239 protein-coding genes, 2 pseudogenes, 1 riboswitch and 1 other annotated feature (2 of these 243 only partly in view) are annotated in these 230,686 nt (G+C 53.1%); of the genes and pseudogenes, 174 read left to right on the top strand and 67 right to left on the bottom strand.

Annotated elements, in window-relative coordinates; translation table 11 throughout:
• From KNP95_RS03780 to KNP95_RS03730, 11 genes are all read left to right on the top strand, one after another.
• A protein-coding gene (locus tag KNP95_RS03780) for an oligosaccharide flippase family protein (RefSeq protein WP_214803799.1) crosses the window boundary here: on the top strand, window positions 1-435 show its 3' end. Its footprint begins 1,107 nt before the window's first position; only the last 435 of its 1,542 coding nucleotides appear in the window; its start codon lies beyond the left edge, outside the window; its stop codon occupies window positions 433-435.
• Between the two features lie 192 nt (window positions 436-627).
• Window positions 628-1,653: a polysaccharide biosynthesis protein gene (locus KNP95_RS03775; RefSeq protein ID WP_214803797.1), complete on the top strand. Its 1,026-nt coding sequence runs from the start codon at window positions 628-630 to the stop codon at window positions 1,651-1,653.
• Window positions 1,650-2,834 carry a polysaccharide biosynthesis C-terminal domain-containing protein gene (locus KNP95_RS03770; protein ID WP_214803795.1) on the top strand — a complete coding sequence of 395 codons (1,185 nt, stop codon included), beginning with the start codon at window positions 1,650-1,652 and terminating at the stop codon, window positions 2,832-2,834. Before KNP95_RS03775 ends, KNP95_RS03770 begins: the two co-directional genes overlap by 4 nt.
• A complete protein-coding gene (wecB, locus tag KNP95_RS03765) occupies window positions 2,761-3,918 on the top strand; it encodes a non-hydrolyzing UDP-N-acetylglucosamine 2-epimerase (protein ID WP_214803793.1) in 1,158 nt (385 codons plus the stop codon). The genes KNP95_RS03770 and wecB (KNP95_RS03765) overlap by 74 nt, the downstream gene beginning before the upstream one ends.
• Window positions 3,915-5,045, top strand: a complete 1,131-nt coding sequence (locus tag KNP95_RS03760; RefSeq protein ID WP_214803791.1) for a glycosyltransferase family 4 protein — start codon at window positions 3,915-3,917, stop codon at window positions 5,043-5,045. Before wecB (KNP95_RS03765) ends, KNP95_RS03760 begins: the two co-directional genes overlap by 4 nt.
• A 12-nt stretch (window positions 5,046-5,057) precedes the next feature.
• On the top strand, window positions 5,058-5,774 hold the full coding sequence (locus tag KNP95_RS03755) for a WbqC family protein (protein ID WP_214803788.1): 717 nt from the start codon (window positions 5,058-5,060) through the stop codon (window positions 5,772-5,774).
• A gap of 10 nt (window positions 5,775-5,784) precedes the next feature.
• On the top strand, window positions 5,785-6,960 hold the full coding sequence (locus tag KNP95_RS03750; protein ID WP_214803787.1) for a DegT/DnrJ/EryC1/StrS family aminotransferase: 1,176 nt from the start codon (window positions 5,785-5,787) through the stop codon (window positions 6,958-6,960).
• Window positions 6,960-7,931 (top strand): glucose-1-phosphate thymidylyltransferase RfbA, encoded by a 972-nt coding sequence (rfbA, locus tag KNP95_RS03745; RefSeq protein ID WP_021066351.1) that lies wholly within the window; start codon window positions 6,960-6,962, stop codon window positions 7,929-7,931. Before KNP95_RS03750 ends, rfbA begins: the two co-directional genes overlap by 1 nt.
• Entirely contained in the window at window positions 7,837-8,895 is a 1,059-nt protein-coding gene (rfbB, locus tag KNP95_RS03740) for a dTDP-glucose 4,6-dehydratase (protein ID WP_214803785.1), read from the top strand. The genes rfbA and rfbB overlap by 95 nt, the downstream gene beginning before the upstream one ends.
• An 11-nt stretch (window positions 8,896-8,906) precedes the next feature.
• Complete coding sequence (locus tag KNP95_RS03735) at window positions 8,907-9,515, top strand: sugar transferase (RefSeq protein ID WP_214835502.1); 609 nt, start codon at window positions 8,907-8,909, stop codon at window positions 9,513-9,515.
• A 153-nt stretch (window positions 9,516-9,668) separates the two neighbouring features.
• A complete protein-coding gene (locus tag KNP95_RS03730) occupies window positions 9,669-10,313 on the top strand; it encodes a thioredoxin domain-containing protein (protein ID WP_214835500.1) in 645 nt (214 codons plus the stop codon).
• 31 nt (window positions 10,314-10,344) lie between these two features.
• Here the strand turns inward: KNP95_RS03730 and KNP95_RS03725 are convergent, their stop codons facing one another.
• From KNP95_RS03725 to KNP95_RS03710, 4 genes are all read right to left on the bottom strand, one after another.
• A complete protein-coding gene (locus KNP95_RS03725; RefSeq protein ID WP_214800949.1) occupies window positions 10,345-10,953 on the bottom strand; it encodes a polysaccharide deacetylase family protein in 609 nt (202 codons plus the stop codon).
• A gap of 81 nt (window positions 10,954-11,034) precedes the next feature.
• On the bottom strand, window positions 11,035-11,514 hold the full coding sequence (locus KNP95_RS03720; RefSeq protein WP_214835498.1) for a PgaD family protein: 480 nt from the start codon (window positions 11,512-11,514) through the stop codon (window positions 11,035-11,037).
• Window positions 11,472-12,731, bottom strand: a complete 1,260-nt coding sequence (gene pgaC / locus KNP95_RS03715) for a poly-beta-1,6-N-acetyl-D-glucosamine synthase (protein WP_021066357.1) — start codon at window positions 12,729-12,731, stop codon at window positions 11,472-11,474. Before pgaC ends, KNP95_RS03720 begins: the two co-directional genes overlap by 43 nt.
• Before the next feature lie 122 nt (window positions 12,732-12,853).
• Window positions 12,854-13,099: a hypothetical protein gene (locus KNP95_RS03710; protein ID WP_029594856.1), complete on the bottom strand. Its 246-nt coding sequence runs from the start codon at window positions 13,097-13,099 to the stop codon at window positions 12,854-12,856.
• Window positions 13,100-13,225: 126 nt separating this feature from the next.
• On the opposite strand from KNP95_RS03710, the gene KNP95_RS03705 reads away from it, so the two are divergent.
• Entirely contained in the window at window positions 13,226-14,467 is a 1,242-nt protein-coding gene (locus tag KNP95_RS03705) for a UDP-glucose dehydrogenase family protein (RefSeq protein ID WP_214835496.1), read from the top strand.
• A gap of 34 nt (window positions 14,468-14,501) precedes the next feature.
• Here KNP95_RS03705 and KNP95_RS03700 read toward each other — a convergent pair whose 3' ends face one another.
• Window positions 14,502-14,975, bottom strand: a complete 474-nt coding sequence (locus KNP95_RS03700; RefSeq protein ID WP_214799306.1) for a DinB family protein — start codon at window positions 14,973-14,975, stop codon at window positions 14,502-14,504.
• Between the two features lie 107 nt (window positions 14,976-15,082).
• On the opposite strand from KNP95_RS03700, the gene KNP95_RS03695 reads away from it, so the two are divergent.
• Together KNP95_RS03695 and KNP95_RS03690 are read left to right on the top strand one after the other, a co-directional pair.
• Complete coding sequence (locus tag KNP95_RS03695; RefSeq protein ID WP_214835495.1) at window positions 15,083-15,811, top strand: DUF3784 domain-containing protein; 729 nt, start codon at window positions 15,083-15,085, stop codon at window positions 15,809-15,811.
• Window positions 15,808-16,074 carry a hypothetical protein gene (locus KNP95_RS03690; protein WP_214835493.1) on the top strand — a complete coding sequence of 89 codons (267 nt, stop codon included), beginning with the start codon at window positions 15,808-15,810 and terminating at the stop codon, window positions 16,072-16,074. The genes KNP95_RS03695 and KNP95_RS03690 overlap by 4 nt, the downstream gene beginning before the upstream one ends.
• A 30-nt stretch (window positions 16,075-16,104) precedes the next feature.
• On the opposite strand, the gene KNP95_RS03685 is transcribed toward KNP95_RS03690, so the two are convergent.
• Both KNP95_RS03685 and KNP95_RS03680 read right to left on the bottom strand, forming a co-directional pair.
• Window positions 16,105-18,813: an EAL domain-containing protein gene (locus KNP95_RS03685; RefSeq protein WP_214835491.1), complete on the bottom strand. Its 2,709-nt coding sequence runs from the start codon at window positions 18,811-18,813 to the stop codon at window positions 16,105-16,107.
• Window positions 18,814-18,928: 115 nt separating this feature from the next.
• Window positions 18,929-20,536 carry a C40 family peptidase gene (locus KNP95_RS03680; protein ID WP_251138453.1) on the bottom strand — a complete coding sequence of 536 codons (1,608 nt, stop codon included), beginning with the start codon at window positions 20,534-20,536 and terminating at the stop codon, window positions 18,929-18,931.
• A gap of 279 nt (window positions 20,537-20,815) precedes the next feature.
• Between KNP95_RS03680 and KNP95_RS03675 the strand changes: the two genes are divergently transcribed.
• From KNP95_RS03675 to KNP95_RS03665, 3 genes are all read left to right on the top strand, one after another.
• On the top strand, window positions 20,816-22,669 hold the full coding sequence (locus KNP95_RS03675) for a sensor domain-containing phosphodiesterase (protein WP_214835489.1): 1,854 nt from the start codon (window positions 20,816-20,818) through the stop codon (window positions 22,667-22,669).
• A 14-nt stretch (window positions 22,670-22,683) separates the two neighbouring features.
• The gene (locus KNP95_RS03670; protein WP_214835487.1) at window positions 22,684-22,857 is read left to right on the top strand and encodes a hypothetical protein; all 174 of its coding nucleotides are present in this window, start codon (window positions 22,684-22,686) and stop codon (window positions 22,855-22,857) included.
• Between the two features lie 93 nt (window positions 22,858-22,950).
• Complete coding sequence (locus tag KNP95_RS03665) at window positions 22,951-23,706, top strand: Fic family protein (RefSeq protein WP_214835485.1); 756 nt, start codon at window positions 22,951-22,953, stop codon at window positions 23,704-23,706.
• A gap of 29 nt (window positions 23,707-23,735) precedes the next feature.
• Here KNP95_RS03665 and KNP95_RS03660 read toward each other — a convergent pair whose 3' ends face one another.
• Window positions 23,736-24,176, bottom strand: a complete 441-nt coding sequence (locus KNP95_RS03660) for a MerR family transcriptional regulator (protein ID WP_214751439.1) — start codon at window positions 24,174-24,176, stop codon at window positions 23,736-23,738.
• 320 nt (window positions 24,177-24,496) lie between these two features.
• On the opposite strand from KNP95_RS03660, the gene KNP95_RS03655 reads away from it, so the two are divergent.
• The 8 genes from KNP95_RS03655 to KNP95_RS03620 all read left to right on the top strand — a co-directional run bounded on the left by KNP95_RS03655 (window position 24,497) and on the right by KNP95_RS03620 (window position 32,963).
• Window positions 24,497-24,709 carry a hypothetical protein gene (locus KNP95_RS03655; protein WP_029594867.1) on the top strand — a complete coding sequence of 71 codons (213 nt, stop codon included), beginning with the start codon at window positions 24,497-24,499 and terminating at the stop codon, window positions 24,707-24,709.
• 68 nt (window positions 24,710-24,777) lie between these two features.
• Window positions 24,778-24,918: a YvrJ family protein gene (locus KNP95_RS03650; RefSeq protein ID WP_021066374.1), complete on the top strand. Its 141-nt coding sequence runs from the start codon at window positions 24,778-24,780 to the stop codon at window positions 24,916-24,918.
• Between the two features lie 26 nt (window positions 24,919-24,944).
• A complete protein-coding gene (locus KNP95_RS03645) occupies window positions 24,945-25,157 on the top strand; it encodes a hypothetical protein (protein ID WP_021066375.1) in 213 nt (70 codons plus the stop codon).
• Window positions 25,158-25,186: 29 nt separating this feature from the next.
• The gene (locus KNP95_RS03640) at window positions 25,187-25,399 is read left to right on the top strand and encodes a DUF2922 domain-containing protein (protein ID WP_021066376.1); all 213 of its coding nucleotides are present in this window, start codon (window positions 25,187-25,189) and stop codon (window positions 25,397-25,399) included.
• A 114-nt stretch (window positions 25,400-25,513) separates the two neighbouring features.
• Window positions 25,514-28,255, top strand: coding sequence for an Ig-like domain-containing protein (locus KNP95_RS03635; RefSeq protein WP_214835483.1), 2,742 nt, complete (start codon window positions 25,514-25,516; stop codon window positions 28,253-28,255).
• 121 nt (window positions 28,256-28,376) lie between these two features.
• Window positions 28,377-30,200, top strand: a complete 1,824-nt coding sequence (locus tag KNP95_RS03630) for a methyl-accepting chemotaxis protein (RefSeq protein WP_214835481.1) — start codon at window positions 28,377-28,379, stop codon at window positions 30,198-30,200.
• Between the two features lie 188 nt (window positions 30,201-30,388).
• Window positions 30,389-32,092: a methyl-accepting chemotaxis protein gene (locus KNP95_RS03625; RefSeq protein ID WP_214835479.1), complete on the top strand. Its 1,704-nt coding sequence runs from the start codon at window positions 30,389-30,391 to the stop codon at window positions 32,090-32,092.
• 124 nt (window positions 32,093-32,216) lie between these two features.
• Window positions 32,217-32,963, top strand: a complete 747-nt coding sequence (locus tag KNP95_RS03620; protein WP_214714172.1) for an SDR family NAD(P)-dependent oxidoreductase — start codon at window positions 32,217-32,219, stop codon at window positions 32,961-32,963.
• Window positions 32,964-33,035: 72 nt separating this feature from the next.
• On the opposite strand, the gene KNP95_RS03615 is transcribed toward KNP95_RS03620, so the two are convergent.
• On the bottom strand, window positions 33,036-33,920 hold the full coding sequence (locus tag KNP95_RS03615; protein ID WP_251138452.1) for a tetratricopeptide repeat protein: 885 nt from the start codon (window positions 33,918-33,920) through the stop codon (window positions 33,036-33,038).
• A gap of 125 nt (window positions 33,921-34,045) precedes the next feature.
• Here KNP95_RS03615 and KNP95_RS03610 point away from each other — a divergent pair, with 125 nt between their 5' ends.
• A complete protein-coding gene (locus tag KNP95_RS03610) occupies window positions 34,046-34,273 on the top strand; it encodes a DUF3221 domain-containing protein (RefSeq protein WP_214714170.1) in 228 nt (75 codons plus the stop codon).
• A 19-nt stretch (window positions 34,274-34,292) separates the two neighbouring features.
• Window positions 34,293-34,457 (top strand): hypothetical protein, encoded by a 165-nt coding sequence (locus KNP95_RS03605; protein ID WP_165569432.1) that lies wholly within the window; start codon window positions 34,293-34,295, stop codon window positions 34,455-34,457.
• Between the two features lie 13 nt (window positions 34,458-34,470).
• On the opposite strand, the gene KNP95_RS03600 is transcribed toward KNP95_RS03605, so the two are convergent.
• Window positions 34,471-35,712, bottom strand: a complete 1,242-nt coding sequence (locus tag KNP95_RS03600) for a hypothetical protein (protein WP_214835477.1) — start codon at window positions 35,710-35,712, stop codon at window positions 34,471-34,473.
• 260 nt (window positions 35,713-35,972) lie between these two features.
• Here KNP95_RS03600 and KNP95_RS03595 point away from each other — a divergent pair, with 260 nt between their 5' ends.
• On the top strand, window positions 35,973-36,533 hold the full coding sequence (locus tag KNP95_RS03595) for an AAA family ATPase (RefSeq protein ID WP_214800989.1): 561 nt from the start codon (window positions 35,973-35,975) through the stop codon (window positions 36,531-36,533).
• A gap of 312 nt (window positions 36,534-36,845) precedes the next feature.
• On the opposite strand, the gene KNP95_RS16035 is transcribed toward KNP95_RS03595, so the two are convergent.
• Together KNP95_RS16035 and KNP95_RS16195 are read right to left on the bottom strand one after the other, a co-directional pair.
• The gene (locus tag KNP95_RS16035; protein ID WP_214763612.1) at window positions 36,846-37,019 is read right to left on the bottom strand and encodes a family 4 glycosyl hydrolase; all 174 of its coding nucleotides are present in this window, start codon (window positions 37,017-37,019) and stop codon (window positions 36,846-36,848) included.
• The gene (locus KNP95_RS16195; protein WP_215188179.1) at window positions 36,944-37,105 is read right to left on the bottom strand and encodes a hypothetical protein; all 162 of its coding nucleotides are present in this window, start codon (window positions 37,103-37,105) and stop codon (window positions 36,944-36,946) included. The genes KNP95_RS16035 and KNP95_RS16195 overlap by 76 nt, the downstream gene beginning before the upstream one ends.
• A 56-nt stretch (window positions 37,106-37,161) precedes the next feature.
• On the opposite strand from KNP95_RS16195, the gene KNP95_RS03580 reads away from it, so the two are divergent.
• The 6 genes and pseudogenes from KNP95_RS03580 to KNP95_RS03555 all read left to right on the top strand — a co-directional run.
• Window positions 37,162-37,494 carry a GntR family transcriptional regulator gene (locus KNP95_RS03580; RefSeq protein ID WP_251128866.1) on the top strand — a complete coding sequence of 111 codons (333 nt, stop codon included), beginning with the start codon at window positions 37,162-37,164 and terminating at the stop codon, window positions 37,492-37,494.
• A gap of 131 nt (window positions 37,495-37,625) precedes the next feature.
• On the top strand, window positions 37,626-37,844 hold the full coding sequence (locus KNP95_RS03575; RefSeq protein WP_214718161.1) for a DUF6440 family protein: 219 nt from the start codon (window positions 37,626-37,628) through the stop codon (window positions 37,842-37,844).
• Window positions 37,844-38,377 carry a GNAT family N-acetyltransferase gene (locus KNP95_RS03570; protein ID WP_214718354.1) on the top strand — a complete coding sequence of 178 codons (534 nt, stop codon included), beginning with the start codon at window positions 37,844-37,846 and terminating at the stop codon, window positions 38,375-38,377. The genes KNP95_RS03575 and KNP95_RS03570 overlap by 1 nt, the downstream gene beginning before the upstream one ends.
• 15 nt (window positions 38,378-38,392) lie before the next feature.
• A complete protein-coding gene (locus tag KNP95_RS03565) occupies window positions 38,393-39,097 on the top strand; it encodes an ABC transporter ATP-binding protein (RefSeq protein WP_214718158.1) in 705 nt (234 codons plus the stop codon).
• Entirely contained in the window at window positions 39,094-39,867 is a 774-nt protein-coding gene (locus KNP95_RS03560) for an ABC transporter permease (protein WP_214751501.1), read from the top strand. The genes KNP95_RS03565 and KNP95_RS03560 overlap by 4 nt, the downstream gene beginning before the upstream one ends.
• A 51-nt stretch (window positions 39,868-39,918) precedes the next feature.
• Window positions 39,919-40,059 (top strand): annotated as a pseudogene (locus tag KNP95_RS03555) (VOC family protein); the annotation flags it as partial.
• A 35-nt stretch (window positions 40,060-40,094) separates the two neighbouring features.
• Here the strand turns inward: KNP95_RS03555 and KNP95_RS03550 are convergent.
• The 5 genes from KNP95_RS03550 to KNP95_RS03530 all read right to left on the bottom strand — a co-directional run bounded on the left by KNP95_RS03550 (window position 40,095) and on the right by KNP95_RS03530 (window position 42,267).
• Entirely contained in the window at window positions 40,095-40,604 is a 510-nt protein-coding gene (locus KNP95_RS03550; RefSeq protein ID WP_214835475.1) for a hypothetical protein, read from the bottom strand.
• Between the two features lie 135 nt (window positions 40,605-40,739).
• Complete coding sequence (locus KNP95_RS03545; RefSeq protein WP_214835473.1) at window positions 40,740-41,087, bottom strand: nuclear transport factor 2 family protein; 348 nt, start codon at window positions 41,085-41,087, stop codon at window positions 40,740-40,742.
• Window positions 41,077-41,418: a DMT family transporter gene (locus KNP95_RS03540; RefSeq protein WP_214835471.1), complete on the bottom strand. Its 342-nt coding sequence runs from the start codon at window positions 41,416-41,418 to the stop codon at window positions 41,077-41,079. Before KNP95_RS03540 ends, KNP95_RS03545 begins: the two co-directional genes overlap by 11 nt.
• Before the next feature lie 11 nt (window positions 41,419-41,429).
• Window positions 41,430-41,738 (bottom strand): DMT family transporter, encoded by a 309-nt coding sequence (locus KNP95_RS03535; RefSeq protein WP_214710875.1) that lies wholly within the window; start codon window positions 41,736-41,738, stop codon window positions 41,430-41,432.
• A 1-nt stretch (window position 41,739) separates the two neighbouring features.
• Window positions 41,740-42,267, bottom strand: coding sequence for a TetR/AcrR family transcriptional regulator (locus KNP95_RS03530; RefSeq protein WP_214835469.1), 528 nt, complete (start codon window positions 42,265-42,267; stop codon window positions 41,740-41,742).
• Between the two features lie 111 nt (window positions 42,268-42,378).
• On the opposite strand from KNP95_RS03530, the gene KNP95_RS03525 reads away from it, so the two are divergent.
• From KNP95_RS03525 to KNP95_RS03495, 7 genes are all read left to right on the top strand, one after another.
• On the top strand, window positions 42,379-42,951 hold the full coding sequence (locus KNP95_RS03525; RefSeq protein ID WP_214835467.1) for a zinc dependent phospholipase C family protein: 573 nt from the start codon (window positions 42,379-42,381) through the stop codon (window positions 42,949-42,951).
• Window positions 42,948-43,238 (top strand): hypothetical protein, encoded by a 291-nt coding sequence (locus KNP95_RS03520; protein WP_214832149.1) that lies wholly within the window; start codon window positions 42,948-42,950, stop codon window positions 43,236-43,238. The genes KNP95_RS03525 and KNP95_RS03520 overlap by 4 nt, the downstream gene beginning before the upstream one ends.
• A 293-nt stretch (window positions 43,239-43,531) precedes the next feature.
• The gene (locus tag KNP95_RS03515; RefSeq protein ID WP_214835465.1) at window positions 43,532-44,533 is read left to right on the top strand and encodes a siderophore ABC transporter substrate-binding protein; all 1,002 of its coding nucleotides are present in this window, start codon (window positions 43,532-43,534) and stop codon (window positions 44,531-44,533) included.
• A gap of 24 nt (window positions 44,534-44,557) precedes the next feature.
• The gene (locus KNP95_RS03510; RefSeq protein WP_251128832.1) at window positions 44,558-45,550 is read left to right on the top strand and encodes an ABC transporter permease; all 993 of its coding nucleotides are present in this window, start codon (window positions 44,558-44,560) and stop codon (window positions 45,548-45,550) included.
• Window positions 45,547-46,623, top strand: a complete 1,077-nt coding sequence (locus tag KNP95_RS03505) for an iron chelate uptake ABC transporter family permease subunit (RefSeq protein ID WP_214835463.1) — start codon at window positions 45,547-45,549, stop codon at window positions 46,621-46,623. Before KNP95_RS03510 ends, KNP95_RS03505 begins: the two co-directional genes overlap by 4 nt.
• The gene (locus KNP95_RS03500) at window positions 46,620-47,372 is read left to right on the top strand and encodes an iron ABC transporter ATP-binding protein (RefSeq protein ID WP_214835460.1); all 753 of its coding nucleotides are present in this window, start codon (window positions 46,620-46,622) and stop codon (window positions 47,370-47,372) included. Before KNP95_RS03505 ends, KNP95_RS03500 begins: the two co-directional genes overlap by 4 nt.
• Window positions 47,373-47,389: 17 nt before the next feature.
• The gene (locus KNP95_RS03495; protein WP_214801024.1) at window positions 47,390-48,088 is read left to right on the top strand and encodes a ferredoxin--NADP reductase; all 699 of its coding nucleotides are present in this window, start codon (window positions 47,390-47,392) and stop codon (window positions 48,086-48,088) included.
• Window positions 48,089-48,091: 3 nt separating this feature from the next.
• Here KNP95_RS03495 and KNP95_RS03490 read toward each other — a convergent pair whose 3' ends face one another.
• The 3 genes from KNP95_RS03490 to KNP95_RS03480 all read right to left on the bottom strand — a co-directional run bounded on the left by KNP95_RS03490 (window position 48,092) and on the right by KNP95_RS03480 (window position 50,631).
• Entirely contained in the window at window positions 48,092-48,670 is a 579-nt protein-coding gene (locus KNP95_RS03490; RefSeq protein WP_214835458.1) for an anthranilate synthase component II, read from the bottom strand.
• A complete protein-coding gene (trpE, locus tag KNP95_RS03485) occupies window positions 48,667-49,998 on the bottom strand; it encodes an anthranilate synthase component I (protein WP_214835456.1) in 1,332 nt (443 codons plus the stop codon). Before trpE ends, KNP95_RS03490 begins: the two co-directional genes overlap by 4 nt.
• A 55-nt stretch (window positions 49,999-50,053) precedes the next feature.
• Window positions 50,054-50,276, bottom strand: a binding site (T-box leader).
• A 163-nt stretch (window positions 50,277-50,439) separates the two neighbouring features.
• Window positions 50,440-50,631 (bottom strand): hypothetical protein, encoded by a 192-nt coding sequence (locus KNP95_RS03480; RefSeq protein ID WP_214835454.1) that lies wholly within the window; start codon window positions 50,629-50,631, stop codon window positions 50,440-50,442.
• 180 nt (window positions 50,632-50,811) lie between these two features.
• On the opposite strand from KNP95_RS03480, the gene KNP95_RS03475 reads away from it, so the two are divergent.
• The 18 genes and pseudogenes from KNP95_RS03475 to KNP95_RS03390 all read left to right on the top strand — a co-directional run bounded on the left by KNP95_RS03475 (window position 50,812) and on the right by KNP95_RS03390 (window position 77,518).
• Window positions 50,812-51,186 (top strand): nuclear transport factor 2 family protein, encoded by a 375-nt coding sequence (locus tag KNP95_RS03475; protein ID WP_029594901.1) that lies wholly within the window; start codon window positions 50,812-50,814, stop codon window positions 51,184-51,186.
• Between the two features lie 153 nt (window positions 51,187-51,339).
• Window positions 51,340-52,662: an Ig-like domain-containing protein gene (locus tag KNP95_RS03470; RefSeq protein WP_214835452.1), complete on the top strand. Its 1,323-nt coding sequence runs from the start codon at window positions 51,340-51,342 to the stop codon at window positions 52,660-52,662.
• Window positions 52,663-53,424: 762 nt separating this feature from the next.
• Window positions 53,425-55,836: an Ig-like domain-containing domain gene (locus KNP95_RS03465; protein WP_144060661.1), complete on the top strand. Its 2,412-nt coding sequence runs from the start codon at window positions 53,425-53,427 to the stop codon at window positions 55,834-55,836.
• A 296-nt stretch (window positions 55,837-56,132) separates the two neighbouring features.
• The gene (locus KNP95_RS03460) at window positions 56,133-56,558 is read left to right on the top strand and encodes a hypothetical protein (protein ID WP_235045168.1); all 426 of its coding nucleotides are present in this window, start codon (window positions 56,133-56,135) and stop codon (window positions 56,556-56,558) included.
• Window positions 56,559-56,629: 71 nt separating this feature from the next.
• Window positions 56,630-58,582 (top strand): asparagine synthetase B family protein, encoded by a 1,953-nt coding sequence (locus tag KNP95_RS03455; protein ID WP_214835450.1) that lies wholly within the window; start codon window positions 56,630-56,632, stop codon window positions 58,580-58,582.
• A gap of 263 nt (window positions 58,583-58,845) precedes the next feature.
• Window positions 58,846-60,921 (top strand): bifunctional metallophosphatase/5'-nucleotidase, encoded by a 2,076-nt coding sequence (locus tag KNP95_RS03450; RefSeq protein WP_214835448.1) that lies wholly within the window; start codon window positions 58,846-58,848, stop codon window positions 60,919-60,921.
• A 199-nt stretch (window positions 60,922-61,120) separates the two neighbouring features.
• Entirely contained in the window at window positions 61,121-63,805 is a 2,685-nt protein-coding gene (locus KNP95_RS03445; RefSeq protein WP_214835446.1) for a glycosyltransferase, read from the top strand.
• 9 nt (window positions 63,806-63,814) lie between these two features.
• Window positions 63,815-64,120 (top strand): hypothetical protein, encoded by a 306-nt coding sequence (locus KNP95_RS03440; RefSeq protein WP_021066429.1) that lies wholly within the window; start codon window positions 63,815-63,817, stop codon window positions 64,118-64,120.
• An 81-nt stretch (window positions 64,121-64,201) separates the two neighbouring features.
• A complete protein-coding gene (locus KNP95_RS03435; protein WP_214835444.1) occupies window positions 64,202-67,273 on the top strand; it encodes a CgeB family protein in 3,072 nt (1,023 codons plus the stop codon).
• Entirely contained in the window at window positions 67,270-69,444 is a 2,175-nt protein-coding gene (locus KNP95_RS03430; RefSeq protein WP_035385642.1) for a glycosyltransferase, read from the top strand. The genes KNP95_RS03435 and KNP95_RS03430 overlap by 4 nt, the downstream gene beginning before the upstream one ends.
• A gap of 141 nt (window positions 69,445-69,585) precedes the next feature.
• Window positions 69,586-70,875, top strand: a complete 1,290-nt coding sequence (locus tag KNP95_RS03425) for a nucleotide sugar dehydrogenase (RefSeq protein ID WP_021066432.1) — start codon at window positions 69,586-69,588, stop codon at window positions 70,873-70,875.
• 16 nt (window positions 70,876-70,891) lie between these two features.
• Complete coding sequence (locus KNP95_RS03420; protein WP_021066433.1) at window positions 70,892-71,689, top strand: ABC transporter permease; 798 nt, start codon at window positions 70,892-70,894, stop codon at window positions 71,687-71,689.
• A 7-nt stretch (window positions 71,690-71,696) separates the two neighbouring features.
• Window positions 71,697-72,473 (top strand): annotated as a pseudogene (tagH, locus tag KNP95_RS03415) (teichoic acids export ABC transporter ATP-binding subunit TagH); the annotation flags it as partial.
• 80 nt (window positions 72,474-72,553) lie between these two features.
• Window positions 72,554-73,660, top strand: coding sequence for a non-hydrolyzing UDP-N-acetylglucosamine 2-epimerase (gene wecB / locus KNP95_RS03410; RefSeq protein ID WP_214835442.1), 1,107 nt, complete (start codon window positions 72,554-72,556; stop codon window positions 73,658-73,660).
• 77 nt (window positions 73,661-73,737) lie between these two features.
• A complete protein-coding gene (locus tag KNP95_RS03405; protein WP_021066436.1) occupies window positions 73,738-74,217 on the top strand; it encodes a hypothetical protein in 480 nt (159 codons plus the stop codon).
• 24 nt (window positions 74,218-74,241) lie between these two features.
• The gene (locus KNP95_RS03400) at window positions 74,242-75,675 is read left to right on the top strand and encodes an MBOAT family O-acyltransferase (protein ID WP_214751580.1); all 1,434 of its coding nucleotides are present in this window, start codon (window positions 74,242-74,244) and stop codon (window positions 75,673-75,675) included.
• An 18-nt stretch (window positions 75,676-75,693) separates the two neighbouring features.
• Entirely contained in the window at window positions 75,694-76,935 is a 1,242-nt protein-coding gene (locus KNP95_RS03395; RefSeq protein WP_214801059.1) for a DHHW family protein, read from the top strand.
• 79 nt (window positions 76,936-77,014) lie between these two features.
• Entirely contained in the window at window positions 77,015-77,518 is a 504-nt protein-coding gene (locus KNP95_RS03390) for a YdcF family protein (protein ID WP_214801061.1), read from the top strand.
• Window positions 77,519-77,553: 35 nt separating this feature from the next.
• Here the strand turns inward: KNP95_RS03390 and chrA are convergent, their stop codons facing one another.
• Window positions 77,554-78,738 (bottom strand): chromate efflux transporter, encoded by a 1,185-nt coding sequence (gene chrA / locus KNP95_RS03385; protein ID WP_214835440.1) that lies wholly within the window; start codon window positions 78,736-78,738, stop codon window positions 77,554-77,556.
• Between the two features lie 5 nt (window positions 78,739-78,743).
• Window positions 78,744-79,052 (bottom strand): PadR family transcriptional regulator, encoded by a 309-nt coding sequence (locus KNP95_RS03380; protein WP_021066441.1) that lies wholly within the window; start codon window positions 79,050-79,052, stop codon window positions 78,744-78,746.
• 202 nt (window positions 79,053-79,254) lie between these two features.
• Here KNP95_RS03380 and KNP95_RS03375 point away from each other — a divergent pair, with 202 nt between their 5' ends.
• Window positions 79,255-81,939 carry an HD domain-containing phosphohydrolase gene (locus KNP95_RS03375; protein ID WP_353048971.1) on the top strand — a complete coding sequence of 895 codons (2,685 nt, stop codon included), beginning with the start codon at window positions 79,255-79,257 and terminating at the stop codon, window positions 81,937-81,939.
• Between the two features lie 42 nt (window positions 81,940-81,981).
• On the opposite strand, the gene KNP95_RS03370 is transcribed toward KNP95_RS03375, so the two are convergent.
• From KNP95_RS03370 to KNP95_RS03360, 3 genes are read right to left on the bottom strand one after another with little or no spacing between them, the layout of a single operon-like run.
• On the bottom strand, window positions 81,982-83,082 hold the full coding sequence (locus KNP95_RS03370) for an ABC transporter permease (RefSeq protein ID WP_214835438.1): 1,101 nt from the start codon (window positions 83,080-83,082) through the stop codon (window positions 81,982-81,984).
• Entirely contained in the window at window positions 83,069-84,208 is a 1,140-nt protein-coding gene (locus KNP95_RS03365) for an ABC transporter permease (protein ID WP_021066444.1), read from the bottom strand. The genes KNP95_RS03370 and KNP95_RS03365 overlap by 14 nt, the downstream gene beginning before the upstream one ends.
• A gap of 5 nt (window positions 84,209-84,213) precedes the next feature.
• Complete coding sequence (locus KNP95_RS03360) at window positions 84,214-85,146, bottom strand: ABC transporter ATP-binding protein (RefSeq protein ID WP_021066445.1); 933 nt, start codon at window positions 85,144-85,146, stop codon at window positions 84,214-84,216.
• A gap of 146 nt (window positions 85,147-85,292) precedes the next feature.
• Here KNP95_RS03360 and KNP95_RS03355 point away from each other — a divergent pair, with 146 nt between their 5' ends.
• The gene (locus KNP95_RS03355) at window positions 85,293-85,691 is read left to right on the top strand and encodes a hypothetical protein (protein ID WP_021066446.1); all 399 of its coding nucleotides are present in this window, start codon (window positions 85,293-85,295) and stop codon (window positions 85,689-85,691) included.
• A 55-nt stretch (window positions 85,692-85,746) separates the two neighbouring features.
• Window positions 85,747-85,944, top strand: coding sequence for a CsbD family protein (locus KNP95_RS03350; protein ID WP_021066447.1), 198 nt, complete (start codon window positions 85,747-85,749; stop codon window positions 85,942-85,944).
• A gap of 41 nt (window positions 85,945-85,985) precedes the next feature.
• Here the strand turns inward: KNP95_RS03350 and KNP95_RS03345 are convergent, their stop codons facing one another.
• The 8 genes from KNP95_RS03345 to KNP95_RS03310 form a co-directional block, all read right to left on the bottom strand.
• Complete coding sequence (locus KNP95_RS03345; RefSeq protein ID WP_214835436.1) at window positions 85,986-86,906, bottom strand: CAP domain-containing protein; 921 nt, start codon at window positions 86,904-86,906, stop codon at window positions 85,986-85,988.
• 113 nt (window positions 86,907-87,019) lie between these two features.
• Entirely contained in the window at window positions 87,020-88,255 is a 1,236-nt protein-coding gene (locus KNP95_RS03340) for an exo-beta-N-acetylmuramidase NamZ family protein (protein ID WP_214835434.1), read from the bottom strand.
• Between the two features lie 161 nt (window positions 88,256-88,416).
• Window positions 88,417-90,051 carry a C39 family peptidase gene (locus KNP95_RS03335; protein ID WP_214835432.1) on the bottom strand — a complete coding sequence of 545 codons (1,635 nt, stop codon included), beginning with the start codon at window positions 90,049-90,051 and terminating at the stop codon, window positions 88,417-88,419.
• A 113-nt stretch (window positions 90,052-90,164) separates the two neighbouring features.
• Window positions 90,165-90,923: an ABC transporter permease gene (locus KNP95_RS03330; protein ID WP_214835430.1), complete on the bottom strand. Its 759-nt coding sequence runs from the start codon at window positions 90,921-90,923 to the stop codon at window positions 90,165-90,167.
• Complete coding sequence (locus KNP95_RS03325) at window positions 90,923-91,771, bottom strand: ABC transporter ATP-binding protein (RefSeq protein WP_131471867.1); 849 nt, start codon at window positions 91,769-91,771, stop codon at window positions 90,923-90,925. Before KNP95_RS03325 ends, KNP95_RS03330 begins: the two co-directional genes overlap by 1 nt.
• A complete protein-coding gene (locus tag KNP95_RS03320; protein ID WP_021066453.1) occupies window positions 91,768-91,971 on the bottom strand; it encodes a PLD nuclease N-terminal domain-containing protein in 204 nt (67 codons plus the stop codon). Before KNP95_RS03320 ends, KNP95_RS03325 begins: the two co-directional genes overlap by 4 nt.
• A gap of 106 nt (window positions 91,972-92,077) precedes the next feature.
• Window positions 92,078-92,491 carry a universal stress protein gene (locus KNP95_RS03315; RefSeq protein ID WP_021066454.1) on the bottom strand — a complete coding sequence of 138 codons (414 nt, stop codon included), beginning with the start codon at window positions 92,489-92,491 and terminating at the stop codon, window positions 92,078-92,080.
• 109 nt (window positions 92,492-92,600) lie between these two features.
• Entirely contained in the window at window positions 92,601-94,082 is a 1,482-nt protein-coding gene (locus KNP95_RS03310; RefSeq protein WP_214835428.1) for a SulP family inorganic anion transporter, read from the bottom strand.
• Window positions 94,083-94,307: 225 nt separating this feature from the next.
• Here KNP95_RS03310 and KNP95_RS03305 point away from each other — a divergent pair, with 225 nt between their 5' ends.
• From KNP95_RS03305 to KNP95_RS03275, 7 genes are all read left to right on the top strand, one after another.
• The gene (locus KNP95_RS03305; protein ID WP_214799257.1) at window positions 94,308-94,625 is read left to right on the top strand and encodes an ArsR/SmtB family transcription factor; all 318 of its coding nucleotides are present in this window, start codon (window positions 94,308-94,310) and stop codon (window positions 94,623-94,625) included.
• 13 nt (window positions 94,626-94,638) lie between these two features.
• Entirely contained in the window at window positions 94,639-94,998 is a 360-nt protein-coding gene (gene arsD, locus KNP95_RS03300; RefSeq protein ID WP_021066457.1) for an arsenite efflux transporter metallochaperone ArsD, read from the top strand.
• A gap of 14 nt (window positions 94,999-95,012) precedes the next feature.
• Window positions 95,013-96,770, top strand: a complete 1,758-nt coding sequence (gene arsA / locus KNP95_RS03295) for an arsenical pump-driving ATPase (protein ID WP_353048969.1) — start codon at window positions 95,013-95,015, stop codon at window positions 96,768-96,770.
• Window positions 96,767-97,045 (top strand): Fe-S cluster assembly protein HesB, encoded by a 279-nt coding sequence (locus tag KNP95_RS03290; protein ID WP_214835424.1) that lies wholly within the window; start codon window positions 96,767-96,769, stop codon window positions 97,043-97,045. Before arsA ends, KNP95_RS03290 begins: the two co-directional genes overlap by 4 nt.
• A gap of 30 nt (window positions 97,046-97,075) precedes the next feature.
• Complete coding sequence (locus KNP95_RS03285; RefSeq protein ID WP_214835422.1) at window positions 97,076-98,362, top strand: arsenic transporter; 1,287 nt, start codon at window positions 97,076-97,078, stop codon at window positions 98,360-98,362.
• A 12-nt stretch (window positions 98,363-98,374) separates the two neighbouring features.
• Complete coding sequence (locus KNP95_RS03280) at window positions 98,375-100,033, top strand: FAD-dependent oxidoreductase (protein ID WP_214835420.1); 1,659 nt, start codon at window positions 98,375-98,377, stop codon at window positions 100,031-100,033.
• 64 nt (window positions 100,034-100,097) lie between these two features.
• Window positions 100,098-100,667: a hypothetical protein gene (locus tag KNP95_RS03275; protein ID WP_214835418.1), complete on the top strand. Its 570-nt coding sequence runs from the start codon at window positions 100,098-100,100 to the stop codon at window positions 100,665-100,667.
• A gap of 27 nt (window positions 100,668-100,694) precedes the next feature.
• Here KNP95_RS03275 and KNP95_RS03270 read toward each other — a convergent pair whose 3' ends face one another.
• Window positions 100,695-101,825 (bottom strand): GGDEF domain-containing protein, encoded by a 1,131-nt coding sequence (locus KNP95_RS03270; RefSeq protein WP_214835416.1) that lies wholly within the window; start codon window positions 101,823-101,825, stop codon window positions 100,695-100,697.
• Between the two features lie 214 nt (window positions 101,826-102,039).
• On the opposite strand from KNP95_RS03270, the gene pulA reads away from it, so the two are divergent.
• From pulA to KNP95_RS03235, 7 genes are all read left to right on the top strand, one after another.
• Complete coding sequence (gene pulA / locus KNP95_RS03265) at window positions 102,040-104,961, top strand: type I pullulanase (protein ID WP_214835414.1); 2,922 nt, start codon at window positions 102,040-102,042, stop codon at window positions 104,959-104,961.
• A 225-nt stretch (window positions 104,962-105,186) separates the two neighbouring features.
• Entirely contained in the window at window positions 105,187-108,009 is a 2,823-nt protein-coding gene (locus KNP95_RS03260) for a sensor domain-containing protein (RefSeq protein WP_214835412.1), read from the top strand.
• A gap of 102 nt (window positions 108,010-108,111) precedes the next feature.
• Complete coding sequence (locus KNP95_RS03255) at window positions 108,112-109,185, top strand: nitric oxide synthase oxygenase (RefSeq protein ID WP_214835410.1); 1,074 nt, start codon at window positions 108,112-108,114, stop codon at window positions 109,183-109,185.
• Window positions 109,186-109,203: 18 nt separating this feature from the next.
• A complete protein-coding gene (locus tag KNP95_RS03250; protein WP_251130230.1) occupies window positions 109,204-109,620 on the top strand; it encodes an RDD family protein in 417 nt (138 codons plus the stop codon).
• A 132-nt stretch (window positions 109,621-109,752) separates the two neighbouring features.
• Entirely contained in the window at window positions 109,753-110,604 is an 852-nt protein-coding gene (locus KNP95_RS03245) for a DegV family protein (RefSeq protein ID WP_058764323.1), read from the top strand.
• A 19-nt stretch (window positions 110,605-110,623) separates the two neighbouring features.
• Complete coding sequence (locus tag KNP95_RS03240; RefSeq protein WP_021066467.1) at window positions 110,624-110,947, top strand: thioredoxin family protein; 324 nt, start codon at window positions 110,624-110,626, stop codon at window positions 110,945-110,947.
• Between the two features lie 106 nt (window positions 110,948-111,053).
• Window positions 111,054-111,947: a DUF5996 family protein gene (locus KNP95_RS03235; protein ID WP_214835408.1), complete on the top strand. Its 894-nt coding sequence runs from the start codon at window positions 111,054-111,056 to the stop codon at window positions 111,945-111,947.
• Window positions 111,948-111,981: 34 nt separating this feature from the next.
• On the opposite strand, the gene KNP95_RS03230 is transcribed toward KNP95_RS03235, so the two are convergent.
• The 3 genes from KNP95_RS03230 to KNP95_RS03220 all read right to left on the bottom strand — a co-directional run bounded on the left by KNP95_RS03230 (window position 111,982) and on the right by KNP95_RS03220 (window position 115,822).
• The gene (locus KNP95_RS03230; RefSeq protein ID WP_021066469.1) at window positions 111,982-112,710 is read right to left on the bottom strand and encodes a DUF4261 domain-containing protein; all 729 of its coding nucleotides are present in this window, start codon (window positions 112,708-112,710) and stop codon (window positions 111,982-111,984) included.
• Window positions 112,711-112,796: 86 nt separating this feature from the next.
• Window positions 112,797-115,118 carry an ABC transporter permease gene (locus KNP95_RS03225; protein ID WP_214835406.1) on the bottom strand — a complete coding sequence of 774 codons (2,322 nt, stop codon included), beginning with the start codon at window positions 115,116-115,118 and terminating at the stop codon, window positions 112,797-112,799.
• A gap of 5 nt (window positions 115,119-115,123) precedes the next feature.
• Window positions 115,124-115,822 carry an ABC transporter ATP-binding protein gene (locus KNP95_RS03220; protein ID WP_214835404.1) on the bottom strand — a complete coding sequence of 233 codons (699 nt, stop codon included), beginning with the start codon at window positions 115,820-115,822 and terminating at the stop codon, window positions 115,124-115,126.
• Window positions 115,823-115,991: 169 nt separating this feature from the next.
• Here KNP95_RS03220 and KNP95_RS03215 point away from each other — a divergent pair, with 169 nt between their 5' ends.
• Window positions 115,992-116,822 (top strand): DegV family protein, encoded by an 831-nt coding sequence (locus tag KNP95_RS03215; protein ID WP_021066472.1) that lies wholly within the window; start codon window positions 115,992-115,994, stop codon window positions 116,820-116,822.
• A 128-nt stretch (window positions 116,823-116,950) separates the two neighbouring features.
• Window positions 116,951-118,633: a GGDEF domain-containing protein gene (locus KNP95_RS03210; protein WP_214835402.1), complete on the top strand. Its 1,683-nt coding sequence runs from the start codon at window positions 116,951-116,953 to the stop codon at window positions 118,631-118,633.
• A gap of 314 nt (window positions 118,634-118,947) precedes the next feature.
• Here KNP95_RS03210 and KNP95_RS03205 read toward each other — a convergent pair whose 3' ends face one another.
• Window positions 118,948-119,589 carry a homing endonuclease associated repeat-containing protein gene (locus KNP95_RS03205; protein ID WP_235045171.1) on the bottom strand — a complete coding sequence of 214 codons (642 nt, stop codon included), beginning with the start codon at window positions 119,587-119,589 and terminating at the stop codon, window positions 118,948-118,950.
• A gap of 453 nt (window positions 119,590-120,042) precedes the next feature.
• On the opposite strand from KNP95_RS03205, the gene KNP95_RS03200 reads away from it, so the two are divergent.
• The 6 genes from KNP95_RS03200 to KNP95_RS03175 all read left to right on the top strand — a co-directional run bounded on the left by KNP95_RS03200 (window position 120,043) and on the right by KNP95_RS03175 (window position 125,500).
• Window positions 120,043-120,855: an undecaprenyl-diphosphate phosphatase gene (locus KNP95_RS03200; protein ID WP_021066475.1), complete on the top strand. Its 813-nt coding sequence runs from the start codon at window positions 120,043-120,045 to the stop codon at window positions 120,853-120,855.
• A 94-nt stretch (window positions 120,856-120,949) separates the two neighbouring features.
• Window positions 120,950-121,092: riboswitch (FMN riboswitch) on the top strand.
• Window positions 121,093-121,244: 152 nt separating this feature from the next.
• On the top strand, window positions 121,245-122,324 hold the full coding sequence (gene ribD / locus KNP95_RS03195; protein ID WP_214835398.1) for a bifunctional diaminohydroxyphosphoribosylaminopyrimidine deaminase/5-amino-6-(5-phosphoribosylamino)uracil reductase RibD: 1,080 nt from the start codon (window positions 121,245-121,247) through the stop codon (window positions 122,322-122,324).
• Window positions 122,305-122,946, top strand: coding sequence for a riboflavin synthase (gene ribE / locus KNP95_RS03190; RefSeq protein WP_214835396.1), 642 nt, complete (start codon window positions 122,305-122,307; stop codon window positions 122,944-122,946). The genes ribD and ribE overlap by 20 nt, the downstream gene beginning before the upstream one ends.
• A complete protein-coding gene (gene ribB / locus KNP95_RS03185; RefSeq protein WP_214835394.1) occupies window positions 122,946-124,130 on the top strand; it encodes a 3,4-dihydroxy-2-butanone-4-phosphate synthase in 1,185 nt (394 codons plus the stop codon). The genes ribE and ribB overlap by 1 nt, the downstream gene beginning before the upstream one ends.
• On the top strand, window positions 124,127-124,591 hold the full coding sequence (gene ribH, locus KNP95_RS03180; RefSeq protein ID WP_021066479.1) for a 6,7-dimethyl-8-ribityllumazine synthase: 465 nt from the start codon (window positions 124,127-124,129) through the stop codon (window positions 124,589-124,591). The genes ribB and ribH overlap by 4 nt, the downstream gene beginning before the upstream one ends.
• A 93-nt stretch (window positions 124,592-124,684) precedes the next feature.
• Complete coding sequence (locus KNP95_RS03175) at window positions 124,685-125,500, top strand: ZIP family metal transporter (protein ID WP_214835392.1); 816 nt, start codon at window positions 124,685-124,687, stop codon at window positions 125,498-125,500.
• 49 nt (window positions 125,501-125,549) lie between these two features.
• On the opposite strand, the gene KNP95_RS03170 is transcribed toward KNP95_RS03175, so the two are convergent.
• Complete coding sequence (locus KNP95_RS03170) at window positions 125,550-125,918, bottom strand: iron chaperone (RefSeq protein ID WP_214835390.1); 369 nt, start codon at window positions 125,916-125,918, stop codon at window positions 125,550-125,552.
• A 54-nt stretch (window positions 125,919-125,972) separates the two neighbouring features.
• Window positions 125,973-127,517, bottom strand: a complete 1,545-nt coding sequence (gene pruA / locus KNP95_RS03165) for an L-glutamate gamma-semialdehyde dehydrogenase (RefSeq protein ID WP_021066482.1) — start codon at window positions 127,515-127,517, stop codon at window positions 125,973-125,975.
• 171 nt (window positions 127,518-127,688) lie between these two features.
• On the opposite strand from pruA, the gene KNP95_RS03160 reads away from it, so the two are divergent.
• The 3 genes from KNP95_RS03160 to KNP95_RS03150 all read left to right on the top strand — a co-directional run bounded on the left by KNP95_RS03160 (window position 127,689) and on the right by KNP95_RS03150 (window position 130,559).
• A complete protein-coding gene (locus KNP95_RS03160) occupies window positions 127,689-128,504 on the top strand; it encodes a nuclear transport factor 2 family protein (protein WP_214835388.1) in 816 nt (271 codons plus the stop codon).
• Between the two features lie 12 nt (window positions 128,505-128,516).
• Window positions 128,517-128,954 (top strand): thioredoxin-dependent thiol peroxidase, encoded by a 438-nt coding sequence (bcp, locus tag KNP95_RS03155; RefSeq protein ID WP_021066484.1) that lies wholly within the window; start codon window positions 128,517-128,519, stop codon window positions 128,952-128,954.
• Window positions 128,955-129,185: 231 nt separating this feature from the next.
• Window positions 129,186-130,559, top strand: a complete 1,374-nt coding sequence (locus tag KNP95_RS03150) for an alanine/glycine:cation symporter family protein (RefSeq protein WP_214835386.1) — start codon at window positions 129,186-129,188, stop codon at window positions 130,557-130,559.
• 39 nt (window positions 130,560-130,598) lie between these two features.
• Here KNP95_RS03150 and KNP95_RS03145 read toward each other — a convergent pair whose 3' ends face one another.
• Window positions 130,599-132,302 carry a methyl-accepting chemotaxis protein gene (locus KNP95_RS03145; RefSeq protein WP_214835384.1) on the bottom strand — a complete coding sequence of 568 codons (1,704 nt, stop codon included), beginning with the start codon at window positions 132,300-132,302 and terminating at the stop codon, window positions 130,599-130,601.
• A gap of 217 nt (window positions 132,303-132,519) precedes the next feature.
• On the opposite strand from KNP95_RS03145, the gene gatC reads away from it, so the two are divergent.
• The 32 genes from gatC (at window position 132,520) to KNP95_RS02985 (ending at window position 161,606) form a co-directional block, all read left to right on the top strand.
• Window positions 132,520-132,810: an Asp-tRNA(Asn)/Glu-tRNA(Gln) amidotransferase subunit GatC gene (gene gatC / locus KNP95_RS03140; RefSeq protein WP_021066487.1), complete on the top strand. Its 291-nt coding sequence runs from the start codon at window positions 132,520-132,522 to the stop codon at window positions 132,808-132,810.
• A gap of 11 nt (window positions 132,811-132,821) precedes the next feature.
• Window positions 132,822-134,264, top strand: coding sequence for an Asp-tRNA(Asn)/Glu-tRNA(Gln) amidotransferase subunit GatA (gene gatA, locus KNP95_RS03135; protein ID WP_021066488.1), 1,443 nt, complete (start codon window positions 132,822-132,824; stop codon window positions 134,262-134,264).
• A 12-nt stretch (window positions 134,265-134,276) separates the two neighbouring features.
• Window positions 134,277-135,707 carry an Asp-tRNA(Asn)/Glu-tRNA(Gln) amidotransferase subunit GatB gene (gene gatB / locus KNP95_RS03130; RefSeq protein WP_214835382.1) on the top strand — a complete coding sequence of 477 codons (1,431 nt, stop codon included), beginning with the start codon at window positions 134,277-134,279 and terminating at the stop codon, window positions 135,705-135,707.
• A gap of 61 nt (window positions 135,708-135,768) precedes the next feature.
• Window positions 135,769-136,770 (top strand): diacylglycerol kinase, encoded by a 1,002-nt coding sequence (locus KNP95_RS03125; RefSeq protein ID WP_214835380.1) that lies wholly within the window; start codon window positions 135,769-135,771, stop codon window positions 136,768-136,770.
• Window positions 136,771-136,866: 96 nt separating this feature from the next.
• On the top strand, window positions 136,867-138,231 hold the full coding sequence (gene rlmD / locus KNP95_RS03120) for a 23S rRNA (uracil(1939)-C(5))-methyltransferase RlmD (RefSeq protein ID WP_214835379.1): 1,365 nt from the start codon (window positions 136,867-136,869) through the stop codon (window positions 138,229-138,231).
• A 148-nt stretch (window positions 138,232-138,379) separates the two neighbouring features.
• Window positions 138,380-139,144 (top strand): hypothetical protein, encoded by a 765-nt coding sequence (locus tag KNP95_RS03115; protein ID WP_251138450.1) that lies wholly within the window; start codon window positions 138,380-138,382, stop codon window positions 139,142-139,144.
• Window positions 139,145-139,269: 125 nt separating this feature from the next.
• A complete protein-coding gene (locus KNP95_RS03110; RefSeq protein ID WP_214835378.1) occupies window positions 139,270-140,064 on the top strand; it encodes a DUF4839 domain-containing protein in 795 nt (264 codons plus the stop codon).
• Window positions 140,065-140,192: 128 nt separating this feature from the next.
• Window positions 140,193-140,831, top strand: coding sequence for a DUF1643 domain-containing protein (locus tag KNP95_RS03105; RefSeq protein ID WP_114166954.1), 639 nt, complete (start codon window positions 140,193-140,195; stop codon window positions 140,829-140,831).
• 441 nt (window positions 140,832-141,272) lie between these two features.
• Window positions 141,273-141,746 (top strand): DUF7000 family protein, encoded by a 474-nt coding sequence (locus KNP95_RS03100; RefSeq protein WP_214835377.1) that lies wholly within the window; start codon window positions 141,273-141,275, stop codon window positions 141,744-141,746.
• Window positions 141,746-142,285: a putative immunity protein gene (locus KNP95_RS03095; RefSeq protein WP_214835376.1), complete on the top strand. Its 540-nt coding sequence runs from the start codon at window positions 141,746-141,748 to the stop codon at window positions 142,283-142,285. The genes KNP95_RS03100 and KNP95_RS03095 overlap by 1 nt, the downstream gene beginning before the upstream one ends.
• Window positions 142,286-142,636: 351 nt before the next feature.
• Window positions 142,637-144,529, top strand: coding sequence for a nuclease-related domain-containing DEAD/DEAH box helicase (locus KNP95_RS03090; RefSeq protein WP_214835375.1), 1,893 nt, complete (start codon window positions 142,637-142,639; stop codon window positions 144,527-144,529).
• 180 nt (window positions 144,530-144,709) lie between these two features.
• Complete coding sequence (locus KNP95_RS03085) at window positions 144,710-145,717, top strand: tRNA dihydrouridine synthase (RefSeq protein WP_214835374.1); 1,008 nt, start codon at window positions 144,710-144,712, stop codon at window positions 145,715-145,717.
• Between the two features lie 117 nt (window positions 145,718-145,834).
• Entirely contained in the window at window positions 145,835-146,005 is a 171-nt protein-coding gene (locus tag KNP95_RS03080; protein WP_214753973.1) for a hypothetical protein, read from the top strand.
• Window positions 146,006-146,038: 33 nt separating this feature from the next.
• Window positions 146,039-146,530 (top strand): hypothetical protein, encoded by a 492-nt coding sequence (locus KNP95_RS03075; protein WP_214835372.1) that lies wholly within the window; start codon window positions 146,039-146,041, stop codon window positions 146,528-146,530.
• 119 nt (window positions 146,531-146,649) lie between these two features.
• On the top strand, window positions 146,650-147,330 hold the full coding sequence (locus tag KNP95_RS03070) for a response regulator transcription factor (RefSeq protein ID WP_214835370.1): 681 nt from the start codon (window positions 146,650-146,652) through the stop codon (window positions 147,328-147,330).
• A gap of 1 nt (window position 147,331) precedes the next feature.
• Complete coding sequence (locus KNP95_RS03065) at window positions 147,332-148,336, top strand: sensor histidine kinase (protein ID WP_214835368.1); 1,005 nt, start codon at window positions 147,332-147,334, stop codon at window positions 148,334-148,336.
• A gap of 85 nt (window positions 148,337-148,421) precedes the next feature.
• Complete coding sequence (locus KNP95_RS03060; protein WP_021066503.1) at window positions 148,422-149,105, top strand: ABC transporter ATP-binding protein; 684 nt, start codon at window positions 148,422-148,424, stop codon at window positions 149,103-149,105.
• A complete protein-coding gene (locus KNP95_RS03055; RefSeq protein ID WP_214835366.1) occupies window positions 149,102-151,672 on the top strand; it encodes an ABC transporter permease in 2,571 nt (856 codons plus the stop codon). Before KNP95_RS03060 ends, KNP95_RS03055 begins: the two co-directional genes overlap by 4 nt.
• A 98-nt stretch (window positions 151,673-151,770) precedes the next feature.
• On the top strand, window positions 151,771-152,280 hold the full coding sequence (locus KNP95_RS03050) for a HEAT repeat domain-containing protein (protein WP_214835364.1): 510 nt from the start codon (window positions 151,771-151,773) through the stop codon (window positions 152,278-152,280).
• A gap of 57 nt (window positions 152,281-152,337) precedes the next feature.
• Complete coding sequence (locus tag KNP95_RS03045; protein WP_214835363.1) at window positions 152,338-152,883, top strand: RNA polymerase sigma factor; 546 nt, start codon at window positions 152,338-152,340, stop codon at window positions 152,881-152,883.
• Window positions 152,880-153,623, top strand: coding sequence for a hypothetical protein (locus KNP95_RS03040; protein WP_214835362.1), 744 nt, complete (start codon window positions 152,880-152,882; stop codon window positions 153,621-153,623). Before KNP95_RS03045 ends, KNP95_RS03040 begins: the two co-directional genes overlap by 4 nt.
• Window positions 153,624-153,656: 33 nt before the next feature.
• Window positions 153,657-153,830 carry a hypothetical protein gene (locus KNP95_RS03035; RefSeq protein ID WP_021066508.1) on the top strand — a complete coding sequence of 58 codons (174 nt, stop codon included), beginning with the start codon at window positions 153,657-153,659 and terminating at the stop codon, window positions 153,828-153,830.
• 22 nt (window positions 153,831-153,852) lie between these two features.
• Complete coding sequence (locus KNP95_RS03030; protein ID WP_021066509.1) at window positions 153,853-154,275, top strand: hypothetical protein; 423 nt, start codon at window positions 153,853-153,855, stop codon at window positions 154,273-154,275.
• Window positions 154,276-154,294: 19 nt separating this feature from the next.
• A complete protein-coding gene (locus KNP95_RS03025) occupies window positions 154,295-154,945 on the top strand; it encodes an SIMPL domain-containing protein (RefSeq protein WP_021066510.1) in 651 nt (216 codons plus the stop codon).
• Entirely contained in the window at window positions 154,942-155,370 is a 429-nt protein-coding gene (locus KNP95_RS03020; RefSeq protein ID WP_214835361.1) for a hypothetical protein, read from the top strand. The genes KNP95_RS03025 and KNP95_RS03020 overlap by 4 nt, the downstream gene beginning before the upstream one ends.
• An 83-nt stretch (window positions 155,371-155,453) precedes the next feature.
• On the top strand, window positions 155,454-155,924 hold the full coding sequence (locus KNP95_RS03015) for a flavodoxin family protein (protein ID WP_251138449.1): 471 nt from the start codon (window positions 155,454-155,456) through the stop codon (window positions 155,922-155,924).
• 110 nt (window positions 155,925-156,034) lie between these two features.
• On the top strand, window positions 156,035-156,436 hold the full coding sequence (locus KNP95_RS03010) for a hypothetical protein (RefSeq protein WP_214835359.1): 402 nt from the start codon (window positions 156,035-156,037) through the stop codon (window positions 156,434-156,436).
• Window positions 156,437-156,523: 87 nt separating this feature from the next.
• Window positions 156,524-157,636 (top strand): M14 family metallopeptidase, encoded by a 1,113-nt coding sequence (locus KNP95_RS03005; protein ID WP_214835358.1) that lies wholly within the window; start codon window positions 156,524-156,526, stop codon window positions 157,634-157,636.
• Window positions 157,637-157,722: 86 nt separating this feature from the next.
• Complete coding sequence (locus KNP95_RS03000; protein ID WP_021066515.1) at window positions 157,723-158,523, top strand: alpha/beta fold hydrolase; 801 nt, start codon at window positions 157,723-157,725, stop codon at window positions 158,521-158,523.
• A gap of 390 nt (window positions 158,524-158,913) precedes the next feature.
• Window positions 158,914-159,342: a CBS domain-containing protein gene (locus KNP95_RS02995; RefSeq protein WP_021066516.1), complete on the top strand. Its 429-nt coding sequence runs from the start codon at window positions 158,914-158,916 to the stop codon at window positions 159,340-159,342.
• Between the two features lie 76 nt (window positions 159,343-159,418).
• Window positions 159,419-160,672: a hypothetical protein gene (locus tag KNP95_RS02990; protein WP_214835356.1), complete on the top strand. Its 1,254-nt coding sequence runs from the start codon at window positions 159,419-159,421 to the stop codon at window positions 160,670-160,672.
• Between the two features lie 88 nt (window positions 160,673-160,760).
• Entirely contained in the window at window positions 160,761-161,606 is an 846-nt protein-coding gene (locus tag KNP95_RS02985; protein ID WP_214835354.1) for a pentapeptide repeat-containing protein, read from the top strand.
• Between the two features lie 52 nt (window positions 161,607-161,658).
• Here the strand turns inward: KNP95_RS02985 and KNP95_RS02980 are convergent, their stop codons facing one another.
• Window positions 161,659-162,606, bottom strand: a complete 948-nt coding sequence (locus KNP95_RS02980) for an LLM class oxidoreductase (RefSeq protein WP_214835352.1) — start codon at window positions 162,604-162,606, stop codon at window positions 161,659-161,661.
• Window positions 162,607-162,616: 10 nt separating this feature from the next.
• Window positions 162,617-163,819, bottom strand: coding sequence for an MFS transporter (locus KNP95_RS02975; RefSeq protein WP_214835350.1), 1,203 nt, complete (start codon window positions 163,817-163,819; stop codon window positions 162,617-162,619).
• A gap of 256 nt (window positions 163,820-164,075) precedes the next feature.
• Between KNP95_RS02975 and KNP95_RS02970 the strand changes: the two genes are divergently transcribed.
• From KNP95_RS02970 to KNP95_RS02960, 3 genes are all read left to right on the top strand, one after another.
• Complete coding sequence (locus KNP95_RS02970; RefSeq protein WP_200881502.1) at window positions 164,076-164,405, top strand: winged helix-turn-helix transcriptional regulator; 330 nt, start codon at window positions 164,076-164,078, stop codon at window positions 164,403-164,405.
• Window positions 164,406-164,487: 82 nt separating this feature from the next.
• Entirely contained in the window at window positions 164,488-164,991 is a 504-nt protein-coding gene (locus tag KNP95_RS02965) for a cupin domain-containing protein (RefSeq protein ID WP_214835348.1), read from the top strand.
• Window positions 164,988-165,878: an aldo/keto reductase gene (locus tag KNP95_RS02960; protein ID WP_285801143.1), complete on the top strand. Its 891-nt coding sequence runs from the start codon at window positions 164,988-164,990 to the stop codon at window positions 165,876-165,878. The genes KNP95_RS02965 and KNP95_RS02960 overlap by 4 nt, the downstream gene beginning before the upstream one ends.
• A 29-nt stretch (window positions 165,879-165,907) precedes the next feature.
• On the opposite strand, the gene KNP95_RS02955 is transcribed toward KNP95_RS02960, so the two are convergent.
• Entirely contained in the window at window positions 165,908-166,339 is a 432-nt protein-coding gene (locus KNP95_RS02955; protein WP_214835346.1) for an Lrp/AsnC family transcriptional regulator, read from the bottom strand.
• A 115-nt stretch (window positions 166,340-166,454) separates the two neighbouring features.
• On the opposite strand from KNP95_RS02955, the gene KNP95_RS02950 reads away from it, so the two are divergent.
• A complete protein-coding gene (locus KNP95_RS02950; protein WP_214835344.1) occupies window positions 166,455-166,883 on the top strand; it encodes a carboxymuconolactone decarboxylase family protein in 429 nt (142 codons plus the stop codon).
• A gap of 11 nt (window positions 166,884-166,894) precedes the next feature.
• On the opposite strand, the gene KNP95_RS02945 is transcribed toward KNP95_RS02950, so the two are convergent.
• On the bottom strand, window positions 166,895-168,589 hold the full coding sequence (locus KNP95_RS02945; protein ID WP_214835342.1) for a M3 family oligoendopeptidase: 1,695 nt from the start codon (window positions 168,587-168,589) through the stop codon (window positions 166,895-166,897).
• 206 nt (window positions 168,590-168,795) lie between these two features.
• Here KNP95_RS02945 and KNP95_RS02940 point away from each other — a divergent pair, with 206 nt between their 5' ends.
• From KNP95_RS02940 to KNP95_RS02930, 3 genes are all read left to right on the top strand, one after another.
• Window positions 168,796-169,296, top strand: coding sequence for a PTS sugar transporter subunit IIA (locus KNP95_RS02940; protein ID WP_021066526.1), 501 nt, complete (start codon window positions 168,796-168,798; stop codon window positions 169,294-169,296).
• 86 nt (window positions 169,297-169,382) lie between these two features.
• Complete coding sequence (locus KNP95_RS02935; protein WP_021066527.1) at window positions 169,383-169,982, top strand: helix-turn-helix domain-containing protein; 600 nt, start codon at window positions 169,383-169,385, stop codon at window positions 169,980-169,982.
• Between the two features lie 49 nt (window positions 169,983-170,031).
• Window positions 170,032-170,520 (top strand): SMI1/KNR4 family protein, encoded by a 489-nt coding sequence (locus tag KNP95_RS02930; RefSeq protein ID WP_214835340.1) that lies wholly within the window; start codon window positions 170,032-170,034, stop codon window positions 170,518-170,520.
• A gap of 38 nt (window positions 170,521-170,558) precedes the next feature.
• Here KNP95_RS02930 and KNP95_RS02925 read toward each other — a convergent pair whose 3' ends face one another.
• The 3 genes from KNP95_RS02925 to KNP95_RS02915 all read right to left on the bottom strand — a co-directional run bounded on the left by KNP95_RS02925 (window position 170,559) and on the right by KNP95_RS02915 (window position 173,121).
• Entirely contained in the window at window positions 170,559-170,984 is a 426-nt protein-coding gene (locus tag KNP95_RS02925; protein WP_021066529.1) for a hypothetical protein, read from the bottom strand.
• A 63-nt stretch (window positions 170,985-171,047) separates the two neighbouring features.
• Complete coding sequence (locus KNP95_RS02920) at window positions 171,048-172,241, bottom strand: ABC transporter permease (RefSeq protein WP_214835338.1); 1,194 nt, start codon at window positions 172,239-172,241, stop codon at window positions 171,048-171,050.
• Complete coding sequence (locus KNP95_RS02915; RefSeq protein WP_021066531.1) at window positions 172,231-173,121, bottom strand: ABC transporter ATP-binding protein; 891 nt, start codon at window positions 173,119-173,121, stop codon at window positions 172,231-172,233. The genes KNP95_RS02920 and KNP95_RS02915 overlap by 11 nt, the downstream gene beginning before the upstream one ends.
• A gap of 117 nt (window positions 173,122-173,238) precedes the next feature.
• On the opposite strand from KNP95_RS02915, the gene KNP95_RS02910 reads away from it, so the two are divergent.
• Complete coding sequence (locus KNP95_RS02910) at window positions 173,239-174,183, top strand: VOC family protein (RefSeq protein WP_214826720.1); 945 nt, start codon at window positions 173,239-173,241, stop codon at window positions 174,181-174,183.
• Window positions 174,180-174,779 (top strand): alpha/beta hydrolase, encoded by a 600-nt coding sequence (locus KNP95_RS02905; RefSeq protein WP_214835336.1) that lies wholly within the window; start codon window positions 174,180-174,182, stop codon window positions 174,777-174,779. The genes KNP95_RS02910 and KNP95_RS02905 overlap by 4 nt, the downstream gene beginning before the upstream one ends.
• Here the strand turns inward: KNP95_RS02905 and KNP95_RS02900 are convergent.
• Entirely contained in the window at window positions 174,776-175,264 is a 489-nt protein-coding gene (locus KNP95_RS02900; protein WP_029594986.1) for a hypothetical protein, read from the bottom strand. The genes KNP95_RS02905 and KNP95_RS02900 overlap by 4 nt on opposite strands.
• 277 nt (window positions 175,265-175,541) lie before the next feature.
• Here KNP95_RS02900 and KNP95_RS02895 point away from each other — a divergent pair, with 277 nt between their 5' ends.
• The 5 genes from KNP95_RS02895 (at window position 175,542) to KNP95_RS02875 (ending at window position 179,681) form a co-directional block, all read left to right on the top strand.
• The gene (locus KNP95_RS02895) at window positions 175,542-176,597 is read left to right on the top strand and encodes an acyltransferase family protein (protein ID WP_029594987.1); all 1,056 of its coding nucleotides are present in this window, start codon (window positions 175,542-175,544) and stop codon (window positions 176,595-176,597) included.
• Window positions 176,598-176,670: 73 nt separating this feature from the next.
• Complete coding sequence (locus KNP95_RS02890) at window positions 176,671-177,006, top strand: Asp23/Gls24 family envelope stress response protein (RefSeq protein ID WP_029594988.1); 336 nt, start codon at window positions 176,671-176,673, stop codon at window positions 177,004-177,006.
• Window positions 177,007-177,206: 200 nt separating this feature from the next.
• Complete coding sequence (gene pgmB, locus KNP95_RS02885) at window positions 177,207-177,872, top strand: beta-phosphoglucomutase (RefSeq protein WP_021066537.1); 666 nt, start codon at window positions 177,207-177,209, stop codon at window positions 177,870-177,872.
• 218 nt (window positions 177,873-178,090) lie between these two features.
• Window positions 178,091-178,504, top strand: a complete 414-nt coding sequence (locus KNP95_RS02880) for a Rok-like winged helix domain-containing protein (RefSeq protein WP_021066538.1) — start codon at window positions 178,091-178,093, stop codon at window positions 178,502-178,504.
• Window positions 178,505-178,628: 124 nt separating this feature from the next.
• The gene (locus KNP95_RS02875; protein ID WP_021066539.1) at window positions 178,629-179,681 is read left to right on the top strand and encodes a glycosyltransferase family 4 protein; all 1,053 of its coding nucleotides are present in this window, start codon (window positions 178,629-178,631) and stop codon (window positions 179,679-179,681) included.
• A 48-nt stretch (window positions 179,682-179,729) separates the two neighbouring features.
• Here the strand turns inward: KNP95_RS02875 and KNP95_RS02870 are convergent, their stop codons facing one another.
• Window positions 179,730-180,752 carry an LCP family protein gene (locus KNP95_RS02870; RefSeq protein ID WP_214835334.1) on the bottom strand — a complete coding sequence of 341 codons (1,023 nt, stop codon included), beginning with the start codon at window positions 180,750-180,752 and terminating at the stop codon, window positions 179,730-179,732.
• A gap of 41 nt (window positions 180,753-180,793) precedes the next feature.
• Window positions 180,794-181,435 carry a YigZ family protein gene (locus KNP95_RS02865; protein WP_058764228.1) on the bottom strand — a complete coding sequence of 214 codons (642 nt, stop codon included), beginning with the start codon at window positions 181,433-181,435 and terminating at the stop codon, window positions 180,794-180,796.
• 174 nt (window positions 181,436-181,609) lie between these two features.
• Here KNP95_RS02865 and KNP95_RS16190 point away from each other — a divergent pair, with 174 nt between their 5' ends.
• The 7 genes from KNP95_RS16190 to KNP95_RS02830 all read left to right on the top strand — a co-directional run bounded on the left by KNP95_RS16190 (window position 181,610) and on the right by KNP95_RS02830 (window position 190,035).
• Complete coding sequence (locus KNP95_RS16190; RefSeq protein WP_201455031.1) at window positions 181,610-182,734, top strand: sensor histidine kinase; 1,125 nt, start codon at window positions 181,610-181,612, stop codon at window positions 182,732-182,734.
• A 25-nt stretch (window positions 182,735-182,759) separates the two neighbouring features.
• Window positions 182,760-183,452: a response regulator transcription factor gene (locus KNP95_RS02855; protein ID WP_029594994.1), complete on the top strand. Its 693-nt coding sequence runs from the start codon at window positions 182,760-182,762 to the stop codon at window positions 183,450-183,452.
• A 94-nt stretch (window positions 183,453-183,546) separates the two neighbouring features.
• Window positions 183,547-184,395 carry a DegV family protein gene (locus KNP95_RS02850; protein ID WP_214835332.1) on the top strand — a complete coding sequence of 283 codons (849 nt, stop codon included), beginning with the start codon at window positions 183,547-183,549 and terminating at the stop codon, window positions 184,393-184,395.
• Between the two features lie 91 nt (window positions 184,396-184,486).
• Window positions 184,487-185,152 carry a trehalose operon repressor gene (gene treR, locus KNP95_RS02845; protein ID WP_058764564.1) on the top strand — a complete coding sequence of 222 codons (666 nt, stop codon included), beginning with the start codon at window positions 184,487-184,489 and terminating at the stop codon, window positions 185,150-185,152.
• Window positions 185,153-185,354: 202 nt separating this feature from the next.
• On the top strand, window positions 185,355-186,803 hold the full coding sequence (treP, locus tag KNP95_RS02840; RefSeq protein ID WP_058764222.1) for a PTS system trehalose-specific EIIBC component: 1,449 nt from the start codon (window positions 185,355-185,357) through the stop codon (window positions 186,801-186,803).
• Window positions 186,804-186,886: 83 nt separating this feature from the next.
• On the top strand, window positions 186,887-188,521 hold the full coding sequence (treC, locus tag KNP95_RS02835; RefSeq protein WP_214835330.1) for an alpha,alpha-phosphotrehalase: 1,635 nt from the start codon (window positions 186,887-186,889) through the stop codon (window positions 188,519-188,521).
• Between the two features lie 173 nt (window positions 188,522-188,694).
• Complete coding sequence (locus tag KNP95_RS02830) at window positions 188,695-190,035, top strand: hemolysin family protein (protein WP_251138486.1); 1,341 nt, start codon at window positions 188,695-188,697, stop codon at window positions 190,033-190,035.
• Window positions 190,036-190,069: 34 nt separating this feature from the next.
• On the opposite strand, the gene KNP95_RS02825 is transcribed toward KNP95_RS02830, so the two are convergent.
• Window positions 190,070-190,813, bottom strand: coding sequence for a hypothetical protein (locus KNP95_RS02825; RefSeq protein WP_214835328.1), 744 nt, complete (start codon window positions 190,811-190,813; stop codon window positions 190,070-190,072).
• Between the two features lie 183 nt (window positions 190,814-190,996).
• On the opposite strand from KNP95_RS02825, the gene KNP95_RS02820 reads away from it, so the two are divergent.
• From KNP95_RS02820 to KNP95_RS02770, 11 genes are all read left to right on the top strand, one after another.
• The gene (locus KNP95_RS02820) at window positions 190,997-192,154 is read left to right on the top strand and encodes a helicase-related protein (RefSeq protein ID WP_214835326.1); all 1,158 of its coding nucleotides are present in this window, start codon (window positions 190,997-190,999) and stop codon (window positions 192,152-192,154) included.
• Window positions 192,151-192,819 carry a ComFC family protein gene (locus KNP95_RS02815; RefSeq protein ID WP_214835324.1) on the top strand — a complete coding sequence of 223 codons (669 nt, stop codon included), beginning with the start codon at window positions 192,151-192,153 and terminating at the stop codon, window positions 192,817-192,819. The genes KNP95_RS02820 and KNP95_RS02815 overlap by 4 nt, the downstream gene beginning before the upstream one ends.
• A gap of 19 nt (window positions 192,820-192,838) precedes the next feature.
• Window positions 192,839-193,222: a flagellar protein gene (locus KNP95_RS02810; RefSeq protein WP_029595002.1), complete on the top strand. Its 384-nt coding sequence runs from the start codon at window positions 192,839-192,841 to the stop codon at window positions 193,220-193,222.
• A 24-nt stretch (window positions 193,223-193,246) separates the two neighbouring features.
• The gene (locus tag KNP95_RS02805; protein ID WP_021066556.1) at window positions 193,247-193,498 is read left to right on the top strand and encodes a flagellar biosynthesis anti-sigma factor FlgM; all 252 of its coding nucleotides are present in this window, start codon (window positions 193,247-193,249) and stop codon (window positions 193,496-193,498) included.
• Between the two features lie 112 nt (window positions 193,499-193,610).
• Window positions 193,611-193,967 (top strand): flagellar export chaperone FlgN, encoded by a 357-nt coding sequence (flgN, locus tag KNP95_RS02800; protein ID WP_029595003.1) that lies wholly within the window; start codon window positions 193,611-193,613, stop codon window positions 193,965-193,967.
• A gap of 12 nt (window positions 193,968-193,979) precedes the next feature.
• Complete coding sequence (flgK, locus tag KNP95_RS02795) at window positions 193,980-195,473, top strand: flagellar hook-associated protein FlgK (protein WP_131472894.1); 1,494 nt, start codon at window positions 193,980-193,982, stop codon at window positions 195,471-195,473.
• 6 nt (window positions 195,474-195,479) lie between these two features.
• On the top strand, window positions 195,480-196,409 hold the full coding sequence (gene flgL, locus KNP95_RS02790; protein WP_214835322.1) for a flagellar hook-associated protein FlgL: 930 nt from the start codon (window positions 195,480-195,482) through the stop codon (window positions 196,407-196,409).
• A 3-nt stretch (window positions 196,410-196,412) separates the two neighbouring features.
• Entirely contained in the window at window positions 196,413-196,988 is a 576-nt protein-coding gene (locus tag KNP95_RS02785; protein WP_214835320.1) for a DUF6470 family protein, read from the top strand.
• Between the two features lie 15 nt (window positions 196,989-197,003).
• On the top strand, window positions 197,004-197,441 hold the full coding sequence (fliW, locus tag KNP95_RS02780) for a flagellar assembly protein FliW (RefSeq protein ID WP_029595007.1): 438 nt from the start codon (window positions 197,004-197,006) through the stop codon (window positions 197,439-197,441).
• On the top strand, window positions 197,441-197,668 hold the full coding sequence (gene csrA / locus KNP95_RS02775) for a carbon storage regulator CsrA (protein ID WP_021066562.1): 228 nt from the start codon (window positions 197,441-197,443) through the stop codon (window positions 197,666-197,668). The genes fliW and csrA overlap by 1 nt, the downstream gene beginning before the upstream one ends.
• A 99-nt stretch (window positions 197,669-197,767) precedes the next feature.
• A complete protein-coding gene (locus KNP95_RS02770; protein ID WP_251138448.1) occupies window positions 197,768-198,823 on the top strand; it encodes a GGDEF domain-containing protein in 1,056 nt (351 codons plus the stop codon).
• A gap of 30 nt (window positions 198,824-198,853) precedes the next feature.
• Here the strand turns inward: KNP95_RS02770 and KNP95_RS02765 are convergent, their stop codons facing one another.
• Entirely contained in the window at window positions 198,854-199,768 is a 915-nt protein-coding gene (locus KNP95_RS02765; protein WP_021066564.1) for a YitT family protein, read from the bottom strand.
• A 162-nt stretch (window positions 199,769-199,930) separates the two neighbouring features.
• On the opposite strand from KNP95_RS02765, the gene KNP95_RS02760 reads away from it, so the two are divergent.
• From KNP95_RS02760 to KNP95_RS02750, 3 genes are all read left to right on the top strand, one after another.
• Window positions 199,931-200,791 carry a YitT family protein gene (locus KNP95_RS02760; protein ID WP_214835318.1) on the top strand — a complete coding sequence of 287 codons (861 nt, stop codon included), beginning with the start codon at window positions 199,931-199,933 and terminating at the stop codon, window positions 200,789-200,791.
• A 98-nt stretch (window positions 200,792-200,889) separates the two neighbouring features.
• A complete protein-coding gene (locus tag KNP95_RS02755) occupies window positions 200,890-201,843 on the top strand; it encodes a DMT family transporter (protein ID WP_214835317.1) in 954 nt (317 codons plus the stop codon).
• A gap of 2 nt (window positions 201,844-201,845) precedes the next feature.
• Window positions 201,846-202,139 carry a putative quinol monooxygenase gene (locus KNP95_RS02750; protein WP_214835315.1) on the top strand — a complete coding sequence of 98 codons (294 nt, stop codon included), beginning with the start codon at window positions 201,846-201,848 and terminating at the stop codon, window positions 202,137-202,139.
• Between the two features lie 32 nt (window positions 202,140-202,171).
• On the opposite strand, the gene KNP95_RS02745 is transcribed toward KNP95_RS02750, so the two are convergent.
• The gene (locus KNP95_RS02745; RefSeq protein WP_029595011.1) at window positions 202,172-202,669 is read right to left on the bottom strand and encodes a hypothetical protein; all 498 of its coding nucleotides are present in this window, start codon (window positions 202,667-202,669) and stop codon (window positions 202,172-202,174) included.
• A gap of 156 nt (window positions 202,670-202,825) precedes the next feature.
• On the opposite strand from KNP95_RS02745, the gene KNP95_RS02740 reads away from it, so the two are divergent.
• The 5 genes from KNP95_RS02740 to KNP95_RS02720 all read left to right on the top strand — a co-directional run bounded on the left by KNP95_RS02740 (window position 202,826) and on the right by KNP95_RS02720 (window position 207,547).
• Complete coding sequence (locus tag KNP95_RS02740) at window positions 202,826-203,311, top strand: hypothetical protein (protein WP_214835313.1); 486 nt, start codon at window positions 202,826-202,828, stop codon at window positions 203,309-203,311.
• A gap of 58 nt (window positions 203,312-203,369) precedes the next feature.
• Window positions 203,370-204,197 (top strand): GNAT family N-acetyltransferase, encoded by an 828-nt coding sequence (locus tag KNP95_RS02735; RefSeq protein WP_214835311.1) that lies wholly within the window; start codon window positions 203,370-203,372, stop codon window positions 204,195-204,197.
• A gap of 10 nt (window positions 204,198-204,207) precedes the next feature.
• Complete coding sequence (locus tag KNP95_RS02730; protein WP_214835309.1) at window positions 204,208-204,531, top strand: hypothetical protein; 324 nt, start codon at window positions 204,208-204,210, stop codon at window positions 204,529-204,531.
• Window positions 204,532-204,654: 123 nt separating this feature from the next.
• Complete coding sequence (locus tag KNP95_RS02725) at window positions 204,655-205,947, top strand: methyl-accepting chemotaxis protein (protein ID WP_152567749.1); 1,293 nt, start codon at window positions 204,655-204,657, stop codon at window positions 205,945-205,947.
• A gap of 232 nt (window positions 205,948-206,179) precedes the next feature.
• Entirely contained in the window at window positions 206,180-207,547 is a 1,368-nt protein-coding gene (locus KNP95_RS02720) for a flagellin N-terminal helical domain-containing protein (RefSeq protein ID WP_214835308.1), read from the top strand.
• Window positions 207,548-207,603: 56 nt separating this feature from the next.
• On the opposite strand, the gene KNP95_RS02715 is transcribed toward KNP95_RS02720, so the two are convergent.
• A complete protein-coding gene (locus tag KNP95_RS02715) occupies window positions 207,604-208,476 on the bottom strand; it encodes an endonuclease (protein ID WP_214835306.1) in 873 nt (290 codons plus the stop codon).
• A gap of 174 nt (window positions 208,477-208,650) precedes the next feature.
• Here KNP95_RS02715 and KNP95_RS02710 point away from each other — a divergent pair, with 174 nt between their 5' ends.
• Genes KNP95_RS02710 through KNP95_RS02695 form a run of 4 tightly spaced genes read left to right on the top strand, consistent with a single transcriptional unit; the run spans window position 208,651 to window position 211,456 of the window.
• A complete protein-coding gene (locus tag KNP95_RS02710; protein ID WP_214835304.1) occupies window positions 208,651-209,007 on the top strand; it encodes a flagellar protein FlaG in 357 nt (118 codons plus the stop codon).
• Between the two features lie 12 nt (window positions 209,008-209,019).
• A complete protein-coding gene (fliD, locus tag KNP95_RS02705; RefSeq protein WP_214835302.1) occupies window positions 209,020-210,717 on the top strand; it encodes a flagellar filament capping protein FliD in 1,698 nt (565 codons plus the stop codon).
• Between the two features lie 14 nt (window positions 210,718-210,731).
• On the top strand, window positions 210,732-211,106 hold the full coding sequence (gene fliS / locus KNP95_RS02700) for a flagellar export chaperone FliS (protein WP_214753877.1): 375 nt from the start codon (window positions 210,732-210,734) through the stop codon (window positions 211,104-211,106).
• Window positions 211,103-211,456, top strand: coding sequence for a flagellar protein FliT (locus KNP95_RS02695; protein WP_214835300.1), 354 nt, complete (start codon window positions 211,103-211,105; stop codon window positions 211,454-211,456). Before fliS ends, KNP95_RS02695 begins: the two co-directional genes overlap by 4 nt.
• 35 nt (window positions 211,457-211,491) lie before the next feature.
• Here the strand turns inward: KNP95_RS02695 and KNP95_RS02690 are convergent, their stop codons facing one another.
• Window positions 211,492-211,869: a DUF3021 family protein gene (locus KNP95_RS02690; protein WP_214835298.1), complete on the bottom strand. Its 378-nt coding sequence runs from the start codon at window positions 211,867-211,869 to the stop codon at window positions 211,492-211,494.
• 191 nt (window positions 211,870-212,060) lie between these two features.
• On the opposite strand from KNP95_RS02690, the gene KNP95_RS02685 reads away from it, so the two are divergent.
• Entirely contained in the window at window positions 212,061-212,246 is a 186-nt protein-coding gene (locus tag KNP95_RS02685) for a hypothetical protein (protein WP_029595024.1), read from the top strand.
• A 148-nt stretch (window positions 212,247-212,394) separates the two neighbouring features.
• Window positions 212,395-213,024 (top strand): DUF4352 domain-containing protein, encoded by a 630-nt coding sequence (locus KNP95_RS02680; RefSeq protein ID WP_214835296.1) that lies wholly within the window; start codon window positions 212,395-212,397, stop codon window positions 213,022-213,024.
• A gap of 36 nt (window positions 213,025-213,060) precedes the next feature.
• Here KNP95_RS02680 and KNP95_RS02675 read toward each other — a convergent pair whose 3' ends face one another.
• The 3 genes from KNP95_RS02675 to KNP95_RS02665 all read right to left on the bottom strand — a co-directional run bounded on the left by KNP95_RS02675 (window position 213,061) and on the right by KNP95_RS02665 (window position 216,766).
• A complete protein-coding gene (locus KNP95_RS02675; protein WP_214835294.1) occupies window positions 213,061-213,804 on the bottom strand; it encodes a MurR/RpiR family transcriptional regulator in 744 nt (247 codons plus the stop codon).
• Between the two features lie 84 nt (window positions 213,805-213,888).
• Window positions 213,889-215,247 carry a 6-phospho-alpha-glucosidase gene (locus tag KNP95_RS02670; protein ID WP_131472875.1) on the bottom strand — a complete coding sequence of 453 codons (1,359 nt, stop codon included), beginning with the start codon at window positions 215,245-215,247 and terminating at the stop codon, window positions 213,889-213,891.
• Window positions 215,248-215,263: 16 nt separating this feature from the next.
• A complete protein-coding gene (locus KNP95_RS02665) occupies window positions 215,264-216,766 on the bottom strand; it encodes a PTS transporter subunit EIIC (protein WP_483299315.1) in 1,503 nt (500 codons plus the stop codon).
• A 255-nt stretch (window positions 216,767-217,021) separates the two neighbouring features.
• Here KNP95_RS02665 and KNP95_RS02660 point away from each other — a divergent pair, with 255 nt between their 5' ends.
• Both KNP95_RS02660 and KNP95_RS02655 read left to right on the top strand, forming a co-directional pair.
• Window positions 217,022-217,558 carry a DUF402 domain-containing protein gene (locus KNP95_RS02660; protein WP_214835290.1) on the top strand — a complete coding sequence of 179 codons (537 nt, stop codon included), beginning with the start codon at window positions 217,022-217,024 and terminating at the stop codon, window positions 217,556-217,558.
• On the top strand, window positions 217,540-217,815 hold the full coding sequence (locus KNP95_RS02655) for a hypothetical protein (RefSeq protein WP_131472872.1): 276 nt from the start codon (window positions 217,540-217,542) through the stop codon (window positions 217,813-217,815). The genes KNP95_RS02660 and KNP95_RS02655 overlap by 19 nt, the downstream gene beginning before the upstream one ends.
• Here KNP95_RS02655 and KNP95_RS02650 read toward each other — a convergent pair.
• The 8 genes from KNP95_RS02650 to KNP95_RS02615 all read right to left on the bottom strand — a co-directional run bounded on the left by KNP95_RS02650 (window position 217,800) and on the right by KNP95_RS02615 (window position 223,430).
• Window positions 217,800-218,303 (bottom strand): DUF1572 family protein, encoded by a 504-nt coding sequence (locus tag KNP95_RS02650; RefSeq protein WP_131472871.1) that lies wholly within the window; start codon window positions 218,301-218,303, stop codon window positions 217,800-217,802. The two genes, KNP95_RS02655 and KNP95_RS02650, sit on opposite strands and share 16 nt — an antisense overlap.
• A 253-nt stretch (window positions 218,304-218,556) precedes the next feature.
• Window positions 218,557-219,222 (bottom strand): DUF2225 domain-containing protein, encoded by a 666-nt coding sequence (locus KNP95_RS02645; RefSeq protein WP_214835288.1) that lies wholly within the window; start codon window positions 219,220-219,222, stop codon window positions 218,557-218,559.
• Window positions 219,223-219,231: 9 nt separating this feature from the next.
• Window positions 219,232-219,675 carry a YaaR family protein gene (locus KNP95_RS02640; protein ID WP_214801279.1) on the bottom strand — a complete coding sequence of 148 codons (444 nt, stop codon included), beginning with the start codon at window positions 219,673-219,675 and terminating at the stop codon, window positions 219,232-219,234.
• Window positions 219,676-219,695: 20 nt separating this feature from the next.
• Window positions 219,696-220,520, bottom strand: coding sequence for a flagellin N-terminal helical domain-containing protein (locus KNP95_RS02635; protein ID WP_214835286.1), 825 nt, complete (start codon window positions 220,518-220,520; stop codon window positions 219,696-219,698).
• Window positions 220,504-220,884 carry a flagellar export chaperone FliS gene (locus KNP95_RS02630; RefSeq protein ID WP_214756754.1) on the bottom strand — a complete coding sequence of 127 codons (381 nt, stop codon included), beginning with the start codon at window positions 220,882-220,884 and terminating at the stop codon, window positions 220,504-220,506. The genes KNP95_RS02635 and KNP95_RS02630 overlap by 17 nt, the downstream gene beginning before the upstream one ends.
• Window positions 220,881-221,171, bottom strand: coding sequence for an EscU/YscU/HrcU family type III secretion system export apparatus switch protein (locus tag KNP95_RS02625; RefSeq protein WP_131472867.1), 291 nt, complete (start codon window positions 221,169-221,171; stop codon window positions 220,881-220,883). Before KNP95_RS02625 ends, KNP95_RS02630 begins: the two co-directional genes overlap by 4 nt.
• Before the next feature lie 9 nt (window positions 221,172-221,180).
• A complete protein-coding gene (locus tag KNP95_RS02620; RefSeq protein WP_251138446.1) occupies window positions 221,181-222,845 on the bottom strand; it encodes a hypothetical protein in 1,665 nt (554 codons plus the stop codon).
• Window positions 222,846-222,935: 90 nt separating this feature from the next.
• Window positions 222,936-223,430, bottom strand: coding sequence for a competence protein ComK (locus KNP95_RS02615; protein ID WP_029595033.1), 495 nt, complete (start codon window positions 223,428-223,430; stop codon window positions 222,936-222,938).
• A 273-nt stretch (window positions 223,431-223,703) separates the two neighbouring features.
• On the opposite strand from KNP95_RS02615, the gene cspD reads away from it, so the two are divergent.
• The 7 genes from cspD to ftsE form a co-directional block, all read left to right on the top strand.
• On the top strand, window positions 223,704-223,901 hold the full coding sequence (gene cspD, locus KNP95_RS02610; RefSeq protein ID WP_021065411.1) for a cold-shock protein CspD: 198 nt from the start codon (window positions 223,704-223,706) through the stop codon (window positions 223,899-223,901).
• A gap of 313 nt (window positions 223,902-224,214) precedes the next feature.
• The gene (hpf, locus tag KNP95_RS02605; protein WP_021065412.1) at window positions 224,215-224,775 is read left to right on the top strand and encodes a ribosome hibernation-promoting factor, HPF/YfiA family; all 561 of its coding nucleotides are present in this window, start codon (window positions 224,215-224,217) and stop codon (window positions 224,773-224,775) included.
• 141 nt (window positions 224,776-224,916) lie between these two features.
• The gene (gene secA / locus KNP95_RS02600; RefSeq protein WP_058764159.1) at window positions 224,917-227,439 is read left to right on the top strand and encodes a preprotein translocase subunit SecA; all 2,523 of its coding nucleotides are present in this window, start codon (window positions 224,917-224,919) and stop codon (window positions 227,437-227,439) included.
• Window positions 227,440-227,493: 54 nt separating this feature from the next.
• A complete protein-coding gene (gene prfB, locus KNP95_RS02595) occupies window positions 227,494-228,594 on the top strand; it encodes a peptide chain release factor 2 (protein WP_021065414.1) in 1,101 nt (366 codons plus the stop codon).
• 61 nt (window positions 228,595-228,655) lie between these two features.
• Window positions 228,656-229,513 carry a YitT family protein gene (locus tag KNP95_RS02590; RefSeq protein ID WP_021065415.1) on the top strand — a complete coding sequence of 286 codons (858 nt, stop codon included), beginning with the start codon at window positions 228,656-228,658 and terminating at the stop codon, window positions 229,511-229,513.
• Window positions 229,514-229,620: 107 nt separating this feature from the next.
• Entirely contained in the window at window positions 229,621-229,953 is a 333-nt protein-coding gene (cccB, locus tag KNP95_RS02585; protein ID WP_029595036.1) for a cytochrome c551, read from the top strand.
• 433 nt (window positions 229,954-230,386) lie between these two features.
• Window positions 230,387-230,686, top strand: partial view of a cell division ATP-binding protein FtsE gene (ftsE, locus tag KNP95_RS02580; RefSeq protein WP_021065417.1) — the 5' portion only. It continues 387 nt past the right edge of the window; the window shows 300 of its 687 coding nt (coding positions 1-300); it begins with the start codon at window positions 230,387-230,389; its stop codon lies off the right edge, out of view.

Genomic DNA, 230,686 nt, shown 5'->3' with positions numbered 1-230,686 from the left:
TATACGACATTGATTGCGCTCAATCAAATCAAGTACCGGGCGTTCGCGTCGCTCATTGTCGCGACGGTCAGTGTGATCCTATCGCTGATCTTGTCACCGCAGTATGGTGCAATCGGTGCTGCAAGCGCCATTTTAGTCGGTAACTTGGTCGGCACTGTGATTTTCATGAACATGGTGTATATTCGCATATTAAAATTGAGCATGTGGAGATTCTTCTACGAATGTCATGTGAAGCTTGCGCCGGCCTTGATTTTTCTAGGGATTTCCGGCTTCTTGCTCCAACGATATCTACCTGTCGATTCGCTCATGTACTTCCTCTTTAAAGCTGTTGTGCTCGGTCTCGTCTACTTTATCTTTCTGTGGGTCTTCACGTTTCGGGATGACGAAAAAGAATTATTGCGTGGATTTGTCCGCCATGCAACGAAGGCATCCTGAGCAAGGGTGTCTTTTTTCATGAGATACAAACATTAGACATGTCATCTTTCAAAAAAATGATAAACATTTCTTTCCTATTCTCACAAAGAGTCGGGTAACACGTTAGTATCAACATCATTGCAATGGTTTCCAACTCAACTTTCCCATCACCTTTAGAAGCAACCGACATCATGACAAAGGAGAGGATTTGCAATGTTTAAAGACAAGACGTTATTGATCACTGGAGGAACAGGTTCATTCGGAAACGCCGTCATGCAGCGTTTCCTGAAAACTGATATTAAAGAGATCCGTATCTTTTCACGAGATGAGAAGAAACAGGACGACATGCGCAAACTATATCATGACGACAAACTCAAGTTTTATATCGGTGATGTGCGCGATGTGAATAGTGTGCGCAACGCGATGTACGGTGTCGATTATGTGTTCCACGCGGCGGCGTTGAAACAAGTTCCTTCCTGTGAGTTTTTCCCTCTAGAGGCAGTGAAAACTAACGTGCTTGGAACAGACAACGTCTTGAACGCAGCCATCGAGCAACAAGTTCAAAAAGTCATCTGCCTGTCGACCGATAAGGCGGCCTATCCAATCAATGCGATGGGTATTTCCAAAGCGATGATGGAAAAGGTGTTCGTCGCCAAAGCGAAAGCTGTTGGACCGGACCAGACATTGATTTGCGGTACGCGCTACGGAAACGTCATGGCATCAAGGGGTTCTGTCATCCCGCTATTCGTGGATCAAATCAAACGGGGAGAGCCGTTGACCGTGACAGACCCGTTCATGACACGTTTCTTAATGAGTCTCGAAGACGCGGTCGAACTCGTCGTCTTCGCCTTCAAGCATGCACATGCGGGAGACATCATGGTCCAAAAATCACCTGCGTCTACAATTGGAGTGTTGGCCCAGGCGCTACTTGAACTGTTCCATGCGAACAATCCAATTAAAGTCATCGGCACACGGCATGGTGAGAAGTCATACGAGACGCTGTTGACACGAGAAGAGAATGTCGTCGCAGAAGACATGGGCGGTTTCTACCGCGTTCCAGCTGATACGCGCGACTTAAACTACGATAAATATTTCAACGAAGGTAGCAAGCGTTTGACGGTCGAGGGCGAATACAACTCGGCCAACACGGAACAGTTGAACGTCGAGCAAGTGAAACAGCTGTTATTGACGCTAACCTACATTCAACAAGAACTCGCGAGCTGGGTGAAAGTATCATGAAGATTCTTGTCACCGGAGCAACTGGATTCATCGGTAAAAATCTAGTCGCTGAGCTAACCGCACGAGGTTACGAGGTATTCTCATCCACGCGCAATACGTCAGAAGCCGAATTTCAACGATATTGCCAACATGCCGAGTTCGTCTATCACTTGGCCGGAGTGAACCGATCTGAAGTGGAAACCGACTTTGAGGAAGGGAACACCGGGTTCACGGAACGATTGATTGCATCGTTGGCGTCTTATGAGAATGATGCATCAATCATGTTCGCTTCCTCGATTCAAGCGACGCAAGATAATCCATACGGTCGCAGTAAACTCGCTGCAGAGAACATCTTAAAACAGGAACATGAGAAAACGGGACGCACTATCTATCTGTTCCGTTTCCCAAATTTATTCGGCAAGTGGGGACGACCGAACTATAACAGTGTCGTCGCGACGTTCTGTTATCGGGCCGCTCGCGACTTACCGTTAGAAATCCATGACCCGACACGGACCGTGCAACTGGCGTACATCGATGACGTGCTCGATGCGTTAGTCCACTTACTAGATGCCAATGTAAAAACGCATGCTGTGTTTGAGGAAGACGTTGCGGTCCATCCGCCAATCGAGCTCGGCCGGATTGCCGACCTGTTACAGGTGTTCAAAGAGAGTCGACGGAGCTTGACCGTCCCGCAACTCGATGATGCGTTTACCAAGCAGCTGTACAGTACGTACCTCAGTTACTTACCTGTCGACCGCTTCGCTTATGACTTGAAATTGAATGAAGATGCACGCGGATCGTTCACTGAATTCATACGGACGCCCGACCGAGGGCAAGTGTCCATTAACGTGGCCAAGCCCGGAATCACGAAAGGGAACCACTGGCACCACACGAAAAATGAGAAGTTCCTCGTGGTCAGCGGCGAGGCGTTGATTCGTTTCCGCAAGGTCGGAGAGAGCGAGGTCCATACGTATCACGTCACGGGAGAGATGATGCGTGTGCTCGATATCCCGACCGGCTATACGCACAACATTGAAAACATCGGAACGACCGACTTGGTGACCGTCATGTGGGTGAATGAGGCCTATGATTCGAACAACCCGGACACATACTTTATGGAGGTGCAAGATGAAACGACTCAAAGTGATGACCATCGTCGGGACGCGTCCCGAAATCATACGCCTGTCGGCCGTTATTCATAAACTGGAACACTCTGAGGCCATCGAGCATGTCCTTGTGCATACGGGACAGAATTATGATTATGAATTGAATGAAGTGTTTTTCCAAGATTTCTCCTTGCGAAAACCAGATTACTTCCTCAATTCGGCAACGGGCAGTCCAATCGAGACGATCGGCAACATTCTCATCCAAGTCGATCCAGTCCTCGAGCTTGAACGTCCGGACGCGGTGTTGATTCTCGGAGATACGAACTCTTGTCTCGCGGCAATCGCAGCCAAACGACGGAAAATCCCGATTTTCCATATGGAGGCAGGGAACCGTTGCTTCGATCAACGCGTCCCGGAAGAAATCAATCGGAAGATTGTCGATCATACGGCGGACGTGAATTTAACGTACAGCGATATCGCTCGTGAATATCTTCTCCGCGAAGGGCTTCCGGCAGAACGAATCATCAAGACGGGGAGCCCGATGTTCGAGGTATTGATGTCTAAACGAAAGGCGATTGAAAACTCCGATGTACTCGATCGACTCGAATTGAGCCCTGACAACTACTTCATCGTTTCGGCGCATCGCGAAGAAAATGTTAACTCTGATCAACACTTTCTCGCACTCGTCGACAGTTTAAATGCCATTGCAGCGCAATATGGACTGCCTGTCATCGTCAGCACTCATCCTCGGACGATGAAGCGAATCCATGAACTGAACGTCTCGTTCCATCCGTTGGTTCGACTTCTCAAGCCGTTGGGGTTTGTCGATTACAATCACCTTCAACTGCACGCCAAGGCGGTGCTCAGTGACAGTGGGACGATTAGCGAGGAGTCTTCGATTCTTGGGTTGCGAGGGTTGAATATCCGTGAGACACACGAACGGCCGGAAGCGATGGAAGAAGGGGCCGTGCTGATGGTTGGTCTCGAAACAGAGCGAATCTTACAAGGGTTATCAGTCGTCATGCAACAAGAGCGGCCTCGCATCGTCAGTGATTACAGCATGCCAAACGTCTCTGACAAAGTGGTGCGGATTTTGATTTCGTATACGGACTACGTCCGACGCGAAGTATGGAAAGGTACAACGGATCCACGCCAAACTGTAAAGGAGGGTGAACGATGAAACAAAAACTCGTTTTTATCGGAAACATCGCTTCTCCTTATCAGGTGAAGCTGTGCTACGCCTTGGAAGAGTACTTTGACTCTGAATTTTGGTTTTACGAATATCTAGATCAAAATCGGCCAGACTGGTGGAAAATCCCACTCGGTGATAAATGTCAGGTGTTGAAATGTTCGAAGTGGTTTCCGAAGATTGGCTATCTCTCACTCGGCTTGATCCCAGAGTTGATTCGTTTCAAACCAGACGTCATCCTACTCGGCGGGTTCATGGCGGGACATGCTGCCATCGTGAGAATCGCGAAACTGTTCGGCATCAAAACCGTCATTATGAGTGAGCCGCTTCGACCGCTACAAAATGACGACGATCCGTCTGACCGGCTGACGAATCCGCAGGATAATCCATACAAAACGAAGCTGTTGCACTGGATGTTCAAGGACGCTGACCTCTACTTCGGGATGGGGACGGTAGCAGTGGAGCAATTCAAACACCAACTCGGGTTTGACCCTAATAAAGTCGTACATGCGACGTATGCCCAAGACATTGATGCGTACTTCGATCATGGATTGAGACGGAAACAGCAGGGCGATACATTCAAACTATTGTTTGCGAATCGACTCGTCGAACGCTATCAACCACTACTCGTGCTAGAAGCGTATCGGAACTTATCAAAACGCTATTCCCTCGAACTCTATTTGAACAATTCGGGGCAACAGCTCGAGGCGTGTAAAGCCTACATCGCAGAACACGATTTGAAGAACGTCCACTTCTTAGATGAGATTCGGGCGTGGGATGAGATGCCGAAAGTGTATGAACAAGCGGACATTTTGGTACTGCCGGCAACGTATTCGAACGGGAATGGGACTATCATCGAAGCGAGAGCCTCGGGCATGGGGGTCGTCATCAGCGATCAAATCAACAACGTCTCCCATCATTCCGTAGACGGTAAGAATTGCTATATGTGTGGCGTCACGGTCGAATCGATTGAACGAGGGATTGAACAATACCTCGAACATCCGGAGCGTCTCATCGAACATGGTATGTTATCGCGGGAACTCGTCAAGTTCCACCGTAACGATGTCACAGCAAAAGGGTACTATGACACGTTGCGTGCGAAACAGATTATTTCGTAAAGGAGAAATGTCATGAACGTGGCCATTATGCAGCCTTACTTCTTCCCATATATCGGGTACTTCCAATTGATTCATGCGGTTGATACGTTCGTTGTGTATGACGACGTTCATTTCATCAAAAAGGGTTGGATTCATCGCAATCGGATTCTGATTGACGGAAATCCTCATCCGATCACCTTACCCATTCAGAAGATGAGCCAGAATCGTTTGATTTGCGACCATGAGCGTTCGCAACCAGACGAAATCGTTGAACAACAGTTGAAGTTGTTGCGACACGCCTATCACAAAGCCCCTCAATTTGAACACGTCTTCCCGTTACTCGAACGCGTGATTCGTCATCCCGAGCGAAACGTCGGGAAATATTTGGCATACAGCATCGAGGAAGTCGCTCGGTACCTCGGCATTTCAACGACATTCATTCTCTCGTCAGAATTGAACGCTGGGGTTGGATTGAAGGGCCAAGCGAGAATCCTCAATATATGTGAGCATTTGAGGGCGACGCATTACGTGAATGCCATCAACGGAATGGACTTGTACGATACCGAGGTGTTCGAACAGGCGGGAATCGATTTATCATTCATCGAGACCGAGCCAATCATTTACCATCAAGGATCATGTCCGTTTCAAGCGAATCTGTCCATCATCGACGTGATGATGCATTGTCCCAAACAGGAAATCCAGCTCATCCTTGAACGTTACGCACTCGTCTCGAATCGCCAAGTGACCTAGGAGGTGCCTTATGCTACACATCATCGATATCCAATCCGCCGCATTCCCGGTTCGTCCAGTAGTGAACAAGCCTGACCGCAAACCGACAGCTATTCCGATCACCAAATCCGTACTTCCCTCCTTTGAAGAATATACGGATGAGATTCGTGACATATGGGAGTCAGGATGGTTGACGAACAACGGCACCAAACATCAGCAACTTGAACAGGAGCTGATTGAGTATTTGGATGTAGAACACGTGTCACTGTTCACGAACGGGCACTTGGCGCTCGAGACGGCGATTGAAGCACTCGGATTGACAGGTGAGGTCATTACGACGCCTTTTACTTTTGCTTCGACAAGTCATGCACTGATTCGTAAAGGGCTAACACCCGTTTATGGAGATATCCGATCAGATGACTTTACGCTCGATGCTACAAAACTAGAACATCTGATTACACCCAAAACTTCAGCCATCCTTCCTGTCCATGTATACGGAAATGTATGTGATGTTGAGGCCATCGAAGCGATTGCCAAACGACACAACTTGAAAGTGATTTATGACGCGGCCCATACGTTCGGCGTCAAAGTGAACGGACGAGGAATCGGAACGTTCGGAGACGTCTCGATGTTCAGTTTCCACGCCACGAAAGTATTCCATACCATCGAAGGCGGGGCTCTGACATACAATGATCCGGCACTGAAACATCGTTTCGACCAATTGAAAAACTTTGGCATCACCGGACCAGAAACGGTGGAAGTGACGGGCGGGAACGCCAAGATGAACGAGTTCCAAGCAGCGATGGGGCTATGCAACTTGCGTCGTATTGATGAGACGATCGCGCGGCGGAAGCAAGTGCGCGAGCTATATGACGAATTACTCAAGAACATTCCAGGAATTCGGATTCTGACACCTCAAGAAGGTGTCGAGACGAACCATTCGTACTATCCCATCATTTTCACAGCAGAAGAAAATCGACGGGATGAACTGCATGACGCCCTGGCGAAAGAAGGAATCTTCACTCGAAAGTACTTCTATCCGCTCGTAACGGATTATGCGTGGAATCATAATCGTTTCGCGAGCCGTCGCACACCCGTTGCCCGCACGATTGCCGAACGTGTACTGACACTTCCACTTTACCCAGACCTTACTACAGAAGATGTAACCCGGATTTGTGCCACGATTCAAGAAAGGGTGATGAAGTGATGAAAGGGATTATATTAGCGGGTGGGAATGGAACGCGCCTCTATCCGATGACGAAGGCCGTCTCGAAACAACTGTTACCAATCTACGACAAGCCGTTGATTTATTATCCAATGTCCGTGTTGATGCTCGCAGGTATTCGGGAGATTCTGCTCATTTCGACTCCGCAAGACATTGGTGGATACGAGCGATTGTTCGGGGACGGGCATCAACTCGGTATCGACATCTCGTATAAAGTGCAGACCAAGCCGGTCGGACTAGCAGATGCGTTTATTTTAGGAGCTGACTTCATCGGTGACGACTCGGTCTGTCTCATCTTGGGGGATAACGTTTTCTACGGACCGGATTTAACTCGATTCTTGAAACACGCACAATCGAAAAAACAAGGAGCGACCGTCTTTGGCTATCCGGTAAAAGATCCACGGGCGTTTGGAGTCGTTGAATTTGATTCACAAAATCGAGTTGTCTCGATTGAAGAAAAACCGGCTGAACCAAAATCGAACTATGCGGTCCCAGGACTTTACTTTTACGACAATCAAGTCGTGGAGTTCGCCAAACGTGTTGAGCCTTCTGCACGAGGAGAACTCGAAATCACGTCAATCAATAATATGTATCTGGAACGCGGCGAGTTGAACGTCGTTTTGTTCGGCCGCGGAATGGCCTGGCTCGATACCGGCACACCAGAAGGCATGATCAAAGCAGCTGTGTTCGTTCAAACGGTACAAGAACGGCAAGGCTATTACATCGCCTGTCTCGAGGAAATCGCTTGGCGTCGCGGGTTCATCACAAGAGATGAGTTGAAAGATATCGGTTTGACGCTCAAGATGACGGATTATGGACAATATCTCTTATCACTCGTCGAGGAAGGGGAGAGAACGGATGCGAACGATTCTAGTGACTGGCGGAGCCGGGTTCATCGGTTCAAATTTCATAAAACACTTACGGGTAAAACATCCGACGTACCGCATTCTTAACGTCGATGTGCTCACCTATGCAGGGAACTTGGAGAACTTGCGCGAGTTCGAAGCAGATCCGCTTTATCATTTCGAAAAGGTTGATATTCGTGACCGTCAAGCAATTGAACAGTTGTTTCAAGCATATGACGTGGATGAAGTCGTTCACTTTGCTGCAGAATCACATGTCGATCGGAGTATCACCGAGCCCGAGTTGTTTTTGACGACAAACATTCTCGGGACGCAAGTGTTGCTCGACACGGCGATGCGACATTGGAAACGTGAACCTGACAATAAATATAGTCGCGATTATAAAGCGGGCGTCTGTTTCGTCCATGTGTCGACCGACGAAGTATACGGTTCACTCGGAGCGATCGGTTATTTCACTGAAGACTCTCCCATTGCCCCGAACAGTCCATATTCCGCCTCGAAAGCAAGTTCTGACCTGCTCGTTCGAGCCTATTACGAGACGTATGGGTTGCCGGTCAAGACGACGCGATGCAGCAACAACTATGGGCCGTATCAGTTCCCAGAGAAACTCATCCCGCTCATGATTCATAACTGTATGACGAATCTGCCATTGCCGGTCTACGGAGACGGCCAGCAGATTCGGGACTGGCTCCATGTGAGCGATCATTGTGAAGCCATCGATGTCGTTCGAGAACATGGACGCTTCGGAGAAGTTTACAATATCGGCGGTCATAATGAAAAGACGAACTTGGAGCTCGTGCAAATCATCATCAAAGCTTTCGGCCAGTCAGAAGAACTGATTCAATTCGTCAAAGATCGTCCAGGGCACGATCGCCGCTATGCGATCGACGCGACCAAGATGGCCAATGAATTGGGATGGACCCCACGATATCGATTTGAAGACGGAATCGCGGAAACGATTCAGTGGTATGTGGGGCATCCTGAATGGATTGAGCGAATCGTGTCTGGTGCGTATCAAACCTATTACGACTCGATGTATTCTTCGTTCAGATAGGAGGGGTCATCATGTACGAACGTTTGGTGAAACGCCCACAAGATGCAATCCTTGCGACGGTTTCGTTACTCGTTTTAAGCCCTGTTCTTCTGACGATTGCGGGTCTCATCAAGTGGAAACTCGGGGGACCAGTGTTGTTCAAACAGAAACGTCCCGGAAAGGACGGCGTTATCTTCGAGATGCTCAAGTTTCGAACGATGACAGACAAGCGGGATGAGCATGGAAAGTTGTTACCTGACGAGGTACGTTTGACCCCGTTCGGCGAGACGCTCCGGTCACTCAGTCTCGATGAACTGCCGAGCCTGCTCAATATCGTCAAAGGCGACATTGCGATTGTCGGACCGCGCCCGTTGCTCGTCGAATATTTACCGCGTTATAACGAGGAGCAACGCCGACGTCACGATGTCCGTCCCGGACTGACGGGACTCGCCCAAGTGAACGGACGGAACCGGTTGTCCTGGCCCGACCGCTTCGCGCTCGACGTGAAGTACGTTGACAACGTCACGTTCCTCAACGACTGGAAGATCATCCTGCAGACGGTCTGGAAAGTCGTGAAGAAGGAGGGAATCTCGTCGGATACGGCGGCGACGATGGAGGCGTTTATGGGGAATGAAGGATGAAGTGTGTCGTCAAATGAAGCGAGCGGGCATGCGTCCGCTCGTTTTCTTGTGTGTCATTTCTTTTGACGAAATTCACTAGAACGTCACTCGAGTCTGTTGAGCAGACGTGCTATAACTAAATTTGTGAATAATCGAACAAATGGAGGTTTATACATGAAACGGTTTCTGTTCTTATTCGTTGGACTCATCTTGATTCTCACGGCCTGCAGCCAAAGCGAGGCGGTCGACTCGACGAAGGTACATACATACAAGAAGTACGAACTCCCGCTCGATGACAAAGTCGCGCTCGGGGAAGGAGAGCATGAGATCGTGTTCGTCTTCGACTACAGTTGTCCGTGGTGTAAGAAGTGGATGGAAGAAGTACTGCCGGAAATCGAGGAGCACTGGCTTGACTCGGGCGAGGCGACTTTCAAAGGACAGCCGCTCGTCTTGTTGAACGAACAGTCACAATTGCTCGCGAACGTAGATTATAACGTAGAACGGCTCATCCCGGACCGCTACTATGAAGTGCAGCGCATCATCGGACACGATTCGGGGTCGGACGGCTTCGGGACGGAAGCCCATGTCCAAAAAATCGCCTCTGAGTTCAACCTGAATGTGGACGAACTGCTTGAGAACCACGTCGATATCGGCATCCAGAACTCACGGCTGTTCACGCGCGACTTTGGTGTCAAGTACGTGCCGACGGTGTACGTAGACGGCATCCAGCTCGTGGACGCGTTCAGTCTGGTGGAAATGGAACACATCATGGATGGCACCATCGAAGCGGGCGACGAAGTCGAATTGCCAGAAGACTAAAATAACCCCTCGTCACCGACGAGGGGTTATTTTATCTATTCTCGAAATACGGTTTGACGAACAACTCGAACAGTTCGGCGTTGAGCAAGTACCGGTTCGAATAGAACGGGTCGTTGTCCGGCGTGATCGGATTCGGGCTCAAGATGAAAGTCTGTTCGAAGCCGAGGTCTTGCACCGTCTCGATCACGGCGTCGCTCGTGTTGCCGAACGGATAGGCGATCGTCGTGACGCGCGTCCCGAGATTCTTTTCGATGGCGGCGACACTTGTCTCCAAATCTTGTCGGAGCTCATCTTGCATGTCTTCCGGCAAGAACACGGCGCCCCCGTCTTTGACGTAGTGCATGTCATGCGTATGCGTCCCGAAATCAGCGAGTCCGCTCGTCTGCATATCCTTCAGTTCAGTCCATGGGGCGAGATCCAAGTTTTGGAACGCCTCGCCGACGTGACTGGTGATGATGAACAGCGTGGACGGGATTTGCTTGTCTTTCAGCACCGGGAACGCGTTCTCATAGACGGTATGATCGACGTCATCGAACGAGATCCACACACATTTGTCCGGAATCGGCTCCCCGGCGCGATAGCCGAGCAAGTCGTCCTGCGTCGCGAAGTGGACGCCTTCCTCTTGGAGCCACGTCCTCATGTGTCGTCGAGGACACGTCGTATACTTTCCAAGCGATGCCGCCAATAATCAATAGAACGACCAGCCATTTCATGTAGCGCATCATTTCAACTCTTTCACTGGGTTTTCTGTGAACACGATGACTTTGTCACGCTGAAGTCGCTCGATATCTTCCGGTTCCATCAAGTCGAGTTTGAGCCAATCGTCGAGCGTCGTGTCCGTCGGCATCTGCCGGCGGTTGAGCGGGCCGTACTTCCGCTTGTTGTACGTCCGCCACAGGAAGAGCAACAGGGCGGCGACGAACGACGAGACGAGCCCGAAATAGAGCAACTCGCGGATGTCAGCGTTCGTCACGTTCAAGGCGGTCTTGAGGATGGCGATATAGCGGTCGTTCACGTCGACGACGGCGCTCAAGAAGAACCACGTGACAATGAACGTATACAGCCAGAACACGACTGTGAGCAACAGCTCAATCCCTTTGCGGAACACGTTCTGTTTCGTCTTGACGAGAATCTCTTGTTCGTAATCATATAACTCACTTACAGGCTGCTTCTCCGTGCCCCCCGGTCTGGTGAACTCCATGTCGCATAGCCTCCTTTCACACGGGCTCTAATCGCTTTCGGCGTCGCCGCGATGACGACGAACGTGTTGAGCATCCAGTAGATGACCGGATACCAAGCGGCCCAGACGTAATATTTAAACACTTTATCGTAACGGGCGTCGTTCCAGAGCGAGATGATGAGCTGGACGTGACTGACGAGGACGAGCGCGAACGAGTTGTACGTGAACCAAATCAACATGTCCTGCCACGTGTCAGCCGTCGCGAACAGATACACCGTGACGATGAGCCAGGCATACGCCCATAGGACGCTGACGACCTGTTCGATATAGACGGGCCAAATCCGGCGCTGGCGCCAGTCTTTGAAGATGTCGAAGTGACGCAAGACGACTTCCTGTCCGCCTTGCGACCAGCGCACGCGCTGTTTCCAAATGCCAGAGATCGACTCGGGGACGAGCATCCAGCAGAGAGCGCGTGGCTCATAACGGATGTCCCAGAAATTCTTCTGGAGTTTCCACGAGACAGCGATGTCCTCGGTGATCATGTCGCGGTCCCAAAGCCCGACCGACAGCAACGCTTTCTTGCGGAACATGACGATGACGCCGGAAACGGTCATGATTTTACCCATGACACGCTGCGTCCGTTTGATGGAGCCGATAATCGACGAGTATTCGACGAGCTGCATCCGGCTGAGGAGCGTGTCGCGGTTACGGATGCGCGGATTGCCGGTGACGGCACCGACGCGCTCACCGCGGTTCAAGAAGTGACGGACGAGGTAATACGGGGCCTCCTCGCTCAAGAATGCGTCCGAGTCGACGCAGAGCAAATACTCGGAGCGGGCGGCGTGGGCGGCCATATGTAGCGCGTTCGCCTTGCCTCGGTTCTCATGACAGTCGATGACACGCAGACGTTCGTACTCGTCGGCGAGCCCGACGAGAATGTCGCCGGTCTTGTCACGGCTGCCATCGTTGACGGCGATAATCTCAAAATTCGGATAGGTGAGACGGTCCAAGTATTCGATCGTCTCGGCAATCGTCTCTTCTTCGTTATAACAAGGAATCAAGATACTGATGAGCGGCCATTCCCGCTCGTTCAAATCGAGTTCTTCCTCTTTCTCACGCGTCAAGCTGAATAAGAGAGCGCCCGAGATCCAAAACAGCGCCATGAAGAACGGATACCAGAACACGAATTGGGCCAGTGGTTCGATCCAAGGTGCGATGTCGAGCCCGTAAAAATTCATAAAGTAGTCTCCCCTTATTATTCAATAAGATATGGTATGTAAGATACTAGTTGATATAGAATTATTATTTCATATTAATTGGGTGAAATATACATTTAATAAAAAAAGACATTCGACTTGTGTCAAATGTCTGGGTGCTTGTTCAAGTTCGTCCGTCTGTCTTTGCGCCATTTCCAAACGAACAAACCGATCAGCGCGAGGACAGGGGCCGCAACCCAAGGGCGGGCTTCGATGATGGAGACGAGTTCGAAAATCGAGAGCCATCCGCTGATCATGATGAGAATCAGCAGGAAAGTCTTGAGTCCACCTCGAATAGGAAACCAGTAGAACACGAAGAGCGTAATCAAAAAGAAAGCGAGCAATCCCATGCGGTTATTCCTTTCTAGCCTCATTTTGACTCATTATAGCAGAGAATATTCAGAGAGTGTTAGAGCCTTCCCTTGCATGCCGCTTTTCTGTACTGTTAATAGAAGACTATTGAAGGAGGAACTATCGTGAAATTTGGAATCATCGGCCTTGGCTATGTCGGGCTGGCCACCCTGTGTGGACTAGCAAAAGCGGGGCATGAGGTCATCGGTGTCGAGAAAGACCAACCGAGACTGCTCCGTCTCATGAACGGGGACGTCCCGTTCCACGAACCGGGCATGGCAGACGTGTTACGCGATCATCACGGTTCAATCACATTCACGGACTCGATGGCCGATACAGAAACGGTCGACTACCTCGTCCTCGCCGTCGGGACGCCGAGCAAGCAAGACGGCAGCTGTGACTTGACGTTCGTCGACGCGGCCTTGTCCGAGGTCGAGTCGAAACATAAAATCATCATCCGCAGCACGGTGCCGCCGGGGACGACCGACATGCTGTCGGTCATGTACCCGGCCCATAAGTTCGCCGTCGTGCCGGAATTTCTTCAAGAGGGGCGCGCCCTCGCCGACGTGTTGAAACCGCACCGCGTCGTCATCGGCAGTGACAACCTCGAGATGTGTGAGGAACTTGCCGGTATCTACGGACGCCTCGGGGTGCCGATCGTCTGTACATCACCGATTGACGCCGAGTTCATCAAATACGCCTCGAACGCGTTCCTCGCCACAAAAATCAGTTTCATCAACGACTTGGCGCGTCTCGCCGACAAGGCGGGAGCGGACATCACGACGATCGCCGACGGGATGGGGCTCGACCCGCGCATCGGACGTTCGTTCTTGAACGCCGGACTCGGTTACGGGGGCTCGTGCTTCCCGAAAGACATGCACGCGCTCTTGAACGTGGCGAACGAGAACGAGGTCGACTTACCGGTCATCCGAGCGGCCATGCACGCGAACTACGCCCAGATGGAGTACGTCGCCTCGAAAGTCGAACCGAAGAGCGATCTCAAAGTCGCCTTGCTTGGCCTCGCCTTCAAACCGAGGACGGACGACATGCGCGATGCGCCTTCAATGACGCTCGCTCAACTGTTGGAGATACGTGGAGTCGAAGTCATCGGTTACGACCCGCTCGCCAAGTGGGACTTCCCCCAAGCGGAGACGGTCGAAGGTGCGCTCGAGGGAGCGGACATCGCCATCCTCGTCACGGAATGGGACGAGCTCGTCGCGTTGAAACCGGAAGCGTTCGATGGGATGCGGACGAAGCGCTTGATCGATGCGCGCAACGCTTGGAAGTATGCACGCGACCCGGGTACCGTCCAGTACGAAGGGGTCGGTCGGATGCAAAACAAGGAGAATACACCGTCATCGATGTGACGAAAGGCGAGACCCCACGGGGCCTCGCCTTTTTTCACGCCTTCATCTGTTCTTTCGTCGGTCCCATGACGCCCGGGACCGTGAGTCCCGCCTGACGGAGGAGCACCGTCATCTGGCCGCGGTGGTGCGTCTGATGGTCGATCATCATGCGCAAGACGGCGCCACGCGGCTGTTTCGCACCGTGGACGTCTACTTCTTCGAGTAGGTATTCGTCCGAGAACTGTTCGGCCGCCTGGCTGATTTCGTCGGCATAGCGCGCATACTGGTCGGCGATGGCTGACGCGTCAGCCGGTTGCGTCAAACTCTTCAGCGCCGACAAGCGGAAGCCGAGCAAGTTCGTGAAATAGCCGAGCGCGGTCGTCACGTGCCAGCCGATCCAGCCAATCGAGTTGTGGCCCGGGACGATTTCTTGTCCGAGCGCCTCGTCGGTGACGGCGCGGAGCACGTCGAGCGTGCCGGTCGATGATTTGATCCAATCTTGTAGAAAATCTGCTTTCGTACGATACATCGAATTCCTCCTTGAGCGTTCTACCCTGAGTATACGACGCAGATTCATGATTTTGAAACGTTTGTCCTCATTTTCACGTAGACTATAGAAGAAAGGGGGACACCTCTATGTGGGGACTCGTGATTGCAGCACTCATTCTATTCTTGCTCGGATTTGCCGTCCATCGCTTAGGTTGGCATTTCCTCATCTCGGGATACAACACGATGAAGCGCGAAGACAAAGCGCGCGTCAATATCAAGGCGGTGGCGCGGTTAATCGGTTTCATGTGTTACGGCATCGCAACCATCTTTCTCGTCATCGTCGCCATTGACGTGTCGGGTCTCGACATTCCGCTCGAGCCGTTGTTTCTGCTCATCGTCGCGCTCGTCGTCGTGACGCTTTGGCGCGCCCAAAAGTATGATGGGAATATCTTTGATGAACATGGTAAACTTCGGCCTGGAGGCAAGAAGAAACTCATCCCGCTCGTTCTCGTCTTGACGCTCATCTTGGGCTTCGTCGGGGGCCTCTTGTTCTGGTTCAGTCAGCCGACCGAGGTGAAGCTCACCGATTCGGCGCTCATCATCGAGGGCGGTTACGGCGAGACGGTGCCATATGACGAGATGGAAGCCGTGACGTTGACGTATGAGCCGAGCCTTGCCCGTCGCACGAACGGGGCCGCCGTCGGCTCACGCCTGACCGGACACTTCCGGACGACGAACGGGGAGGACGTGCTCGTCTTTGTCGACCGGGACATCGACGTCGTCATCCGGATTGACTGGAGCGGCAAACCGATTTATCTGAACGTCGAGTCGCACGAGGCGACGGAAGCGTTATATGAGGAGGTACGACAGAAATGACGCAACCTTGGTATACACGGCACATGCCGTTCTTTTTCTTGACGTTCTTGTTCGCACCGCTGACCTTGCTACTCCTCGTCTGGCGCTGGGATCAGTTCGACGGCCACGAGCGGGGCATCAAACTGTTCTTCGCCATCGGGATGACGGCGTTCATCGTGTTCGGGCTGTTGCCGCGCGGATCGCTGCCGATCATCTTGCCGGTCATCGGACTGTTGATTGCACTGAAGCTCGTCTTCAATCTCATCAAACGAAAAACCGGCTGACATGTGTCAACCGGTCGGAGGGGCGCTCGCTCAGGCGAGATGCCCTCGTTTGTCGTTCACCCAGATCTCGAACGCGGTCGCGTCAAGGGCAGGGGCGTAATAATAGCCTTGTCCGAGTTCGACACCTTCCGCGATAATCCGCTCGAGGTCTTGTTTTGTCTCAATCCCCTCGGCGAGCGAGGTCAATTTCTGTTCACTCGCGAAGCGAGAGACGGCGCGGAGGAATGATGTGCTGTCCTTCGCTTTGCCACTGACGTACATGCGGTCGATTTTCACTTCTTGAATCGGCAAGTGCCAAATCGCTTCGAACGAGGCGTAGCCGGTACCGAAGTCGTCAATCGAGAGGCAATAGCCGAGATCGGCGATGTCTTCGAGCCGCTCGAGCTCGTTCGTGTGCGACATGATGTCCGCCGACTCGGTCAGTTCGATTTTCAACCGGTCGGGCAGCCATGGATACGTCGCGATCAAGTCGCGCAGCTTGGTGACGATGGACGGGTCGACCGAATGGGCCGACAAGTTATACGACAACGAGATATCGGCGAACGGCGTGTCGCGCCAGGCGACGAGCTGATCGACGACCAAATCGAGAATCGAGTGCGACAGCCAGAGAATCTGGTCCGAGCGTTCGGCGATACGGATGAACTCGTTCGGTGGCACGTTGCCGATGTCCGGGTGCTGCCAGCGGGCGAGCGCCTCGGCCCCGACGACCCGGCCCGTCTTCAGCTCGACTTGCGGCTGATAGGCGACGGTGATATGTCCTTGCTCGATCGCCTCTGGGAGCGCCTGTTCAATCAAGGCGGCCCATTGGAGCTGGGCGAGGATGCTCGAGTCGTACCAGACGAACGGGGTCCGCGTCTCTTTGGCGTGTTGCAACGCCTTCGTCGCCTCGAACAGACAATCGTTAAAGCTCGGCGTCGTATGCGTCGCCCCGATTTGAAGGTGGACGGTCTGGCGTTTCTGGTTAATCAATAGCTCGGTCGGGAACAGCTCCAACAATTCGGTCTCGTCGACGTTGCGAAGCCCTTTCACATACAGCATGAGCGTATCGTCCCGGTAACGGCCGAACAAATGATGCGCATACTTCTCTAGCCGGTCCTCGACGTGACGGGCGAACTCGGTCATGAGCAGGTCGGCGTACGTCGGATCGTACCAGTCAACGAGGTGATGGAAGTCGTTCAATTTAATCAAGAGGAACGTCCCATCGATGTCCTGTTTCTCCCACGCCCGCAGGAAGCCGTACTCGTTGTAGAGCTCGGTGGCGAGGTCGAATCGGACGAGCCGATCGACTTTGCGCTCGCGTTCGACGCGCTCGGTCTCATCTTCGAGGATGAGGTAATACGTGAGCGTCTCGCCGCGCTTGAGCGGGATGATTTTGACGTTCAAGAAGCGGACGTGTTCACCTTTCAAATGCAGGATGAACTGCGCGCTCGTACCATTCTCCGTCACCCCGGCGAGCGCCTCGCGCAACAGGCGGCGGCCCGTGTCGGTGAACAGCTGGTTGATCTCATACAGGTTCCGTTCGCCGAAGAACTGGCGGAACACATCGTTTCGTTCGATGAAGTTGTATGTGTCGTCGATCAAGGCGATGGCGAGCCCTGTCTCGGAGAACAAGGACGACCAGCGCTCGTGATAGCGGAGCAGGTCGTTCGATTTTGTCTCGAGCGTGTGTACCGTCGAATGGACACTGGCGGCAATCTCGCGGAGCTCGTCCTCGATGCCACGGAAGTCGTGGCTCGGAGGGAACGAATCCTCGACCGGTTCCGTGCTCGGGTCGATGGCGAGGGCGCGTGCCTTCAAATGGCTCAAGTCGTGGGCGTACATCTTGCGTGTCGAGCATAGGGCGAACAAGAGCGCGCCTGACAACAGGAGCGTGATGAGCAGGACGGCGATGGCGAGTGTGCCGTAACGGTCACGCTCGGTCATGAGCGTGTCGTCAGCCGCCGAGCGTACCGCTTGCAGCGCGGCGTGCGAATCCTCATAGAAGCTCGTTCCGTTGACGTAACGGGCCTCGAGCGTCGAATTGGCGGCCGTCACCCGACCGAGGGCGAGCGCGCTCTCAATCAAGTCGTCGACCGATTTCGTCCCGAGAGACGGGTCGGTCGCGACGATGTCCTCGATCAGACGTGCCTCGTTCGCAATCGTCGAGACCTCGAACTCGAGCTGGTCTTGATCCGGTGTCTCGGCGAGCAGGTTCGTGACACCTTCGACGAACGCCATCTGCATGCGCATGATGGCATCGGTCAATTCATAGGCCGTGTTCTCTTGGGCGGTCCGCTCGAGCCCTTGATAGAGCCAGCGCCGGTTGATCGACTCGATGACGTCGAACGGCACGGCTTGGAAGCGGCTCGAGCCATCCTCGTTCAATGTGTCTTCAAGTTCTTCCGAGAAGCGTAGCAACGCCTCTCGTTCGCGCTCATCGACCCCGGTCTCGAAGTCGTCGAGCAGTTGAAGATTGTATTGGAGCGCCCGTTCACGGTACGGGGCTGACAGCAGCGCCGTCGGTTGCTCCGAGTTCGTCTCGTAGAGTTTGGCCGCGTGATGCAAGACGAGATACGACTCGACGCCGGCCAAGTCGGAGGCGTGGTTCAAGTCGCGCACCGTCTCGTCGACGGCGACATGTTTTTCTTTCCAGTAATAGCTCAGGCCGAGCCCGAACAACAATACGCCGATGAGACAAGCGACGGCGAGAGCCATCGTGTAAATCCGGTACGGAATTTTAGCGAATCGATTGCTTCCCATCGGACACCTCCTTCTTTCTCTTCCCATTCTATAGTCCCTGTTCGAGTCTTTCGAGGGAAATCCTGCCCCACGAAAAAAAACCCGACAAAGGTCGGGTCTTTCAATGCGCCGAAGGTCACGGTCGCTTGTAACCGATGACGCGTGATTTCCAGTATGGCTCTTTACTGATCGTGTTATAGCCGAGTCCGTACGTCCCGGCGTGGATGAACGTGTCCGCATCAATCATGATGCCCATGTGTGACGGGCCGGCCGTGTACGTGTTTTCGAAGAAGACGAGATCGCCCGCTTTTGGGACGAACGTCTTGCTGAGCTGTGTTCCGAAATAAGACCCGGCCCAGTACGTGGCGACGTTCGTGCGTGGGACGCTGTAGCCTGCCTGATTGAAGGCATAATAGATGAGTCCAGAGCAGTCAAACCCACCGTTGGCCGGGTTCGAGGATGCCCAGATGTATGGGGTGCCGACGTATTTCTTGGCGACGGCGATGGCGGCGATCCCTGCCTCTGACGTGCCTGGAGCAGGACTTACTGCAGAGCCTTTCGGCACCGCTTTGACGTAAGACGCCGAGACGAAACCGGTCGTATTCCCGATATAGATTTGATGCCAACCGTTCGACGTCTGGACGATCCGGAGCGTCTGTCCGGCCGTGACGCGACCGATGATGGCCGAGCTCGTCGAGGCCGACGTGCGGACGTTGAGCGAGGGTGTATTCACGACGTAGTCGAACGAAGCATTGCCTGCACCGCCGTCTCCGGCGTTCGGTGTGACCGGCGCACTCGGTGCCGTCGTCGTCTGTTTCAAGTAACCGGTGCTGACGTAACCGCTCTTGCCGTTATACGTGACGTATACCCACGTGCCGCTCTGCTTCGTCGCTTTGACGGTCGTGCCGTTCGGGATGCTCGTGACGAGGGCGTAGCCGATGCCCGGGCCTTGACGGACGTTCAAGTTGGCGGTCGTGGTGTACGACTGGTTGATGCTCTGCTCTTGTGGAGCGGCCGGTTTTGTCGGCGTGCTCGGTGTAGTCGGTTTGACGGATGAGTTCGTCAAGTAACCGTTATGTACCCAACCCGTCTTCCCGCCGTAGCTGACTTTCGTCCAGGCGCCGCTCGTTTGAATCGGTTTGAGCGCTTGGCCTTTCGGAATCGTGACGAGTACGTCGTGCCACGTACCTGCGGCGACGCGCATATTCAAGTCTGCCGTCGTGACGGTGGCGTCGCTTGATGGTGCTGGAGCAGCAGGTTTGATTGGAGTCGGTGTGCTCGGTGTAGCTGGTTTGACAGATGAGGCCGTCAAATACCCGTTATGTACCCAACCGGTCTTCCCGCCATAGCTGACTTTCGTCCAGGCACCGCTCGTTTGAATCGGTGTGAGTGCTTGGCCTTTCGGGATCGTGACGAGTACGTCGTGCCACGTGCCTGCGGCGAGACGCATGTTCAACGCGGCCGTCGTGACAGTGCCCGTGCCTGATGTGGCAGTAGGTTTCACTGTGGTCGGGGCGCTCCCGTTCAATTTAAGCGTCTGCCCGATGGCGAGACGGTCTGAATTCAAGTTGTTGAAAGCTTTTAAATTGGCGAGTGACACGTTGTGCTGTTGGCTGATCGACCAAAGCGTGTCACCGGCACGGACGACGTGTGAGCTGGCTGCGGCGGCTTCGTCGGCCTGGGCGACGATCGTTACGGCGGCGATGGCTGCGAATGAGTACATGAGGCCGGACTTAGGGGACATTGGGTCACTTCCTTCTCTATGAGTGCTTTTGACAATTATCGACAGGTGAAGCAATACATGTTTATTGTAGGGTTTACAGAAACGGCAAGCAATGGTGGAAATGGCTCAATCAGTGGATTCCGTTAAAAATGAGGTCAATATTTTTCGTCACGGACGGGTCAACTGTACTAAAGAAACAGGGGAATCGAAAATTGACTTTCTGTTGAATTTTGGAAACCTATACATATATCTTTTCATGCTATCATGAATGCAAAACGTATGAACGAGAGTAGGGGACTTATGAACGAGGGGAACTTTTCAACACAATCATATCGCAAACATCAAGAGAAACTGTTCGAACTCGTCCGCATGCCTGAGGTGACGGAGGCGGCGGTGCGACAAGCGCTCTCCTACATGTGTGAGGTCGTTTCGGATATGCTCGACGTCGACACGGTCTCGATTTGGCATTTTGACGAATCGTACGCTTCGATTTCCTGCCAAGTCGCCTATTCGAAAGAGAACGGACCGAGCGAACCGGTGTTGACGGTCATGCGTGGGGACGCACCTGTCTATTTCGACGCGTTGCGGACGAACCGGGTGCTCCCGTTCGAAGACGTGCGGACGCACGAGTGGGTGAAGGACTTGTATCAACAGTACTTCGTGGAAGGGCAACGGATTTATTCGATGCTCGACGCCCCGATTTATGCGAACAATCAGGCGAAAGGGGTCATCTGTTGCGAGACGTTCGCACCGCGGCAATGGACGTTCATCGAAGAGCTGATCGTCAGCACGCTGTCCGATTTTATCGCCATCCTCTATCTCCGGCTCGACCGCCGCGAGGTCGATGAACACATCGCCAAGCTCGCCTATACGGACGAACAGACGGGAATCATGAACTTGAACGGGTTTGTCGAACGGGTGGACGCGCTTCGCGAACAGACACCAAACCAACTTGGCTCATTGATTTATTTCCGGGTAGACGAGTTCCGTTCCGTCGAGACGGCGATTGGGATTCAGCGCGCCGATGAGATCGTCATCGAACTGTCGGAACGCCTCCAACAAGTCGTCGATGCGTCGCTGTTGGCGCGCGTCTCGCAATCCGGCTTCCTATTGTGGACGCCTTACGGCGACCGCATCAAAGTGAAGGCGCTCGCCGATTTGATTTGTGAGACGGTGACGAGCGAGCCGTTCGCGGTCGGGGAACTCGACGTCGTCTTGACGATGAGCGCCTTTATCTCGATTGAGGACAAGTCGCGTTCGACGCTCGAGATGATGGACACGACCCGAATCACGGCAAATGAGCGCCACGTACAGCGTGGGGGTATCGCCTTTTATGAGGAAGAAATGGGCGAGAAGGCGACGGCCCGTCTGACGCTCGAGATGAATTTGCGAAAAGGGCTCGCCTTGAACGAGTTTACGCTCTATTATCAACCGAAGATTGAAGCGGCGACGGGCAAGCTGAAAGGATTCGAAGGACTGATGCGCTGGATTCATCCGAAACAAGGATTGATTCCACCGCTCGACTTCATCCCGCTCGCCGAATCGACCGGCGTCATCATCGCGCTCGAAGAGTGGGCGCTCGAGGCGGCATGTCGCCAATTGAAGACGTGGCACGACGCGGGCCGGATGTATCAGCTCGCCTTAAACTTGTCGGCCCGTCATTTCCTGTCGGACGGGGTCGTCGAAAAGTTGGCCCACATCGTCAAGGAGATGGGCGTCTGCCCGAACTATTTGACGTTCGAGATCACCGAGAGCGTCGGGATGGAGAATCAGCAGCACGTCATCGAGCGGTTCGTCGCATTCCGGGAACAAGGCTTCTCGATCTCGATTGACGACTTCGGAACGGGCTTCTCGGCATTCGTCTACTTGAAGCATTATCCGATTCATGAGATTAAAATCGATCGGCAGTTCATCCAAGTGACGGACAACGACCCGACCGGCAACGTCATCGTCCAGTCGATTATCGAGCTCGCCCGCGGGCTCGGCTTGAAGACGGTGTGTGAGGGCATCGAGACGACCGACCAGCGCGACACGCTCCGCTCGCTCGGCTGTGACGAGATGCAAGGCTACTTGTTCTCACGTCCGCTCCCGGTTGACGAGCTCGAGACGTGGATTGAGGATTATGACACAACGAAAAAGGATTCGCTCCGTTGAGCGGATCCTTTTGAATGGACCGCAGACATGTTACGTGTCTGCGGTTTTTTTGCCGCTCGCGTCAGGCCGGCAACTCGATGCGAATCGTCGTTCCAGCCCCGCGCGCACTCGTCACCGTGACAGTGCCGCCGTGCGCTTTGATGATGTCCCGGGACACGATTGAAGTAGGGGGTATCCTTGCCGATTAAAGATGAAATGAGGCGTTCACTCGAAATCGACTTGCTCAGGTAAACAAGCGTATAATTAAATCACGAACACTTGAGAGAAAGGAAGCGGGTTATATGTTTGAGCAACTGACGATGAAAAAAGAACAACTGGATCAAAATCGACCGCTGCCGACGTATACGCTTCAAAGTTTGAGAGCAAAACTCTTTTTAGAATGGACATACAACTCGAATGCCATTGAAGGAAATACGTTGACAATCAACGAGACAAAAGTGGTGCTGGAAGGTATAACGGTTGGCGGGAAGACGATGCGCGAGCATCTTGAAGTGATCAACCACCAGGACGCCATTTCTTATGTAGAAGAGACTGTCCAACGCGAAGAACCGCTGACGGAGTGGCAAATAAAAAATTTGCATCGTCTCGTCTTGAAAGGAATTGATGATGCGTATGCAGGCGCCTATCGGGACCAGCAAGTGTTTATTGCTGGATCCGTTCATATGCCGCCGCCTCCATACCTCATTCAAGAAAAGATGGGGCAACTGATGAATTGGTACGAAACAGAGACGAATACGATGCACCCGGTTGAACGGGGCGCTTTGTTGCATGCTAAGTTCGTGGGGATTCACCCGTTCATTGATGGAAATGGTCGTACATCTCGGTTGTTGCTCAATTTAGAGTTGATGAAGTCCGGTTATCCGCCGATCGTCATCAAAGTCGAAAATCGCCTGAGTTATTACAATGCGTTAGATCGAGCGCATACGACAGGAATGTATGACGACTTTATCGCCCTTGTCGTGACAGAGGTCGAAACATCGCTCGATTTGTACTTGAGCGCAATCGCCCCTCATCCATCCAAAAACAGCCCTTCCTGACGATTCAGGAAGGGCTGTCTCATGTCCGCTTATTTATGCGGGAGTTCGGTTTTCAATTCCAGTTGGAGTATGTACGCCAATTCTTTATGGGCCAGCTCGGAGAAGTTCGTCTTTTTGACGTGTGTCCGGGGCCGTAGTCCGCATTCCAATGCGATGTCGACGATTGTCCGAATCTGATTTTCCGTATAGAAGCGCTTGCGTCCCATCGTGAACGGGGTCGGTGGCAAGACGCCGTCGGTTTCCCATTTGATCAGCTGTTGCTGGCTACGGGGAATCCCGGCGACATGAAACGCACGGCTCAGTTCTTTGAGTGGATAGACGGTCAATGGGCGTTCGTTGTACAGGAACGGCTTCGCGTTTTCCGGGCGATATGCATCCCAGTCAGTCGCGTAAAACGTCAGGTCGGTGTGGTCGAAGTCGAGTTGAGCGGAAGGAATAGAAGTGTTGAGTGCGAAGTCTAAGCTGTTCATCTAGAGTATCTCCTTCTTCAAGTCAAACTGGTCATTTCGAAAATGCCCTCTTACGTATATTAACCCATTTCTAAGCAATTAACTGCCAGTTTTTTCAAAGTGGGGAAATGAATTCGTGGGACTTTAGACGTGTTTTCGAAATTCGATTGACGACTATTAAGATACCCTAATTGGTATGGAATTTCAAGGAATAAAGCCGATTTCGACCGATGAATGTGTCTTCATTCAGAATAGGTCTATAGTCGTTACGAAAAGGTTACAAGGAAATTTGAGCAAACATTCACCAACTTCGGTTAATAGGGGCGAAGGAGGTGAGACATATGGCAGTGTATCGAGAATACGCAAGCGTCTTTTATCTCGACACGAAGCGGCTCGTTGACGGCAAGGAAAAGCGTCAGCTCGTCCGGTTCGGTCCACTCGGTGCGCGGATGGAGACCGAGGAGATCAAGCAGTTCGGTGATCTGTTGATTCCGCTTCTCGCGGTCGAATCCGCCGCATACGTCGTGTCGCGTGAATTCCACGTGACGTTCTAATTGGAGGAACCCCTGATGCGTGTACCGAAGCGTCCCGCCGGAGCCTTGTCCGATGAGCGGGTGGGTCCATGAGCTGGCCCGAACTCATCTCGAACCTCGGCTTCCCGATTGTCGTCTCGCTCTATCTGCTCCACCGGATCGAGACGCGCCTTGAGCGCATGATTCAACTGCTCGAACGTCTCGACTCGACCTATCCATCTGAATTGTAATCCATCCCCGAAAGGAGCCATCCCCCATGGCCGTATTGACTGAAAAGAAAGCCACGCTCGTCTTGACGACGCACCACGATTTGAACAGCTTGAAACCGACGAAGAAAACGCAGCGCTTTGGTCCGATTCGGGCGGCACTCACGGCTGACAATGCCGAGGCGTTCGGTCACCTCATGCTCGATTTGACCGAGCAAGAAGATTTCACCGTGTCGGTCGTTCGCGAATACGACGTCGTCTAATCACACCCACATCCAAGGAGGACTAACCCATGACTGAGACTAAAGTAGAAATCGCATTTTTGGACATGTTCAATAAAGTATCGCGCTTCCGTTTGAATAACGTGAAACAACCGGTCGACGCCTTGAAAGTGCAAGCGCTCGCAGACTTCATGGTCGCCAACGACCCGCTCGGCAAGAGCGTCGTCAAATGGACCGAGATCAAGATGATTGAAGGCACGCAGACCGTGTTGAACGTTCAATAATCCAAAAGGCATCGTCTCTTAGAGAAGAGACGGTGCTTTTTTCCTGTTATTCTTCTAAAAATCACAAATTGAAGGTATATTTAAAATATATTGAATAAAAGGCAGGTATTGTAAATGAAGAAATGGCACTATGCAATTTTATTCGTCGCGCTGTTGTTCGTGATGCTCCCGATGGATCAAGCGAACGCGACTCCGAAGTTCGAGCTGGGCACGCTGCTCGAGCAAGAAGTGAAGACAATTGAAGGGTCTCCCTTCTATTTGGACTATCAAGACGGAGCCACGCGGCTTCATGATGTAGAACGACAGACCGTCGTACCCATCGATTACAACGGCAATCTGACGGCGGGTCGGTCGCATGATGAAGATGGGGCGTATGGAGATTTCTATACGTTCAAGCCGAGCTTAGACGGTGAATCATTCATGGCGACGCATCATCGGACGGGGGATATGATTCATGTTAACCGGGATGGGTCGACGCGTACATTCAGCCCTCCATTCGACACAGAGTCGATTCGACTTATCACGTACGATGCGAGTCGCGACATGATGTTGTGGGAGAACAAAGGCTCGAAGCAACTCGTGACGACTGATTCGGATGGCGTCACGAAGTGGGAGCGTACTCTCTCCGATCGTGAACAAGTGATATTGGCGACAAACGCGAACGAACTCATCGTTGCGGACACGTACTCGGACGTCCTGCTCCATCTGAATCCAGATACAGGCGAGATAATCGAGACAATCAAGATGCCGAATACGGTGACAGCGGTATTTGCTGAACCTACGACAGATCACCTTCTGTTAGAAGGGGTTAGTGACTTACACGTGTATGATTGGAAGCAACGTACCATCACGACGCTTGATTTGAAAAATCAGTCGTTCTATGAAATCGAGTCGTTTACCTATCACAACGGCACGTACTACGCGATGACGGAGTTCGATTATTTGCTCACCATCGATTTAGACACGAAGACATTGAACAAACTGCGACTGGATTCATTCAATTCACGGCTTGACTACAAACTGTTGCACGGAGGCTACTTGCTTCGAAACGACCAGCGCTTACTGGCGGCAGAGCGTGCCCACCTCATTCCAGGTCAGCTGTACACCTCGCCGAAAGCTACAAAACCGTCTGGAGCCGGCAACACCTGGTTAGGCGAGTCCTATCAACTGATGGCGACCGTCGTGACAATCGATCGCGTCTACCATGAAATCCCTGTCGCCGACTTGGGGTCAGACGCGGAAGTGGTCGATGCGACACGCTCATTCGAGGATGGATACATCGTTCCATCGTTCGATGAATCGTTCAGTTATGCGCTTCGATTCGGAAACCTCACGAGCAACAGAGTCACCTTGAATCCGGTGACGAAAGTGCCGCTTCAAATCGAAACATCATTTGATAACGGGCCGGTAGGGGATATCGTCGGTACGACAGCCCCAAACATGACGGTGTATGTGACTTGTGAAAACAACAAATACGCGAGCTGTGACGGTTCGGTCACGGCCGATGAGACAGGACGTTTTACGTTCTCACGCGGTATTCTCTGGGGAAATCAAACCATCACGGTTTGGGTAGCAGACAACGCGACGTATAACCAAGCTACAAAAGCATCGGTCAAACAGACGTTCCAAATGAATGAACCGACCGATACGAACATTGCCGAAGTGTTGAGCGAGACGGCGATGGAAGGTGTGACGATTCGGACAAAACCAAATGCCCGAGTCGAGGTGCGTCAATTGTTCTCACCGACAAACTATGAAGTTCGTGAAGTCCAAGCAGACGCATCGGGAGTCGCGAAGTTAACGGAGTACAATCGAGACAAGCCGATGTACTACCGTGTCATTTATCGCATTCTCGACACGAACAGTCAGTATGCGAATCTTTACGTATCAACAGATTATCCGGTGCCTGACGTCACGTGGACAAAACCACCGAAGACAGGTGATACGACTGTGACTGTTCATTATAACGGGACACTCTCTCCACTGCTCGCGGTAGCGCGAAATGGCCGAGATGAATCAGCAAAACGTCTCGTTCCTGGAACGAACGTCATCGCGTTGAAAGGACCACTCTGGGAAGGACAGACGATTCGACTCATCGCGAGTTTCCGCCCTGAACTCAGTAAAACGTTCGAACAAAAAGTGACGAGTGACGCACCGAAGACACTCAGCATCAAAGATGTGCTCGTCACATCATCTGCTTCGACGTTCACCGTCTTAAAAGAACCGCATGCTTATGTCAATTTTTATGTGAACGGACGGAAATTGGCACATAAACGTCCTGGACAGGACCGTTATCAGATTGCCATTAAACCAGGTACATCGGTCGTCGTCGAGTCGTCAATCGGGTCCAAGAAGAAGCGGACGACGTACAAAGTCCCGACGGCTTCGTTGACGTCGTTCGCGCCGTCTGACGAAGTGACTACGTGGAAAGGGAAGACACTCCCGAACGCCACCGTCACCGTGAAGGCGGGGACGAAAGTGATTGGACGGACGAAGGCGAACTCGACCGGTAGCTATCAAGTGAAGTTCGCCCGTCAGCGCGCCGGCACGAAGCTCGTGTTCGAGGCGAAGGTCGGTGTGGCCCGTGACGCGAAGAGTGCGACCGTCAAAGCAGGTGTGCGCCCGACGGTGAGCACCGGCACGATTCGCTCGACGACGAAATCGATTGCTGTTCGCACGAACGTCCCGTACGGCACGGTGACGATTTATAACGGAAAGACGCTCGTCGCGAAGAAGACGATCACATCGACTTCGACGAACGTGTCCATTAAACCGCAAAAACGTGGCTCGAAGTTGACGATTAAAGTCGTGACGCCGGCCAACCGAAGCGGCCAGACTGTAAAGTCCGTATTATAATGTAGAGAAAAGGTGACTGATTTTTCAGTCATCTTTTTTTTATTTTGGTCAATCCCCTTTAGATTCCTCGACGTCAAGACGATATAGGAAGAAACGTTGCATGCGAGAGGGGAATATACATATGTCAGTGAAACAGAAGTGGATAGCGTTACGGAACCGGTTAAACGTCCGGCGCTTTCAATGGAAACCGAAACGACGAAAGCCAAGCACGCGTGAAGGAAAACGAGTGACCGGCAAGAACCTGACCATCCGTCAAAAGCTGTGGGGACTCGTCATTCTCGCGCTCCTCATGGTCGCAGGTGTCGGTGGCTACTCGCTCTTGTCGCTCGCCGATGCGAACCGTCAAGGCGATGACATCGTCAACAACTGGAACAAAGGGCTCGACTACGCCCACGAGTTGAACACGCTCGCGGCGAACTATCGCGCGCTCGAGCTTGAACACATCGTGACGGACGACGCGGCCGCGAAAGAAGAATTGATGACCGCGATGAAAGAGATTCGGACACGCATCAATGAAATCGCCCCGAAATATGAACAGACGGCGACGGGTGAGACGGACAAAGAACTGTTCGCCAACTTCAGCAAGCAGTGGGAGATGTATCAACGCGTGTCGGACAATATGCTCATCTTCAGTACGTCTGGCAACAACGGCATGGCCCGCTCGTATTACGATGCCCAGTCCCAATCGACATACGATAACTTCACGCAACGCCTGACCGAGCTCGTCGACTACAACTCGGAAGGTTCACAACGTGTCGGCGCCGACATGGAACGTGAGTTTCAACAGTCGCTCATCGCGCTACTTGCGGTGACGATCGGTGCGGTCGTACTTCTGTTGTTCCTCGGACTGAGTCTATTGCGCTCCATCATCAAACCGATGCGGGTGCTCCAAGAGAAGTTCGACGAGTTGGCCTCACAAGGCGGTGACTTGACGATGGCGATCCCGGTCACATCGAACGACGAGATCGCGCAAGTGAGCCGCTCGTTCAACACGTTCCTCGCGACGCTACGCGACATCATGATCGACGTTGACAAGACGGCAAAAGTCGTCCTCGTCTCGTCAAAAGAAGTGGCAGCGGAAGTCATTGAACTGAGCCGTTACATGGAAGAAACGTCAGGCACGGTCGAGGAATTGACGGCCGGTATGGAAGAGACGGCCGCGTCCTCGCAAGAGATGAGTGCGTCGACGACCGAGATGGGCAGTTCCATCGATTCCATCGTCGACTTGTCGAACGACAGCGCGACGACAGCGGGCGACGTCGAACGTCGCGCTCACGCCATGCGTGAACAAGCCGTTGCATCGAAGACGGAAGCGAACGCCATCATCGAACAGAAACGCATCGAACTTGACGAGGCGATCAAAGGGGCGCAGTCGGTCGAACAGATTCGTGTCCTGACGAGCGCCATCTTGACCATCGCGGACCAGACGAACTTGCTTGCCTTGAACGCATCGATAGAGGCGGCTCGGGCCGGAGATGCCGGTCGCGGCTTCGCGGTCGTCGCTTCAGAGATTCGAAAGCTGGCCGAGAACTCGCGCCAGACGGTGAACGAGATTCAAGCGGTATCGCACACGGTCATCGATTCGGTCGCCCGGCTCAATACAAGCTCGGCCGATATGCTGACGTTCCTCGATACGAAAGTGCTCGCCGATTACGACCGACTCGAGGAGTCGGCCACACAATATGAGGCAGATGCAACCGTGTTCGGACAAACGGCAGAGACGTTCGAGACGAACGCGCTCCAACTCCGTCATATGACCGATAGCATCCTCCACGTTATCCAAGAAGTCGCGACGACCGTGACCGAAGGGGCGGACGGGACCCAATCGATTTCGGAGAAGGTCCAACTGTCCGTCGAGCGGTTCAACGACGTGCAGGCACGGATGCAGGAGACCGAACAACGTGCGGTCGAACTGTCGAATCGCGTGTCACAGTTCAAGTTATGAAGCTAGACCGTAGCCCCATGCTACGGTCTTTTTTGTGGCGAAAATGTGGAGTGGAAACTAGGAAATGAGGTCAATGTTGAAATAAATGTGCGAGAAGATTGGAAAACCGTTTGCACTATCCGATAAAAACCATGTAGTTCCAAAAAAAGAGAAATAGAGGTGGGAGAGGACACGGTCCTCGAAGGATTATGAAACGATTCAATCAACTGTCATTGACACAAAAACTGTTTAGCGGCATCGGATTGATTTTGCTGTTCGTCACGCTCGGCATGGGCTATAACCTATGGACGCTGCAAAATATGACGAGCCAATACGAAGACATGATTCGTGACGACGTCATGAAGATGAAAGCGGCCGACGACTTGTCGCTCGGGATGACACGCCAAGCGTACGGCGTACGCGGATATATTCTCGTCCAAGATGACGAACGGCGCGCCCAAATCGAACGCGGCGCCAAAGAAAAGAAAGAGGCGATCGAACAATTGCTCGCGCTGTCGAACACGGATGCCGAGACGAAAGAACTCGAGAGCATGCTCTCCTATGCGACCGGCTATGATGATTTGGCGCAAGAAGTCATCGTCGCGGCCGATAACAACGATCAGGACAACATCGACCGATTGACGCTCCGCCTTATGCCGGATGTGACGGCATCGATCTCGGAGACGGGCGAACGGTTGCAGGCCGAGACCGAAGCGACGATCGTCGAGAAACAACAGGAGCTCGAGCGGCTTGGTGGACAGGCGTTTCTTTACTCGACAGGGATTGCCCTCCTCATCTTGCTGCTCACGCTCGGGGCCGGCTATATGCTCCAGCGCATGGTGACGGTACCGCTCCGTCAATTATCGGACGAGGTCGGCATCGTCGCCGACGGCGATTTGACGCGCGCCGATCTTCAAGCGCTCACGCGCGATGAAATCGGTGAGCTCATGATTGGTTTCAACCAGATGAAAGGCAACCTTCGCGAACTCATCGACGAAGTGAGCCGGAACGCCCAAGAGATTACGGCCCAGTCGGAAGAACTGTACGCGAGCACGGAAGAGATGTCTTCGCAGACAGAAGAGACGACGCGGATGATCGAACAAGTCGTCGGGGAGACGGTCAACCAGGCAGCGGCTGCCTCGAAGAGTGGGCAAGCGGTCGCAGTGGCTGATGAAGGTGTCGAACGGATTGCCACATCGATTGGAACGATTAGTCAAGACGTCCAGACGAATCTGAAGCTCGCTGAACGCGGTGAACAGACGATCCAACAGGCGAAGCAAGAAGTGCTCGCGCTCGAATCGGAGACGGTCACGACCGGACAATCAATCACAGCGTTGAAACAACAGTCGGACGAGATCGCCCTCATCACCGAGGTCATCCAGTCGATCACCGACCAGACGAACCTGCTCGCTTTGAACGCGGCCATCGAAGCGGCTCGCGCCGGTGAGCAAGGAAAAGGTTTCGCCGTCGTCGCTGAAGAAGTGCGGAAGCTAGCGGAACAGTCGAAACAATCGGCGTCTCAAATCGCGGGCTTAATCGAATCGATTCAAGTCCAGTCGAACGCGGTGCTCGAGCGTCACGCCATCAGCGCTCGCCGTGTCGAGACGAACACGGCGTTGCTCGAAGAAGCGACGGCGTCCTTCCAACAAATCGTCGGGCAGTTGCACGCTTCGGTCGAGAATACGGAACAAATTCGGGTCGCCTCGAGCGAAATCGCGATGACGACGAAACAAGTCGCGACAGCGGCAATCAATATGGCGAGTGACAGTGAAGGCACGGCCGAGACGATGCGCAGCGTCGGGGAGACGGCCGACTCCCAGCTCGCGATGATTCAAGAATTGAACGGTGTCGCCGAGTCGCTCGGCAATATGACCGGTGACTTACAGACGCTCATCGGGCGCTTCCAAACATAAGATGAACCGTCCTTTCCTGTTCAAGGGAGGACGGTTTTTGCGTGTTGTCAGGATTGACGAGAGGGTGTTACGGGAATTGCGGGAGAGAGACAAAATCTCGATTCCATCGAAAAGGAGACAGGTCATGAAATATACCGTCATCACCGGAGCAAGTTCAGGCATTGGCTATGAAGCGGCGAAATTGCTCGCCAAGCAAGGGAAGTCACTCGTGCTCGTGGCACGCCGCCACGACGAGCTCGAGAAGTTACGAAGTGAGATTAAGACGATCGCGCCGAAGAGCGATGTTATCATCAAGGCGAAAGACTTGTCGTACAGTGAGAACGTATACGGGCTGTATGAGTCGCTCGCCGATTTCGACATCGAGACGTGGATCAACAACGCCGGGTTCGGCGACTCGAATCTCGTGAAAGACGTCGAGGTCGGAAAAATCGAGAACATGATCCGTTTGAACGTCGAGGCGTTGACGGTGCTGTCGAGCCTATACGTCCGGGACTATCACAATGTCGAAGGGGCGACACTGTTGAACGTCGCGTCGGTCGTCGGGTATCATATCGCCAAAAAAGGCGTTACCTATAGCGCGTCGAAATTCTTCGTCAGCGCGTATACGGAAGGGCTCGCTCGCGAGCTCATGAACGACGGGGACAAACTGCGGGCGAAAGTGCTCGCCCCGGCCGCTACGGAGACGGGCTTTGCGAACCGCGCCCGTGAAGAGGACAACTTCGACTATAGTCAAAACGTCGAGAAGTATCATACGGCCGAAGAGATGGCCGGGTTCTTAGTGCAACTGCTCGAGAGCGATCAAGTCGTTGGCATCGTCAACCACGAGGATTACTCGTTCGAGTTGCGTGGGCCGATTCATCCGTATATGTGATCAAGTCAAACAAGAAAACAAACAGGGGTCCCGTCACCAACATGTGGTGGCAGGACCCCTGTTCATATTCAATCAAGACGAGCGCATCGAATCCCCGTAGCCCCCGGTCAACCGGTGCGTGAGCCGGTGATACCAATAGCGGAGACGCAAACGGTATACATACAGTTTGGACGTGTTCGGCAAGACGACGTTGTCGATATAATCGGCGAACATGGCGCGGAACATGTGGTCCTCACTGTCGTCATACGTCGCACTCCACATACCGTGCTCTTCGACCTCGAGCAACATCGCGATCGTCTCGTCATCGAGCTGATGGTCGTCTTCCGGCAACCGTTTGACGAGCATCTCGACCCGATGGCTGCAGATGGACGCATAAAGCGAGTGGGCGCGCGGGTTGCGCGGGTTGGCGTTCAAGTATCCGATGGCCACCTTGAGGAGTTCATCGTTCATCTCGAGTGGAATCTCATCATACACTTGGAAGAATTCGAGCAACATCGGCACCGTCTCTTCGTTGAATCCGGCGAGCCGAACGTAATGCATCAAGTGGAGACCGGCCTCCCCATAAAACTTACGATTGAAGTAATGGACGGCGATGGTGCGTTGGACGATCGGCACGTGTGGATAGCGTTCGACGGCCCGAAGGAAATGCTGTTCAGCCTCGAACAAGAAATTTGTATCGTCGCTCAAGATGCCATGGAGACAGTGGATCATGTAATGATCACCTTTTGCGCTCGCGGCTTCGAGCACGTCGCGGGCCCGACCGAACTCGCCTTCACGGATGAGAGGATACGCCCGCATCGCCGGAAAAAACGGGTCGTCCGGAAAGTTCGTCTCGCCGCGGACGACGAGCGATTCGATTGCTTCGGCGTTATAGTCGTCAATCATTTCTTCAAGGAGCATCATCTCGAGGAAGGTGCGTTGAAAGTCTGGATGGTGTAAATCGATGGTGTGTTTCATGAGGGTCCCTCCCGGCGTAAATGAGTGTTGCTTCATTATACCGAGCAATCGAGCGAACGAGTAGAGTTATTTCAAAAAATGGGAAAAGAATAGGGAAGGATTTCCGAGGAAATGGAGGAATGGAGATGGTCACGTTCACAGGTTATATCGTCGAGCTCGAACCGACGCGGATGCGGGTCGCGCCGAATCTAGATGCCGAGCCGTTCGATGGCATCGTGTTTCACTGGGAAGAGCCACTTCGAGAGGATGAGACACCGCTCGCCGTCGGGCAACAGGTGCGCGTCGAGCACGATGAGAAGATGACACGCTCGCTGCCGCCACAGGCGATGGCGCATCGAATTGATGTGCTATGATGAGACCGAGGTGAAACAAATGGGACAGTCGAATTTTTTGTGGATGGGTGTTGTCATCGCCATCAGTGCGCTGATCGTCTGGTTGTTGCAGGACGTGATGCCATTTTGGATGTTGTCGATTATCCTGCTCCTATTCGGGGCCGCGGTCGGCAACTTGCAGCGACGCTCTCGAAACGACACGTAAAAAAAGCACGTCATCATTCCGATGGCGTGCTTTCTTCATCTTCAGTTTCAACTGCAGGCGGCTCGTCTGTGGCTTCTTCGGTCGCGTCATCGGCGACCGGTTTCTCCTTGACGACGGGCGGCGTCTCTTTCTTGTCAGGTTTAGCGGTGGCTTTCGGCTTGTCTTGTTTCTTGACCGGTGCCGCCTCCGCTTCTTTTTCTTGAACTGCCGGCTGTTCCGGCTCGACCGGTTCGGCCGGTTCGGTCACGGGGACGTCAGGCTCGGTCGGTTGCTCCGTGACGGGAGGGGCCTCCGATTCTTCAGCAGGTTGTTCCGGTTCGGCCGTAGGCTCTTCCTCGACCGGTGCCGGTTCTTCAACTGAAGGCTCGGTCGGTTCCGGTGTGTCTGGTGCTGCCTCGGCTTCCGGTGCTGGTGTCGGTTCGGGCGCGGGTTCCGGTTCAGGAGCTGGAGCTGGTTCGACCGGGTCCTCACGTTTCGGTACCGGTGTAATCGGTGCGACCGGTGCGAGTTCAGCGGCCGGGGCACTGCGTTTTGTCGTCGGTGGCGGGACCGGTGTATCCGACTCGAGGAACGACAGTACGTCTTGTTCGAACAAGGCGACCGGGAGCGTCTTCGTCACCAAGTGAAGGCCGAGCACTCGTCCATTGGCCGTGACGATCGGGCTGCCGATGGCGCGGTTCGGTAAATCGAATTCGCGGCGATAGCTGTCTTCTTCGAACGTGAGCGTTCCTTCAATCTGTTCGTCCGGTGCGAGTGTCAACACCGATTCGTCTGGTCCGACAATCGCGTGACTGAACGAGAACGGGGTCGCTTTTACTTTTTCGATGCGGATGACGGCGATGGCGTCAGTCCGGCCGATGACCGTTCCATTCACCGTCTTGTCACCATGTTTCATCGTGACGCGGGTGATGCCGGCGACGTTATGGGCCGCCGTCAATATATCTTGCGGGCTAATCAAAAACCCGGTACCCGTGCCGACCGTATACAGGCTATCTTGCAACGTCTCGAGGTCGACGGTGGTGGCACCATCGGCTGAGACCGTGTCTTTCGTGATGTTCAAATCGACTTTGTCGGCGAGTGAATCACTCGAGCGCGGGCTGTCGGTAAGATAGGCGTTCGTTAAAAACGAGACGAATGCGATGAGTGCAATGACGATGGGGACAGCAATCCATTTCAAGCGACGTGGGCGATGGCCACACGTCGGACAAACAGTGGTTTTCGAGCGGGTCTTCGCTCCGCAGCGTGGACAAGTCACGGGATGACACCTTCCTTCATACACATAGATGATATGCCTATTCCTCATATGAAGCAGGGGTAAACAAATATTTGTTGGGGGCACACACATTTATCTGGATTTGGACTGACTTTTTTTAAAACGGGAATGGGTTAGAGTAACGTTTCAGAAAGGGGAAACCGACATGCAGCCCTTTTGGACGACCCGTGCCTTCCGTTCCTATTCGATGAGTCGAGCAATATGATATGCTGTTGAAAATGACAGTAGGGATGGGATTAGATATGAAGTTCGTCGTATTATTCGGTCCACAAGCCGTCGGTAAGATGACGGTCGGACAAGAGCTCGCCAGCATCACGGATTTAAAGCTGTTCCATAACCATATGACGATTGATCTCGTCAGTCCGTTCTTCAGTTATGGGACGGACGAAGGCCGCCGCCTCGTCCAGCTGTTCCGCCATGAGCTGTTCGAAGCGGTCGCGAAAAGTGACTTGGACGGAATGATTTTCACGTACGTCTGGGCGTTTGATTTAGTAGAGGACTGGGCGTATATCAAACAAGTGACCGACCTGTTCGAGTCGAACGGGGCCGATATCTACTACGTCGAGCTCGAGGCGGACATCGAAGAGCGGCTGATCCGCAACCAAACGGAGAACCGGCTGACACATAAGCCGACGAAGCGGGATATCGCCTGGTCGGAAGGTGAGTTGAAGCAAACGGCGACGCTCTATCGATTGAACTCACAGCACGGGGAACTCGACGTCGACAACTATTTGCGCATCAACAACACGCATCTCGATGCGGCGACGGTCGCTGAACGAATCAAACAACATTTCCAGCTATGACAAAAGCGAGTCCCGCATAAGGACTCGCTTTTGTTATGCCCACCAATCGGGGCGGTGATAGGAGGTGAGCAGGTCTTTCTCGACGAGATGTGCATCGAGGTAAGACGTGACGCTCGGGAGTATGGGATCGAGATCGGCCGGGTGGACCATGACCTCAATCGAGTCTCCAGGTTGAATCGCATCGAGCGTCTCTCGTGTGACGCCGTCACCGTAGAACGCGTCCTGAGACGCTTAGAGATGCGAAAAACATCGACTAAATAAGTTGAATTGTGGTAAACGCGCTTCATACGCATCGAATAGCTGAATCAATCTTTACTCATCTTGGATGAGTGGATTCATCAAGCCGGCGGGATAGGCGTCGTGGTGCGAACCTGAGATAATCTCTTGAATCGCGAGTTGTTCAAACGTCTTCAAATTTGTGATGAATCCTTTGATTGGCAGCGGGAGTGACCCGATGGTGATTGGAAGCGGACCTGACTTCGTGATGATGGCGTCGTCAGGTGAATTTTGATGACGATACGGGCAAGATTCGTGAAGTTAACGAGCCAAGCGTCCGGGCAAATTACGGCCATCTCATTGGCGAGCTCAATCAAGACCAGAATCGTACGGAACGCTTTTACCAAGCCGGCTGGCACCGTTCATCGCCGTACAAGGGAAGCGCGGTCGAGTATCGTTCATCCCATGGCAGGTCGCACCGGGCATCACGAAAAACCAGGCCGAGCACTCGCTCTTTCAGACGTTGTCACAAGTCCATGACGTCCATGTCGCCAAGACGACGGAGGCGCTCGAGATTGCCCTCGCTGATGAGAAAGTGAGTGGGCTGCTCGACTGTCCACTCGGTACGCCGTGTTTCTATATCGAGACGGTGACCGAGGACGCCTCTGGACGTACGATTGAATATTCACGTTCCTACTTTAGAGGGGATAAGACGAGCTTCGTCATCGAGCGGAGCTATTCTTGAACACGCCACAGTCTGGCGTGTTTTTTTGTATGGATTAAAGGGGTTTCGCATCCGGCAGCCATGGATGTCTCTCATTCATTGAAACGAGAAGCTATGTTGCGTACAGTTAGAAGTAGAAAGGTGGGGGTAGGATGTTATTCAAAAAGAAAACAGCAGAAGAAGCGGCAGGAACGAAACGGTTTCAAGTAAAATTGACGGAACAACTGCCGGAACTCGGGCAAATCACCATCCTCGTCGATACGGCCACCGGCGTGAACTATATCCAGACATGGGTCGGGACAGGTGGTGGCATCACACCGCTACTCGATGCGAATGGTGATGTTGTCGTCGAGGAAGGGTACCGATCGTGATGTCACTCAGCACCAATCGGCTGACGTTACGGCGAGTGATAGCGGACGATGCGCCGCACCTGTTGGCGTATTTATCGAAACCTGAAGTCGTCCGCCATATGGGACTCGACCCGTTCACGTCGTTAGAGGATGCGTTAGAAGAGATTGCCTGGTACGACTCAATTCTCGAGGAAGGGACAGGTGTCCGCTGGGGCATCACGTTGACCGGGCAAGACGAGGTCATCGGCAGTTGCGGATTTTTGAACGTTTCAGCGAAGCACCAGAGGGCAGAAATCGGGTTTGAGCTCAGCTCGGATCATTGGGGAAGAGGTATTGCTGGTGAGGCGCTCCGAGCAGTCGTTCGTCATGGGTTCACACAACTCGGGTTCCATCGTATCGAGGCGCTCGTCGAGCCGGCGAATACCGCGTCACAACAGCTCCTCGAACGGGTCGGATTTACGCGAGAAGGGTTGCTACGGGGGTATGAGTTAACGCAAGGGAAATATGACGATTTGTATATGTATTCATTGCTTGAGACAGACAGCATGACATGATGGGGGACGACACCGATGCAGATTATTGAATTCAAAAACGTGAGTCATGGAGACATTTTACATAACGTGTCCGGTTATTTCCGGGAAGGACGCATCACGACGTTCGTCGGCCCGAGCGGTGCCGGCAAGACGACGTGCCTGAAGCACATCAACGGTCTGTTATCACCGGACGCCGGCGCGATTTACTTCAAAGGGGAGAACATCGATTCGATCGACGTTATCGAACTGCGCCAGCGAATCGGCATGGCGTTTCAAAGCGCGCCGATGATTGACGGGACGGTGTACGACAACATGAACTTGCCGAAAGCCATCTTCGGTGAGACGCTCGAACGGGAGCGGGCGGCGGACCTGTTACAGAAAGTCGACTTGGGCGGCATCTCGCTCGACCAACCGATCAAGACGTTGTCGGGCGGGGAACGGAGTCGTGTCGCCATTGCCCGGACGCTCGTCAACAAGCCGGACGTGCTGTTGTTGGACGAGATTACGGCGAGCCTCGACTATCGGACTGTGAAAGAGATTGAGAGGTTGATTGTGAGACTGCAAAAAGACTTCGGGGTCACCGTCGTCTGGATCACGCACGACTTGGATCAGGCCCGGCGTGTCAGTGATGACATGTGGTTTTTGCGAAACGGGGAATTGATTGAATTCGGCGACGCGACGTTCATCGACGAGTCCGACAATCCGATGATCGGTCGTTTCGTGAGGGGGGAAGAGCTATGACGTTCATCGAACTGATGACCTCATTGATTTTCGTCGCCATCCCGCTCGGTTTGGCACTGTTCTTAAAACTCGGGCTCGAACGCGACATCTTGATTGCGACGGTGCGGTCGATTGTTCAGTTGCTCATCATCGGCTACATTTTGACTTTCGTCTTCGAGAGCGACAGCCCGGTGTTCATGCTGCTCATGATTCTCTTGATGATTGGGGCGGCGACGCAGAACATCATCAAGAAAGGGGACGGCATCCCTGGCATCACATGGATGATTCTGCTCACGCTCGTCACGGTCGAGACGTTGACGATGGGCCTTATGCTCGGACTCGGCATCATCCCGTTCGAGCCGGAGAAAGTCATCCCGATCAGCGGCATGGTCATCGGGAACTGTATGGTGTTGTCGCTCCTGTTTTTGAACAAGTTCAAAGACGAGGTCGAGCGGAGCGATGAAGTGATTGAACTCATCTTGTCGTTCGGCGGCACACCGAAAGCAGCGATTGAGCGCAGTTTGAAGAGCGCTATCCGCACGAGCATGATCCCGACCGTCGAGGCGCAGAAGACGATGGGGCTCGTCCAACTCCCCGGTATGATGAGCGGACTCATCATCGGCGGGGCCGACCCGATGGAGGCGGTGTTGTATCAGTTGCTCATCTTATTCCTCATCTTGACGACCGCATCGATTTCGGCGGTCATGGTCGGCTATCTGGCGTATCCGCGCCTGTTCAACCAAAAACTTCAGTTCGTCGGCTTGACGTATCGAAAGGGGAAAACGACATGATTCAAGGCATCCATCACGTGCAAATCACGATTCCAAAAGGGGAAGAAGACCGTGACCGATTTAGCGGAATGGGGGAAGACGCTTGAGGCGGAAGGAATCGAGCGGCTCACGGGTATCCCGATTCCTGGATTCGACCGGTTCGAGTTCCGCGACCCGTTCGGCAATCGAGTCGAGATGATTCAAGCCCTCTAAATGGAGAGTGCCCGCTGTGGGTGCTCTTTTTTCGTTCAAGAGATCCCGAACAGTTCGATGACAGCTTTCCAATTGGAAGGATAGGCGTTGCTGCCCCCATGCTGATGCAACAGTTTGCCGTGACGGTTCACAGTGAAGTTCCATTGCGTCCCGTCCATCGTGAAGTACCCTTTTTCCTCGAATACTTCAGGCCAGCGATGTGAGACGAGCGACACGAATCGCTCATGGACGCGGAAGGCATCTGTTTCGTTGTACCAACCGGAACGGGGAATCGCCGTGCCTAAGTCGAACTCTTCACGCCAGATGACTTCTCGTTTGACCGCGCCATCTTCAAAAAACGTGATGGTGGACTCGTTATGGACGCCGAAGCCGCCGACCGTGAACGTGACGGTGATGGTCGGTCGTTTTTTACGGATGGCATCGAGCGGGATGGTCGGCTCGAACGTCAATTTCGCTTCACGCGACCTTTTGAGGGCCAGCTGTTCTTCTATGGAACGCCTCGGCCGAACGGATTGAAACCATTGCTTTTGTGTATGTTGATCCATGTTCATCTTCCTTTCATCTCATCAGATGGCTTGATTATAAGCAAAATGAACATGAGGGGTATGTACAAAAATGAATCAGGTACGACGAAAGGGAGTGTCGATTGGGACACTCCCTTTTTAGGTGACGATTTAGTGTCAAGAAGGCGGAACGATTGTCCCTTGATGGAAACGCATCTTCCATTGGCCATCCACGTTCACCCAAATCGAACTGCGCAAGGCGATGCGTCCGGTGGAGTGGTCTTCGGTCCGATACGTGGCCAGGACGACGTCGTCTTGAACGGTCTCCAGTGAGAAGTCGGATAAGGTGATGTGAATCTCGCCGAGGTCCATCGTGGCGGCAGATGCCGTCCGATATAACATGCGTCCGGAACTGCTGATTTCAAAAAAATCATCCGTGAGTAGACGGTGCAAGTGCTCAGGCGATGTGCGCACGTCGGTCGTCAGTAATGCCCGTTCCTGTTGTTCGATTAAGTCAGCCAGCATGTGGTTGCTCCTCCCGTTTTCCAAAGTTCATGATGATGACGCCGAGCACGATGACAATCAGGCCGATGCTGTTCAAGCTCGACAGCACTTCCCCGTACACGAACACCCCAATCAGCCCGGTCGCGACCGTGCCGAGCCCGGCCCAGACGCTATAGGCAATGCTGAGCGGGATGGTCTTCAAGACGATGCCCATCAACGTGAACGAGATGGCGAAGCTGATTAAGAGAACGAGACTCGGGAACAGATTGGTGAATCCGTCCGACAGCTTCAACATCGACGTCCCGAGCACCTCGAACGCAATCGATACGAGTAAGATTCCATAGGATTTCATGATTTCCCTCCTCATAGTTTCATCAAGACGAGCCCGATGATGACAAGCCCGATGCCCATGACGGTCTGAATCCGGACTTGTTCCTTGAAGACGAGGAAGCCGATCAGCGCCGTCGCCGCCGTGCCGACCCCGCTCCAAAACGCATAGGCGAAACTGAGTGGGATGGAAAGAAGGGCGAGCGACAACAAGTAAAAAGCAGTCACGTAACCGAAGGCGACACCAAGGACGGGCAGGCGGCTCGTTGTCGTCGCGTTCAGCTTCAACATGCTCGAACCGAACAGTTCAGAGACGATGGCACCGACGAGATAGACGAAGCCCATGTTACGATTCTCCTTTTGACAGCGCGTCGCACTTTTGTCGGATGATGCGGGCGGCCCGATCTTTGAACGCAGCGCTATAGCCATATGTCAATGCGAACCAAAACCCGTCACAGAGCAGTCGAAGCTCGAGCACGCAATCAGCGTCAGGACCATCCGCGGCGAACTGTTTATCCCATCGTTTGGCGGCGTCATTCCAAAGCTTTCCGCTCGCATCTTCTTGGGATGAGATGAAGACGGCAGTCAAGTCGGCATCACCATCGCTATAATCGAGCGTCGCGAGGGCGTAGGCGCGTGTGAACGGATAAGGACCATCCAACCCGGTTTGATGATGGACGATCCGATTTTCAAATTCATCGAGTGCCATTCTATTCATCTGCTGCAACAGGTTGGCCTTGCTTTCAAAGTGGTATAAGACGCCACCTTTCGTGATACCGGCGCGTTTGGCTAAGTGGTCCATCGACAGTTGTTGAATGCCCTCGGTTTGAATGATTTGTGCGGCGGTCCGCAGTAACAATTGTTTTTTACTCATGTGTGCCCTCCTTGCTATACTGAACGGTCAGTATAGTGAGCGTATCAGACTAGAGTTGGGTTGTCGAGATGAATACATGAATGGGATAATTAGGAAAAGGGGGAAGGGATGATGGGTTCACATTTGATGCATCTTGTCATCGCGAATGAGGTGTTGGCGCATTTGACAGATGTCGATCGCACGGCTTTTTTGTTGGGAAATCTTGCGCCCGATGCGACGACGTCTAAACAAAACACCCACTATTACGCGGGACAGCATGAGGATATGACAAGACGGATCGACCTTGATCAATATTGGGTGGACAGTGCGGACGAGAATCAATCGTTCCGCCTCGGCTATTATTGCCATCTCGTCGCGGACGAGATTTGGTTGCAGGGGTTTTATAAAGCCTGGCTCAAGCAAGTCATTACGAAAGACCCAGAAAAGCAGGCGATGTATTATGCCGATTTTGATTCATATAACGCTCGTTTAGTCCAGCGATTGGACGCCTTCGATTTCGACGTGTTAACCAATGCCGCACAAGGCGAGCTGCTGGCACTCATCCTCAAAATCAAGCAAGATGCGAAGGCGAAAGAGGAAGGGACGTACACGATGTTTTTGCCACACCAGTTCGATGGCTACGTCGAGACGTGCATCCTTCAATGTCGACAGATGGTCCAACAGAAGAGTGGGGTGATTATATGATTCAACGACGTTATGCACCGCTTTACGTGACGTTTGGACTTTCTATTTTGACAATCATGGCGCTGTTCACTGTGAACGGCCGCTTTTTCCCGGATTTGAACTTGATTACGGCCATATGGGTCTACATTGTCCTAGATGTCGCCCTGATTGCCACATTGATTTGGGGCCTGTTCTCAAAAGACAAGACGGTGCGTGTGTTCAGTCTCGTCGGGAATCTTGGATTGATTGTGCCGCTATCGATTTGGATTTTTTTGTTGGTGCTCGCTAACGGGATTTCGGAAGCGTAATCGGACAAATGAGAGTGACCGAATGAACTCTATTTGCTTAGAAAGTGGACAGGCGTTCCGCTTTCTTTTTTTGTTGGCATTAGATAGAAAGAATAATATTTCCATTTCCAATTTGAAAATTTGGCATTGCGCAACCTATTTTTGTTTGTTATGCTTCTCAATGAAAACGACAATGATAATCATTATCAGTGAGAAAGCATCAGTATTCCTTACATAGAGCAGAAACGTGGACTAGTCGCGGACTCACTGAGAAGGTCGTCATTCAAAAACAGATACATAGGGAGATGGAAAGAATGGGGAAATGGAAAGCAGCAGTTATGCTCACATCACTCGTCTTCACGCTAGCCGCATGCGGTAGCACGGACGAAACGAAAGACGAAGGAAGTGCGGAAGCCGAGACGGCACCGAAGACAGTTGAAATCACAGACGCACATGGAACAATCGACGTACCGGTCAATCCGGAGAAGGTCGTCGCGCTCGACAACCGAACGTTCGAGACGCTCTCAGATTGGGGAATCGACTTGGTCGCGGCACCAATCGGATTGATTCCAGCGGACTTGCCTTATAAAAATGATAAAGACATCGTAGACGTCGGGATGCACAATGAGCCGAACTTAGAAGCGATCGCCGGTGTGGATCCGGATGTCGTCATCGTCGGACAACGATTCGCCGACTACTACGAAGACATTAAAAAATTAGTCCCAGAAGCAGCCGTCATCAACTTGGACATCGAACTTCCCGAAGATGCGGGCACGCCAGGAGAAATCTTGGTGGAAGGCTTTGAGACGACGACACGTTCACTCGGCCAAATCTTTGAAAAAGAAACAGAAGCAGATGAGCTCATCGCGAGCTTCGAAGCATCGATCGACAGTGTGAAAACAGCATACAACGGTGAAGATAAAGTGATGTCTGTCATCGTTTCAGGTGGCGATATCGGCTTCTCTGCACCAAATACGGGGCGTGTCTTCGGACCGATGTATGACATCTTTGGCTGGACACCTGCCCTCGAAGTAGCGAAAACGACAGGTGACCACCAAGGGGATGAGGTTTCGGTCGAAGCGATTGCTGAGAGTGACCCGGACTGGTTGCTCGTCCTCGACCGTGATGCGGCGATTTCAAGCATGGAAGACGCTGTACCTGCAGCGGACGTGATTGATAACGCACCGGCACTCCAAAAAACGAAAGCCGTGACAGACGAAAAAATCGTGTATGCGCCGAACGATACGTACATCAACGAGTCGATTCAAACTTATTCTGAACTATTCAACGACATCGCAGCCGCGCTTTCGAAATAAGGGAGTCACGTTGTGCAAAAACCAATGACAGCAAGGGTTGAGACAATGTCTCAGCCCTCCTTTTCTAACATATGGACGAAGTCCTTTATCGTAGCAATGCTTGTGGTGTTCATATTGGCGGGCCTTTCGCTCGTGACCGGCGTCTATGACATTCGTCAAGAAGGTGGGTCGGACATGTTTTGGATCACCCGCGTCCCGCGTACGATTGCAATCATGTTAACCGGTGCCGCCATGGCGATGTCGGGACTGGTCATGCAACTGATCACGCAAAACCGTCTCGTCGAACCGACGACGACCGGGACACTCGAATGGGCGGGACTCGGCCTGCTCGCTGTGTATCTGCTCGTTCCGGCTCCGACGCTCATGATGCGGATGACGGGGGCGATCGTCTTTTCGTTCATCGGAACGATGGTCTTCTTCTGGTTTCTGCGCTCGGTCAAACTTCGATCGTCGTTGATTGTCCCGATTATCGGACTCATGCTCGGGGCGGTCGTCTCGGCCGTGTCAACGTTTCTCGGTCTATTCTTTCAAGCAAGCCAGACGATTGAAGGTTGGTTCGTCGGGTCGTACGCATCGGTGCAGATCGGACGTTATGAATACTTGTGGCTCATCATCCTCGTCACGTTCTTCATTTTCATCCTTGCGAATCGCTTGACGCTCGCTGGACTCGGAGAAGACATCGCGACGAGCCTCGGCGTCAACTACAACCGCCTCATCTTGATTGCGACGGGACTGATTGCACTCGCGGTCGGGGTCGTGGCGACGGTCATCGGCAATCTGCCGTTTCTCGGGCTCATCGTTCCGAACATCGTTTCGATGTTTCGCGGGGATGACCTGCGCAGCAACTTGCCGTGGGTATGCGTCATCGGGATGGGAACGGTCCTCGTCAGCGATTTGATTTCGCGGACGATCATCATGCCGTTCGAATTGCCGGTATCACTCATTCTCGGGACGGTCGGATCAATCGTGTTCATCGCGATTCTCATGAGACAACGGAAGACGGGAGGGGTACGATGAGCACACTTATTGAAAATAAGACGAAGCCACGGGAAGCGTATGATGTCGATGGTCGATCCGTGCATACAGAAGAACGGTGTGCGACGGCGTTCCGTTCGAAACGAGAACAGCGCCGCTACTGGCTATTCCTTGCCTTCTTCATCATCGGAGGATTGCTCTGTGCGTTCGGATTGCTCGTCTATAACAATCCGGTCCCGTTCGACTCGCCGTCGTTCGTCCCGGTCGTCGAGCGTCGGGTCGTCGCCGTCATCACGATGGCGATTGCCGCGCTCTGTCAAAGCATGGCGACAGTCGCGTTTCATTCGGTGACGAACAACCGGATCATCACGCCATCGTTACTCGGGTTCGACGCACTCTACTCGACGATTCAGACAAGCATGATTTTCTTCTTCGGTGCAGGGGCGTTAATCGGTTTTTCGGGAACCGGTGCCTTTTTGACTCAGGTGGGCCTCATGGTGCTCATGAGTCTGCTCTTGTATGGCTGGCTCTTGTCAGGGAAATATGGCAATCTGCAACTCATGCTTCTCATCGGCATTATCATCGGGACCGGCTTGAACTCGGTGTCCTCGTTCATGCGCCGCATGCTCGCGCCGTCCGAGTTCGACGTCCTGCAGGCTCGCCTGTTCGGTTCGGTGATGCATGCCGATGCCGCCTACTTCCCGATTGTTATCCCGATTGTGATTGTCGTCGGGACGTTGTTGTATAGCTTCTCCAATCGCTTGAACGTCGTCGCACTCGGGAAAGACGTGGCGACATCGTTCGGGGTGAACCATCGCCGGAGCGTCATCTTTACGCTCGTCTTAATCTCGCTCCTTATGTCGGTATCGACGGCGCTGATTGGACCGTTGACGTTCTTCGGATTCTTGGTGGCGACGCTCAGCTATCAAGTGGCAGCGACGTACGATCATAAGTACGTGTTTCCGCTGGCGTTCGCGCTTGGGTTCTTCGTTCTGACGAGCGCGTACTTCTTTATGTATCACATTCTCAATACACCGAGTGTCGTGTCCGTCATTATTGAACTGTTCGGCGGCGTGATTTTCTTAGCGGTGATTTTACGGAAGAGGTCATTATGATTCAACTTGAACAAGTACAAAAAACATATACGGATGACGTCCAAATCGGACCGATCAATCTCGACATCCCGAAAGCTGGATTCACGTCGTTGATCGGACCGAACGGGGCAGGGAAATCGACGACGCTCATGATGATCGGCCGGTTGCTCGACTTGGACGCGGGTCAAATCCATGTCGCCGGCCTGGACGTGTCGAGCGCGAAATCGAAAGACTTGGCGAAAATCGTCACGATCTTACGGCAAGAGAACCATTTCGTGACGCGTCTCACCGTCCGTCAGCTCGCGGGCTTCGGACGCTTCCCGTACTCAAAAGGGCGGTTGACGCAAGAGGATGAACGGATTATCTCGAAATATATCGACTTCCTCGACTTGACGTCGCTCGAGCATCGCTATCTCGATGAATTGTCGGGTGGACAGCGCCAACGGGCGTACGTCGCGATGGTGCTCTGTCAGGAGACGGAATACGTGCTCCTCGATGAGCCACTCAATAACCTCGATATCGCTCGATCGGTCCAGATGATGGAGTACTTGCGCCACGTCGCTGACGAGTTCGGACGGACAATCGTCACGGTGCTCCATGACATCAACTTCGCAGCGAAATATTCGGACCGCATCTGTGCGATGAAAGACGGGAACATCGCCGCCTTCGGTACGGTCGAGGAGATTATGGATGCAGACATCCTATCTGACATATTCGAGACGAAACTGGAGATTATTCAAGGGCCATATGGGCCAATCGCAGTCTATTAAAGAAAGGGTGGGATTCGATGCAGATTTACTGGACACCAATTCAACAAGTCGTGGAGGAATCAAAAGACACCTACACGTTCAAACTTGAACTGCCGGCTGGCTTCACATGGGAAGAAGGGGCGCACACACACTTCGCGCTCGAGGGATTTAACAAGGAAGATCGACCGAACCGGACGTTGATTCGCCATATGTCGATCTCGACGTTGCCGCATGAAGGCGCAATCGGTATCACGACCCGGGTCAAACCGGAATGCTCGACGTTTAAATCAATCTTGCGTGACATGAACATCGGGGACAAGGTCGCCATCTTCAAGACGCATTCGAACGTTCCGTTGAAACGGGAGGGGAAGAACGTCTATCTGTTGTCGTCGGGTGTCGGCATTGCGACGTTCCGTCCGCTCGTGCTCGCGTATTTGGCGAATGGGGAAGGCGTGCCGCACCTCCACTCGTTGAACGTCGACTCGTCGAAAGAATATCTGTTTAACGATGTATTCGCGTCAACAGACGCCTTTACGGCCGAGTTTGTCGACAGTCGTCCAGACTATTACCAGAAGGTCGAGGCACTAGCGGCAGACCGGAATGGGCTGTTTTATGTGGTCGGCAGCGATGATTTCTTGCATGCGACAATTGCTGCGTTGCGTCAAAGTGGTGTTACGCCAGATCAAATCATGCTCGACAAGCATGACTTTCAATTTGAAGATTTCTTGAAAGCCTGACGCTCAGACCGAGGACACGTTCCTCGGTCTTTTTGTATGGCAAATCTCAACGAAGCGCTCGAACAGGTCGCGTCCGTCCGGTGTGCCAATCGACTCGGGATGGTACTGGACGCCATACGTCGGGTGTTCGGGATGCTCGAGTGCCATGATGACACCGTCCGTCGTGCGAGCGGTTACGATGAGGTCCGTCTCTTGGATGACGAGCGAATGATAGCGCATGACCTCGCTCGGATTCCCATCGAACAAGACGCTCGGTATTGTCTCGATCACGGACGTCTTCCCATGCATGACCTGCTCGGCCCGTCCGACCGTCCCCCCGAACGCTTCGGCGATGACTTGATGACCGAGACAGACGCCGAGGATGGGGATGGTGCCAGACAAAGAGCGGACGACGTCGAGCGACACACCGGCATCCGCGGGGCCACCTGGTCCAGGAGAGATGATGATGCCGGCCGGGTTGAGGTCGCGGATATCGTCGACTGTCAGTTCGTCATTGCGGACGACCGTGACGTCGCTGAACCGGGCGACATCTTGATACACGTTATACGTAAACGAGTCATAGTTATCGATGAGCAGGATCATGCGAACACCTCCAGGAGGGATTTGGCTTTATGCAGCGTCTCTTCATATTCTGACACCGGGTCCGAGTCGTAGACGATACCAGCGCCCGCTTGAACGTAGGCTGTGTCGCCTTGGACGACCATCGTCCGGATGGCGAGGGCAAAATCGTAGCCGCCCCGGACATCGAGATACCCGACGGCCCCGGCATAGACTTCGCGCTTCACCGTCTCGAGTTCGTCGATCAGTTGCATCGCCCGAATCTTCGGGGCGCCGGAGACGGTACCGGCCGGGAGACAGGCACGTAACGCATCAATCGGATTCAAGTCGTCACGGAGCTCGCCTTCGACCTCGGAGACGAGATGCATGACATTTTTAAAGCGCTCGATTTCCATCTGTTTCGGAATCGTGACCGTCCCGACTTTGGCGACGCGGCCGATATCGTTGCGACCGAGGTCGAGGAGCATCCGATGCTCGGCGAGCTCTTTTTCGTCTTGAATGAGATCAGCGGCGTGACGCACGTCTTCTTCGATCGTCTTACCACGGGGGCGTGTGCCGGCGATCGGATTCGTCGAGACGCGATTGCCCTCGACGCGGACGAGACTCTCCGGGGACGCCCCGAGGACGATGGCTTCGCCCAGGTCGATATAGAATAAGTACGGGCTCGGGTTTTGTTTCCGGAGCGTCCGATAGAAATGGAACGGGTCCCCGGTGAACGTCGCATCGATGCGTTGAGACAAAACGAGTTGGAACACCTCTCCGGCGAGGATGGCTTCTTTCGCCTGTAAGACGCGTTCGACAAATTCATTCTTGCTCGTCAACACCCGTTCGCTCGTTCGGACGACCGGTGCCAGTTCGTGTGTCTTCGCCGTCTCGAGTTCAGCTTTCAGCTTTTCGAGCCGTCCCGTCTGTCCGGTTTCTCCTGTGTCGATTAAAATGACCTGTTCTTCGATGTGGTCATAGAGGACGACCGTCTCATAACGTTGGAACAAAGCGTCCGGCAAGTCGCGTGTCTCGCTCGGGGTGTTCGGAATCGGCTCGTAAACCCGCTGCATGTCATAACCGATATAGCCGACGGCACCGCCGATGAACGGATAGGGGGCGTCCGGTGTGTCTCGTGAAACGAGTTTCGATAACAAGGCGAGCGGGTCATTGGTGTGCATCGTACCGGACGCGTCGGTCACTTCGTTGCCGTTGGCGCGAATCGTCTCGACTGGATTGGAGGCGATAATCGAGTAGCGGCCGTGCTTGCCTTCGGCGCGACTCTCGAGCAACACTTTCCGTTCGCCTGTTAAGCGATGAAAAATGGCCACCGGTGTCAGTTCGTCGCCATTGATGATGAGTTGTTTCATATCCATCTCCTCCTTCAAATAAAAAAATCCCCCGCCCGACATGTCTAAAAAAGACATGAAGGACGGGGGACCCGTGGTGCCACCTTCGTTGGGGGAGTTCCCCCCACTCATCGCGAACCATCATTCGCTATCCTCGGTAACGGGAGGACCCGTCAGAGCCTACGTATCGGTCTGAACGCTCAAAAGCCCATTCACGCAAGACACGTCACCGGTTCGCATCGACCACCGGCTTTCTGAAGACGTCCCTTCGCGCTACTCTTCTTTCTCATCGCGAGTTCGTATGAATGTTATCGTTACTTTAACGGGCTGAAGTCAGAATGTCAATATTGAAACTGTCAGAATGATTAGGGCTCAGGAATGTTTTTCTGTCTGGCGCTCAGTTTTCCGTTTACTGAGAAACGTATAGGCTACGAGAAACGAGGGAATCGGGAAAAGCCAATTCTAAGACGATGGAGAAGTGAGCGTCCCGTAGTACGCGAGGCCCATCGTCATTTCAATTGCGAGATTGAGCACCAACGTGATGAGCGGGGCGATATAAGCCTTTTCGAATCGTAATGCAATAAGGACACCGGTCCCGATGGTGAGGATAGGGACGATGACGAGTTGCCAGATGAACGGGTCGATCAAATCCATAAGCATAGTCCTCTCGAAATGGGATTAACTGTATATTGATAAGTATACAGGGAATAGAGGATAAGAAAAAGAATACTACCGATGTGGTTACATTCAATCGAACAATGAAGATGACCATTACAAGTGGGACGACTCGAGCATACGAGTATGTTATGATGGACGCGAAAGGTAGGTACATCAATGGAAACAATCAACTTAAAACAACTTTCTGACGAACGGGCCGAACTTCAAGTCAAGGGCGACCTGGACGCGATGCGCGGCATCATGCATGACGAGTTTCGTTACGTCGACTCGAGCGGACGTCAGTTCGATAAAGAAACATTTTTAGACCAGTTCGTTGACCCGGCGTCTGTCCAGTGGATTACGCAAGAGACCGTCACGTTCGACGAGACGGTGGCTGGTGAGATCGCGCTCGTGCAACTGTTGCTCGAGGAGCGTTTCATTCTCGGGACGAACGCTTACGAAGGCCGGTTCTGGGTGTTGCATGTCTATGTGAAACAAGAAGACACGTGGCTCTGGCAAGGCGGCCAGTCAACAATGATTCATGAGGTGTGAGAACCGTGAACTGCTTTGGGAAACCAAAGCAGTTTTTTTGTGAAATCATTTACCTGATTTATTAAAAATCCGTCATTGTATGAAGTCGAATTATTACAATAGAATTTGGTATTCGACCAATTAACTGTAAAACCTACATAATGGAGGAAAGTCATGAATCATTCATCGTATTTGAAATTGTTCTTAGCCGGTTCACTCATCGTCTCGCCACTCTTGCCGCTCCAAGCGCAAGCAGAAGGATCAACAGAAGAACCACCAGTCGTCGAGACGGTCGACGTCACAGCACCGCTCGCACCTGTCGTCTCGACGCCACTCCATACGTCGAAGTCACTTGTAATTGAAGGAGAGGCTGGCACGACAGCATTGATCGGCATCAACAGCAAAGTGTACACGCGTGTCGTCACGGAAGCGGGGACGGCTCAATTCAACATGAGCCCGCAATCGGTCGGCAAACGGATCTCGGTCAGCTTGCGTGATGCCGCGGGCAACGTCAGTGAGACGACGGAAGTCGTTGTCGCCGTCGATCCGGCCGCCCGTCCGGCGACGCCGAAAATCGGAACGGTCAATAACTCGGCTCGTCAAATCGTCGTGACAGGAACGCCTGGCGCGAAAGTGACACTCCAAGTCGGTGCAGCTTCGTACACGGCGCGCTATGATGCGAAAGGCGTCTATCGCCGCGCGACGGTCGCCCTTCCAATCGGAACGGTCATCCGTGCGACGACGGTCGATGCGAAAGGCGCGACAAGCGTCACGCGCTCGACAAAAGTCATTAAAGACGGTGTGGCTCCAGCGCGCCCGCGTGTCGCACAGAGCGTGACGACGACATCGACGTCAATCACAGGGACGGCCGAGGCGTACGCGACGGTGTATGCTCAAATCGGGACGAAACTTTATAAAGCACCGGTCATGTCGACTGGGAAATTCGCGATTAAAATCCCAAAACAAAAACGAGGGCAAGCGATCTCGTTGTATGCGATTGACGGCGCTGGCAATAAAGGCGGCACGCTCAAACTCGGCGTCCAACATGCGCTCTATAACAAGTTCTATCGTTTCCCAGGTCCGGTGACGGTCCATCGTGAAGTGCTCGATAGCTATGGGGAGTTCCGTTATGCGGAGACGTTCGCGCCGGTCTTCTACGGTTCACCGTCGAAAGCGAGCATGCAGTTCTTCCTCAACATCGAATCGGAAGGTGGTTTCCTTGAAATGGACACGCTCCGCCTGAAAGTCGGCAGCAAGTCGTATAAAGTGAACCTTGATCAAGACGAGATCGAGTACATTGAATACGAGGATGGAACGGTCGCGGAATACGTTGAGTTCAAACCGGATGCGAAGCTCGTCCAATTCGTGAAAGCGAATGTTCGTCCCGAGAACCGAATCGTCGTGACGGTGGAAGGCAGTGAGGACGTCATCGAATGGCCACTCTATGCTGCGGAGAAACGTGCATTCATGGAATCACTCAGTTTCGTCGGTTATTAATCCCCATCAGTTTTAATCGCCCTTCATAGGAGAAGGGCGATTTTTTTTGTTCTCAAAAATAAGGAGCGTCGGTGTTGTGTGCAACAACAATCCCCGTAATTCAATATCCATTTACTGGATAAAATCAAACATTTCTGCGAAAAGCCCGTCATTTTTTTGTGTATCGTCCATTGGACTCACCTTCAAAAGTCCTATTCGAAAAGCGTAATCATTTATTTAAGAATCCAATAAAGAGATAACTGGTAACGAAATGGTTTATTAGAAAACGTTACTTGCATAATTATTTGGTTATAAATGGTTATTATTTATCTTATGTTGTAAAAACCAATAAAATAATTGGTAATTATATTTTAATCATCCGATTCATAAAAATCTAACCTGATGACAGAAGTCTGATCATAAGTTCGAATGTTGGTAGCGCTTACTTTGTTGATTTAATGCGATTTTGTTACACTGGTAATTAATCGAACGCAAAATATTTATTCTAAATAAAATCATGAAAATGCATTATCATTTCCCTTTTTCGCTAAAAAGTCGCTTGTTTCAACTGGAAACGTTATGTATATTATGGATGTAAGCAATCTGGGACGATGCATAGGCTAAAAGTCAATGTATGGTTTTAGATACCTGTTTTTGTATGACTCGAGTCCTATCGATGCTATACATAACTCGGGCAGTAAGGGTGTCTGAGGAGTGATCGAGAAGACCGAGAAAGTCGAAGACGCAGAAATCGCATTTTACCAAAGGGAGGATTTAAACAAGATGGCAAACAAAAAACAATTTGTCACAGCAGCGGCAGCGTTTGCAGTGACAGCGGCAGCAGTCGCACCAGCAATGTCGGCTTCAGCAGCAATGCCCGTCGTCAAGCTAGGTTCAGATTATGTACGCCAAGGCAATTTGGATGCAGCGCTTGACAAGAAGTATCACGGATCAGAGATCCACTGGTACAAGTCTTCAGTCAACATGAACAAATTGGGAGTCTTCCAAACGGCGGTTGGTTTCGTCAAAGGAAAAGGGATTAAAGTCGAGAAACGCATTCGCGTCTTGAACTATGCCCAAGAAGTGGTCGGACCGAAAGAAATGCTCGTCTTCGAAAAAGGGGAAGCCGTTTCAGGAATCCGCACACAGCCGGTCAAGTTCGCAGATCGCGTCTATATGAAACCGGGTTCATGGTCTGGTATCGACACATCGAAAGTCGGCGAGTTCATGGCTACATTCACGTACACGAACAAAGCGTACGGAACGGTCTCAAAATCGTTCAAGTATAAAGTTGTCGAATCAGCTCCGATGGTATCGAGCGTCAAGTTGCTCAATGCGAAGGAACTTGAAATCAACTTCTCGAAACCAGTAGACGCGAGCACGCTCCTTTATAACGGCATGCTCAAAGATGGAACGGTCGAAATCGATCACATTCCAGACGCGCAACGCCTCAAAGGACTTCGCGGCACGCTCTCGAAAGACGGCAAAACACTCGTCGTTCGCGCCGAGAAGACATTCGATGGCCGCTACGCTGTGCTTGCTAGCTCGAAGATTGAAGGACTCGACGGTAAAGCGCTCGTACCGTTCAAAGAAATCTACACGTTCGAAGACAACGTACGCCCGGTCCTCAACGACCCTGAGTACCTTGAAAACAACCGCGTGAAGTTCACGTTCTCTGAGCCGGTCAACGTTGACTCGGAAGATGAGCTCGAGAAGAAACTCGAATTGAAAGATGCTTCTGGCGCTGGCTACAAAGTAGACGTCGACAAACTCTCATGGGACGGCAAATCGTTCATCCTTGACTTGTCAGACGCGCAATTCGTCGCAGGCAAAGACTATAAGTTGACGCTCGTCGGTCTCCGTGACTTCGCTGGCAACTTCATCTCGCCAAACCCAGTGACTAAAATCGTTCAGAAGAAAGTCATCGACGCGGTCAACCCTTCAGTCGTCGGCATGTCTTCGTCGAAACCAGGCTACCTCACAGTCACATTCTCTGAGGCTGTCTACGTGGACCGTTACAACCACGTTGCGAAAATCACGCTCACAAACGGCGAAATCGAAGCTGACCTTGATGACAACGCATGGCTCGATGAGTCAGGCAAAGTCCTTACTGTCCGCGACCACTCGTTCATCGGTCAAATCGACGTGAAAGTTTCTCACTTCCGCGACCTCGCTGGCAACTATGGCGCAGCGTCAACGAAATTGGTTAACTTCACGAACGATGAGATGGCTCCGACTGTGACAGATGCGAAAGTGGAAGTCATCGACGGCAAGAACCACCTCGTCCTCACGTTCTCTGAAGAACTCAAGCATGGTGCTTACAGCGACGGTAAGATGTACGGTTCGTACATCACGCCGAACGGTGTCGAGAAGAAAGTGGCGGCATGGACTGACGCTTCGTATTACTCGAAGAACCAAATCAAGACGCCAATCTCGGATCTTGAGCTTGGAAACTACTCAGTCAAACTTCCGGCTAACCTCGTGAAGGATGTCGTCGGCAACGAGAGCCTTGAGCAATCGATCAAGTTCTCAATCGTCTCGAGCCCAATCGAGAAAGAGAAGCCAACGTTCGATGGCTACTACTTCCAAGAGAAGGACAACAGCACGCTTTACCTCAAGTTCAGCGAGAAGCTCGACCCATCGTCACTCAACTTGGGCAACTTCTTGATTGAAGGCAAGGCAATTGCTGAGAAAGCTGTCTTCACGGATGAAGATCGCGACGTCATCAAGTTGACGCTCAAAGAAGGCGCGATTCAAACGACTGGTAAATATGCGTTCGTGATCCAAAACATCAAGGATGTAGTGGGCAACGTCATGGATACAGTCTCGTTGAACGAGAAGTTCGCGGAGAACGACCTTCCAGGCTTGACGTCTGCGGTCCTCACGTCGAACAACGTATCGGGCGACTACGCGGTCATCACGCTCACGTTCGATGAGTCAATCGCGAAGTACTCAATCGAAGATGGCTACGAAGACTTCAAAGTCCTCGTTGGCGACAAAGATCTCTCGAAATCTGCGACAGTCACAGAAATCATGGGATCGCAGTCGAACCAAGTCCAAATCACGATTGACCGTGTGTTGACTCCGGCCGAGACAGCTCAAACGCTCACGCTCAAACCAGGCGCTGCGTTCGAAGTCCTCGACCTCGAGAACAACAAACACCCATTGTTCACTTCGGTGAACATCGCTAAGTAATTAGCGTTGACCTTCATTGACCCTCCCTTAGGGTTAAATAGAGCAAGGCCTTCGGGCTGCGCCATCTTGAAACCGGTAGCGTTTGACGCTACCGGTTTTACTATGTATGAAACTGCAATAAATACATATTAATCCCAATTTATTATGGAAATTTAAAACAAGTGCGGTATGATTATATTGTACTAGTTTTGGGTGAACACTTTATAATTTGGAGGGGGATTATGAGTCGATCACAACGGAAACAGAGGCAAAAGTTTCAAGTTTTCATCAGGACGTTTGTCCTGGTTTTTCTGGTCATGGCGGGCATCATTTACGAACAAAAACAAGAAGCCGAGGCCGATGAGGTGTTGCTTCCGTCCGTAACGGGAAGTGAATTAAGATTCAGCGGCATGGCGTTGCGGCTTGATCCGCAAGGGTTATACATACACGCGAACGGGAGCCATAAACCGCTTGGCTTTACCCAAGCCTATATTGAACCAACGCGGGGCTACATCGTTGTCCGACGCGATCGGGCCGATTCGGTCGTCTCCATTATCGCCGAACCGGATGAGACGCTCACGAAGCGGGGCATCACAATCGGGGCGTCCGGGGGTGGGACGGTGACGCATTTGTTTGTCTATCAGAACGGCGTCCAACTGAACATGGCTGATCCTGTGGATTATGCCAAGACGGCTGGCGTCTTCTCCAATATTTGGATGACCATTATCAGTCAGAGTCGATGAGTCGCCGGCACGACCGGTGCTCGTCTTTTTTAGAGTCAAAGAACGAATTTTCTATAGAATGAGGGGACAGCATGCAAGCTTATCAACGCGGATTTTTAATGACCGCTACACGGCTACAACGTGAAGGATGGGAAACAATCACTTTGCCGAACGGCGATTTCTTTTATTATGACCCGCTCAGTCCGGTCGACTTGATTCAAGACGGTGCCCGCTGGCTCCTCGCTTTCGGGGACATCCTCGACATCCGAGCGCAACAGCGTGACCGACAGGGAGTGCTCGAACGATTGAACGGGCAAGACGTGGACGCATTTCATGAGGCGCTCGACTTCATGGGTGGCCGCTACGTGTTGATTCGGGGTGACGACACGTCAGTGCGCCTCTATCATGACGCGACCGGGATGCGAGGTGTCTACTTCACGACGGACGCACCGCTCCGAGCGGCGTCGCATCTCGAACTGTTACAAGAAGACGTCCAGTCTGAGGCGCACCCGCTCTGTTCGGACGAATTGCGACAACATAACCATTATCACTTGCCAGGTCATTTCACGATTTATGCGTCGATTCGCATTCTCGTCCCGAACCATTTCGTGGACGAGACGAACCGGATGACACGCTATTATCCACGGCGTCCGCTCGATGCGTTGCCGGTCGAGGCGGCCATCGAACCGCTACGGACATGGTTCGACAATCAGCTGCATCAGCTGCTCGAGTCGGACGAACGCATGATTTTCTCGCTCACGGCCGGGATTGACAGTCGCCTGTCGTTGGCGCTTCTCAAACCGTTCCTCTCGAACATCGAAACGTTCACGTATCAGAACGTGGCGGCAGGTCATCACGTCGAATCGCTCGATATCGATGTCGAAGTCGCAGCGATGATGGCGCGTGACCTTCAGTTTCGCCATCGCGTCATCCCAGTCGATGACCGAGCGTTCGAACAAGCCGAGGAGACACGGGCATTCCGTTCGATGTTGCGGCAAAGCGTGACATCACGTCACGGCCATGCCCACGCGTACGAATATATGAAACTATACAAAGACCGTCCGACGCGCCACTTGCGCTCGAACATCCTTGAGATCGGGCGAGCGTTTTATCGGAAGAACCGAACGCTGCCGGCCGAGTTGACCGTCGAAGGGGCGATTCGTTGCTATTCGTGGAAGTCGCGGGAAGACGAGCGTGTTGTCTCGCTTTGGACGTCCTACGTGGCCGCGGTCGGTTTGACGACAGAAACGCTTCATGGCTATGATCCGTATGACTTGTTGTACTGGGAGTATCGGATGGGTGTCTGGCACCAGCAAGTGCTCGCCGAGAGCGATGTCGCGTTTGAGACGTATATCCCATTCAACGCCCGCGCCATCCTGGAGCTGTTCTTGATGCCAGATTATGGGGACCGGTTATACGCCAAACTATTTTATGAAGTGATTGGTCACGAATGGCCGGTGCTCGCGTTCTGGGGTGTGAACAAGCGGGACACAATGCGTGACTATATGCATCCAACGCTCGACCAAGGGTGGATGGCGCTCGATGGGGTCATCACGAGTGGCCGTTTGGACGAGACGACGATCCCGTTGACCATCCGGCGCTTGACGACGAACGTGTCATACCACCTCGAGGCGAACACGATGCAAAAAGGCGACCATATGGCGTACTCACAAATCCTGACGACGAAACAGGGACAGACGTATCGTTTGAATTTGAACGTGCTCAACCCGTTCGAGAAACGGTCGTCGCTCGGTTTGGGGCGGATGCGCTATGAGATTTGGGTCGACGGCGTGCTCTATTTATCTGAAGACATCGCCGCTTGGGGCGGACCGAACCAAGTTTGGGTCGAGTTCGATGCCACGGATGACGCGACGGAACTCATGGTCCGGACGGTTGCCCTTCGTGATTGTGGACCGAACAAATGGGGCGCGGCCTCGAAGATGCAACTCGAGGCGCTCCGTCTCCAAGAGATTGAGCACGGGCATTTGAAGGCAGGGGCGTCGAGTCCGTTCACCCAGCTTCATGAACTGATTGAAACCGAATAAGGTCTTTTTGCCTAACGTATTTAAATTTCCATGGAATCCCTCGATGTTGCAATCGGGGGATTTTTTGGAAAAGATACACGGAATTAACGAAAAATTAATTGTATTTACTAGTGGAATTGGATATGTTTAGAGAGGAAAGTGGTCTCTGAAACGATAGGTCTGAAGACGGAATAGGGAGCAAGGCCGATTGTAATCCGTCAGACATTGTAAGCGCTATCATTCGTTTTAGTTCTGCTTCACCACATTTGAAAGGGGAAAATCAAATGCTCACACGTAAAACGAACAAGTTGTACGCTTCACTCGCTGTGGCGGCCATCACCGCTTCATCGATCGTTCCGGCAGCGACAGCTGACGCGGCACCAAAAGTTAAGACGGTCAAACTGAAAGCCGACTTCGTCCGCGGAGGCGACCTCGACGCCACGCTCGACAAGACATATCAAGGCGCCAACATCCATTGGTACAAATCATCGGTGAAGTTGAACAAACTCGGTACATATCAAACGGCGAAAGGGATCGTGGTCGGCAAGGGGATTAAAGTCGAGAAGCGTGTCCGCGTCTTGAACTATCCGGTTGCCATCGAACCGGGGGAAGCACTCTCGTTCAAACAAGGGGAGAACGTGCCGAGCGCACTTCGTCTCGATGTTCGCTTCGCGAACGGAACGGTCGAGCGTCTCGTCCGTGTTCACGGCATCGATACATCAAAAATTGGTTCGTTCACGGCGCATGCGAAATTTACGAGCAATGGCCGCACAATCGAAGCTGAACTTCCTTATTCGGTCGGTGGGAACACGGTATCGTTCATGCACACGAACGACACGCACGCTTCACTCGACTTGGCGCCAAAACGCGCAACAGCCGTTAAACAAGTCCGCGCCGAGAAGCCGAACGCACTCTTGATTGACGCTGGGGACGTATTCTCAGGTTCACTATACTTCAACAAGTTTGAAGGAATGGCTGACTTGAAACTCATGAACTACATGAAGTACGACTTGATGACACTCGGGAACCACGAGTTCGATCTCGGTGGCGACGAAGACGGCAACGCCGAACTTGCCAAGTTCATCCGCTACGCGAACTTCCCGTTCGTCAGCTCGAACCTCGACTTCTCAGCAGACACAGACTTGAACCCGCTCTTCCGTGACGCGGTGACAGACAAGCCATATAACGGTCGTCTGTATGAAGGTGTCATTAAAGAAGTAGACGGCGTCAAAGTCGGCTTCTTCGGTCTCACAACAGAAGAGACGTCTGAAATCGCAAGCCCGGGCAACGCCCAGTTCCAAGACTACATCGCGGAAGCGAAAGCGGCTGTCGCAGCGTTCGAAGCAGCTGGCGTCAACCAAATCGTCGCCGTCACGCACTTAGGTTACGATGACAACCCAACAGTCGATAACGACCAAATCCTCGCGGAAGAAGTCGAAGGCATCGACGTCATCATCGGCGGACACTCGCACTCGCTTCTCGCGAAGCCGGAAGTGAGAAACGCGGATACGGACAACCCGACGTTGATCGTCCAAGCGTATCAATATAGCCAATACCTTGGCACACTTGACGTCACGTTCGACCAAGACGGAAAAGTGATTGCCCATGAAGGTGCTTTAATCGATGTGACGAAGCTCGAAGCAGACGCGAAAGCGACACAGCTCCTCGCACCGTTCAAAGAAGAAGTCGATGTGTTGAAAGAGCAACCAACAGGTGCTTCAGCAACAGCAGCGCTCACGAACCCACGTACGAGCGACCCAGATAACACGACTGGCGTGAGCGTTCGTAAGAACGAAACGGCACTCGGGAACTTGATCACGGACGGCATGCTCGCGAAAGCGAAGACATTCAGCCCTGACGTCATCGGTGCGATTCAAAATGGTGGCGGCATCCGTGCAGCGATCAACGAAGGTGAGATCACGATCGGTGAAGTGCTCACGACGCTTCCGTTCGGGAACACGCTCGCCATCGCTGACCTTACAGGGACAGAGATTTATCAAACGTTCGAACGCAGTGTCGGACCGCTTCCGAACGAGAACGGTGGTTTCCTTCACGTCGCTGGTTTGAAAGTGACGTACGATAGCTCGCAACCGTCAGGCGAACGCGTGACGAAAATCGAGTACATGAAAGACGGAGCACCAGTGCTCGTAGCAGAAGATGCAACACGCTATAAAGTCGCAACGAACGCGTTCACAGCGAAAGGCGGCGATGGCTTCGCGGAGCTCGGCGCAGCTTACGCACAAGGCCGCGTTCAAGACCTCGGTCTCTCGGACTGGGAAAACTTGCGCGACCACGTGGCAAGCCTTGTCACGGTCGAACCGAAAGTGGAAGGTCGCATCGTCGACGTAGCAGCCGAATAAGCAGTCCAACTCCCCTGATGATTCAGGGGAGTTTTTTTGTTATAGGGAAGGAAAGTCGGGTATTACAAAAGAGGGGAATGGCAAGTCGTCCGATTGTCATCTGACTGAAATTGCTTGCCTATCTGATATTTGATACTATGACAGAGGGTGTAGGTGTGAAACCTACGATACGACATGATGAAAGAATGAGGCGAATTGAATGGATGTAAGACGATTATTGTCCGACGTTCAAGAGCACGCGAAATGGGTACGTGCAGAACGGGAACGGATTTCACAAAAAGAACCGCTAGATGAAGGCGATGTCATTCTCATCAATGACTTGCCGTCGTTGACGAAAAAAGCACAACTCCCATATTGGGATGACCAAAAGCTTGAGACGTATAACACCGGTCTCAAACAAGAATGGGATGCGGCGACCGCGCGTTTCCCGAACGACTTACCGGAATATCCAGCATCGAACGGGAGTGCTTATTATAAGAAGAAACTCATCGATGTGGCGTTTGTCGGACCGGTTGAACGGGCCGACATGTGGAATCACGTCTGTAACGTCCATACGTTCAAGACGGTCACCGAGTTTTTAGAGCTCGTCAATGCAGGTTTGAACATCGAGTTCCTCATGATTAGCCCGATCCTTCCAGGTGATGAGGCGACAAGTTTTGAACACATGGCGACACCGCGCTCGCACTCGCGCCAATGGCTCGAAAAATTGATTAAGCAAGCCAACTATCGCGACATCCCGGTCGTGTTCCATACCGAGGCCGACACGAATCATTACGCGCGTTACGCATCACTCGCAGCGAAGTGTGACATCGTCTTTACGGCCAATGAAGAGCGGGTCCAAGATTACACCGAACTGTGCAAACATGACCGTGTCTTCGTCATCAAGCCGTTCGTCAACCAATTGCGTCACAATCCGATCGGCATGACACGCGCCCGTTTGAACGACGTGCTCGTCACGAATGAGTTCCCAATGCGAAAAGCGTTCATGGAAGACGTCGACAAATTGATGGATGGCGTCTTAGAGACGGACCACCGTCTCCACGTGATTAAATCAGACCGTGACAAAAACGAGGAAGTCGGCGAAGCGTACCGTCAATATCTCGTCGCGAGCGAGACGGACATGGACCGTTTGAAAAAGTCCGTCGATTGGGTCCTTCACGTCAACGAAGTGAAGAACAGCCCGACGTATAGCGCACAAGCGATTTACGATGCGCAAGCACGCGGTAACCTCGTCTTGACGAACTATAATATCGCCGTCAACAACGATTTCCCGAACGTGTTCATCGCGACGGGCCGTCTCGACGCCAAACAGATTTTGAACATGTTCAAGACCGAGGACGAGAAGTACCGCCAGCAATTAGCGGGCGTCCGTACGATCATGGCCGGACATACGATGCATGACCGGTTCGAAGAGATGTTGTTCGCGCTCGGACTTGAGACGGAAGCACTCGGGGCCCGTCCGGTTCTCGTCGTCGGCTCAGGTGTCGAGTCGCGTCTTCAAGCTATGGTCGACGACCAGACGTACGCCAACGTCCGTTTCCGGATGGCAGATGCCGTGACGGAGACCGATTTGCAGGAAGCGGCGTTCGTCGCGTTCTTTGACTCGGCTTATACGTATGAAGCCTATTATTTAGAAGACTTGATTAACGCTTTCAAATATACGGACGTATCGTTCGTGACGAAAGCGGCCTACTTCGACGGCGAGACGCTCGTCTCGGGTCCGGAACACGATTTCGTGACGGACGTGACCGATGTCCATCGTTCCGTGTTCGTCGCGGAGCAACTGTCGCTCAAAGAAGTCGCAACACGGACGCTCAAGAGCCGGACGTTGCCGGGTTATGCCGTCGACCGGTTCGAACTCGTCAAAGGCGAGGTCGTCTTCCAACCGAACGCACCGCGCGACTACAAATTGTCTGTCGTCGTGCCGGTCTATAACAATGGTCGTTATTTGTACAACAAGTGCTTCTTCAGCTTGAAGCGGAGCACGATGTTTGACGATATGGAGATTTGGCTCGTGGATGACGGTTCGACCGACAACGAGACGAGCCGTTACGTCGAGCGCTTGGCGCGCGAACATGCGAACGTCTACACGTACTCGTTCGCAGACGGCGGCAGCGGCAGTGCCTCACGCCCTCGTAACAAAGGTGTCGAGCTGGCGACGACTCCATATATCGCTTTCCTTGACCCGGACAACGAGGCGGTCAACGATGGTTATCATGAGCTGTATCAGTTGATGACGCGCGAACCGGGACTCGATCTCGCCGTCGGCAGCATGTTGAAGCTGTCGAACCGCGAAGCGATGATCGAACTTGAAGGGCTCGAGAAAGGCGGCATCCGCATGATTGAAGACCCGCGTGCCTACCTGCTCGAGCACAACTTCAAAGTGCAAAGCATCCAGGCGATGGTCATCCGTCGCGACTTCATCGTCGACAACGGCTTGAAACAAGTCATCGGGGCGGTCGGTCAAGATTCGCTCTTCTTCCAAGAGATGTTCTTATCGGCCGAACGTGTCGCACTCGTCGACTTGACGATTCACGATTATTACGCGGCCGTGGCGGGATCGACCGTCAATACGATCACCCGTCGTTACTTCGAGAAATGTGTGTTGCGCGAGACGGCCCGGGCGAAGGCGTTCGAGCGTGAAGGTGTACTCGATGTCTATCGTGAGACCCGCTTCGAACGGTTCTTTGAGCTATGGTATCTCCAGTTCATCCGCCGGTCGCGGGACGAGGACTTCTTCGGCAACGCCGATTTGTTATATGCCATCTACGAGCAGTTCAAGCCGCTCGAACCGAAGAGCCCCCGCTTTAAACAGTTCATCGATCTGTATGAGAGCGGTCAAAAAAATGAATTGAAACGTCTGTATTTCGACGTATTCCGTTGAGGTGACAACATGAGTGAACAATTGAAACAAGAAAAGAACCTTCTCGAGATGCAGCTCGCTGAACAAATCGAGGAAAATAAACGACTTCAACGTGAATACCGCATCACGAGCCAACAATATCAACGTCTGTTGCATCGGTACGCCGAACTGCTCTATACGGTGGAATGGATTTCAAAAGAAGTCGATAAGGCCGATAAACGCTATCGCCAACTTAATCGTAAATATCAAAGTTTGACCCAGTCGAAAGTCGGAAAAGGATTGCTCGCAGCGCGTGCCGTCCGAAGCCGTGTCGGCAAAATCGTCAAACGGAAATGACCAGCCGGGAGCGACATGTGATGTGTCGCTTCCTTATTAGTGAAATCGAGGGGAATACCCCGCAGTTTGGAGGAAAGACATATGGGTTGGCAAACGAAAGCACGTCGGGCGGCACATCTCGGTGTCCAACGCTCGCGTCGCGTCGGGAAACGCATCATCAACAAGGCGCTCAACCGCGTGACATCTCGTCAAGCGGGACCGATCGTCCCGAATTGGTACACCGCATCGGATGCGGTCCATCTAGAAGGGGCCGACGTCGTCATCTCACGCCCGGAAGCGGTCGTCTTGACGTATCGTCCGGATGAGAAAGAAGACACGATCGACATCAAAAAAGTGTTCTCGAAATCGAATCGGACGATGCACGTCCAGTTCCGCGCGAAGGCGGCCGGTGATGTCACACCTGCCATCAAAGTGTCGCTCTATCAACGGAACAAACATTCACGTGACGTGTTCGTCTACAATCAGACTCCGACCGATATCGCCTTGCTCGCGAACGAGACGAAAGTCCGCTTCACGGTCGAGACGGAAGGAAAAGGCTCGTATAGTGTCATCGAACTGAACGTCAACGGTGTCTCGCTCTGGGACGTCGAAGGGATGGCTTATCACATGCAGGATAGCGATTTCGACTATCGCATCGATTTGACGCCAAAACAGCTCGAATTGATTTCGGCCATCAACCGTGTCGTCGATTTTGAAGATGACAAACTGTTGTTGCACGGCGTCGGTGGCCAATACGTCCACTTCGGTGTCGGCGAATCGGCCCTCCCGCATGTGAACACGAAACGCGCCATCGACTTCCCGCTCGGGGATATGGACGATGACGTCTATCGTTTCTATTTAAAAGGGATGGTGACGGGCACGGCGAACGCCTCGCTGTTCGTCGTCACGTATACGGCTGATGGACAAGATCAAATGATCGAGGTCCCGCTCGGACTGAGTGGCATCATCCGTCTGACACCGAGCCATACGACGGTCCGTTATTTCGTCCGCTTGTCTGGTCACGGTGAACTACATGGTTTGAAACTCGGCATGGTTCGCGAGAAGAGCGTCCGCCGTGAAGAGATTTTATCGCTCAAACCATCGATGTGGACGGTGCCGACACCGGACACGATCAAATTGAAACACAAGCAAGACCAGCTCGTCGTCAAGTTGAAGACCGGGGAAGGCAATCGCCGTTACATCTCGTATGCTGAGACGAACAACAGCTTCAAGCTGTTACCGGTCGACTTCTTGTTCGACGTCAAATCGAACAGCCGTTACCGGGTCACGCTCGACGGCGAGATGGGCGAAGGGACGAACGTCGTCCTCTATATCATCACGTACTCGACGGAAGGTCGCTTGAACATGCAGCAAGTCCAACTCGGCTCGGAGAAAATTTTCGAGTTTGAGAAAGAGGCGCGTCGTCTCCGCTTCGCGCTTCGTGTCGACGGCGACGGGGAAGCGGTCATCGACCGGATTCGCGTCACTGAAGAGATCATCAGCGACCGCACGCGTAGCCCGGAATGGCTCGATGTGCGCGAGGCCCGTCTCTTCCGTGCCGTGCCGCGTGAGCTGCACGAATTGAAAGTCGCGGCCATCTTTGATGAGTTCACCACCGCCTCGTACCGCCCAGAATGTGACTTGATCACGTTCACACCGGATAACTGGCCGGCCGTCCTCGCCGATGAACAACCGGACTTCTTGATGGTCGAGTCGGCGTGGAAAGGGAACGCCGGGGCGTGGGAGAAGAAGGTCGTCAAATACGGCACGAACACGTGGGAAGAGCTCGACGGCCTGCTTGAATGGTGCCGTCACAACAACATCCCGACCGTGTTCTGGAACAAAGAAGACCCGATTCACTACGACCGCTTCATCGAGACGGCGAAACGATTCGACTACGTCTATACGACGGACGAGAACCGGGTCGAGGATTACATCCGCGACTGCGGGCACGACCGTGTCGGCGCGCTCCCGTTCGCGGCACAACCGAAAGAACACAACCCGATTCGTTTACCGGGGACACGTGAACCGTACGCCTCGTTCGCGGGCTCGTATTACACGAACCGACACGAGTCGCGTCGTCAAGACATGGACCGTTTGTTCGCCGCGGCGGACCGCTACGGCCTCGTCATCTATGACCGCAACTATGAGATGAACCAACGCGGTGAGACGGATCAGCTCCAATTCCCGGAACAGTTCCGTGACTCGATTCGCGGCAGTTTGAAATATAACCAAATCGCGAAAGCGTATAAAGGCTTTAAAGTCATGCTGAACGTCAACTCGGTCAATGACTCACCGACGATGTTCTCGCGTCGTGTGTTCGAAGGCCTCGCCTGTGCGACGCCGGTCGTCAGCACGCGCTCCATCGGTGTCAAACAGATGCTCGGCGATTATGTCTTCCTCGATGAGGGTGACGCCATGCTCGATGAGACGTTCAAGAAGCTGTTGACCGATGACGCGTTCTATGAGGACGTCGCGATGCGCGGGATGCGTCACGTGTTGACGTATCATACGTACACGCAACGTCTCGCCCAAGTCGTCGGGGCAATCGGTATCCCGTATCGTGTCGACCACGCCCGTGTGGCCATGGTCGCCATCGTCCGCTCGAAAGAGGAGATGGAGCGGGTCGTATCGATTTATGAAACGCAAGACTACAAGCATACACACCTCGTCGTGTTCCTCGATAAGTTCGACGGCTATATCGACGTCTATAACGAGTACAACACCGAGACGATCTCGACGTTCATGCTCAGTTATTTGACGCAATATAACGCCTTATCTGAGATTCTGGACGGCTTCGAATGGATGGCGTTCGTGAACCGGGACGACTATTATGGCCCGTCTTACGTGTCCGACTATATTTTGGCAGCGCGTTATGCCGACGCCAACATCTTGACGAAAGGCGACCATTATACGTTTGATGGGACGCTCGAGAAACAAGATGTGGATGCGAGCTATCGCTACGTGTTCGACGCCGTGCCGACGCGTTCGCTCGTCAAACCGGCGGCGCTCCGTTTCTACAGCATCCAAGAGGCACTCGACGTGCTGACGAACGATGCGTCGCTCCAAGAGTTGGCCCAGTCCGGCGAGCGGATCTTTAGCATCGACCCGTATCAATACGTCAAAGGCGGAGCCAATCTCTCCGACGAGATGGCCCAGGAGGTAACGTTATGACGAAAGCACCGCTTCGCGTCCTCGTCTATGGGGACGTGAACTTGAACTTGATTGACGGGTCGGCCATCTGGCTGACGTCCGTCGTCCATATGTTGAAACAAGACCCGTCGATTCACGTCGACGTCTTATTGAAACGCTCGATCGTCAAACCGGAAGTGACGGCGTCGATTCGTGAGTTGCCGAACGTCCGCTTCCTCGACGTATTTGGCGAGACGTCACCGAAGAAGGACGAACCGTACTATGAGAAGAAAGTACTCGAGCCGTCTGAAGCGGCCCAACTCATCCATGAGCTCATGATGAGCGGCTCGTACGACTTGGCCTTCATCCGTGGCTTCCAGCTCGCCTACAACTTGTCGGCGTATGAGGACACGATGGCGAAGACGTGGACGTATATCACTGACTTCACCCACGACCATACGCAGGCGTCGGACGAAGAATTGGCCCGCTTGAAGCAAATCGCCTCACGCTCGGCCCGCATGCTCTGCCAGACGTCGGCGATGAAAGATTATTTTGAGACGTTCCTCCCGACGGAGCGACCGTTCCTCATCTTGAACCCGATGATTCCGAACGTGAAAGAGGCGACGCCATCGTTCACGAAACCGAACGACCGCCTCGTCTATACAGGCAAGTTTGCGCCGCTCTGGTATTCGAGCGAGATTTTGACGGCGTTCGCAAAATTGCGCGCCGCACATCCGACGGCCGAGCTTCATGTCGCCGGTGACAAGTTCAATCAAGACCCGAACAACCCGAACTTCCGCAAAGACGTGACACATCGACTCGGTCACGATCCAGGCGTGACATGGCTGAAAGGAATCCCGCGTCGCGATGTCGAGACGTTAATCGAGTCGAGTGCGGTCGGAGTATCTTGGCGCCATCCGGAACTCGACGCCTCGCTCGAACTGTCGACGAAGCTACTCGAGTATGGTGCGCTCGGAAAGCCGGTGCTACTCAACCGTAATCCGATGCATGAGCTCATCCTCGGAGCGGACTATCCGTTGTTCGTCAATTCAGAGTCAGAGTTCATCGACAAGGCGCGTCTCGCGCTCACGGACGCCACCATCTACCGTGAGGCCGCCAAGCGTCTGTATGACATGGCCCAGTATTATACGTTCACGAACACGCATGCGCGCCTCCGTGACGAGCTGTGGGCGATGAAGAAGTTGACGATCGTCTTCGCGGGCCACGACTTGAAGTTCTTGAAGCTGTTCATGCAGAAGTTCTCGGAGAACCCGCGCTTCAACGTGCTCGTCGACCAATGGGACGGCCATAAGATTCACAACGTCAATCACAGTAAGGCGTGCCTCGAGCAGGCCGATATCATCTTCTGTGAATGGGGACTCGGCAACGCCGTCTGGTACTCGGAGCACAAGTTGCCGCACCAAAAGCTGATTGTGCGGATTCACCGTCAAGAGAAAGAGACACCGTTCCCACGTCAGTACAACTTGCATAACATCGACAAAATCATCCTCGTCTCGCCGTATATGCTCGAAGAGATGTACCGTCTGTTCCGCATTCCGCGCCACAAGATGACGATGATTTATAACGCCGTCGACGGGAAACGCTTGGCTCAGCCGAAAGTGAAACAAGATTTGACGTTCCACCTCGGTATGATCGGCGTCAACCCGAAACTGAAGCGACTCGATTTGGCGCTCGATTTGCTCGAGCAGCTGTTGCAACAAGATCGTCGCTATAAACTCTTTATTAAAGGACATCATCCGAACGAGATTTATTGGATCAATAAACGGGAAGATGAAAGAGCGTATTACGACAAGTTGCTCGCCCGACTTGAAGAGCCGCAGTTCCAGTCGAGCGTCCAGTTCGACGGACACGGCGATGATGTCGCTGAATGGCTACAAAAGATTGGCTTCGTCCTCTCGATGAGCGATCTCGAGAGCTTCCATTTGGCACCTGCCGAAGCGATGACGTCGGGCACGTATCCGCTCATCCGTCACTGGACGGGGAGCGAGACGATTTATCCGGACGCGTTATTATTGGAAGATGTGTCCGACGCCGTCGGCATCATCCGTTCGTACGCCGACGATTCTGATCGTCTGCTCGAAGCGGCAAAACCGCTTCAAACCTATGCATTTGAGCACTTCGCGGTCGAAACACTTGCTAAAAAGCTGGAACAGCTTATACTAGAGGCGTTGTCCGAAACGGAAAAACATTGATTTGTCATTAAAATGTAATTGCCCGGCTGATTTGTTCAAGAGTATAATGAGTATTGTTTTATTGTCGAAACTGAAATAAAATGATGGACATGCTCGCATCGAGAAATCGCAGGGCACACACACACTTGGAGGTTACTACAAATGAAAGTATGTACAGTAGGTCTTGGGTATATTGGTTTGCCGACATCGGCAGTCTTCGCTAAATACGGCGTCGACGTCGTTGGGGTAGACATCTCTCAAAACGTCGTAGATAAATTGAACCGTGGTGAAATCCACATTGAAGAGCCAGGTCTCGGCGAAGTCGTCGCAGACGTCGTCGCGCAAGGTAAATTCCGTGCGTCACTCTCACCGGAGAAAGCGGACGCATTCATCATCGCTGTCCCGACACCAAACAATGATGACGAGCACAAGTCGTGCGACCTCACATACGTCTTGGACGCGACACGTAAAGTCCTTCCATTCGTCGAGAAAGGCAACGTCATCATCGTCGAGTCGACGATCGCACCACGTACAATGGACGATTTCGTCAAGCCACTCGTCGAAGAAGCTGGATTCGTCGTCGGCGAAGACATCTTCCTCGTTCACTGCCCAGAGCGTGTCCTTCCTGGACAAATCTTGCATGAGCTCGTGCACAACAACCGCATCGTCGGCGGCATCACGCCTGCTTGTGCGGAAGCTGGCGCACGCGTCTACGGCACATTCGTCGAAGGCGAAATCGTCAAGACGGACGCGAAGACGGCTGAAATGTCGAAACTCATGGAAAACACGTTCCGTGACGTCAACATCGCCCTCGCAAACGAACTCGCTAAAGTTTGTAACGACCTCGACATCAACGTCCTCGACGTCATCGAAATGGCCAACAAACACCCGCGCGTCAACTTGCATAGCCCGGGTCCTGGCGTCGGTGGTCACTGCCTCGCGGTCGACCCATACTTCATCGTCGCGAAGTCACCTGACCTCGCTCAAATCATCAACTTGTCGCGTGAGACGAACGTCTCCATGCCAGCCTACGTGGCCGACAACGTCGAGAAGCTCGTTGCGGGCATCGAAGACGCGAAAGTCGCTGTCTTCGGCGTGACGTACAAAGGAAACGTCGACGACATGCGTGAAAGCCCAGCTGTCGACATCTGTGAGCTCTTGCTCGACCGTGGCGTGAACATCTCGGTTCATGACGGTCACGTCGAGAAGTCGACATCGAGCCGTTTCGACCTCGTCTCGAAAGAAGAAGCGATCGCAGGCGCGGACCTCGTCCTCGTCCTCGTCGACCACAACGAGTTCAAGACACTCGATTTCGCTGAACTCAGCGGAGCGATGCGTCGTCCGATGATCTTTGATACGCGCAACATCGTGAAGCCAGCTGGCGAAGATGTGGCAGTCGTTAACTACGGCAACTTGTACAAATTTACAAAGGAAACGAATCTCGTACGTTGATTCAAGGTGAATTCACATGTTTAAATCCGCGAAAGCTATTCTTTCAGAACTGCAGTCGAGTAAGTATCTGATCATGCGTCTCGCGACGTATGAGACGAAGAGCAACTATTCAATGCAGTACCTCGGATTTTTATGGGAATTCGTCACGCCATTGCTGCAAATCGCAGTCTATTGGTTTGTATTTGGATTTGGTATTCGAAGCGGCAGGCCGATTGATGGCGTGCCGTTTCTGCCATGGCTCGTTGCAGGGATTGTCGTCTGGTTCTTTATTGCCGCGGCAATCACTTCTACGGCTCGGTCTGTCTATTCGAAGATTGGGTTAGTTTCCAAGATGAGCTTTCCAATCTCAACGATTCCTGCTTACGTCCTGTTATCGTTGTTTTATCGCCATGCCATTTTAGTGGCGGTATCCTACGTGTTAATGTGGGCGTTCGGCTATCCGATGGGGCTTCATTCGCTTTGGTTCATATACTTGGCGATCAGTGCTCTTGCCTTACTTTACTCGCTAGCGTTAATCACGTCCGCACTGACGACCATCGTGCGCGACTTACAAAACTTACTGCAATCGCTTATGCGAATGCTCATGTACTTGACGCCGATTTTTTGGGTTCCGACCGGCCGTCTCGCAGAGGTTCTTCAAATCAACCCGTTGTACTATTTGATTGAAGGGTATCGTTCGATGTTCCTCGGGACCGATTGGCTCGCGAACAACTGGGCGTATGGTCTCTACTATTGGGCGATCGTGCTCGTCCTCTTCTTTGTCGGTTCGATGATCCATATGCGCTTCCGTCGATATTTCATCGATTACATTTGAGGAGGCTATCATGTACCAAGTTAAATTTGAGAACGTGTCAAAACGTTATACGTTATACAACAAGCCGACCGACAAATTGAAGGAGATTTTCCTCAATAAAACGAACGGCAAGCAATTCTACGCACTCCGGAACGTCACGTTTGAAGTGCCGCCGGGCGAAGTCGTCGGCATCATCGGCATCAACGGGTCAGGGAAATCGACGATGTCGAACCTGCTCGCGGATGTCATGCCGCCAACCCATGGTCAAATTGAACTGAAAGGCAAGACGGCGCTCATCGCGATCTCGTCTGGCTTGAACGGGAACTTGACCGGGATGGAGAATATCGAATTAAAAGGGCTCATGCTCGGGATGACGAAACATGAGATTGCCGAGCTGACGCCAGAAATCATTGATTTCGCTGATATCGGTGATTTCATTCATCAACCTGTCAAGACGTATTCGAGCGGGATGAAATCGCGCCTCGGGTTTGCGATTTCCATCAACATCGATCCCGACATTCTCGTCATCGATGAGGCGCTCTCGGTCGGTGACCAAACGTTCACCGACAAGTGTCTCGCCAAAATGAACGAATTTAAGGATCAAGGCAAGACGATCTTCTTCATCAGCCACTCCGTGTCCCAAGTCCGACAGTTCTGTACGCTCGGACTATGGCTCGAGTTCGGCGAGGTCCGTGAATACGGGCCGGTCGAAGAAGTCGCACGCGAATATAACAAATTTTTAAAATGGTTCCGTAACTTATCGAAAGATCAGCAAGACGCGTTTAAAGCGGATAAGTTGAAACGCCGGACAACCGTTGTCGAATCTACAGAGCTCGGCGAGACGTATATCTTGCCGCCGCTCACAGAAGAGGAGTTAGCGAATCGATGAAAAAAGTAATGACTGTCTTCGGAACACGCCCAGAAGCGATTAAAATGGCACCACTCGTTCTTGAATTGAAGAAACGTGAAGGGGTCGAACCAATCGTCGTCGTCACGGCGCAGCACCGTCAAATGCTTGACCAAGTGCTCGAGTTGTTCGAAATCAAGCCAGACTACGATTTAGATATCATGAAAGACAAACAAACGTTGTACGACGTGACGTCACGCGTCCTCAAAGGAATGGGAGAAGTCATCGCTGAAACGAAGCCGGACATCGTCCTCGTCCATGGTGACACGACGACGACGTTCGGGGCATCACTCGCGGCGTTTTACAATCAAGTCGCGGTCGGGCACGTCGAAGCCGGTCTTCGCACGTACAACAAGTACTCGCCATTCCCAGAAGAGATGAACCGTCAGCTCACAGGCGTCATGGCCGACCTTCACTTCGCTCCGACGGAAACGTCGAAAGAGAACTTGCTTCGTGAAAACAAGCCGGAAGACAAGATCTTCGTCACCGGAAACACGGCAATCGACGCACTCAAAACGACGGTCCGCGAGGACTACTCGAACGAGTTGCTCGATTCAATCCGTGAATCGGGACGCCGTCTCGTCTTACTCACGGCCCACCGCCGCGAGAACCTCGGCGAGCCGATGCGCAACATGTTCCGCGCTGTGCGCCGTTTGATTGAGAAATACGACGATATCGAAGTCGTCTATCCGGTCCACATGAACCCGGTCGTTCGCGAACTCGCCAACGAGATTTTGCACGATATCGACCGTGTCCACTTGATTGAACCGCTCGACGTCTTCGACTTCCATAACTATGCATCGATTTCGCACTTGATCCTCACGGACTCGGGCGGCGTGCAAGAAGAAGCACCGTCACTCGGTGTTCCAGTCCTCGTCCTTCGTGACACGACGGAACGTCCGGAAGGCGTGGCCGCTGGTACATTGAAACTCGCTGGTGTCGAGGAAGAAGTCATCTTCGGTCTTGCCGACGAACTTCTCTCGGACGCGATGGCTTACGAGAAGATGTCGAAAGCCTCGAACCCATACGGTGACGGCGAAGCATCACGTCGCATCGTCGACGCCATTTTGGCAACAGACTTCTAATAACTTAATGTAAAAGAATAAGAGTTGTCTCGTACATGCGTACGGCAACTCTTTTCTTATAAAACGGAGGAAACGATATGGCAGTCAAAAGAATCCGCCCTGCGATTTATCATTATTATCCGCGCGGTTACCAGAAGGATCACTTACGGATGCGCGAAGAAGGGTATAAGACAGAGGTTACGTTCATGCCGGAGAGTGAGTCCGACTCGATTTACGTACAACTGTTCGATTTGAAATTCGAGATTCCGCCGTCGCAAATGTTTTTGCCGGACGCGCAGATGGACCCTTGCCAAACGATTGGCCTCGATACGCATATTCACGTGCTCAGTGACAAGACCGTGAAGCTCGAGATGTATTTCATGCAGTATACGAAGAAAGAACGCGTCTCGAATAAACGCTTCAAGTTGACGCTCAACCCGGGCGACAACCACATCGAGGAGTCGATTCCTCAAGTCGAAGGGGCAGAGTACTTCAAACTCTCATACAAATATGTGATTGAGACGACGGAGCCTCAGACGATTCGACTCGATGATCTATACCTCTCGTTTGAGGAGTAATCTTGTAGGAAGGGACTAACTGATATGCTATTTAGTTCAACCGTCTTTTTATTTTATTTCTTGCCGATTGTACTCGGCCTGTACTTTATCTCACCGCGTCCCATTAAAAACACGATTTTGCTCGTCGCGAGTCTGTTTTTCTACGCCTGGGGTGAACCGCGATTTGTATTGATTATGCTTGCGTCGATCGCGATGAACTATGTCTTCGGACTGCTCGTCGACCGCGACCGTCATCATGAAAAGAAAATCAAGCTATGGATGACACTCATGGTGCTCGGGAACCTCGGGATGCTTGGGGTGTTCAAATATGCGAGCTTCTTCGTCGAGAACGTCAACAGCGTGCTCGGTTTCTCGTTGAACGACCCGGAAATCCCGCTCCCGCTCGGTATCTCGTTCTTCACGTTCCAAGCGATGAGTTACGTCATCGACGTGTATCGCAAGGACGGGCAAGTCCAACGCAACATCTTTGACTTGGCCTTATACGTCTCGTTCTTCCCGCAATTGATTGCCGGACCGATTGTCCGCTATCAAACGGTCGCCGATGAGATTGTCGACCGTCGTGAGACGATTGATGACTTCGTGTCTGGGATTCAGCGCTTCGTTATCGGTCTCGGGAAGAAAATGATTTTAGCGAACAGCGCTGGCTACGTCGCTGACCAGATTTTTGGCATGCCGGCCGGAGAGATGTCGACAACACTCGCCTGGATCGGGATTATCGCCTATTCGCTCCAAATTTACTTCGATTTCTCAGGTTATTCAGATATGGCCATCGGGCTAGGGCGTATGTTTGGGTTCCACTTCTTAGAGAACTTTAACTACCCGTATATCTCTCGTTCTGTTTCGGAGTTTTGGCGCAGATGGCATATGTCACTCGGTAGCTGGTTCCGTGACTACGTCTATATCCCGCTCGGCGGAAATCGCCAAGGCGAATGGAAGACGTACCGCAACTTGGCTGTCGTCTGGTTCTTGACTGGGATTTGGCACGGGGCGAGCTGGACGTTTATCGCCTGGGGTGTATACTATGGGGTATTCATCATGCTCGAACGTGCATTCCTCGGGAAATGGTTGAAGGCGATGCCGTCTTGGCTGTCGCTGTCATTCACGTTGTTCGTCGTCATCATTGGTTGGGTCTTCTTCCGAGCTGACGATTTCCCGTATGCGATTGCTTACTTACAGACGATGTTCGGCCTTCACGGCGGACCGCTGTTCGATCAACAAGCACTCTACTACTTGGTCCAATATGGGGTCGTACTCTTGGTCGCCATCATTGCGGCCACACCGATTCCACGTATCGTCGTCGGGAAGTTCTTGAGTCAAGAACTCGATGACACGAAAACGACGGCGACCCGCCGAATCGTCGGGCTCGTCCGGGTGAGCGGTGTGCTCGTGCTCTTCTTCTTGTCGATTTCGTATATCGTATCGAGCACGTTCAACCCGTTCATCTACTTCCGCTTCTAAAGAGAAAGGAGCAATATGATGCAGAAGCCATTAGATTCTAGAAAACCTAGCCCGCGGCCGATTGAGAAAAAGCCGAAAGGGCTCGAACAATCCTGGTTCGCCGATTTTCTGTTGCTCGGTGTCTTTTTAGGAGTGATTTTCCTTGGACTGGCCACGTATTGGTTCGGTCAGGATCGGGAAGTATCGGTACTAGAAGGGCGTCAGCTCGCGCAACAGCCGGACGTCTCGGTCAGTGCCGTGCGGGATGGTTCTTACATGGAAGAGTTCGAAAGCTACTCGAGCGACCAAGTGTTTCAACGTGACCGTTGGATGGGTCTGCAGGCAGGCTTCCAAAAGAACGTCTTCCAACAAAAAATCAATAACGGGGTACTCGCCCTCGACAATGGGGTGCTCATCGGTCCTGATGAGCCTGTACGCGGGTTCGATAACATGAAGCGTCTGTTCCCTGAGTTCGGGGCAGCGATGCAAGAACAGGATGTCCCGGTCTACTTCGCGTCCGCGCCGAGTAAACCGGTCCATGCGGCGCAAAACGAGATGATTCCGGACTACGTCATCAGTGGTGACTTAGAGAGCCGCGGCAATCTCCATGACGCGGTCGATGGGGCCGACTTTGAGCTCATCGACCTCGGAGAGACGCTCTTTGAGCAGCCGATGGAAGACATCTATTTCTATAACGATCACCACTGGAACGTGCAAGGCGCATTCCTCGGGTATCAGCAAATCATCGAGCGGCTCCAACAGGACTATGAGGACGTGCCAAAATTAGAGGCGTCCGACATGGAGACGTTCAAAATCGAGCAGCCTTACTACGGCTCATACGCTCGTGAGATTTCCCTTCCATACGTCGAGAAGCTCGACTACTTGGAGTGGATGGAACCGAAAGACGGTTTCACGACCGAGGTATGCCGGAACGGGGATGATTGCGGTCATTCGGTCATCGCCCGCGAAGAAGCGGAAGAGACGAACCGATTCGCTGATTTCTATAAAGTGTTCATGAAAGACAACTACGGACAGTTGCGCATCGAGCAGAAAGATCCGGTCAACGACTTGCACGTGCTCGTCTTGAAGGATTCGTATGCAAACCCGGTGCTCGGCTTCCTCGGGGAGTCGTTCGGAACGGTCTCGGCGATTGACGTCCGCTACGCGGAAGGCAAAGTCGATATCACGGACTACGTCGAAGAGAACGATGTCGACCTCGTTTTGTTCATGCATAACGACCGCATCTCCGGAATGTCTGGGGATTACGAAGATAGCTTTTAACAAACTGCCAATCATCCACGCGATGATTGGCTTTTTTTGACGAGAAGTCGCTATACTAACAAGTAGGCAGGTGAGAGAGATGAAACGACGAACCGCCGACGGGACGTATCGGTACGTCCTCGTCCTCGGCGCCAAAGTGAATGGCATCCGACCATCGAGCGCTTTGCGCTATCGGATTGAAGCAGCCGCTGCCTATGCGAACCAGTATCCGCACGTCGAACTGATTGCTTCCGGCGGGCAAGGTCCCGATGAAGGGATGGCGGAAGCGCGCGTCATTGCCCGGGAATTAATGGCCCGAGGGATTGACGAGACCCGCATCCATATCGAGGCGGAGTCGACGTCGACGGTGGAGAACTTTCAGTTGAGCCGCCCGATTTGGGACGGCGCGCCCGGGCTGACCATCGTCACGAACGACTTCCACGTCAGACGGGCCCGGCTCGTCGGGCGGCTGTATTTTGGTCTATCGACCGACGCGCTTTATGCGAAGACGCCGACGGCCACGAAATTGAAATACGTCGCCCGTGAACAGCTGGCGTACGTGAAACTATTCATCAACTATATGCGCTGGAAATGGCGAGCATGACAAAAGGGACTTCAGCGCGAAGTCCCTTTTTCGTGTTATAGCGTACCGATGATCATCCCACCGATGACGCCGACGATGACGAGCGCCCACGGCGGCATCTTCCAATACGCAATCATGGCGAACAAGAAGGCGGCGAAGACGAAATCGACCGCACCGTTGACGGTACTTGTGAAAATCGGCTGATAGAACGCCGCAATCAAAATCCCGACGACGGCGGCGTTGACCCCGATGAGTGCGCCCGCGACTTTCGGGTTGCGACGGAGCGCATCCCAAAACGGCAAGGCACCTAGAATCAACAGGAACGCCGGCAAGAAGATGGCGAGCGTCGCGAGCAGTCCGCCCGGCACACCATTGATGACCGTCCCGAGGTAAGACGCGAACGTGAAGAGCGGTCCCGGTACGGCTTGGGCGGCCCCGTAACCAGCGAGGAACGCCTCTTCGCTCAAGAAGCCGGTCGGTACGAGCTCACGCTCGAGCAGCGGCAAGACGACATGACCACCACCGAAGACGAGCGCCCCGGCCCGATAGAAGCTATCGAACAAGGCGATCGATTGACTTTCAATCGTCTCACGTAAAATCGGCAAGATGACGAGCAACGCACCGAACAGACCGAGCAGTGTCGCCCCGAGTCGTTTCGAGAGCGGGAACGACGCCGATTTGACGTCCAAGTTGTTCGGTTTGAACAGCAAGAATCCAGCTAGACCGGCGAGCAGGATGACGAGTACTTGACTGTAGGCAGTTTGCCATAACAACACGCCGGCGAGCGCGAAGAAGGCGATCGTGCGCGTCTTCGCATCGGGCGTCAATTTGCCGGCCATCCCGAGGATAGCGTGGGCGACGATCGCGACCGCGACGACTTTTAACCCATAGAGCCAGCCCGCGTCCGAGACGTCGAGTCCCGAGACGAGCAAGGCGAACAAAATGAGAGCGATGACGGACGGTGATGTGAAGCCGATGAACGACGTGATCCCGCCGAGAATTCCGCCTCGGACGATGCCAATTCCAATCCCGACCTGACTACTGGCCGGACCGGGCAAGAACTGACAGAGGGCGACGAGGTCGGCGTAGGCACGTTCGTCCATCCATTTGCGGCGACGGACGTACTCCTCATGGAAATAACCGAGGTGGGCGACCGGTCCGCCGAAAGATGTCAGTCCGAGTCGGGTCGAGACGAATAAAATCTCTAGTAACGTCTTGAACGTTACACGTTGTTTAGACATGTGATTCACTCCTTAATCTCTTTAAATAGTTCATACGCTTTTTGACGGGCTTCCGCCAATACGACGAGACCTTTTTCGGTCGTCGTATAGTTCTTCCGGATATGGCCTCCGACGAGCTCATTGGTCCGGACGAGCAGGCCATCCTGTTCCATCGTGTGTAAAATTGGATAGAGCGTGCCGGCACTGATCGAGTAGCCGTGCTCTCGAAGTTCTTCGACCATCCACGCGCCATATACCGGATGTTCGGCAGCATGATGCAAGATGTGAATATGAATAAAGCCGAGGAACAGCTTGCGAAGGACGCGGTCTTCCACGTACATCATCTCCTTGAAATCGATTTTCGATATCGGATGTCGAAATCAGTGTAACAACCTAAGCAAATTTATGCAACCGTCGAACGTGTACCTTTACAAAAACTTCATGTAACCGATTCACAAGAATCGATTCGGCAAATATAGGGAATTCATAAAAAATGAGGTAAACTGAATAATAGAAGTAAGCAGAGGAGGAACCGACGTGGCAGACCTAAACCAAACCAAATTCCAATCCTTGTTGCGCCATATGCCCCAAGGCTACGTCGAATTTAAAGTGCTCTACGATGAGGCGGGGGAGCCCGTCGATTACGAGTTCCATGAAGTGAACGAGGCGTTCGAGCGCATCATGAAGGCGAAGCGCGAACACTTTCTCGGGGGGCGCATCACCGACAAGTTGAAAGACTTTGAGTACAGCGAGCGGGAGTGGATCGTCCAAGTCGCACGGGCCGTGGATAGTGGGGAAGCGATCACGTTCGAACATTTCTCCCGCCGCAACAAGGCTTGGTATGAGTTGTCCGTGTTCAGTGAACGTCCGGGGTACGTGTCGACGTTGTTCCATGACATTACGCCACACGTCCAAGAGAACAATGCACTGAAGCAACTCGTCAACGTGTCACACCGGTTCGTCACGACCGGGCGCGAACTATTGATGAACCAACATTTTCTCGATCAGATTCGTGGTTTCACCGGGGCCAAGGCCGTGACACTCAATCTAGTCGATGACGATGGCAATACGTACTCGACCGTTGCCTTGTCGGGAATCGATGAGCTGCTCGAACGCAGTCTCGACGTACTCGGCTTCCATCCGGTCGGACGAAAATGGCCGATGAGTCCAAAACGATTGAAGTTGTTAGAAGCGCCGAGCCCGATTATCTTCGACGATATTTTACCGCTCGTCGAAGGTGTGCTGCCGAAGCGGCTCATCAAAAATATTTTGCGTATCTTTGACCTCGGTCAAGTCATCTTATTCAAAATCGAGAAGGATGGCGTATTTTATGGAGATTTGACGATTGTCATGCAAGGAAATAAACAAGCGAGCCGGCTCGGTCTCGTTGAGTTGTACATCGTGCACATCCTTGAACAGATGACGAAAGCAGACCGGCAAATCGGAGATGCGAAAGAATCGATGTTCGAAGGGTTTGCGACTGTCGATTTGGAATGCATCATGTCTAATAAAAATCATGAGATTTTCCATTTGAACGTGGCTTGGGAGCGCGTGCTCGGGTTTCCACTCGAAGAGCTCGAGAATATGGACTTCACGAGCCTCGTCCATCCCGATGACGTCGAGAAGACGAATGAAGCGTTCGCCTTGCTTGAGGAAGGGCAAGACATCTTCCGCTTTATCAACCGATACCGGACCGTCGACGGGGACTATCGCTCAATCGAATGGCATTCAAAGGCACAAGGCAATTATATATATGCCGTCGCCAAAGACGTGACGGAGCGGGTCCAGCTCGAGGAAGAACTCGCCGAGCGGGACCGTTTGCTCACGAAACTATCGGATCAAGTCCCTGGTGCCATCTATCAGTTTGAGCGCCGACCGGACGGCAGTTTCCATTTTCCGTTCTTTAGCCGAGGATTCGAAGTGTTGACCGGGATCACATTCGAGGAGATGAAGGACGACCCGGAGCTCGTGTTCTCGAAGATTCATCCCGATGACTACCCGAACGTGATGGCGAGTATCGAGGCGTCGTATGAGAATTTGACGATTTGGGACGCGGAGTTCCGTGTCATCACACCGGACGGGGGGACGACGTGGATTTTAGGATCGTCGCGTCCAGAGAAGCTCGGTGAAGGTCACGTCCTCTGGCACGGCTATATCGGCGATGTGACCGAGAAGAAAAAATATGAGATGGAAATCGAATACTTGAGTTATCACGATCAATTGACCGGGGTAAAAAATCGTCGATATTTCGATGAGGCTCTGATCACATACGACGAACCATGCTATTATCCGCTCGCTTTGATTGTCGTTGATATTAACGGATTAAAGTTGACGAACGATGCGTTTGGTCATCTCGTCGGGGACCGTTTGTTGATTGAAGCGACGATGACGCTCAAGCGTGAGATTCGTGGCAAGGATACGGTCGCTCGAATCGGAGGTGATGAGTTCGTCATCATCATGCCGAACACGTCGCGCGACGAGGCAATTCTTCTATCAGAACGTTTGAGTCAGCTGTTTCACGATAAAGCGATTGAAGGCTTGCCGATCTCGGCATCGTTCGGGGAAGCGGTGAAAGTCGACGACTCGCTCTCCATTTCCGAAGTGTTCAACTTGGCCGAAGATCGAATGTACCACCATAAGGTTTCCGAGAAACAGAGCCGGCGACATTACTCGATTCAACTCATCATGCGGACGCTTTATGAGAAGATTCCGCGCGAGGAGGCCCATTCACAGCGCGTCGCCGAATTGTCACGACAACTGGGGCAAGCGATGAACTTCACGAGCGCCGAAGTGAACGAGCTCGTTACGGCCGCAACGCTTCACGATATCGGCAAAGTTGCGATTAGCAATGAGATTTTAGACAAGCCTGGGATGTTGACTGAGGCGGAATGGCGTGAAATCAAACGTCATCCCGAAGTGAGTTATAACATCTTGAGCACGGTGCCGGAGTATGGGCCACTATCCGAAATCGTGCTGGCCCATCATGAGCGGTGGGACGGGAAAGGATATCCGAAAGGGATCAGCGGCGAGCAGATTCCGCTCGCGGCACGAATTATCTCGATTGCCGACACGTTCGACGTGATGGTGACGGGACGCCCGTACCGGAAAGCGAAGACGCTTGATGAGGCGCTCGCGGTCATCGAAGAAGAAGCGGGCCGGCAGTTCGACCCTGAACTCGTCGAGGTGTTCTTCAAGAAAGTCGTGCCGACGTTGCAGCGGTGATTGAAGCATTAGAAAAAGGAGAGCCATCGCGGCTCTCCGTTTTCATGTGAGCGGTCGCTTCTTCAACGCCCAGGCGATGACGAGGAAGATGACGAGCGCCATCCCGAGCAATATGAGGACCGAGTTGACCGGGAAACGGTCCTCATACATCTGGGCGACCCCGTAGTTGAACCAATACGTCGGCAAGAAGCGCCCGACGACTTGGAGCGTCTCCGGAAGCCACGTCAGACTGATGAAGGCGCCTCCGGTGATGGCCGCTGCCATCGTCACGGACGTCTGCCAAATGTTCGCTTTCTCCCGATTCGTCGCGAGGATGGCGATGAGCGACCCGATGGCGAGACAGACGAACAAATAGACGATGAACAACAACGTCAGGACAGGCAGGTGAGCCAGAATGTCTTGTCGATAGAGAACGGCACTGAAGGCGAGCAACATGAGCACGTAGAGCAACCCGACCGCACAGAACGATACGAACAACGAACCGATGTAACGCCGCGGTGTGACCGGGGCGGCGAACAGGCGGGAATAGATTTTCTCGTCCCGGTCGTCGGCGACGAACAACGGGATGAACTGGAGAAAGGCCGACATCATGACGAACGACAGTAGACCGAGGAACGCCTGCGTTCGCGCCGTCGCCACCACGCTCTGTTGAAACGGCTCGCTCGAGAGCGTATAGCCGTTCTCCGTCTCAAGATCGGCCAGTTCGTTGAAACGCTCTTCGTCAAAATCACTTGCAATCAGTAACTGCCGTTCACGAGACAGGTGCGAGTTGAGCGCTTGCTCGATCAACGCGGCGTCACTTCCTTCGGTCGCGCTGAACGAGAGACGCGGCGTCTCGCCATTCAAGAGCGCCTCGGTGAATCCGTCCGGAATCGTCAGGACGACGTCTTGTCCTTGCAGTAACGCTTCATCGGTCTCGTCCGTCTCGAGCGGTGTCACCGAACCGAACCGTCCCGCTTCTTCAATCACACGATTGGCGAGTGTCCCGCCATCCCGGTCGAGGATGCCGATGGAGGCGTTCAACGCCGACGTCGAGCTGAGGAACGATAGAATCAAGCCGAAACCGAATACGGAGACGAACGTGAACACCCATAGCCCTTTTTTCCGCAGCATGCGCTTGGCGACATGTCTAAATAGCACCACGACGGTTCACCCCTTTCCAAAGCAAGAGACTGAGGACGGCGAACACGAGGAGATGCAAGGAGAGCCAACCAAGGCTCTGCCAAAACACGGTCGTATCCCCACCGCGCAGAAGCACCTGGAGCATGCCTTCCCGCATAAAGATCGGCATGAAGACGTATTGGGCCCACGGTGCCACGCTCAGCGTCACTTGATCGAAACCAGGGACGTAACCGCCGGAAAGGATCATGATGATGGCGACGAACCCGTTGACGATCGCATCTTTCGTACCGCGCGAGAGACGGGGCAGACTCGATACGAGAAAACCGAACGCGGTACCGTATAAGGCGAGGGCGAGCCAAGCGATAAACAAGAGCCCGAACTCGACATAATCGAGTGAGAAGCTGCGATAAACGAAGTGGCTGAACCAAAACACGAGCACGAGTTGCAGGAAGATGAGTGTGTATCGGCTCAAACTGCGAGCCAGGCGATATTCGATCCGTTTGACGGGAGCGGCTTGAATCCGGAGATAACTCCCGGTCATCGGCTTCTCCTCACTGAGCATGCCGGTAATGTAGAATGCACCGAACAGTGCCGTCATGATGGAAATCGTGACGGTGAAATATTCGAGTGATGTCGGGGTCCGACCCGACAAATCGACGCTCTCGCTGTCGATGAACGTCGTGGGCTCGAACGGGGCGGAAACACCTGCCTCAGCGAGCATAATCTGCTGATTGGCGACGTCCGTATATTGCCGGAGAATGGCCTCGATGACGTCAAATTCGATTGTCGACGGTTCCTCGTACAGCAGACGGACGTCGGGACCGTCCAAATGGAGGATGACGTCGGCGTCGCCATCGTTCACGCCGGTTTCAGCAGCGGCGATACTATCGTACGGGACGAGATTGATGAATGCTTTGATGTCGTCGTCGGCGAGAAAAGTCTCGAGCGGCACCCGATAATCATCCGTCGACTGTTCGACGTAGGCGACGTCCGTGACCGGGAGCGAGAAGTTGCTATTGAAGATGGCCGACAGCATCGTTCCGAGCCCGAAGATGAGAATGATTGGGAAGATGAGCATCCAAAACAAGGTCGAGCGGTCCCGCAGTTGCTGTTTGACATCATATTTGATGAACGTCCATAGTTTCATCGTCATCACTCCCTAAGTGTCTTACCGGTCAGGGCCAGGAAGACGGTATTCAAGGACGGACGGTCGACCGTAATCGAGGTGAAGCGGACCCGCTCGTCATGGAGGACGTCGAGCAACGGGGCGAGCGGGGTGTCCTTCTCGAGCGACACGTCGAGGAACGGTTCCTCGTAATCGACTTTCTTCACCCGTTCGAGCGATTCGAGTCGTTCCAAGAGGCCCGGAGTGAGGGCGTCGACTTTGATACGGGCCGTCTCGAGCGTCATGACTTGATCTTTCAGCTCATCTTGCGTGCCCTCGGCGATAATCCGTCCCTCATCGACGATGGCGACACGGTCGCAGAGCATCTCGACTTCCTCCATATAGTGGGACGTATAGATGATCGTCGCCCCGCGTCGATTCAACTCACGGATGTTCTCGAGGATGGTGTTGCGTGACTGCGGGTCGATGGCGACGGTCGGTTCATCCATAAAGATAAGTTCTGGTTCATGCACGATGCCGCAGGCGATGTTGAGACGACGAAGGAGCCCCCCGGACAGTTCCGGCGGACGTTTCTTTTGGTGCGCGGTGAGTTCGACGAAGTCGAGGGCGGCCACGGTCTTTTGTTTGGCCTCGGCCGGTTTGAACCCGTACAGCTCGGCGAAAAATTGAATGTTCTCGAACACCGTCAGCTGGTCGTACACGGAGACATGCTGCGGGACGATACCGACGCGCCGTTTAATCGTCTGCTCGTCTTTTGGCATCGAATGATCGAAAATCTGGATGGTACCGCTGTCGGCAGGATATAAGTTCAGCATGACAGAAATGGCGGTCGTCTTTCCGGCCCCGTTCGGTCCGAGTAAGCCGAACAACTCGCCGGCCTCGACGTGAAGTGAAAAGTCGTTCAAGGCAATTGTCTCACCGAACCGTTTCGTGACATGGTCGAGCGCGATGATAGACACGTGGACGCAACTCCTTTCAAATCAGGAACGTGAAAAAGCATACAATGTTTTGTTCCCGTTTGCAGGAACTTCCGAACCCAATGACGAATGAATTATAATAGTCGAATTATTCAGACAATTAATGGAAGTTGAAGTGAGGGATCGCGATGAAAGGGTGGCAGTTCAACAAAGAAGAGTCGAGCGAGAAGTTTCCAGATGAGATGGCGTGGGCGTTGTTTTGTACGGTCGAGCCGAAGCGGATGGATACGACACTCCCGTTTTATTATGACGAGTCGGTGTTCCGTTTCTCGAACGGGACGGAGTCATTTTATTTTAAAATCTCCCCGAGCTATCACGAGTTTGAGGTGAACGTCAAAGACGCGTCGGGGGAGTTGTTGTACTATCAGCTGCTGCGAACGGTCGGGAAAGTCGAGGTGCTCGAGGATCGACGCGATCACGGCGAACTGTTGATCGTCATGAACGAGGACCGGAACCGCACGGTGACGACGATCGAGTTGACCGTCCGACCGCGTTTCCGGGTTCTTGTCAAAGAGCATTACGTTTGAATTTTCCTCAGAGTGGTACATGAATTAGACATGATACCACGAGGAGGAGATTCACATGAAAGACGGACTAAACAAAAAAGTTGATGGTTTGATTGATAAAGCGGCAGGCAAAGCGAAAGAAGCGGTCGGCAAAGCGACGGACAATCAATCGCTAAAGCGTGAAGGCCAGAAAGATCAAGTGAAGGGTACGGCCAAAGAGAAGACCGGCCAAGCCCAACAAAACCTCGAAAGCCTGAAAGACGAACGCCGCTAATACAAAACGGGAAGTCGCGACAACTGCGACTTCCCGTTTTTTCATTTGGTCAAAAAGACTTGGACGTGAATCGTCGAGCCTTGCGCGTTCTTGGCCGTGCCGACACCGAGGTGCGTGAAGTTCCCGTTCAAGATATTGGCGCGGTGGCCGCTCGAGTTCATCCAGGCGTTCACCGCTGCGCCTGGGTCGTTCGACCCCATATAGATGTTCTCACCCCAACCACGATAGCTGACATCGTAGGCATCGAGCGTGTCACCTGGGCTCCCGTTCTCACGGAGCTGATGCGAGAACTGGCCCGTCCGTGCCATCTCGTCGGCCCGGACTTGGGCGACACGGTTCGCTTCGCTCGACGCTGCGAGTGCCGATAAGCCAGCCGTCTGACGCTCTTCGTTCGTCTCGGCCAAGACACCGCTCGCCGGGGCTTTGAACGTGATGTGTTTCGCCAAAATATACCCCGTCTTCGTGCCGATGTTCACTTTATACCAACGCGTCGTGCCTGTGTAACGATACGAGATCGTCTCAAGCTTCATTCCTTGGCGAAGAAACACGACGTTCGACGAGGTCGTGAGCGGACGCGATTTTAAGTAGACGCTCGATGGGGCGACGTACGCCGCCTTCGTGAACGCGACTTCGGCTGTCGATAGCTTGATATACGTGGCCGGAACGTAACCGTACCCCGTGCCCCATTGGATTTTGTACCAGCGGGCCCCGTTCGTCGTAAATGACGTCCGGACCATCATCGTGCCGTCGCGAACAATTTTACCTACACTCGTCGCTGAGCTTGACGGTGTTTTTCGGACGTTGATTTGACTGATTCCCGTAACGGAACCTTTCGTGTTGACGGCCGTCTCACGATATGAGGCTTCGACCGTGGCCGGATTGACGGTGAGCGGGGACGTCGGGGTAAATGTGAACGCAGTCGCTAAGGCGGCAGCGAGCAAGACTGAGGCAGATTTTTTCAAAATGGGAAGCTCCTTTTTCGATCATATAACCATATAATATATTGAATAGGGCGATAATGGGTATTAACATTTGATTACAAAAAGAGGCAGACTCCAGTGAGCCTGCCTGCTCCTTATTTATACAACAAATACTCTTTCCGAATCGGCAAGAACGCATCGCGCTCGGCATCGACTTTCGTCATGATCGCCTCGAGCGACTCGCCGGCGAGAATCATGTCTTTCACGTAGGCGTTCCCGGTCAGCTTCGTGATGAAGTCGTTTGAGAGGAACTCGAACTCGTCCGGATACAGGTCGTGCGCCGTCTTGACCATGGCGATACCGGTCTTGACCGCTTCGAACTTCGTCGGCTCTGTGACGTACACCTCGACGCCGTGCGACAGTTTGCCCGCGTTCTTCGAGAACGTCGGCGTGAACGAGGCGGCACGGAACGTGACGCCCGGAAGCTCGAGCGCGTTCAGCGTCTTAGCATAGTCATGCGCCTTCACGTAAGGGGCGCCAATCAATTGGAACGGTTTCGTTGTGCCGCGTCCTTCTGACAGGTTCGTCCCTTCGAACAGACCGGTCGCCGGATAGACGTTGACCGTGTCCGTCGTCGGCATGTTCGGTGACGGCATGACGAACGGGAGTCCCGTATCCTCGTACAGCATCGAGCGCTTCCAACCCTTCATCTTGACGACTTCGAGGTCGGCTTGAATCTGATACTCCGAATTGAACAAGCGTGCGAGCTCACCGACGGTCATCCCATGCTTGAGCGGAATCGGATAGAGACCGATGAAGCTCGAATAGGCCGTGTCGAGCACAGGACCTTCGACGCGGAGGCCACCTTGCGGGTTCGGCCGGTCGAGGACGACGAACGGGATGTCATTCTCGGCTGCTGCTTCCATCGCATACGCCATCGTATAGATGTACGTATAGAAGCGCGTGCCGACGTCCTGAATATCGAAGACGAGCACATCGACGTCTTTTAGCATCTCGGCCGTCGGTTTTTTCGTCGCCCCATACAGACTATAGACGGGTAGTCCCGTCACTTCGTCGATATATGAACTGATCGTCGATCCGGCTTGCGCATCACCGCGGACACCGTGTTCTGGTCCGTACAGTGCCGTCAATTCGAAATCATCGGAGTTATGGAACAAGTCGACGATGCTCGTCATGTTAGCATCGATTCCGGTCGGATTCGTGATCAGTCCGACTCGTTTACCGGCCAAGATTTCAGGATTGTCCATCAACCGGTCGACCCCGAGTTCGACTTTCGGTTTCTTCGGCTCTGACTTGGCATCGGCATCGAGCAACATGACAGATGACGTGACGAGCGTGAGGGCGGCGAGGCCGCCAATCCATTTCTTCATAACTTTTCCTCCTTCACGAATGTAAGCGCTTTACTACTTATTGGAAAGTGTACCATTCTGTATTTTTAATTCAATATAAAGTGAATAAAATAGGAAATTTTATTTCTGAATTTGATTCGTTGTACCTAAAAAGCCACCGGATTTCTCCGATGGCTGGTCGATTATCGTACGGCAAGTGCTTTCCATCCCGTCGCGCCCATGACAGAGCTAACTTGGCTTTTCGGGATGACAAGGCGACCGCGGTACGGGTCGTTGATGTAGAAGTTGTTCTTGTCATAGCCCGTCGCGAGCATGACATGATAATTGACGAAACCGGTGAATTTTTTGTTCGAAGCGGTATACCAATTGAAGTGACCGTAAGGCTGTTTAAAGTCGACGCTTGCCCAGACGATGACCGGATTGCCGAGTGACAGCTCGCGCTCGATTGAAGATAATCCTTGGCCGGACAAGTCTTTCACAGGCCGGTATTTGCTCGAGAAATTGATCATGCCTTTCGGATAAATGCCGTAGTTGCGATATTTGCTGAGCTTGCCTTTCGGGTCGCCTGTGAACATGACGTTCGGGTCGACCCAGCGGTAGAGCCGATTCTCATAGCGGGCGTTCCACATGCTTTTCGGCATCTCCCGATATAGCGTCTCGGCGCTGACGACGCGTCCTTTTTTCTCGAGCGCCATCTTGAGCGAGAAGAACTCGCAGCCGGACGGGTAGCCCATCTGGAACTGACGATAGAGCGGCACGCTCATCTTATAGGTGGAGAGCGGGTTGCTATAGACACCGCGGGCGTCGAACGCGGCGTTGCCGATACGTTTGTTCTTGTACATGACACCCGACGAATCGAAGAAATACCATTTGCTGTTGATGACTTGCCAATCTGTCTTCTTCGTCAAGGTCGGTGCAAAATATTCGTATTGCGTCGTATACTTCCAACCGGTCTCGCGGACGCCGGTCGAGTGGAAGTAGTAATAGCGAGTCCCAACTTTGTGTTTTCCTTGCAGACGATAGCCGTAGACGGGATGGAACCCGTACACTTTGCCGTCAATCGTCTGCAGACCGTAGCGACGTTTTCCGTCCGTCCCGAAATAGTAATAGCGAGAGGCGACTTTTTGGACGCCGGCCAACCGATAGCCGTACGTCTCATGGAAACCGTAAACGGTCGTCCCAATCTTTTTCAGCCCGTGCTGGCGTACACCGCTTGTACCGAAGTAGTAGTGGCGCGTGCCGATTTGTTGCCAGCCGGTCGCGACCTGTCCATCTTTCAAGAGCAAGTATTTCTTGCCGTTAATCGTGTACATGCCCGACCGGATCGTTCCGTTTTCGAATATGTAATGCTTCACGCCGTTGACGGTTTGCCAACCGCTCAACCGTTTCCCTTCAAGAGAGAACAAGTAGCGTTTCCCGTCCACGGTCAAAAAGCCGATCGCCATGACGCCGTTCGATTTGAAGTAATAGAGACCGTCCGTGAGTTGTTGCCAGCCTTTCAGCTGCTTCCCGTCGGCGGCGAACAAGTAGGTCGCCCCGTCAATCGAATAGCGCCCGGTGACAAGCACGCCGTCCGTTTCAAAATAATATGTAGCGCCATCGATGGCTTGCCAACCGACGGCCATCGTCCCATCTGCTGCGAAATAATAGGTCTTGCCATCAATCACTTGCCAGCCGGTCAGCACCGTGCCGTCTTCTGTCGTATAGACTGTTCCCGTCGCCGTCGTTTGAAACCCGGCCGCGGCATGGACGTGGTCGTTACTGAGGATGATGCTCATACTGATGGCCAAACCTGCAACTACATGACTCCACTTCATAGGCGTCCCTCCGCAATCATTTTGCAAAATTGGTATTATTTTGTAAATTAAGTATACATGAGAAAAGCCGCCCTGACTCGGCGGCTAAAGGACTATTTTGAGAAATTGCTACATCAGGACGAACGGCTTATGAACAACAACCGTTTCGAGGCGACGAAGAGCGTCACACTGACCAGCAACAGGCTACTGAAAATCGGCCAGACAAGTAAACTCTCACCCATGAGCACTTCGGCCGATAACGAGCCGAGCCGCCATGGCATCCAATCCCACTCGAGCCAGCCGATGAGGAGTGACATGATGAAATGGAGCGCGAGCGTGATGACGAGGGCGACGAGACCGCTCTCGAGCAACGCCGCGAACAAGAAGAAAATTGACAGCTGGACGACGAAATGAAGCATGAGCAGTCCGGTCGCTACCAAGAAATCGCTGACGTCGAACGAATCGAACAGAACAATCGTGTAATAGGCAGCGCTCAATTGGGCCAGTCCGATCGCGACGACGGCAAGCAGTGAATAGTGCCCCCATTTGCTGAGGACGATGCGTGTGCCCGGAATCTTGAGCGACTTGAGCCAGGCGAGCGTACCGAGCGACCGTTCGTGACTGAACGTATGCATCGCGGACAACAGCACGACGAGCAGGCCGATTTGTCGCAACTGTTCGCTCGCCGACATGAGCACTTCTTCTGGTGACGGGGTCGGAATCTCGATGACCGCCCCGTCCGGCAGGTTGCCACCCGAGGCCAAAATGTCCGGGAGGAAATAGAGCGTGAGCGGTTGCATCGCCGCGAGCAACATCAAGGCGATCGGGACCCAGACGAGTCGCTTGTTGCGCCATGACTCTTTCCACTCTTGTTTGAAGATGGCCAGTCTCATCAGGCGTTCACCTCCAAGAATAGTGACTCGAGAGATGGATGCCCGACATGGAGCGATTGGAGCCTTAGGCCGCGCTCGAGCAACAGCTGCAGTAGCGCCCGTTCCGTCACGTCTTTCGCGTCCGTCTCCAGTTCCCATGTCGTCCCGGAGCGGGTGACGTGGCTGACACCCGGGAGCGTTCGCCACTCATCCTCCGTCACGACGTCATTGAACAGACGGACTTGAATCGAGGACTTCGAGCCGAGTAAATCGGTCACGGTCCCTTCCATGAGCAGGCGACCTTGTCGGAGCAGGAGTACCCAGTCGCTCGCTTCCTCGGCATCGGGGAGCACGTGCGTCGAATAGAGAATCATCCGCTCTCGTTTCAAATCGCTTAAGAGGTCGAGTACTTCCCGGCGGCCGCGCGGGTCGAGCGCCGAGACGGGTTCATCGAGCAGTAACAGCTCCGGGTCATGCACGAGCGCCTGGGCGATGCCGAGCCGTTGCCGCATGCCGCCGGACAAGTGTGCCGCCGGTCGATCGACGGGCTCGAGTCCGACCCGTTTCAACAAATGGACCGGGTCGACATTCGTGACGCCGGTCAACTCGGCCGCATAGCGAATCGTCTCGACCGGTGTGAGCGATGGATAGAGCGCCGGTCGCTGTGGCAGATAGCCGATACGGATGGCGTCATGCCCGACGATCTGTCCGGACGTCGGTGTCGTCACGCGGGCAATCATATTGAGCAGTGTCGTCTTGCCGGCCCCGTTCTCACCGAGGAGCGAGGTACAGCCGGGGCGGAGTGAGAAGCTGACATCGTCGAGCGCGGTGAACGTGCCGAATCGTTTCGTCAGTTGAGTGACGTTCATCGCTTCGTCCGTCCCCATAGGAAGTAGACGATCGGCCCGAGAATGTTGATGAATAGGATGACGAGGAGCCATACCCATTTCGGTCCATTCGTTTCTTGCCGTTTGAGCAAATCAATCAAGGCGACGACGAGCAAGATGAGTTGCAGCACGAGCAATGGCAAGAGGATGAGCAATAAATTTGAGTCATTGGTAATGTCCAATTATGTTCCTCCTTCATAAATGAGTTCACTACTTCATTCCACATATAGGACCTATTTCCTGTATGGAACAGAAAAAAGCCCTTTCTCCGTAAAGAAAGGGTGACAATCATTTGACGATGATGACCGGGGCGAGGGCGCGCTTGGCGAGCTTATGGCTGACGCTGCCGAGCACGAACTCTTGGAACGTGTTCAGTCCGCGTGAACCGACGACGACATACTCGTATGGTTGATGGTTCGCATATTTGACGAGCTCGATGTCCGGCTCCCCACGAAGTTCGATATATTCATACTCAAGCCCGGCTGCAACGATTTGATCGAAGAGCGGTTGCAACATCTGCTGGCGCTTCGTTTCAAGATCGATTTTTCCGGTCGAGTTGAGTGCGGCTTCTTTCGATTCTTTGGCGCTGACGACATGGACGATGTCGATGGATGCGTCTGATGCCTTGGCGAGCTGGATCGCTTTCTCAAGTGCCCGCTTCGAGTGAGCAGATCCGTCTGCCGCTAAAAATACCTTTCCCATTGAAACGTCCTCCTCTTTCACACAATCTACTTTTAGTATATGCGATTTACTAGAGCCATGGATATAAAAAAGGGAGCGAACGTGAATGTTCACTCCCGAAGAAATTGAATTAATGGCCGGCGCTTGTTTCTTGTTGCTTCAAGTGTAGCGCGAGCGTATTGAGCAGTTTCTCTGAATCTTTGTTCAAGTTCAACAGTTCCGGCTCGATCCCGACTTCACGGTACTTAAAGACAACTTTATCAATGGCGCCGATGGCCGAGTCGTCCCAAAGATGCGTGTTCGAGAAATCGATTGTGACATGTTTGACACCGTCTTCGGCGTCTTCGGTCACATCGAACTGATTGACGAACTCGGACGTCGAAGCGAAGAAGAGCTGACCGTTCACGATGTAGCGGGCACGGTCGGCGTCCACACTGCGGTCAAGTTCGATTTTCGAGATTTTTGCGGCGAAGAGGATGGCTGCCGTCAAGATCCCGGCGAACACACCGAGTGACAAGTCGTGCGTGACGACCGTGACGAGCACCGTCACGAGCATGACGACCGTATCCGATTTTTGAGCAGTGCGCATCGCTTTGAGCGAGCCCCAGTCAAACGTCGCATACGAGACAAAGAACATGACACCGACAAGGGCGCCGACCGGGATGAGCATCAACACATCACTCATCGTCATGATCATGATGAATAACGCGAGTCCGGCGACGAACGTCGACAGGCGCCCACGGGCACCGGACGAGACGTTGATGACCGATTGACCGATCATCGCACATCCTGGCATCCCGCCGAAGAGACCGGTGATGATGTTGGCGATACCTTGTCCTTTTGATTCTCGGTTCTTGTTCGAATCCGTTCCCGTCATGTCATCGACGATTTGTGCCGTCAACAGCGACTCGATCAATCCGACGAAGGCGAGGGAGATCGAGTAGGGGAGGATGATCATCAACGTCTCAAACGTCAACGGGACGTTCGGGAATAAAAATTCCGGGAGCGTTGCTGAAATCGTACCCATGTCGCTAATGTTTTTCGTCTCGAGCCCGAGCGTGACCGCCAGAATCGTCATGACGACGATGGCGACGAGCGGTGCCGGGATGACTTTGTTGATGCGTGGGAACAAGAAGATGATGGCGAGCGATCCAATGACGAGCGCCCAGATCATCCAGCTTTCACCTTCAAAGTTCGTCAATTGCGCCTGGAAGATCAAAATCGCCAAGGCATTGACGAAGCCGACCATGACGGCGCGCGGAATGAACTTCATCAAGCGGGCGATGCCGAAATAGCCGAGCGCAATTTGAATGATTCCGGCGAGAATCCCGGCAGCGAGTAAATACTGCAACCCGTAATCGGCGACGAGCGAGACGATGACGAGCGCCATCGCACCGGTCGCAGCCGAAATCATGGCCGGACGCCCACCGGCAATCGAGATGACCATCGCGATGATGAACGACGCGTAGAGCCCGACCATCGGATCGACTCCAGCGATGAGCGAGAAGGCAATCGCCTCAGGGATGAGCACGAGCGCGACGACGAAGCCGGCTAGGACGTCGGCCCGGACGTTACCGAGCCAATCTTGTTTAATCGTATTCAATTTTTCCAAAAGAACACACCTCTCTATATATTTTTTGACTTTGATCTCCGAGTCTCACGAAGATCAAACGCCGCATTATATGAGAGAAGTCGTTCGACCGATACAAGTTTTCACAACGTGTTTCATCATAACGAACTTTCACCGAAATGACAATTGCCTCGGATGAAAAACTATGGTAACTTCATAACGTAAAGGTTATATAACGGTTTTGTTATACAGAGAAGGAGAATGACGATGCATACCGCAGAAGAACTCAGTAAAGTGCTCAAAGTGTTGGCTGACCCGACACGTCTGACGATGCTCAAGCAAATGCAAGAAGGGGAGCAGTGCGCTTGTAGCTTCGTTGATTGTTTCGACATTTCGCAGCCGGCTATCAGCCGTCATTTGAAGATGATGCGCCAAGCGGGGCTATTATTGGAACGACGCGACAAGCAATGGATTCACTATCGATTGAACGAGACGAGCCCATTCTATGCGATCGTCATCGATCTGCTCGACAAAATCGAGACGGTCGATGCGAGTTGTGACTGTGACGCCGAGTGTGCGATTTAAGGAGGAGTCAACGATGAAACTTGAAGTATTCGAACCAGCCATGTGTTGCCCGACCGGACTTTGTGGTCCGTCAATCGATCCGGAACTGACGCGGATTGCGACAATCCATTACGTATTGAAACAACGCGGCTTTGATGTGGCCCGTTATAACCTCGCCTCCGAGCCGAACCGCTTCGTCGAGAACGCCCATGTCCAAGCTGAAATCGCGAACGGACTCGAGACGCTTCCGCTCACCGTCGTCGACGGTGCCATCGTCAAACGTGGGGCTTATATGACGAACGAGGAAATTGCCGAGTTGACAGGACTCCCGGTCGAAGCGTTCGCCGCACAAGACGGCGAGAAACCGAAAGTGCGCATCACGCTTAAAAAATAAGGAGGCGCGTCATGATGAATCGCTTTGATTTCACGACAATCGAACCAACGCGCTATGTGTTTTTGACCGGTAAAGGCGGTGTCGGCAAGACGTCGACGGCTTCGAGCCTCGCGTTGACGCTTGCTGACCGCGGTAAGCGAGTCTTGCTCGTGTCGACCGACCCTGCGAGCAACCTTCAGGACGTGTTCGAGATGGAGCTCGACAAGACACCACGCCTCGTCCCGGGAACCGGTCTGTTCATCGCGAACTTCGACCCGGAAGAGGCGGCGAAGCATTACATGGAACGGATGGTCGGTCCTTATCGCGGTGTCCTTCCGGACGTGGCCATCCAGTCGATGGAAGAACAGCTGTCCGGCGCCTGTACGGTTGAGATCGCGGCGTTCGACCAGTTCACCGAGCTGTTGACGTCTGAGTCGGCACGTGAGACATACGATCACGTCATCTTTGACACGGCACCGACTGGTCACACGCTACGGTTGTTGACGTTGCCAAGTGCGTGGGACGGATTTTTAGAGACGAATACGACCGGTGCGTCTTGTCTCGGTCCGCTTGCTGGTCTGGCCGACAAGCAACTGCAATACAAACGGGCTGTCGAGACGCTCACCGACGGCAGCGAGACGACATTGTTGCTCGTCGCCCGTCCCGAGACATCGACGCTCGTCGAGGCGGCGCGTGCCGCGACCGAGCTTCACGCGATTGGCATCGAGCGGATGCAACTTGTCATCAACGGCGTCGTCGCATCAGACGAAGGGACGGACCGCTATACGAAACGGTTCATCGAGCGTCAACAACAGGCGCTCCGTGAACTTCCGAAAGGTGTCGCCGACCTCGAGACGTTCACGCTGTCATATGCGTACGAGAACCTCGTCGGTGTCCCGGCGCTCCGACGCTGGGTGAACGGGGAGACGGCCACCGTCCCAAATACACGTTATGACACGAGTCATTATGGCTCAATCGACCGACTCGTCGATGAAATCGAGATGGATGGCCCGAGCGTCATCATGACGATGGGGAAAGGCGGGGTCGGCAAGACGACGCTCGCCTCGCTCGTTGCCGTCGCGCTCAGTGGGCGAGGCCACGCCGTCCATTTGACGACGACAGACCCGGCCGCACATGTGGCTTTCACAATCGGCTTGGATGTCCCGGATACGTTCACTGTCGATGCGATTGACCCGAAAGTCGAGATCGAGAAGTACCGGATGGACGTGTTCCGGGAAGCGGGGGATCTGAACGACGAGCAGCGCATGATGCTCGAAGAGGACTTGCGTTCGCCGTGCACCGAAGAGATCGCCGTCTTCCGCGCCTTCGCTGATCAAGTGGCGAAAGCGAAAGACCGCTTCGTCGTCATCGATACGGCGCCGACGGGTCATACGCTTCTTCTCTTGGATGCGACTGAAAGTTATCACCGTGAACTCGAACGGTCGACCGGGGTCGTCCCGGAAGCGGTCCGCGACCTGTTACCAAAACTGCGCGATCCGAAACAGACGCACGTCATCATCACGACGCTGCCTGAAGCGACACCGGTTTATGAAGCCGAGCGACTCGTCGCTGACTTGGAACGGGCCGAGATTCAACCGTTCGCCTGGGTCGTCAACCAATCGTTCACACCGCTCGATGTGACAAGCAAGCTGCTGACGGCGAAAGTCGCGAGCGAGGCGCCTTGGCTCGAGCGTGTGAACGCCTATCCGCGACCGACGTTACTCGCATGGCAAGAACAACTGCCGGTCGGTTATCCGGCACTGTCACAACTACTCAAGGAGGAAGTTACATGAACATCACGAATGAAGCCATCGATTTTATGAAAGACGCACTGGTTGAAGAGGAAATCAAATCAGTTCGTATCTGTACGGAAGCCGGGTGCTGTGGACCGACGCTCGGTCTCCTCGTTGCGGCTCCAGAAGCGACGGATGACGTCAAAGACTTCAACGGCCTCACGTTCGCCGTCGCGAACGACGCCGAAGCGATGGCGGAAAACGTCACGCTCGACGTCGAGTCGACGGAAGACGGTGTCAGCCTCGTGCTTCGCGGCTTGCAACAGACTTGCTAAAAAAATAGAGAATTATTGGAGGAACTCATTGTGCAGTGGATTGCTAGTATTATCTTTTTGGTGACGCTCTTCCTCATCATCAAGCAACCGAAAGGCCTCGGCATCGGTTACTCGGCGATGGGGATGGCGGTCATCGCCCTTCTCACCGGGGTCGTCAATTTGGATGACGTCGGTACTGTCTGGGGCATCATTTGGAACGCGACGTTCACGTTCATCGCCATCATCATCATCTCGCTCATTTTAGACGAGATTGGATTCTTTGAATGGGCTGCCTTACATATGGCCCGCATCGCCAAAGGCGGCGGCGTCAAGCTGTTCGTCTATATCACGTTGCTCGGTGCGCTCGTCGCGGCGTTGTTCGCGAATGACGGGGCGGCGCTCATCTTGACACCGATTGTCCTCGCCATGGTGCGGGCGCTCAAGCTTCCGGATGCGGTCGTCTTGGCATATGTCATGGCGTCTGGGTTCATCGCTGATACGGCGAGTCTGCCGTTCGTCGTCTCGAACCTCGTCAATATCGTCTCGGCCGACTTCTTCGGCATCGGTTTCGCCGAATATGCGGCGCGGATGGTGTTCGTCAACGTCTTCGCCGTCAGCGGAAGTTTACTTGTCTTGTATTTGTATTTCAAAAAGGACATTCCGAAGCAGTACGATTTATCGAAACTCGTCGAGCCGGCCTCGGTCATCAAAGACCATAAAATGTTCCGTTTGTCGTGGGTCGTGCTCGCACTTCTCGTCATCGGATACTTCACAAGCGATATCGTCGGCATCCCGGTCTCGCTCGTCGCGGGGATTATCTCGTTGTTCTTCCTCATCATGGCGAACCGTTCACCGGCCGTGCCGACCCGGTCCGTCCTACGCGGGGCGCCTTGGGCGATCGTCTTCTTCTCGCTCGGGATGTATATCGTCGTCTACGGTCTGCAAAACGCGGGACTGACGCAAGTGCTCGCCAACTTCATCGACTGGTTCGCCGTGAACGCCTTCAGCGCCACGTTCGGGATGGGCTTCTTGGCTGCCATCTTATCATCGGTCATGAACAATATGCCGACCGTCATGATTGACGCGCTCGCCATCGATTTGACGACTACGACCGGTCAGATTCGGGAAGCGCTCATCTATGCGAACGTCATCGGGTCCGATCTCGGTCCGAAAATCACACCGATTGGGTCGCTCGCGACGCTGCTATGGCTCCACGTGCTCCGCACGAAAGGGCTTAAAATCGGTTGGGGTCAATACTTTAAAGTCGGGATCATCTTGACGATTCCAACGCTCGCCATCACGTTGCTTGGACTATACATCAGCCTACTACTTTACTAAGGAGTGTTTAATATGAAATTGGTCATCATCGGTTCAGTCGCCGCCGGTACATCGGTCGCGGCAAAAGCACGTCGTAACAACGAAGACGCACAGATTACGATTTACGACCGCGACTACGATATCTCGTACTCAGGTTGCGGCATTCCGTATTATGTTGGCGGCGAAGTCGAGTCGCGCGACGATTTGACGCCTCGCGATGCGGCATTCTTCAAGAAACGCTACAACATCGACGTCATGACACGTCATAACGTGACGGCAGTCGATGCCGACGCACAGACGGTCACGGTCGAGAACCTTGAGACGGGTGAATCGTTCACGGACAGCTATGATTCGTTGGTCCTCGCAACAGGTGCCTCGAGCATCATCCCGCCGATTCCGGGTGTCGATTCGGACAACGTGTTCCCAATCCGTAACATTCAGAACGCGGAAGCGACACGTAACTTCGTCGATGCGACGAACCCGAAACATGCAACCATCATCGGCGCCGGGTTCATCGGTCTCGAGATGGCCGAGCAACTCAAACTGCGCGGCGTCGACGTCACGGTCATCGAGCGTTTCCCGCAAGTGATGCCACCACTCGATAAAGATATGGCTTGTCGCGTCGAGGACCACCTCGAGAAGAACGGAATCGAGCTCATGCTCGGTGAGACGGTGACGGAACTCGTCGGTGATGGTCATGTCGAACGCGTTGTCACGGAAAGTGGCAAGACAATTGATACGGACCTCGTTATCCTCTCAGTTGGTGTCCGTCCGAACACGGAACTCGCGAAATCGATCGGTGTCACAATCGGCGAGACGGGTGCGATCGCCATCAATGAGCGGATGGAGACGAACGTGAAGAACGTCTATGCGGCTGGCGACGTCGCCGAAAGCTTCTCGCTCGTCACGGGCAAACCGATTTGGCGTCCACTCGGTTCGACGGCGAACAAGATGGGGCGTGCCCTCGGGGACCTCATCACAGGAGGCGACCTTGAACATCGTGGCATCCTCGGCACAGGCATCTTCAAAGTGTTTGGCCAAGCCGTCGCCCAGACCGGTCTATCGGAACGTGAGGCCCGCGACCTCGGGTATGACGTCGAAGTACTCCATAACACGAAGCCGGACAAGCCGGCTTATATGGGCGGGAAAGACTTGACGATTAAAGCAATCGGCGACCGGTCGACACGCCAATTGCTCGGCGTTCAAATCGTCGGCTTTGAAGGTGTCGACAAGCGTATCGACGTGTTCGTCACGGCCATCACGTTCAAGGCGAAAGTCGATGACTTGTTCCATCTCGACCTCGCGTACGCGCCGCCGTTCTCGACGACGAAAGATCCTGTCATGTACACGGGCATGGCGCTCGCGAACAGTATGAATCAATCGGCGCGACTCATCACACCGGGTGAGCTGCAGAAGCGGATCGATGCGGGTGAAGACATGCAGATTATCGATACGCGTAAAGCTTCGCAGTTCGAAAAAGCGTGTGTCGACTGTGCGGTCAACATCCCGCTCGGTAACTTGCGCGAAGCCGCCAAGGACATGGAAAAAGACAAGCCGACCGTCGTCTATTGCAACGGCGGGGTGACGGGGAACGCAGCCCAAAACGTGCTCCGTAACCTCGGTTTCACCGACGTTTACAACTTGTCAGGTGGGAATAAAAATTATCAACTCTTTAAAAAATACGGGAACTAACACAGACGGCGTCCGAGTCATTCGGACGCCGTTTTTTGGTATGCTGAATCATGAGGTGAATCAGATGAACTATAAGCTGTTACATGAGAAGTTCGAACGGAGAAAGCAGTGGCTCATCTTTGAGAAGGAGGAGGTCGTCCGTCGGGTGATGGTCCGCTATAAGGCACGCGTCATCCCAAAAGCAGACATCATGGACTTGGTGAACGATGATCAGTTGTCGTATGACCATATCTTTTGTTGCTTAACGATTGATGACCCGCGTATGATTGATAAAATCTTTACGGAAAAGGAAAAAAAGGACCATCGCTGGGAACGAGACGATAACGCACGACGTGGGATGGTGTACAAACATAAGGACGAGGCGCATCGACGATACAATCAGTTGATCCTCGACGAGATGGAAGGGCGCCGACTCGACATCATATTCGAAAGTAAGGACGGAAAGTTCGTGACAGGTTTTCTGACGAGGGATATGTCAACACAAGTTGTCTCTTATATCTATGCACATACCGGCGCAGCAAAATTCACCGGGCTCATCCCGCGCTCGTTGTGGCCGCCGGATGTGACAGACGAAGAGTTCAAGCTGAGCTATCGTTGGTACTTAGAGGCGTTAGAAGAATGGAAGAAACTATAATGAACCCCTGATGCCGCGCATCAGGGGTTAGTTCGCTTTCTTTTCGTTCCACTTGCCGAGTCGGTTGCGTCCGCTCCGTTTGGCGACATATAAGCCGACGTCGGCTTTTTTAATCAGTTGGCTCGACGTGGCGATTTTGGACTCTGACGTGCTGGCGATGCCGATAGAGACGGTGACGTCAATGAAGGATCCGTCCGGCAATAAGAACGGCGTTTCGGCGATTTGCCGCAAATAGCGTTTGCCGATGACGAACCCTTGCGACAACGTGCAGTCAGCCAATAAAACCGAGAATTCTTCGCCGCCGTTGCGGCAGACCATGTCATCGGTCCGGGCCGTCTTCGTCAACCGATTGCCTAATTCGACCAAGATGGCATCACCGGCATCATGGCCGTACGTATCGTTAATCGATTTGAAATGATCGATGTCGAGGAAGAGCAAGGCGACGTCTTGCGTTCCATTGAACACTTCCTCGTCGACGCGCTTCATCTCTTCCTCGAAGCGGCGGCGATTGCCAAGTCCGGTCAACGAGTCGGTGAAGGCCGCTTCTTTATATTTTGAAATGAGCCGTTCCGAGCGTTGGATTTTATGGATACCCCCGTAGACGATATGGAGAAGGAATCCGGCCGAGTACCCGATAGTGATGAAGGCGAGGAGCGTCATCACATACATTTCGATTTGATTATAATTGCTGACGTTTAACAGCGAGAACAACGAGATGAATCCGAGGCTGATCGCATTGACGATTCGGATATCCCGCGCCGGTTTGATTCGTTCACGGAACCATAGGAAAGCGACAGCAATCGATGCGGCGAGCGTGTAGTCGAGAAACGTGATCAACAAAAGCGTCTCGGTCAAGATGAACGGCAAAACGAGAATGCTCGCGACATACGTGATCCGTACACCCGGCAGGCCGAAGTAGAGCGCCGACATGATGATGGGGACAAACCCGTATTGAAAGTCGGCCTGCGCGTTCCACAACACGCCGTGCAGGGTGATCACAATCGATAGCCCGGCAAGTAAGAAGGAGATGGTGACTTGACGCCGGAGCGGGAGCTTCGTTGTCACGCCCAGCTTCGTGAGGCGCGAAATAATATAGAGACCGACCAGCAACAGACTGGCGTTGGCGATCAAGTTGTTAATGAGGTTCGTAAGTGACATATATTTAAAATTCCTCCTCTAACTTCTATATACAGTCCATTAATCCGAAAATGCAATCATTTTCGGAATGGAAAATAGCGGAGGTTTCCCAACCGATGGCGCAAAGAGGAAGGTGTTAGGTGTTTATCTAGAAAAACATTGAATTCCGAAAAGGAAACGTTTACAATTTTTGTGTAAGCGTTTTCCTAAAATCATGCTACAAGGAGGGACCCACATGGTCAACAAGCGATGGAAACAGGCATGGGCAGTTGTGCTAACGTTTGCACTAGTGTTCTCAATGTTTCCGATGTCATCGTCCGCTCTCGATAAAGGCAAGTCGACGCTCGTCGTCGTTCACTATCAAGAGGCCCCGGACAATCAAACGGATTGGAACTTATGGCTTTGGGCGAATAACCCAGATTATTTCCCGAATAAAGCCTTCGCCTTCAACGGCGAGGACGACTTCGGAAAGGTGGCGGCCTACGAATTCCCGGTCGATTCACCTGAAAAGCTCGGTCTCATCGTCCGTACGGACAACTGGGAGAAAGATAAAGGGTCGGAAAACGACCGTTTCATCACGAGCGATATGATTAAAGACGGCGTTGCCGAAGTATGGATCAAGTCAGGGGACTCGAAAATCTATACGTCGAACCCAGACGGGGAGACGGCAGCAACGGACGTAGATATGAAAGTTCATTACTTCCGTTACGACAATACATACACGGACTGGGGTCTTTGGACATGGCCAGACGGTGGCGACGGTCAAAACATCAACTTCGATGAGACGGACGCCTTCGGCGGTGTCGCGAACGTGAAGTTTGCGAACCCAGACGCGAAGAAACTCATCGGACTCGTCACGAAAAAAGGCGAATGGGCCGAAAAAGACGGCACAGACCGTTTCGCGCTCAGCACGGCGAAAGAGATTTGGCTCGTCGAAGGGGATTCGACGATTTACTATTCAGAACCAGAAATCGATCGTTCACCGAAAATCGTCTCATTCGAGGCGGACACGTTCCGTCAAGCGGAGCTCACGCTCAACCGCGTCATCGACGAGAAGTTCTTGAGCGAATTGACGGTCGAAGGTGCGACCGTTGAATCGGTTGAGAAGTCAGGCGACAAGTCGGTCACCGTCCGTTTCAGTGCCGACATCGATTTGGCGGCGGTCATCACGGCGAAGCACCCGACGTTCGGAGATAAAGTACTCCAAGCGGGCGACGTCCTTCGGTCACCGGAGTTCGATGCGAAGTATGCCTATGACGGCAAACTCGGCGTGACTTACAAGCAGTCAAAATCACAATTCGTCCTTTGGGCCCCGACGGCACAAGACGTGAAGCTCGAACTATGGAACATGCCGAAAACGCGTCCAGCTTCGGATAAAGACTTGAAGAAGACGATTTCGATGAAGCGTGGCGAGCGCGGCACATGGGTCGCGGACGTCCGTGGCGATTTGGACGGCATCGGCTACACGTACAACGTCAAGCACGCGTCAGGCAGCGTCCGCGCGGTCGATCCGTACGCGACAGCAGTCGGTGTGAACGGGGACCAAGGGGTCGTCGTCGACTTGAACGAGACGAAACCGAAACGTTGGAACTCGATGAAGCCGAAATTGGCGAAACGGACAGACGCCATCATCTATGAGACGCATGTTCGCGACTTGTCGATTTTCGACGTCACGTCAGACAAGTACGATTCAGGGATTAAAAACAAAGGCAAATATCTCGGCGTCGTCGAGCCAGGCACACGCCTCCTCGTCAACGGCAAGAAGACAGCCACAAAGACTGGCCTCGACCATATGAAAGACCTCGGTGTCACACACGTCCAGTTCATTCCGGTGTACGACTATAACACGGCCTCGGTCGATGAGACGAAACCGGATGCATCATACAACTGGGGGTATGACCCGAAAAACTATAACGCGCCGGAAGGCTCGTATTCGACGAATCCATATGACGCGAAAGTCCGGATTCGTGAGATGAAACAAATGATTCAAGGGCTTCATGACAACAATTTGCGCGCCGTCATGGATGTCGTCTATAACCACATGTTCGATGCGCAAGCCTCGAACTTGCATAAAATCGTTCCAGGTTACTACTACCGCTACACAGAAGGCGGCGATTTCGCGAACGGAACGGGTGTCGGTAACGATACCGCTTCGGAACGCAAGATGATGCAGAAGCTCATCGTCGACTCGGTCGTCTATTGGGCGCAAGAGTACCATTGGGACGGGTTCCGTTTCGACCTCATGGGCATCCATGACGTCAAGACGATGAACCAAGTCCGTTCGGCGTTGAACAAAGTGGATCCATCTATCCTCGTCTTCGGCGAAGGTTGGGACCTCAGCACGCCGCTCGACCCGGCGAAGAAAGCGAACCAGAAGAACGCCTACAAGATGCCAGGCGTCGCACACTTCAACGACAACATCCGCGACGGCTTGAAAGGCAGTGTCTTCATCGACACGGACAACGGCTTCATCAATGGTAAAGCCGGCCTTGAGAACCGCATCAAGACAGGCATCGTCGGTGAGATTGACTATAGCGCCGACATCAAAGGCTTCACGAAAGAACCGACGCAAGCGATCACGTACGTCGAAGCGCACGACAACCACACGCTCTGGGACAAGCTCGAACTCACGAACGCGAAAACGTCGGAAGCGGACCGCACGAAGATGCACCGTCTCGCGTCGAGCATCCTCTTGACGAGCCAAGGAACAACATTCATTCATGCAGGTCAAGAGTTCATGCGGACGAAAGAAGGCGACCACAACTCGTACAAATCGCCGGACCGCATCAACCAAATGGACTGGAAACGGGCCGCTGACCGTAAGGCGGACGTCCAGTACATGAAGGGTTTAATCGAAATGCGTAAAGACAACCCAGGTCTCCGCATGACGAAGGCGGTTGACGTGAAGAAAAACTTGAAATTCTACAAAGCCGAAGCGAACGTCATCAGCTACTCGATTGATGACAAAGCACCTGGCCAGAAGAAAGACTTGTTCATCACGCACAACGCTAACGCTAAGACGGTCAAAGTGAAATTGCCGAGCGGGCAATGGAACCTCATCGTCGATGGCAAACAAGCGGGCACGAAGACGATTAAACGCGTCTCGAGCACGGTCGATGTACCGGCTTACGGATCGGTCGTCGTGAAACAACGTTAAACGGGAGACCACGGACTCAATTGAGCCGTGGTCTTTTATGATGCTTGAAATAATGACATTAATTTCAAAATATGTACAAAAGAGAGATTATTCCCCTTATTTTCGAAAGTAGAAGCCTCCTTGACGGGTTCCATCTTATATAATCAAGGTAATACGACATTCATGTGACGTTCGTCACACCGGGGAGTGGTGGAAATGGGCTTCTTCCGACAATGGAAGCATGCATTGGAATCAAACGTTGAACAAATGGAACGTGGAGAACGAATCAATATCGATCCGCTCCTGTTAGTTCAGTATCCAGATGCCGTCTATGTACTCGATCGAGAGTTAAGGCTCGTCGACTCGAATGAAAAACTGTCGCTTCTTTTTAACGGGGAAGAAGAGCGGTTCGTCCATCCGGCATCATGGTTGCCTGAGACAGAAAGTGAACGGGTCCAGACGTTCCATCAACGGTCGCTCCAAGGTGAAACCGTACATTATGAACTGCAAGCGCGGAACGAGGACGGTCGCTCGATACATCTGTCCATCACAAATACACCGCTCTATACAGGGCGGGTCATCACGGGCCTTTACGGCGTCGTCAAAGATTTGACGACACAGACGGAGTTGAGAGAACGTTACAATCGGATGAAAGTGAGCCGATTGCTATTCGAGCGGATCCCTGGGCTCATCTTGATTGAACTCGACCTTGAAAAGGGCACGTTCTACCACTCTCCGCAAACCGGACAACTGCTTGGTTTGACGAAACGACAGCTCGCTGAGATGAAGCGGGAAGATTTTCGAAAATTGATTCATGAAGACGATCGGGGTGCGTTCGCGGCGGCAATCGAAACGTTGCTTCAAGACACCGAACAATTTGAATACGAGACGCAACTTCGCGCTTTTAACCCGAAAGTGGAACAGTATTTGGAGTTGATTGTAAAAGTCGGTATATCGAAAGATCGCAAAGCCGTCACATGGGCGATGTTTGATGTGACGAATCTCGTCACGGCCGAGGAAGAATTGACGAGAGAACGGTCGAAAGTAAGGCAGCTTTGCGAGATTGTCGACTCAGTCATTTTTGAGCGCTATTTTGAGTCAAAACAATTCAAGTTTTTGACGCCGGGCTTCTCACTTATCTTTGGATATACGGAAGACCAATTCAACGCTCACCCGGATTACTGGCAAAAAGTTGTCGTTCCAGATGATATTCCAAAAATCAAACAAGCGCGGGAAGTGACACTGAACGGAAAACCATCGACGTTCTCGTATCGTATATTCGCCAAAGGGAACATCAAATGGATCGAAGAGAATCGGGAACCGATTTTTTCTGCGGGCGGGAACGTCATCGGATTCCGGACGCTCGTCAAAGACATCACGCAGTTGAAAGAGCAACAAGAAGAGATTTGGCGTCTTGCCTCGCTCGATCCGATTACAAACATGCCGAATCGCGAGTCGATCACGGAGTCGGTATATCATTTGACCCGCAAGCGGGACCCGTTCACGCTATTCTCGCTATCGTTCAATCGGATTGCCGAGATCAATCATACGTTCGGGTACGAACTTGGCGACGAGTGGCGTGTCGCGACGGTGAACCAATTGATTCGCCTATTGCCGAAAGACGCCATGCTCGGGCATTTAGATGCGGATAACGTGCTCATCGTCTTGCCGCGACGCATGGAAGATCCCGAAGTGCTCGCGCTCGGGAAAAAGCTCGGCACGCTCTCGACCCATCGCTTCCGCGTTGACGTCTATGACTTATTCGCCCGCATTTCGATTGGGGTGAGCCGATATCCGGAAGACGGGGTGCAGGCGAGTGAGCTAATTAAACACGCCTGTATTGCCATGAACCGAGCCGACAAGAAAATCGGGGCTCAACTTGAACTGTATTCCTCACAAATGGACATTGAGTCATTAAAGCGATATGAACTACTGCGGGATATGCGTGGTGCGCTTCAAAACAAAGAGTTTTATTTAATGTATCAACCGAAAGTGAACGCGTGGACCGGACAAATCGTGGGGGCCGAGGCACTCATGCGTTGGACGCATCCGACGTGGGGATCGATTTCACCAGCCGAGTTCATCCCGCTCGCCGAGGAGAGCAGCCTTCATCTCGAGCTGACGAATTGGCTGATTGAAGAAGTGTGCCGCTATTTGATGACGCTCCCGAAAAAAGTGCCGATTTCAATCAACGTCTCAGCCAAATATTTATATCAAGAGCATTTCGAGCATGTGCTCGAGGACACGCTCGCCCGTCACCATATCCCCGCGAGCTATCTCGAGGTCGAAATCTCGGAGACATCGCTGTTAGAAGACGCCCAACAAATCACGCAAGCGTTCGAACGATTGAATGACCTCGGCATCCCGATCGCGTTCGACGATTTCGGGAAAGGTTACTCGTCGCTCGCATACTTGCAGGCGTATAGCGCTCAGACGATTAAAATCGACCGGGTGTTCGCCCACAACGTTAATCAAAGCCGGAAGGCCCAAGGAATCATTCGCAGTCTGCTCCTCATCGCCGAGGAGTTCGGGATGAATGTCGTCGTCGAGGGTGTCGAGATGATGGACGACCTGCTCCGTCTCCGCGAATTTGGCTGTCACGTCATTCAAGGATTTATTTTCAGCCGTCCGCTCAAAGAGTCAGAGTTCGAGCAAGCACTCGAAGCTGGAACGCTGACGCCGATTGAAGAGTATGTCGAGACGCTACCGTCGTCGAGTCGATTGATTCATGCGGGCATCACCATCACGCGCTTGCGCAATCGAGACGTCGCGGTCGGCACATCACCAATCGTCATCATGCGTCGCGGCTTCAAGGCCATCGCCTTTTACGGGTCAATCCGCTTACCGGTTGATAGTGATCTCAGCCTCGTCATCTTGCTTGACGACGGAATGGCACCATTCCCGATTCAAGTGAAGCGTTTGACCGAGCTTGCCAATGGCCTCTATCAATATGAGGCGTCATATGAACAGACGGTTGAACTTGAAAAACGATTGACTGCCTTGGAAAGCGAAAAACCACGAGGCTTTACGATTCAAAAAGCGAAAGACTTGATTGATCAGACAGACTGAAAGCGAGCCGACTGGCTCGCTTTTTCTGTACGCTAAAAGTAGAAACCCGTTATGATATTCTCTAAGATGAGAGGGACAGACTATATAGAGGAGATCGACAATATGGACATTCAGGTAGCCCGACACTTTTTCTCACAACTAGAAGGCGATCATTCGAAACGGCTACAGGCGATTGCGGATGAGATTGAACGAACAGGATCGTATACGCTCACGACCGATGAGTTGACGGAAGGGGCGAAACTCGCTTGGCGCAACTCGAATCGATGTATCGGCCGTCTGTTTTGGCAGACGCTGAACGTTCGGGATGCCCGCGACGCAGAGACGTTCGACGACGTGTTCGAGGCGCTCGTCAGTCATTTACGGTATGCGACGAACGATGGCAAGATTCGCTCGACGATGACGGTGCTCCCGAATGAGTTTCGTTTGTTGAACGCGCAACTCATCCGGTACGCGGCGTATGAGACGGAGGACGGAATCATTGGCGACCCGCTATCCTTGACGATGACGCGACAGGCCGAACGACTCGGCTGGAGCGGGGCCGGGACCGAGTTTGACGTCTTGCCGCTGTTGATTACGGACGGGCGAGAGGTCCGGCTCTATGAACTGCCAGACGACGCGGTACTCGAGGTCGACATTCGTCACGAGGCGTACGATTTGTTCGACGGTCGCCCAATCAAATGGCATGCCGTCCCGGCTATCGCCGACATGGAGCTCGAGATTGGCGGCCTGCGCTTCACATCGGTCCCGTTCAACGGCTGGTATATGGAGACCGAGATTGGGGCGCGAAACTTGGCCGATACGGATCGCTATAATCTCTTGCCGCTTGTTGGCGCGTCGCTCGGACTCGATACGTCGAAAGAGCGGACGCTTTGGCGCGACCGGGCCCTCGTCGAGTTGAATGTTGCCGTCTTGCAGTCGTTCGAGCGGGCCGGGGTGACGATCGTCGACCACCACACGGCGGCAAAACAGTTCAAACGGTTCGAGAAGAACGAACAGGACGCAGGTCGAGACGTGACCGGCCAATGGAGCTGGCTCATCCCGCCGCTGTCACCCGCCGCGACGCACATGTTCCACCGCCATTATGATGACAAAATTGTGACGCCGAACTTGTTCGCGCGTTCGGGTTGTCCGTTTTCGGCGTTTCAAGCGAAGGCAAAAGAGGAATCTAAAGCCTAGAACCGAAACGAGAGGATGATGAACGTGGCAGTCCCAATTTGGAAACGTGCCGTTGCCAGTCAAATTGACCAACTCATTTTTCAAACCCCAGCGAAACTCGTCGAGAAGACGATTCGGAAGAAGTTGTTTCCTGGAAAAGAAGTGAAACGTTACTATTTGCCGACGCTCGTGACGATGGCAGGGGAAGTGTACTTCTTACTCAACAAAAATGGCCAGACGATCGGTGACCAAGTCGTCGGGATTAAAGTCGTCAGTCAAGACGGACGACCGCTCTCGCTCGAACAAGTCGTGAAGCGGACGTTGTATAAAGACGTCGTCTATCCGGCCACACTCGGTCTGCCGTTGTTAAAGGCATTGCAACAGATCAAGTCAGGCAAAGACATGGAATTGCCGCACGATGAGTTTGCCCATACAAAATTGATTTCGACACGATGAGTCGAAGCCGAAGACAGCGCGACGATGAGTCGGGCTGTCTTTTTCGTGCGAATCAGTCAGAAAGGAAGGATTTCGAAAAATAAGGTATAATGAGTTAGGAAAAAATTGAACGACCATTGGAGGATTTTTGTTATGACCAAAATCGCATGGATTACCGATAGTATGGCCAATTTCTCGAAAGAAGAGGCGGCCCGTCTCGGTGTCGATATCGTCCCGATTCAACTGATCGTCGACGGCAGCGGCTACAGCGAAGTGGACTTGTCGCTCGAAGACTTGCATCGCTATATGATCGACCAAAAGAAAGAAGCGAAGACGTCACAGCCGATCTTCGGTGACTTCATCGCCCGTTATGAACGCTTGAAAGAAGAAGGGTATGACTGCGCCATCGCCGTCCATTGCTCGAACGGCTTGAGCTCGACCGTGAAAAACTCGAGTGCGGCGGCCGAAGCGGCCGACTTCAAAGTGTACACGGTCGACTCGCACGCAGCGCTCGAGGCGCAGCAAGAACTCGTCCGTCTCGGTCTCGCCGCCGAGGCTGAAGGCAAGTCGGTCGAAGAGATCGTCGCCTTGCTCGAAGCGTGGCGTGACAAGAAAAACTTCTTCATGATTATCGGCAACATGGAAACGATGCGCCGCGGCGGTCGCGTCTCGTCAGGCGAGATGTTCCTTGCCAACATCCTTAACATCAAACCGATTATCACGCTCGATGAGACGGGGAAAGTCATCCCGTTCAAAAAAGCACGGTCGCTCAAGAAAGCCTACGCCGAGATGGTGACCGAGCTCGAACGTCGTCACGCCGCGAACGGCATTCATAACAACCGTGTCTTCGTTCAGACGGCGCTCGCTCCAGAGATGCAGGACAATATCGTCGCTCTCATCCAAGCGAAGTTGCCAGACATTGAAATCGTCAAGACGCGTTTCTGTCCGTCGATTGCGGTCCACGCAGGCTTTGAGACGGTCGGCATTCTCTGGCTCGACGCGTAACCATAAAGGAGGGAGTTTGATGGAAGCTGTCACCACACTCACGGCGTTACAAGACCGGATTGCGGACTCGGACCAATTGCTCGTCTACGTCTCGCATCCGACCTGTAGCGTCTGCCACTCGCTCAAACCGCAAGTCGAAGAGATGTTGACGGAGTTCCCCGATATCGAGGCGGTCGCCATCGATTCGGATCAGGTGCCGGAAATTGCCGGCGCCTACTCGATTTTCACCGTACCGGTCGTCCTGTTTTTCCTCGACGGCAGAGAGACGCTCCGTCGGGCCCGATTCGTCCCGATCGGCGAGCTGACCCATCAACTCGAACGTCTCCAAGAGATGCGAGGCTAAATCCACAGACACGTGTCTGTGGATTTTTTTGGTTGTCGGAGCCGGACACGGGGAATCAGGATAGTAGTTGCGTCACTTGTTCGAAAGAAGAAATGGGGAAACGCGAATGAATCTGATCCGCCACTCCGACTGGGCTGACACGAAGCTCACGCTGCATCTTTTGTCACAGATTCTAGGGAAACTAAAGGTTGCACTCGCCCCGCAAGAACCGCAATGGGCTCACGTCACATTGCCGCTCACCGTGACCGGGTTTACGACCGGGCCGCTCTGGAGCGGGGAGACGTTGTTCGAGGTGGACGTCGACGTTGCGGCTGGAATCATTACGGTGCACGTCGAATCGAATCGAACGATGTTTCCGCTTGAGGACGGAAAATCGCTCAAAACGTATTACATGGAAATCATCGGTACGCTTCAAGCGTCCGGCATCCGCCTTACCCTCAATCCGAAGACGCAGGAAATGCGAGAACTCAGATACTTGGACCGGGATGTGGCGCCGCTCGCTTACGATGCCGATGCCGCGCTGAAAGGGGTGCGGCTGTTCCAATATGCCGCGCGGGAACAAGCGAGGTTTCTCGCCCCGCTCCGATGCCGGAAAGTGAAACCGGCTTTGTTTTGGGGCACGTTCGACGTGTCGTCGATGATCGTCTACGGGAAGTTCGAGCCGTTCCCGGAAGACAAACTGATTGAGAAGGCGGCGTTCGATGAGCACATGATCGAGTTCGGGTTTTGGCTCGGGGATGCGTCCGTCGACGTGCCGATGTTCTTTATCTTGCCGTATCCGTTTCAATACACCGAGCTCGCCTCGGACCGGATTCAACCAGCGGACGCCTACTATGACGCCAACATGAGCGAATGTTTCTTGTCGCTCGAGAAGGTCGATCGGTCAAGTGACATCCGAGCGTTCTTCCGGACATCGTTCGACCTGTTGAGTGAACAGCTCGGTTGGGAAGGGTGCGCGCATTATTTCTTGCCGCTCGATATGCCGCCGCAACCAAAATAAGGGCCCACAGACGAAAGTCTGTGAGCCCTTGTTTTTATTCTGCTGCGACTTGTGGCACGAGGTAAATCAAGCCGAACGGGTTATGGAGCAAGTTGTCGATTGACGTCCGCTCGTCTTCACCCATCTCGACCGTGAACGTCTTGCCGTCCTCGAACGTGAAGCTGTCTCCGTCTCCGAACATCGAACCACCCGAGATGAGGTGGAAGTTGAACGAGTGGACGACGTGAATCGCGTCTTCAATCTCGAGCGTGGCCGGTACGGCGACGTCGGCGTGACCGAACGCTTTCATGCCCCACGAGACGTAGGCATCTTCTTCTTCCGTGATGGCCGTCAGAAGCGAGTAGTCGAGGGCGAGGTCTTCTTCTTTCGACTCCTGCCATTCGTCTTTCGAGTAGGCAACACCAGCCGTCTCGACCATGACGCCGAGGCCGCCGGCGTTCAAGATGGCGTTGGCTGCACGGCGCGCCGCCGCGATGTCTGACACGTCATTGACGTCGACAATCAAATAGACGATGTGCGTATGGCGGGCGAGCCCTTTCGCGATTTTCGGCGTGAAGCCGCCTGAACTGGCATGAATCATCGCCTCGGCGAGAGCCGGGTCACGCTCGACGACTTCGACCGTGAACGCTTTCCCAGTCTCGTCTTCTAACAGCAACAGACCGGCCATCGTGTAGCCTTCGCTATGTAAACTGATTTGTTCGCTGACTGCCTCGGCCGATGACCAGTTTCCTGGGATGGCGAGCAATACTTGTGTACGGTTCATAAGAATCATCCTCTTCTTCTAATAGTCAGGCCCCTCACAGGGAGAGGCCCGGTCTCTTCTCTTATTATGCCCTATTTGGCGACAAATTATTCTTGATATGTCTTCAATACTTCTTGTAACGGGATTTGATCGATTTTCCGACGACTGATGAACGTACTCGCGAAGAAGAGGAGCGTCACCGCGCCGAGCGTATACAGCACGTACACCCATTCAAATTCGAGCGGCAGGACGAGGCCGTAATCTTCTGCGAACACAACGATGATGACCCGCAAGATGAGGAGGGCGATCGGGATGCTGAGGAGCGCAGAGGCGAGCGCGTACATGAAATAGCTGTTCAAAATCATCGAACGGACCTCACGACGGTCATAGCCCATCACTTTCAACAGCGAGATGACGTAATAGTTTTTCTCGACCGTGAGCGCCGTCAAGACGAACAGGATACTGAAGGCGATTAACGCCGACCCGCCGATCATGACGTTCATCATCAAGTTCATATATTCATTGATGGACTGGGACTGCTCGATGAGGCCGCTCCGAGAGATGATGGTCGGATAGTCCGTCTCGTCCGGACGTTCGGTCGCGTAAATGCCGTTGAACAACTCGTCCGTCGTCCCGTCCGACAACTGTTCGCTGAGCGCCGCACGCGATAGATAGACCGTGTCCCCCATATACTCATCCGCGATGCCTCTAATGGGATACGACAGCGTCTCGTCTTCGAGTTCGATCTTGAGGGTGTCCCCGGTCTCGAGTCCGAGCTTCAAGGCGAGCGAGGCGCTCACGATGACCTCGTCTGCGGCGGGCGTCAAGTCATTCCCATCTTCGTCTATAAGCCGATCGAGCGTGTTCGTCGCATCGAGCCCTTTCAACGTGACGAGCTTGTCTTCGACGAACGCGAACGGATAGGTGAGGAACGGTTCTTGTCCGTCACGAAGCGTAGGCTGCGTCGTCGTATACGCCTCATACGCATAGTCGGCCTCATTCAATTCCCCGACGGTCATCCGGTCGACGGCCCCGTTCATCATGAGGGCGAAGACGATGAGAAGGGTGGAGAACAGGATGCCGAGGAAGAAGATGATGAAACTGCCCGTGCTTTTGACGGCGTATAAATATTTGAACTTCGTCTTGCCGCGTGTGTTACGTAGCATGCGGCTGACGATCCGACTGAGGCGGTTGAGCGATACGTTGTCGCGAGGTGACAACAAAGCGAGCGCACTCTCACCCATGATTTTATAGATGACCGCCCCTGCGACGAGAGCGAAGAAGAAGAGCGGGGCGAAGACGGCCGTGAGAAAGACGAGCGGGCTTTGAGCGATGGTGATGGACGGCAATAGATAGAAATCGAGATACAGGTTTTTGAGCGGTTCGGCGAAATAGAGCCCGAGAAAGTAGCCGATGACGAGCATGATCGTCGCGAACACCAAGATGAGCACCAGATACGGTATGGCAATTTGGCGTCGGTTATACCCGATTGCTTTCAATAGACCGATTTGTCCGCGTTCGGCCTCGAGCATGTTCGAAATCAAGATGGCGACGATGATGACGGCGATGGAGACGATGAATAAGCTCAAGCCGAGCGCCATCGCTTTACCGGACGAGATTTCGCTATAGATCGCGCCGCTACGCATGATGTTCTCCGTCTCCATGACCGAGATGACGAACGGGAGCTCGATGTCCGTCACGACTGTCCCGTCGGCGGCACCAGCCAAACGGAACGATTCCGTGCCGGTCACTTCCTCGTAAGCGTTGTCCGTCATGAGGAGAAGCGTCTGCGTGCCCGGGTCGAGGTTAAAGTAATTTTCATCAAACAGCGGCAACGTATAGTCCGGGAACAGGACGAACCCGCTCACCGTGAACGGGCTGCCGAGGTCAATCGTGTCGCCGATGGCAATGTCGTTCTTCTCGGCGTATTTCGCATTGATGGCGACCTCGTCGTCTCGCACGGGGCGCTTGCCCGCTTCAAGATACGAGAGGTTGATGGCGTCCGCTTCTTTCAAGACGAGTCCGCGGTGCTCACTCGAGCCGAACGGATAGTTAATCAGCTTTGAGGCACGCAGTTCGAGCGTCGCGTTGCCCATGTCACGCTCGACGGCATCGATCCGTGCCGTGACCAACGCATCGAACGCCGCCTCGTCGACACGCTGCAAGTCCGATAGTGTATATCGACCTGAGGCGATGAAGTCGGCGAGCGCAGGGGCGGTTGCTTCTTCCGCGGTGACGCGGTTGAGCATCTCGACGGCAAAGTCTTCTTGATTCGATGACGCAAGATATTCCTCGGTCGGGACCTCGATGCCGCTGATGCCATAAAACATCATCGTGTACGTGAGCGAGCTCATGACGATAATGACGGCGATGGCGAGAAGCTGCATCCATTTACCGGCGAGCGTCTTCCATACATTTTTATAAAGCATCTGTCTCACCCCCAGTGGATGTCACGAGCAGATCGTTTAATCGGGTTGTGCGTCAGTTCAATAATTCGACCCGAGTTCATTTTGATGACGTTATCGGCCATCTCGCTGATGCCGGTGTTGTGCGTGATGACGACGACGGTCTTGTCATACTCCTTGTTCAACCGTTCGAGCAGTTCGAGCACCCGTTTCGAGTTGTCCTCGTCGAGCGACCCCGTCGGTTCGTCACAGAAGACGATGGATGGATTTTTGGCGAGGCTGCGAGCGACCGAGACGCGCTGTTGTTCGCCGCCGGACAGTTGATACGGATACTTGTCGCGGGCGGCCGTCAGTCCGACCTGCTCGAGCAACTCATCGATTGGGAGCGGGTTGTCGGATAAGTCAGAGCCGATTTGGATATTTTCATAGACGGTCAGGTTTTGGAGCAGATTATACTGTTGAAAGATAAAGCCAAGATGGTCGCGCCGAAACGCGGTCATTTGTTCCGGGGACAACTTGGTCAGGACGGTATCACCGAACGTAATCGTCCCGGACGTCACCGTGTCGAGTCCGCTGATGACGTTCAACAGCGTGCTCTTGCCGCTCCCACTCGGTCCCAAGATCACGACGAACGCGCCGTCCTGAATCGTCAACTCGATGTCTTTAAGCGCCGCCGTCTCGACATCCCCGGTCTTATAGATTTTATTGACGTGCTCGATGTGAATCATGCCGATTCCTCCTTTGTCCGATGCTATCTTTTACCCGTTTCAGGCGCATTGTGGACGGGAATATGTGAAACTTCAAGGGAATTCGATTTTTGAAAAAATAGTGAAACCGCTTCACCTGTGATAAAATAATATTACCAGGTACTAATTTTGATTGAAGGAGAGCCCTAACATGAAAATTGCTTATATTACGGACAGCACCGTTGTCCTTCCAGATTCGATTCAGCACCACCCGGACATCCATATCGTCCCGCTCTACGTCGTCAAAGGGGATCAACCGTATAAAGATGGGGTCGAGGTCGATGCCAAGACCGTGTACGAATGGATTGATGCGGGCGAACGCGTCTCGACGAGCCAACCGGCCATCGGCGACTTCGTCACATTGTATGAAGGAATCAAAGATCAGTATGACATGGGCATCGCCGTCCACTTGTCATCCGACTTGAGCGGCACGTATTCGGCATCGGTCCAAGGCGCAGAGATCGCTGAGTTCAAATTGCTCGCGATTGACTCGCGGGCCGGGATCTATACGATGGGACTTATGCTCGAAGAGTTGATTGAACGTGTCGAACGCGGTGACGCGCTCGAGGACGTCGAAGCGTATATGAAACAACGTGTCGAGGATGTCCGCATCGAGTTGATTTTGCAAAACTTGACGCAGATGCAAAAGGGCGGACGTATCTCGAAGTCGAAAGCGCTCATCGGCAACATGTTGCAGTTGAAACCGGTGCTTCGTTTCGAAGACGGGCTCATCGTTCCATATCAGACGGTTCGGACGTATAAAAAAGCGCAGGCCCAGCTATTTGAGGCACTCCGTCAAGCCATCGATTCGGGCGAATGCACGGACGTCTCCATTTTCCACGGAAACGTGCCAGAGCTGGCCGAATCGTGGAAACGTGAGCTTGGTGACAAAGCCAAAATTCGGGTCGACACACTCGCACCGCTCCTCGGAGCACACACGGGGTCGGGCTCAATCGGCATCTCGTTTTTAAAAGCGAAGTGATGACAAGATCGTGACAAGAGTCACGGTCTTTTTTTCATTGTCAAAACTTTCAAACAACGGCTGGAATCTTCAACCAAGAACCTTCATACTGTGTAAGAATGATAACGGATAAGGAAAGGGGGGAGACGATGCGATTTCGGAAGTACCTCGTCAGGAGCTGGTTCTCGTGGTCGATCGTCTTCATGGGGATTCTCTCCTATATGTGGCTCGGTATCGGGACGTTTGATTGGTCGTTGTTTTGGTTCATCTTTACGCTCGGTGCCCTGTTCGTGATGAATCCGCTCAAGCGGCGGCACTTACACTTCACGTTCCATGAGATGTTTGTCTTTATGACGTTCTTCTTGTACGGTCTGCTCCCGGCCTTATTGATGGGACAGCTCCTGCTGCTCACATTCCAGGCCCGGACGTTCGCGAACAAAGTCGGGCGGCGACGATTTTTACATTTCTACCCGCTCAATACGTTGATTGAGGCGATGTTGCTCGTCTTACCAGGACTCGTCTACTTGCGGCTCGGCGGACAAATTGGTCCGAACGTCCATCTGCTCGAGCAAGGTACGGCGCTACTCGGTTTCTTCGCGATCTTGTTCCTCGTCCTCGGATTCAGTTTCCTCATGTCGCGGTTCTTGATCGGGGAACGGATTCCGCTCCCGATCATGTGGCGTCTGCTCCGATTCGACTGGCTCGTCATCTCGCTCGAGCTATTGTTCACGATGGTCGCGATCGAGGCGTTCCAACTGTTCGGCTACACCGGCCTGATGGCGACGTTCCTCATTCTGTCGCTCCTCAAGATGGGGCTGTCCAAAGCGACGGAGACCGAGGAGACGCAGTCGAAAATCGACCAAGTCGAGCGTTTGAAAGAACAGCTCTACCGAGTCGACAACGAACAACTGCTCATCGAGAAGTTTTGGAACGGGTTAAGAGAAGTCGTCGAACTTGAACGCGGCTGGTTACAAGTCAATCGAACCGGCGACCGCACGTTCTATGACGTCAGCGGACGAAAGTCAAAACCGATTGCCGACGCCTTTACGCTCGAACGGCATCGGGATGCGGAAGAGCCGTACTTCGTGTACGATTCGCTCCATGAGTGGCATCCCGACCTGCAGGCACAACAGACCGAGTTACATCATTCGGCCCTCGTCATCCAGCCCGTTTCGAGCACGACGAACGCGGTCAGTTGCATGATTTCGACGACAGCGAACGGCGCGTATGAAGGGGCGATCGCCGTCGAGATTCATCGACTGTTGAAAACATTGTCCTGGTCACTCGAACGGATTGACGAGCGCAACCGGCTCCAGCATGAGAGCCTGACCGACCCGATGACCGGACTGCCGAACCAGCGGGCGCTCAAACGTTGGACGAAGGAGCGGTTGAACGACATCGCCTCGTATCCGTTGTCTGTGTTCTTGGTCGACTTGGATCATTTCAAGGCGATTAACGATACGTATGGCCATGCGTTCGGGGATGAAGTGTTAATCGAGGCCGGGGCGCTGTTCAGTCGTCTCGTCCGAAGCGGTGACCTCGTTACTCGATATGGCGGCGAGGAGTTCGTGTTCGTCTTTCCGCGCATGAACGAGGCGGCCGCGCTCGTGACGGGAGAGAAGATCCGCCAAGCGCTCCGCGCCCATCCGTTCGGCTCCGAAGGGATCCGCGTCCAAGTGACGGCGAGCATCGGCATCGAGACGAACCACGAGTACGACGACCTCGACACGCTACTCCGCCACGCCGACCGCGCCATGTATGTCGGTGCAAAATTCAACGGCCGGGACCGTGTCGCCCATTATCGCGACACGTCGACGGAACGGATTCAATGATGATGAAGGAGAATCTCGAGCATCGAGATTCTCCTTTACTTATGTTCCGCAATGACTAGAGTCGTACAGACATGAAGCTTAATCAGTTTCTATAATTTGAGGTTAGGCTGTAACGCAAGTGAGATGTGTTCGGATTCGCTACCCAAGGCAGGCGCCCGAACTCCTAGGGGAGAGCGATGCAAGGATGACCCCGTAAAGCGCCCCAGGAACGGAGGGTGCCGGCTGAGGTAGCATTCATCTATAATCAAGCAATCCATTGTTAACGCAATAAAGGAGGACACCGGATACCCGGCGTCCTCCTTATGAATGAAAGATTATAATTTCTGATTGAAAATTTCTGACTCGACCGCGTGAATCGCAGCCGACCATGAACCGTAACGATGAAGAATTGCTTTCGTGGATGGTTTGTTGTTCCGTTTTGCCCATTCGCGATACGCTTCGAAGGAAAGAGAGAAGCCCATCTCGTGAATCGCTTCACGGAGTGCGGTGGAAAGCTCTGATTTTGAGTACGTCACACTCGCTTCAAGTCCGGCTTCGGCGCAGGCGTCATGCCACGAACCGAACGTCTTGACGATATGGTAATGGCTCGGAGCTTTCGGATGGAGCTTGCGCCATTCCTGATACTTTTTGAGCGTGATAATCGATCCCATGTCGCGCGAGTAGAGGGCGAGTGTCTCGATGATATCTTCACGCGTGTATTTTGGCATTTTGTCCGGGAGATCGACAGTCGCCTCTCCGTGCCATTCATAGCCGGCGATTGCAAGCGCCTCGGCCCATGACCCGAACTGTCGGATAATCGACTCGGGAGATGGCCAGCTTTGTTCCATCGCGAAGCGACGATACACAGAGCGTCGTGGACGTTCCTTCAACAAGTCGCCGAGCAGTCGAATACAGTGAATCATCCTCTGCTGTTCGGTGGACAAGTGGTGGGATTTAGTGGATAGCGTTTGACTCAATGGTGGTTCCTCCTTCCATGGACTCATATCTGAACCGACAAAGATGACGAAGTTGCTTCTACAATCATACTATCGGCCAGTTTTTACAATTTATAAGTGCATTGTTCAAGTTTTTTTAAACCGATTTTATGAACGGATAGGTCTAAAGTCCTGTTTATACTTTGAAAAAATGGTAACAGTTCTATTACAAATTTAATATTAAATGGGTTCAATTGTAAACAAAAAGTTTTATCGTGGCTAATATGTAATAATCTGTACGAAAAAGTACCCAACTGGCCAATGGGGTCATCACCGTCGCACCAGTTGAGTACTCTTCTATAATAAATTTAATTTTCAGACTAATCAAATGAAAGTTTTGAAAATAACGATTTTTTTTTGAAAGGGTGGTCAGTGAAACGAACGGTCTGCTAAAATAATGGAATTGATGTAAATAAGAAAAGAGGATATTACGATATGACAATATGGTTATTTTATCTCCTACTCGGCTTGATTCAAGGGTTCACTGAGCCGATTCCAATCTCATCAAGCGGTCACTTGGTCATCTTCCAAGAGCTGTTTGATATCCAATTACCAGGTCTCTCATTCGAGATTTTCGTGAACTTTGCTTCACTGCTCGCTGTTTTGACGATTTATCGGCAGGACGTCGTCCGTCTCGTCGTCAGTCTGTGGACGTTCTTGTTTAAAAAGGACCGCAGTGACGAGACGATGGTCGACGTCAAGTTCATTGGTCTCTTGCTCGTCGCCACGGTCCCAGCCGGTGTGCTCGGCGTCCTGTTCGGCGATTGGATTGGCGAGAAGCTCAGCGGCGTCGCCACGGTCGGTTATACGCTTATCCTGACCGGGGTCGCGCTCTGGTTCATCCGGAATATGCGAGGGAATAAAGGAGACGGCGGCATCACGCTCCGCGACGCCATCTTGATCGGTCTCGCCCAAGCGGTCGCGCTCATCCCGGGCATCAGTCGTTCCGGGGCGACAATCGTCATGGCGATGTTGCTCGGCATCAAGCAAGAGTCGGCGCTTCGCTTCTCGTTCTTCCTTTTCATCCCGATCAGTCTCGGGGTGACGATTTTAGATGGACCGGAGTTGTTCACGAATCCAGAGACACGTGATTTGTTCGGACCGCTCATCTTGGCGTTCATCGCCTCGTATGCGCTCACGGCCATCTCGCTCAAATGGTTCCAACACATCATGGCGAAAGGCGAGCTCAAATACTTCTCGTTCTATTGCTGGATTGTCGGACTCCTCGTCGTTTTATTCTTGGCTTGATTTACAAGGCGCTGCTCATACGAGTGGCGCTTTTTTTGCGCATTTCGTTTTGCCATCCATTTATTTTTGCGCTAAAGTGGAAACGTACAAACAAATATTCCTTCGGGGTCGGGTGAAAGTCCCAACCGGCGGTGATGGGCGCGAGCCTTAAGTCCGTGACCCGGGCGCACGTGTGCGAACGGTGGATCTAGTGCGATTCTAGAGCCGACAGTATAGTCTGGATGGGAGAAGGAAACATGACAGGTCCATGCGACCTGTAGTTCGTCGTACGTTTTTCTGTAAAGAAAACGCTTATTTGGCTTGCCCAAATGACGATGAACGGCTCCCACCGAGACCTTGAGGATCATTCCTTGAGGTCTTTTTGTTTGTACGAAACAAGGAGGGAGATTATGCAACAGTACATGCAACAAGCCATCCAATTGGCCAAATCCGCCTCATCGACCGGCGTCAATCCGCGTGTCGGAGCCGTCATCGTCAAGGACGGTCGGGTCGTCGGGTTCGGCGCCCACTTGAAGGCGGGGGAAGCGCACGCTGAAGTGCACGCCATCCGCATGGCCGGGGCCGCCGCCTATGGCGCGACGATGTACGTCACGCTCGAACCGTGCTCACATCATGGCAAGACACCGCCGTGTGCCGATTTAGTCGTGGAGTCGGGCATCAAGCGGGTCGTCATCGCGATGAGCGATCCGAATCCGCTCGTGGCGGGACAGGGCATCGCTCGATTGAAAGCGGTCGGGATTGAAGTCGAGGTCGGACTGCTCGAGCGTGAGGCACGAGCGCTCAATGTGTCGTTCTTGCGTTCGCTCGAGACGAGACGGCCGTACGTCATCTTGAAGACCGCGACGAGTCTTGACGGCAAAGTCGCCCTCGATACTGGTGACAGCAAGTGGGTGACCGGGACAGAAGCGAGACGGGACGTCCATGAACTGCGGTCGACGGTCGATGCGATCTTGACCGGTGTCGGCACCGTGCTCGCCGATGATCCGGCCCTCACCGTCCGGCTCGACCGCGAGACGATGCAACCGCTCCGGGTCGTGCTCGATCGTGAGTTGCGCACGCCGCTCTCGAGTCAGCTCGTCCGGACGGCGAACGATGTGCCGGTATTGCTCTACACGACGTCCGACGATCGAGTGAAGCGGGACGCGTTCACACAACGCGGCGTTGAGCTCGCCGATTACACGTCGCTCGACGCTGTGATACAAGACGTCTACGCACGCGGCATCGGTCGCCTGCTCGTCGAAGCGGGACCGACGCTCGTCACCTCGCTCTTGGACGGACAGTTCGTCGACGAGTGGGTCATGTATCAGTCGCCACGCGTGTTCGGTGGCAAGGGCGGTTTCTACCGCTCGCATCATGACGGTCCGCTCGATGTGATCGAGCGGTATGACGTGCAATCGGTCGAGACGGTCGGCACCGACATCAAGCTCATCATGCGAAAGGAGGAGTCCGATGTTCACGGGAATCGTTGAAGAAATCGGCAGTGTGAAAGCAGTGAAACGGAACGGGCCATCCCTCCGGCTCACGCTTGCCGGGAAGGTCGTGCTTGAGGATGTGAAACTCGGTGACAGCATCTCTGTCAACGGTATCTGTCTCACGGTGACGACGTTCGACCGTGACAGTTTCTCGGTCGACGTCATGCCGGAGACGCTCAAGGCGTCGAGTCTCGACGGGGTCCGCCCCGGCACGAGCGTCAACTTGGAGCGGGCCATGCCCGCGAACGGACGCTTCGGCGGTCACTTCGTCTCGGGTCACGTCGACGGCGTCGGGCGCATCGTCAAAAAACGGTCGCTCGCGAACGCCGTCTATGTCGACATCAGCTGTGAGCCATCGCTCCTCCGCTATATCGTCCCGAAAGGTTCGATTTCGGTCGACGGGACGAGCTTGACGGTGTTTGACGTGACGGAACGCGGATTCACGTTGTCGCTCATCCCGCACACGTACAGTGAGACGGTGCTCGGGATGAAGCAGGCCGGGGACGCGGTCAATTTGGAATGTGACATGTTGGCTAAATATATGGAAAAACTCGTAAGTCAAAAACCGGTGACGCTCGAATCATTGGCGTCGCAAGGGTATGGAAAGGCGGGATGGTAATGTTCCACTCGATTAAAGAAGCAGTCGAAGACTTGAAGATGGGACGACCGATCATCGTTGTCGACGATGAGGACCGGGAGAACGAAGGGGACTTCGTCGTCCTCGCGGACAAGATGACAGCGGAGACGATGAACTTCCTCATCACGGAAGGGAAAGGGCTCGTCTGTGCCTCCCTCGCCGAAGAAGTGGCCGTCCGCCTCGATTTGCAGCCGATGGTCGCGAACAGCACCGATCCGCACGGGACGGCGTTCACGGTCAGTGTCGACCACGTCGATTCGACGACGGGCATCTCGGCGAGCGAACGGGCCCATACGGTGCGCGAACTCGCGAACATCAACGCCCGCCCGGCCGATTTCCAACGTCCGGGACATATCTTCCCGCTTATCGCGAAAAAAGGTGGCGTCTCGGTCCGACGCGGACATACGGAGGCGTCGGTCGATTTGGCGCGCCTCGCCGGAAGTGAACCGGTCGCCGTCATCTGTGAGATCATCCGCCCAGACGGCGAGATGGCCCGAGTGCCGGACCTTGAACGCGTCGCGGAAGCGCACGATTTAAAATTCATCACGATTGAGGCGCTCGTCCGCTATATGGAGACGGACCTCGTCGAACGGGAGGCGGACGTCTCGCTCCCCTCGGTAAAAGGGGACTTTCGATTGATCGGCTATCGGAACGTCCTCGACCGGGAAGAACACGTCGCGCTCGTCAAAGGTGAGCTCGAACATGCGCCGCTCGTCCGGATCCATTCCGAGTGTCTGACCGGCGACGTCTTCGGCTCGTATCGTTGCGATTGCGGGCCACAGCTCGATACCGCGATGGCGAAAGTGGAAGCCGAAGGCGGTGTCATCTTGTATATGCGTCAAGAAGGGCGCGGCATCGGTCTGCTCAACAAGTTGAAGGCGTACGAACTGCAAGAACAAGGGCTTGATACGGTCGAGGCGAACGTGGCGCTCGGACTTCATGCCGATTTGCGCGATTACCGGGTCAGCGCGGCCATGCTTCGTGACCTCGGCGTCACGAACGTCCGGCTCATGACGAATAACCCGGAAAAAGTCGATGCCTTGGAAGCGTGCGGCATCACCGTCATCGAACGTGTCCCAATTCTCGTCGGCGCCCATGCGGCGAACGAGAAGTACCGAATGACGAAACAACAAAAAATGAACCACTTTGGAGGAGAAAAATCATGATGCATACATTTGAAGGAAACTTGGTTGGAAAAGGCTTGAAAGTCGGAATCGTCGTCGGACGGTTCAACGATCTCATCACGATGCGCTTGCTAGATGGGGCGAAAGATGCGTTAAAGCGCCACGGCGTCGAACAAGACGACGTCGAAATCGCGTTCGTCCCTGGAGCGTTCGAACTCCCACTTGTCGCGAAGAAGATGGCGATGAGCAAGAAATATGATGCCGTCATCACACTCGGTGCCGTCATCCGTGGGGCGACACCACACTTCGACTACGTCTGTAATGAGGCGGCGAAAGGCATCGCCCAGGCGAGTTATCAGTCAGAAGTACCGGTCATTTTCGGCGTCTTGACGACAGAGACGATTGAGCAAGCAATCGAGCGAGCTGGAACGAAAGCCGGGAACAAAGGGTGGGAAGCGGCAACATCGGCCATCGAGATGGCGAACTTGATGCGCGCGTTTTAATTGGACGGGGAGAGCGAACCAGCTCTCCTCTTTTTTTGTCGTTAGCGACGCATGCGTCCCGGGAAAAGGATAGGGTGGAAGGAGACGATGGTGATGTGGGAATGGGTGGCTCAACTGAGCCCAGCCATGCAGGCGTTGCTCGTGACGATGTTCACGTGGGGGATGACCGCGCTCGGGGCGGCCATCGTCTTCATGACGAAGTCGATTAACGAGCGGTTGATGGACAGCATGCTCGGGTTTGCCGGCGGTGTCATGATTGCGGCCAGTTTTTGGTCACTCCTCGCCCCGGCCATCGAAATGGCGGAACAAGACGCGATGCCGGCTTGGTTTCCGGCCACCGTCGGTTTTTTAGCGGGCGGTCTGTTTTTGGCGGTCGTCGACAAATTGATTCCGCACGTGCATCCGACGTCTTCCCTCAAAGAAATGGAAGGTTTCCGTCCGCAGAAACGGAAGCGTAGCACGTTGCTCGTCTTGGCGATCACGCTGCATAACATCCCGGAAGGACTGGCCGTCGGCGTCGCCTTCGGGGCGGTCGCGGCCGATTTCCCGTCCGCCTCGCTAACGGGTGCCATCGCCTTGGCCATCGGCATCGGCATTCAAAACTTTCCGGAAGGTGCCGCCGTATCGCTCCCGCTCAGACGGGACGGGCTCTCCCGGCGCAGAAGTTTTTTCTACGGTCAGTTATCGGGCATGGTCGAACCGGCGGCCGCACTGGTCGGCGTTTGGGCCGTGCTCGTCATGGAGCCGCTCTTACCGTTCGCGCTCAGCTTTGCCGCCGGGGCGATGATTTTTGTCGTCGTCGAAGAAGTGATCCCGGGGTCGCAAGAGAATGGGCATAAAGATATGGCGTCGATGGCGTTGATGCTCGGCTTCACGATTATGATGATTTTGGACGTGGCGTTAGGATAAGCCACAGAAAAGGAGCGGTGACATGTGCGTCATCGCTCCTTCTTTCAGATCAACGCCAAAACGACGTGTGACCGGCCTTATCTTCGATATTGAACGCGATGATGTCACGAAGCAAATCGTAGTCGACGGCTTGGGTCCACTTGATGCGGAACAGCTGCTTCGTCTGCGTATAGCCCGCCTCCCGGATTCGCATCTGGAACACCTCGAGCGGGACGGCCTCCGGCGCGACGGCAAAGTGTGCTTTGGCCACACTGAAGGCGATGATGAACGTCCCGTGATCGGTGAACATCGGCTGATTCCAGGCGATGCGCTCCTCGAGGTGCGGGAATGTCTCCCGGACCCAAACGAATATGTCGTCCAGTTTGGCACGATGTTCCGGGTCGTCAATCGTTGCTAAAAAATCGTCAAACGTCTCCATGAGAATCCTCCTTTGGTGAAAGAAAGCCCGACTCAGATGAGCCGGGCTGATGGATTAAAACGTCTCAGACGTCGTTTTTGCTTGCATGTGGAGCTGGATGTAATCCGGTCCGCCTGCTTTCGAGTCTGTACCTGACATGTTGAACCCGCCGAACGGCTGATAGCCGACGATGGCGCCTGTGCAACCACGGTTAAAATACAAGTTCCCGACGTGGAAGTTCTGACGCGCGTACTCTTGGTTCGAGCGGTCACGCGTGAGGACGGCACCCGTCAAGCCGTATTCCGTGTTGTTGGCGATGTCGATCGCTTCTTTGAAGTCTTTCGCTTTCGTGAAGGCGACGATCGGTCCAAAGATTTCTTCTTGCATGAGACGTGCTTTCGGCGCGACGTCAGCGACGACCGTCGGCTCGATGAAGTAGCCTGTCGAGTCGTCGGCTTTACCACCGGCGACGATTTTGCCTTCTTCTTTGGCGACGTCGAAGTATGATGTGATCTTTTTGAACGCGGCCGCATCGATGACCGGTCCCATGAAGTGTTCGTTTTGCTCCGTGTTGCCGACCGAGAGTTCGTTCGTCAATTCGACGACGCGGTCAAGTACTGTGTCATACACGCTGTCGACGATGACGGCGCGCGAACAAGCCGAACATTTTTGACCAGAGAAGCCGAACGCCGATTTGACGATTGACTGGGCCGCGAGTTCGAGATCCGCTGATTCGTCGACGACGATTGTATCTTTTCCGCCCATCTCTGCGATGACGCGTTTGAGCCAGATTTGGCCGTCGTTCAATTTCGACGCACGCTCGTTGATGCGCAAGCCGACATCACGTGAACCTGTGAAGCTGATGAAGCGTGTCTTCGGATGGTCGACGAGATAGTCACCGACTTCTGCGCCTGGTCCTGGGATGAAGTTGAGGACGCCTTTCGGAAGGCCTGCTTCTTCCATGACCTCGACGAATTTCGCAGCGACGATCGGTGTCGTCGATGCTGGTTTCAAGAGGATCGTGTTACCAGCAACGATAGCCGCGACGGCCGTCCCTGCCATGATCGCGAACGGGAAGTTCCAAGGGCTGATGACGATCCCGACCCCGAGTGGGATGTAGTCATAGCGGTTGTATTCGCCCGGACGGCTCTCGACTTTTTTACCTGGTTTGAGCTCGAGCATTTGACGTGCATAGTATTCCATGAAGTCGATCGCTTCTGCTGTATCCGCGTCCGCTTCGTTCCACGGCTTGCCTGCCTCTTTGACGAGGTAAGCTGAGAACTCGTGCTTGCGCTTGCGGACGATGTTCGCCGCTTTGAACAAGACGTCGGCACGGACGGCCGGATCGACATGGCGCCATGAGTCGAACGCTGTGAGCGCTTCTTGCATCGCACGCTCAGCGAGCTCTTGGTTCGCTTTCGAGACGTGACCGATGACTTCTTCTTTATTGGCCGGGTTGTAAGACGTGATTTTGCCTTCCGTCGTAACTTTCTCCCCACCGATTACGAGCGGATAGTCTTTTCCGAGCTCACCGTTGACTTTCTCGATCGCCGCTTGGATGGCTGCGGCGTTCTCTTTGTTTGTAAAGTCTGTGAATGGTTCATGTTTGTATGGAATCATTCTCGTTCCCCCTTAAAAGTGATCGTATATTGAAGCGCTTACGTCTGTATTGTATCGAAAATCGTGGTGAAATCCTAGTGAAACAATTTTCCAGAAAAGCGTGTCGTTTTCGCTCGAAATCGAGTCGTGGTAGGATGAGGGTACAGGACGACTTGCGAAGGGAATGATTGAATGAACAAGTGGATGATGCCGCTCGCGCTGACCGTGTTGCTCGCGGGATGCGGGACGGTGGACGAAACGCCGACGGAAGAGGCGGCCGAAGAGACGAAAACGCCGCTCCCGGAAGCGGTCGAGACCTTGTATACGTCATACCAACAAGCGCTCGAAAACGGTGATGCGGCGGCACTCAAAGCCATCGACTATGCGGGCGAGTTGACCGACATCCCGGCGACCGGTGCCGAGATGCGTGGCCTCACGCCGGGCGATATGTACGAGAGCTGGGTGAACGAGGACGGGGACGTCGCGTTCATCGTCCATGAGATGGAGGACGCGGACGGCAATGAACTGCCGAACCGACTCTCGAAAGTCGCTATCAAAGAAGGGGAGGACTGGAAACTCGTCGTCACCCCGGCTCTTATCCCGGCCGACGTGATTGGGGAAGTCGGCGACATGTTGACGGGAATCGAGGCGAACGAGTACGGCGTGAATGCAGAAGCGAACGCCCGTCTCGCCGAAGTGCCGGAAGACGAGGCTGGCCCGATTTATGACCAAGTGAACGCCCAGACCGACTACGTCGCGCTCGAGGCCGACAATAACGTCTTCTTGCTCATGGCCGAGACGCTCACCGTACCGGAGAACCAAGACACGATGGCCGACTATTTCGAGGCGTACCGGACGTGGTATACCGACAATGAGGCGGCACTTAAAAAGGCCGCTGCAACAGAAGACCCGGTCGAGTATCTCGAAGCGCTCGAACCGCTCAAACAAAAATTAGAACAAGCGATCGACGGTTATGACGAGAATCTCGTCGACCCGTCGTTCGGATAAGGAGGAAATAACATGTTAGCACCGACATTCACATTACCGAACCAAAATGGGGACATGATCTCGCTCGAGGACTACCGGGGCCAGAAAGTCGTGCTTTATTTCTACCCGAAGGACGCGACACCGGGTTGTACGACCGAGGCATGTGACTTCCGCGATGCGACACCGCGATTGAACGGGGCCGTCGTCCTCGGCATCTCGGCCGACAGCCAGAAGAAGCACCAAAACTTCATCGCCAAACATGAGCTGCCGTTCGATTTGCTCGTTGACGACACGCATGAGGTGTCGGAGCTATACGGCGTTTGGCAATTGAAAAAGAATTACGGGAAAGAGTACTATGGCATCGTCCGTTCGACGTTCCTCATCAACGAGGACGGCTATATCGAACAGGAATGGCGCAGTGTGAAAGTGAACGGACACGTCGACGAGGTCGTCGCGGCGCTCACGACATGAAACGAGACGGCTTCCAAAACGGGGGCCGTTTTTTTGTGCGCCTCGCATTACAATTTTATTTCAAATACTAAATTCAGAATCAGGTTAAGATAAAGCGCAAAAGTGGTATATTACAAAAATATTACACGACATCGGACCGGATTAATGCCTTGTCAACTTGACGAAGTTGAGAATGTTCTGAAAAATATGAAGGGACGGTGAACACCAGATTTACATAGGGGGCAGAGTAGCATGGAAAAGTTTGAAGCGGTCCTGACGAGTTTATCCAACCTCGTCTGGGGGCCACACTTATTGATTCTATTGATTGGGACGGGCGTCTATTTGACGTTCCGGCTCGGCTTTATCCAAGTGACGCGGCTCGGATACGGTTTGAAAGAAGCGTTCATCCCGAAACAGAAAACGGGAGCGGAAGCGGAGAAACAGAAAAAGCAACGTGGTGACATCTCTCACTTCCAGGCGCTCATGACAGCGCTCGCGGCCACGGTCGGGACCGGGAACATGGTCGGCGTCGCGACGGCGGTCGTCCTGGGGGGACCGGGCGCCATCGTCTGGATGTGGCTCTCCGGTTTCATCGGGATGGCGACGAAGTACGCCGAGGCGATTCTCGCCGTCAAATATCGTGTCGTCGATGAACGGGGCGAGATTGCCGGCGGACCAATGTATTACTTGGAGCACGGTTTGAAGAAGAAGTGGCTCGGTATGACGTTCGCCTTGTTCGCTGCGATCGCCGCGTTCGGTATCGGCAACGGCGTCCAGACGAACTCGATCAGTATGGCGCTCAATACGTCATTCGGGATTCCGATGCTCGTAACGGGTATCGTGCTCATGGTGCTGACAGGATTCGTCATCCTCGGTGGCGTCAAATCAATCGGGAAAGTCGTCGGTGTGTTCGTACCCGTCATGATTATCGGTTATGTCGGGGGCGGACTCGTTATCCTCGTCATGAACTTCGAGTTGATTCCGTCGGCATTCGCGACCATCTTCTCGAGCACATTCAGTGCGGAAGCCATCGGCGGTGGGGCGCTCGGTGCCGCGATTCGATACGGGGTCGCACGTGGCGTATTCTCGAACGAGGCTGGCCTCGGCTCGGCACCGATCGCAGCAGCCGCCGCGAAGACAGATTTCCCGGGACGGCAAGCGCTCGTCTCGATGACGCAAGTGTTGATTGATACGCTCATCGTCTGTTCAATCACCGGGTTGACGATTGTCATGAGCGGCCAGTATACGAGCGGGCTGCAAGGCATCGAGTTGACGCAAGCGTCCTTCGCGTACTTCCTCGGTCCGATCGGGGAATTGATCGTCACGATTTCACTCGTCTTCTTCGCTTTCTCGACGGTAATCGGCTGGTGTTATTATGGGGAACGGTCGGTCTATTACTTGCTCGGCGAACGGTCGATCGTCCCGTATCGTGTCGTCTATATCGTCGTCGCCGGACTTGGTGCGATGACGACGAACTTGAACTTGATTTGGGCCATCTCGGACGTCTTCAACGGACTGATGGCGATTCCGAACTTGATTGGTCTCTTGTTCTTGTCGGGTGTCGTCGTCGCCGAGACGAAGCGTTTCGAGCTCGAACGGCAAAAAGAACTGCGGCAAGCCGCTTAACCAAAAGGAAGCATCCTCAGGCGAGGACGCTTCCTTTTGTCATACTTTGAATTGACCGATCAACGCGTTCAACTCATCCATCTTTTGTTGGGAGATCTCGGTGACACGGTTCAATTCGCTGAAGCGGTCGACAGACATCGTGACTTTCTCGGCGATCTCCTGCGTGCCGAGCGCGCCGTTGTTGACCGTGACAGCCACGTCTTGGATGACCCCGATCATATTTGACGTCAACTGCTCGAGTTCGACGGCGGCCTCGGCGAATTCTGAGGCGGTCGCTTCGAATCGGCCGGCGTCCTCACTGTAATGCTCGGCCGCCTCCTCGAGTTGGTCATAGTCTTTTAACACGTTCGTATCGAGGAAATGGAGCATCTCGCTCGACGTATCGTTCAAATGGTCGACGGAGTGGAGCACGGTCGTCGAGATGGCTTGAATCCGTTCGACGGTCGTCCGGCTCGTCTCGGCGAGTTTCCGAATCTCATCGGCGACGACGGCGAACCCGCGTCCAGCCTCGCCAGCCCGAGCGGCTTCGATCGAGGCGTTCAAGGACAGGAGGTTCGTCTGGGCGGCGATGTCTAAAATGTCGTTCGTGAGTGTCGCGATTTCCCGGACGGCTTTGGCGTCATGCATCGCCTTTTCTAAATTGACGCGCGTCGACGAGAGGACGTGGAGCGCGGACGCTTTCGCCTCGACGGCATGGTCGCGCAGCGCTACGGCGCGGGCATCGACTTGCTCGGCCTCGGCTTTTCGCTCGGCGGCCATCGTCACGATGTTATGCAGTGTCCGTTCCATGTCAGAAGCCGACGCGTTCATCTCTTGGGCGCTCGCGGCCGTCTGTTGCATCCCGGCCGTCAAGTCCTCGGTCGTGGCGGCCGTCGTCGTCATGTACGTGTCGAGCTCGCGCAACTCATCATACATGCGACTTGACTGTGCGGTCACCCCGTGAGACACACCGTTCACTTGCAAAATCAATTGGCGAAGGTTGGCAAGGAATTGGTTGAAGTCACGGGCGAGTCCTGAAAACTCATCGCGGCGCTTCATCGGGATGGCCGTTGTCAAATCGCCTTGGCTCGTGGCCAGCTCCCGCATCTTCACTTTGAACTCGTTTAATGGCTCAAAGATGGAGCGGAAGATGAATACCATCATCAGCACCGTGAAGATGACGGCAGCGGCCATGATGATCATGAGTGTGAGCTGGACTTGTTCGAATAGTGCCGCACCGGATTCCGTGTCAGACCGAATCTCATCGCGGTTCAAGTTGACGAGCAGACCAAGCGTGTTTGACAAGGCGTCAGCGCTTGGTGTCGCCGTGTCCCGGAAGTAGGCGTCGGCCGCGGCTTGCCCGTCCTCGTTCGAGACGCGCACCAACTCATCGATGTTCGTCTGGAATGACGTCCATTGGGTCGTCGCTTGATCGAACAATTCCTGATCGGCCTGTGTGATAATCGTTGACTCATATCCAGTCATTTGTTGTTCGAGAATCGTGACGGCTGTCTGCAAATCACGCTCGATGTTTTGCTTCATCACCTCGTCCTCGACCAAGGCGTGGCGCGTCATATGGCGACGAATCTCGAGCAACTGTTTGTCGACTTGATGGATTTGGTCCATCCCTGGCACCCACGAGACGGTCATATCTTGTTGGGCGGCCTTGGATGCATTCAACGCATAAAACGAGTAGCCGCTCACCCCGAGCAACAACACGAGCAAGACGGTGAACGCGACGATCAGTTTATTACGGATTGACATAGGAATCCCCCTCGAAAAAATAATGCTTCTTTCTAAGCATAATGAGATTAGGGGACGGACCGAATAGGTGTTTTTGGAAACGAGTCAATATTACGAGGACATTCCCTAAGTTTTCAAAAAAGACATCAAGATTGGCGAGATGGGATTTTCTTTTTTGTCTTATAAAAAAGTGGTATGATAATGGACGATGTATTGAAAACTGTTGGAGGTGGAACCTTTGGCTCGAATCACAGAAGCTGAAGTTCGGCACGTCGCCGGACTCGCCCGACTTGCGATCACAGAAGATGAAGTGACGCACTTCACGGAGCAATTGACAAAAATCCTCGAGTTCGCCGAGCAACTCGATGAACTCGATACGACGGGCGTCATCCCGACGACCCATGCCCTAGATTTGAAAAACGTACTACGCAAAGACGAGGTTCGTCCTTCACTTCCACGCGAGGAAGTCGAACGGATGGCACCTGATTGGGAGAACGGCCAAGTCCGTGTCCCAGCGGTCTTTGAATAAGGAGGCCCTTCATGAGTTTATTTGATCACGGTGTAGCCAAGCTGCATACGCTTATAAAAGAAGGCGAAGTCACGGTATCCGACCTCGTCAAAGAATCATTTGACCGCATCGAGGCGACCGACGAGAAAATCGGTGCCTTCTTGACGCTCAACGAAGACGCGTTCGAACAGGCGAAACGGATGGACGAGCTCGCCAAGACCTCGGACAACCCGCTCTTCGGTTTGCCAATCGGCGTCAAAGACAATATCGTCACGAAAGGGACACGCACGACGTGTGCCTCGAAGTTCCTCGAGAACTTTGTCCCGGCCCATGACGCGACGGTCGTCGAGCGTCTCCATGACGCCGGTGCCGTCACAATCGGGAAGTTGAACATGGACGAGTTCGCGATGGGTTCATCAAACGAGAACTCGGCGTTCAAAGTCGTCCGTAACCCGTGGGACCCAACGCGCGTACCAGGCGGTTCGTCAGGCGGTTCAGCGGCAACGGTCGCGGCCGGCCAAGTCCTGTTTAGCCTCGGCTCGGATACGGGTGGCTCGATTCGTCAACCGGCGGCCTATTGTGGCGTCGTCGGGATGAAACCGACGTACGGTCTCGTCTCACGTTACGGCCTCGTCGCATTCGCCTCGTCGCTCGACCAAATCGGTCCGCTCACACGTACGGTCGAAGATAACGCCTACTTGTTGAACGCGATTGCCGGTCATTGCGACATGGACTCGACGTCAGCAACGGTCGACCTTCCGGATTACACGAAATCGCTTCACGGCGACATTAAAGGCATGAAGCTCGCGCTTCCAAAAGAGTTCATGGCCGAAGGTGTGTCAGACGGTGTCCGCAAACAGATTGAAGAAGCGGTCGAGACGCTCAAGTCGCTCGGTGCGACGGTCGAGACGGTCTCGCTCCCGACGGTGAAATATGCGCTCCCGACATACTACTTGCTCGCGTCATCAGAAGCGTCTTCGAACCTCGCCCGGTTTGACGGCATCCGTTACGGACGCCGCGCCGAGGCCGATGCGCTCGAAGAAGTGTTCACGTATTCGCGCGAACAAGGTTTCGGAGAAGAAGTGAAACGCCGCATCATGCTCGGTACTTATGCACTCAGCTCGGGTTATTACGATGCGTTCTATAAGAAATCGCAACAGGTCCGCACGCTCATGAAGCAAGACTTCGCGAACGTGTTCGCCGACTACGATGCGATTATCGGACCGACTGCGCCGACGGTCGCGTTCAAACTCGGTGACCAGCTCGAAGATCCGCTCACGATGTATGCCAACGATATTATGACAATTCCGGTCAACTTGGCGGGCATCCCGGCCATCTCGGTACCGGCTGGCTTGTCAGAAGGCCTCCCGGTCGGTTTACAGATCATCGGGAACCATTTCAGTGAACCAACACTCTACCGCGTGGCCCATGCTTTTGAACAAGCAAACGGCGGTTTCAAGATGCCACAGCTCTAAGGAGGACGTACGATGAACTTTGAAACGATCATCGGGATCGAGGTGCACGCCGAGCTGAGCACGAAGTCGAAGATTTGGTGTGGCTGCTCGCGCACATACGGTGCCGAAACGAATACACAGACGTGTCCGATTTGTCTCGGACACCCGGGCGTCTTGCCTAAATTGAACGAAGAGGCGGTCAATCTCGCCATCAAGGCCGCGATGGCACTCAACTGCGAAATCGCGACCGACACGAAATTCGACCGCAAGAACTATTTCTATCCGGATACGCCGAAAGCGTACCAAATCTCGCAGTTCGACCAGCCGATTGGTTTCAACGGTCACGTCGACGTCGAAGTCGACGGTGAGATGAAGCGGTTCCGCATCGAACGCGTCCATCTCGAGGAAGATGCCGGGAAGATGAACCACACGGGCGAGAAACACTCGGTCGTCGACTTCAACCGGACTGGGTCACCCCTCATCGAGATCGTCAGTGAGGCCGACATGCGCTCACCGAAAGATGCCGTCGCGTATCTCGAGCGCTTGAAAGAAGTGCTCTCGTTCGCGGGCGTCTCGGACGTCAAGATGGAAGAAGGGTCGCTTCGTTGCGACTGTAACATCTCGGTCCGTCCATTCGGTCAAGAGCCGTTCGGAACGAAGACGGAGCTCAAAAACTTGAACTCGTTCTCGAACGTCTTGAAGGCGCTCGAGTATGAGGAAGACCGTCACCGCAAACTGCTCATCACGGGCGGCGTCATGCGTCAAGAGACGCTCCGTTTTGACGAGGCAGCGAAGAAGACGATCCTCATGCGTGTCAAAGAAGGAGCGGCCGATTACCGCTACTTCCCAGAGCCGGACCTCGTCCGTCTCGAAATCGATGAGGAATGGAAAGAACGCATCCGCGCCACGCTTCCGGAACTTCCGGTCGCACGTCGCGAACGTTATATGAACAACTACGGCTTGTCGGCTTATGACGCCAAGGCGCTCACGTCGACGCGGGAGTTCTCGGACTTCTTCGAAGCGACGACTGCGGCCGGTGCCGAACCGAAAGCGGCAGCGAACTGGCTCATGGGCGAAGTGCTCGGTCACTTGAACAAATCGGATGATACGATCGAGACGATAAAATTGACACCGAGCTCGCTCGCGGAGTTGATTCGTTTGATTGGAGAAGGTACAATTTCTTCGAAGATCGCCAAACGCGTGTTCACAGCCATGATCGAAGAAGGCGCCGAGCCGAAGGCGTACGTCGAAGCGAACGGTCTCGCCCAAATCTCGGACGAGAACTTGCTCCGCGGCTACATCCTTGACTTGTTCGAAGCGCATCCGCAGATGATTGAAGACTTTAAGAACGGGAAAGACCGTGCCAAAGGCTTTATCATCGGGCAGATCATGAAGCAGACGAAAGGGATGGCGAACCCGGCACTCCTCGATGGCTTGTTCCACGAAGAGATCGCCAAACGCTAAACAAGCGGCGAGGCACTTGTGTCTCGCTTTTCGCTCGACTTGAGCATGGGGAGAGAATAGTATGCAACGAAAACGCGCACGGGTCATCTATAACCCGACATCTGGAAAAGAAGTGATCAAACGGGAACTCCCGTACATTTTGAACCGCCTCGAGGATGCGGGTTATGAGACGTCGACGTACGCGACGAAAGCAATCGGCGACGCGACGCTCGAAGCCGTTCGAGCCGCGGAGGCCGAGTTCGACTTGATTATCGCGGCTGGTGGGGACGGGACGCTGAACGAGGTTATCTCGGGACTCGCCCCGCTCGACACGCGTCCGACGATCGGACTCATCCCAGTCGGAACGACGAACGACTTTGCCCGAGCGATGCGGATTCCGCTCAACGTCGTCGGTGCCCTCGACGTCATCTGTGACGGTTTCGAGATGCCGGTCGACCTCGGTGAGATTGAAGGGGAGACAGGGGATATCCACTACTTCATCAATATCGCCGGTGGCGGCATCATGACGGAGCTGTCGTACGAGGTGCCGTCGAAACTGAAGACGGCGCTCGGTCAGCTCGCCTATTACGTCAAAGGGATGGAGAAGCTTCCACTCATCAAGCCGACGTATATCGAGCTCGAGCACGACGAGGGCACGTTCAGCGGCGAGGTCATGATTTTCCTCACGTCGAACTCGAACTCGGTCGGTGGCTTCGAGAAGATTTCACCACACGCCTCACTGAACGACGGACTGTTCGACTTGTTCATCTTGCGCAAGTGTAACTTGTTCGAGTTCATCCACGTCGTCCGTTTGCTCCTCCGTGGTGAGCATTTGTCGAGTCCGCTCGTCGAGCACGTCAAGACGGGACGCGTCAAAATGAAGACGACGACGGAACCGATGAGTCTCAACATCGATGGTGAGTACGGCGGCGAATGCACAGGCGAGATGCGGAACTTGTTCCGTCACTTGACGGTGCTCGCGCCGAACGCGCGCATCCGTGAGATGGAAGACTTGAACGCCCAGTATGAACGCGAACAGATGATTAAACAGCTGTTCAACGTGTCAAACGAGAAAGCAGAATGAGTCGGCTCGGCGTGGCGCACACGCCGAGCTTTTCGTTCGCTTGGAACGGGTATGAACCAATACACACTATTTTTTGAATCGGGAAAGGAGAGACTCATGTTACCAGTCCAAAAAAATGACCGTCTCGACGTCCACATCCACGACCTCACGCACGAAGGCGCGGGCGTGGCACGTGTCGACGGTTACACGTTGTTCGTCCCGAACGCGCTTCCGGGAGAGACCGTGGAGATCGTCGTGACGAAGACGAATAAACAGTACGGATTCGCCCGCTTGATCGATGTGAAACAAGCGAGTGCGGACCGCGTCGAGCCACCGTGCCCGATTTTCTATCAGTGCGGGGGCTGTCAGCTCCAACACTTCAGCTACGACGGCCAGCTCCGCCAAAAACGGGACCGTGTCGTCGATGCGTTGAAACGGCTCGGTCAGTTCGACGTGCCCGTCCACGAGACGATCGGCATGCCGGAACCATGGCGTTACCGCAACAAGGCGCAAGTGCCGTTCAAAGACGAGGCCGGTCGCCTCGTCGCCGGTTTCTATCGTCCACGTTCACACGACATCGTCGAGATGAAGGAATGTCTCATCCAAGACGAGCGCAACGATGAGGCCGTCCAAGTCGTCCGTGACGTGCTCGCGGCGCACGGTGTGCCTGCGTACGATGAGAAGACAGGGCGCGGCGTCATCCGCCACGTCATGGCCCGTTACGGGTATCATTCGGGTGAATTGATGATCGTCCTCATCACGAAGACGACGAAAATCAAAGGTGTGAACGAGATTGTCGCCGACATCTTGAAGCGTCTCCCGGACGTGACGTCGATCATGCAAAACGTCAACCCGGACAAGACGAACGTCATCTTAGGGTCGACGAACAAATTGTTATATGGCCATGAGACGATTGAGGACAAAATCGGTGGACTGACGTTCACGATTTCCCCGCACTCGTTCTTCCAAGTCAACCCGGTCCAGACGGAGAAGCTGTACGGCAAGGCGCTCGAATACGCGCAACTGACCGGGACGGAACAAGTCGTCGACGCCTATTGTGGCATCGGGACGATCAGTCTGTTCCTCGCCCGGAAAGCGGCGCACGTATACGGCGTCGAAGTCGTGCCGGAAGCGATTGAGGACGCGAAACAGAACGCGCTCGTCAATGAGATCGACAACGTGACGTACGCGTGCGGCGCAGCGGAAGATGTGTTACCGCAGTGGAAGAAGGATGGCATCAATCCTGACGTCATCGTCGTCGATCCACCACGTAAAGGCTGTGCCGAGTCGTTCCTTGAGACGATGGTCGAGATGGCACCGAAACGGATCGTCTACGTGTCGTGTAACGTCGCGACGCAGGCACGCGATATGCGTTATCTTGCGGACCGTGGCTACAAATTAGTCGAAGTCACACCGGTCGACATGTTCCCGCATACGGCACATGTGGAGACGGTGGCGTGGTTGGAGAAAATTGAAGAGTAAGTGAAGCAATCGAAGGATAGACGCTGAGTCGAGCGTCTATCCTTTTTTGTATAGGCTTCACCTATGACGAAAAAGTGCATAGGTCAATCTCGGATTTCTTGTAGACTGTCTCTAGTGAGTGAAATCGATTTGAACGGGAGTGCGGAACATGGGCAATCAGCGATGGATGAGACGGATGTGCAGTAACGGATTGAAACTATTCAAACGAGAAGCTTTAAAAGAAAATATTCAAGTGTTCACCTTGGAAGAAACGAAGCCAGATCAAAAGTACAATCCATTACCAGCACGAGAAATAAAAACAAGAAGCTACAGGGGTATCGGTTGGAGAATATCATATGACAATCCTGAAGGAATCATCGAGGGTTTTTCCAAGCTTCATATTAAGACGGAATATAGATTGGCTGCTTATCAATATCAAGAAGTAGACAACGGAAATGGCATCGTATGGGCAATTCCAATCCATAATAGTTTACCGGAACCGGACGAATGTAGCCGGTTAAACAATCAATTTCTCTCACCTCCTAAACCAAGTTTCGCTTGTGACGAATTCATGGAGGCGATTGATGGAGACCATACTCCTTTGTCTTACTTACAGGCGGCGATTGCTTATCATAAGCTTAAAGAGTTTGGTGCGATGTGGCATGGGATTAGTTGGGGAGAGGATCGACTGTTAACGTCTTTAGACTCATCTGAATGGGATTGGGTAATAGGGGAAATAATTCCGAAATTGATACAACCACGTTTTTATTATGACAAAAAGAAAAGACCGGTCATTGTATTTCATACGATAAAACCGATTGGAACTCTCACGCTTAATCGTTATGAACATACATTCGAGTCTCACGGTTATAGATTGACGTGCAAAAAAACTGTTTTGGCGACAGATCAAGATGGAGGAGGTCTGATTTTCTAGCAAATAAAAAAATAAAAAGAATCTTTTTTATGGTCATATTTTATGATTTTACGAAAGTTATATTTAGTTGAGATTGTTTATTTTAATCGGGGGTATAAACTATGAGGAAAATACGAGGTATTCTAGTGTCAGCTGTATTGATCACTACTTTATCAGGGTGTGGTGAGGGCGCAAATGACCATAAGGGCGAAGCGAAGACGCCTTCAGCATCAAGCGCTCAAGAGGGTAGGAACTACAAAGAAGTAGTCGATGAATTCAAGAAAAAAGGATTTACAAACGTCAAAACAGAAAAAGTCGAAGATTTGATTACAGGTTGGATTACAGAGGATGGCGAAGTCGAGGAAGTAGCTGTTGGAGGCGACGTCGAGTATGAGCCGGACACATGGATGCCTGAAGATACTGAAATTGTGATTACTTACCATACGTTCAAAGAAGAGGAGACTGAAAAAGCGACGGAAAAACCGGAAAAGACAGAAACAGAAGACGAGTCTAGCAACCAAACGGATAAAGATGCAGAAGAAAAGAAAGAGCCTGAAGTATTGACTGTAGATAATAGTCCAGACTTGAAACAGGTGCTGAGTGTGAGCTTTGAATCGGACCCTTTGATTGCAACATTCGCTAATGAATATGAAGGGCGAACGATTGAATTCGACGCGCACACAGCCTACGTCAATAAGCACGACAACTATGATACCCGATTTGATTATTTAATTTTAGTCGGGGATGACACTCAAGATGAACCGCCCGGTCCTAATTTCCAACTGCGAGATGTAAATTATTATGATTTGAACTTAGAAGGCGACAATATCCCGGATTCGTTTGGGAGCGGCCTTAATATCCGCATTACTGCCGTAGTAGGCCAGTATGAAGAAGCTTCAAATCTATTCCTAATCAATCCCGTATCTATCAAAATGAGATAAGCGTACACACGAAATAATCAAGAAGTAAACCGATGGAATCGAGAACGAATAGATTTAAAATGATTATTGCATTCAATGAATCACGTATTTCATTTTCCAAGAAAAATCGATGAATTGGAGTGATTGGAATGAAGTTAGAAACTGTAACAGCCTATGGATCATTTGTGAAGCGAAATGGTCATATTTTTCGGACATCTGCTTATTTGCAATGGGGGGATTCTACGGATTCTTTAGGCGCTTGTTTATTATTAAACCCGGGTTCAGCAAGACTAATTGAGGGGTTGGATAGAGAACTTGATTCACAAGGCTTAGCAGAAGGAGAAATCAAAATGGATCCGACGATGGAAAGTCAACTCGTCAAAATTGTAGAGAGGATTCATCAGCAAAACGGACAATTATCGGGACGGTTCTATATTTATAATTTGTTCAATTTACGAGAAGGGAAAAGTGAAAAGGCAATAAACGATTTCGAAACGCTTTGTGGCTCTAATCTCTATAATATTGAGGATTCTTTAGCATCAGTCGAAGAATTGAAACAGCATCCTTGGATTCTATTAGGATGGGGAGTAAACAAGAAACAAAGATGGATTCATCTTCAGACAAGTAAAGAAAGATGGTTACATCGATTATCACAAGCTCAGATCCCTATCATTGGAAAACTAAAAGTAGAAAATGGCGAATACTATCATCCACTTCCACGGCTAGTAAAAAATCGAGCTGGATATATTGAAGATATCTTAAAGCAATATCAACAACAGAACGGATGAACTTGAGCGAAGAATTCCAGACATCTAATAAAGGGGAAAGTGATAATGAAATCGAAATGGGAGAAAATCTTATCATTAAGCGGAGAAGGAGGTAGAATCTGTTTGGCAGGACGAAGATTGGAGACAAATGTGTGGGAGTTTGTCTTAGTGTCTGATGAGTCTACGTTGGTTGATACAATTCAAGATGAAAAGTTAGAATCGATTCGTCGCTCGCACGTCGTCAGTCATTGGTCTGAAGCTCTCCAACTGCTAGGTAGACATTGGATGCGTCTTAGTCCAAAGTATGTTCATCCTGAATTTACAGAACGATTTTTAACGGAGATAGAAAATTCAGATGCAAAGAATATGTTGCATAGATGGAAACGAGTGTGTTCAAAGTCGCCGAATCAAAGGTAATGTTGAGTAATATTCAATCACACCTTTCGAAGGAGGAAACTCGGTTTGAAATTATTGAATGAGTTAATTCGAGCGTACACATCGACCATCAAACAAGGAGACGTACCGCTTGCTTATCGAAGCATTCTTGAGTTCATGGGACGGTTGAGATCTCGCTTCATGAAGAGCGGATACGAGGTGAGTGGTCTCTACCCGGGCTATATGGATATGTCGTATATCGCTGTGAACACATCACATTTAAAAGAGCACGGACTGAAGATCGCCGTCGTCTATCTACATGCGACCGGACATTTTGAAGTATGGCTGTCCGCTCGCAATCGAGTGTTAACGGAACAGTACGCGACCACGTTTCAAGCACTGTCGGGTTTTCATGATAATCAAAACCGAGATGCCATCATCGAGCGGACGTTGACGTCGGCACCGAATTTTGATGAGCCGGAGCAGTTGGCTGAATTGATTGAACGGGAAGTCGAACAGTTCATTCAAGATGTGGAAGCAACACTTGAGGGAGGGCGCTGATGGATTGGATGGCCGAAGTAGAAATGAGACTGAAGCGAGGCAATCAACTTCTATTTGCGAAAGACAGTGCGGTTCTAACCGATTTGAATGCGTTGATTCAAGAGCAGAACCGGCGCACGCTGTCGTTATGGGCGTTCGAATTGGCCGATGCAACCGTTCAAACGCTATCTGAACGTTATCCGGATGAAACGAGACTGAAAACTGCGGTCCAACTGTCTAGAGAGTGGGCTGCGGGTAACGTGAAGATGCCCGTCGCAAAACAATCGATTTTGCAGGCCCATGCGGTGGCGAAAGAACTTGATTCACTTGAAGATCAGGCCTTGTGCCATGCCATCGGGCAAGCCTGTAGCGTCGTTCATACACGAGGACACGCGCTAGGGTTTCCGATCTATGAGTTGACCGCACTCGTTCGTCGTCACGGTGTACGGGTGTGTCAACCAATCGTCGAAGCGCGCGTGAAGCACTATATGGAGCGGATTGAATCTTGGCGCGCGCATACTTCTGAGTATGAATGGGCTACGTTCATGATGAATGACTAAAAGACTTCTTAAGAATGAACCCTTCGATCGTGGATTGAAGGTTTTTTACTTTGTCATGACCAAAACGAGGGAGTGGAAAAGAGATGTTTTGCGGCTTGGAATGTCAAGCCGCTACGCTCGGAAACTTCCTCGACAATCTTTTCATTTGTCATGAGTGATGTAGTAATGAGAGACGTGGAGACAGCGGGGGTGGTAGCCAAAGATAGAAAGTAAAATTCATTGTCATGAAAAACAACTGCCTAAAACAACTATTACTTATTGCAATTTTCTAAAGCAAAATTTTATAAAATTAACATTAATCCATATTTTGTAATATGATTAAAATGACATAATTTTAATGAGGTGATATAGATGTTTGCAAATGTTATTGAAAGTTTTAATTCGAATGATTCAAGAACTGAAGGAGAATCCTATTTACTGCATATTTTTAAAACAAGTCCCAGATTTAAAGGATGGACTGTATTTGAACAACCACATATAAATTCTATGAAGCCTGATTTTATTTTAACGCATCCTCAAAAAGGAATTATCATTGTAGAAGTGAAAGATTGGAATTTAAGTTCTAAAACCTACAGTAAACAAGGTCATATAAAAGGCAATGATGGAAATTACTATAAAAGTAATCCTATTGACCAAGTGGAATACTATAAAGATAGTATTTTAAAGTATCAATTACTTTCTAGTGTAAAATTGTCCGAGCAATTTTCTTTATACTACTCTTGTATTGAAACAGTAGTATATTTCCATAAAGCTGATACAAAGGAAGCTAAAAAATTCTGTGTAAGTGTTAACAATCATAGCGATACATATACAAAAATTTGGTCTAAATCAGACATTGATTACATTAAAAATGTAGAAAACAAATTAAATTCTACTATTCATACGTATGCTTTATCAAAATCTTCTTCATCCTTTAATAGAGAAGGTTTATTAGAGAGAGTAGTTTTAGAATTAAATTTTCAACTTCAACTTTCTGACTATAATATTGAACGGCGCCAACCTTTCGTCTTAACTAATGATCAAAAAAAGTTAGCAATTGCAAGTCCAGGCTCAATTCGGAGATGGAGTGGGGTTGCAGGCTCAGGAAAATCTATTATTCTGGCGGAAAAAGCTATTCAAGCGGCGAAAGAGAATAAAAATGTTTTGATTTTAAGTTTTAATATTACTTTAAGACATTACTTGAGAGATCTTTGTAGCCAACAATTTGGAACAGGAAATTATGATGGAGAACGTAAAAAACTAAAGTTGAATGTAACTATTAGTCATTTTCATGATTTTCTTAAATTAATTTTTGCTGAGCATCAACTGAAAGGTAGCTTTAAAAACAAACCTGAAGATGAGGACTATGCAAATTACTTAATGAAAATCGCAAAAGAATATTTTAAATCTCACGAAATAAAATCCCATCTTAAATTTGATTACATACTTATTGATGAAGGGCAGGATTTCAAAGGAGATTGGATAAGATTTTTAAAAATGTTTTTCACAGGCGTCGGTGAAATGTTTATTGTATACGACAAAGCACAAAATTTGTACGGTCATGGTGTATGGATAGAGGATAGCCAGCAAATAAAAAACATTGGTTTTAGAGGAAGACCGGGGCATTTATCACATACTCACAGATTACCAAGTAAAATAGTAAAGAAAATTGAATTGATTAGACAAAATTTAAAACTTGATGGAGAAGAGATTTTATTAGAAACACAAGAACAAGAAGACTTATTTCAAAAAACATTTTGGTATAACTTAAGTCCAACCACCCTTTCGGAGAAGCTGAATCAAATTTTCCAACATATTAAATCGTTAAGAGAAATTAATCAAATGGAAGATATAACAATTTTGACAACTAATGAAAATACAGGAGCTGAATTAGTTTTACTTTTAAATAGACATGGTATTGAGACTTCACATGTTTATGATTTAGGAAGAAACAAAAATAGTGAGAGTCGAAGAGCGGAGAAGTGGAAATTTCAAGGTGGTACAGGACGTTTGAAAGTATCGTCTTATCACAGTTTTAAAGGTTGGCAAACACCTAATATCCTTCTTGTCTTAGATTCACCTACTACTGACTATTTTGGTGAACAAATTACAGAAACACCGCCAACTATAAAGGCTGTTCAAGATGCATTGTTTATCAGTTTATCAAGAATTAAGGGGAGAGCTGACAATGGTGAATATACATTTATTTGTTTAAATTACTTACAAGAATATGAACATTTAAAATTGATATTCGATCAACAGTAAATTAACCCAAGCAAATTTCTATAAAATGATTTAACTTATATACTATAAAACTATTTTTATTAGATGGTTATTAATGGAGTTCTGAAATTAATAACACATCTATGTTGATACATTCCCCTGTCCATAATAAGATAGATAAAGTGATTTTGTTGGATTGACTACGAAAGGGAATGATTTGACATGAAAGAAAACTTCTGGCGCGATCTGCCGCGTCCATTCTTTATACTTGCCCCGATGGAAGACGTGACCGATGTCGTCTTCCGTCATGTTGTCGCCCATGCGGGACGCCCGGACGTCTTTTTCACCGAGTTCGCCAACTCGGACAGCTATTGCCATCCAGAAGGGAAAGGCAGCCTGCGCGGACGTTTGACGTTCACCGAGGACGAGCAGCCGATGGTCGCCCACATTTGGGGCGACAACCCGGACTACTTCCGCGAGATGAGCATCGGCATGGCCGAGATGGGCTATAAAGGCCTCGACATCAACATGGGTTGCCCGGTGCCGAACGTGGCGAAGCGCGGGAAAGGGAGCGGGCTCATCCTCCGTCCTGACGTCGCAGCGGAACTCATCCAAGCGGCGAAAGCCGGCGGCATCCCGGTCAGCGTCAAGACGCGTCTCGGATTCGCGAAGCTCGACGAGTGGCGCGACTGGTTGACGCATCTCTTGAAGCAAGACATCGCCAACTTGTCGATTCACTTGCGCACACGTAACGAGATGAGTAAAGTCGACGCACACTGGGAGATGATTCCGGATATCGTCAAACTGCGCGATGAGATCGCACCAGATACGCTCATCACGATCAACGGCGATATCCTCGACCGTCAGATGGGGTTAGAACTCGTCGAGAAGTATGGCGTCGACGGCGTCATGATTGGCCGCGGGATTTTCAAGAACCCGTTCGCGTTCGAGAAAGAGCCGCGTGAGCATTCGATGGAAGAGTACCTCGACTTGCTTCGTCTCCAACTCGATTTGCAAGACAAGTTCCAAGAAGAAGTGCCGCGCTCGATTTCGAACTTGCATCGCTTCTTCAAGATTTACGTGAAAGGGTTCCGCGGGGCGAGCGATCTCCGTGTGAAACTGATGGACACGAAATCGACAGACGAAGTGCGGGCGCACCTTGATACGTTCGTCGAGAACTATCATAAAGAAGAAGCTGCGCTTGCCGAGGCAGCATCGACAGTCGAATAATGTTTTACCGGGATTCAGTGTATACTGGGTCCCTTTTTTATATGAAAAATAGTAGATGGGCGATGAAACGTTTGGGCGGGCTGCTTCGTATGAAGTGGGTGGAAGGGGAGGGTAAACATGAACGAATGGCGTGAATCAGCGGTCGGTCTTGGCCTTGCGTTTGGAACGGCGGGCGGACTACTCATCTCTGTCTTACTCGATTTTCCGTCCATGTATGGTATTGTCATCGGTTCAATCATTGGATATTGGATTGGACTCCTCATTTCCATTCGTGCGATGAAGCGATAACGAGCAGGATATCAAAGATCAGGAGGTTTTTACATGAGTGAATTTCAATTTATAACGAGCGATCGACCACTGAAAGAAGTCGAAAATCCATATATCGAGTTCTTATCGATCAACGAGGCCATCAAAAAAGGCGTCGTGTTGCCTGACATACTCACAGACGACGAAGACCTTGACCGTGATGAAAAAATTTTGATGAACGTCGAGTCAGAAGAGCAGCTTGATGAAATCGAAATTAAGCGAGACCTATATTATGACGCGGGGAACGTCGAGGCTTATTCTTCAAAACCGCACGTCGTGGAGTTGCGCTGGCGCTATTCCGATGTGAGAGCCGAACAGCTAATGGAGTATATAACCGACCACTTGAAGATGGCGAAGGAAGTTGAGATTTGGAAAGTGTGGGTCGATGAACAGACGGAGCCGAGCGTTCAATCCATCAAGCTCGACGAGTTGACGATAGATGCGCTACGGTTTTTAGGTGAAGTCGGATTCGAACGACCACAGTGCCTTCGTGTGACAACATCCTAATCTGAGCGTGACCGACGCGTGGCCATTCCAAACGAGATGTCTCGTTCGGAATTTTTGTTTTATCTCCTCACTTGAAAAAGACTGCTATATTATGAAGAGAAGAGTCAGGAGGGGACACCATGCACATTTTAATCGTTGAAGACGACCGGACGATTGCCTCCGGTCTCCAATATTCGCTCGAACAAGAACAATTCACGACGACGTTGTGCCAGAACGCGACCGACGCGACACGTTTGATTGAACAACAGTTACATACGATTGACCTGTGTCTATTCGATTTGTCGTTGCCGGACGGGAGCGGCTATGACTTGTGTCGGCTCGTAAAACAACAACAGGATACGCCCGTCATTTTTTTGACGGCGTTCGATGATGAAGTGAACGTCGTCATGGGACTCGATATGGGAGCGGACGACTACATCACGAAACCGTTCCGGGTCCGTGAACTCATCTCGCGGATTCACTCGGTGTTGCGCCGCTACCATAAACAGGTCAGCTCGCCCATTTTGACAATCGGGTCGGTCGAAATCAACACGCAAGACGCGAAAGTCAAAAAAGATGGAAGCGAGATCCTGTTGACAGCGCTCGAGTATCGTTTACTGCTCATCTTCGGGAAACATACGGGCCAAGTGTTGTCACGGGCCCAGCTGCTCGACCAGATTTGGGACATGGGCGGGGACTTCGTGAATGACAATACGTTGACCGTCTACATCAAACGGTTACGCGAGAAGCTCGAAGACGACCCGCAACGGCCGACGTTGATTAAGACGGTTCGAGGGATTGGCTATAAGGTGGAACGCTGACATGTTGCGCAATCGAGAAATCCGTATCTATTTAGTCAGTCTGTTGCTGCTGATTGGGGTGGCTTCTATCGTCGCATCTTTGTTCCTATCGATGGAGGCCGTCATTCTCGTCCTCCTTTTGTCGGTCGCGTTCTTGATCGTGACATATCGGTTCACGGCGTGGCGCTATCGGGAGATCGATCAGCTGTCGAGTTACCTCCAAGAAATCAGCAACGGCAATTATAAACTCGATGTCCGCGACAACCGTGAAGGCGAGCTCAGTCTATTGAAGAGCCAAATCTATAAAGTGACGAAGATGCTGTCGGAACAAGGGACGCATCTCGAAGAGGACAAGCAGAAGTTGACGGATGCCCTCTCCGACATTTCCCATCAGCTGAAGACCCCGCTCACCTCGATGACCGTCATGGCGGACTTGCTCAGTGACCCACGGCTGTCAGATGACAAGCGTCAAGAGTTCACGCATAACGTACAAGTGCAGCTCGAGCGGATGGAGTGGCTCGTCTCGTCACTACTCAAGCTGTCTAAAATCGATGCCGGGACGATTCAGTTCAAACGGGAACCGGTATCCGTCCCCGCACTCGTTCAAGCCGTGACGAAACCGATGCTTGTGCCGATCGATATTAAAATGCAGCGGCTTCAGATTACGGGTGAGCGTGATGTCACGTTCGAAGGCGACTTGAAGTGGACGACCGAGGCGCTCATCAACATCTTGAAAAATTGCGTCGAACATACACCGGAAGAAGGGGAGCTGTTCATCGAATTTAGCGAGAACACACTGTACACGGAAATCGTCATTCGCGACACGGGGAGCGGCATCGCCAAACAAGACATCCCGTATATTTTCCAACGTTTTTATAAGGGTATGAATGCGAGTGACGACAGCGTCGGCATCGGGCTTGCCATGGCCCACAGCATCATCACAAGCCAACAAGGTGAACTGACCGTCCGCAGTGAACGTGGAGCCGGGACCGCGTTTCAAATTCGATTCTACAAAGCAATCGTCTAAGTGACGAAACAGTCACTTTCGAGTCACGGACGTGTCACACTCGCTCGGTACACTCAAAGTAGATCAAGTACTGGAGGGTGCAAACATGAACATATTAGAAGTGCAACACTTATCGAAAGTATATGGGAAAGACGAGATGGAAGTCCGGGCGCTCGATGACGTATCGTTCACGGTCAAAAAAGGCGAGTTCGTCTGTATCGTCGGACCGTCGGGCTCGGGGAAGTCGACGTTGTTACATTTGCTCGGCGGCGTCGATGTCCCGACGAGTGGACAGGTGTTGATCGACAATACGGATATTTACAAGTTAGACGAGACACAGCTCGCCATCTTCCGTCGTCGTCAAATCGGTTTGATTTATCAGTTTTACAACTTAATCCCGATTTTGACGGTCGAGGAGAACATCACACTGCCGATGTTGTTGGACGAGCAAAAAGTCGACGCCGCCCATTTGGAGCGCATCATCGGCATCCTTGGTCTGTCGAACCGATTGACTCATCTGCCAAACCAATTGTCTGGCGGGCAGCAACAACGCGTTTCCATCGGTCGGGCGCTCATCAGCAACCCGGCCATCATCTTGGCCGATGAGCCGACAGGGAACTTGGACAGTCAAAACAGTGAAGAAATCATGAGCCTCCTCAAACTGTTCAACAAGAAGTTCAATCAGACGCTGATCATCATCACGCATGACGAACGAATCGCCTTGCAGGCCGACCGGATCATCTCGATCGAGGATGGGAAGATTGCGAAGAACGAGGTCGTCCGCTCATGAACATCATCAATAAAATGACGCTTCGCCACTTGCGTGAAAACAAGCGGCGTTCGCTCGTCACCATCATCGGGGTTATCATCTCGGTGGCGATGATCACGGCTGTGACGACACTCGGTTCATCGTTCTTAGACTTGATGATCCGTCAAGACATCGCGGACAATGGAGAATGGCACGTCCAATACATCAACACGAATGAGGAGCAGGTCGAGGCAATTCGAAATGATGCATCGACGAAGGATGTCATCCTTTCAAGTGACGGCTATGCGGAATTAAAGGATTCACAGAATGCCTATAAACCGTACTTATACGTCCGGAACTATAATACGTCGGGACTGAAGAACTTTCCCGTCGACTTGACGGAGGGACGCTTGCCAAACAAAGAAGGCGAAGTCGTTATTTCTGAGGCCATCCGTCAAAATGCGCAAGTCACGTACAATATCGGGGATGAATTGACGCTTGAGATCGGCGAGCGTATGGACGAGTCGTCCGGTCGGGTGTTGACCCAAAACGATGGTTTGGTCCGCGACGGGGAGACGATGCTTGAACAGTTGAACATCGAGGAGACAGTGACGTTGACCGTCGTCGGCACGATGACGCGCCCAGCCTGGGAGCCCACGTGGTCGCCGGGTTACACGGTCGTCGGATACATTGACGACAGAGCATTGAATGGTGCGACCGTCGATACGTTCGTCGCCTTGAACGACGTGAACGGTTCGATTTATGAGGATACGAAACAAGTGATGAACGAACAGAAGATTGAAGGGGTCGCTTATAACTCATCGTTGCTCCGCTATTATGGGGTGACGGATGATGACGGCTTGCGCAAGACGCTGTATGGGTTCGGTGGCATCATCATGGCGGTTATCGTCATCGGCTCGATTTCGCTCATTTATAACGCTTTTGCCATCAGCGTATCTGAGCGCTCGCGTTATCTCGGGATGCTCGCGAGTGTCGGGGCGACGAAACGGCAAAAACGAAACTCGGTCTTTTTTGAAGGACTGATCATCGGAGGGATTAGCATCCCGATCGGTATCATCGCCGGGGTGACCGGAATCGGGGTCACGTTCTTGTTCATCAACGCTTTTGCGGAGAAGGCGCTCAACGTGACGGAGAAGTTTGAAGTCGTCGTCACCCCGCTCACACTCCTGTTGACGGTCTTCATTTCGAGCGTGACGATTTTCATCTCGTGTTATCTGCCGGCGCGCCGCGCTTCGAAGATTTCTGCGATTGACGCGATTCGTCAGACCCAGGACGTGCGACTGACGTCGAAGAACGTGAAGACGTCGAAACTCGTGCGACGGATCTTCGGATTGGAAGCGGAGATTGGGCTGAAAAACACAAAACGCAACCGGAAACGGTATTTGGCGACGGTGTTCTCGCTCGTCATCAGTATCGTGCTGTTTTTAGTCGTCAGTTACTTCACGGATCGACTCGAACAGTCACTCGAGATGTCACAAGGCACGTACGAGTTCGACATTCTCGTGAACGGGTCGAATCTCAGTAAAGATGACTTACGTCGCTATGAGACGTTGGATAATGTGACGAGCGGGACGTACTTCGAGAACACGACCGTCCAGACGGTGGTTGACGAAGCGCGGTTACCGAGCGCGGTCACCGAGAATGAAGACTTGGTGTCCACGTTCGTCGATGGGAAATTTGTGTACTACGTTTCTCTTTATCAATTAGATGATGAAAGTTTCGATGCGTACTTGAAGCAGATCGGGGCATCCGCCAGCAATTTTGAAGACGGGGAGATGCCGGGTGCCGTCTTGATTGATGAAGTATCGTATCAAGACGTCGACAAGAAGAAATTTGTGAACTCGAAGACGATTGAGACCGAAATCGGCGATACGCTTGAACTCCGGGACGAGAACGCAACGGACGAGACGGCACCGCTCAAAACAATCAAAATCGGCGCCATGACCGACGTCCCCCCGACCGGTGTGATGACGAGCTCACTTGGATGGCTTGATGTGATCGTTCGGGAAGGGACGTTTGAAGAGGATGCGATTGGTCAATTGATGAAACAATCAAGTCCATCAATCGCCTTGAACACGAGTAATCCTGAGGCGACGCAACAAGTGATTGAGGCGGAACAAAATATGGACCAATATATCTTCAACGTGTCGGAGCAGCGTGAACAACAAGAGCAGGTGTTGTTGCTGTTATCGATTTTTGTCTATGGGTTTATCGTCTTGATCTCGCTCATCTCGGTGGCGAATATCTTCAACACAATCTCGACGAGCGTCTCGCTCCGTCGTCGCGAGTTTGCGATGCTGCGGTCGGTCGGGATGACACCGAAAGGGTTCAACAAGATGGTGTATTATGAAAGCATTTTCTATGGCATGAAAGCATTGGCGTATGGGGTGCCGGTCAGTGTTCTGATCATGTACCTGATTTACCGGGCGCAGATCAACACGTTCGAAGCACCGTTCACGTTGCCGTGGGGCGATATCTTGTTCGTCACGGTCATAATTTTCCTGATCGTTGGTTCTTCGATGGTATACGCGATTTCGAAAGTGAAGTCGGATAATATCATCGACCGTTTGAAGCAAGAGAACAATTGATGATTGACGTAGAGTCACTCAAAAAATAGATGGAACGGGATTCAGTGTCTACTGAGTCCCGTTTTTTGTAAAATGAGAGAGAAGAAAGAGGTGGGAGAATGGACATCCGAGAAGTATTGAGTGGCGGGGATTTGCGCTCGATTGGTCATGTCGATGCGGTCGTCGCTTACGTCGGGAACGACCCGGACCGATTCAGCGAATTGATGACCGGCTTGACCGATGCCCGTCCCGTCGTCCGGATGAGGAGCGCAGACGCGATGGAGAAAGTGACACGTCATTATCCGGCGCTGCTGCAAGCGCATCAAGCTTCCTTATTCCAACAGTTACATCGTGCCACTCAACAAGAAGTGAGGTGGCACTTGGCGCAACTCATGCCCCGGCTGATGTGGACGGAAGACGAGGCGGCCGACATCGTTCATGTGCTCACAGATTGGTTCGACACGGAGACGAGCAACATCGTCATCGTCAATTCCTTGCAGGCGATCTTCGACTTGAGCGCCATGCATCCACGATTCCGGGACGAACTGAAAGTCTTGCTCGAGTCGCGACTCGAGACAGGGAGTCCGGCCGTGAAGAGCCGCTCAAAAAAACTTTTACAGAAGTTGTGACCGATGGACTTCATTTCCGGTCTATAAAGATGTAAGTACATCGAAAGGGGGATTCGATTGGACGATCAAGCGATTATCGATTTGTATTGGCAACGTTCCGAGCGGGCGATTGAGGAGACGGCCCAAAAGTACGGCGGTTATTGTCATACGATTTCCTATAACATTTTAAACAGCCGAGAGGACGCGGACGAGTGCGTCAATGACACGTACATGAAAGTGTGGCAAGCGATTCCGCCGACACGTCCAGTGCGACTCGCCGCCTATTTGGCGAAGCTTGTTCGTAACGTCTCGCTCCATAAGTATGAGAAGGCGAACGCCAAGAAGCGCGGAGCCGGGCAAGTCCCGCTCATCGTCAGTGAGCTCGAACACTGTCTCGCCTCCTCCGTCGCGACCGATTCAGAAGTCGTCGAGTTGTTGAACGATTTTTTGGAACAGTTGTCGCAAGAGACCCGGCAGATTTTCATGGGACGTTACTTTCACTTTCAATCAATCAAAGACATCGCGAAGATGCGCCAGGTGAGCGAGAGCAAGGTCAAGATGGTGCTGCTTCGGACTCGGAACGACTTGAAACAAATGCTCGAAGCGGAAGGGGTGGCGCTATGAACGGAGATCGGCTCATACGTTTGATGGGGGACGTCGATGACCGGTTCGTCGAGGAATCGATGGTGGTTGAAGCCAAAAAGCGGAGACATTGGCATTGGATGGGTGGTCTTGTGGCAGCCGCCGCTGTCACACTCTTCGCCGTGACATGGGACGGTTTTAAAGAATTGATTCCACTGTCGGACAACTCAAGCAATATGTCGGTCGCTTATATCGATGAAGGGGACATCGATGTCGGGATGTCATCAGCAAACCTTGCCGAGATGAGTGAGGACGAGCTGTTCTCGAAATGGGAACCTGCGGTGGTACGGGGCGTCGTGAAACAGATTGACCACATCGAGCTCGACTTCAACGGACAAGCGGAATATCAGTCGATTGTGACGATTGGCGTGACAGACGTCTATCGGGGAGACATCGAGCAGGGGAGCACGATTCAAGTTCTCACGGTTGCCGGTGCCGGTTCTGAAGTGCTTCAGTCGGATGCGGACGTCATCTCTGAACTTCGCCTCGGCATGGAAGGGATTTTTATGCCGAGACGGCATGATGCTTCCCACGTCTGGTCACAAAACGGGGCCACGCTTCAAGTGATGGACGTGAGTGATTACGGATTTCCAGACGGTGAGCGGTACATGTTCTTGAACACGGACGAAGGTCTCGTCTTCAGTCGAGATGCCTATCCGTCGCTACGTGGCGCTGAAACACTTGATGACATAGAGGCGTTCATGACGGAACGGTTCCGTTAACGGGAAGGGGATATGGAAGAGAGGAGGGCTACGATGACAGAGCAGAATTGGCGAGCGTCAGGGGTAGGACTCGGACTGGTGTTCGGAGCCGGGATTGGCATCATCAGTTCGCTCCTACTCGGATTTGAATTAGTGTATGGGATTGCGGCAGGTGCAGCATTCGGCTATCTCATCGGACTCGTGGTGTCATTGACAGGAAAGACATGATTGAAGGGAAGGCTAACTCAAAATGATCGCAAAGAAAATCATGCAGTGGGTGAAGAAGCAAGGAAGTCTTGGGGTTAAGGAAAACTTGCTCGAAATCAGGTTTCGGGTAGGTGGGTTCGGGATTTCGAATGAATCCAAACTGACATTCTTTTCAGATGGGACAGCTAGACGACAGATTATTCGGCGAGAGGATGATTGTTCTAAATCAATCAAATCATTCATTTTTTACGATGAAGCGCAAACAAAAACTCTGTACGGAACATTTCTAGCGCTCGAGACGGAGGAGTGGCCATCTACGTTTGAAGAAAAGAAGTACGAAACACTCGACGGAACACAATGGGGCTTGATCATTACACAACCGGACGGAACCACACGGACGCATGACGGCAGCAACGCTTATCCGGATAACTGGAAGGACGTCACGGCACTGTTCGGCATTTCTTGAATCAAAAGGAGGAAATCATATGGATCGCACAATCACTGTGAAAGGAACAGGAAAAGTATCGGCTACGCCCGATTTGATTGTCGTGAGAATGGATTTGACGTCAAGAGCCGTCCGTTATGAGGAGACGATGAACGGGGCGGCGATGGCCGTCACGCGTCTACAAAAGGCAGTCGAGCAGGCCGGATTCGAGAAAGCAGCGCTCAAGACGACCGACTTCTCGATCGACACGGACTATGAGAGTTATCGTGATAAGCAAGGCAACTATAAATCTCGTTTCCGGGGTTATGTCTGTCAGCAGAAGACGAAACTCGAGTTTCCGCTCGATACGAAACAATTGTCCTCGGTCATCGAACACGTCAGCAACTCGCTAGCCGAACCGAAACTGTCCATCTCGTTCACGATCAAGGATGCGGATACGATTCAAGATGAACTGCTCGCGAGCGCGGCGGCGAACGCGCGTCATCGGGCCGAACTGTTGGCGAAAGGGGCCGGGGCGACGCTCGGTGACTTGCTTCAAATCGATTACACGTGGGGCGAGCTCCATCTTTACTCCCCGACACGTCTCACGCTCCATGACGAGGTGCTCTTCTCAGAGGCCGCGATGCCGGAACTCGAACCGGACGAGATTGACTTGAGTGACTCGGCGACGTTCGTGTGGGCGATTCGATGAGGCGTGTCATCGGATTAGTATTGCTCCTTCTGTCTGTCTCTCTGTCGGCTCAAGCGTTGTCGTGGGCGTATGCGTTCGTCGTGTTGGATGGACGGGTGTATGAAGTGATGGATGTTGCCGTATTGGAGGCTGACTTGGGAGAAGTCGTCGGCGAGGTGAAGACGATGGTCGACGATATGGATGGCAGCTATTATGGGGATGCCTCGAACATGTATCCGATTGGGACGACCTATCGAGAAGTGAACGGGGAAGCGATGCAGGATGTGCTCGCGGTCGAGGACGAGTTGGGATGGAAGCGGGCCGAATATCGGCATGACGCCCCGTTCAGCATGCGTGACCATCTCGATACAGTCGCATATGCGGTACTTGGGATCGGCGCTGTCCTTTTTGTGTCCACACGAGTAAAGAAAAGATACAAAAAATAAATGATTCCGTGATGAGGTATCGTTCATTAAGGGAAGAGTCATATGTAGATACGTAGAGATTTCACTCAATGGAGGGATATTCTATGAAAATCCTCATCATCTTTGACTCGATGTACGGGTGTACCGAAAAAGTCGCATATGCCATCAAGGACGGGTTCAGCGACTTGCACCAAGTTGACATCATGCAAATCAGTCACGTCGGATACGGCGACCTTGCCAATCTCGATTTGTTCGTCGTCGGTTCGCCGACGCATGGCGGACGCGAGACCGAGGACGTGAAAACCTTTTTAGACGGCCTGTCGGATCATGCGCTCCGGGGCATCCGGGCTGCGGCGTTTGATACGAGCATGGCTGAAGAAGACCAAGGCTTTTTCGTCGGTAAAATCGTCAAATGGTTCGGCCACGCCTCGACCCGGATCGAGCAGCTCTTGTTGGACAAAGGAGCGGAACCGGTGCTGAAAGAATCGTTCATTGTCCTTGATAAAGAAGGACCGCTCAAAGAAGGAGAGCTCGAGCGGGCGACCGAATGGGCCCGTCACTTGATGGACAAATAATCTGACGTGTTCCTTATGGGACGCGTCTTTTTTGGCGCAGAATTGTCCGAAGCGTTCTCAAAACGGGTAAATATAAGGGTATCTCTATTGTATGGAACGGAGGGAGAACGATGAAAAAATGGGAACGTGACGTCCTCATGGGTTGGATTGTCGTCTTGTTGGTGCTCGTTGCGCATTATGTGATCACGGTATCGCTCGGAAACACGTATTTTGCCGAGTCGACGATGAACCGGATGCTTTGGCTCAGTAGCTTCCCGGCCTTTTTGATTGCCTTTCTCGCAGCCCTCTTCCAAAAAACGAACACGCTCACGCTCGCCGTGCGTCGTGGCGTCATCTGGACGGCCGAACTTGTCGTCGGCTTCTCGCTCGTCGCCTGGTTTTTCCGGGCGTTCGAGACGCTGTTCGTGACTCCGGGCGCGTATTGGGTGTTCGGCGCGGTCCTACTCGCACCGCTCGTCTATTTGTTCGAGTTCCGCCGTCAGAACCGGGGCACGAAGGCCGGTGCCCACTAAGCGTAGAAAACGTCTCCTCAAGGGGGCGTTTTTAGTCTGGCCAGGAATGGGAATGGGGTACAGAAGATTAGAATGGAGGGAGTCACTATGAGTCAGTATTTTTCATCATCATACGAAGAGTCGCGTGAGAAGTTTCTCGCCCTGCTCGACCGCGTCAAACCCTATTATCCGACGGCCCGCGTGATGTCCCACTCGATCGGCGAGGACACGATTGATGTCATCATCGGTGAACCTGCGGGATCGCGCGAAGCGGTGCTTCTCATGACAATCGGGGAGCACGGCATCGAAGGGTACGCCGGGGCCGCCGTGACACACCAGTTCGTCGAGACGCAACTTGAAACCCTTCGGCACGAGTCGACCGGCATCTGTCTCATCCATGCCGTCAATCCGTGGGGAATGAAACACTTTCGCCGCGTAAATGAACATAACGTCGACTTGAATCGAAACTATGTCATCGACCGGGAGGCCCTCCCGCGTAACGTCAATAAAGAATATGAGGTCATGCGGCACTTGTTCGTCCCGGACGGCGTCATCGATGATTACCATGAGGCGCGCGAACACATCTACTCGTTCCTCGGATCTGGCATCAAGCTCGACGGGTTTGACGCGATGACCGAGGCGAAAGGCATGGGGCAGTATCAGTTCCCGAAAGGTGTATATTACGGCGGCGAGTCAGATGAACCGTCCGCCATCTTTTTAAAGGAGATTCAGCACGATTTGCTCGACCGCTACGACCGCGTCATCCATATGGATTGGCACACGGCGCTCGGTCCGACGAACGAGGTGACGATGGTCATCAGTGAACGGGACGGGCGTGATGCGGACGAACTGAAGCGGACATACGGACTGAAAAATATCCAGACGTATGACCCGACCGACGTCCTCGGAGACTCTACGAACCATTTTTATTACGTACGGGACACGCACTATCCGGACAAACAACTCGTCTCGGCGTTGTTCGAGTTCGGGACATTCGGGACGTCGACGAAAGCGACGATTCGCGAGTTTTTGACGATTATTCTCGAGAACCGGCTCTACTTTGAAGGAACGAAAGACCCGGAAGCCCGCAACGGCATTCGAAAAGAATTCATGGCCATGTTTTATCCGGAAGATGAGTCGTGGCGGACGTCCGTATTACGCGAAGGAGCGGCGGCGATTGAGTATGTCTTGAAAGCCGAATCGCTCTGGCGCGACAGTTGACAGGTTTCCACTTCGGTCAAACGGGAAAAAGTGGGTTGTGGGCAAACACGCACGCCGCTCAACAATCCAACTGGGGGTTTTGACCAATGGGGAACTATATTACAGCACATGATGGAACGAGTATTTACGTGGAAGACGTCGGGACAGGCGATGCCGTCGTATTCTTGCACGGCTGGCCGGCAAACAACAACATGTTCGAGTATCAAAAGAATGCGTTGCTCGAAGCAGGCTACCGTTACGTCGGGATCGACTATCGTGGCTACGGCAAGTCGGATGCACCGGCGACAGGTTATGACTATGCGACGATGGCGTCGGACGTGCACATGGTCGTTGACGGGCTTGGCATCAAAGATTTCACGCTCGTCGGCTTCTCGATGGGTGGGGCAATCGCCATCCGTTACGCCGTCGACTTCCCGGATGACGGGTTGAAGAAACTTGTCCTGTCAGGTGCTGCGGCACCGGTGTTCACGCAACGTCCGGACTATCCGTACGGTATGACGCAAGCTGAGGTCGATGCGTTGATTGAAGACACGTTGAAAGACCGACCGAAGATGCTCGAAGGGTTCGGTGAGATTTTCTTCGAGAAAGAACATTCGAAACCGATGCAAAACTGGTTCCATCATCTGTCGCTCGTCGCGTCGAGTCACGGGACGATCGCTTCGGCGAAAGCACTCCGCGATGAAGATTTGCGCGAAGACTTGCCGAAAGTAAATGTCGAGACGCTCATCATCCATGGCGTGCACGACAAGATTTGTCCGTTCGAGTTCGCGCTCGAGATGGAAAAGGGCATCCCGAACTCGCGCATCGAGCGGTTCGAGGAGAGCGGTCACGGTACCGTCCTCGACGAGATGGACAAGTTCAACAAGACGTTGCTCGAATTTATTTGAGTGTGTGACAAGCCTAGGACGTTCCTAGGCTTTTTTTAATGGCCATCTGTAGCATGTTTGTTACGGTTTTTGAGGCTAGAATGACTTCTAGTCGGGTATAGCTACAGTGAAGCCGTTTCGGGTGATTTCCTTTAGATTGGTCAACAATATATGTGAGACAAGAGGTTTGATTCACGGTCAAGATTGGCTTTGTAGAAGCCGCTCCGGGCCGTGCCTGTTTGTGTGCTGTCACACAATGCGAATAGCTTGTCTGGAAACGCTTCATCAGAAAAATGAAATGAACCTCCTTTTGACAGAACAGATGCAGATTAGATGGTCAATTTGTGCTGACTAGACCCTAATACATGGTACAATGAAGAGGTGGATTTTTAGATTGAGGAGAGATTGTACATGAATATCGCTTTCTTTTTATATCCGAAAGAAGACGTCAAATATCTAGACCCGGAATCGACGGTGCGTCAAGCGCTCGAGAAGATGAAGCATCATCGCTTCACCTCGGTGCCGCTCGTATCCGAGAACGGCTTTTACGCCGGGACGATGACAGAAGGGGATTTACTCTGGGCACTCGCCGAACAGCTTCGCGGGGAAGAAGACTACGAAAAAGTGCTCCGGACACGGTTGAAAGATATCAAGCAACGCGTACGGTATAAGCCGGTCGCCATCACGGCGCAAATCGAGGAGCTCGTCGATGCGATCACGGATCAAAACTTCGTGCCGGTCGTCGATGACGGGAAGTATTTCATCGGTATCATCCGGCGCCGCGACATCATCGAGTACTACTCGACGAAGTTGCAACAGCTCGAGAATAAAGTGAACTGAACGAACGGACCAACCTGTGTGAAAGCAGGTTGGTTTTTGTATGTGTGAGTACAAGCAACGGGGAGGCGAGCTATAGATGGAAGCGCGAGTCATTGAATCGATTGAACTATGGTTTCAAGAGGCAGGGTCTGAGGAAGCGGTGAACTTCATCGATTTCATGCGGTTTATGAATGAGTCCGCCTATTCTTTGCTTCATCGAGACACGCTACATGGCATCTTCACCTATCAGGTCCGCTACCAAGACGGGACCTCTCAGTCCGTCTCGTACGGTAAAGACGAGTGGGTCGCCCATGAACGGAATGAATGGCAAACCGGTATGAGCGGCGGTGAGTGGGTATGGTGGCTCATCGAACGATGGCGTTTTGTCGTGGAGTGGCGCAGTGGTCAAGACTTCCGGACGGGTGACGAGATAGAAGAGAACTTCTATGGGATGATCCCATACGGTGAAATTCAAGACCTCGATATTCTGCTGTATTCAATTATTGAAAATGATGCCCTCAACACAAAAACATTGATCAAAGAAGGTTATTACCATGACCCGCTACTGCATGAATGGATTGTCATTCCCGATTCGGCGGACAGCCTACGACCGCTCGTCTTGGCCGTCTGTTACAACGAAGGAATCATTGAGACACCCCGAACCATCGAGCGGATTGAGGTGACGTTCACCGATTTGACGACAGGAGCGGTCCAATCACTTGCGAGTGCACTCGAAGCGTATGAGAAACCGGCAGATCTCGATTTAGATGATATGAGGTATCGCCATGACATGTTTTATCGCGACGAGTCCATTCAAGGGACGATTCGTTATGAGGTGACGTACCAAGGCGGAAGGGTCCAATACGTCGAGCATGACAAATCAGAAATGTTCATGGATTGGGACATGGCGTTGATCAATTGGTTTTTCGAGCATTGGCGAAAACTGTACGAAGCTTATGCTGAAAAATCGTTTCCATCAGGCCGACCGTTGCAACGCTTTGAATCGGGCTATGATTATTGGAAAGCCAGACTGTCACCGGAAGCGTGGGACGAGCTCATTCATTCAACAGACCCTTTTGACCAGCGGCGTTTAACTGATCGGGAACCGCGTGACGAGATTCAAAGAGCAAAAGAGCAGTTTGAAATGATGTTCAATCAAACAGCGGAACTCCATCTCGAAAATTTACGTCATGGATTCTATGGAGACCAACTGTTGGAACAACGCATCGACGTCGAAGGCTCGTTCGATGCCGTGATTGCGCTTTACAAAGAAATATCCGAGGCAGAGCAGAAAAGGCGAACGAGGGAGCAACTGCTTTATGGGAAAAAGGATGAAGGCAGCCTTGATTGATTGATTGAATAAAGGCTATGGAAAAATAGGGACATTCCTTATACTTATACGTATAGAGTCAAGACATACAAGGAAGGAGTGACAATGGATGGCGATGCCCGATTTACATATGCTGCGTGAATCGCTCAAACCGGATTGTGCGAATTGTTTCGGTCTCTGTTGTGTGGCGTTCCACTACTTGAAGTCTGAGGATTTCCCGATTGATAAACCCGCAGGACAGCCGTGTGTCCATTTGGCAGATTCGTATGCCTGCAACATCCATTCCGAACTGCGTGAGCGGGGCTTCAAAGGATGTACGGTATACGACTGTCTCGGGGCCGGGCAGTTCGTGTCACAAGTGACGTTTCACGGACGAAGCTGGCGGGAGGGGGAGGTCGATGGGACGCGCATGTTCGCGACGGTGCCAATCATGAGCCAAGTCCATGAGCTGTTGCTCTACATCACTGACATCCTGACCCGGGAGATCCCTGAGCACGATGCTCGGTTACTCGAGACGTTATTGGAAGAGCTACTGGCTTTCCGTGAGTTGCCGCCTGAACAGTTGACCGGGACGGCGCTGATGGCATTCCGACAACAAGCCCGCCCATTGTTCGTCCGACTCAGTCAGCACATACGTGCGGAAGGAGTGAAACAGGACGGCCTGACGTTGACGTCACGACATGAGCAAGACCGGGCCGATTTGATTGGTCGAAACGTGAGTCAGCATGACGTGAGAGGAACGTGTTATCGAGGTGCTTTGTTGATTGGTGCTAACTTACGTGGGAAAGATTTGTCCTACGTCGATTTCATGGGGGCCGACGTACGAGATTTGGACGTGCGAGGAGCAACGTTGACCGACAGTCTGTTTTTGACACAGATGCAAGTGAACGCGATGAAAGGGGACCGGCAGACGAGACTGGCACCCGTTTACACGCGACCGAGCCATTGGCTGTAACGCAAGAGACGACTTCCATGTAGGAAAGTCGTCTTTTTTGAGTACATGAGTATTACGAAAGCGGTGGGAAATGGGGAAGCACATATTCCCCGAGCTCCTCGATGACCTCGTCGGCCGGACGTTGCCCGTCGAACAAAGCGAAGAACAAATGATTGACGCTGATGGCCCGATACGCCTCGAGCAGTTTGATTAACTGATTGCGACCGACACGGAAGCCGAGCCGGATTGGAGTCGGAAGCTCGTCCGGGTCGTGCGCCAAATCGAGATGCATCGGCATCGAGAACGGACGGAACCCTTTTCCATGCGTCTGACCTGATTCGCGCCAATCGTTGAGTACTTGCTGTTGGGCGAATGGGGCCTGCGGATAATACATCCACCCGTCCCCGTGTTGCCCGAGCCAGTCCATATCCTGCTGCGCGAACCCGGTGATCATCGTCGGGATGCGTTTTTTCGGACGGGGAACGAGCGTCGCCTCATGGACCTCGCCGTACGACGAATCGATGGTCGGATAGTTGTGGTAGAGCGCCTGCTCCATGATACGGAGCGACTCTTTGAACTGCTCGCCCCGTGTCGCATGGTCGACCCCGAGTCCTTTGAAGTCGGCTCGACGATCACCGGACGAGATGCCGAGAATCAAACGTTCTGGGAACAATGCTTCAATCGTCGCGACTTCTTTCGCCGAACGGAGCGGATGGCGGAGCGGCAAGACGAGGGCGGACGTGCCGAGGGCGATGCGTTTCGTCTGACCGAGCAAGTGTGTCCCATAGATGAGCATGTCGTAAATCTGTCCGACGGCCGGGTCTAGGAAGTTCGGGTCTTTCAGCAAGACATCTCGGAGCCAGAGCGCCGTGAAGCCATAGTCGTCTGCTCGTTGGGCGAGCTCGATTTGACGTTCAAGCGTCGGGGTGCGCATCTTGAAATTTTCTAACGGGATGTGGAGGCCGAGCGTGAGCTCGCCCTCCCGATACATCCGATTGTAGCTGACATGATTGTTGAACATGGTGTCCTCCTTATTTCGCTTCCAAACGACGTGAGACGGCGGTCAAGATGACAGCGATGATGACCATGATGCCACCGACCCAAGGCGTATGCACGAGACCGATTGAGTCCGCGACAAACCCACCGATGGTCGCACCGAGTGCGATACCGATATTGAAGGCGGCGATGTTGAGCGCCGACGCGACATCGACCGCAGCCGGTACATACTTCTCTGCCAACTGCACGATATATAGTTGAAGGCCAGGTACGTTCATGAAGGCGAGCAGTCCCATCAAGACGATGGCGATGAGTCCCGCGACTTTGAACGGAATCATGAACGACATGACGATCATGACTGCGGCGTGGACGATGAACATATAGAACAACGCCTTGGCAGGGTCTTCATTGGCGAGTTTTCCGCCTGCCCAGTTGCCGATGGCGACGGCGATCCCGTAGACGAGTAGGACGATACTAATCAAGCTCGGACTGATGTTTGTCACGTCCTGCATGATTGGCGTCAAGTACGTGAAGGCGACGAACGTTCCGCCGTAACCGAGTGCTGTGATCAAGAAGCCGAGCATGATTCGGCCGTTCGTTAGCAATTTCTTCATATCGGAGAACTTCGCTGGCGGCGACTGTTTCAAATCTTTCGGGATCAAGAAGAAGCTGGCGATGATTGATACGATCCCAAGTGCGGCGACGGCGAAGAACGTGGCGCGCCATCCGAACGCTTGACCGATGAACGTGCCGAGCGGGACGCCGGTAACGGTCGCGACCGTCAAGCCGGTGAACATGAGTGCGATGGCACTCGCTTTTTTATGCGGTGGCACGAGCTGTACGGCGATCGTCGCCCCGATGGAGAAGAATACACCGTGTGCGAACGCGGTGATGAACCGGGCGGCAATCAGCAGTTCAAAACTGGTCGACAGGGCAGAGACCAAATTCCCGCCGATAAAGACGACCATGAGTGCCATGAGCAACGTCTTGCGATTCATCCGGTTCGTGAGTGCCGTCAAGATTGGGGCACCGACGGCGACGCCGATGGCATAACCGGAGATGATGAGTCCGGCGAGCGTGATGCCGATATTTAAGTCACTGGCAATCGAGGCGAGCAATCCGACCGGGACAAATTCGGTCGTGCCGATGCCGAAGGCGCTGATGGCGAGGGCGAGCAGCGCCAGCCCTCCATTTTTCGGTGCCTGTTCGTCGACAGGTTGGGTGTACGGTTGATTCATGAGTAATTCCTCCTAAAGTTGGGTTGGGAAGATGAGGGCCCTTCATCTCGAGGCAGCTCGAGCATCTCAATCTTCTCTATTGTCCAGTACGGTCGAAAAAGATCCTTACTGTCTCAAGAAGAGGTTACTGGTGAGATGAACTTGTATAACTGAGCTACAGTTGCTATCATAAGTCCATCGAATTTAATTGGGAAGTACGCACTTTCAAGTACGATAGGCACCGAAAAGTACCTATCCCGGTCCATAAGGAGGAACCATCATGCCATACAACATCCCGGTCGAGGCGACGCTTGACGTCATCGGCGGCAAGTGGAAAGTCGTCATTATGTGTCATCTCATCAAAGGGGAACGCCGGACGAGCGAATTGAAAAAGCTCATGCCGAACATCACGCAAAAAATGCTCACGCAACAGTTGCGCGAGCTCGAGGCGGACGGTGTCATCATCCGCACGGTGTATGAACAAGTCCCGCCGAAAGTCGTCTATTCCCTGTCCGACTATGGCTGGTCGCTCCAACCGATTTTGGATGCGATGTGTGCCTGGGGCGAAGGACATATTGAACAGACCGGGGAAGACGTCATCTCCTGACGAAACGGTTGCTCATGCCGAGCAGCCGTTTTTTGTTGCCTCATGTCGGGTACAGTCACAAGAGACAAAGGAGGGGATGACAATGGATATGAAGACATATCGATTTGAAGACGACGGTTCGATTCCGAACAATCCAGATTTTCCGGTGCTTTTATACCGAGGCGTGTTCGACGAGACGGACGGCATGCAAGAGACGTTCGAACATAACGGCTGGGGGAACAGCTGGGTCAACGGGGTGTTCGATTACCATCACTACCACAGCAACACACATGAAGTGCTTGGCGTGAAATCGGGCCGGGCGACGGTTCAACTCGGGGGTGCGACCGGAGACCTCGTCTCGATTCAAGCGGGGGACGTCTTGATTTTACCGGCCGGGACGGGACATCGCCGTCTCGAGGCGAGTGAAGATTTCGCCATCGTCGGTGCGTATCCGGAAGGACGCGACTACGACACGTTGACGGGGAAACCGGAAGAGCGACCGGACAGTTTGCAACGGATTGAACGAGTCGACAAGCCGGCGACCGATCCCGTCTTCGGGACGACTGGACCGTTACACGAACAATGGACGAAGGAGGAAATGGCATGAACCGCATTCCACATACATTAATTTTGGCGGCATTGAAACAACACGTGGCTGAACTGCCAGACGGGCGTGAGATGAGGGCCCTCGGGCAAGGCACATGGCGCATGGGAGAAGACGAATCGAAACGGGAAGCCGAGATCGAGGCACTCCGGACGGGACTCGACTGCGGGTTGCACGTCATCGATACGGCGGAGATGTACGGGGAAGGGAAATCGGAGTCGCTCGTCGGTGAAGCGATTCGAGACCGGCGAGAAGACGTGTTCCTCGTCTCGAAAGTGTATCCGCATAACGCCGGAGGCGACAAGCTCGTCCAAGCGTGTGACGCCACGCTCGAACGTCTTGGCACCGATTACCTCGACTTGTATCTGCTTCATTGGCGCGGGAACATCCCGCTCGAGGAGACTGTCGATGGGCTCGAACAGTTGAAGGCGGACGGTAAGATCCGAGCGTGGGGTGTCTCGAACTTTGATGTCGACGACATGAAAGAACTGCTCGCCTTACCGAACGGGAAGCATTGTGCCGTCAACCAAGTGCTGTATCACCTCGGCAGCCGTGGTGTCGAGTACGACTTGTTGCCGTTCTTACAGGAGCAAGGAATCCCGATGATGGCTTACGCCCCGCTCGCCGAAGGGAGCGACGTGAAAGAGAAAGTCTTCAACGACGAGACGTTGAAACGGATCGCCGAGGCGTATAGCGCGACACCGGCCCAAATTTTGCTCGCGTGGACGGTGCGGAGCGGAAACGTCATCGCCATCCCGAAAGCAGGGCAGAAAGCGCACGTCGAAGAGAATGGCGCGGCAATGCTCCTCAACTTGACCGAGGACGACTATAACGCGCTCGACGAGGCGTTCCCGCCACCGAGTGGGAAAGAACCGTTGGATGTGATTTGACGAAAACAGGTGAGTCCCATTGATGGGGCTCATCTGTTTTTGAGGTCAATTTCGGAGAAGATGAAATGTGTGACGGTCTGGGCGTAAGGGATAGTCGCATCGATGAACTGCTCGGCCTCAGCGAACGTCGTGAATTGCATCTTCAACATATAGCAGGCGCTCCCGGAGATGCGATAACAGAACGACACGTTCGACTGCTGACCCAAAAACTGAGTGAACGCCTTATAGTTTCCATTCTTCACGGTTGCCTCGATCAGACATTGAATCGGTTGTCCGAGCAAGTCATGATCGACCTCGATCGTGTAACCTTTGATGACGCCGAACGATTCGAGCCGGCGGACGCGTTCGCCGACGGACGGGGCTGATAAGTTGATACGACGTCCGAGTTCGCTCATCGAGAGGCGGCTGTCTGTAGCCAGTTCGGCGAGAATGAGTCTGTCTGTGTCATCGATTTTAAGCATGGAACGAAATCCTCCTCATCTCGTACGATATGGCATGTATTGTACCGTGATTCCATTCAGAATGAAATGGGAAATCGTAAAGACACCTTCTATACTGAAATCAGGAGGTATAACAATGACACGAATTCAACCATCGACAAAAGGAAAGACCCCATTTGAACGCTTGCTCGGCCACGATGAGGACGTGATGCGACAATGGTCCACGCTCGGAGACATATTAGCGGGCGATGGGAAGCTGTCCTCCGAGTTGAAAGAACAGGTACGGCGAACGCTTGCCCAACAGAACGGGTGTGACTACTGCCGGGCAAAAGGAAAACCTGAACCGGATACGTTCGACGAACGGACGTCACTCGCTGTCGGATTCGCCGATGTGTTCTTACAACTGAAAGGCGACACGCCAGCCTCGTCAATTCGTGTGCTCCAAGACGTTTTCACAGATGCCGAAATCAGTGAGCTTTGCGCCTTCATCGCCTTTATGACGGCTTCACAGTACGTCGGCGCCATGCTCGGGCTGGAACGAGAAAACCCACTCACGCTGACGTGAGTGGGTTCGTTTTAGTTCGCGAGCGGATGCTTCAATAGATAGTCTTCAATCTGTCCGACCGTCTGTTTCAACACGCCGTCCTCGAACGGTGACTTGAGACCGGCCAATTCGACGAGCTCGAGGAACGAGCGGCTACCGCCGGCTTGGCAGAGCGTGAGGTAATCGCTCCACGCCGCCTCACGGTCCTCATGCATGCGCACCCAGAACTGGAAGGCACACACTTGCGCGAGCGTGTAGTCGATATAGTAGAACGGGCTCTGGAAGATGTGTCCTTGTTGGTGCCACCAAGCGCCTGACTCGAGATAGTCGTTCGTCTCATAGTCGCGGTGCGGGAGATATACCTTCTCAAGGTCGCGCCATGCCTGGCGACGTTCAGCGGCCGTCATTCCTGGGTTGCGGTAGATGACGTGTTGGAACTCATCGACGAGGACACCGTACGGCAAGAACGTGATGCTTCCGGCCAAGTGATTGAACTTGTACTTGTCGACTTGATCGTCGAAGAACAGCTCCATCCATGGCCAGCAGAAGAACTCCATCGACATCGAGTGAATTTCACACGCCTCGTATGTCGGGAACGCATATTCCGGCGTCGTCAAATGACGGCTCTCGTACACTTGGAAGGCGTGACCGACCTCATGCGTGAGCACGTCGATATCGCCGGCCGTCCCGTTGAAGTTTGAGAAGATGAACGGGAGACCTTCAGACGGGAGGTACGTGCAATAGCCGCCTCCGGCCTTGCCCGGTTTCGCCGTAAGATCGAGGGCGCCGCGCTGTTGCATGAATTGGAAGAACTCGTCCGTCTCTTTCGAGAGTTCACGGTACATCGTGTTCCCGCCTTCGATGATGAACGCCTCGTCACCCTGTGGCGTCGCGTTGCCATCTGGGAAGACGAACGACTCGTCGTAGTACGTGAGCGCATCGACATCGATCCGCTTCGCTTGCTTCTCTTTTAACGTCGTCGCGAGCGGGACGATGACGTCGCGCACTTGTTTGCGGAAGTTGTCGACTTTCGACTCGTCATAGCCGACACGTTGCATCCGGGCGTAACCGAGCTCAACGAAAGACGGGAAGCCTAGCGCGTGAGCGATGTCGGTCCGGACGCGTACGAGTTCGCCGTAGATGCGGTCGAGTTCGTCCCCGTTGTCGGCGAGATATGTATAACGGGCCTCGGACGCCGCTTTTCGCACCGAACGGTCAGGGGATTGCAGATACGGGCCGAACTGAGACAAGTTGAGCGTCTTGCCGTCGAATTCGATTTGGGCCGCTGACATGACTTTCTGATAAGCGGTCGCCAATCGGTTCTCTTCTTGAAGTTTCGGGATGAGCGACTCTTCGAACGTCTTGAGGGCGCGCTCGGCAAGTTCGAACAACTGGCTGCCCCATTCCTGTTCGAGTTGGTTGCGTAGGTCGTGCTCGGTCAAAACGCGATAATACGCCTGCACTTCTTTTTCGTACACCGGCAAGGCATCGTCAAAGAACGTCTGCTCGGCCTCGTAGAACGCATCGCGCGTGTCGATCGAGTGGCGGATCGAGACGAGCTGACTTTGCGTCTCGAATTCGTTCCGTTCCTGGTTGATTTGGCGAATCAATTCGTTCGCTTCCTCGAGTGTGCTCGCTTGTTGCAATTCGACTGAATAGTCCGACAATCGGCTGTTTAGAGCGTCCAAGTCGGGCCGTTCATATGACAATTTTGTGAAAGTCGTCATTGTAAGCGCCTCCATCATGTGAAATTTTTATAAAGTGTAAAAAGGGCTTGCAAAAGCGATTGCACACTCGTATTCTTACGATGTGTAAACGAATTCGCACTACCTTATTACAACTATACCGTTTCTAGGGTAGGGATTGAAGAGGAAGCTTTTCGGGTATAAAAGCTAAGACTTTGATTAACAGAACATGTTGGAGGGATTAAGCTATGGGATTCTTTAAAAAACTATTCGGTGGTAAAGAAGAACAACTTAACGCGGTTTCACCGCTTACAGGGAAGGTCATTGACATCACGAACGTTCCTGACCAAGTGTTCTCGCAAAAAATGATGGGTGACGGCATCGCCGTCGAACCGACAGACGGCAAAGTCGTCTCGCCGGTCAACGGTACAATCGCGACTGTCTTCCCGACAAAACACGCGATTGGGATCAACGCTGACAACGGTGCCGAGTACTTGATTCACATCGGTCTCGACACGGTCAACCTTAAAGGTGAAGGCTTCGAAACGCACGTGACAGAAGGTCAAGCGGTTAAAGCTGGCGACACGCTCGTCACATTCGACCTCGACTTCATCAAAGCGAACGCGCCGTCGACGATCACACCGGTGATCATCACGAACCATGACAGCTTCGGCGTGAACAAACTCGTTGCTGAAGGCGACACGGTCACAGCCGGTTCTACAGAAGTCGTCGAATTGACGAAAAAATAAGTTGAACATTTTACTCGGAGGCATACGCTTCCGAGTATTTTTTTATGGATTCGGGAACTATACTAAAAAGAGAGGGGGAGAGACACATGGATGGAAAGAACGCACCGTATCGGGGTTATGGGGATCGGATTCGAATTTTACGTGAACGGGCCGGCATCTCGGTCGAGGCACTCGCCGACCGCATCGGCGTCGCCCCGTATTTTATTCGCCGGACCGAACTGAGTGAAGTCTACCCGACGATGCCTTACATAGAGGCGCTCGCCGAGGCGCTCAAAATCGACGCGAATTATTTGGCTCGCCATATTTGGACGGGCGAGTCGCTCAAAGTGCTCATGAAAGGGACGGTCCCGGAGCTCGAACAGATGAAGCTCGCCTACGATGAGGCGATGCACGGCAAGTCGACCGAGGACATGCAGCGGCAGCTCGAGGCGCGTATGCGCATCTTTGACCTGATGCATGAGGAAGAACTCCGTCGCATCTTCGCCGAAGACGAGGAACCGACGTCACATCATGCGCTCGAGGCGCTCGTCGATGCTGTGCTCGACCTAGGACGCTCGCACGAACCGACGCATCGGATTGTGCCGTTCGCTCGCTATATCGAGCAACTTGTACCAGACCAGTTCGTTGACAACTCGTTCCAATACACGGAGTTCGGGGTCGTCGATAAATCGTATAAATTGCAGTGACAGCCGTGGGAGACCACGGTTTTTCATTATGGATGAAAGGAGAAATGTGATGATTGCTGTTCAAGCACTGAAAGAACGATTGGTGAACAACCGGTTGGAGGTCCAGTTAGAAGAAGGATACGTGAACCAGTTAGCATTCTCTTTCAACGGTCCAGCTACTGCGACGGAGCTAGAGCGGTTGCCAAAAGAAACACCGGCAGCGGTCCGTTCATGGTTAATCGAACAGAACGGAGCCAAACTGTTCGAAGACCCGGAATACGGCGGAGCAATCGAATTGTTCTCGATCGATGAAATCCTTGAGCACCAAAAGCTTTGGGAATGTCCGGCACCTTTTTTGCCGGTGGGGGCGGGGCGTGACGGAGAATGGATGGTTTGTGAATACATAAGCGAGAAGGAAAATCGGATGTGGATTGGGGAGTTTTTGAGCTTTGATGAAGAGGACGCTAGGTTGAACCGCTTGCCCTTCAATTTTTCGGATTGGTTGGATTATGTGATTGTGGCACAAGGTGCTTCGTTCTGGAACTGGTTTCGAGTATAAAAAAGAACGGCCGCCCGAATGGGTGGCCGTTCTGTCGCTTAACGCGCCATGCGCGCGTCGTAGCGTACTTTCGGTCGTGTCCCGGCAAGTAGGAAGCCGAGCACGATATTGAGAATCGTGAGCACCCAGCCGACGTAACCGAACGTGTAGGCTAGGCTCGCGAGCATCGTCTGCCAGTCGAGTAAGGACGCGGCGTCACCACGAACGGTGAAGCGGATTGCGGTGAATCCGATGAGCGTCGTCGCTGTGATCAAGATGCCGATCCACGCGCCGCCGAACCGCGACGTCTCCGGACGCCGGCTGACCGGATACCAAAAAGCGAGCGTCCCGAGGAACGTGCTTCCTGCGTATGCGAGCAAGATTTGCCACAGCGCATCGGCGTCCAAGAAGACGGTATAACAGATGAACGTCGTGAGCGTCGTCATGAAAGTAAAGATTAAAGCTGCGAGTAATCGTGATCGCATAGTTCGTTTCCTCCTCATTTTGCACATTCTTTAGAGTATACGAAAACGAAAATGCTGTAAACGTTATTGTCGATTCTGTAATATTTGTCGCCATTGTTTAATCGCATTGTTGCCGTAGAACAAGACGCCGCCGCGATAAAATTTCGAGCCGACCCACAAAATCACACCGATTGTGGCGATCATGATGCCGATCGATAACGCGACTTCCCACACCGGTACGTCGACGAGCATGACGCGAAGGAACATGAGCATCGGCGTGAAGAACGGCACGTACGACAGGATCGTGACGATAGGTGCCTCCGGATTGTTCAAACCGAACATGGCGGCGAGGAACCCGGCGACGAGCAGCATGATGACCGGCATCGTCATCTGTTGCGACTCCTCGACCCGGCTGACGAGCGAACCGAGCACGGCGAACATGGCCGCATAGAGCAGGTAGCCGAGCGTGAAGAACGTCAATAGATAGACGACGGCGCGGACATTGCCGGCGTTGTCGATGACCGACTGGGCCATCTCGTTGCTGCGGGCGCTGAAGTAACCGAAGCCGAGGAAGATGGCGATTTGGAGCAGGGCGAGCGTCCCGATGGCCGAGATTTTAGCGAGCATGTGCGTCACCGGATGCGTCGTCGAGATGATGAGCTCCATGACGCGCGACGATTTCTCGGTCGTGACCTCGGTCGAAATCATCGACCCGTACGTGATAATCGAGACGTAGAGCAACATGAGCATGACGTAGACGAAGGCGAACGACGAGAACAGCTCGTCCGAGTTCTCTCCGCCGCGGCCGAGATACGATTCTTCGACCGTCACAGGCTCATTCAACGCCGCGAGGACGGTCGGATCGATGTTCGACGCCTCAATCAGTTCGGCGTTCCGGACTTCTCGTAGCGCCGTCTGTAACACCGTCGTGAAATCCGGTTCCGGCCGTTCCGATAAAACGCGTGCCGAATCCCCTTCGATGAAGGCGACAATCTCATAGTCGCCGTTCTCGAGCCCGGCGCGCGCCTCGGACTCGGTGATGGCGGACGATTCGATGTCCTCATAACCGAGCGACTGCATGAGCGTCGTCAGTTCATTATTGTCGGTGACGAGGATGGCTTGCGCCTGGTCCGTGTCCTCGAAGTTCGCGAGCAATCGGTCGATGTTCGTGAAACCGAAGATGAACAGGATCGTCAACAACGTCGAGATGAGGAACGCCTTCGAGCGCAGTTTCGAGCGCAACGTGAACGAGTAAAGTGGTCCGAAGTTATGAAACATGTTGGCCGACCTCCTTGATGAAGATGTCGTTTAATGAGACGGGCTGGCGCATGAACGTCTTGATGGCGGCCCCGTTCGCCACGAGGGCACCGAGCACCGCATCGCTGTCGTCGAACGAGTCGAGCCGAACGAAGTGGCCATCCTTATGTGGTTCGACCGCCCGGACGACCGGGAGGGCTTGCAACAGGTCCGGGCGATCGGTCTCGATGAACAGTACCGGCTCCTCGTAACGAGTCTTGATCGTCGGGACGTCGCCGCTGACGACGGCACGGCCGCCTTTCAAGATGCCGATATGTTGGCACAGCTCTTCGACGTGTTCCATCCGGTGACTCGAGAAGACGATCGTCGTCCCGGCGTCACGGAGCGCGAGCACTTCACGTTTTAAAATCTCGACGTTGACCGGGTCGAGCCCGCTGAACGGTTCATCGAGAATGAGCAGTTCCGGGTTGTGGAGCAGGGCGGCCACGAGTTGAATCTTCTGTTGGTTCCCTTTTGACAGTTGTTCGACGCGCATCGTCTCATACTGAGGGATTTCGAGCCGTTCGAGCCACGTCTTGACGGCCCGCTTCGCCTCGGCCTGCCGCATGCCTTTCAGGCTAGCCAAGAAGACGAGCTGGTCACGGACGGGTGATTTCGGATAAAGGCCTCGTTCTTCCGGCAGATAGCCGACGATGCGATGGTCGACGTTGCGGCCGTCCCACGTAATCGTCCCGGCACTCGGTTTGAGGATGTCGAGAATCATGCGGAACGTCGTCGTCTTACCGGCGCCGTTCGCCCCGAGCAGCCCGAACATCTCGCCTTTTGGGACATGAAAGCTCAAGTCGTCGACGGCCGTGAAGTCGCCGAACTGCTTCGAGACACGATCAATTTGTAACGTCATAGTATGTACCTCCTTATAGGTGTCTACTAGTAGCGTACGCCATGTTGAGCAAAAAGTTTCACATTTCTTCAAAAATGATTTATCTTGAAATCAAGATAATAAAAAGGAGGACATGACATGACGAAGCAATCAGCGGGTATCCATCACATCTCGGCGATGGTGAAAGACCCACAACGTACATTAGATTTTTATGGGAATGTCCTCGGACTTCGATTCGTCAAACAGACGGTCAACTTCGACGACCCGGGCACGTACCACCTCTATTTCGGGGACGAGCAAGGGTCACCGGGGACGGTCATCACGTTCTTCCCGATCCCTGGGATCGGCAAAGGTAGCGTCGGCAGCGGACAGGTCGGTGTCACGGCTTATCTCGTCCCGGAAGGCAGTCTGTTGTTCTGGGAGAAACGATTGAACGACCATGGCGTCGGTACGGTCGCGACCGAGCGCTTCGGCGAGCCGTCGCTCCTGTTTGAAGACCCGGACGGACTTGTCGTCGAGCTTGTCGCCCGGACCAGTACGAAACAGACAAGTTGGGTCGTGCCGGGCGTGACGTCACGCGAGGCGATTGTGGGTTTTGCCGGGGCGACGCTGTTGTCGAAAGACCCGGAGGCGACGGTTCGCCTGTTGACGGGGCTGTTTGGCTTTGAGACGGTAGGGGAAGATTCAGAATGGATTCGCCTTGAGGCGACGGCCGACTACGGCAACGTCATCGACGTGAAAAAGACCATCCTGCCGAACGGGGTTCCTGGTTCGGGGACAGTCCATCATATCGCCTGGCGCATCAATGATGGGGAAGACTATGCCTCATGGCAAGACGCCATCTTCGAGCTCGGGCTACGCCCGACCGAAGTGAAAGAGCGTCACTATTTCCGCTCGGTCTACTTCCATGACGGCGGCCGGATTCTTCACGAACTGGCGACCGACGCTCCTGGCTTTTTGATCGATGAGAGCTTGGAGGGCCTCGGCTCGACACTCAAACTCCCGGCTTGGTTCGAACAAGACCGCGAGGCGATCACTCGCACGTTACCGACGATTACAATCCCGAGAGGAGACATGACATGATTCATCAATTCATCAAAGGCACGACCGAGACGACACTCGTTTTATTGCACGGAACAGGAGGGACAGAACAGGACTTGATTCCGCTCGCTCGAATCCTCGCCCCGGAGGCAAACATTTTGACGCTGCGCGGTGACGTCCTCGAGAACGGCATGTCCCGTTTCTTCCGCCGTCACGCGGAAGGCGTACTCGACCTCGAGGACTTGAAGAAACAGACGGAACGGTTCTTGACATTCTTGGATGACGCCACGACAGAGTACGGCATCGACCGGGACAAGATGATTCCGCTCGGCTATTCGAACGGCGCCAACTTGATCGGCTCGGCGCTGTACCGACAAAACGCATTCCACGCGTCGCTCTTATTCCACCCGATGGTCCCGGACCGCTCGCTCACGTTACCGGACCTCGCTGGTGCGAACGTGTTTATCTCGGCCGGAGAACGTGACCCGATTTGCCCGAAAACAGAAACAGAAGAGCTCACGTCGACGCTACGGAGTGCCGGAGCGGACGTCGAACTCTTCTATCACGGAGGTGGGCACGAGCTGCGCATGGAAGAAGTCGAGGCAGCTCGGGCATGGCTAGAACCGTTCCTCGATTAAGCCATCTTCTTCGGTTTCGGTGGTCTCGAATAGACGACGAGCACACCTCGATCAATCAAATAGGCGGCGAACAGACGTTTCGCCTCTTCAGAACGAACGGTTCGGTCGATTTGGATATACAATCGGCCGAGCTTTTTTTGTGACGTGCGGGTCAATAACCAGATGGAGTCAAGCGTGTACTGCCAACCGCGGAGCGTATCCGCGCCGATGTACATATACCGGTTCGATGTGCGCTCAAGCAGATAATTAAGCCACCAGACGTCCCGGGCGAGCTTCATGGCGACACCGATGAAGAACGAGATGAACACGAACGACAGGGCAGACAGAATCGGATGGATGGCGGTAAATCGTTCCCGGATGGGTTCGAAGGCGACGATGAGCAGTCCGACGGAAAAGGCGCCGGTGAACCACCAAAATCCGAAGTTAGAGAATGAACGTTTCGGGTCATGCACCATATGATGACGGTTACGGATGACGGAAGCCATTCTCCATACCTCCTTTTATTAGAATATTCTGATTATTTAGTAAGACTACTATACTATACTGTACCCACTCTCGTCTATTTGAATACGCGCGAAACGTGTTCTAGCTTGAAGATTTCTTGACGTTTCGGCTTGCGGAGGGCAAATCCGGGGAATGATGACAGTGAAGTCATCATTTTTTTGTGGAATCGTAATTTCATCAGCTCAAAAAATCGGCTATGATGGATGAGGCAAAAAAGAGAGAACATCAGAAAACTAATAAAGAACTAGAGGGAAAGACATGCGAAATCATTGGTACGATAATATTAAAGGCGTGCTCGTCTTGCTCGTCGTGTTCGGTCACTTATTGACCGACGTACGCGGCGCGTATGACGACATCCTGCCGAAATGGGTCTATTTATTTTTATACACGTTCCACATGCCGTTGTTCATCATGTTGAGCGGTTACTTCTTCCGGGAGAACCGTTATTTGCGCGTCATCCAGTTGTTCGTCGTCTACGTCATCTGGCAAGTGATTCTCGGCTCGTGGTTCGCCTTCACCGAGGGCATCCCGCTCTTATCACTCGAGAACCCTGCACTGAACATCTTGACGCCGTATTGGGCGCTCTGGTATTTGATGGCGATTATCATCTGGTACGTCATCACCCCGTACGTGACACAATTGAAAGGATACGTGCTGTTCGCACTCTTGTTCGCGCTCCTGTTCGGCTTCCAAGCTGAGTCGACCGGGTTCTTCGCGCTGCGAAAAGTCATCATGTTCTACCCGTTCTTCTTGATCGGGAACTGGATGAGCGAACGGAACACGTTGAACTTCTTTGAATTGCCGAAGCGGGCCGAGCAGCGCAACCGTTACCGGATTGGCGGTTTTGCCGTCTTCACGACGCTCACGCTCGGGCTACTCGCCTCGATGAGTTTCCAACAGGAGGGTACGTTCTATCATATCGGTAACTTGTTCAAATTCCGGTTCGCCTATGAGTCGGCGGTGCCGGAGGCGATTTGGAGCGGGCCGTTCGCTTTCTTGATCGTCTACACGGTGTCGATTCTTATGGCGATCAGCTTCGCCTTGATGATTCCAGGGCGTGAACTGCCGGTGTTCACCCGGGCCGGGAAGTATAGCCTCTACGTCTATTTGGTGCACGTCTTCCTCGTCGTCGCCTGGAAGGCGTTCATCCCAGCCGGTTTCATGCCGACGTCGTGGCTCCAATTGCTCGTCTTGTTCGGCGTCGCCTTCTTGATCGTCCTGGTGATTATCAGCCCGCCGGTCGTCAAGCTGTTGAAGCCGCTCGTCGAGATTGACGTTCGCCGTGCCCAAGATATGAAGGACGTGAAATCGTAAACCCTTTTCTAAATGGCGGTTTTCCGCTACACTTTAAGATGGGAAGCGAAACTAGAGTTAAGGAAGTGACACCATGCCATACGAAAATGGAATGCACAGCACTGAAGGAGACGTCAACGTCTCACGCCACGTCGTGGAAATGATCGCCGCTGTCGTGGTCAAAGAGACGAAATACGTGTCGTTCACACAAGAAGATACGAAATTGTCAGAGCGCGCGCTCATGAAGCACGTCAAAGTCGACGAGTCGTCAGAAGGCGTCACAATCAACTTGTCACTTTACATCGCGTACGGTCAATCGATCGTCAAGACGGTGACGGCCGTGCAAGAACGCATCACGCAAGACATGGACACGATGCTTGCCATGACACCGTTATCGGTGAACGTGAAAGTCGTCGGAATCCAATTATAAGTCGTAGGAGAAGCACCTGCTTCTCCTGCTTTTTTATTTTTTTGCGAAAGCGGTTGCATGATGATGGCTTTTTCATTTATAATAGAAATCGAACAAGTGCAACCGTTTGCATCAATGACCAATCGTGCAACGGGTACTTGTCAAGTTCCCTTAATGTAGTCTGACGACAGAAGCATTAGAAGGAAAGGCGGAAAGCATGTATGTCGACGATTGAAGCAGTCATTTTTGATTTGGACGGTGTCATCACTGACACCGCGGAGTACCATTACCTCGCTTGGAAACAACTTGGAGAAGAGCTCGATATTCCGTTTGACCGCGAGTTCAATGAGACGCTAAAAGGCGTGAGTCGGACGGACTCGCTCGAGCGCATCCTCGCGCTCGGTGGAAGACAGGACGATTTCACACCGGATGAAAAAGCGGAACTCGCACAGAAGAAGAACGAGCATTACGTTGAACTCATTCAACACATCTCTTCAGCTGACTTGTTGCCGGGCATCATTTCATTCCTCGATGAAATTAAAGAGGCTGGTCTCAAAATCGGAATGGCTTCGGCTTCTAAAAACGCATTCGCGGTCGTAGACGCACTTGGTGTCCGTCATTACTTCGATCACATTGTCGATGCAGCAACTGTCGCCGAATCAAAACCACATCCCGAAGTGTTTTTGAAGGCTGCCTCTGCCCTTGGCGTGAAACCCGAACATGCCATCGGCGTTGAAGACGCAGCTGCAGGCGTAACTGCAATCAAAGCGGCAAACATGTTTGCTGTCGCCGTCGGGGAAGAGTCGATGCTCGGTCATGCAGACCTCATCGTTTCTTCGACCGATGAACTCTCGCTCGCACGCATCCTCGAACGCGTCGGCGCGTAAAGACTACGATCATCTTCCGTGAGATGACGACTGCCCCGAACAGTCGTCATCTTTTTGTGTTGGTCCAAAAGACCTAAAATAGATAGAAATGCCTAAAAATAGATGACAAGTACATTACAAAACCGTTACACTTTTATATGGGAACAAGTAATAACTGGTAATAATTGATGAATTTGGGTGATGGGGAACATCAATTAGGTGTAGAGGAGGATTTGTGCATGGAATCTACAAACGTGAATGAAAATATTTATCGGGAACTGATGGAGATCGAAGAGTCGTATCGCCAGCTGCAACGCCGGGCCGAGTATTTGATTTCGGAACTGAACCGGAACAAGCGGGAAGAAGAATCGCTACTCGATCCGTCGAAACGAATGCGCCCACGTCGCGTCAATCAACGTTATCCGCTCGAGGTCTATGTCCATCAGGTAACAGACCTGTTGAAGGAACGGAAGACGATGAGCGTGCGGGACATTCAAATGGAGCTCGAGTTGCGTTATCGTCACCACATTAGCAATATTTACCAGCTAATGGTGAAAATCGAGTCCGTCAATCCTGACATCAAAAAAGTAGGACGCGGGTTATATACATACGAAGCCACGGATGACGTGACGACGCACCCGGCCCACGCCTGACCAGACCCGACGAGATTCACTCGTCGGGATTTTTTGTTGTAACATTTCTGATACGTCTCGCCTCACGGGAAATATGCTATAATTCGCCAGAGTCTATTTTTTTATGAGAGAGGAACGTTGGCCCATGTTATGGATTGCCATGTTGGTCAGTTTTGTGATGGCCATCTTGATCACGCCGCTCGTTCGCCGGTTTGCTTTTCTGATCGGAGCGGTCGATCACCCGAACGCCCGAAAAGTACATTTACGGACGATGCCACGGATCGGCGGCCTCGCCATCTTCATCGCTTTCTTTATCGGCTATGCGCTCCTGTTGCCGACGAGCCGTTATAACGATGCCATCTTGATCGGAGCAGTCGTCATCCTGTTGACCGGTTTGATTGATGATCGCTTCCAACTGACGGCCCGCGTCAAACTGATGGGCCAGATGATCGCGACGGTCATCGTCTTGAACTCAGGCATGCGCATCGAATTGATTAACCTGCCGTTCGACCAACAGCTGTATCTCGGTTCGTGGAGCATCCCGGTGACGGTGCTCTGGCTGATCGGCATCACGAACGCCATCAACTTGATCGACGGTCTCGACGGACTCGCCGCCGGGGTCTCGAGCATCGCCCTCGGGACGATCGCGCTGCTCGCAATCATCCAAGGGAACGTTTATTTGACGATGATGGCGCTGTTGCTCCTGGCGAGCACGCTCGGCTTTCTCGTCCATAACTTCTATCCAGCGAAGATATTCATGGGCGACACCGGGGCGCTCTTCCTCGGCTATATGCTCGCCGTCTTCTCCTTGATCGGATTCAAGAACGTGACGCTGTTCTCGCTCGTCGTCCCGGTCCTCTTGCTCGGTCTGCCGATCTCGGACACGATTTTTGCGATCGTCCGTCGGCTCGTGCAAGGGCGTCCGCCGATGTCGCCTGATAAGTCGCATATGCATCACCAGTTGATCGATATGGGCTTCACGACGCGGCAAGCCGTCCTGCTCATGTATGGGATGACGTTCTTCTTCGGCATCGCCTCGATTCTGTTCGCGAAGACGACGATGCTCGGAGCCATCATCACGTTCGTCATCGTCCTGATCGTCATCGAGCTGATCGTCGAGTCGACCGAGTTGATTCACCCGAACTATAAGCCGATTATCCAGACGTCCCGGCGTCTGCTCGGACGACCGAAGACGTGAAGCATCAACAAAAGCCCAAGGACATCGTGTCCTTGGGCTTTTGTTTGGTCAGTAGGTCGTCGTTTCGCTGAAACCGTCTTCTGTTTCATTCAAACCGTCGCCGGTCCCGTTGTCATGATCTTCCGCCGTGAGCGGGAGGCCGAGCTCGGTTTTCAAGAGCGAGCGCTTCTCACTCAAGTCGGCCGGGTCGAGCTCGTAATAGTAGACGCCGCCGAGCGTCAAGTCGCCGCCTGCGAGCGTCTCCTGGTTGAACGAGCGGAGCGACTTCGTATACGGCTGCAACTGGGACGCCTCGGAGAGGGACATGTTCGTTCGGATGTTATCGCCGACCGCATTCATGATCCGGTTTAGCTTCGTGAACGAATTGATCGTCGTCGCCTCATTGATGATGGCCTCGAGCACTTGCTGTTGACGCTTCGCCCGTCCGACGTCGCCTTCAGGGTCGTCTTTGCGCATGCGCGCATAGGCGAGCGCTTCCTTGCCGTCTAGCGTCTGGACACCTGGTTCGAGTTCGACGTTGCCGGTCGCCCGCCCGGAAATTGGGACGAGCACATCGACCTCGACGCCGCCGACCGCATCAACGAGATCCTCGATGCCATCAAAGTTGATCGTCGCATAGTAGTCGATCGGGATGTCGAACAGTTTCTCGACCGTCGCGATCGTCGTGTCGATGCCATCGTAGGCGTAGGCATGGTTGATTTTGTCTTTGAACTCACCGTCAGTCGTGACGATATCGACGTACGAGTCGCGCGGGATGCTGACGAGCGTCACTTGGCGCGATTCCTTGTTGAACGTCGCCACCATGAGCGAGTCGGTCCGTCCTTCTTCGAGCGAGGCGCCGCCATCGACGCCGGCGAGTAAGACGGAGAAGTGATCTTTCGTCAAATCGACCGTCTCTTCTCGACGGTCCGACTTGTCCCCGCGTGTCAGTTCGCTGTTCGTGTTCTCCGCCGTCTGGTTCGCCTTATAGACGAAGTAGCCGAAGGCCGACCCGCCAATCAACAGGACGAGGCCGAGCACGAGCAGTACGATTTTCCACACGGGACGTTTCTTGCGGGAGTCTTGTTCCATGTCGTCTCCTCATTTCATTCGTTTCCTTTAGTATACGTGACCTACCGCACAAAATCACGTTCGATGATACGTTGGTCCTGGGTCTCGAGTCCTCCTTGGCCGTTCGTCAAATCGACGAGCCAGGCGAGGGCGGCGTCGGTCTCTTCGACCGGTACCGAGATGTGGAACGTGACGGTGTCCGCGTAGACGATGTCGTCGAGGAGGTACGACGATTGCCGCAGCTCGTTCTCGACCTTGCCGATCCAACCGTAATCGACCGTGAGCGTCAAGCGTTGCATCGGGATGCGTTCGACGATGCCGACCGCGTCGAGCCCTTCGCTCACCGTGCCGCCGTAAGCGCGGATGAGTCCGCCGCCGCCGAGCTTGATGCCGCCGAAGTAGCGGGTGACGACGACGACCGTATCCTTCAATTCGCGTTTACGGAGCACCTCGAGCATCGGCAACCCTGCCGTCCCGCTCGGTTCCCCGTCATCGTTCGCTTTTTGGAACTCGTTCCGTTCGCCGATGATATAGGCCGAACAGTTATGATTGGCGTTCCAATGCGCCTTCTTGATGGCTTGGATGAACGCCTGCGCCTCCTCTTCGGACGTGACCCGTTTGAAGTGGGCGATAAATTTTGACTTTTGAATGACGACCTCGTATTCTCCGTCTTGTTTTATAGTATAATTTTGTTCAGCAGACATTTCTGAAAATTCTCCTTTCTATTTTTGAATATTTTTTTTAAAATTCAAGTAGGCGTCAACGCCAGTTGCGGCGAAAGGGAAGGAGAGCCTCCAAGTTTTACTGTAAACGAACGTTCCGCAGACGATAATAGGAATAGATGAGGACTTACTACCGAATTATTAGGGGATGGCATCGTGAATCATATTACCGATCGTACAGCTTTAGAACATATCATAACAAATATGATTGATACGGTGACGGAAAGTAAAGAGGAGATCGTCCGGATTACCGAGAGTTCGGCCAACGAATATTCGTTGATTCAGAACGAACTGAAAGAGTTGACGCAAAAGATTGAGTTTTACATCGAGGAGTCGGAACGGCTCGACCTGCTCGTGAAAGCGGCGAAGAACAAACTCGTCCAAGTGAGCAAGAAGTTTCATATACATAGCGAGCAAGAGATTCGGGAGGCGTACGAACGCGCCAACCAAATGCAGCTCGAGCGTTTTCTCATCCAAAAAGAAGAGATGGCCGGCCAACAGCGTCGCAACGACCTTGAACGCCGCCTGCTCATCCTCGAGGACACGATTGAGCGGGCCGACAAGCTCGTCAGCCGCGTCTCCGTCGTGCTGAACTTCCTGCGGGACGACCTGCAACAAGAGTACTCGGACATGATGAAGAAGCAAGAGATGGCAATCAGCGTCTTTGAAGCGGCCGAACGTGAACGTCGTCACCTCGCCCGTGAAATGCACGACGGACCAGCGCAATCGCTTGCCCACATCTTGATTCGGGCCGATTTGATCGAGAAGACGTTCGACAAGCGGGGGAAAGACGAGGCGTTCGCCGAACTGCACGAGCTGAAACGCCTCATCCGCGGCGCGCTCGTCGACGTCCGGCGTCTCATCTACGACCTTCGTCCGATGTCGCTTGACGACCTCGGTTTCTTGCCGACGCTCGAACGGTATCTCCATCAGACTGAGGAATACACGGCCATCAAGACCCGGCTCAACTACCGGGGCTCGCGGGCCCGACTGCCTGAGAAATTGGAGATTAACGTGTTCCGGCTCGTCCAAGAGGCAGTCCAAAACGCGATCAAACATTCGAAGACGGCTGAGATTATCGTCAACGTCGAGCAAGCGCATGATGCGATACATATTCATGTACGCGACCATGGGGTCGGATTCGTGCCGAGTTCGATTGGCGAAGAGTCATTCGGGATCGTTGGGATGCGAGAACGGATCGAGCTTGTGAACGGAAGCATGACCATTGATTCGGAAGTCGGCAAAGGGACGGTCGTCCGCATGTCGATTCCGATCACGTAAGACAAGAACAAGGGGGAGTATCCAGATGGAACAATTACAAACACGCATCGCGATTGTGGATGACCATGAGCTGTTTCGAGAAGGCTTGAAACGGATTTTTGATTTAGAGGACGAGTTCACGGTCGTCGCCGAAGGACGGACCGGGACGGAGGCGATTCGTATCGCCGCGGACCACAAGCCGGAAATCTTGATTCTCGATATCAACATGCCTGAATTGAACGGGATTGAGGCGACGAAACAGTTGTCGGTGCTCTCACCAGAGACGCGTGTCCTCATCTTGTCGATTCACGACGATGAGTCGTACATCACGCATGCACTCGAAGCCGGAGCATCTGGGTTCTTACTCAAAGAAGTCGCATCGACCGAGCTGATCTCGGCCGTGCGCTCGGTCGCGAAGGACGGGGCATACTTGCACCCGAAAGTGACGACGAACGTCTTGAAAGAGTACCGTCGCTTGCTCCAATTCAAAGGCGAACAGGCCGGCCGTAACGTCGAGAGCCGTACCGACGACCCGGTCTACCAATTACTCTCACGCCGTGAAGTCGAAGTGTTGCACTTGCTCGCCGAAGGCCGCTCGAACCGTGATATCAGCGACATGCTGTTCATCAGTGAGAAGACGGTCAAGAACCACGTCTCGTCGGTGCTCCGCAAGATGGAAGTGAACGACCGGACACAAGCCGTCGTCGACGCCATCCGTCGCGGATGGGTTGAGATTTGACCTCTTCCGATGCAATACATCGTTTTTATGCTACAATATGGAATGGAATCCACATTCAATTGGAAAATGAAACGATGTAAAGTGAGGATATAGCATGGGAAACATAGCCATTTTGACCGACAGTACCGCCTATTTGCCGGCCGAATTTTGTGAGCGCCACGACGTCCACGTCGCACCGCTCAGCGTGATTTTTGACGGGGAGTCGTTCCGCGAAGCCGTCGATATCACGACCGAGGCTTTTTATGACCGGATCGAGGCAGGGAACTTGCCGACGACGTCCCAGCCGAGCATCGGTGAAACGATTGAACTGATTGAGCGTCTCCCGAACGAGGTGACGGACGTGATCGCGATCACGCTCTCGAGCGGCATCAGCGGGACGTATCAATCGATGATCGCCTTGAACGACATGGTCGACGTCAACGTTCACGCATTCGATTCGGAGATCTCATGTATGCCTCAAGCGTTCCTCGTCGAGGAAGCGATTCATTTACGCGATGCAGGCGCGTCGACGCAAGAAATCATGGCTCACCTTGAAAAGATGCGCGAGTTGATTCGGGCGTACTTCGTCGTCGATGACCTCGACCACCTCCAACGAGGCGGCCGACTCAGCGCGGCGCAAGCGCTCGTCGGGTCGTTCCTTCAAATCAAACCGGTGCTTCATTTCCAAGACCGGATGATCGTCCCGTTCGAGAAGATTCGGACGTACAAGAAGGCGGTCCGTCGCATCGAAGAGATGATGGAACAGTCGATTCAAGGCGACGGGACAGGCTACTGTATCGGCATCATCCACGCCAACTGCCCGGAACGTCAGGCCGAGGAGATCGCCTCGATGAAACAGAAGTTTCCGCAGGCGCATGTCACGGGCGGTCATTTCGGACCGGTCATCGGGACACACCTTGGGCCAGGCGCAATCGGCATCACGTGGTATCGCCGCGAATGGTAAACAAAAGACGGCCATCTGGTCGTCTTTTTCGATAGAGAGGAGTGAGCCTGTGGCCAAATATCGTCAAATCTATGAGCGCCTCGCCGAGCGGATGAAGACGGGCGAGTATGCGGCGGAGTCGAAACTGCCGTCCGAGACCGAACTCATGCACGAGTACGAGGCGAGTCGAGGGACGGTCCGGAAAGCGCTCGATTTGCTCCAAGAGCACGGCTACGTCCGGAAGCATCACGGGAAAGGCGTGTTCGTCCTGCGGCGCGATCAAATCGAATTCCAGTTCAACGGCATCGTCAGTTTCTCCGAAGTGTACGCCAGCATGCTCGGTCGCTCGATTCAGACATCGGTCGCCTCGTTCGAGGACATCGAGGCGCCGGCGTGGCTCGCCGACCGAATGAATTTGACGCCGGGGACACGGATGTACCGGATTGAGCGGGTCCGCAACTTCGATGGTGAGAACGTCATCTTAGACGTGAACTATTTCGTCAAAGACCTCGTGCCCGGCCTGACAGAAGAAATCGCCGCGCAATCGATTTACGCCTATGTCGAGCACGAGCTCGGGATGCAAATCAGTTACGCCAAACGGAAGATCGCGGCCGAGGACGTGACCGAGCTCGACCGCTTGCGGCTCGACCTGCACGATTATGAATACGTCATCGTCATCACGAACGACACGTTCCTCTATGAGGGCAGACAGTTCGAATATACCGAGTCCCGCCACCGGCTCGACAAGTTCCAGTTCAGCGATGTGGCGCGCCGGTAAGGCTCCTTTTTCGAAAGGAGTCTTTTTTTCGTTTTGAATCAAGGCAAGAGGGAACAAAAATACTGAACGCCTGTCACATAGTTGTCACACCTAACTTATATAGATAAGTTGTTGACATGACTTATCTATATAAGTTAAACTTTGTTTGTACTCATAAGTAACCGTTTTCAACAAACGCTTTCAAACAAAGGAGGCCTACAATATGAAGGCAGATTATCGTCAAATCGCCGCGGATATCCTTGAAGCCATCGGAGGCAAGGATAACGTCGACAAAGCGGCACACTGTGTCACGCGGCTCCGTCTTTCATTGAAAGACCAGTCGCTCGTCAATGAAGCAAAAGTGAAAGAAGCCGATCTCGTCAAAGGCGCATTCGAAAACTCGGGTGTGTATCAGGTCGTCATCGGGGCCGGGGACGTCGAGCGTGTCTACGCCGAGTTCATCAAACTCGCTGGGCTTGAAGCGGCGACGGTCGCCGAGGTCAAATCGTCGGGCGGTAAGAAGATGAACCCGCTCCAGAAGCTCGTCAAAGTGTTCTCGGACGTGTTCATGCCGATCATCCCGGCCATCATCGTTGCCGGTCTATTGATGGGGATTAACAACTTGCTCGCCTCAGAAGGATTGTTCGTCGAAGGTGCGACGCTGATTGAGGAATATCCGAACCTGCAAGGGTTATGGGATCTCGTCAACATGATGGCGAACACGGCGTTCGTCTTCCTCCCGGCACTCGTCGGTTGGTCGGCGACGAAGCGGTTCGGCGGCAGCGAAGTGCTCGGGATTGTCATGGGTCTCTTGCTCGTCCACCCGGACTTGCTCAACGCATGGGGTTACGGACAAGCGGCGCTGGAGGGCGACGTTCCGACGTTCAATATCCTCGGCTTGTTCGAGATCGAGAAAGTTGGCTATCAAGGTCAGATTCTTCCGATTTTGGCCGCGGCCTTCATTTTGAGCCATATTGAGATTTTCTTGAAAAAACATGTACCGAATGCGATTCAATTGCTCGTCGTGCCAATCACGACAATCGTCATCACTGGTTTCCTTGCGCTTTCAATTGTCGGACCGCTCACACGTGGCCTCGGTAACTTGATTGCAACAGGAATCGTCAACGTATTCGAAGCGGTACCGGTCGTCGGGGCACTCCTGTTCGGTCTGCTCTACGCACCACTCGTCGTTACCGGGATGCACCACTTGTTCCTCGCCATCGACCTGCAGCTCATCGCGGAGACGAACGGGACGTTCCTCTGGCCGATGCTCGCTTTGTCGAACATCGCCCAAGGTGCAGCCGCACTCGCGATGTTCCTCGTGTTCAAACACGACGCCAAACAAAAGAGTATGGCTTCGACGTCATCGATCTCGGCATTCTTCGGGATTACCGAGCCGGCCATGTTCGGGGTGAACTTGCCGAACAAGTTCCCATTCTACTCGGCGATGATCGGATCAGCCGTCGCGGCAGTGTTCATCACATTGAACGACGTCCAGGCGTTCGCTGTCGGGGTCGGGGGTCTTCCTGGATTCCTGTCAATCTTCACCGATAAGATTCTCATCTTCATCGTCGGGATGGTCATCGCCCTCGTCATTCCGTTCGTGTTGACACTCGCACTGTCGAAACGTTATATGAAAAAAGGCGAGATCGAAAAAAACAAAGTTGCATAAGAAGATGACTGACAAGGGGAGGGACGGAGGTTCTTCCCCTTTTCCTATCGAAATGAAAACTCTTACAAAAGGAGACTACATCTATGACACAACCAAACTGGCGCAAATCCGTCGTCTATCAAATCTATCCGAAAAGCTTCTATAGCCCGGAAGGCAATGCCACCGGCTCTATCAAAGGGGTGACGGCGAAGCTCGATTACTTGGCCGAGCTCGGCATCGAATACATTTGGATGACCCCGGTGTACAAGTCGCCACAAAACGACAACGGCTATGACGTCAGCGATTATTACGCGATTGATCCATCATACGGGACGATGGACGACCTCGACGAGCTTGTCCGCGAGGCCGAAGCACGTGGCATCGGGCTCATGATGGACATCGTCGTCAACCACTCCTCGACCGAGCATGAATGGTTCCAGAAGTCGCTCGCCGGGGATGCGCGTTATCGCGACTACTACATCTGGCGCGACGAACCGACGAACTGGGAGTCGAAGTTCGGCGGCAACGCCTGGAAATATGACGAGGCGAGCGGTCAGTACTACCTTCACTTGTTCGACGTGACCCAGGCCGACTTGAACTGGGAGAACGAGCAGATGCGCGAGGACGTCTATGAGATGATGCGCTTCTGGCGCGATAAAGGCATCAAAGGGTTCCGTCTCGACGTTATCAACTTGATCTCGAAGCAGCAGGACTTCCCAGAAGACGATTCGGACGGCCGCAAATTCTATACGGACGGACCGCGCATCCATGAATATTTGAAAGAGATGAACCGCGAAGTGTTCGACGGCCACGACGTCATCACGGTCGGCGAGATGTCGTCGACGACGCTCGACCATTGCGTCCGTTATTCGAGTCCGGACGAGCGCGAACTGAGCATGACGTTCAGCTTCCATCACTTGAAAGTCGATTATCCGAACGGCGAGAAATTCGTCGCTGCACCGTTCGACTTCGTGCAATTGAAAGACATCATGTCGACGTGGCAGGAAGGGATGCACGCCAAGGGCTGGAACGCTATCTTCTGGTGCAACCATGACCAACCGCGCGTCGTCAGCCGCTTCGGCAATGACACCGACCACCGCGTCGAGAGCGCGAAGATGCTCGCGACGGTGCTCCACGGCCTGCAAGGGACGCCGTACATCTATCAAGGCGAGGAGATCGGGATGACGAACCCGGGCTTCGACTCGCTCGACGAGTATCGCGACATCGAGACGCTCAACGTCTACAAATTGAAGCGTGAACAGGGGGTGTCGCACGAGGACATGATGGCCGCCATCAAACAGAAGTCGCGGGACAACTCGCGGACGCCGATGCAGTGGGACGCGACACCGCACGCCGGATTCACGAGCGGGACGCCGTGGATCAACGTGGCGCCGAACTACGCGGACGTGAACGTCGAGACGGCACTCGATGACCCGAACTCGGTGTTCTATCACTACAAGAACTTGATCTCGCTCCGTAAAGAGCTCGACGTCTTGACGGACGGGGACTACACAATCCTCACGCCAGACGCGCTCGACGTCTGGGCGTACACGCGCAAGACGGAACACGAGGAAGTGCTCGTCGTCGCGAATTTCTACGGACCGGAGACGACGTATGAGATTCCGGCCGGCTTCACGCATGCCGATGTCGTCAGCCATAACTACGACGTGCCGCAGCTCGACGGGACGACGCTGTCGCTCCGGGCGTATGAGGCAATCATGTTCTATAAACAAAACTGAGTGTTAGGAGGCGTTCCGTGTTGGCGCCTCCTTTTAGTTGCCGAGAGACGGACTCTCATGGTAGGTTATTCATTAGGCAAGGACACAGTCGTGTGACCTTGTAAAATATTTATATGGAGGTGACCCTCGAGTTTCTCGAGGAACATGTGGACAGGATCTACTCTACACACGTAATGGCTGCCGGTGGCGGTGGCGGAGAAGTGGAAGGCCCGATTTGGGTATTATTGTCGTTGGTGGCGCTGTTGATCGCGCTCACCGCATTCTTTGTCGGATCGGAGTTCGCGGTCGTCAAAGTGCGGATGTCGCGACTTGATCAATTGGTGGCGGAAGGGAACAAGTCGGCGATTCTCGCGAAAAAGGTCGCTTCTGACCTCGACTATTACTTATCGGCGTGTCAGCTCGGGATCACGGTGACGGCGCTCGGACTCGGTTTCCTCGGGGAACCGTCGGTCGTGCGATTGCTCACCCCGCTGTTTAACGAGTTCGATATCCCGGCGTCGCTCGCATCGATTATCTCGTTCGCCGTCGCGTTCGCAATCGTGACGTTCTTGCACGTCGTCATCGGGGAACTCGCACCGAAGACGCTCGCGATTCAATATGCGGAACGGATGACGCTCATCTTCGCCCGACCGTTGTTCTGGTTCGGACGGGTCATGTTCCCGTTTATCTGGTTGTTGAACGGATCGGCCCGATTGTTGCTCGGATTGTTCGGCGTCAAACCGGCCGGACATGAACAAGCGCACTCGGAAGAAGAGTTGAAGATCATCATGGCGCAAAGTTTCCAGAGCGGTGAAATCAACCAGACGGAACTCGCGATGATGCAAAACATCTTCTCGTTCGACCAACACGTCACGAAAGACGTGATGGTGCCCCGGACGAAAGTCGAAGCGATTGATATCGAAGCGACGCGGGCCGAAGTGCTCGAGACGTTCGCGGACAGTCAATATACTCGTTACCCGATCACGGAGGACGGCGACAAGGACAACTTGATCGGCTACATCAACGTCAAAGAGGTATTGATGGGACTCGCGGTCAGCCCGTCCATCAATCTCTCCACTTATGTGAAAGAGCTTCCGGTCGTGCATGAAATGACGCCTTTGGAAGATACATTGAAACAGATGCGTGAGGCCCGGACCCACATCGCCATCGTCTTGGACGAATACGGCGGGACGGCCGGTCTCATCACGCTCGAAGACTTGCTCGAAGAGATTGTCGGGGAAATCCGTGACGAGTTCGACGAGGACGAGGTCGACCCGATTCATACGGTCGACGACATGACGTACGAAATCGATACGCGCGTCTTGCTCGAAGAACTCGAGGAACGGTTCGGCATCACGTTCGAACGTTCAGAAGGCATCGATACGCTCGGCGGTTGGCTCCAAGTCCACCGCGAGACGCACGAGGTCGGAGACACGCTCGAGTTCGACCGTTACGTCTTGACCGTCATCGAGATGACGGAGAATCATGTGGAGCGGGTACGACTCGTCGTCCGCCCTGACATTCAAGAGGCATAAGAAGAAGGTTCATCCGTTACCGGATGAGCCTTTTTTAGTCGTTCATGCGTTGTTTTAGCCGTGCCAATAGATAAGGCGAATCGAGGTCACTGTATCGAATCCCTTCCGCATAACGTTCGATGCCATCAATCGTGATTTGCAGCTTGAGGGAATGGAAGGGAACCCTATTCTCGTCGGCGACACGTTTCACGTCACGCAGTAAAACCATCACGTCTTCGTATGTATAGGAGTCGTCTTCCGCATGAAGGAAGAGGATGCCGTAGCGAGCCCCGTAAAACTCGAGGTCGACGGCTTGATCGAGTTGCAAGTGAGTGACATCATCACCGTGTGCCACATCGTCGCGCCAGGCTGAATCAGACAATTCGGTCATCACATCGATGCGGTCTGATAAGGTTGGTGCGATTGACTGTTGAACGGCAGCATCATAAGCCTCGCTGATGCGTCGGTATGTGTTTTCCTTTGAGACGACGTCATCTTCATAGCTGTCATCGACGACATGGCCGCCTCGGGTGATTCGTACCACGAACTCGGTATCGACGCTTGTGTCAGAAGCCATCGTCACGTGGTATTTCGGATCGTAGAGTGATAAATACATGACGTCCGATACATGAAGAGACAGATCCGGGTAAGTGACGTTGACATACTCCTGTGCCGTCTCAATTGCGCGTTGCTCCGCTTTGTCGCTCCCGTCAAAGACATACCAGCCCCACCATCCTACAAAGAAGACGCCGAGCATGCCTAAACCGGTCAAGATGTTGTGGATGGGTCGTTTGAACATCATAGTTGCCTCATTTCCAATAACTGGTCTATTTCTAGTATAGTCGGTCGTTTGCACTTTCACCTCCGTCTACAGCATGAAATGCTGGAACGTCTTTCCGTTAGCCGTCTCTGTTCCATCGACGAACATGACATGTGGATGTGAGGGTTGTATGCTAGCGTCAACAGAAAAAGGACTGATCTTATGGGCCAACTCATCGTAGCACCGAAAGGAACACCTGCCATCCGATTCGGCGTCTGCCAGCGCTGTCTGAGCACGGACACGCGGACTTACACGTGCCATCACGGACAGTGCCGCTATTGCCGCAACTGCCTTCATCTCGGTCGCGTCTGTCAATGCGACCGTCTTGCTGAAACAGACATCACGGCGCCGCTGGAAACGACCGACCTCGTCATGCCGTTCGAGCTGTCGGGTGACCAGCAGCACGTCAGCCGACAGCTCCTGGCCTGGTGGGCATCTCGGACGAGCGGGCTCGTCCATGCCGTCTGCGGGGCCGGGAAGACGGAGATGACGTTCCCCGTCATCGCGAGTGCCGTCAATGACGGGAAGCGTGTCCTCATCGTCTCACCGCGACGTGACGTCGCCATCGAGTGGGCCGATCGGCTCGAGGCGGCCTTCTCTGTCCCGATCACCCGACGCTACGGAGGTGGGGACAAGGACACGATTGGGATGATCACCGTCGCGACGGCGCCGCTGCTCGTGAACTTGCGACATGTGTTCGATTACATTCTCGTCGATGAGTCCGACGCCTTCCCGTTCGCTTTCGACCTCGCGCTCTGGTGGACGCTCCGTCGGGTGGGGAAAGGATTATTTTTATTCGTGACGGCGACGCCGACCGTCTGGCAACGCCAGTTCCCGACCGTTCATCTGTCCCGGCGCTATCATGGCCACGATTTGCCCGTGCCCCGGCTCGTCCGTGAGACAGAGCCAGCCATCCTCGACTTCTGTCGCCGGTACGGGGCGTCACCGCGCCTGTTGTTCGTCCCGACGAAACCGGACCTCCTCCGTTACGGGGAACTGCTCGCGACGAACGGGTTCGCCTACCAGGCCGTCTCGGCCGACACGTACGAGCGGACGGACGTGCTCGAGTGGCTCGAGGCGACGAACGGGATTGTGCTCGCGACATCGATTTGGGAGCGGGGCATGACCGTGACCGGGGTGCACGTCGCCGTCCTCGACAGCAGTCACGCCTTGTTCTCGTCCCGCGCCCTCATCCAGATGGCGGGCCGGGCCGGTCGAAAACCGACCGCGCCGACCGGGGACGTCGTCTTCTTTTACGACGAGCGCACGTTCCGCCAAGATAAAGCCATCCGCGAGATTGAACAGGCGAACCGGCGATGAATTGTCTCGTCTGCCGGAAACCGTTCGCCGTCCCGTGGAGCCCGGCGACGCTCTTGAAGCGAGACTGGGTCTGTCCGGATTGTGAGGGGATGTTGACGCCGCTCGTCGCGGGTTGTCCGCGCTGCGGTCACCCGACCACGGACGGGGCGACGTGTCCTGACTGTATCCGTTGGCTCGCCCTTGGCCTCGACTTGACCGTCCGTTCGCTCTACGCTTATGACGAGGCGGGCGCGAATTGGCTCCACCGTTATAAGTTTAGCGGCGACGTCGTCCTGGCGCGACAGTTACGCAATGTGCTGCGAGCGACGCGAGAACCAGGTGTCGCCTACGTCCCGATTCCGCTCAGTGAGGAGCGGATGCGGACGCGGCGTTTCAATCAGGCGGAGTTGCTCGCAAGGATGATTGGACCGACGGAGCAGGTGCTCGTCAAATCCGAGGTTTCGAGTCAGCGTGAACTTGGGAAAGAAGAAAGGCGGCACCGTACGAATCCGTTCGCTGTACAGCAGTTGCCACGCTGTGGCAAAATTGTCCTCGTCGACGACGTCTATACGACGGGGACGACGCTCCATCAGGCGGCGCTCACCTTGCGCCGGGCCGGGGCGGAACAAGTTTCTGCCGTTTGCCTGTTCCGGACGCTAAACAAATTAAAAATGCGTCCGATATAAAGGGCAGAGGTGAATGACTGTGGAAGCAACAACTTGTCAAACGTGCGGACGGCTGTTCATGAAACAAAGCCGCTCGCCATACTGCCCATCCTGCGCGGAAGTCGATTTCCAAAACTTCTTGAAAGTCCGGGACTTCATCCGCGAACCCGCCAACAAACAGACGACAATCGGAGCCCTCGTCGAAGCGACAGGCGTCTCCGAACTTGATATCACGCGATACATCCATGAAGGACGCCTGATCATCAAGGACAATCCGTCACTGAACATCGCCTGCGTGCGTTGCGGCAATCCGACGAACCAAGGAAAGGTATGCGCGGACTGTCAGACCGACATGCAGCAAGAACTGAAAGGGCTACAAGCCAGCGTCACGAAACAGAGCGTTCGCGCTTATCGTTTGGATTAACAACTGAGAAGAGGGGGGACACGTATGCGCATCGATTCTGCAAAGTGGGTACACTTACCGAACACTTACGAGAAGAAAACGCAACCTGAGACGAAGCCCGAGCTGACACGCCAAACGGACCAATTATCGATATCGGCCGAAGCCCGCGCCCGGTTTGAAGAACCGGTGAAACACCCGGAACGCCTGGAAAAAATCAACGCCTTGAAGGCGGAGATTAACGCCGGGACGTATTCACGGGACGCGCGCGACATCGCCAAACGCTTTCTACAAGGATGAATGAAAGCGGGGTCCGAGGGAGACCTTCGCATAAATAAGATGGCACGGAAGCTGACTAAACAAGGGACACCCTTTCTTTAGTCGGCTCTTTTTTTGGACAAAGGAGAGACTTATGCTCACATTACATACACGTTTACTCGAACTGGCATATGACAAAGAACGACTGCTCGTCAACGGAGACATGCCCGCTTTTAGCGCCCTCGTCAAAGAAGAGGCGACGATTCTCCGACAAATCAAACAAAAAGAAGCGGAACGACTTCAAGGAACGCTCGTTTTGGACGATGAAGAGAAAGAAGCGTTACGACCGGTCGTCCTCGAGCTGAAACGGCAGAATGAACTGAACGCTGTCCTGCTCGAACAGTCGCTCCGGTATATCGAATGGCATTTGGACATGCTCATGCCAGAGGCAGATGATTTCACGTACGGTCAACAGGCGCTCGAGACGCGCTCGTTCAGCCGGGATGTATAAGGAGGAAGTTTGATGGGCTCAACATTTATGGGATTAGAAACGGCGCGCCGCAGTTTAACGACGCACCAATGGGCGCTCCAGGCGACGGGGAATAACGTCGCCAACGCCTCGAATCCGGGTTACTCGCGCCAACGCTTGTCACTCGGCATGACCGAACAACTCAGCGTCAACTTCGGGGGAACGAAGGCCGGGCAGTTCGGGACTGGTGTACGCGGTGAGACGCTCGCCCGAATCCGCGATTTGATGATTGACCAGCAATACCGCGACGAGTCGGTGAAGAACGCCTACTACGCGACGAAAGAGGCGGCGTTCGGTCGGATGGAGGATATCGTTAACGAGCCTTCCGAGACAGGACTCGCCAAATCGCTCGACTTGTTCTGGGCCTCGCTCCAAGACTTGTCGGTCAACCCGGATGATGCCGGCGCGCGCAGTGTCGTGCGCCAACGGGCGATGACGCTCGCAGAGACGTTCAACTACATGTCGTCCTCGCTTCAAAAAGTGCAGGCCGATCTGGCATCGGAAGGTGACGTCGTCGTCAAGAAAGTGAACGACTTGATGACGAAAATCAGTCAGGTCAACCGTCAAATCGGGGATGCGGAGCCGCTAGGCGTGCTTCCGAATGAACTGTATGACGAGCGTGACCGCTATATGGACGAACTCGCCCAATACATGGACTTCACACGCGTCCCGGTCGACTATACGAACGGGGAGTCGCGCGGTAACTCACAAAAAGTCGCTGAGGGCCGCATCGACATCGTCGTCTCGATCAATGGCGTCGACCACAAACTCGTTGACGGCATCAACGGCACGGTCGGATCGTTCGACGGTCTCGATATGACCGATGCAAGCGGAGCGGACGTGGCACTCACGCACGCCACGATGCCGAACGGCAAATGGAAAGCGCTCGTCGAGATGTACGGCACGGACACGCCAGAATCAGGTAGCGTGAACGGCGTCTACGCGACGATGTTGAAAGACTTGGACGAGATGGCCGGCAAGTTCGCCTCGGCCTTCAACACCGCCCATAGCACAAACATGGACGCCAAAGGCAACGCCGGCACGGCGAACTTCTTTGAAGGAACGGCGAGCGCAGCGACGATTAAAGTGAGCGACGCCGTCATGAACAACCTCGATTTGATTGCCGCTTCTCAAGACGGCAATATCGGGGACGGTAGCGGTGCCCTCGCCTTGGCAAACTTGAAGTCGGCCACGCTCAGCTTCGACGGGTCGGTCCAGACGGATACGTCGATCGGAAAATACTATCAGAACGTCATCGGCAACATGGCCGTCGCCGCCGACCAGAGCGGACGCCTCGCCCAGAGCACGTTCGCGCTCATGGCGAGCTCAGACCAGCGCCGCCAAGCGGTGAGCGCCGTGTCGCTCGACGAAGAGATGACGATGATGATCCAATATCAACACGCCTATAATGCGGCGGCCCGCAACATCACGGCCGTCGACGAGATGCTCGACAAAATTATCAACGGCATGGGTGTCGTAGGGAGGTAATGCTTGATGCGAGTCACACAGACGATGCTCACACAGACGAACTTGAAACATTTATCGAGCAGTTATAACAAGCTTGCCCAAGTCCAAGAACAGCTCATCAGCGGGAAACGGATTCAGAAGGCGTCCGAGGACCCGGTCGTCGCCATGCAGGGCATGCGCTACCGGACCGAGGTGCGTGAGGTCGACCAATTCCGCCGCAACGTCAGCGAGGCGACGAGCTGGATGGACTTGACCGATTCGACGTTGAACGAAGTGACGGAAGCCGTCAAACGGATTCGTGAATTGACGACACAGGCGGCCAACGATACGTACGAGTCGTCGCAGCGTCAAATCATCCAGAGTGAGGTCAATCAGTTGATCGAACATCTCGGCTCGCTCGCGAACGCGAAGTCGGGCGAGAAATATATTTACAACGGCACGAAGACGGACCAACCGCTCGTCGACATGGACGCCTTGAAGGCGTTCCTCGCCGACCCGGACGGAGATGTCAACAGCATCTACCCAGGCGGGGCACCGGCCGCGAGCGGGAAAGTCGCCTTCGAAGTATCGAAAGGCATCACCGTTCAAGTGAACATGCAGCCGGAGACGGTGTTCGGCAGCGATGTGTTCGCTGGACTCCACGACCTCGTCTCGAAATTGGCTGACCCGAACACATCTGGTGAAGTGCTCTCGAACGAACTCGCTGACCTCGATGTCATCGCCCAAAACTTGATTACGGAGCGGGCCGAACTCGGCGCCCGCGCCAACCGGTTAGAACTCGTCGACAATCGCCTGCAAGAACATGAGATTATCGCCAAGACGATCATGTCCGATAACGAGGACATCGACATCGAAAAAGTCATCATGGAGCTTAAGTCTCACGAGACGGTGCACCGGGCCGCACTATCGGCCGGGGCGCGTATCATCCAACCGACGCTCCTCGACTTCCTCCGGTAAGCGATGAATATCGCTCGGCTTGAGATGCGGCAGACGCAGGCCGCCATCCAAATCACGTCGAACCGGCCCCACCTCGAGATGCGGCAAGGCCGGGCCGATGTGTCGATGACGCAAGGCAAGGTCGAGATGACCCAACAGACGACAGGCGGCACGCTTGAGGTCGACTCGTCGGTCGCGCGCAGTGAAAGCAACTTGAAGGCAGCACTCGAGCTCGGCCGTCACTTCGGTCAGCTCGGGGAGCAGGCAGCCCGAGAAGCGACATCGACCACGGCCAGGGACGGGGACCGGCTCATGCGCATCGAGAACGGCAATCCGATCGCCGCGATCGCCGCCGAGAAGACGAGCTCCCCGTACCCGGTCGTCGACATGGACTTCATGCCGAAGTCACTCGACCGCGTGAAGTTGACGTATACGCCGGCGGATGTCAAAATCGAGTGGAACCTGACGCCGGCACAGATTGATGTATCACTCACCCCGGCCGATATCTCGTTCACGCCATGGACGACGGACATCTCGCTCCGTCAACAGGCATCGCTCGAGATGTGGCCGGTCGGTGGCATGTATGATGAGACGCGTTGAAAGTGAGGACAATCCATGTTCATTGAGACAGACTATTTTGGTAAAATTGAAGTAAATGAAGACGAGACGATCTCGTTCGTCAGCGAGATTCCCGGGTTCCCGGAGTCGAAGACGTTCGCCCTCATCCCATACGGCGACGAGCTCCCGTTCTGGTCGCTCCAGTCGCTCGAGGATCCGGCCTGCGCCTTCGTCGTGACGAACCCGTTCTGGCACAAGTCGGACTATGCGTTCGAGTTGACCGACGGCGCGAAAGAGCAGCTCGGCATCGATGAGGCGGAACACGTCTCGGTGTATGCCATCGTGACGCTCCGCGATCCGTTCGACGCCTCGACGCTCAACTTGAAGGCCCCGATCGTCATCGAGACGAAAGAGCGCCGCGGGAAGCAGGTCATCTTGGATGACGTCTACCCGGCCCGGTTCCCGCTCGGCGGTCAGAAAGAAGAGGTGCGCTGATGCTCGTATTGAAACGAAAACAAGGCGAGGCCATCCATATCGGGGACGATGTGACGCTCACCGTGCTCGCCATCGAAGGCGACCAGGTCAAGCTCGGCATCGATGCCCCGCGCCATATCGATATCCATCGCCATGAGGTGTACGTCCAGATGCAGGCCGAGAACGAATCGGCCCGCGACAGCGCCAACTTGATGAAACAGATGATGCAAAACAAGTCGGAAGCGTGAGCTTCCGGCTTTTTAGCTGTCCTAAAATTTGGATAGGGTGACATGCGTCACTTTTGTACGATAGGATAGGAGGAAAGAAATGGCGGGAGAGGACAAGGCTTGGGTCAAGTCATCAACATTTTTTTCATCAATGTCAGTATCATCTATCTCGTTTTATCTCTGGCCCTGTATCTCATGCGCCAGCTGTTGCCGATTCAGGCAGGTTCTCCTTATGCAGTCCGCATCTGGTTCGGTCTCGCCATGGGGCTCGCGGCCGTACTGTTGACGGTCAACTCGTTTCAAGTCGGAGAGGCAAGGGTCGACCTCCGGATTATCCCGCTCGCGCTCTCAGGCGCCTATGCCGGACCGGTCGGGGTCGCCGTCACGATGGGGCTGACTCTTCTCGGTCGCTTCGGTCTCGACGGCATGACCGACCAATTCATCCGCTCGTTCGGCACGCTCGGCTTGTTCTTCGTGTTGTCGCTCGTGTTAAATCGACTGGTGATGCGACGCGGTCACTTGTATTCGGCCTATCTCGTGTTCGGGGCCGTGCTCGTCTTGTTTCGGATTGCGGGTAATGTCCCGATCCAGGCGTTCACGACCGTGTTCTTGCCGTATTTCGTCATGACGTTCCTCGGCGGTTGGATGTGTTACTGGGTCGCGAAACAGATTGAGACGCACCTGCGCATGTTCCGACTGCATACGCAGCGGGCGACGATTGACGAGCTGACGGGTCTCCCGAACCGCTATATGACGCTCGAACGATTGAACGAGGTCGAGATGTCGGGTCTCCCTTGGGCGCTGTTCGTCATCGATGTCGACCGGTTCAAGCAGTTGAACGATACATATGGCCATCGGGCCGGTGACGCGGCGCTTCATCACATCGGTCAAACGTTACAGGCGAACTGTCCGCCGGACGGCTTCGTCGGGCGCTACGGCGGGGAAGAGTTTCTGATGGTGCTCGAGGATGCGGACGACCTCCGGGTGATGGCGGACGAGATCGTCAAGGTCATCCGTGACACCCCGTTCTCGTTCGAAGGGACGCCCATCCCGATGACGGTATCGCTCGGGGCCTCGCTCGCCGGGGCCGAGCCGGGCACGGTCGTGTTCGAACGGGCCGACGCCGCGCTCTATCAGGCGAAGACGAGCGGGCGCGATCAAGCGAAAATCGGATAAACAAAAAATCGGTCCCGAGGGCCGATTTTTTTAGTGGATATTTTTCTTTTTGAACTGGCCGCCTCGGACGTCATGGATATTGCCGATGGCGAGGAACGCCTTCTCGTCATAGTCGTCGAGGATGTCCTTCAATTTCGTTTCTTCTAATCGACTGATGACGGTGAAGACGACTTTCTTGCCGTCGCCCGTATAGGCCCCTTCACCATGCAAGTACGTCACGCCCCGGCCGAGCCGGTCCATAATGGCCTGACCGATGTCGTCCGGCGCCGTCGTGATGATCCACGCCGCCTTCGACTGGTCGAGCCCCTCGAGCACGATATCGATCGTTTTGAAGGCGACGAAGTACGTGATGAGCGAGTACATCGCCCGGTCCCAGCTGAAGACGAAGCCGGCCGTCCCGAGGATGAAGATGTTGAAGAACATGACGATCTCGCCGACGGAGAACGGGAGCCGGTCCGTGAACGACACGGCCAAAATCTCGGTCCCGTCGAGCGACCCACCGGCCCGGATGACGAGGCCGATGCCGGCTCCGAGCAGGAAGCCGCCGAACACAGTCGACAACAGCAGGTCGTCCGTGAACGGTTCGATTGTATGAAGCAAAATCGTGAAGCCGGACATGAGCATGATGGCGATCAACGTGACGATGGCGAACGTCTTCCCGATTTGGCGATAGCCGAAGAAGATGAACGGCAAGTTGAACAGGACGAGCCAGATGGCGAGCTTCGTCTCCGTCAAATACGACGTGATGATCGAGACGCCGACGATGCCGCCGTCGATGATTTGGTTCGGGACAAGGAACGCCTCGAGACCGATGGCGAAGATGAACGACCCGATTAACAGGAGTAGCCCCTTGGCGAGAAGTTCGGTCGGTTTGATTGGGTTGTGGACACGTTTCAAACGGAGCACTTCCTCCGGAGACGGGGAAGGCATCGGTGGACGCTGCATCGGGGGTCACTCCTTTTTCTTTTCAGTATAGCAAACCTCACACGGGATGAAGCAGAAGCGGCAGACAATCTGACACAACTTTTTCAGCGATGCCAGAGATGTTATTCTACTATTTTTTTATGCTAGACTAGGAAGGTTGAATCAAAAAGGAGGACGTTACTCATGAAACGTGACAATCGAGCCTGGCTCATGGGCTTTCAAATCATCATGAACATCATCGGCGGGATGATCGCGGCGTACGGCCTCGAGTCGGTGTTAATCCCGAACAGCGTGTCGGATGGAGGCGTCACCGGAATCAGCATCGTCGTCTCCCAACTCACGGGGGTCCCGCTCGGCGTGTTCCTTGGCATCCTGAACATCCCGTTCGTCTATCTCGGCTATAAGCAGATTGGGAAGAGCTTTGCCATCCTATCGGTCACGGGCATCGCCTCGCTCTCAGTCGGTACACTCATCATGCACCGCGTCCCGACGATCATCGATGGGGACACGCTCCTCGTCACGGTCGTCGGCGGAATCATTCTTGGGCTCGGGATGGGGCTGTCGCTCCGGAACGGGGGCGCGCTCGACGGCATCGACATGCTGGCCGTCTTGTTATCGAAGAAGTTGCCGTTCGGGACGAGCGACTTGATTCTCTTCTTGAACGTGTTCGTCTTTATCGTCGTCTCGACGGTGTTCGGCCTGCAAGGAGCGGTCCTATCGGCCATCGCCTACTTCATCGCCTCGAAAGTGATTCATATCGTCGAGGAGGGGCTCAGTGGGGCGAAGACGTTCAAAATCATCACGAGCGTACCGGACGTCATGGTCGAGACGGTGCGGGACCGGCTCGGCCGGAGTGCGACGCTCAACCAGATTCAAGGCGCTTATTCGAAAGAGTGCTATTACGAGATCACGGGCGTCATCAACCGGCTCGAGGAGCGGAAGATGAAAGAAATCATCAACCAAGTCGACCCCGAGGCGTTCGTCGTCGTGTACGAGGTGTCGGAGGTCAAAGGTGGGAATTTCCGAAAACGCGATATTCATTGAGACGAATCAAGCAGCCGGCGCTGCTTGATTTTTTTGGTGGAGGCAGGGAAATGCGGGATGGATAGGGAACAAGTGGGGATTCAGAAAGGAGAGAACGTATGCGTCCATTGTTATTAGGTGTGCTCGCCGCCTTGTTTTTTGCGAGCACGTTCGTCTTGAATGAATCGATGCAGGTCGGCGGGGGGAGTTGGGCGTATAGCGTCTCGCTCCGCTTCCTGTTCATGATTCCGCTACTCATGCTAGTCGTGGCCGTCCGGGGTGGCATGACGCGCGTACGCCGCGCCATCGTCGATGAGCCGTGGCCGTGGCTCGTCTGGGGGACAGTCGGATTCGGTCTGTTTTACGTCCCGATCTGTCTCGCCGCCGAGGTCGCCCCACCTTGGCTTATCGCCGGCACGTGGCAAGTGACGATTATCGCCGGGGCGCTGTTGTCACCGCTGTTCCGCCGGAGTGACGGGAAGCGGGAGCGGATTCCGTGGACGGCGCTCCGCTTCTCGGGACTCATCCTGTTCGGCGTCGTCTTGATGCAAGTCGAGTTCTTTGCTGACTTTGAGCCGCGTTTTCTATGGATTGGGGTGGTGCCGGTATTGATTGCCGCGTTCGCCTATCCGCTCGGCAACCGGAAGATGATGGCCCACACCGACCTCGACGTGTTCGAGCGCATCCTTGGCATGTGCATCGGCTCGCTCCCGGTCTGGCTCCTTTTGTTCGGCTACGGGCTGACGACGGGGGCGCCAACGAGCTCGCAACTGACGCAGACGCTTCTCGTCGCACTGTTATCGGGCGTCGTCGCGACAGTGCTCTTCTTCAAGGCGACCGACCTCGTCAAACACGATATGGGGAAACTGGCCACGGTCGAGGCGACCCAGGCGCTCGAGGTGCTGTTCGCGCTCATCGGCGAGTTGATTTTTCTCCAAGCGCATCTGCCGTCCGGACTGTCGCTCATCGGCATCTCGCTCGTCATGGTCGGGGTCGTGCTGCATAGCCGTAGCCAATTCAACGTAAAGGAAAGTTTGGTGCCGGCGGCGAATCGATATGACAAGGAGGGATGAATATGTCCTATGGATTGATTGGGAAACTGACGGCCGTACCAGGTGAGCGCGAGACGCTACTCGCGATTTTGCTCGAGGCGACTACGGCGATGGAACGAGAGCCGACGTGCGCGGCGTACCGGGTGAACGTCTCGCTCGACGATGAGTCGATCGTCGTCTATGAGGTGTGGGCAAGTATGGAGGCGCATCAACAATCGCTGTCGCTTGAGACGACGCAGACGTTGATTGGGAAGGCGAAACCGATTTTGGCCAATATCGAGCGCTTGGCGGTGTTCGAGACAAGGAACGGACATTAAAAAAATCCACGTCCGAGGACGTGGATAGGTGGTCAAGCTTTCGTTAAGCTGCCTTTTACTTGCTCATAAAACTCGTCCATCATCCCAGTCCGGCTACCGAGCTGGCAGATGAGTTCGAGCGTCTCTTTATAGAACTTTTTGACGAGTCCTTTGTTTTTGATGCCTTCCATCGACGCCATCGTCTTGTCGAGGTTTTGGAGAATCTCTTCAATCTGGTCGTCCGAGTCCGGTTTCACGACCGTCATATTGTCCGGGATTTTGACGACTTTGTCTTGCTCCTGGTGACGGAACGACGCGCCGAAGCCAAGGTTCTCGATGAACAAGTGCGGCATCACTTTCTGACCGAAGAACTGCTTATGCCACTCCGTCGCTTTCATCGTGTCCATGTCCTGTTTGAACGTGGACGCTGTCGAGACGTACTTTCTGAACAGGTCGGTCATGAACTTCTCGATGACCGGGATTTGAAGGGCGAAGACGTTCTTTAAGAGCGCGTCGAGCTGTGCGCGTGACAATTGTTGTTCGTTTGACATGTCAGTTCCTCTTTTCTATAATGCGATACTTTTATCGTATGGGATTGCGGAACGTGCGTCAACGCATCCCTAAACATTTTTTCAGAATATTTAATGATTTACGTTCATTTTGTGCGATAATCGTCTCATGGCTAGACCAAAGAGGAGTGAATCCATATGAACAAAACAATGAAGTGGGCGGTCGCGCTCGGCGTGACGGGTGCCCTCGTTGCAACGGTCGGTGTCGTTTCGTCCCGGGGACGGACTGACGATACGACGCAGACGATCCGTGACCGTGAGCTCGGTTATGAGATCATTCTCCCATCGAAAATCGTCGAGGCGATTGAGCGCGGGGACGTCTATATCGAGAAGGCGCAGGACGTCGTCGATGTCGGCGACAAGAACAGCTACGGCACGTTCGACCTCTACTATAACGTCGAGGACGGCGACGACCAGTTGTTGTTCCATTTGGACTTGATTGACCGTGAACTATCGGAAGAGGCGTTCGCCCAGGAAGTCGGCTACGGCAACTACCTCGGTGCGAGCGACAAGACGTTCTTCTGGGTCGAACCGACCGAGGCCGTCCCGGGTGCCGAGGCACACACGGACGAAATCACGGAACTGCTCGAGACGCTCCCGGAGCTCGAATTCCGGACGTTATGAGTCCGCCCGCTACGGCGGGCTTTTTCGATTATGCTACAATATGACGTGAGGTGATTTCATGAATTGGACAGTAGAAGAAGTGAGACAGGCAGAACAGGTTGGCGCGCTCGAGGCAGCGGTCAACGCATATGACAAGATTGACGTGAAACTCGGGCACGTGGCGGTCGGCCAGAACGACTATGCCGTCTATGAGGGTGACACGCTCGTCGGCTATATGATGCTCTTCCCGTATCTCCCGAACGAGTATGAAGTGAATGCGCTCGTGCATCCGGACTATCGGAAACAAGGCGTCTTCAAGGCGCTCTTTGAAACGGCGAAGCAGGACGCGAAACAGAATGGCTGTGAAGCGTTCACGTTCGTCATCGATCGCAAATCGAAGGACGGCAAGGCGGTCATCGACCATCTCGGCGCGGCGTACCAGTTCTCGGAATATAACTTGGTGCTCAAAAAAGCCGAGCTGTTCTTGAAGCCGGACGAAGTGTCGCTCCGCGAGGCGACGGACGCCGACCGTCCGCTCATCATCGAGACGCTCAGTGAGGCGTTCGGCGACCCGCTCGACGTGACGGAGAACATCTATCAACAGATTGACACGCCGGACCGCGTGACGTACATCGGTGAGGTCGATGGTCGTCCGGTCGGGGTCATTCGCGCGCTCCTTTCGGGCGAAGATGCCGGCAGCATCCACGCGTTCGGCGTCAAGGCGGACGAGCAAGGCAAGGGCTACGGCACGAAGATGTTGAAGCAGATGGTCCAGCAGCTGTTCCGCATGGGCCGGACGAAGCTCGAGCTCGACGTCGAGACGGAGAACAAGGCCGCGCTCGAGATTTACAAGCGGGCCGGATTTGCGGAAAACGGCGGCTATGAGTTCTATCTATTAGAACTGTGAGGTGAGATAAATGTTTCGGAATTTGAAATGGCTCGGGGCCGCCTTTGAGGCGTTTCTCGGCATCCCGGCACTCGGTGGGCTGTTCATCATCAGCATGGGCTACACACCGCTCGGGTTCATGCTCGTGTTCCATATCGTCTTGCTCGTCTTATCGGTGTCGCGGCTGAAACGGATTTCAGTCGGGGCCATCGTCGGCATCACGGCTTCGGTACTCGGGGTCATCCCGCTCATCGGCATGGTGCTACACTGGGCAGCCGCGATTGCGCTCGCGCTCGATGCACTTATGACGACGCATAACGAAGAACGTAAGACAAGTGAAGATGACCGTTATTAATCTGGACGCTCTCAGTGACGAGGGCGTTTTTTCATTGACCAAAACTTCAACTGAAAACGCTATACAAAAGCTGGCAATCGGACGATATAGTAGGTGATGAATTACACAGAGGAGGAACTCATAGTGAAGCTATTCAAAAACTTTACGACCCAACTGCTCGCTTGGATTTTGGTCACATCCTTTATCACGGGCGGAGCGGTCGGCTGGATCACGCTCTTATTGCTCACGGAGCTTGAGATGGCGAAAGGACAGGTCATGCTCGTCGGGACGGCCGTGGCGTTGCTCATTTCAGGTTTAGGTGGAGCTGTCATCTACTTGATCGCCCGTCGCCCGCTCAAGGCGATCGAATCGGCGTCAGATAAGGCAGTCGAGGTCGGCAATGGCGATTTGACGGTCGTGTTCGCGAGCGAAACGACGACAGACCGTTCGGAGATGGGGCGTCTGCTTCTGTCGATGGACAATATGGTCGGACACCTGCGGGAACAAGGGACGAACATGCGTTACACGGCGGACCAGCTCACCGGTTCGGCGCAAGAGATCGCGGCAGCGGTCCAAGAAGGGAATATCGCCGGTGAGAACATCCGCCAAGCGATGGACGCGTTGAACAAAATGCTCGAAGACAACGTCAACGCGACATATAGCTCGATGGATCTGCTCGGTGCCGTCGCCCGGACGATGGAGAACATCCGTCAAGAGATGGGCTCTGCGCTCGAATCAGCGAGTGAGATGCAACAAGAGGCCGAGAGCGGCAAAGGCCTCGCCTCGTCGTCGGTCGATGCGATGCATGCGATCGCCGGCAAAGTCGAACAGTCGTCGACGCTCAACAGCAAGTTGACAGAAATGACAGGCGAAATCTCGCGCATCACGGACGTCATCAGCGATATCTCGGCGCAGACGAACTTGCTCGCCTTGAACGCCTCGATTGAAGCGGCACGGGCTGGTGAACATGGACGCGGCTTCGCAGTCGTCGCGGCCGAAGTCAAAAAACTTGCCGAACAGACGGCGAACTCGACGCAAGAAATCACGGATTTGATTGTTGACGTGAAACGTCTCGTCGGCGACACGTCGTCTTCGATGGCGAACGTGAAAGCCGAAGTGGAGACGGGCGTCGGTCTCGTCGAGAAGGCGGGCGGTGCGTTCGCGTCGATTCACAACTCGGCGAACGAAGTGTACAGCCACGTCCATTCGGTCGATGCGCTCTTGGATGAGTCGCGTGGGCAGATCGACTCGGTCGTCACGAACTCGGCTGGCATCGTTGGTATGGTTGAAGAGGCATCGCGCTACGCGACAGAAGTCACGTCAGCGGCGAGCCAACAGGCAGCGAGTCTCGGTGAAGTGAACGGCGCGATGACGGAACTCGTTCGTGTCGCAGAGAGTTTGCAGAATGAGACGGAGCAAGTGAAGGTGGAAGCGTAAGGAGGAGCGACCCAGCGATGGGTCGTTTTTCTATTCAAAACTAAGAAACTACGGAAAATGAGTAGAAAGTTGAGAAAAACACTAAACAGATTCGAGTTGGCTCCGATATAGAGTATGGAAACGATAAAACGTTCCAACTAATACAAGGTGAGGGGCCGGCCTAAGCCTTGTATGCTCGGACAAATGGATTTGGAAGAGCGGAAAAAACTCAAACCTATGGAGGGAAATTACAATGATTATTAACCACAACCTTAACTCAATGAACGCACACCGCAACATGTCATTCAACACAGCACAAACTGGTAAAGCGATGGAGAAATTATCTTCAGGTCTTCGCATCAACCGTGCGGGTGACGATGCTGCTGGTCTCGCAATCTCTGAAAAAATGCGCGGACAGATTCGTGGTCTCGATCAAGCGACTCGTAACTCGCAAGACGGAATTTCGATGATTCAAACGGCTGAAGGTGCGTTGAACGAGACTCATTCAATCCTTCAACGTATGCGTGAGTTATCTGTACAGTCCTCAAACGATACAAACACTGGCGATGATCGTAAAGAAATCCAGAAAGAAGTAGAACAACTTAAATCAGAAATTAACCGTATCTCGGAAACTACAGAATTTAACACTCAAAAGTTGTTGAACGGTAGCTTGGCTTCTGTAGGTGCATCTAACAACTCAGCCAACGTAGAAGTTGTTAGCACATCTGGTTTGAAAGTTGGAGACTACTCAGTTACAGTCACTACTGCTGCTACAAAAGCTGTAGGAACTGGAGCATCTTATGCTGCTGACGCTGATGTAAACACTGCTTTCGGCGCTACTTCAAAAACTATTTCAATTAATGGGGCTAGCATTGATACGTCTAACGTCACTACAAAACAAGAATTACTAAATGCTATTAATGCTAAATCTACTGAGACAGGTTTTGTAGCTAGTTTCAATACAGACGAATTAACTTTTACTGCTAATGAATTTGGTTCTGGAAAAACGCTTGCAATTACAGGGGCAGATAGCGCACTCATGTCTGGTACACCAGGATTTACTGATGGAGCCGATGCGGTAGTTACAGTTACTAACCCTGACAGTGTTTCACAATCGGTCACGGGAGTAGGGCAAGAAATTAACTATCAAGGCGCTGAATTTTTAGCAAAAGGAAACGCTGCTACAGGTGCTACAGTTACAGTTGCGAGTAGTGGAGCATCACTTCAAATTGGTGCCAACAAAGATCAAAACATTTTAGTTGCAATTAATGAGATTTCTACAAACACATTAGGTGGAACAAGCGAAGGTTTCGTAAAAGATATTGATCTTCGTACAAAAGATGGCGCTAATTCAGCTGTTGCGGTCTTAGATAAAGCTATCCAAAATGTTTCGGGTGAACGTTCTAAACTTGGAGCGACTCAAAACCGCCTTGAGCATACAATTAGTAACTTGAGCACTTCGGCAGAAAACCTCCAAGCCGCTGAATCACGTATCCGTGACGTAGACATGGCTAAAGAGATGATGAACTTCACGAAGAACAACATCCTTAACCAAGCTGCACAAGCTATGATGTCGCAATCGAATCAGCAGCCGCAAGCAGTTCTTCAATTGCTTCGTTAATTGGCTCTATATCAAGCTTTATGACTCCCACGACTCTCAAGAGCCGTGGGAGTTTTTTAACTTACATACACAGTCTCGACCTCTCTTAATCTGTTTTTCTTAATGTCCTGCCATTTGTACACGATAGACCAATACGTTCTGCCTAACGCGTTTGCGATTTCTTGATCCGTCTGTCCACGTAACTTCGAAGTGACAATATACTCAATATCTTCTTCTGTGTAATCATTCTTCGGCTTAGAGGTAATCACTACTTTATCAGGATTTTCGTCTTTCTCTTGTGACAATCGATATTCCCAGTCTAATTTCCATGCCATCGACGGGATTTCAGTTGCATATGGTTTTGTGAACTCAAGGAAATTGAGAGCTTCTTGGGTCTTCTGTATTCGGAGGATGTAGTTATGTCCATCATTCCGTCGGCTTAACACGAATTGGTGTCCAAATGTCTCATGAATAAATTGGCTAAAATAGTTTAACTCAGATGGGTGGAAAGCTTGTAGGTATAAAGCGATGTGTGGTGTCAAAATGATTTGATTTTTGTTAGAACGACTCGACCTTGTTAAACAAAGACTGCCGTCATCAAGATAGAGAGCTAATAAAAAAACCGAGTCAGTACACTCTGAAAGCAGATGAAGCGGGATGCTTTTTTTACCGGCAATATACAGTTGGTCACGGAGCCAAGTGAATAATTCATCGTATTTTGAAGTAAGCGATGCGCTTGTCCCATTGTTATTCTTGATGATACTCGAGAAAATTCGAGGAGCTTGTTTCAATTTCCATTCCCGGTACTCAAGCTGCTTGATAGAAAAGTGTTCACCATACCGCAAATTCGCATTTGGATATTTCTTTTTATGAATGCTGATATGACCGTCTCCTAGCAAAGTCCCCAACAATAAACTTTTCTCGTAAGTCGTTAACTCGTCCCACTTCACAATTAACCCCTCCTGATAAGAATATACGTTCGTATATTATTTACCCAGTTGGTTTCAACGTATGCTTTTGTTTCTATTTTAGATTGGACGAATTAGTGAACACGATTATGTTGAAGATTACGAATCTGATGCCGATATAGATATTGAAGAAATCATAATGAGGTGTGACAGCTTATGAATCCAATTATCTCTGAAGTCCGGCTTCACCTACCTTCTTCTGTCTTGCCGTATGAACAAACGAAAAACGTGTTCGTCGAAGCGAATCAAAAAGCGCTCGCCGACGAAGGTATCGTCATTCTCCCGACGCCTCAACACGTGACGAAGTTAGAAGCGGCCGTCGAGAAGGCGAACTTGGTACTCGAACAACAACGTACCGGGTTAAAATTTATGAAACATGAAAAATTGAACGACTATTATATTCAAATCGTGGATACGAACAACGAAGTCATCCGTGAAATACCAAGCAAGAAGTCACTTGATTTCTTTGCGGCGTTCATGGAATTTAATCAGCTCTTCGATGAACGTGTATAAAGGAGGTACATCATGACATCACCGATCCGATTCGGCGGGCTCGCCAGTGGAATTGATACCGATACGATTATTAAACAATTGATGCAAGTGGAACGGGTGCCGGTCGACAAGCTTGAACAAAAGAAACAGACGACTGAATGGAAACGAGACGCTTATCGCGAAATCAATCGCTCACTCATGACACTAAGGAACAGTGCGGTCGATCTCATGTTCAGCCGAAATTTCTATGCGAAGACGTCGAGCTCATCAGATGAGTCACGTGTCTCAGTAGTAGCTGGACCATCGAGTGGGAACACGGCAATCAAGATTGAATCCGTGGAGAATTTGGCGACTGCTGCTTCAACCGTAGTTGCGCCACTCACCAAGGCGGACCAACCGATTACAGCTACCACGAAAATCTCGGACCTCAAAGGATTAGTCGTCGGACAAAAGCGTGTCCATCAAGATGCTGATGGGAAAGAAATGATATTGGCTAAAGGATTAGACTTTTCAACCGTCGTCTTAAAAGATAAGGATGGCAACACGTTAATCAATGATGATTTCACGTATGATGCGGTCACAGGTAAGCTGACGGCAAATGAGCTGACAAAATATCCAGAAGGCGTCATTCCGAAAGGTGTCGTTGCAGAGTACACGAACGGTACAGGGTATGAACTAGGATTTAAGTCGTCTGCGACAGGGCCACATCAAAAAATTGAACTAGGTGCGGATGCGACGGTTCAAGATTTAATCAGTCAATTGAACGGTAAGGATACCGGTTTATCAGCATTTTTTGAACCGTCAACTGGAAAAATTTCAATTTCGACGAAAGCGACAGGGCAAGCCGCGACAATCGATTTTGATGCAGAATCGCGAATCGCTCTCGGGCTAAGCGACGCTCCAATTGGTGTAGATGCTAAATTTAAAATCAACGGGATTGATGTGACTCGTTCCTCGAATACTGTCACGTTTGACAACATGACCATCACTTTGAAAGCTGAGTTTAAAGAAGCAAGTAACCCAACACCTGTCACGCTATCAGCCGCAACTGACACCCAAAAAGTGTTTGATAACATCAAAGGGTTTGTCGATAAATATAATGAGACGATTGATTTGATGAACAAGAAAGTCAAAGAAGACCGTTTCCGTTCATTTACTCCGCTCACACAGGCGCAACGTGATGAATTGTCTGAAGATGAAATCAAGAAGTGGGAAGAAAAAGCGATGAGCGGGATGCTTCGCGGTGATACGATTGTCCGCGGCGCGATGGATACGATGCGTAGCAAATGGTCGAGTACATCAGCTTCAACGAACGATGACACGATGCAACAGCTGTTCCAAATCGGTCTCGCGACCGGATCTGACTTCACGAACGGAGGAAAAATTGAGTTGAACGAAGAGAAACTCAAAGCCGCCATCGAGAAGGATCCAGAACAGGTATATCAATTATTTACGAATGCGGAAAGTGGACTGCTTCCACAAATCCGTGATGCGGCAGCTGATTCGAGAGCGACAATCACACGGATTGCCGGGGCGGACGGATCTGGTTCGCAGACCCACTCGATGGGGAAAGAGATGACAGCCATCGATACTCGAATTCAGCGATTAAATGCACTACTTGTCGATAAAGAAAACGCCTATTACCGTCGCTTCGCAGCGATGGAGACGGCGATGAACCAGGCGAACTCGCAAGCCGCGTCACTGCAACAGTTCTTAGGCGGCGGGATGTAAGAGGAGGAATTTAAATGGTAGCCAATCCATATGCAGCATATCAAAACAACGCGGTCACGACCGCAAACCCACAGGAATTGACGCTCATGCTGTATGACGGGGCGCTCAAGTTCATGCGCCTCGCCAAACTCGCCATCGAGCAAGGAAATCCAGACTTAAAGAACACGAACATTCAGAAGACACAAGCTATTTTCCAGGAGATGCGCTTGACGTTAAATAAAGACGTTGCTATCTCAGCGAACTTGGACTCGCTCTATGAGTATATGTGGCGTCGTCTCGTCGATGCGAACGTCAAAAACGACACGACGATTCTCGACGAAGTGCTCGACTTTACGACGGAGCTCCGCGACACGTGGAAAGAAGCGATGAAACTCGCGAAACAAGCATGAGACCCATCGATGAAATCATCTTCAAAACACAGCGATTAAAAGACCTATTGGCGCAAGTCCCGGAAGAGCCGACATACGACACATGGATGGACCAAATCCATGAGCTACTTGACGATCGCGAGCAATTGCTCGCGGCGCACGGCCCGGACTTGAAGGACGCCGACCAGACGGTGATTCGACAACTCGTCGACGACAGCCAGCAGATTGCCCGGTTAATCGAGGCGGAGCATCAAAGGCTCGGGATGACGCTCGGAACAGCTCGACAAGAACGGAAGACGGTCAAGTCATACGTCGACCCATACGAAGACGTCGATTCGAACTTTTCAGGATTATTCGATCAACAGACATGAAGCAGCTCGAAGGCGCGCCTTCGAGCTGCTTTTATTTATGAGGTTTTGATTTGTTGTCGCACTTTCAAAAGCATTCTGGATAGCGTGAACAAAACAAGCCCGCTCACATTAAACTTCAAGTAAACCGACAGGGCATCTTGCATCGACGTCACTGGCAGAAAACCACTGAATATGACGAGCGGTAGAATCGTCACATGCATCGTCGCCCAATGGATGAAAATCTGTTTCGGGAACGACCAACGTCTCACTTCATAAATGACGCTTGTCAGGCCGAGGAAAAATGCCATCCCGCCATAGACGAGCATATTATGTACGCCTTCCATATTTCCGCTCCACCACTGATACGTCGCCAGCAACCCGAATAGCGCGAACCACTTCACACCGCGAACGAATCCTGTTTTTAATAAACTCATCCATCTCGTCCCCTCATCTATTCGTTATCATTATTTACGACTCAACTCCGAAAAAGTTTCATTCCATTTGATAGGGATGCAAAGATGTCGGTTTTCGTTTACAATCGACCCAATACCATTTAAACCGGTAAAAAACCGGGTAAATACCACTGTAACCGTTGCTTCTGTTCTGGAAAGGGGAGGGAAACGAGATGAGTGAGAAAAAGGTAAAGCCTAAGTCATCGAAAGATCGTCGTTACTTCGTCTACGGTCCAGAAGGGGCGTACGATGAGTATGTGGAACGTGACCCTAAACTTGAAGCCTACATCGAAGATGATGCACCAATCGAGGACGGACCCGATCCGTATGAAGAAGAAGAGCTTAAATCACGAGGATAAAGCATGAGAAGTCAAGGTCCAATCGCGGACCTTGGCTTTTATTTATTCAGGATGACGACCCTATACGTTTTCTTACACCGGTCAGGCTAGACAATCCAGTATGCTCATCTTATCAACCACCACTCATACGAAAAAGGAGAGAAATAAGATGAACATGAAACGATACGGATTGATCCTCGCTTTACCCCTTGCATTGCTTGCAGGCTGCGGAGAAGCCGATGAACTGAAGACGACAGCGACCGAAACGGAGGAAGTCGTAGAGGCAGAGAAGAAGAAAGCACCGGCGGCAGAATCAACAGAAGAAGCAGAAGTGCAGGAGAGTGAACTTGGTTCAAACCAAATCTTCATGAAGAACAAAGCGCTCGATATTACAGAAACGATCGGCTCCGTGAATTTCGCCATCGATAAAGTGCAGACATCCCGACTTACGGTCAACGAAGCGTATCGCGACTCGTTTGACGGGCAAGAAGAAGTGACAGTCGTCGCGATGAATGTCATCGTCGAGAATACGATTGACGACACCATCAGTTTCCACCCCAACCAGGCAACGCTCGTGACAAACACGGGGGAGCAAGTGTCGGCTGACTTGTGGTTCTCAGATGATGTCGGCGGCGAGTTCCTCGGGAAAGTGAAGAAGGAAGGGAACGTCCTCTTCTTCGTCAAAGCGATGCCGGAAGAGTTAGCGGACGTGAAAGTCGTCATCGATGGACCGTCGGACGCGAACTATGAGTCGATTGGAGAATCTCGTTACGAATATACAATCAACGTCGAGAAATAAACAATGGCCGCGCCAGGGAACTGGTGCGGCCATTTGTCAGCGGTGGAGTAACATCTCCATCACGAGCAGTAAGTTTGAATCGTAGGAAGACGCCGCTGTCGACTCTTCCCGCTGGTCATCATAAATCGGAATATGTACAGTTGCGAGCTCGCCCAAACGATTTTTCGTCGCACGCGTGAACGCGATGACGGGAATGTCATGTTGTTTGGCGATGTTCACCTTCTCGAGAACGGACTCGGTCTCGCCACTACGAGAGAAGGCGATGAACAAGTCCTGATGTTCAATGTGAGCGAGAAACAGGCTCCGGCTGTCGCCAGCTGAACTGACCCATGCCTGCTTCTTTTGAAGATGCAACTTCTTCGCCATATATTCGGCAAAGAACGTGGAGAAGCCGGCGCCGTATAAAAAAATCGACCGACTCGCATCCAACAATTGATGGAAGTCCGAGACTTGCTCTGAAATCAAGGCGTTCGTGCGCTCAAAATTCGTCACATGCGTCCGGAACTGATCAGCCCACGCTTCATGGTGGGGCCGCTCGGTTTGCTGCAGTGTCGGCTGTTGTCCTTTTAAGAAAAATAAGAATTCACTATAGCCGCTAAACCCAAGCTTTTTGCAGAGCCGGATGATGGTGGCAGGTGACGTGTAGCACCGGGCCGCCAGTTCGCGTATGTTCATCTCGCGAACGAGCGAGACGTTCTCGGCAGCGAATAAGAGGACGCTATACTCCATCTCGGTCAACCGGTTCTTGCCTCGCAATAAGTCCCAAACGGATGGCTCCATCGTCCATTCCTCCTTTCACACCTTTTCATCATAAGCGAGTCGCCATGAAAAAAGAAGCGGTCCTTTGAGGGACCACTTCTGCATTTAGTTGCGGACGAGCGTGTGACGAGATTGAAGGTCAGGCCAGAACCCGGCGTTCGCTTCAATCATCTCGTCGAGAATCAGTTTCGCATGACGGGCCGATGGGACCGTCTTGTTCAACGTGAACGCTTGAAGTGCCTTCTCGTACGAACCTTCAATCGTCGCTTCGACGAGCAACTTCTCACTGGCGAGTTGTTGTTCCATCAAGCCTTTATAGAAGAGCGGGATGTGACCGACACGGATCGGTTCCGGACCGTGTGACGTGATGTAGGCCGGGACTTCGACCATGGCGTCATCCGGGATATTGGCGATGGCACCATTGTTCTCGACGATGACGAGATGACGCTCCCGGCGGTCGAACGCGAGCGAGATGGCGACATCGACGATGAAGATCCCGTGCACGCCGACGTGGAACGCCTCTGGCATCTCACCGGTCTCTTCGAATGTACGGATGGCCTCGAACAACGTCTTCTCACGTCCGGCCATGACTTCGTTGGCACGTGTATGTTCCGGGTTCGAGCCGTCGACGATGTCCGTGCTCATCAAGTAGTACTGCATGTATGGGTTCGGAATATACTCCGGGAAGTAATCCATGAGCGGTTTGATGTTCTTATACGTCTTCACCCATGATGGGTCCGAGTGTTGGACGTCGATGACGGAGATGTCTTCGGTCAACAAACCAAATTTGGCGATGTGTTCACGCAGCTCCGGCAACTTGTCCTCGCCGTCGACGAACACTTCCGTGAACCAACCGAAGTGGTTGAGCCCGAAGTAGTTGACCGTCAAGTCTTCACGTTCGACCCCGAGCACGGCGGCCATGTTGCGCATGACGCCGACCGGCATGTCACAAATGTTGAGCACTTTGGCGTCAGGGCGTAAGCGACGGATCCCTTCGGCCACGATGGCGGCCGGGTTCGAGTAGTTGATTATCCAGGCATCATTCGCGTACTGTTCGACGAAATCAATCAGCTGAATCATCGGTTCAATCGTACGAAGGCCGTAGGCGAGTCCACCGGGACCACACGTCTCTTGCCCGACGACTTGGTGACGGAGCGGGATTTTTTCATCGTGTTCGCGCATCTTGTATTTTCCGACGCGCATTTGGGCGAACACATAGTCGGCCGCAGTGAATGCTTCGGCAGGGTCGGTCGTCACGGTCAGTTTGACGTCGTTCGTATGCTGGCGGATGACGTACTCGACGACTTTAGAGACGGCGAGTTGACGCTCGGCATCAAGATCATACAGACGGATCTCTTTCAGCGGGAACTCTTCTAGACGAACCATCAAACTTTTCACGATCCCTGGTGTATAGGTACTACCGCCACCGACGATTGTTAAAATGAAAGGTGCTTGTTTACTCATAGTAATTCCTCCTTGGTTATAATACGTCTTCGACTGCATCCCGCATTTTCTTCACATGCAGACCGTATACGACTTGAATGTTATCGCCTGACTTGATGACGCCTTTGGCCCCGGTCGAGAGCAAGGTCGGCTCATCGATTTTACTCGTGTCTTTCACGGTGACACGCAGCCGGGTGTAACAGTTGTCGACCGTGTCGATATTGTCGCGACCGCCGAGCCCGTCGATGATGACGTGACCGACACCGATTTCGGTTGCGGCTACTTCATCCGTCTGTTTGGCCTGATAGTCTTTTTTGTCATACAGTTTCACTTCTTCCGCCTCATCGCCACGTCCCGGTGTCTTCAAGTCGAGCTTCAAAATCAACGTCCGGAAGACGAGGAAGTAGAGGACCGACATGATCAATCCGACGAGGATATACATATGCCAGTTCGACTTCTCGAGACCGAGCGGCAAGTTATACAAGACGAAGTCGATGGCACCATTCGCGCCGATCGCGTGGACGTCAAGCAAGTAATAGAGCGTCATGCCGACACCGGTCAATACCGCGTGGACGACGAAGAGCAACGGTGCCGTGAACAAGAATGCGAACTCAATCGGTTCTGTGACACCGAGCAAGAACGACGTCAAGGCAGCCGGGAACAGGATGGCTTTCGCTGCATTCTTTTTAGACGGTGACGCGGTGACGTACATGGCGAGTGCGGCAGCCGTCAGACCGAACATCTTGGCGATGCCTCGTGCATCCCATACGGCCGTCGTGCTCAGCTGGGTGACGTCTTGACACGCCATCTCCGCGAAGTAGATATTCCGTGCGCCGTTGTACATCTGGCCACACACTTCAGCCGTACCACCCAATTCGGTATATAAGAACGGGGTGTAGACGAGGTGATGCAACCCGGTCGGAATCAATACCCGCTCGAGGAATCCGTAAAGGAAGACCCCGAAGCCGCCGGCACTCTTGATGAACAGGGCCGAGCTCGTGATGGCGCTCTGCGCATACGGCCAGATGAACGTCATCGCGAACCCGAGGGCGATGGCGGTCGGGATTGCCAAGATGACGACGAAACGGTGACCGGAATAGATGGCCATCACGCCTTCGAATTGGACGCTTGAGTATTTGTTATGTAAGTAGCCGACGAGTCCACCGATCAAAATCCCGGCGAAGACGCCCATCTCGAGCACTTGCACCCCGAGGACCATCCCTTGTCCGGCAGCACGCATCGTGTCCGGATCTGCGAGATTCCCAGTCAAGCTGAGGGTCAGGTTCATCGCGTTCATGAAGATGATGAACGTGACGAGGCCGGTCAAGGCGGCGTACCCTTTATCTTTTTTAGCGAGGCCGATCGGAATCCCGACGGCGAAAACGAGGGCAAGATTGACTAAGATGGCGACGGCACTGCCTGACAGCAATTGACCGAAGCCTTGAATATAAGGATTGCTTAAAAATGGGACATACGTTGCCAAGTTCCCGTTACCGAACATGTTCCCGAAGGCGATGAAGAGTCCGACGATCGGTAAGATGAGAACCGGAGCGAACAATGATTTCCCGAAGTCTTGCAATATATTGACTGCTCGCTTCATAACCATCCATCCTTTGACGTTTCATTTTTGTAAGCGCTTTACATGTTGAATACTATCATGGAAAATTGAGGAATCGAAGAGGTGGCACGTTGAAAAGCACACGTTCCATCGAATGAAACATGTTTCGTGTTTGTGAATGGGTTTACATAAAGAAAAAGACATGAGCAGATTAATTCATAAGAAGGAGTGAGGAAGATGAACGAGACACGCACCGTTCAAGTGAGGAAGTATGATGAGAGCCTGCATTACGAGTGGACGAGCCGACTCATCGAGGAGGATGGCGAATGCATCCTGCTATACGCCGGACCGGGCCGGACGTTACAGCACCATACCCGACAAGCCTGTTATACATATCAATCACATTCGCTCGAGTGTTTCATGCGCCGAGACGGATTCACGGTCCAGCTCGATTTAGAGCCAGACGGGGCGATTCGTCATTACTGCAACATCGGTCTTGTTCCTCGATTAGACGGGGACGTCATCGAATTCATCGATTTAGACCTAGACCTCGTGGCTGACAGAGGAGGCGAATGGCGGCTTGTCGACGAAGACGAATTCGCAGTCAATCGGGTCCGGTTCGGCTATCCGGACGACGTCGTGACACATGTCTGGAACACAATTGAAGACGTGAACCGGCGAATCGAGATAAACGACTTCCCGTTCGACGGATCGCTCGAACAACGTCTCCTGACGCTAGCCAAGGAGGGGATATCATGTTCATCGTCTATTTGATCATGAACATCATGGCGCTTGGCCTGCTTATATTTGTCCTACGAAAAACCCGCCATAAGCGTCGACAGCGACTGCTTGGGGCGGGCGGGTTCGTTCTCTATGGTATCGGCACGTATCCGTTGCTGGTGAACCTGTTCGGGCATTACGGCGGCTTCGACGGCGTCGTCTATCTATTATTGACCCACATGTTGATTGTCGCGTGTGGGATCATCCTCGCCATCGTCGCCTTGTTCACGAGACGTCAGCCGTTCCGTTGATGCGGCAACGGAATCGTCAACACGTTCCAGTTCTCACCGGCGAACAGCTTCGCGAGATAGACGATCTGTCCGACGTGATAGCTGTAGTGGGACACTTGCTTCTCGATCGCCCAGATGACGCTCTTCTCTTCACCGCGGATGAAGACGGTCTTGCCGAGGTCTTCTTGCGTGAGGCTCGCTAAGACGTCGTCCAACAGTTGCCAACGTTCATCCCACGTCGCCATCAGTTCGGCGCGTGACTGGTGCTGGTCCTCGAACTCGGCGTCGCGGTTCCGGTCCGGCTTCTCGCCGTCCGTCGTCAGAAAGTCGGTCCAGCGCGACTTCATATTGTTCGAGATGTGCTGGACGATGACCGCGATCGAGAGCGTGTCTTTCGCGAGCACACGATGCATATCCTCGTCGTTCACTTGCTTCAACGCGTTCTCGGCGAGCTGTTTCTGTTCTTGGAAAATTGAGCGTACCGTTTCGATATAGCTGGCTTCAAACATGGAATGACCTCCTTTGGATTCCTACTAAGCATACCTCAATCTGAACGTGATAAAAATCATTGAGAAGGAACCGTGCAAGACGCCACCGCGCAATCGGTTCTTGGGTGCCCTGTTTAGGTTTTGACGGGAGTCATGTCACGTCTAGCTTCTTTCGGTTTTAGGGTTCACCCGTGAAGAGAACCGGCCGCGTTTGTCCGGGAGTGGATGAGCGCGTTTTTTTGTATGCGAAAAGGGAGAGCCACGGCTCTCCCTTTTAGGTGTGTTCGATTCGAAAATCTTCCCAGTGTGACCGGGCCTGGGTACGGATTCGCTCCGACACTTCCTTACTGCCGAGCAAGATGCCATACCAGCGCCTCGCGTCCTCATATAGACCGAGTGCGGCCGATAAGTCGGCGATCCGCAGCATGAGCTGGTCATATGGGAGGCCGGTCCGGATTTGATCCGTGTACGCCTCCTGTACCTCGTTGTACTTGTCGAGCGTCCGCTTCATCCATTCTCGCTCGGACGACTCGTCGCCCGTCAAGCGGTACATCCAGACGAGACGCATGCCGAGCATGGCGACGACGGACGGTTTTTGGCCGCTCAATTGGGCCGTCACGACAGCGAACTTGTAGAGCCGGATGACGTGATCGGCCGAACGGTCGCCCGTGAGCGCCTCCGCGTTCACCCGGTCGAAATAGCCATTCTCGAGCGCCTCACGATGCGTCTTCCGCACCTTATCGAACGAATCGTGAAAGACGAGGTGACAGTGACTGCAGACGGTCGGCTCATAAAAGTACGGGTTGGCGCCATCGTACGTCGTATATCCGTCCTTCGCGACTTCCTGCGGCCGAATGTGGCGCGACAGGACGCGCGGCGTCTCGCTCTGTTTCAAACAATACGGACATTTCACTTTTTTCGAAAAGATATGTTCTGCCATGGGCTCACCTCACACGTATACGTTGACGAGCAGGCCGCGAATCTCACCGACTTGGTCAAGGAGTGACAAACGAGACGCCTCGCCCGAGATGACTTGATCGGTCAAGGCGAGTAGCTTCTGGTCGACCTGTTCGACGATCTTATAAATCTTGGCGCGACCACGGCGGTTGAAGCCGCGTTTGTCCTCGAGTCGGAGTGCCGCGTCGACGGCGTCTTTCATAAAGTCTTTAATGAGCTGTTTATATTCAGCGAGCGACTCGACCGTCTGGCTCTCGGCGAGGAGTTCGCCTTTCTCGTGGATGGCCGCGATTTGGCGTTGGAAACGCTCGTGCTCGCGGTCCTCCCGCTTTTGGCCGATGACGTTCTGGAACGAGACGCCGGGCTCGACCTCGGGGCGTTTCGCCTTACCGGCGCCGTGAAGCGATTGTGTCTCCATGATGCGACGAATGTCCATAGAATCCGTCCTTCCTTAAGTTAGTTCAACAATTGTAGCACGCCTTGCGGCAATGCGTTCGATTGGGCGATCATCGCCATGCCGGACTGGTTCAAGATGTTGAGGCGGGCGAAGTCCATCATCTCGCGCGCCATGTCGGCGTCGCGGATGCGGGACTCGGAAGCCGTCAAGTTCTCAGACCCGATCGTGACGACACTCACGTTCGCCTCGAGACGGTTCTGGATGGCACCGAGCTTCGAACGTTCGAGCGAGACCTTTTGAATCGCGGCGTCGAACTTGGCGATGGCGTCATTGGCACCTCCTTGCGTCGTCACGTCAAGTCCGTCAATCCCGAGCGCGCCGGCGCGCATGTCGTCGACGTTCAAGACGACGCCTTCGCCGCTACCGGCCCCGAGTTGGAAGAAGAGCGTCTCATTGCCGGCGATAAAGTCGCCGTTCATGATCTTCTTCGAGTTGAACTCGGTCGTCTCGGCGATCCGGGTCACTTCATCCGTGAGCGCCGTGATCTCGTCTTGAATCGCCTTCGCGTCATCACCGCTCAGTGTCCCGTTCGACGCTTGGACCGACAGCTCGCGCATCCGCTGGAGAATGGCGTGCGTCTCGCTCATCCCGCCTTCGAGCGTCTGCGTGAGCGAGATGCCGTCGAGCGTGTTGCGTTCGGCCATCGACAGCGAGTCGAGCCGGATGCGCATCTTCTCGGAGATGGCGAGCCCGGCCGCGTCGTCGGACGCCTTGTTGATGCGGACACCGCTCGAGAGGCGGTCCATCGTCTTCTTCATCGTCGCCTGGTTGACCGTGAGCGACGAATACGCTTTCAGTGCCTGAACGTTATTGGTAATTTTCATAACGGTTTCCTCCTGAAGGTACGGGTTGGAGTCGGGCGTTCTCGATCGCCTCGGCCCACGTCTGGTCGAGCTCGGTCGCGAGGCCGTGAAGCTCCTCGATTTTGTCCATGTCTTGTTCAATCAACGCCTCGAGGCTCGATTTGGCCATATACAAGTAAAGCTCATCGAGTTGGGCCGAGATGATGCCGCCGCCGTCGTGAAGTCCTTGGTGGAGCTTCGCGAGCAGTTCGCGGGCTTGGCGCAAATGGCGGTTGCGTTCGGCGATGGTGGCCGTCTTGGCTTGTTCATAGTGATAGACGAGCGCGTGGAGCATCGCTTGCGTCAGCTCTTCCGGGCTCATTTCGTATAGTCGGTTCGGGTTCATGATGGGTCTCCTTTGATGGTGTCGAGTTCTTCAATCAGTAATAGCACTTCGGCCATGACGTCATACAGTTGGGGCGGAATCGCGTCCCCGAGGTCGAGGTCAAGCAGGTGGCCAAGGAGCGAATGGTCATGCTCGATGGCGACGCCGCGTGATCTCGCCTCATCTAAGATTTTATCGGCGACGGCGCCCGTTCCGCGGGCGACAACGACCGGAGCGCGGTCAATCGTCTCATCATAGCGGACGACGGCGGCCGTCTTGCGTTTCGTCAAATCCATGCGTTGATACATAACAGCCTCCTAGATGCGGAAATCATAGCCGGTCGTCTCGAGCGTAGGACGCTCGGTCTCCGGTCGGTCCGCCTTCGTCAATGGGCGGAACTGGGTTGTGACACTGCGATAACCGATCGCCTCGAGCGTTGTCTCGATGTTGCCGAGTAGGGGACGCGCGAGTGCCTCGACGGTCGGGTCATCGTGTTCGAGCGTGAGCCGAAGATTCCGGTCGATCGCTTCGAGCTTGACGCCAATCTCGCCGAGCCGCGGCGTCTCGAGCCGGATATAGAGCACGCTGTTCTCCCAGTCGACGACGTCCCCGGCCTCCCGGTTTTGGATATGGACGTGAATGCCAGTGTCAATCTCTTGGACTTTCGCCGGCAAGGCGAGGATGAGCTGATGGAGCTGCCCACCGTCCAACCGGTTTAACGTCTGTTGGACTTGGAAGAACGAGGCGAGCCGTTGCGCTTCAGGTGTCGCCGCGTCGGGTTTCAATGACAACGTCGACGCCTGGACGCGCTGCGCCGTCTCTTGGATGACGCGGCCCGATAGGTTCGGGTCGACTTTGAACGGCGTGACGCGCGGCAGTTCGCCGGCGCGGGTCGCCTGGTGCGGAATATATTCGAGCCGGACGTGGTTCGGCACGTAGCGGAACTCGTTCAAGCTGGCGCGCACTTCTTTGATGAGCGCGGCGCTCTCGGCCGGTTTCGTCGACAGCAGCCCGAGGGCGACGTCGAGCTTCGCCGTCATCGCGACGAGCGCCTTCTCTTGGGTCGCGCTCGTATGTAACAAGGCGTCCGTCTTTTGGATGAGTTGCGTCAAGCGGGTCGATACCGTCTCGAGTGCGGGGCGTGCCTGATGCGGGTTCGTCTCGACGAGGGCGGCGACTTGGCCGAGCTGTTTCGTGACCGTCACTTGTTCGCTTCTAAACGTGTTCGTCACGTTCGCGAGATGTGACGTCACTTCTTTGACGAGCACCGGTCGTCCGAGGACGGGCGGTAACGCCTCGCGCGGTTCGATTCGCGTCGGGCGCGGCTCCGGCAACGCGTTGATGAGCCGGTCGACCGTCTCCGGTGTCGGCGTCAAACGTTCGCTGACGGGACGCGACAGATTGACGTGCTCGATGAACCGTTCTTTCTGCGGATACGGCGCGTCAGGTGGCGGTGGTTTCATTTGTTGTCTCGCTTCATCTAATGACGCGACGGCGAGGTCGCGCGCGACATCACGCGGGAGCGTCGGCGCCTCGACCGTCTTCAGCCAGAGGACGGCATCGCGCATGTCGCCTTTAAAGACGGTCTCGAGCAGACGCACCGTGTCCTCGTTCATCGGCAGCCGTCCTGATTGGAGCAAACGGCTGACGGCACTCCGGACCTCGGGCGGGAGCGATGCGAGCAACGCCTGAATCTTCGTATCGAGTTTCACCGGTTGACCGCTCGGCATGTCCGGCGTCTCGGGTTCAGGTTTGACGACGATCGTCGCGATGAGCTGGCCGTCTTGTTCGGCGAGCGTCAGTTGGAACGGGTTCGTCTTCGGGAGCCCGCCCTCGAACGTGACCTCGACGTGCTCGCCATTGATTTTGACGATCCCGGAGTCGGGTCCGGTCTGTTTGACGAGCTCGGCTTTATAGATGCGATTCGTCTGGATGCCGGCTGTGACCGCGACGGCCGCGGTCATGGGGGCTTGGATTTGCATAGTTGTCACCTCGAACAATATATCGACCTCTTTTTCAAAAAGTGAAGCGAAACCGGCAGAAAAAAACCTCCCGTCGAATCGACGGAAGGGTCAAGAGTTGAGCGTTGCGCTCTGGTTTAATTGTTGGAACCGAGCGACGAGTTCGCCCGTCGCTTTCAATTGATTGCGGAGGACGTATGAGGTCGCGTTCGTGGTGATCCGGTGACCGTTCTGGGTGACGACCAAGCCTTTCGACTCGATCGGGTCACTCGTGATGTCACGGACGTGCGACCAGGCGTACCATTCACACTCAGGTCGCTTCGGGGACATCGTCGGGAAAAAGACGAGACCGGACGTCGGTTCGATGACGACTGGCACTTTGCCTTTGATGCCGGCGACGCGCTTTGCGACGAAGATGCGCTCCTCAATCGAACTGCTGTACTGGCGGCATGAGAGCTGCAGGAGCTGGTAGGGCCGGAGCGGGGTTGTGATTTCACTGCCGTCCTCGAGAATGACGCGCGATTGCGCGGACATCTCATAACAAGGCAGGATGGCCACCGTCCGCTTCGTAATACGGTACTTTTCCTCGGAATGGTAGGGGCGCATATGGCTGCACCGTCCTTTTCGTATTAGATTTTCAGGCTCGGCTCGCCCAAATGGCGTACAAACCTAAATCATCCCTTCCATGATATATCACAAAATATGTAAATTCAATATCTCTATATGAAAAGTAGGGGAATAGAATTCCAATGTAAGCCAAAAGACGATTCATTTACAAAAATATGAGAAAGTGTTTGTCACGCTTCCAAGAAGGTGGTAAGATTACCGATAGAGGGAAAGCCTCTGTATTCTTCAATGGTGAAAGGAATGGATTTACACATGGTAGGTAAAGTAAAATGGTTTAACTCAGAAAAAGGTTTTGGATTCATCGAAGTAGAAGGCGGCAAAGACGTATTCGTACACTTCTCTGCAATCCAAACTGACGGCTACAAATCACTTGACGAAGGTCAAGAGGTAGAATTTGAAATCGTTGATGGCGAGCGTGGCCCACAAGCGGCTAACGTTACAAAATTATAATTTCAAGCCGTAAGCCGGTTCCCTCGTGGAGCCGGCTTTTTATTTTTCTTACATAGCGTCCTTCGAATCAAAATCGCGTTTAAGAACGGGCAGAACGGGTAGTTTCTTTTTATACCGCCGATTCAAGTTGAAGACGACGCAATCGGAACAAAATTGTCATTGTTTTCTGATGATAACGTTTTCAAACGATTTGAATTCGGGGTATACTATAAATGAGCCACCTGGTTCCACTTTCTTTTCAGAAATGAAGCAGGAGATTCGGTCCACATCGACGAATCATTGGGTCAAGCGGTTATTTTAAGGAGGAGTTCAGATGATTTATAACATTCGCGGCGAAAACATTGAAGTCACACCAGCTATTCAAGACTATGTCGAGAAAAAGTTGGACAAATTGACTCGGTATTTCACAACTCCTACGGATGCACAGACGGCTTACGTCAACTTGAAAGTGTACAACGAGAAGCAAAAAGTGGAAGTGACGATCCCGATGCCGAACTTGTTGCTCCGTGCTGAGGAAACAAACCTCGACATGTACGCGGCGATCGACCTCGTCGTCGATAAATTGGAACGTCAAATCCGTAAGCACAAAACGAAACTCAACCGTAAATCACGTGCCAAAGATGGCGGTATCGGCGAGTACTTCAAGTCACTCGAAGGTCCTGAGGACGTGGTCGTCTACGACGAGGACGAGGCAGAACTCGAACTCGTGCGGACGAAGCGTTTCACGCTCAAACCGATGGATACGGAAGAAGCGATTCTTCAGATGGACATGCTCGGCCACAGCTTCTTCGTCTTCTCAGACGCAGAAACGGGCAACACGAACGTCGTCTATCGTCGTAAAGACGGGAAATACGGCTTGATCGAACCAGAATAATTCAACCTTGAAACCACACGGCCCTCCAACTCGGAGGGCCGTTTCGTTTGGCCTTTCCTTGAAAGCGAGGGTCACTTCGGTTAAACTGTACATTAGGGAAAAAACATGCATTTTTCAGTGAATGCAGAGGAGATAAAGCGTATGGCGAACTTTTTGAAAGATTTATTTGCTCCACAGAAACGAGTATTGAAAAAAGCAGAAAAAGCGGCCGACCTCGTCGAGTCGTTCGCCGAACCGATTAAGGCATTGTCTGACGAAGCACTTCAGGCGAAGTCGATTGAGTTCCGGGAGCGTTTGGACAAGGGTGAGACGCTTGATGATATCTTGCCAGAAGCGTTTGCGGTCTGTCGCGAGGCGTCTGAGCGTGTGCTCGGCATGCGCCACTACCGCGTCCAACTCATCGGGGGCTACGTGCTCCATAACGGTGACATCGCTGAGATGAAGACCGGGGAAGGGAAGACGCTCGTCGCAACTCTTCCGGTATATTTGAACGCGCTCACGGGCCGCGGCGTCCACGTCGTGACGGTCAACGAATATTTGGCCCGCCGTGACAAAGAACTCATGGAACCGCTCTACTTCGCACTCGGCCTTTCGGTCGGCCTCAACGTGTCGAACATGGACCGTGTCGAGAAGCAAGCGGCTTACAACTGTGACATCACCTACTCGACGAACAATGAGCTCGGTTTCGACTACTTGCGTGACAACATGGTCCTTTATAAAGAAGACCGTGTCCAACGCGAGCTCTACTTCACGATCGTCGATGAAGTCGATTCGATTCTCGTCGATGAAGCCCGGACCCCGCTCATCATCTCGGGTTCGGCTCAAAAATCGACAGAGCTCTACACGCGTGCCGATGCCTTCGTCCGCACGCTCAAAATCGAGGACGACTACACGGTCGACGTGAAGACGAAGTCGGTTCTCCTCACGGACAAAGGGGTCGACCTCGCCGAGAAGTTCTTTGGCATCGACAACTTGTTCGCGATCGAGCACGTCTCGGTCAACCACCACGTCGGGCTCGCCCTTCGTGCCAACGCCGTCATGCATCATGACGTCGACTACATGGTCCGTGACGGCCAAGTCATGATCATCGACCAGTTCACCGGTCGGGTCATGGACGGACGCCGCTACTCGGAAGGGTTGCACCAGGCGATCGAAGCGAAAGAAGGCGTCGAGATTCAGCGTGAATCGATGACGCTCGCGACGATCACGTACCAGAACTACTTCCGTATGTATGAGAAGCTGGCCGGGATGACCGGAACGGCGAAGACAGAGGAAGAAGAGTTCCGTAACATTTACAACATGCAGGTCGTGACGATCCCGACGAACAAACCGATCCTTCGGGAAGATCGTTCGGATCTCATCTTCAAGTCGATGGACGGCAAGTTCAAAGCCGTCGTCGAAGAAATCATGGCAGCCCACGCGACGGGACAACCGGTCCTCGTCGGGACGGTCGCCGTCGAGACGTCGGAGCATTTGAGCAAGCTTCTCTCGAAGAAGAAGATCAAACACGAAGTCTTGAACGCGAAGAACCACGCCCGTGAGGCCGAAATCGTAGAGAACGCCGGCCAAAAAGGTTCGGTCACGATCGCGACGAACATGGCCGGACGCGGAACCGACATCAAGCTCGGCCAAGGCGTCATCGAGCTCGGCGGATTATACATCGTCGGGACCGAGCGCCACGAGTCACGCCGGATTGACAACCAGCTCCGTGGACGGGCCGGACGACAAGGGGACCCGGGTAAATCCCAGTTCTACTTGTCACTCGAAGATGAGCTCATGCGCCGCTTCGGGACGGACAGCCTCCAGAACATGATGGAGCGCCTCGGCATGGACGACACGCAACCGATCGAGAGCCGTATGGTCTCGAAAGCGGTCGAGTCGGCCCAGAAACGTGTCGAAGGGAACAACTATGACGCTCGGAAACAGCTCCTCGGTTACGATAACGTCATGGCCGACCAACGGAAAGTCATGTACAAAGACCGGGCCAGCATCCTCGAGAACGAATCGGTCACGGACATCGTCCGTTCGATGATTCAAGAGACGGTCGAGACGGGCGTCGCGCAATATACGCCGCTCGAGCTCGTGCCGGAAGAGTGGAACATCGACGAGCTCGCGCACTGGGCCAACCAGACGCTCGCCCTCGAGCAGCCGGTCGAAGGCAAGGACTTCTACGGCAAAGAGCGCGAAGAGATCATCGAGCTCTTGAGCGAACGCACGACCGCGCAGTATGAGGCGAAACGCCAACTCGCGCCGCCGGAACGCTTCAACGAGTTCGAGAAGATCATCGTGCTCCGTGCCGTTGACTCACACTGGATGGCACACATCGACCATATGGACCAACTCCGTCAAGGGATTCACTTGCGTGCCTACGGACAGAACGACCCGCTCCGCGAGTATCAGGCGGAAGGCGTCAACATGTTCGACGCGATGAACGTGGCCATCTCCGAAGAAGTGACCGGCTTCGTGCTCCGTGCCGAAGTCGGCGACAACCTCCGACGCGAGAAAGTTGTCGAGGAGGAAGTAGCGGTGTCTGGCAAGGACGACACGCCGCTCAAGAAAAAGCCGGTCCGTCGCACGGAAGACCAACGGCTCGGGCGCAATGACCCGTGCTGGTGTGGTTCAGGCAAGAAGTTCAAAAACTGCCACGGCAAACAACAGGCTTAATTTTGAAAGAGGCGAGTCCGCTCGCCTCTTTCCTACGGAAAGGTGACCTACACTATGGAAATTTCAGATATTCGCAACGAACTCGAGGCGATGGCGAAACGCCTCGAGAATTATCGCCAATCGCTCAACCTGACAGAGAAGCAGGCCCGCATCGCCGAGCTAGAGAACGAGATGACGTACCCAGACTTCTGGGACAGCCAAGAGAAGGCTCAGAAAGTCATCGACGAGTCGAACGCGCTCAAAGCGATGGTCGACAAATACCAAGAGCTCGCCGATGGGCATGAAGACGGCGAAGTCACGCTCGAACTGATCAAAGAAGAGCCGGACGCCGAGATGCAAGGTGAATTAGGAGAGATGGTCACGGCGCTCAAGGCCGATTTCGACGCGTTCGAACTCGAAATCCTCTTGAACGGACCGTACGACGCCAACAACGCAATCCTCGAGCTTCACCCGGGGGCGGGCGGTACCGAGTCGCAAGACTGGGCCTCGCTCCTGCTTCGGATGTACCAACGCTTCGCGGACAAGCAAGGCTGGAAAGTCGAAACGGTCGACTATCTGCCGGGCGAAGAAGCCGGCGTCAAGTCGGTCACGCTCCGCATCGTCGGGCATAACGCCTACGGCTACTTGAAGGCGGAGAAAGGGATTCACCGTCTCGTCCGCATCTCGCCGTTCGATTCGTCGGGCCGCCGCCATACGTCGTTCGTCTCGTGTGACGTCATGCCGGAATTCAATGACGACATCGAAATCGAAGTGAAGACCGAAGACCTCCGGATCGATACGTACCGCGCGTCAGGCGCCGGCGGTCAGCACATCAACACGACCGACTCGGCCGTCCGGATCACGCACGTGCCGACGGGCGTCGTCGTCTCGTGTCAAGCCGAGCGTTCGCAAATCAAGAACCGCGAAGCAGCGATGAAGATGCTCAAGGCAAAACTGTATCAACGCGAACTCGACGAGCAGCAACGCAAACTCGATGAGATCCGCGGCGAGAAGACAGACATCGGTTGGGGCAGCCAAATCCGTTCGTACGTCTTCCACCCGTACGCGATGGTCAAGGACCACCGCACGAGTTATGAAGTCGGGAACACGAGCGGCGTCATGGATGGCGACATCATGGGCTTCATCGACGCTTACCTCCGCAAGACAAATATGTGATGCAAGTGGCTCAAGGACTGACGTCTTTGGGCCACGTTGTATGTAGAGGAGAAAACCTTTAATGAAGCAAATCGTCAAAGACTATATCTATTTACTGACCGGGTCCGTCTTCGTCGCCTCGGCGTTCAGTTTGTTCCTATTGCCGAACAACCTCGCCTCGGGCGGCGTCAGCGGGATCTCAATCATCACGTACGAGCTGTTCAACATCTCGCCAGGGGCGTTCCAGCTCGTGTCGAACGTGTTGCTCCTCCTCGTCGGCTGGATGATTCTCGGGCTAGGCTTCGGCGTGAAGTCACTCGTCGGGTCGATTTTTTTACCGGGCGTGATCTTATTTTATGAAGCGATTGACGCGGGTGCGGCCGTCAATGACACATTGCTCGCGGCCATTTTTGGCGGGGCCGGCGTCGGCATCGGTCTCGGGCTCATCTTCCGGGGACGGGCCTCGACCGGTGGGATGGATTTGCTCGCGCAAATCTTACATAAGTTCACCCACATCCCGCTCTACCTCTGTATCGCCATCCTCGACGGGGCGGTCGTCCTCGTCGCTGCTGTCACGTTCTCGTTCACGACGGGACTGTATGCACTGATCGCCCTCTTCATTACGATCAAGATGATCGACTTCGTCCAGCTCGGCTTCACGCAGGACAAGATGGCGTATGTCATCTCAGAGAAACGGGACGTCATCACGCGCGCCGTCTTCGATGAGCTCGATCGGGGCGCGACGGAGATTCAAGCAATCGGGGCGTACTCGCGACTCGAGCGCCCGATGCTCCTCGTCGTCGTCCGCCAGAACGAAGTGAGCCGGCTGAAAGAAATCATTCGCCGCATCGATCCCGATGCGTTCCTCATCTTCAGTGAGGCGCACGAGGTGATGGGGCAAGGGTTCACGTCGGACAAACGCTATATCAACGTTCCCTAAGTTGTGGAATCTTTGTGTATTTTTCGTGAGTTAGGTTAGAAAGCGGTTCATAACGGCTATAATGGTAAAAGTAGGTTATTTCTACAACTTAGGAGGGGAACCCTATTATGAAGAAATGGATGATGGCGATTGGACTTGGCGCCATGCTCACGCTCGGTGCGTGCGGCGGTGGCGATGAAGAAGAGTCGACGAGCAACGGGGACGGCGCCAACACGGCGTCGGTCGACGCGGAAGCGGTCTACGCACAAAACTGTGCGGCATGTCACGGCGCAAATCTAGAAGGGATGAGCGGTCCGAAACTAGCGGACGTCGGTTCACGTCTATCGGCCAGTGAAATCGAAGAAGTCATCAAAAACGGGAAAGGCGCTATGCCTGCGAACGTGATTGAGGACGAAGAAGAAATCACGGCTGTCGCCGCTTGGCTCGCCGAGAAAAAATAATCATGGGGAACCACGAGGCGACTCGTGGTTTTTTTGTTTCCTTCAATCTCGACTGAATCTGGATCGTCAGTGATTGAAGCAAGGGAGTTGCGAACGCGGATAGCTTTTGAATGTGCGTTTCATTATCTGTGTCCGAGTCGTGAAATCTGTCTTCAACACGACAATTTCACACCGAACTCAATCCAACTGAAACATTCCTGTAATGGTTATTTAAAAGTCCGATTGCTATAATTGTAGGCGCTTGAACTATATCGTCTGTCGCCTTTTTCGGACAGGTGGGCACGAACAGGGTCCCTTGACAGGACGAGTGCTTATCGTGTAGAACAGAGGCTAGACGAAAATATTCACTTAACTAACTAATCCAGTCTTCGTCATAGATGCATGAAACGTGATAGATGCATGAAAAATATATAAAAAGGGTAGGGAATACGTTATGATCTCGATGCAAAAAGTCAGCAAAGTATATCCAAACGGCGTCGTCGCCGTCGATGACCTCGAGTTAGAGATTCAAGACGGCGAGTTCTTATACGTCGTCGGACCATCCGGCGCCGGGAAATCGACGTTTATGAAGATGATTTATCGGGAGGAGAAACCGTCGAGCGGTCTTCTTTTGATTGACGGGATTGACGTCGGCAAGTTGAAAAACCGCCACGTCCCGAAATTACGCCGTCAACTCGGCGTCATCTTCCAAGACTATAAGTTGTTACCGTCACTCACGGTATATGAGAACGTC

Source organism: Exiguobacterium sp. s36 (assembly GCF_018618345.1).
Classification (GTDB): Bacteria; Bacillota; Bacilli; order Exiguobacteriales; family Exiguobacteriaceae; genus Exiguobacterium; species Exiguobacterium chiriqhucha.
Note: the sequence above shows the minus strand (reverse complement) of the source record. Positions and strands in the feature narration are given on the sequence as shown.

Coding starts and splice junctions, on each gene's coding strand:
- KNP95_RS02870 (WP_214835334.1), bottom strand. CDS start 180,752: ATGGAACAAGACTCCCGCAAGAAACGTCCCGTGTGGAAAATCGTACTG.
- ribH (WP_021066479.1), top strand. CDS start 124,127: ATGATGCATACATTTGAAGGAAACTTGGTTGGAAAAGGCTTGAAAGTC.
- KNP95_RS02730 (WP_214835309.1), top strand. CDS start 204,208: ATGTTTCGGAATTTGAAATGGCTCGGGGCCGCCTTTGAGGCGTTTCTC.
- KNP95_RS02645 (WP_214835288.1), bottom strand. CDS start 219,222: ATGGCAGAACATATCTTTTCGAAAAAAGTGAAATGTCCGTATTGTTTG.
- KNP95_RS03280 (WP_214835420.1), top strand. CDS start 98,375: ATGAAATTGGTCATCATCGGTTCAGTCGCCGCCGGTACATCGGTCGCG.
- KNP95_RS03395 (WP_214801059.1), top strand. CDS start 75,694: ATGCAGAAGCCATTAGATTCTAGAAAACCTAGCCCGCGGCCGATTGAG.
- KNP95_RS03530 (WP_214835469.1), bottom strand. CDS start 42,267: ATGAGTAAAAAACAATTGTTACTGCGGACCGCCGCACAAATCATTCAA.
- KNP95_RS02895 (WP_029594987.1), top strand. CDS start 175,542: ATGCGAAATCATTGGTACGATAATATTAAAGGCGTGCTCGTCTTGCTC.
- KNP95_RS03035 (WP_021066508.1), top strand. CDS start 153,657: ATGACAGAGCAGAATTGGCGAGCGTCAGGGGTAGGACTCGGACTGGTG.
- KNP95_RS02590 (WP_021065415.1), top strand. CDS start 228,656: ATGAAGCAAATCGTCAAAGACTATATCTATTTACTGACCGGGTCCGTC.
- KNP95_RS02685 (WP_029595024.1), top strand. CDS start 212,061: ATGAGTGAGAAAAAGGTAAAGCCTAAGTCATCGAAAGATCGTCGTTAC.
- KNP95_RS02850 (WP_214835332.1), top strand. CDS start 183,547: ATGGGAAACATAGCCATTTTGACCGACAGTACCGCCTATTTGCCGGCC.
- KNP95_RS02630 (WP_214756754.1), bottom strand. CDS start 220,884: ATGAACCCGAACCGACTATACGAAATGAGCCCGGAAGAGCTGACGCAA.
- KNP95_RS02935 (WP_021066527.1), top strand. CDS start 169,383: ATGGATGGAAAGAACGCACCGTATCGGGGTTATGGGGATCGGATTCGA.
- flgL (WP_214835322.1), top strand. CDS start 195,480: ATGCGAGTCACACAGACGATGCTCACACAGACGAACTTGAAACATTTA.
- KNP95_RS03115 (WP_251138450.1), top strand. CDS start 138,380: ATGGGCAATCAGCGATGGATGAGACGGATGTGCAGTAACGGATTGAAA.
- KNP95_RS03440 (WP_021066429.1), top strand. CDS start 63,815: ATGAGTGAACAATTGAAACAAGAAAAGAACCTTCTCGAGATGCAGCTC.
- KNP95_RS03605 (WP_165569432.1), top strand. CDS start 34,293: ATGGGACAGTCGAATTTTTTGTGGATGGGTGTTGTCATCGCCATCAGT.
- KNP95_RS03445 (WP_214835446.1), top strand. CDS start 61,121: ATGGATGTAAGACGATTATTGTCCGACGTTCAAGAGCACGCGAAATGG.
- KNP95_RS02995 (WP_021066516.1), top strand. CDS start 158,914: ATGAATATCGCTTTCTTTTTATATCCGAAAGAAGACGTCAAATATCTA.
- KNP95_RS03085 (WP_214835374.1), top strand. CDS start 144,710: ATGAAAGAAAACTTCTGGCGCGATCTGCCGCGTCCATTCTTTATACTT.
- gatA (WP_021066488.1), top strand. CDS start 132,822: ATGAGTTTATTTGATCACGGTGTAGCCAAGCTGCATACGCTTATAAAA.
- KNP95_RS03725 (WP_214800949.1), bottom strand. CDS start 10,953: ATGAGGACGTGGCTCCAAGAGGAAGGCGTCCACTTCGCGACGCAGGAC.
- treC (WP_214835330.1), top strand. CDS start 186,887: ATGACACAACCAAACTGGCGCAAATCCGTCGTCTATCAAATCTATCCG.
- KNP95_RS03540 (WP_214835471.1), bottom strand. CDS start 41,418: ATGAAATCCTATGGAATCTTACTCGTATCGATTGCGTTCGAGGTGCTC.
- KNP95_RS03465 (WP_144060661.1), top strand. CDS start 53,425: ATGGCAAACAAAAAACAATTTGTCACAGCAGCGGCAGCGTTTGCAGTG.
- KNP95_RS03700 (WP_214799306.1), bottom strand. CDS start 14,975: ATGTATCGTACGAAAGCAGATTTTCTACAAGATTGGATCAAATCATCG.
- KNP95_RS03060 (WP_021066503.1), top strand. CDS start 148,422: ATGAACATATTAGAAGTGCAACACTTATCGAAAGTATATGGGAAAGAC.
- KNP95_RS02680 (WP_214835296.1), top strand. CDS start 212,395: ATGAACATGAAACGATACGGATTGATCCTCGCTTTACCCCTTGCATTG.
- secA (WP_058764159.1), top strand. CDS start 224,917: ATGGCGAACTTTTTGAAAGATTTATTTGCTCCACAGAAACGAGTATTG.
- cspD (WP_021065411.1), top strand. CDS start 223,704: ATGGTAGGTAAAGTAAAATGGTTTAACTCAGAAAAAGGTTTTGGATTC.
- KNP95_RS02695 (WP_214835300.1), top strand. CDS start 211,103: ATGAGACCCATCGATGAAATCATCTTCAAAACACAGCGATTAAAAGAC.
- KNP95_RS03665 (WP_214835485.1), top strand. CDS start 22,951: ATGTTTGAGCAACTGACGATGAAAAAAGAACAACTGGATCAAAATCGA.
- KNP95_RS02890 (WP_029594988.1), top strand. CDS start 176,671: ATGCCATACGAAAATGGAATGCACAGCACTGAAGGAGACGTCAACGTC.
- KNP95_RS03170 (WP_214835390.1), bottom strand. CDS start 125,918: ATGGAGACGTTTGACGATTTTTTAGCAACGATTGACGACCCGGAACAT.
- KNP95_RS02745 (WP_029595011.1), bottom strand. CDS start 202,669: ATGTCAAACGAACAACAATTGTCACGCGCACAGCTCGACGCGCTCTTA.
- KNP95_RS03005 (WP_214835358.1), top strand. CDS start 156,524: ATGAGTCAGTATTTTTCATCATCATACGAAGAGTCGCGTGAGAAGTTT.
- KNP95_RS02880 (WP_021066538.1), top strand. CDS start 178,091: ATGGAATCTACAAACGTGAATGAAAATATTTATCGGGAACTGATGGAG.
- rfbA (WP_021066351.1), top strand. CDS start 6,960: ATGAAAGGGATTATATTAGCGGGTGGGAATGGAACGCGCCTCTATCCG.
- pruA (WP_021066482.1), bottom strand. CDS start 127,517: ATGATTCCATACAAACATGAACCATTCACAGACTTTACAAACAAAGAG.
- KNP95_RS03000 (WP_021066515.1), top strand. CDS start 157,723: ATGGGGAACTATATTACAGCACATGATGGAACGAGTATTTACGTGGAA.
- KNP95_RS03065 (WP_214835368.1), top strand. CDS start 147,332: ATGTTGCGCAATCGAGAAATCCGTATCTATTTAGTCAGTCTGTTGCTG.
- KNP95_RS03150 (WP_214835386.1), top strand. CDS start 129,186: ATGGAAAAGTTTGAAGCGGTCCTGACGAGTTTATCCAACCTCGTCTGG.
- KNP95_RS03435 (WP_214835444.1), top strand. CDS start 64,202: ATGGGTTGGCAAACGAAAGCACGTCGGGCGGCACATCTCGGTGTCCAA.
- KNP95_RS03095 (WP_214835376.1), top strand. CDS start 141,746: ATGGATTGGATGGCCGAAGTAGAAATGAGACTGAAGCGAGGCAATCAA.
- KNP95_RS03355 (WP_021066446.1), top strand. CDS start 85,293: ATGAAAGGGTGGCAGTTCAACAAAGAAGAGTCGAGCGAGAAGTTTCCA.
- KNP95_RS03695 (WP_214835495.1), top strand. CDS start 15,083: ATGTGGGGACTCGTGATTGCAGCACTCATTCTATTCTTGCTCGGATTT.
- KNP95_RS03625 (WP_214835479.1), top strand. CDS start 30,389: ATGAAACGATTCAATCAACTGTCATTGACACAAAAACTGTTTAGCGGC.
- KNP95_RS03050 (WP_214835364.1), top strand. CDS start 151,771: ATGGACATCCGAGAAGTATTGAGTGGCGGGGATTTGCGCTCGATTGGT.
- KNP95_RS03215 (WP_021066472.1), top strand. CDS start 115,992: ATGAAAATTGCTTATATTACGGACAGCACCGTTGTCCTTCCAGATTCG.
- KNP95_RS02690 (WP_214835298.1), bottom strand. CDS start 211,869: ATGAGTTTATTAAAAACAGGATTCGTTCGCGGTGTGAAGTGGTTCGCG.
- arsD (WP_021066457.1), top strand. CDS start 94,639: ATGAAACTTGAAGTATTCGAACCAGCCATGTGTTGCCCGACCGGACTT.
- KNP95_RS03040 (WP_214835362.1), top strand. CDS start 152,880: ATGAACGGAGATCGGCTCATACGTTTGATGGGGGACGTCGATGACCGG.
- KNP95_RS02915 (WP_021066531.1), bottom strand. CDS start 173,121: ATGACGTTACAAATTGATCGTGTCTCGAAGCAGTTCGGCGACTTCACG.
- KNP95_RS03235 (WP_214835408.1), top strand. CDS start 111,054: ATGAATCTGATCCGCCACTCCGACTGGGCTGACACGAAGCTCACGCTG.
- KNP95_RS03560 (WP_214751501.1), top strand. CDS start 39,094: ATGACGTTCATCGAACTGATGACCTCATTGATTTTCGTCGCCATCCCG.
- arsA (WP_353048969.1), top strand. CDS start 95,013: ATGAATCGCTTTGATTTCACGACAATCGAACCAACGCGCTATGTGTTT.
- KNP95_RS03460 (WP_235045168.1), top strand. CDS start 56,133: ATGGCGGGCATCATTTACGAACAAAAACAAGAAGCCGAGGCCGATGAG.
- KNP95_RS03640 (WP_021066376.1), top strand. CDS start 25,187: ATGACTGAGACTAAAGTAGAAATCGCATTTTTGGACATGTTCAATAAA.
- KNP95_RS03535 (WP_214710875.1), bottom strand. CDS start 41,738: ATGGGCTTCGTCTATCTCGTCGGTGCCATCGTCTCTGAACTGTTCGGT.
- KNP95_RS03125 (WP_214835380.1), top strand. CDS start 135,769: ATGCAACGAAAACGCGCACGGGTCATCTATAACCCGACATCTGGAAAA.
- KNP95_RS03575 (WP_214718161.1), top strand. CDS start 37,626: ATGTTATTCAAAAAGAAAACAGCAGAAGAAGCGGCAGGAACGAAACGG.
- ribD (WP_214835398.1), top strand. CDS start 121,245: ATGCAACAGTACATGCAACAAGCCATCCAATTGGCCAAATCCGCCTCA.
- KNP95_RS02660 (WP_214835290.1), top strand. CDS start 217,022: ATGAACGAGACACGCACCGTTCAAGTGAGGAAGTATGATGAGAGCCTG.
- KNP95_RS03030 (WP_021066509.1), top strand. CDS start 153,853: ATGATCGCAAAGAAAATCATGCAGTGGGTGAAGAAGCAAGGAAGTCTT.
- csrA (WP_021066562.1), top strand. CDS start 197,441: ATGCTCGTATTGAAACGAAAACAAGGCGAGGCCATCCATATCGGGGAC.
- KNP95_RS02615 (WP_029595033.1), bottom strand. CDS start 223,430: ATGCGCCCCTACCATTCCGAGGAAAAGTACCGTATTACGAAGCGGACG.
- KNP95_RS03365 (WP_021066444.1), bottom strand. CDS start 84,208: ATGAAACTATGGACGTTCATCAAATATGATGTCAAACAGCAACTGCGG.
- KNP95_RS03545 (WP_214835473.1), bottom strand. CDS start 41,087: ATGCTGGCTGACTTAATCGAACAACAGGAACGGGCATTACTGACGACC.
- KNP95_RS03250 (WP_251130230.1), top strand. CDS start 109,204: ATGAACGTGGCAGTCCCAATTTGGAAACGTGCCGTTGCCAGTCAAATT.
- treR (WP_058764564.1), top strand. CDS start 184,487: ATGAAGACGGGCGAGTATGCGGCGGAGTCGAAACTGCCGTCCGAGACC.
- KNP95_RS03660 (WP_214751439.1), bottom strand. CDS start 24,176: ATGAACAGCTTAGACTTCGCACTCAACACTTCTATTCCTTCCGCTCAA.
- KNP95_RS03290 (WP_214835424.1), top strand. CDS start 96,767: ATGAACATCACGAATGAAGCCATCGATTTTATGAAAGACGCACTGGTT.
- KNP95_RS03350 (WP_021066447.1), top strand. CDS start 85,747: ATGAAAGACGGACTAAACAAAAAAGTTGATGGTTTGATTGATAAAGCG.
- KNP95_RS02830 (WP_251138486.1), top strand. CDS start 188,695: ATGGCTGCCGGTGGCGGTGGCGGAGAAGTGGAAGGCCCGATTTGGGTA.
- KNP95_RS03645 (WP_021066375.1), top strand. CDS start 24,945: ATGGCCGTATTGACTGAAAAGAAAGCCACGCTCGTCTTGACGACGCAC.
- KNP95_RS03340 (WP_214835434.1), bottom strand. CDS start 88,255: ATGAAGAAATGGATTGGCGGCCTCGCCGCCCTCACGCTCGTCACGTCA.
- trpE (WP_214835456.1), bottom strand. CDS start 49,998: ATGAAACAACTCATCATCAATGGCGACGAACTGACACCGGTGGCCATT.
- KNP95_RS02920 (WP_214835338.1), bottom strand. CDS start 172,241: ATGTTTCATAACTTCGGACCACTTTACTCGTTCACGTTGCGCTCGAAA.
- KNP95_RS03390 (WP_214801061.1), top strand. CDS start 77,015: ATGAAACGACGAACCGCCGACGGGACGTATCGGTACGTCCTCGTCCTC.
- KNP95_RS03615 (WP_251138452.1), bottom strand. CDS start 33,920: ATGAAACACACCATCGATTTACACCATCCAGACTTTCAACGCACCTTC.
- KNP95_RS02910 (WP_214826720.1), top strand. CDS start 173,239: ATGACGAAGCAATCAGCGGGTATCCATCACATCTCGGCGATGGTGAAA.
- KNP95_RS03090 (WP_214835375.1), top strand. CDS start 142,637: ATGTTTGCAAATGTTATTGAAAGTTTTAATTCGAATGATTCAAGAACT.
- KNP95_RS02960 (WP_285801143.1), top strand. CDS start 164,988: ATGAACCGCATTCCACATACATTAATTTTGGCGGCATTGAAACAACAC.
- KNP95_RS03145 (WP_214835384.1), bottom strand. CDS start 132,302: ATGTCAATCCGTAATAAACTGATCGTCGCGTTCACCGTCTTGCTCGTG.
- KNP95_RS02650 (WP_131472871.1), bottom strand. CDS start 218,303: ATGTTTGAAGCCAGCTATATCGAAACGGTACGCTCAATTTTCCAAGAA.
- hpf (WP_021065412.1), top strand. CDS start 224,215: ATGATTTATAACATTCGCGGCGAAAACATTGAAGTCACACCAGCTATT.
- KNP95_RS03245 (WP_058764323.1), top strand. CDS start 109,753: ATGACCAAAATCGCATGGATTACCGATAGTATGGCCAATTTCTCGAAA.
- KNP95_RS02635 (WP_214835286.1), bottom strand. CDS start 220,520: ATGAAAATTACCAATAACGTTCAGGCACTGAAAGCGTATTCGTCGCTC.
- KNP95_RS03635 (WP_214835483.1), top strand. CDS start 25,514: ATGAAGAAATGGCACTATGCAATTTTATTCGTCGCGCTGTTGTTCGTG.
- KNP95_RS03160 (WP_214835388.1), top strand. CDS start 127,689: ATGAACAAGTGGATGATGCCGCTCGCGCTGACCGTGTTGCTCGCGGGA.
- KNP95_RS03200 (WP_021066475.1), top strand. CDS start 120,043: ATGACAATATGGTTATTTTATCTCCTACTCGGCTTGATTCAAGGGTTC.
- KNP95_RS03630 (WP_214835481.1), top strand. CDS start 28,377: ATGTCAGTGAAACAGAAGTGGATAGCGTTACGGAACCGGTTAAACGTC.
- KNP95_RS03075 (WP_214835372.1), top strand. CDS start 146,039: ATGAGTGAATTTCAATTTATAACGAGCGATCGACCACTGAAAGAAGTC.
- KNP95_RS03520 (WP_214832149.1), top strand. CDS start 42,948: ATGATTCAACGACGTTATGCACCGCTTTACGTGACGTTTGGACTTTCT.
- KNP95_RS03720 (WP_214835498.1), bottom strand. CDS start 11,514: ATGGAGTTCACCAGACCGGGGGGCACGGAGAAGCAGCCTGTAAGTGAG.
- KNP95_RS03055 (WP_214835366.1), top strand. CDS start 149,102: ATGAACATCATCAATAAAATGACGCTTCGCCACTTGCGTGAAAACAAG.
- KNP95_RS03620 (WP_214714172.1), top strand. CDS start 32,217: ATGAAATATACCGTCATCACCGGAGCAAGTTCAGGCATTGGCTATGAA.
- KNP95_RS03685 (WP_214835491.1), bottom strand. CDS start 18,813: ATGGGAAGCAATCGATTCGCTAAAATTCCGTACCGGATTTACACGATG.
- KNP95_RS03450 (WP_214835448.1), top strand. CDS start 58,846: ATGCTCACACGTAAAACGAACAAGTTGTACGCTTCACTCGCTGTGGCG.
- KNP95_RS02855 (WP_029594994.1), top strand. CDS start 182,760: ATGGAACAATTACAAACACGCATCGCGATTGTGGATGACCATGAGCTG.
- KNP95_RS03675 (WP_214835489.1), top strand. CDS start 20,816: ATGAACGAGGGGAACTTTTCAACACAATCATATCGCAAACATCAAGAG.
- KNP95_RS03670 (WP_214835487.1), top strand. CDS start 22,684: ATGGACCGCAGACATGTTACGTGTCTGCGGTTTTTTTGCCGCTCGCGT.
- KNP95_RS03025 (WP_021066510.1), top strand. CDS start 154,295: ATGGATCGCACAATCACTGTGAAAGGAACAGGAAAAGTATCGGCTACG.
- rlmD (WP_214835379.1), top strand. CDS start 136,867: ATGTTACCAGTCCAAAAAAATGACCGTCTCGACGTCCACATCCACGAC.
- KNP95_RS03595 (WP_214800989.1), top strand. CDS start 35,973: ATGAAGTTCGTCGTATTATTCGGTCCACAAGCCGTCGGTAAGATGACG.
- KNP95_RS02930 (WP_214835340.1), top strand. CDS start 170,032: ATGATTGCTGTTCAAGCACTGAAAGAACGATTGGTGAACAACCGGTTG.
- KNP95_RS03455 (WP_214835450.1), top strand. CDS start 56,630: ATGCAAGCTTATCAACGCGGATTTTTAATGACCGCTACACGGCTACAA.
- KNP95_RS03105 (WP_114166954.1), top strand. CDS start 140,193: ATGAAGTTAGAAACTGTAACAGCCTATGGATCATTTGTGAAGCGAAAT.
- wecB (WP_214835442.1), top strand. CDS start 72,554: ATGAAAAAAGTAATGACTGTCTTCGGAACACGCCCAGAAGCGATTAAA.
- KNP95_RS03565 (WP_214718158.1), top strand. CDS start 38,393: ATGCAGATTATTGAATTCAAAAACGTGAGTCATGGAGACATTTTACAT.
- KNP95_RS03730 (WP_214835500.1), top strand. CDS start 9,669: ATGAAACGGTTTCTGTTCTTATTCGTTGGACTCATCTTGATTCTCACG.
- wecB (WP_214803793.1), top strand. CDS start 2,761: ATGAAACGACTCAAAGTGATGACCATCGTCGGGACGCGTCCCGAAATC.
- KNP95_RS02925 (WP_021066529.1), bottom strand. CDS start 170,984: ATGCGATCACGATTACTCGCAGCTTTAATCTTTACTTTCATGACGACG.
- KNP95_RS02720 (WP_214835308.1), top strand. CDS start 206,180: ATGATTATTAACCACAACCTTAACTCAATGAACGCACACCGCAACATG.
- KNP95_RS02755 (WP_214835317.1), top strand. CDS start 200,890: ATGCGTCCATTGTTATTAGGTGTGCTCGCCGCCTTGTTTTTTGCGAGC.
- KNP95_RS02875 (WP_021066539.1), top strand. CDS start 178,629: ATGTTATGGATTGCCATGTTGGTCAGTTTTGTGATGGCCATCTTGATC.
- KNP95_RS03270 (WP_214835416.1), bottom strand. CDS start 101,825: ATGTCACTTACGAACCTCATTAACAACTTGATCGCCAACGCCAGTCTG.
- KNP95_RS03755 (WP_214803788.1), top strand. CDS start 5,058: ATGAACGTGGCCATTATGCAGCCTTACTTCTTCCCATATATCGGGTAC.
- KNP95_RS16195 (WP_215188179.1), bottom strand. CDS start 37,105: ATGGCCGTAATTTGCCCGGACGCTTGGCTCGTTAACTTCACGAATCTT.
- KNP95_RS03505 (WP_214835463.1), top strand. CDS start 45,547: ATGAGCACACTTATTGAAAATAAGACGAAGCCACGGGAAGCGTATGAT.
- pgmB (WP_021066537.1), top strand. CDS start 177,207: ATGTCGACGATTGAAGCAGTCATTTTTGATTTGGACGGTGTCATCACT.
- KNP95_RS02820 (WP_214835326.1), top strand. CDS start 190,997: ATGGGCCAACTCATCGTAGCACCGAAAGGAACACCTGCCATCCGATTC.
- cccB (WP_029595036.1), top strand. CDS start 229,621: ATGAAGAAATGGATGATGGCGATTGGACTTGGCGCCATGCTCACGCTC.
- KNP95_RS02640 (WP_214801279.1), bottom strand. CDS start 219,675: ATGGACATTCGTCGCATCATGGAGACACAATCGCTTCACGGCGCCGGT.
- rfbB (WP_214803785.1), top strand. CDS start 7,837: ATGCGAACGATTCTAGTGACTGGCGGAGCCGGGTTCATCGGTTCAAAT.
- KNP95_RS03175 (WP_214835392.1), top strand. CDS start 124,685: ATGTGGGAATGGGTGGCTCAACTGAGCCCAGCCATGCAGGCGTTGCTC.
- chrA (WP_214835440.1), bottom strand. CDS start 78,738: ATGTCTAAACAACGTGTAACGTTCAAGACGTTACTAGAGATTTTATTC.
- KNP95_RS03070 (WP_214835370.1), top strand. CDS start 146,650: ATGCACATTTTAATCGTTGAAGACGACCGGACGATTGCCTCCGGTCTC.
- KNP95_RS02815 (WP_214835324.1), top strand. CDS start 192,151: ATGAATTGTCTCGTCTGCCGGAAACCGTTCGCCGTCCCGTGGAGCCCG.
- KNP95_RS03550 (WP_214835475.1), bottom strand. CDS start 40,604: ATGGATCAACATACACAAAAGCAATGGTTTCAATCCGTTCGGCCGAGG.
- KNP95_RS03420 (WP_021066433.1), top strand. CDS start 70,892: ATGTTTAAATCCGCGAAAGCTATTCTTTCAGAACTGCAGTCGAGTAAG.
- KNP95_RS02750 (WP_214835315.1), top strand. CDS start 201,846: ATGTCCTATGGATTGATTGGGAAACTGACGGCCGTACCAGGTGAGCGC.
- KNP95_RS03515 (WP_214835465.1), top strand. CDS start 43,532: ATGGGGAAATGGAAAGCAGCAGTTATGCTCACATCACTCGTCTTCACG.
- gatB (WP_214835382.1), top strand. CDS start 134,277: ATGAACTTTGAAACGATCATCGGGATCGAGGTGCACGCCGAGCTGAGC.
- KNP95_RS02655 (WP_131472872.1), top strand. CDS start 217,540: ATGTTCATCGTCTATTTGATCATGAACATCATGGCGCTTGGCCTGCTT.
- KNP95_RS02980 (WP_214835352.1), bottom strand. CDS start 162,606: ATGTTCAACAATCATGTCAGCTACAATCGGATGTATCGGGAGGGCGAG.
- KNP95_RS03655 (WP_029594867.1), top strand. CDS start 24,497: ATGGCAGTGTATCGAGAATACGCAAGCGTCTTTTATCTCGACACGAAG.
- KNP95_RS02765 (WP_021066564.1), bottom strand. CDS start 199,768: ATGCAGCGTCCACCGATGCCTTCCCCGTCTCCGGAGGAAGTGCTCCGT.
- KNP95_RS03775 (WP_214803797.1), top strand. CDS start 628: ATGTTTAAAGACAAGACGTTATTGATCACTGGAGGAACAGGTTCATTC.
- KNP95_RS02975 (WP_214835350.1), bottom strand. CDS start 163,819: ATGAATCAACCGTACACCCAACCTGTCGACGAACAGGCACCGAAAAAT.
- KNP95_RS03480 (WP_214835454.1), bottom strand. CDS start 50,631: ATGGATTTGATCGACCCGTTCATCTGGCAACTCGTCATCGTCCCTATC.
- KNP95_RS03680 (WP_251138453.1), bottom strand. CDS start 20,536: ATGTCCCCTAAGTCCGGCCTCATGTACTCATTCGCAGCCATCGCCGCC.
- KNP95_RS03315 (WP_021066454.1), bottom strand. CDS start 92,491: ATGGGAAAGGTATTTTTAGCGGCAGACGGATCTGCTCACTCGAAGCGG.
- KNP95_RS02670 (WP_131472875.1), bottom strand. CDS start 215,247: ATGAGTAAACAAGCACCTTTCATTTTAACAATCGTCGGTGGCGGTAGT.
- KNP95_RS03750 (WP_214803787.1), top strand. CDS start 5,785: ATGCTACACATCATCGATATCCAATCCGCCGCATTCCCGGTTCGTCCA.
- KNP95_RS03325 (WP_131471867.1), bottom strand. CDS start 91,771: ATGAACGTCACTCAACTGACGAAACGATTCGGCACGTTCACCGCGCTC.
- KNP95_RS03735 (WP_214835502.1), top strand. CDS start 8,907: ATGTACGAACGTTTGGTGAAACGCCCACAAGATGCAATCCTTGCGACG.
- fliD (WP_214835302.1), top strand. CDS start 209,020: ATGACATCACCGATCCGATTCGGCGGGCTCGCCAGTGGAATTGATACC.
- flgN (WP_029595003.1), top strand. CDS start 193,611: ATGCTCACATTACATACACGTTTACTCGAACTGGCATATGACAAAGAA.
- KNP95_RS02740 (WP_214835313.1), top strand. CDS start 202,826: ATGAACAAAACAATGAAGTGGGCGGTCGCGCTCGGCGTGACGGGTGCC.
- KNP95_RS02865 (WP_058764228.1), bottom strand. CDS start 181,435: ATGTCTGCTGAACAAAATTATACTATAAAACAAGACGGAGAATACGAG.
- KNP95_RS03650 (WP_021066374.1), top strand. CDS start 24,778: ATGAGCTGGCCCGAACTCATCTCGAACCTCGGCTTCCCGATTGTCGTC.
- KNP95_RS02805 (WP_021066556.1), top strand. CDS start 193,247: ATGCGCATCGATTCTGCAAAGTGGGTACACTTACCGAACACTTACGAG.
- KNP95_RS03495 (WP_214801024.1), top strand. CDS start 47,390: ATGCAGATTTACTGGACACCAATTCAACAAGTCGTGGAGGAATCAAAA.
- KNP95_RS02950 (WP_214835344.1), top strand. CDS start 166,455: ATGACACGAATTCAACCATCGACAAAAGGAAAGACCCCATTTGAACGC.
- KNP95_RS03470 (WP_214835452.1), top strand. CDS start 51,340: ATGAATCATTCATCGTATTTGAAATTGTTCTTAGCCGGTTCACTCATC.
- bcp (WP_021066484.1), top strand. CDS start 128,517: ATGTTAGCACCGACATTCACATTACCGAACCAAAATGGGGACATGATC.
- KNP95_RS02760 (WP_214835318.1), top strand. CDS start 199,931: ATGAAACGTGACAATCGAGCCTGGCTCATGGGCTTTCAAATCATCATG.
- KNP95_RS02945 (WP_214835342.1), bottom strand. CDS start 168,589: ATGACGACTTTCACAAAATTGTCATATGAACGGCCCGACTTGGACGCT.
- KNP95_RS03305 (WP_214799257.1), top strand. CDS start 94,308: ATGCATACCGCAGAAGAACTCAGTAAAGTGCTCAAAGTGTTGGCTGAC.
- KNP95_RS03240 (WP_021066467.1), top strand. CDS start 110,624: ATGGAAGCTGTCACCACACTCACGGCGTTACAAGACCGGATTGCGGAC.
- fliW (WP_029595007.1), top strand. CDS start 197,004: ATGTTCATTGAGACAGACTATTTTGGTAAAATTGAAGTAAATGAAGAC.
- fliS (WP_214753877.1), top strand. CDS start 210,732: ATGGTAGCCAATCCATATGCAGCATATCAAAACAACGCGGTCACGACC.
- KNP95_RS03490 (WP_214835458.1), bottom strand. CDS start 48,670: ATGATCCTGCTCATCGATAACTATGACTCGTTTACGTATAACGTGTAT.
- KNP95_RS03400 (WP_214751580.1), top strand. CDS start 74,242: ATGCTATTTAGTTCAACCGTCTTTTTATTTTATTTCTTGCCGATTGTA.
- KNP95_RS03015 (WP_251138449.1), top strand. CDS start 155,454: ATGAAAATCCTCATCATCTTTGACTCGATGTACGGGTGTACCGAAAAA.
- KNP95_RS03210 (WP_214835402.1), top strand. CDS start 116,951: ATGCGATTTCGGAAGTACCTCGTCAGGAGCTGGTTCTCGTGGTCGATC.
- KNP95_RS02735 (WP_214835311.1), top strand. CDS start 203,370: ATGAATTGGACAGTAGAAGAAGTGAGACAGGCAGAACAGGTTGGCGCG.
- pgaC (WP_021066357.1), bottom strand. CDS start 12,731: ATGAATTTTTACGGGCTCGACATCGCACCTTGGATCGAACCACTGGCC.
- KNP95_RS02620 (WP_251138446.1), bottom strand. CDS start 222,845: ATGCAAATCCAAGCCCCCATGACCGCGGCCGTCGCGGTCACAGCCGGC.
- KNP95_RS03770 (WP_214803795.1), top strand. CDS start 1,650: ATGAAGATTCTTGTCACCGGAGCAACTGGATTCATCGGTAAAAATCTA.
- KNP95_RS03335 (WP_214835432.1), bottom strand. CDS start 90,051: ATGAAGTGGAGTCATGTAGTTGCAGGTTTGGCCATCAGTATGAGCATC.
- treP (WP_058764222.1), top strand. CDS start 185,355: ATGAAGGCAGATTATCGTCAAATCGCCGCGGATATCCTTGAAGCCATC.
- KNP95_RS03430 (WP_035385642.1), top strand. CDS start 67,270: ATGACGAAAGCACCGCTTCGCGTCCTCGTCTATGGGGACGTGAACTTG.
- KNP95_RS02965 (WP_214835348.1), top strand. CDS start 164,488: ATGGATATGAAGACATATCGATTTGAAGACGACGGTTCGATTCCGAAC.
- KNP95_RS02675 (WP_214835294.1), bottom strand. CDS start 213,804: ATGGAGCCATCCGTTTGGGACTTATTGCGAGGCAAGAACCGGTTGACC.
- KNP95_RS02905 (WP_214835336.1), top strand. CDS start 174,180: ATGATTCATCAATTCATCAAAGGCACGACCGAGACGACACTCGTTTTA.
- KNP95_RS02900 (WP_029594986.1), bottom strand. CDS start 175,264: ATGGCTTCCGTCATCCGTAACCGTCATCATATGGTGCATGACCCGAAA.
- ribB (WP_214835394.1), top strand. CDS start 122,946: ATGTTCCACTCGATTAAAGAAGCAGTCGAAGACTTGAAGATGGGACGA.
- KNP95_RS03710 (WP_029594856.1), bottom strand. CDS start 13,099: ATGGGATTGCTCGCTTTCTTTTTGATTACGCTCTTCGTGTTCTACTGG.
- KNP95_RS03500 (WP_214835460.1), top strand. CDS start 46,620: ATGATTCAACTTGAACAAGTACAAAAAACATATACGGATGACGTCCAA.
- KNP95_RS03610 (WP_214714170.1), top strand. CDS start 34,046: ATGGTCACGTTCACAGGTTATATCGTCGAGCTCGAACCGACGCGGATG.
- KNP95_RS02625 (WP_131472867.1), bottom strand. CDS start 221,171: ATGTATCAACGCATGGATTTGACGAAACGCAAGACGGCCGCCGTCGTC.
- KNP95_RS02825 (WP_214835328.1), bottom strand. CDS start 190,813: ATGTTCAAACGACCCATCCACAACATCTTGACCGGTTTAGGCATGCTC.
- KNP95_RS02955 (WP_214835346.1), bottom strand. CDS start 166,339: ATGCTTAAAATCGATGACACAGACAGACTCATTCTCGCCGAACTGGCT.
- KNP95_RS03230 (WP_021066469.1), bottom strand. CDS start 112,710: ATGAACCGTACACAAGTATTGCTCGCCATCCCAGGAAACTGGTCATCG.
- KNP95_RS03425 (WP_021066432.1), top strand. CDS start 69,586: ATGAAAGTATGTACAGTAGGTCTTGGGTATATTGGTTTGCCGACATCG.
- pulA (WP_214835414.1), top strand. CDS start 102,040: ATGGTCAACAAGCGATGGAAACAGGCATGGGCAGTTGTGCTAACGTTT.
- KNP95_RS03405 (WP_021066436.1), top strand. CDS start 73,738: ATGGCAGTCAAAAGAATCCGCCCTGCGATTTATCATTATTATCCGCGC.
- KNP95_RS02785 (WP_214835320.1), top strand. CDS start 196,413: ATGAATATCGCTCGGCTTGAGATGCGGCAGACGCAGGCCGCCATCCAA.
- KNP95_RS03570 (WP_214718354.1), top strand. CDS start 37,844: ATGTCACTCAGCACCAATCGGCTGACGTTACGGCGAGTGATAGCGGAC.
- KNP95_RS03220 (WP_214835404.1), bottom strand. CDS start 115,822: ATGATTCACATCGAGCACGTCAATAAAATCTATAAGACCGGGGATGTC.
- KNP95_RS03255 (WP_214835410.1), top strand. CDS start 108,112: ATGGACATTCAGGTAGCCCGACACTTTTTCTCACAACTAGAAGGCGAT.
- ribE (WP_214835396.1), top strand. CDS start 122,305: ATGTTCACGGGAATCGTTGAAGAAATCGGCAGTGTGAAAGCAGTGAAA.
- KNP95_RS03690 (WP_214835493.1), top strand. CDS start 15,808: ATGACGCAACCTTGGTATACACGGCACATGCCGTTCTTTTTCTTGACG.
- KNP95_RS03080 (WP_214753973.1), top strand. CDS start 145,835: ATGAACGAATGGCGTGAATCAGCGGTCGGTCTTGGCCTTGCGTTTGGA.
- KNP95_RS03475 (WP_029594901.1), top strand. CDS start 50,812: ATGGAAACAATCAACTTAAAACAACTTTCTGACGAACGGGCCGAACTT.
- KNP95_RS03225 (WP_214835406.1), bottom strand. CDS start 115,118: ATGCTTTATAAAAATGTATGGAAGACGCTCGCCGGTAAATGGATGCAG.
- flgK (WP_131472894.1), top strand. CDS start 193,980: ATGGGCTCAACATTTATGGGATTAGAAACGGCGCGCCGCAGTTTAACG.
- KNP95_RS03020 (WP_214835361.1), top strand. CDS start 154,942: ATGAGGCGTGTCATCGGATTAGTATTGCTCCTTCTGTCTGTCTCTCTG.
- KNP95_RS03760 (WP_214803791.1), top strand. CDS start 3,915: ATGAAACAAAAACTCGTTTTTATCGGAAACATCGCTTCTCCTTATCAG.
- KNP95_RS03330 (WP_214835430.1), bottom strand. CDS start 90,923: ATGAGACTGGCCATCTTCAAACAAGAGTGGAAAGAGTCATGGCGCAAC.
- KNP95_RS02990 (WP_214835356.1), top strand. CDS start 159,419: ATGGAAGCGCGAGTCATTGAATCGATTGAACTATGGTTTCAAGAGGCA.
- KNP95_RS03275 (WP_214835418.1), top strand. CDS start 100,098: ATGAACTATAAGCTGTTACATGAGAAGTTCGAACGGAGAAAGCAGTGG.
- KNP95_RS03525 (WP_214835467.1), top strand. CDS start 42,379: ATGGGTTCACATTTGATGCATCTTGTCATCGCGAATGAGGTGTTGGCG.
- KNP95_RS02710 (WP_214835304.1), top strand. CDS start 208,651: ATGAATCCAATTATCTCTGAAGTCCGGCTTCACCTACCTTCTTCTGTC.
- KNP95_RS03510 (WP_251128832.1), top strand. CDS start 44,558: ATGACAGCAAGGGTTGAGACAATGTCTCAGCCCTCCTTTTCTAACATA.
- KNP95_RS03010 (WP_214835359.1), top strand. CDS start 156,035: ATGAAAAAATGGGAACGTGACGTCCTCATGGGTTGGATTGTCGTCTTG.
- KNP95_RS02985 (WP_214835354.1), top strand. CDS start 160,761: ATGGCGATGCCCGATTTACATATGCTGCGTGAATCGCTCAAACCGGAT.
- KNP95_RS02940 (WP_021066526.1), top strand. CDS start 168,796: ATGGGATTCTTTAAAAAACTATTCGGTGGTAAAGAAGAACAACTTAAC.
- prfB (WP_021065414.1), top strand. CDS start 227,494: ATGGAAATTTCAGATATTCGCAACGAACTCGAGGCGATGGCGAAACGC.